At 66.1% G+C, this 230,686-nt stretch carries 194 protein-coding genes and 10 pseudogenes (2 of these 204 only partly in view); 112 read left to right on the top strand and 92 right to left on the bottom strand.

Annotated elements, in window-relative coordinates; all coding sequences use genetic code 11:
- The 4 genes in view from BLR41_RS07190 to BLR41_RS07175 are tightly spaced (at most 35 nt apart) and all read left to right on the top strand, a layout consistent with a single transcriptional unit that may run on beyond the window.
- Positions 1–784, top strand: partial view of a ParA family protein gene (locus BLR41_RS07190; protein WP_092627174.1) — the 3' portion only. Its footprint begins 164 nt before the window's first position; the window shows 784 of its 948 coding nt (coding positions 165–948); its start codon lies off the left edge, out of view; its stop codon occupies positions 782–784.
- 35 nt (positions 785–819) lie between these two features.
- On the top strand, positions 820–1,692 hold the full coding sequence (locus BLR41_RS07185; RefSeq protein WP_176797858.1) for a segregation and condensation protein A: 873 nt from the start codon (positions 820–822) through the stop codon (positions 1,690–1,692).
- Complete coding sequence (scpB, locus tag BLR41_RS07180; RefSeq protein WP_092627173.1) at positions 1,689–2,342, top strand: SMC-Scp complex subunit ScpB; 654 nt, start codon at positions 1,689–1,691, stop codon at positions 2,340–2,342. The genes BLR41_RS07185 and scpB overlap by 4 nt, the downstream gene beginning before the upstream one ends.
- Complete coding sequence (locus BLR41_RS07175; RefSeq protein ID WP_092627172.1) at positions 2,335–3,108, top strand: pseudouridine synthase; 774 nt, start codon at positions 2,335–2,337, stop codon at positions 3,106–3,108. The genes scpB and BLR41_RS07175 overlap by 8 nt, the downstream gene beginning before the upstream one ends.
- Before the next feature lie 46 nt (positions 3,109–3,154).
- Here BLR41_RS07175 and BLR41_RS07170 read toward each other — a convergent pair whose 3' ends face one another.
- Together BLR41_RS07170 and BLR41_RS07165 are read right to left on the bottom strand one after the other, a co-directional pair.
- Positions 3,155–4,330 carry a cation:proton antiporter gene (locus tag BLR41_RS07170; protein WP_092627171.1) on the bottom strand — a complete coding sequence of 392 codons (1,176 nt, stop codon included), beginning with the start codon at positions 4,328–4,330 and terminating at the stop codon, positions 3,155–3,157.
- Between the two features lie 104 nt (positions 4,331–4,434).
- Entirely contained in the window at positions 4,435–4,917 is a 483-nt protein-coding gene (locus BLR41_RS07165) for a cation:proton antiporter regulatory subunit (RefSeq protein WP_092627170.1), read from the bottom strand.
- 158 nt (positions 4,918–5,075) lie between these two features.
- Between BLR41_RS07165 and cmk the strand changes: the two genes are divergently transcribed.
- The 4 genes from cmk (at position 5,076) to BLR41_RS07145 (ending at position 8,878) form a co-directional block, all read left to right on the top strand.
- The gene (gene cmk, locus BLR41_RS07160) at positions 5,076–5,801 is read left to right on the top strand and encodes a (d)CMP kinase (protein ID WP_092627169.1); all 726 of its coding nucleotides are present in this window, start codon (positions 5,076–5,078) and stop codon (positions 5,799–5,801) included.
- On the top strand, positions 5,798–6,511 hold the full coding sequence (locus tag BLR41_RS07155; RefSeq protein WP_092627168.1) for a lysophospholipid acyltransferase family protein: 714 nt from the start codon (positions 5,798–5,800) through the stop codon (positions 6,509–6,511). Before cmk ends, BLR41_RS07155 begins: the two co-directional genes overlap by 4 nt.
- On the top strand, positions 6,508–7,953 hold the full coding sequence (gene der / locus BLR41_RS07150; RefSeq protein ID WP_092627167.1) for a ribosome biogenesis GTPase Der: 1,446 nt from the start codon (positions 6,508–6,510) through the stop codon (positions 7,951–7,953). The genes BLR41_RS07155 and der overlap by 4 nt, the downstream gene beginning before the upstream one ends.
- Before the next feature lie 91 nt (positions 7,954–8,044).
- Positions 8,045–8,878 carry an aldo/keto reductase gene (locus BLR41_RS07145; protein WP_092627166.1) on the top strand — a complete coding sequence of 278 codons (834 nt, stop codon included), beginning with the start codon at positions 8,045–8,047 and terminating at the stop codon, positions 8,876–8,878.
- Positions 8,879–9,052: 174 nt separating this feature from the next.
- Here the strand turns inward: BLR41_RS07145 and BLR41_RS07140 are convergent, their stop codons facing one another.
- From BLR41_RS07140 to cutA, 4 genes are all read right to left on the bottom strand, one after another.
- Positions 9,053–11,182, bottom strand: coding sequence for a S9 family peptidase (locus BLR41_RS07140; RefSeq protein ID WP_092627165.1), 2,130 nt, complete (start codon positions 11,180–11,182; stop codon positions 9,053–9,055).
- Between the two features lie 118 nt (positions 11,183–11,300).
- Complete coding sequence (locus BLR41_RS07135) at positions 11,301–12,635, bottom strand: nucleoside transporter C-terminal domain-containing protein (protein ID WP_092627164.1); 1,335 nt, start codon at positions 12,633–12,635, stop codon at positions 11,301–11,303.
- 389 nt (positions 12,636–13,024) lie between these two features.
- On the bottom strand, positions 13,025–13,342 hold the full coding sequence (locus BLR41_RS07130) for a hypothetical protein (RefSeq protein ID WP_092627163.1): 318 nt from the start codon (positions 13,340–13,342) through the stop codon (positions 13,025–13,027).
- A gap of 219 nt (positions 13,343–13,561) precedes the next feature.
- Positions 13,562–13,879 (bottom strand): divalent-cation tolerance protein CutA, encoded by a 318-nt coding sequence (gene cutA / locus BLR41_RS07125; RefSeq protein WP_092627162.1) that lies wholly within the window; start codon positions 13,877–13,879, stop codon positions 13,562–13,564.
- A gap of 184 nt (positions 13,880–14,063) precedes the next feature.
- On the opposite strand from cutA, the gene BLR41_RS07120 reads away from it, so the two are divergent.
- The gene (locus BLR41_RS07120) at positions 14,064–14,279 is read left to right on the top strand and encodes a DUF2795 domain-containing protein (RefSeq protein WP_092627161.1); all 216 of its coding nucleotides are present in this window, start codon (positions 14,064–14,066) and stop codon (positions 14,277–14,279) included.
- A gap of 169 nt (positions 14,280–14,448) precedes the next feature.
- Complete coding sequence (locus tag BLR41_RS07115; protein ID WP_092627160.1) at positions 14,449–14,742, top strand: 4a-hydroxytetrahydrobiopterin dehydratase; 294 nt, start codon at positions 14,449–14,451, stop codon at positions 14,740–14,742.
- A 110-nt stretch (positions 14,743–14,852) separates the two neighbouring features.
- On the opposite strand, the gene BLR41_RS07110 is transcribed toward BLR41_RS07115, so the two are convergent.
- From BLR41_RS07110 to BLR41_RS23440, 3 genes and pseudogenes are all read right to left on the bottom strand, one after another.
- The gene (locus tag BLR41_RS07110; RefSeq protein WP_092627159.1) at positions 14,853–16,217 is read right to left on the bottom strand and encodes a hypothetical protein; all 1,365 of its coding nucleotides are present in this window, start codon (positions 16,215–16,217) and stop codon (positions 14,853–14,855) included.
- Between the two features lie 197 nt (positions 16,218–16,414).
- Positions 16,415–16,603 (bottom strand): alpha/beta hydrolase family protein, encoded by a 189-nt coding sequence (locus BLR41_RS23445; protein WP_245693951.1) that lies wholly within the window; start codon positions 16,601–16,603, stop codon positions 16,415–16,417.
- Between the two features lie 101 nt (positions 16,604–16,704).
- Positions 16,705–16,932, bottom strand: a pseudogene (locus tag BLR41_RS23440) (recombinase family protein); the annotation flags it as partial.
- 229 nt (positions 16,933–17,161) lie between these two features.
- On the opposite strand from BLR41_RS23440, the gene BLR41_RS07100 reads away from it, so the two are divergent.
- From BLR41_RS07100 to BLR41_RS23435, 3 genes and pseudogenes are all read left to right on the top strand, one after another.
- Entirely contained in the window at positions 17,162–17,983 is an 822-nt protein-coding gene (locus tag BLR41_RS07100) for a helix-turn-helix domain-containing protein (protein ID WP_092627249.1), read from the top strand.
- 66 nt (positions 17,984–18,049) lie between these two features.
- Positions 18,050–18,631: a dihydrofolate reductase family protein gene (locus BLR41_RS07095; protein ID WP_092627158.1), complete on the top strand. Its 582-nt coding sequence runs from the start codon at positions 18,050–18,052 to the stop codon at positions 18,629–18,631.
- 166 nt (positions 18,632–18,797) lie between these two features.
- A pseudogene (locus BLR41_RS23435) lies at positions 18,798–18,974 on the top strand (AAC(3) family N-acetyltransferase); the annotation flags it as partial.
- A gap of 182 nt (positions 18,975–19,156) precedes the next feature.
- On the opposite strand, the pseudogene BLR41_RS23430 reads toward BLR41_RS23435, so the two are convergent.
- The 4 genes and pseudogenes from BLR41_RS23430 to BLR41_RS07075 all read right to left on the bottom strand — a co-directional run.
- Positions 19,157–19,381 (bottom strand): annotated as a pseudogene (locus BLR41_RS23430) (DUF4158 domain-containing protein); the annotation flags it as partial.
- 147 nt (positions 19,382–19,528) lie between these two features.
- A complete protein-coding gene (locus BLR41_RS07085; protein ID WP_092627156.1) occupies positions 19,529–20,449 on the bottom strand; it encodes an SDR family oxidoreductase in 921 nt (306 codons plus the stop codon).
- Between the two features lie 159 nt (positions 20,450–20,608).
- Positions 20,609–21,154, bottom strand: coding sequence for a GNAT family N-acetyltransferase (locus BLR41_RS07080; protein WP_092627155.1), 546 nt, complete (start codon positions 21,152–21,154; stop codon positions 20,609–20,611).
- Entirely contained in the window at positions 21,136–22,359 is a 1,224-nt protein-coding gene (locus BLR41_RS07075; RefSeq protein WP_092627154.1) for an MFS transporter, read from the bottom strand. The genes BLR41_RS07080 and BLR41_RS07075 overlap by 19 nt, the downstream gene beginning before the upstream one ends.
- A 244-nt stretch (positions 22,360–22,603) precedes the next feature.
- On the opposite strand from BLR41_RS07075, the gene BLR41_RS07070 reads away from it, so the two are divergent.
- A complete protein-coding gene (locus tag BLR41_RS07070) occupies positions 22,604–23,590 on the top strand; it encodes an ArsR/SmtB family transcription factor (RefSeq protein ID WP_092627153.1) in 987 nt (328 codons plus the stop codon).
- 167 nt (positions 23,591–23,757) lie between these two features.
- Here BLR41_RS07070 and BLR41_RS07065 read toward each other — a convergent pair whose 3' ends face one another.
- Together BLR41_RS07065 and BLR41_RS07060 are read right to left on the bottom strand one after the other, a co-directional pair.
- Positions 23,758–23,982 carry a hypothetical protein gene (locus BLR41_RS07065; RefSeq protein WP_092627152.1) on the bottom strand — a complete coding sequence of 75 codons (225 nt, stop codon included), beginning with the start codon at positions 23,980–23,982 and terminating at the stop codon, positions 23,758–23,760.
- The gene (locus BLR41_RS07060) at positions 23,972–24,220 is read right to left on the bottom strand and encodes a DUF6400 family protein (protein ID WP_092627151.1); all 249 of its coding nucleotides are present in this window, start codon (positions 24,218–24,220) and stop codon (positions 23,972–23,974) included. Before BLR41_RS07060 ends, BLR41_RS07065 begins: the two co-directional genes overlap by 11 nt.
- 720 nt (positions 24,221–24,940) lie before the next feature.
- Between BLR41_RS07060 and gltB the strand changes: the two genes are divergently transcribed.
- The 9 genes from gltB to BLR41_RS07010 all read left to right on the top strand — a co-directional run bounded on the left by gltB (position 24,941) and on the right by BLR41_RS07010 (position 38,511).
- Positions 24,941–29,512, top strand: coding sequence for a glutamate synthase large subunit (gene gltB / locus BLR41_RS07055; RefSeq protein ID WP_092627150.1), 4,572 nt, complete (start codon positions 24,941–24,943; stop codon positions 29,510–29,512).
- On the top strand, positions 29,505–30,956 hold the full coding sequence (locus BLR41_RS07050; RefSeq protein WP_092627149.1) for a glutamate synthase subunit beta: 1,452 nt from the start codon (positions 29,505–29,507) through the stop codon (positions 30,954–30,956). Before gltB ends, BLR41_RS07050 begins: the two co-directional genes overlap by 8 nt.
- Before the next feature lie 516 nt (positions 30,957–31,472).
- Positions 31,473–32,612, top strand: a complete 1,140-nt coding sequence (locus tag BLR41_RS07040) for a S1 family peptidase (protein ID WP_092627147.1) — start codon at positions 31,473–31,475, stop codon at positions 32,610–32,612.
- Between the two features lie 329 nt (positions 32,613–32,941).
- A complete protein-coding gene (locus tag BLR41_RS07035; RefSeq protein WP_092627248.1) occupies positions 32,942–33,397 on the top strand; it encodes an Rrf2 family transcriptional regulator in 456 nt (151 codons plus the stop codon).
- A gap of 150 nt (positions 33,398–33,547) precedes the next feature.
- Positions 33,548–34,471: a sulfite exporter TauE/SafE family protein gene (locus BLR41_RS07030; RefSeq protein WP_092627247.1), complete on the top strand. Its 924-nt coding sequence runs from the start codon at positions 33,548–33,550 to the stop codon at positions 34,469–34,471.
- A gap of 113 nt (positions 34,472–34,584) precedes the next feature.
- On the top strand, positions 34,585–35,166 hold the full coding sequence (gene mobA, locus BLR41_RS07025) for a molybdenum cofactor guanylyltransferase (protein ID WP_092627146.1): 582 nt from the start codon (positions 34,585–34,587) through the stop codon (positions 35,164–35,166).
- 251 nt (positions 35,167–35,417) lie between these two features.
- Positions 35,418–36,575, top strand: a complete 1,158-nt coding sequence (locus BLR41_RS07020; RefSeq protein WP_092627145.1) for an AAA family ATPase — start codon at positions 35,418–35,420, stop codon at positions 36,573–36,575.
- 71 nt (positions 36,576–36,646) lie between these two features.
- Complete coding sequence (locus BLR41_RS07015; protein ID WP_092627144.1) at positions 36,647–37,528, top strand: DUF58 domain-containing protein; 882 nt, start codon at positions 36,647–36,649, stop codon at positions 37,526–37,528.
- Complete coding sequence (locus BLR41_RS07010; RefSeq protein ID WP_092627143.1) at positions 37,528–38,511, top strand: VWA domain-containing protein; 984 nt, start codon at positions 37,528–37,530, stop codon at positions 38,509–38,511. Before BLR41_RS07015 ends, BLR41_RS07010 begins: the two co-directional genes overlap by 1 nt.
- 138 nt (positions 38,512–38,649) lie before the next feature.
- Here BLR41_RS07010 and BLR41_RS07005 read toward each other — a convergent pair whose 3' ends face one another.
- Positions 38,650–41,550, bottom strand: coding sequence for an FAD-binding and (Fe-S)-binding domain-containing protein (locus BLR41_RS07005; RefSeq protein WP_092627142.1), 2,901 nt, complete (start codon positions 41,548–41,550; stop codon positions 38,650–38,652).
- Between the two features lie 313 nt (positions 41,551–41,863).
- Between BLR41_RS07005 and fabG the strand changes: the two genes are divergently transcribed.
- The 3 genes from fabG to BLR41_RS06990 all read left to right on the top strand — a co-directional run bounded on the left by fabG (position 41,864) and on the right by BLR41_RS06990 (position 44,567).
- The gene (gene fabG / locus BLR41_RS07000; RefSeq protein WP_092627141.1) at positions 41,864–42,568 is read left to right on the top strand and encodes a 3-oxoacyl-ACP reductase FabG; all 705 of its coding nucleotides are present in this window, start codon (positions 41,864–41,866) and stop codon (positions 42,566–42,568) included.
- 89 nt (positions 42,569–42,657) lie between these two features.
- Positions 42,658–43,425 (top strand): enoyl-ACP reductase FabI, encoded by a 768-nt coding sequence (fabI, locus tag BLR41_RS06995; RefSeq protein ID WP_092627140.1) that lies wholly within the window; start codon positions 42,658–42,660, stop codon positions 43,423–43,425.
- A 101-nt stretch (positions 43,426–43,526) separates the two neighbouring features.
- A complete protein-coding gene (locus tag BLR41_RS06990; protein ID WP_245693947.1) occupies positions 43,527–44,567 on the top strand; it encodes a ferrochelatase in 1,041 nt (346 codons plus the stop codon).
- 108 nt (positions 44,568–44,675) lie between these two features.
- On the opposite strand, the gene BLR41_RS06985 is transcribed toward BLR41_RS06990, so the two are convergent.
- Positions 44,676–45,449 carry a hypothetical protein gene (locus BLR41_RS06985; RefSeq protein WP_176797857.1) on the bottom strand — a complete coding sequence of 258 codons (774 nt, stop codon included), beginning with the start codon at positions 45,447–45,449 and terminating at the stop codon, positions 44,676–44,678.
- Positions 45,450–45,616: 167 nt separating this feature from the next.
- Here BLR41_RS06985 and BLR41_RS06980 point away from each other — a divergent pair, with 167 nt between their 5' ends.
- The 4 genes from BLR41_RS06980 (at position 45,617) to BLR41_RS06965 (ending at position 49,331) form a co-directional block, all read left to right on the top strand.
- On the top strand, positions 45,617–46,450 hold the full coding sequence (locus BLR41_RS06980; RefSeq protein WP_245693946.1) for a DUF3097 domain-containing protein: 834 nt from the start codon (positions 45,617–45,619) through the stop codon (positions 46,448–46,450).
- Positions 46,451–46,533: 83 nt separating this feature from the next.
- Positions 46,534–46,974, top strand: a complete 441-nt coding sequence (locus BLR41_RS06975) for an NfeD family protein (protein WP_092627137.1) — start codon at positions 46,534–46,536, stop codon at positions 46,972–46,974.
- 10 nt (positions 46,975–46,984) lie between these two features.
- On the top strand, positions 46,985–48,178 hold the full coding sequence (locus BLR41_RS06970; RefSeq protein ID WP_092627136.1) for an SPFH domain-containing protein: 1,194 nt from the start codon (positions 46,985–46,987) through the stop codon (positions 48,176–48,178).
- 160 nt (positions 48,179–48,338) lie between these two features.
- Positions 48,339–49,331, top strand: coding sequence for a hypothetical protein (locus BLR41_RS06965; RefSeq protein ID WP_218119977.1), 993 nt, complete (start codon positions 48,339–48,341; stop codon positions 49,329–49,331).
- A gap of 66 nt (positions 49,332–49,397) precedes the next feature.
- On the opposite strand, the gene BLR41_RS06960 is transcribed toward BLR41_RS06965, so the two are convergent.
- A complete protein-coding gene (locus BLR41_RS06960) occupies positions 49,398–50,021 on the bottom strand; it encodes a DUF421 domain-containing protein (RefSeq protein ID WP_092627135.1) in 624 nt (207 codons plus the stop codon).
- Between the two features lie 199 nt (positions 50,022–50,220).
- Between BLR41_RS06960 and BLR41_RS06955 the strand changes: the two genes are divergently transcribed.
- The 3 genes from BLR41_RS06955 to BLR41_RS06945 all read left to right on the top strand — a co-directional run bounded on the left by BLR41_RS06955 (position 50,221) and on the right by BLR41_RS06945 (position 53,644).
- Positions 50,221–50,670 (top strand): helix-turn-helix domain-containing protein, encoded by a 450-nt coding sequence (locus BLR41_RS06955; protein ID WP_092627244.1) that lies wholly within the window; start codon positions 50,221–50,223, stop codon positions 50,668–50,670.
- Between the two features lie 6 nt (positions 50,671–50,676).
- A complete protein-coding gene (locus tag BLR41_RS06950) occupies positions 50,677–51,084 on the top strand; it encodes a VOC family protein (RefSeq protein WP_092627134.1) in 408 nt (135 codons plus the stop codon).
- A 178-nt stretch (positions 51,085–51,262) separates the two neighbouring features.
- Entirely contained in the window at positions 51,263–53,644 is a 2,382-nt protein-coding gene (locus BLR41_RS06945) for an ATP-binding cassette domain-containing protein (protein WP_092627243.1), read from the top strand.
- A 408-nt stretch (positions 53,645–54,052) separates the two neighbouring features.
- Here BLR41_RS06945 and BLR41_RS06940 read toward each other — a convergent pair whose 3' ends face one another.
- On the bottom strand, positions 54,053–54,430 hold the full coding sequence (locus tag BLR41_RS06940) for a winged helix-turn-helix transcriptional regulator (RefSeq protein ID WP_092627133.1): 378 nt from the start codon (positions 54,428–54,430) through the stop codon (positions 54,053–54,055).
- An 81-nt stretch (positions 54,431–54,511) separates the two neighbouring features.
- On the opposite strand from BLR41_RS06940, the gene BLR41_RS06935 reads away from it, so the two are divergent.
- The 6 genes from BLR41_RS06935 to BLR41_RS06915 all read left to right on the top strand — a co-directional run bounded on the left by BLR41_RS06935 (position 54,512) and on the right by BLR41_RS06915 (position 59,875).
- Positions 54,512–54,922, top strand: coding sequence for a RidA family protein (locus BLR41_RS06935; protein ID WP_092627132.1), 411 nt, complete (start codon positions 54,512–54,514; stop codon positions 54,920–54,922).
- A 108-nt stretch (positions 54,923–55,030) separates the two neighbouring features.
- Positions 55,031–55,687 carry an NAD(P)H-binding protein gene (locus BLR41_RS06930; RefSeq protein WP_092627131.1) on the top strand — a complete coding sequence of 219 codons (657 nt, stop codon included), beginning with the start codon at positions 55,031–55,033 and terminating at the stop codon, positions 55,685–55,687.
- A gap of 158 nt (positions 55,688–55,845) precedes the next feature.
- Positions 55,846–56,187, top strand: coding sequence for a hypothetical protein (locus BLR41_RS06925; protein ID WP_092627130.1), 342 nt, complete (start codon positions 55,846–55,848; stop codon positions 56,185–56,187).
- A gap of 357 nt (positions 56,188–56,544) precedes the next feature.
- Positions 56,545–57,555 carry a TerC/Alx family metal homeostasis membrane protein gene (locus BLR41_RS06920; RefSeq protein ID WP_092627129.1) on the top strand — a complete coding sequence of 337 codons (1,011 nt, stop codon included), beginning with the start codon at positions 56,545–56,547 and terminating at the stop codon, positions 57,553–57,555.
- Positions 57,556–57,557: 2 nt separating this feature from the next.
- Positions 57,558–57,722 (top strand): hypothetical protein, encoded by a 165-nt coding sequence (locus tag BLR41_RS22790; RefSeq protein ID WP_176797856.1) that lies wholly within the window; start codon positions 57,558–57,560, stop codon positions 57,720–57,722.
- A gap of 1,097 nt (positions 57,723–58,819) precedes the next feature.
- Positions 58,820–59,875, top strand: coding sequence for a methyltransferase domain-containing protein (locus BLR41_RS06915; protein WP_092627242.1), 1,056 nt, complete (start codon positions 58,820–58,822; stop codon positions 59,873–59,875).
- Positions 59,876–59,921: 46 nt separating this feature from the next.
- On the opposite strand, the gene BLR41_RS23975 is transcribed toward BLR41_RS06915, so the two are convergent.
- The gene (locus BLR41_RS23975; RefSeq protein WP_176797855.1) at positions 59,922–60,554 is read right to left on the bottom strand and encodes an NAD-dependent epimerase/dehydratase family protein; all 633 of its coding nucleotides are present in this window, start codon (positions 60,552–60,554) and stop codon (positions 59,922–59,924) included.
- A gap of 190 nt (positions 60,555–60,744) precedes the next feature.
- Positions 60,745–61,452, bottom strand: coding sequence for a GntR family transcriptional regulator (locus tag BLR41_RS06905; protein WP_092627127.1), 708 nt, complete (start codon positions 61,450–61,452; stop codon positions 60,745–60,747).
- Positions 61,453–61,511: 59 nt separating this feature from the next.
- On the opposite strand from BLR41_RS06905, the gene BLR41_RS06900 reads away from it, so the two are divergent.
- Positions 61,512–62,819 (top strand): MFS transporter, encoded by a 1,308-nt coding sequence (locus BLR41_RS06900; RefSeq protein ID WP_245693945.1) that lies wholly within the window; start codon positions 61,512–61,514, stop codon positions 62,817–62,819.
- 8 nt (positions 62,820–62,827) lie between these two features.
- Here the strand turns inward: BLR41_RS06900 and BLR41_RS06895 are convergent, their stop codons facing one another.
- Positions 62,828–63,637, bottom strand: a complete 810-nt coding sequence (locus BLR41_RS06895) for an SAM-dependent methyltransferase (protein ID WP_092627125.1) — start codon at positions 63,635–63,637, stop codon at positions 62,828–62,830.
- Between the two features lie 346 nt (positions 63,638–63,983).
- On the opposite strand from BLR41_RS06895, the gene BLR41_RS06890 reads away from it, so the two are divergent.
- Positions 63,984–64,697 (top strand): pectate lyase, encoded by a 714-nt coding sequence (locus BLR41_RS06890; protein WP_176797865.1) that lies wholly within the window; start codon positions 63,984–63,986, stop codon positions 64,695–64,697.
- Positions 64,698–64,843: 146 nt separating this feature from the next.
- Here the strand turns inward: BLR41_RS06890 and BLR41_RS06885 are convergent, their stop codons facing one another.
- Positions 64,844–65,812 carry a DMT family transporter gene (locus tag BLR41_RS06885; protein WP_245693943.1) on the bottom strand — a complete coding sequence of 323 codons (969 nt, stop codon included), beginning with the start codon at positions 65,810–65,812 and terminating at the stop codon, positions 64,844–64,846.
- Positions 65,813–66,686: 874 nt separating this feature from the next.
- On the opposite strand from BLR41_RS06885, the gene BLR41_RS06880 reads away from it, so the two are divergent.
- Entirely contained in the window at positions 66,687–67,376 is a 690-nt protein-coding gene (locus BLR41_RS06880; protein WP_092627123.1) for a GntR family transcriptional regulator, read from the top strand.
- A 73-nt stretch (positions 67,377–67,449) separates the two neighbouring features.
- Here the strand turns inward: BLR41_RS06880 and BLR41_RS06875 are convergent, their stop codons facing one another.
- A complete protein-coding gene (locus tag BLR41_RS06875; protein WP_092627122.1) occupies positions 67,450–68,934 on the bottom strand; it encodes an NAD-dependent succinate-semialdehyde dehydrogenase in 1,485 nt (494 codons plus the stop codon).
- Positions 68,935–69,117: 183 nt separating this feature from the next.
- Here BLR41_RS06875 and BLR41_RS06870 point away from each other — a divergent pair, with 183 nt between their 5' ends.
- Positions 69,118–70,224 (top strand): LCP family protein, encoded by a 1,107-nt coding sequence (locus BLR41_RS06870; protein WP_092627121.1) that lies wholly within the window; start codon positions 69,118–69,120, stop codon positions 70,222–70,224.
- A gap of 88 nt (positions 70,225–70,312) precedes the next feature.
- Here the strand turns inward: BLR41_RS06870 and BLR41_RS06865 are convergent, their stop codons facing one another.
- Complete coding sequence (locus BLR41_RS06865; protein ID WP_218119974.1) at positions 70,313–71,107, bottom strand: lysozyme; 795 nt, start codon at positions 71,105–71,107, stop codon at positions 70,313–70,315.
- 171 nt (positions 71,108–71,278) lie between these two features.
- On the opposite strand from BLR41_RS06865, the gene BLR41_RS06860 reads away from it, so the two are divergent.
- The 8 genes from BLR41_RS06860 (at position 71,279) to BLR41_RS06825 (ending at position 82,357) form a co-directional block, all read left to right on the top strand.
- Positions 71,279–73,009, top strand: a complete 1,731-nt coding sequence (locus tag BLR41_RS06860) for an ABC-ATPase domain-containing protein (protein ID WP_092627120.1) — start codon at positions 71,279–71,281, stop codon at positions 73,007–73,009.
- A gap of 657 nt (positions 73,010–73,666) precedes the next feature.
- Positions 73,667–74,332: a phosphoribosyltransferase gene (locus tag BLR41_RS06855; RefSeq protein WP_092627119.1), complete on the top strand. Its 666-nt coding sequence runs from the start codon at positions 73,667–73,669 to the stop codon at positions 74,330–74,332.
- Positions 74,333–74,430: 98 nt separating this feature from the next.
- Entirely contained in the window at positions 74,431–76,860 is a 2,430-nt protein-coding gene (locus BLR41_RS06850) for an ATP-dependent Clp protease ATP-binding subunit (protein WP_092627118.1), read from the top strand.
- Positions 76,857–77,681 carry an SAM hydrolase/SAM-dependent halogenase family protein gene (locus BLR41_RS06845; RefSeq protein WP_092627117.1) on the top strand — a complete coding sequence of 275 codons (825 nt, stop codon included), beginning with the start codon at positions 76,857–76,859 and terminating at the stop codon, positions 77,679–77,681. Before BLR41_RS06850 ends, BLR41_RS06845 begins: the two co-directional genes overlap by 4 nt.
- 104 nt (positions 77,682–77,785) lie before the next feature.
- Positions 77,786–78,778: an SMP-30/gluconolactonase/LRE family protein gene (locus BLR41_RS06840; protein WP_092627116.1), complete on the top strand. Its 993-nt coding sequence runs from the start codon at positions 77,786–77,788 to the stop codon at positions 78,776–78,778.
- Between the two features lie 342 nt (positions 78,779–79,120).
- Complete coding sequence (locus tag BLR41_RS06835; protein WP_092627115.1) at positions 79,121–81,085, top strand: aconitate hydratase; 1,965 nt, start codon at positions 79,121–79,123, stop codon at positions 81,083–81,085.
- Positions 81,086–81,256: 171 nt separating this feature from the next.
- Positions 81,257–81,748, top strand: coding sequence for an STAS domain-containing protein (locus BLR41_RS06830; protein ID WP_245693942.1), 492 nt, complete (start codon positions 81,257–81,259; stop codon positions 81,746–81,748).
- A gap of 96 nt (positions 81,749–81,844) precedes the next feature.
- Positions 81,845–82,357, top strand: a complete 513-nt coding sequence (locus tag BLR41_RS06825) for a DinB family protein (protein WP_092627114.1) — start codon at positions 81,845–81,847, stop codon at positions 82,355–82,357.
- A 112-nt stretch (positions 82,358–82,469) separates the two neighbouring features.
- Here BLR41_RS06825 and BLR41_RS06820 read toward each other — a convergent pair whose 3' ends face one another.
- On the bottom strand, positions 82,470–82,730 hold the full coding sequence (locus BLR41_RS06820) for a Prokaryotic metallothionein (RefSeq protein ID WP_092627113.1): 261 nt from the start codon (positions 82,728–82,730) through the stop codon (positions 82,470–82,472).
- 207 nt (positions 82,731–82,937) lie between these two features.
- On the opposite strand from BLR41_RS06820, the gene BLR41_RS06815 reads away from it, so the two are divergent.
- A complete protein-coding gene (locus BLR41_RS06815) occupies positions 82,938–83,246 on the top strand; it encodes a DUF6221 family protein (protein ID WP_092627112.1) in 309 nt (102 codons plus the stop codon).
- Positions 83,247–83,373: 127 nt separating this feature from the next.
- Here the strand turns inward: BLR41_RS06815 and BLR41_RS06810 are convergent, their stop codons facing one another.
- Together BLR41_RS06810 and BLR41_RS06805 are read right to left on the bottom strand one after the other, a co-directional pair.
- Positions 83,374–84,069 carry an SDR family oxidoreductase gene (locus tag BLR41_RS06810; RefSeq protein ID WP_245693941.1) on the bottom strand — a complete coding sequence of 232 codons (696 nt, stop codon included), beginning with the start codon at positions 84,067–84,069 and terminating at the stop codon, positions 83,374–83,376.
- Between the two features lie 183 nt (positions 84,070–84,252).
- A pseudogene (locus BLR41_RS06805) lies at positions 84,253–84,691 on the bottom strand (MerR family transcriptional regulator).
- Positions 84,692–84,784: 93 nt separating this feature from the next.
- Between BLR41_RS06805 and BLR41_RS06800 the strand changes: the two are divergent.
- Together BLR41_RS06800 and BLR41_RS06795 are read left to right on the top strand one after the other, a co-directional pair.
- The gene (locus tag BLR41_RS06800) at positions 84,785–85,522 is read left to right on the top strand and encodes an SDR family oxidoreductase (protein WP_092627110.1); all 738 of its coding nucleotides are present in this window, start codon (positions 84,785–84,787) and stop codon (positions 85,520–85,522) included.
- Between the two features lie 59 nt (positions 85,523–85,581).
- Positions 85,582–87,048 (top strand): MFS transporter, encoded by a 1,467-nt coding sequence (locus BLR41_RS06795; protein ID WP_092627109.1) that lies wholly within the window; start codon positions 85,582–85,584, stop codon positions 87,046–87,048.
- Between the two features lie 809 nt (positions 87,049–87,857).
- Here BLR41_RS06795 and BLR41_RS06790 read toward each other — a convergent pair.
- Positions 87,858–88,577 (bottom strand): 3-keto-5-aminohexanoate cleavage protein, encoded by a 720-nt coding sequence (locus BLR41_RS06790; protein WP_092627108.1) that lies wholly within the window; start codon positions 88,575–88,577, stop codon positions 87,858–87,860.
- Positions 88,578–88,810: 233 nt separating this feature from the next.
- Here BLR41_RS06790 and BLR41_RS06785 point away from each other — a divergent pair, with 233 nt between their 5' ends.
- The 4 genes from BLR41_RS06785 to BLR41_RS06770 all read left to right on the top strand — a co-directional run bounded on the left by BLR41_RS06785 (position 88,811) and on the right by BLR41_RS06770 (position 94,644).
- Positions 88,811–89,797: a malate dehydrogenase gene (locus BLR41_RS06785; RefSeq protein ID WP_092627107.1), complete on the top strand. Its 987-nt coding sequence runs from the start codon at positions 88,811–88,813 to the stop codon at positions 89,795–89,797.
- 364 nt (positions 89,798–90,161) lie between these two features.
- Positions 90,162–93,338, top strand: a complete 3,177-nt coding sequence (locus BLR41_RS06780) for a UvrD-helicase domain-containing protein (RefSeq protein WP_092627106.1) — start codon at positions 90,162–90,164, stop codon at positions 93,336–93,338.
- A gap of 170 nt (positions 93,339–93,508) precedes the next feature.
- Complete coding sequence (locus BLR41_RS06775; protein ID WP_218119971.1) at positions 93,509–93,892, top strand: GNAT family N-acetyltransferase; 384 nt, start codon at positions 93,509–93,511, stop codon at positions 93,890–93,892.
- 194 nt (positions 93,893–94,086) lie between these two features.
- Entirely contained in the window at positions 94,087–94,644 is a 558-nt protein-coding gene (locus tag BLR41_RS06770; RefSeq protein WP_092627105.1) for a dihydrofolate reductase family protein, read from the top strand.
- Positions 94,645–95,077: 433 nt separating this feature from the next.
- Here BLR41_RS06770 and BLR41_RS06765 read toward each other — a convergent pair whose 3' ends face one another.
- Entirely contained in the window at positions 95,078–96,259 is a 1,182-nt protein-coding gene (locus BLR41_RS06765; protein WP_092627104.1) for an Nramp family divalent metal transporter, read from the bottom strand.
- 314 nt (positions 96,260–96,573) lie between these two features.
- Positions 96,574–97,491 carry a dihydrodipicolinate synthase family protein gene (locus tag BLR41_RS06760; RefSeq protein WP_092627103.1) on the bottom strand — a complete coding sequence of 306 codons (918 nt, stop codon included), beginning with the start codon at positions 97,489–97,491 and terminating at the stop codon, positions 96,574–96,576.
- Between the two features lie 114 nt (positions 97,492–97,605).
- Here BLR41_RS06760 and BLR41_RS06755 point away from each other — a divergent pair, with 114 nt between their 5' ends.
- Positions 97,606–98,613, top strand: a complete 1,008-nt coding sequence (locus tag BLR41_RS06755; protein WP_092627102.1) for a LacI family DNA-binding transcriptional regulator — start codon at positions 97,606–97,608, stop codon at positions 98,611–98,613.
- Positions 98,614–98,891: 278 nt separating this feature from the next.
- Here the strand turns inward: BLR41_RS06755 and hrpB are convergent, their stop codons facing one another.
- Positions 98,892–101,372 (bottom strand): ATP-dependent helicase HrpB, encoded by a 2,481-nt coding sequence (gene hrpB, locus BLR41_RS06750; RefSeq protein ID WP_092627101.1) that lies wholly within the window; start codon positions 101,370–101,372, stop codon positions 98,892–98,894.
- A 321-nt stretch (positions 101,373–101,693) separates the two neighbouring features.
- Between hrpB and BLR41_RS06745 the strand changes: the two genes are divergently transcribed.
- Positions 101,694–102,209, top strand: a complete 516-nt coding sequence (locus BLR41_RS06745; RefSeq protein WP_092627100.1) for a 2'-5' RNA ligase family protein — start codon at positions 101,694–101,696, stop codon at positions 102,207–102,209.
- Here BLR41_RS06745 and BLR41_RS06740 read toward each other — a convergent pair.
- The 4 genes from BLR41_RS06740 to BLR41_RS23080 all read right to left on the bottom strand — a co-directional run bounded on the left by BLR41_RS06740 (position 102,203) and on the right by BLR41_RS23080 (position 106,964).
- Positions 102,203–103,432: an MAB_1171c family putative transporter gene (locus BLR41_RS06740; RefSeq protein ID WP_092627099.1), complete on the bottom strand. Its 1,230-nt coding sequence runs from the start codon at positions 103,430–103,432 to the stop codon at positions 102,203–102,205. The genes BLR41_RS06745 and BLR41_RS06740 overlap by 7 nt on opposite strands.
- A gap of 2 nt (positions 103,433–103,434) precedes the next feature.
- Complete coding sequence (locus BLR41_RS06735; protein ID WP_218119970.1) at positions 103,435–104,049, bottom strand: hypothetical protein; 615 nt, start codon at positions 104,047–104,049, stop codon at positions 103,435–103,437.
- Positions 104,050–104,174: 125 nt separating this feature from the next.
- Positions 104,175–106,484, bottom strand: coding sequence for a type 1 periplasmic-binding domain-containing protein (locus BLR41_RS06730; RefSeq protein ID WP_218119969.1), 2,310 nt, complete (start codon positions 106,482–106,484; stop codon positions 104,175–104,177).
- An 87-nt stretch (positions 106,485–106,571) separates the two neighbouring features.
- On the bottom strand, positions 106,572–106,964 hold the full coding sequence (locus BLR41_RS23080; protein WP_218119968.1) for a hypothetical protein: 393 nt from the start codon (positions 106,962–106,964) through the stop codon (positions 106,572–106,574).
- Between the two features lie 577 nt (positions 106,965–107,541).
- On the opposite strand from BLR41_RS23080, the gene BLR41_RS06720 reads away from it, so the two are divergent.
- Entirely contained in the window at positions 107,542–108,369 is an 828-nt protein-coding gene (locus BLR41_RS06720; protein WP_092627097.1) for an alpha/beta fold hydrolase, read from the top strand.
- Positions 108,370–108,372: 3 nt separating this feature from the next.
- Positions 108,373–109,149, top strand: a complete 777-nt coding sequence (locus BLR41_RS06715) for a MerR family transcriptional regulator (protein ID WP_092627096.1) — start codon at positions 108,373–108,375, stop codon at positions 109,147–109,149.
- Positions 109,150–109,239: 90 nt separating this feature from the next.
- Here the strand turns inward: BLR41_RS06715 and BLR41_RS06710 are convergent, their stop codons facing one another.
- The 3 genes from BLR41_RS06710 to BLR41_RS06700 form a co-directional block, all read right to left on the bottom strand.
- Complete coding sequence (locus BLR41_RS06710; RefSeq protein WP_092627237.1) at positions 109,240–110,007, bottom strand: dienelactone hydrolase family protein; 768 nt, start codon at positions 110,005–110,007, stop codon at positions 109,240–109,242.
- Positions 110,008–110,177: 170 nt separating this feature from the next.
- The gene (locus BLR41_RS06705) at positions 110,178–111,080 is read right to left on the bottom strand and encodes a serine hydrolase (RefSeq protein ID WP_092627095.1); all 903 of its coding nucleotides are present in this window, start codon (positions 111,078–111,080) and stop codon (positions 110,178–110,180) included.
- Positions 111,077–111,973, bottom strand: a complete 897-nt coding sequence (locus BLR41_RS06700; RefSeq protein WP_342745335.1) for a LysR family transcriptional regulator — start codon at positions 111,971–111,973, stop codon at positions 111,077–111,079. Before BLR41_RS06700 ends, BLR41_RS06705 begins: the two co-directional genes overlap by 4 nt.
- Positions 111,974–112,075: 102 nt before the next feature.
- Between BLR41_RS06700 and bla the strand changes: the two genes are divergently transcribed.
- The 3 genes and pseudogenes from bla to BLR41_RS23425 all read left to right on the top strand — a co-directional run bounded on the left by bla (position 112,076) and on the right by BLR41_RS23425 (position 114,765).
- A complete protein-coding gene (gene bla / locus BLR41_RS06695; protein WP_092627093.1) occupies positions 112,076–112,987 on the top strand; it encodes a class A beta-lactamase in 912 nt (303 codons plus the stop codon).
- Between the two features lie 107 nt (positions 112,988–113,094).
- Positions 113,095–113,415, top strand: a pseudogene (locus tag BLR41_RS23835) (tRNA-binding protein); the annotation flags it as partial.
- A gap of 395 nt (positions 113,416–113,810) precedes the next feature.
- Positions 113,811–114,765: pseudogene (locus BLR41_RS23425) on the top strand (MerR family transcriptional regulator).
- Between the two features lie 103 nt (positions 114,766–114,868).
- Here BLR41_RS23425 and BLR41_RS23420 read toward each other — a convergent pair.
- A complete protein-coding gene (locus BLR41_RS23420; RefSeq protein ID WP_092627091.1) occupies positions 114,869–115,072 on the bottom strand; it encodes a ferredoxin in 204 nt (67 codons plus the stop codon).
- A gap of 317 nt (positions 115,073–115,389) precedes the next feature.
- On the opposite strand from BLR41_RS23420, the gene BLR41_RS06675 reads away from it, so the two are divergent.
- Both BLR41_RS06675 and BLR41_RS06670 read left to right on the top strand, forming a co-directional pair.
- A complete protein-coding gene (locus BLR41_RS06675; protein WP_092627090.1) occupies positions 115,390–115,953 on the top strand; it encodes an isochorismatase family protein in 564 nt (187 codons plus the stop codon).
- A gap of 222 nt (positions 115,954–116,175) precedes the next feature.
- Positions 116,176–116,994, top strand: a pseudogene (locus tag BLR41_RS06670) (site-specific integrase); the annotation flags it as partial.
- Positions 116,995–117,009: 15 nt separating this feature from the next.
- Here BLR41_RS06670 and BLR41_RS06665 read toward each other — a convergent pair.
- From BLR41_RS06665 to BLR41_RS22415, 3 genes are read right to left on the bottom strand one after another with little or no spacing between them, the layout of a single operon-like run.
- Positions 117,010–117,333: a helix-turn-helix transcriptional regulator gene (locus tag BLR41_RS06665; RefSeq protein WP_092627089.1), complete on the bottom strand. Its 324-nt coding sequence runs from the start codon at positions 117,331–117,333 to the stop codon at positions 117,010–117,012.
- A gap of 32 nt (positions 117,334–117,365) precedes the next feature.
- Positions 117,366–118,298: a TerC family protein gene (locus tag BLR41_RS06660; RefSeq protein ID WP_092627088.1), complete on the bottom strand. Its 933-nt coding sequence runs from the start codon at positions 118,296–118,298 to the stop codon at positions 117,366–117,368.
- A complete protein-coding gene (locus tag BLR41_RS22415) occupies positions 118,295–118,750 on the bottom strand; it encodes a hypothetical protein (protein WP_143013017.1) in 456 nt (151 codons plus the stop codon). Before BLR41_RS22415 ends, BLR41_RS06660 begins: the two co-directional genes overlap by 4 nt.
- A gap of 149 nt (positions 118,751–118,899) precedes the next feature.
- Between BLR41_RS22415 and BLR41_RS06655 the strand changes: the two genes are divergently transcribed.
- From BLR41_RS06655 to BLR41_RS06630, 5 genes are all read left to right on the top strand, one after another.
- Positions 118,900–119,505: a CBS domain-containing protein gene (locus BLR41_RS06655; RefSeq protein WP_218119965.1), complete on the top strand. Its 606-nt coding sequence runs from the start codon at positions 118,900–118,902 to the stop codon at positions 119,503–119,505.
- Positions 119,502–119,825, top strand: a complete 324-nt coding sequence (locus BLR41_RS06650) for an STAS domain-containing protein (protein WP_092627087.1) — start codon at positions 119,502–119,504, stop codon at positions 119,823–119,825. The genes BLR41_RS06655 and BLR41_RS06650 overlap by 4 nt, the downstream gene beginning before the upstream one ends.
- Positions 119,826–119,981: 156 nt before the next feature.
- Positions 119,982–120,305, top strand: coding sequence for a hypothetical protein (locus tag BLR41_RS06645; protein WP_092627086.1), 324 nt, complete (start codon positions 119,982–119,984; stop codon positions 120,303–120,305).
- Positions 120,306–120,927: 622 nt separating this feature from the next.
- The gene (locus BLR41_RS06635) at positions 120,928–121,467 is read left to right on the top strand and encodes a PNPOx family protein (protein ID WP_092627085.1); all 540 of its coding nucleotides are present in this window, start codon (positions 120,928–120,930) and stop codon (positions 121,465–121,467) included.
- Between the two features lie 263 nt (positions 121,468–121,730).
- Entirely contained in the window at positions 121,731–122,324 is a 594-nt protein-coding gene (locus BLR41_RS06630) for a dihydrofolate reductase family protein (protein WP_092627084.1), read from the top strand.
- A 73-nt stretch (positions 122,325–122,397) separates the two neighbouring features.
- Here the strand turns inward: BLR41_RS06630 and BLR41_RS23660 are convergent, their stop codons facing one another.
- The 3 genes and pseudogenes from BLR41_RS23660 to BLR41_RS23655 all read right to left on the bottom strand — a co-directional run bounded on the left by BLR41_RS23660 (position 122,398) and on the right by BLR41_RS23655 (position 123,650).
- Positions 122,398–122,643 carry a Tn3 family transposase gene (locus BLR41_RS23660; RefSeq protein WP_342745342.1) on the bottom strand — a complete coding sequence of 82 codons (246 nt, stop codon included), beginning with the start codon at positions 122,641–122,643 and terminating at the stop codon, positions 122,398–122,400.
- An 88-nt stretch (positions 122,644–122,731) separates the two neighbouring features.
- Positions 122,732–123,142 (bottom strand): annotated as a pseudogene (locus BLR41_RS23830) (Tn3 family transposase); the annotation flags it as partial.
- 91 nt (positions 123,143–123,233) lie between these two features.
- The gene (locus BLR41_RS23655) at positions 123,234–123,650 is read right to left on the bottom strand and encodes a Tn3 family transposase (RefSeq protein WP_218119963.1); all 417 of its coding nucleotides are present in this window, start codon (positions 123,648–123,650) and stop codon (positions 123,234–123,236) included.
- A 322-nt stretch (positions 123,651–123,972) separates the two neighbouring features.
- Here BLR41_RS23655 and BLR41_RS06620 point away from each other — a divergent pair, with 322 nt between their 5' ends.
- Positions 123,973–124,410, top strand: a complete 438-nt coding sequence (locus tag BLR41_RS06620) for a nuclear transport factor 2 family protein (RefSeq protein WP_176797854.1) — start codon at positions 123,973–123,975, stop codon at positions 124,408–124,410.
- 56 nt (positions 124,411–124,466) lie between these two features.
- Here BLR41_RS06620 and BLR41_RS06615 read toward each other — a convergent pair whose 3' ends face one another.
- Positions 124,467–124,877, bottom strand: coding sequence for a P-loop NTPase family protein (locus BLR41_RS06615; protein ID WP_143013016.1), 411 nt, complete (start codon positions 124,875–124,877; stop codon positions 124,467–124,469).
- Between the two features lie 242 nt (positions 124,878–125,119).
- Positions 125,120–126,268, bottom strand: a complete 1,149-nt coding sequence (locus tag BLR41_RS06610) for a hypothetical protein (RefSeq protein WP_092627081.1) — start codon at positions 126,266–126,268, stop codon at positions 125,120–125,122.
- 139 nt (positions 126,269–126,407) lie between these two features.
- On the opposite strand from BLR41_RS06610, the gene BLR41_RS06605 reads away from it, so the two are divergent.
- On the top strand, positions 126,408–127,679 hold the full coding sequence (locus BLR41_RS06605) for a tyrosine-type recombinase/integrase (RefSeq protein WP_092627080.1): 1,272 nt from the start codon (positions 126,408–126,410) through the stop codon (positions 127,677–127,679).
- Positions 127,680–128,131: 452 nt separating this feature from the next.
- On the opposite strand, the gene BLR41_RS23650 is transcribed toward BLR41_RS06605, so the two are convergent.
- Both BLR41_RS23650 and BLR41_RS06600 read right to left on the bottom strand, forming a co-directional pair.
- Positions 128,132–128,254 carry a hypothetical protein gene (locus BLR41_RS23650; protein ID WP_281240939.1) on the bottom strand — a complete coding sequence of 41 codons (123 nt, stop codon included), beginning with the start codon at positions 128,252–128,254 and terminating at the stop codon, positions 128,132–128,134.
- A gap of 43 nt (positions 128,255–128,297) precedes the next feature.
- Positions 128,298–129,830: an AMP-binding protein gene (locus BLR41_RS06600; RefSeq protein WP_092627079.1), complete on the bottom strand. Its 1,533-nt coding sequence runs from the start codon at positions 129,828–129,830 to the stop codon at positions 128,298–128,300.
- Positions 129,831–129,971: 141 nt separating this feature from the next.
- Between BLR41_RS06600 and BLR41_RS23645 the strand changes: the two genes are divergently transcribed.
- The 5 genes from BLR41_RS23645 to BLR41_RS06575 all read left to right on the top strand — a co-directional run bounded on the left by BLR41_RS23645 (position 129,972) and on the right by BLR41_RS06575 (position 134,411).
- Positions 129,972–130,385, top strand: a complete 414-nt coding sequence (locus BLR41_RS23645; RefSeq protein ID WP_092627078.1) for a DUF389 domain-containing protein — start codon at positions 129,972–129,974, stop codon at positions 130,383–130,385.
- Complete coding sequence (locus BLR41_RS23640) at positions 130,316–130,612, top strand: DUF389 domain-containing protein (protein ID WP_092627077.1); 297 nt, start codon at positions 130,316–130,318, stop codon at positions 130,610–130,612. Before BLR41_RS23645 ends, BLR41_RS23640 begins: the two co-directional genes overlap by 70 nt.
- A gap of 198 nt (positions 130,613–130,810) precedes the next feature.
- The gene (locus BLR41_RS06585; RefSeq protein ID WP_092627076.1) at positions 130,811–131,854 is read left to right on the top strand and encodes an amidohydrolase family protein; all 1,044 of its coding nucleotides are present in this window, start codon (positions 130,811–130,813) and stop codon (positions 131,852–131,854) included.
- On the top strand, positions 131,847–133,109 hold the full coding sequence (gene kynU / locus BLR41_RS06580) for a kynureninase (protein ID WP_092627075.1): 1,263 nt from the start codon (positions 131,847–131,849) through the stop codon (positions 133,107–133,109). The genes BLR41_RS06585 and kynU overlap by 8 nt, the downstream gene beginning before the upstream one ends.
- Before the next feature lie 447 nt (positions 133,110–133,556).
- Entirely contained in the window at positions 133,557–134,411 is an 855-nt protein-coding gene (locus BLR41_RS06575) for a CPBP family intramembrane glutamic endopeptidase (RefSeq protein WP_176797853.1), read from the top strand.
- 85 nt (positions 134,412–134,496) lie between these two features.
- Here the strand turns inward: BLR41_RS06575 and BLR41_RS06570 are convergent, their stop codons facing one another.
- Positions 134,497–136,362 carry a glycoside hydrolase family 3 protein gene (locus BLR41_RS06570; protein ID WP_245693937.1) on the bottom strand — a complete coding sequence of 622 codons (1,866 nt, stop codon included), beginning with the start codon at positions 136,360–136,362 and terminating at the stop codon, positions 134,497–134,499.
- 322 nt (positions 136,363–136,684) lie between these two features.
- Between BLR41_RS06570 and BLR41_RS23405 the strand changes: the two genes are divergently transcribed.
- Complete coding sequence (locus BLR41_RS23405; protein WP_245693936.1) at positions 136,685–136,861, top strand: hypothetical protein; 177 nt, start codon at positions 136,685–136,687, stop codon at positions 136,859–136,861.
- A 109-nt stretch (positions 136,862–136,970) separates the two neighbouring features.
- Positions 136,971–137,234, top strand: a complete 264-nt coding sequence (locus BLR41_RS23400; protein WP_245693935.1) for a GNAT family N-acetyltransferase — start codon at positions 136,971–136,973, stop codon at positions 137,232–137,234.
- 492 nt (positions 137,235–137,726) lie between these two features.
- Here the strand turns inward: BLR41_RS23400 and BLR41_RS06560 are convergent, their stop codons facing one another.
- Positions 137,727–138,290, bottom strand: a complete 564-nt coding sequence (locus BLR41_RS06560; RefSeq protein ID WP_092627073.1) for a TetR family transcriptional regulator — start codon at positions 138,288–138,290, stop codon at positions 137,727–137,729.
- An 83-nt stretch (positions 138,291–138,373) separates the two neighbouring features.
- Here BLR41_RS06560 and BLR41_RS06555 point away from each other — a divergent pair, with 83 nt between their 5' ends.
- Positions 138,374–139,297, top strand: a complete 924-nt coding sequence (locus tag BLR41_RS06555) for an SDR family oxidoreductase (RefSeq protein ID WP_092627072.1) — start codon at positions 138,374–138,376, stop codon at positions 139,295–139,297.
- A gap of 85 nt (positions 139,298–139,382) precedes the next feature.
- Here BLR41_RS06555 and BLR41_RS23825 read toward each other — a convergent pair whose 3' ends face one another.
- From BLR41_RS23825 to BLR41_RS06540, 3 genes are read right to left on the bottom strand one after another with little or no spacing between them, the layout of a single operon-like run.
- A complete protein-coding gene (locus tag BLR41_RS23825; protein WP_342745334.1) occupies positions 139,383–140,276 on the bottom strand; it encodes a substrate-binding domain-containing protein in 894 nt (297 codons plus the stop codon).
- On the bottom strand, positions 140,273–140,527 hold the full coding sequence (locus BLR41_RS23385) for a hypothetical protein (RefSeq protein WP_342745333.1): 255 nt from the start codon (positions 140,525–140,527) through the stop codon (positions 140,273–140,275). Before BLR41_RS23385 ends, BLR41_RS23825 begins: the two co-directional genes overlap by 4 nt.
- A gap of 7 nt (positions 140,528–140,534) precedes the next feature.
- Entirely contained in the window at positions 140,535–141,224 is a 690-nt protein-coding gene (locus BLR41_RS06540; RefSeq protein ID WP_092627071.1) for a GH12 family glycosyl hydrolase domain-containing protein, read from the bottom strand.
- A gap of 429 nt (positions 141,225–141,653) precedes the next feature.
- Here BLR41_RS06540 and BLR41_RS06535 point away from each other — a divergent pair, with 429 nt between their 5' ends.
- Positions 141,654–144,656 carry a glycoside hydrolase family 3 C-terminal domain-containing protein gene (locus tag BLR41_RS06535; RefSeq protein WP_092627235.1) on the top strand — a complete coding sequence of 1,001 codons (3,003 nt, stop codon included), beginning with the start codon at positions 141,654–141,656 and terminating at the stop codon, positions 144,654–144,656.
- A 348-nt stretch (positions 144,657–145,004) separates the two neighbouring features.
- Positions 145,005–146,009, top strand: a complete 1,005-nt coding sequence (locus BLR41_RS06530; RefSeq protein WP_092627234.1) for a LacI family DNA-binding transcriptional regulator — start codon at positions 145,005–145,007, stop codon at positions 146,007–146,009.
- Positions 146,010–146,066: 57 nt separating this feature from the next.
- Here the strand turns inward: BLR41_RS06530 and BLR41_RS06525 are convergent, their stop codons facing one another.
- On the bottom strand, positions 146,067–146,693 hold the full coding sequence (locus tag BLR41_RS06525) for a hypothetical protein (RefSeq protein WP_143013015.1): 627 nt from the start codon (positions 146,691–146,693) through the stop codon (positions 146,067–146,069).
- A gap of 1,459 nt (positions 146,694–148,152) precedes the next feature.
- Here BLR41_RS06525 and BLR41_RS06515 point away from each other — a divergent pair.
- The gene (locus BLR41_RS06515) at positions 148,153–148,758 is read left to right on the top strand and encodes a response regulator transcription factor (protein ID WP_092627069.1); all 606 of its coding nucleotides are present in this window, start codon (positions 148,153–148,155) and stop codon (positions 148,756–148,758) included.
- Between the two features lie 355 nt (positions 148,759–149,113).
- On the opposite strand, the gene BLR41_RS22785 is transcribed toward BLR41_RS06515, so the two are convergent.
- The 8 genes from BLR41_RS22785 to BLR41_RS06480 form a co-directional block, all read right to left on the bottom strand.
- Entirely contained in the window at positions 149,114–149,290 is a 177-nt protein-coding gene (locus tag BLR41_RS22785; protein WP_176797852.1) for a DUF6222 family protein, read from the bottom strand.
- Positions 149,287–149,865: a flavin reductase family protein gene (locus BLR41_RS06510; RefSeq protein WP_092627233.1), complete on the bottom strand. Its 579-nt coding sequence runs from the start codon at positions 149,863–149,865 to the stop codon at positions 149,287–149,289. The genes BLR41_RS22785 and BLR41_RS06510 overlap by 4 nt, the downstream gene beginning before the upstream one ends.
- 24 nt (positions 149,866–149,889) lie before the next feature.
- On the bottom strand, positions 149,890–150,324 hold the full coding sequence (locus BLR41_RS06505; protein WP_092627068.1) for an acyl-CoA thioesterase: 435 nt from the start codon (positions 150,322–150,324) through the stop codon (positions 149,890–149,892).
- Entirely contained in the window at positions 150,321–156,149 is a 5,829-nt protein-coding gene (locus tag BLR41_RS06500; RefSeq protein ID WP_092627232.1) for a type I polyketide synthase, read from the bottom strand. The genes BLR41_RS06505 and BLR41_RS06500 overlap by 4 nt, the downstream gene beginning before the upstream one ends.
- A gap of 450 nt (positions 156,150–156,599) precedes the next feature.
- Positions 156,600–157,616: an alcohol dehydrogenase catalytic domain-containing protein gene (locus BLR41_RS06495; protein ID WP_092627067.1), complete on the bottom strand. Its 1,017-nt coding sequence runs from the start codon at positions 157,614–157,616 to the stop codon at positions 156,600–156,602.
- An 82-nt stretch (positions 157,617–157,698) separates the two neighbouring features.
- Positions 157,699–158,922 carry a cytochrome P450 family protein gene (locus BLR41_RS06490; protein WP_092627066.1) on the bottom strand — a complete coding sequence of 408 codons (1,224 nt, stop codon included), beginning with the start codon at positions 158,920–158,922 and terminating at the stop codon, positions 157,699–157,701.
- Between the two features lie 212 nt (positions 158,923–159,134).
- On the bottom strand, positions 159,135–160,679 hold the full coding sequence (locus BLR41_RS06485) for a 4-hydroxyphenylacetate 3-hydroxylase N-terminal domain-containing protein (RefSeq protein ID WP_092627065.1): 1,545 nt from the start codon (positions 160,677–160,679) through the stop codon (positions 159,135–159,137).
- A 31-nt stretch (positions 160,680–160,710) separates the two neighbouring features.
- Positions 160,711–161,376: an O-methyltransferase gene (locus BLR41_RS06480; RefSeq protein ID WP_092627064.1), complete on the bottom strand. Its 666-nt coding sequence runs from the start codon at positions 161,374–161,376 to the stop codon at positions 160,711–160,713.
- A 374-nt stretch (positions 161,377–161,750) separates the two neighbouring features.
- Here BLR41_RS06480 and BLR41_RS06475 point away from each other — a divergent pair, with 374 nt between their 5' ends.
- From BLR41_RS06475 to BLR41_RS06465, 3 genes are all read left to right on the top strand, one after another.
- Positions 161,751–163,205, top strand: a complete 1,455-nt coding sequence (locus BLR41_RS06475) for a nucleotide disphospho-sugar-binding domain-containing protein (protein WP_092627063.1) — start codon at positions 161,751–161,753, stop codon at positions 163,203–163,205.
- Positions 163,206–163,527: 322 nt separating this feature from the next.
- Positions 163,528–165,123: an MFS transporter gene (locus BLR41_RS06470; RefSeq protein ID WP_092627062.1), complete on the top strand. Its 1,596-nt coding sequence runs from the start codon at positions 163,528–163,530 to the stop codon at positions 165,121–165,123.
- 340 nt (positions 165,124–165,463) lie between these two features.
- Complete coding sequence (locus BLR41_RS06465; RefSeq protein WP_092627061.1) at positions 165,464–165,901, top strand: enediyne antibiotic chromoprotein; 438 nt, start codon at positions 165,464–165,466, stop codon at positions 165,899–165,901.
- A gap of 636 nt (positions 165,902–166,537) precedes the next feature.
- On the opposite strand, the gene BLR41_RS06460 is transcribed toward BLR41_RS06465, so the two are convergent.
- The gene (locus tag BLR41_RS06460) at positions 166,538–167,017 is read right to left on the bottom strand and encodes an SgcJ/EcaC family oxidoreductase (protein WP_092627231.1); all 480 of its coding nucleotides are present in this window, start codon (positions 167,015–167,017) and stop codon (positions 166,538–166,540) included.
- Between the two features lie 45 nt (positions 167,018–167,062).
- Entirely contained in the window at positions 167,063–167,536 is a 474-nt protein-coding gene (locus BLR41_RS06455; RefSeq protein WP_092627060.1) for an SgcJ/EcaC family oxidoreductase, read from the bottom strand.
- A 221-nt stretch (positions 167,537–167,757) separates the two neighbouring features.
- On the opposite strand from BLR41_RS06455, the gene BLR41_RS06450 reads away from it, so the two are divergent.
- The 3 genes from BLR41_RS06450 to BLR41_RS06440 all read left to right on the top strand — a co-directional run bounded on the left by BLR41_RS06450 (position 167,758) and on the right by BLR41_RS06440 (position 170,693).
- Entirely contained in the window at positions 167,758–168,213 is a 456-nt protein-coding gene (locus BLR41_RS06450; RefSeq protein ID WP_092627059.1) for an SgcJ/EcaC family oxidoreductase, read from the top strand.
- Between the two features lie 171 nt (positions 168,214–168,384).
- On the top strand, positions 168,385–169,803 hold the full coding sequence (locus BLR41_RS06445; protein ID WP_092627058.1) for a sigma-70 family RNA polymerase sigma factor: 1,419 nt from the start codon (positions 168,385–168,387) through the stop codon (positions 169,801–169,803).
- Between the two features lie 107 nt (positions 169,804–169,910).
- Positions 169,911–170,693, top strand: coding sequence for an SDR family NAD(P)-dependent oxidoreductase (locus BLR41_RS06440; RefSeq protein WP_218119961.1), 783 nt, complete (start codon positions 169,911–169,913; stop codon positions 170,691–170,693).
- 127 nt (positions 170,694–170,820) lie between these two features.
- Here BLR41_RS06440 and BLR41_RS06435 read toward each other — a convergent pair whose 3' ends face one another.
- Complete coding sequence (locus tag BLR41_RS06435; RefSeq protein ID WP_092627056.1) at positions 170,821–171,648, bottom strand: AfsR/SARP family transcriptional regulator; 828 nt, start codon at positions 171,646–171,648, stop codon at positions 170,821–170,823.
- 740 nt (positions 171,649–172,388) lie between these two features.
- Between BLR41_RS06435 and BLR41_RS06430 the strand changes: the two genes are divergently transcribed.
- Positions 172,389–173,597, top strand: a complete 1,209-nt coding sequence (locus BLR41_RS06430; RefSeq protein WP_176797851.1) for a sensor histidine kinase — start codon at positions 172,389–172,391, stop codon at positions 173,595–173,597.
- 182 nt (positions 173,598–173,779) lie between these two features.
- On the opposite strand, the gene BLR41_RS06425 is transcribed toward BLR41_RS06430, so the two are convergent.
- The 4 genes and pseudogenes from BLR41_RS06425 to BLR41_RS06410 all read right to left on the bottom strand — a co-directional run bounded on the left by BLR41_RS06425 (position 173,780) and on the right by BLR41_RS06410 (position 177,653).
- Positions 173,780–174,397 (bottom strand): recombinase family protein, encoded by a 618-nt coding sequence (locus BLR41_RS06425; protein WP_218119985.1) that lies wholly within the window; start codon positions 174,395–174,397, stop codon positions 173,780–173,782.
- A 19-nt stretch (positions 174,398–174,416) separates the two neighbouring features.
- Positions 174,417–175,204: pseudogene (locus tag BLR41_RS06420) on the bottom strand (IS5 family transposase).
- Positions 175,205–175,548: 344 nt separating this feature from the next.
- Positions 175,549–176,835: an MFS transporter gene (locus BLR41_RS06415; protein ID WP_092627053.1), complete on the bottom strand. Its 1,287-nt coding sequence runs from the start codon at positions 176,833–176,835 to the stop codon at positions 175,549–175,551.
- 158 nt (positions 176,836–176,993) lie between these two features.
- On the bottom strand, positions 176,994–177,653 hold the full coding sequence (locus tag BLR41_RS06410) for an ArsR/SmtB family transcription factor (protein ID WP_092627052.1): 660 nt from the start codon (positions 177,651–177,653) through the stop codon (positions 176,994–176,996).
- Positions 177,654–177,730: 77 nt separating this feature from the next.
- Between BLR41_RS06410 and BLR41_RS06405 the strand changes: the two genes are divergently transcribed.
- Together BLR41_RS06405 and BLR41_RS06400 are read left to right on the top strand one after the other, a co-directional pair.
- Positions 177,731–179,092, top strand: coding sequence for an MBL fold metallo-hydrolase (locus BLR41_RS06405; protein WP_092627051.1), 1,362 nt, complete (start codon positions 177,731–177,733; stop codon positions 179,090–179,092).
- Entirely contained in the window at positions 179,089–180,357 is a 1,269-nt protein-coding gene (locus BLR41_RS06400) for an MFS transporter (RefSeq protein ID WP_092627050.1), read from the top strand. The genes BLR41_RS06405 and BLR41_RS06400 overlap by 4 nt, the downstream gene beginning before the upstream one ends.
- Positions 180,358–180,531: 174 nt before the next feature.
- Here the strand turns inward: BLR41_RS06400 and BLR41_RS23820 are convergent.
- A pseudogene (locus tag BLR41_RS23820) lies at positions 180,532–183,314 on the bottom strand (Tn3 family transposase).
- Positions 183,315–184,031: 717 nt separating this feature from the next.
- On the opposite strand from BLR41_RS23820, the gene BLR41_RS06390 reads away from it, so the two are divergent.
- From BLR41_RS06390 to BLR41_RS06350, 9 genes are all read left to right on the top strand, one after another.
- Complete coding sequence (locus tag BLR41_RS06390) at positions 184,032–184,853, top strand: AraC family transcriptional regulator (RefSeq protein ID WP_218119957.1); 822 nt, start codon at positions 184,032–184,034, stop codon at positions 184,851–184,853.
- Positions 184,854–185,191: 338 nt separating this feature from the next.
- The gene (locus tag BLR41_RS06385) at positions 185,192–186,172 is read left to right on the top strand and encodes a DUF1702 family protein (protein ID WP_092627049.1); all 981 of its coding nucleotides are present in this window, start codon (positions 185,192–185,194) and stop codon (positions 186,170–186,172) included.
- Entirely contained in the window at positions 186,169–188,127 is a 1,959-nt protein-coding gene (locus tag BLR41_RS06380) for a CRTAC1 family protein (protein WP_092627048.1), read from the top strand. Before BLR41_RS06385 ends, BLR41_RS06380 begins: the two co-directional genes overlap by 4 nt.
- A 6-nt stretch (positions 188,128–188,133) precedes the next feature.
- A complete protein-coding gene (locus tag BLR41_RS06375; RefSeq protein ID WP_092627047.1) occupies positions 188,134–189,120 on the top strand; it encodes an RnfABCDGE type electron transport complex subunit D in 987 nt (328 codons plus the stop codon).
- Positions 189,117–190,496 (top strand): cytochrome P450, encoded by a 1,380-nt coding sequence (locus BLR41_RS06370; RefSeq protein WP_092627046.1) that lies wholly within the window; start codon positions 189,117–189,119, stop codon positions 190,494–190,496. The genes BLR41_RS06375 and BLR41_RS06370 overlap by 4 nt, the downstream gene beginning before the upstream one ends.
- A 50-nt stretch (positions 190,497–190,546) precedes the next feature.
- Positions 190,547–191,110, top strand: a complete 564-nt coding sequence (locus tag BLR41_RS06365) for a DUF5987 family protein (RefSeq protein ID WP_092627045.1) — start codon at positions 190,547–190,549, stop codon at positions 191,108–191,110.
- Positions 191,107–192,732, top strand: coding sequence for an FAD-dependent oxidoreductase (locus BLR41_RS06360; protein ID WP_092627044.1), 1,626 nt, complete (start codon positions 191,107–191,109; stop codon positions 192,730–192,732). Before BLR41_RS06365 ends, BLR41_RS06360 begins: the two co-directional genes overlap by 4 nt.
- A gap of 69 nt (positions 192,733–192,801) precedes the next feature.
- Entirely contained in the window at positions 192,802–193,746 is a 945-nt protein-coding gene (locus BLR41_RS06355) for a carboxymuconolactone decarboxylase family protein (protein WP_092627043.1), read from the top strand.
- A 218-nt stretch (positions 193,747–193,964) separates the two neighbouring features.
- Entirely contained in the window at positions 193,965–195,098 is a 1,134-nt protein-coding gene (locus BLR41_RS06350) for an acyl-CoA dehydrogenase family protein (protein WP_092627042.1), read from the top strand.
- 278 nt (positions 195,099–195,376) lie between these two features.
- Here BLR41_RS06350 and BLR41_RS06345 read toward each other — a convergent pair whose 3' ends face one another.
- Genes BLR41_RS06345 through BLR41_RS06335 form a run of 3 tightly spaced genes read right to left on the bottom strand, consistent with a single transcriptional unit; the run spans position 195,377 to position 201,972 of the window.
- Complete coding sequence (locus BLR41_RS06345) at positions 195,377–197,026, bottom strand: (2,3-dihydroxybenzoyl)adenylate synthase (RefSeq protein ID WP_092627041.1); 1,650 nt, start codon at positions 197,024–197,026, stop codon at positions 195,377–195,379.
- Positions 197,023–200,877, bottom strand: a complete 3,855-nt coding sequence (locus BLR41_RS06340; RefSeq protein ID WP_092627040.1) for a type I polyketide synthase — start codon at positions 200,875–200,877, stop codon at positions 197,023–197,025. The genes BLR41_RS06345 and BLR41_RS06340 overlap by 4 nt, the downstream gene beginning before the upstream one ends.
- Before the next feature lie 48 nt (positions 200,878–200,925).
- Positions 200,926–201,972, bottom strand: coding sequence for a methyltransferase (locus BLR41_RS06335; RefSeq protein ID WP_092627039.1), 1,047 nt, complete (start codon positions 201,970–201,972; stop codon positions 200,926–200,928).
- 247 nt (positions 201,973–202,219) lie between these two features.
- Between BLR41_RS06335 and BLR41_RS06330 the strand changes: the two genes are divergently transcribed.
- Complete coding sequence (locus BLR41_RS06330) at positions 202,220–203,374, top strand: DegT/DnrJ/EryC1/StrS family aminotransferase (RefSeq protein WP_176797864.1); 1,155 nt, start codon at positions 202,220–202,222, stop codon at positions 203,372–203,374.
- 73 nt (positions 203,375–203,447) lie between these two features.
- Here the strand turns inward: BLR41_RS06330 and BLR41_RS06325 are convergent, their stop codons facing one another.
- The 11 genes from BLR41_RS06325 to BLR41_RS06275 form a co-directional block, all read right to left on the bottom strand.
- Entirely contained in the window at positions 203,448–204,668 is a 1,221-nt protein-coding gene (locus tag BLR41_RS06325; RefSeq protein ID WP_092627228.1) for a class I SAM-dependent methyltransferase, read from the bottom strand.
- Between the two features lie 49 nt (positions 204,669–204,717).
- Entirely contained in the window at positions 204,718–205,683 is a 966-nt protein-coding gene (locus tag BLR41_RS06320) for an NAD-dependent epimerase/dehydratase family protein (RefSeq protein WP_092627227.1), read from the bottom strand.
- A gap of 45 nt (positions 205,684–205,728) precedes the next feature.
- The gene (locus tag BLR41_RS06315; RefSeq protein ID WP_176797863.1) at positions 205,729–207,066 is read right to left on the bottom strand and encodes a nucleotide sugar dehydrogenase; all 1,338 of its coding nucleotides are present in this window, start codon (positions 207,064–207,066) and stop codon (positions 205,729–205,731) included.
- Between the two features lie 195 nt (positions 207,067–207,261).
- The gene (locus BLR41_RS06310; RefSeq protein ID WP_092627037.1) at positions 207,262–208,137 is read right to left on the bottom strand and encodes an alpha/beta fold hydrolase; all 876 of its coding nucleotides are present in this window, start codon (positions 208,135–208,137) and stop codon (positions 207,262–207,264) included.
- Between the two features lie 91 nt (positions 208,138–208,228).
- Positions 208,229–209,317: a glycosyl hydrolase 53 family protein gene (locus BLR41_RS06305; RefSeq protein ID WP_092627036.1), complete on the bottom strand. Its 1,089-nt coding sequence runs from the start codon at positions 209,315–209,317 to the stop codon at positions 208,229–208,231.
- Positions 209,318–209,356: 39 nt separating this feature from the next.
- The gene (locus BLR41_RS06300) at positions 209,357–210,550 is read right to left on the bottom strand and encodes an NAD(P)/FAD-dependent oxidoreductase (protein WP_281240941.1); all 1,194 of its coding nucleotides are present in this window, start codon (positions 210,548–210,550) and stop codon (positions 209,357–209,359) included.
- A 53-nt stretch (positions 210,551–210,603) separates the two neighbouring features.
- Positions 210,604–211,854: a condensation domain-containing protein gene (locus BLR41_RS06295; RefSeq protein ID WP_176797850.1), complete on the bottom strand. Its 1,251-nt coding sequence runs from the start codon at positions 211,852–211,854 to the stop codon at positions 210,604–210,606.
- 181 nt (positions 211,855–212,035) lie between these two features.
- Positions 212,036–213,103 carry a 4-hydroxyphenylpyruvate dioxygenase gene (gene hppD / locus BLR41_RS06290; RefSeq protein WP_092627033.1) on the bottom strand — a complete coding sequence of 356 codons (1,068 nt, stop codon included), beginning with the start codon at positions 213,101–213,103 and terminating at the stop codon, positions 212,036–212,038.
- Positions 213,104–213,155: 52 nt separating this feature from the next.
- On the bottom strand, positions 213,156–213,365 hold the full coding sequence (locus tag BLR41_RS06285; RefSeq protein WP_092627032.1) for an MbtH family protein: 210 nt from the start codon (positions 213,363–213,365) through the stop codon (positions 213,156–213,158).
- A 14-nt stretch (positions 213,366–213,379) separates the two neighbouring features.
- Positions 213,380–215,107: a non-ribosomal peptide synthetase gene (locus BLR41_RS06280; protein ID WP_218119951.1), complete on the bottom strand. Its 1,728-nt coding sequence runs from the start codon at positions 215,105–215,107 to the stop codon at positions 213,380–213,382.
- A gap of 201 nt (positions 215,108–215,308) precedes the next feature.
- A complete protein-coding gene (locus tag BLR41_RS06275) occupies positions 215,309–216,715 on the bottom strand; it encodes an FAD-dependent oxidoreductase (RefSeq protein WP_218119950.1) in 1,407 nt (468 codons plus the stop codon).
- A gap of 383 nt (positions 216,716–217,098) precedes the next feature.
- Between BLR41_RS06275 and BLR41_RS06270 the strand changes: the two genes are divergently transcribed.
- The 4 genes from BLR41_RS06270 to BLR41_RS06255 all read left to right on the top strand — a co-directional run bounded on the left by BLR41_RS06270 (position 217,099) and on the right by BLR41_RS06255 (position 221,179).
- A complete protein-coding gene (locus BLR41_RS06270) occupies positions 217,099–218,076 on the top strand; it encodes a DUF1702 family protein (RefSeq protein ID WP_092627030.1) in 978 nt (325 codons plus the stop codon).
- A 306-nt stretch (positions 218,077–218,382) separates the two neighbouring features.
- Positions 218,383–219,183 (top strand): TIGR03084 family metal-binding protein, encoded by an 801-nt coding sequence (locus tag BLR41_RS06265; RefSeq protein ID WP_092627029.1) that lies wholly within the window; start codon positions 218,383–218,385, stop codon positions 219,181–219,183.
- Between the two features lie 42 nt (positions 219,184–219,225).
- Positions 219,226–219,924, top strand: a complete 699-nt coding sequence (locus tag BLR41_RS06260) for a maleylpyruvate isomerase N-terminal domain-containing protein (protein ID WP_092627028.1) — start codon at positions 219,226–219,228, stop codon at positions 219,922–219,924.
- A gap of 211 nt (positions 219,925–220,135) precedes the next feature.
- On the top strand, positions 220,136–221,179 hold the full coding sequence (locus tag BLR41_RS06255; RefSeq protein ID WP_092627226.1) for a sulfite exporter TauE/SafE family protein: 1,044 nt from the start codon (positions 220,136–220,138) through the stop codon (positions 221,177–221,179).
- Positions 221,180–221,230: 51 nt separating this feature from the next.
- On the opposite strand, the gene BLR41_RS06250 is transcribed toward BLR41_RS06255, so the two are convergent.
- The gene (locus BLR41_RS06250) at positions 221,231–221,815 is read right to left on the bottom strand and encodes a dihydrofolate reductase family protein (RefSeq protein WP_092627027.1); all 585 of its coding nucleotides are present in this window, start codon (positions 221,813–221,815) and stop codon (positions 221,231–221,233) included.
- A 479-nt stretch (positions 221,816–222,294) separates the two neighbouring features.
- Positions 222,295–223,047, bottom strand: a complete 753-nt coding sequence (locus tag BLR41_RS06245; protein WP_245693933.1) for an NPP1 family protein — start codon at positions 223,045–223,047, stop codon at positions 222,295–222,297.
- A 412-nt stretch (positions 223,048–223,459) separates the two neighbouring features.
- Between BLR41_RS06245 and BLR41_RS22410 the strand changes: the two genes are divergently transcribed.
- Positions 223,460–223,714 carry a hypothetical protein gene (locus BLR41_RS22410; RefSeq protein ID WP_143013014.1) on the top strand — a complete coding sequence of 85 codons (255 nt, stop codon included), beginning with the start codon at positions 223,460–223,462 and terminating at the stop codon, positions 223,712–223,714.
- A 41-nt stretch (positions 223,715–223,755) separates the two neighbouring features.
- Here the strand turns inward: BLR41_RS22410 and BLR41_RS06235 are convergent, their stop codons facing one another.
- Positions 223,756–225,015 (bottom strand): MFS transporter, encoded by a 1,260-nt coding sequence (locus tag BLR41_RS06235; protein WP_092627024.1) that lies wholly within the window; start codon positions 225,013–225,015, stop codon positions 223,756–223,758.
- A gap of 257 nt (positions 225,016–225,272) precedes the next feature.
- Here BLR41_RS06235 and BLR41_RS06230 point away from each other — a divergent pair, with 257 nt between their 5' ends.
- The gene (locus tag BLR41_RS06230; RefSeq protein ID WP_176797848.1) at positions 225,273–226,085 is read left to right on the top strand and encodes a metal-dependent hydrolase; all 813 of its coding nucleotides are present in this window, start codon (positions 225,273–225,275) and stop codon (positions 226,083–226,085) included.
- Positions 226,086–226,122: 37 nt separating this feature from the next.
- On the opposite strand, the gene BLR41_RS06225 is transcribed toward BLR41_RS06230, so the two are convergent.
- Genes BLR41_RS06225 through BLR41_RS06215 form a run of 3 tightly spaced genes read right to left on the bottom strand, consistent with a single transcriptional unit; the run spans position 226,123 to position 228,377 of the window.
- Entirely contained in the window at positions 226,123–227,298 is a 1,176-nt protein-coding gene (locus BLR41_RS06225) for a DUF6923 family protein (RefSeq protein WP_176797847.1), read from the bottom strand.
- A gap of 17 nt (positions 227,299–227,315) precedes the next feature.
- Positions 227,316–228,086, bottom strand: a complete 771-nt coding sequence (locus tag BLR41_RS06220) for a bestrophin-like domain (RefSeq protein WP_092627021.1) — start codon at positions 228,084–228,086, stop codon at positions 227,316–227,318.
- Positions 228,087–228,377 (bottom strand): helix-turn-helix domain-containing protein, encoded by a 291-nt coding sequence (locus tag BLR41_RS06215; protein WP_092627020.1) that lies wholly within the window; start codon positions 228,375–228,377, stop codon positions 228,087–228,089.
- A 556-nt stretch (positions 228,378–228,933) separates the two neighbouring features.
- On the opposite strand from BLR41_RS06215, the gene BLR41_RS06210 reads away from it, so the two are divergent.
- Entirely contained in the window at positions 228,934–230,343 is a 1,410-nt protein-coding gene (locus tag BLR41_RS06210; protein WP_092627019.1) for a family 2B encapsulin nanocompartment shell protein, read from the top strand.
- Between the two features lie 4 nt (positions 230,344–230,347).
- On the top strand, positions 230,348–230,686 hold the 5' portion of the coding sequence (locus BLR41_RS06205) for a terpene synthase family protein (RefSeq protein WP_092627018.1). 1,815 nt of this gene lie beyond the right edge of the window; the window shows 339 of its 2,154 coding nt (coding positions 1–339); it begins with the start codon at positions 230,348–230,350; its stop codon lies off the right edge, out of view.

Here is a 230,686-nt window from a genome sequence, read left to right as displayed (position 1 = left end):
CGCGGCGTTGGACACGCACGGGCCCGCCTCGGTGCTGGCGATGTGCAACCAGAAGGGCGGCGTCGGTAAGACCACGTCCACGATCAATCTGGGGGCGGCACTTGCCGAGTACGGACGCAAGGTGTTGCTGGTCGATTTCGATCCACAAGGTGCATTGTCGGTAGGTCTCGGCGTGCAACCGCACCAGCTGGAACAGACCATCTACAACGTCATCATGGAACGCTCCGTCGAACTCCGCGAGGTGATCAGATCCACCAGTGTCTCGGGAATGGACCTGTTGCCGAGCAACATCGATCTCTCGGCGGCCGAGGTCCAGCTCGTCGCCGAGGTGGGGCGGGAGCAAGCACTTGAGCGTGCCCTGCGGCCGGTGCGCGCGGAGTACGACTTCGTGCTGGTCGACTGCCAACCGTCGTTGGGGCTGCTCACGGTCAACGCGTTGGCCGCGGCCCACGGCGTGATGATTCCGCTGGAGTGTGAGTTCTTCAGCCTGCGCGGAGTGGCGTTGCTGATCGACACCATCGAGAAGGTCCGCGACCGACTGAATCCCGATCTGGAGATCAGCGGAATCCTGGCGACGATGTTCGATCCGCGTACGCTGCATTCACGAGAGGTGATGTCGCGCGTGGTGGAGGCGTTCGGGGATATAGTGTTCGACAGCGTGATAAACCGTACGGTGCGGTTTCCCGAAACCACCGTGGCGGGAGAACCCATCACTCGGTGGGCGCCGCGTTCCTCCGGCTCGAGGGCTTACCGTTCGCTCGCCCGCGAGGTCATCGCGCGGTGAGCACTCCCGCGAGTCGTTGTTGCTGATGAGGAGACGTGACCGAGGCACAAGCAGCCACCGACTCGGCGCACGACGTGCCCGAGCTGGCCGCCGCTCAGGATTCCCAGAGCGGACGCTTCACAGTACGGCTGGAGAACTTCGAGGGGCCGTTCGACCTGCTGCTGCAGCTGATCTCGCAGCATCAGCTCGATGTCACCGAAGTGGCACTGCATCGCGTCACCGACGACTTCATCGCCTACACCAAGGAGCTCGGGCAGCGCTCCGAACTGGACGAGATCAGTGAGTTCCTCGTCGTGGCGGCCACGTTGCTGGATCTCAAGGCGGCTCGGCTCGTCCCCGCCGCCGAGGTCGAGGACGAGGAGGATCTCGCCCTGCTGGAGGCCCGCGATCTGCTGTTCGCACGGTTGCTGCAGTATCGGGCCTACAAGCGGGTCGCCGAACTGTTCCGGCAGCTCGAAGCCGGGGCGTTGGGGCGCTATCCCCGGGCGGTCTCGCTGGAGCAGCGCTATCTCGACCTGATGCCCGAAGTGGTTCTCGGGGTGGACGCAGCCGGCCTGGCGGAGACAGCCGCCGCCGTCTTCCGCCCCAAACCCCCACCGACCGTTTCGCTGGACCATCTCCACCAGCAACGTGTCTCGGTGCGCGAGCACGCGGCGGAGCTGCGGGTGCTGTTGGCCGAACGGGGCAGCGCACTGTTCGCCGAACTGACCGAGCAGTGCGGTACGAGCCTCGAGATCGTGGCTCGGTTCCTCGCGCTGCTGGAATTGTTCCGCGAGGCGGTGGTCACTTTCGATCAGCCCGAGCCGCTCGGTGAGCTCGCCGTCTCCTGGGTGGGGGGCAGCGCCGAACAGGCTCGCGTGGCCGCCGAGGCCGAGCTGGATCGAGACGAGGAAGAGGATTACGGGTGAGCGGCGAGAAGCATTCCGAGGGGTTCCGTGCCGCGGAAACCGGGCGTGGAGCGGAGACCGACCGGGCGGGCGACACCGGGGAAGGTCGGAGTCGTGAGTGGCCCGCCCTCGACCCCGAGCCCGCGCTGGATGCCGCGCTGGAAGCGGTGCTGCTGGTGGTCGACGCCCCCGCCGGTGAGGAGCTGCTGGCCGAGGTGCTCGATCAACCCGTGGCGCGGGTAACCACCGCCCTGCACCGGTTGGCCGAGGGGTACACCGCTGCGGGAAGTGGTATCGAGCTGCGCAGGGTGGCGGATGGTTGGCGGTTCTACACTCGCGACGTCTACGCTCCCGTCGTCGAGCGGTATCTCCTCGACGGGCAGCGAGCCAAGCTCACCAAGGCCGCACTGGAGACGCTCGCGGTAATCGCCTATCGGCAACCGGTGACTCGGTCGAAGGTGGCAGCGGTGCGCGGTGTTAACGTGGACGGGGTCGTACGTACCCTGCTGGCGCGTGGACTGATCCACGAAGCCGGTACCGACCCGGAATCGGGCGGCACTTCCTACTGCACGACCGAGTTGTTCCTGGAACGGCTCGGCCTGTCCTCGTTGCGGGAACTGCCGCCACTGGCCCCCCTGTTGCCCGAAGTGGATGCGATCGACGATGTCTGAAGCACACGACCCGACGAGCCGGAACAGCCGGGACGCGGAAGGCGTCCGGCTGCAGAAAGTGCTTTCCCAGGCGGGCGTCGCCTCGCGCCGCGCCGCCGAGGAGATGATCGTCGAGGGCCGTGTGGAGGTCGACGGTGCCCCGGTCACCACGCTCGGTGCCAGGGTGGATCCGGCCACCTCGGTCATTCACGTGGACGGCAGCAGGGTCGTGATCGACGACGAGGCGACCCATCTGTTGCTGAACAAACCCGCGGGCATTCTGTGCAGCATGTCCGACGACCAGGGGCGGCCCTGCATCGGTGACTACCTGCCGAAGCGGGAGGGCAAGCTCTTCCACATCGGGCGGCTGGACTTCAACACCGAAGGACTGCTGCTGATCAGCAACGACGGTGATCTCGCCAATCGGCTGATGCATCCCTCCTACCAGGTCCCCAAGACTTATCTCGTCGAGCTGCAGGGGCCCGTTCCCAAGGATTTGGGACGCACCGTCAAGTCCGGTCTGGAACTCGAGGACGGGCTCGCCAGCGTCGATTCCTTCCGCTTCGTCGACACCAACCAGAAGGGGACCCGGGTGTTGGCACAGGTGGTGCTGCACGAGGGGCGTAAACGAATCGTCCGCAGGCTGTTCAAGGCCGCGGGTTATCCGGTGCAGCGACTGGTCCGGACCGGTGTCGGCGAGGTGCGGCTGACCAACGAGCGTCCAGGGGCGATCCGGCCGTTGGACAACAAGGAACTCGGCTCGCTCTACCGCGCGGTCGGCATGTGACCGGCCTGCTCGGTGGCCCTCGGCGGACGTGGCCCTCGCGCGCCCCTCATTGCCGTGCGTACCTTAGCGTCACCAGCCGCTGGGCCACCGGTTCCACCACCCGGGCCGCCACCGGGCCGAGTACGGCCATCAGCAACACATAAGCGGTGGAGAACGCCGCCAGCTCACCGGTGACCGCTCCGGAACCCACTGCCAGGCCCGCGATGACTATGGAGAACTCGCCGCGGGCCACGAGGGCAGCCCCCGCACGGGCCCGCCCCATCCGCCTGATGCCCTGTGACCCCGCGGCGAACCAGCCGGTGGCGAGCTTCGTGATCGTGGTCAGCAGTGCCAGCACCAGCGCGAACGGCAGCACCGGCGGAATCGCGGACGGGTCGGTGTTGAGGCCGAACACGACGAAGAACACCGCGGCGAACAGGTCGCGCAGCGGGGCCAGGGTTCGGGTGGCGTTGGCCGCGGTCGAGCCGGAGATGGCGATGCCCAGCAGGAAGGCCCCCACCGCCGCCGAAACCTGCAGCTGGGCCGCCAAGCCCGCCACGAGCAGCGCCGCCCCGAGCAATCGGAGCAGGAACACCTCGGGATCCGGACTGTCCACCAAAGCGGAGACGTAGCGTCCGTAACGCAGTGCCAGCACCAGCACCAGAGTGATCACCAGAACGGACACGCCGACCGCACCGAGACCTCCCAGAAATCCCACCCCGGCGAGCAGGGCGGTCAGGATCGGCAGGTAGATGGCCATGGCCAGGTCCTCGAACACCAGTATCGACAGCACCACCGGTGTCTCACGGTTGCCTAGCCTGCCCAGGTCCCCCAGGACTTTCGCCACTATCCCCGAGGAGGAGATGTAGGTGACACCGGCCAGTACGATCGCCGCGATCGGGCCCCAGCCCAGCAGCAGCGCCACGGCGGCGCCTGGCGAAGCGTTGAGCACCACGTCGACCAGACCCGCCAGCCAGGAGCGGCGCAACCCGGTGACCAGCTCGCCCGCCGAGTACTCCAATCCCAGCAGCAGCAACAGCAGGACGACCCCGATCTCCGATGCGATCTCGGTGAACGGTTCGATGCCACCCAGCGGGATCAGCCCGCCCTGCCCGAAGGCCAACCCGCCGAGCAGATACAGCGGGATCGGCGATATACCGATGCGCCAGGCGAGCCGCCCGAGCACCCCCAGACCGAAGAAGACCGCTCCCAGTTCGATCAGTGTGATCGCAGTGTGTTGCACCTGGTTCCTCTCGCCCGCGCGGACGTCGACCGGATCCGTTCAACCGCCGGAATCGGTGGGGCACCGTCCGAGCATCCCGGCGGGAACGGCCGGTTCGATTCGAATCAGCCGTGTTCCATGATCTCGCCGGCTGCGCGCAGACCTTCGGCGGTACCCACGACGACCACCAGATCGCCGCCCGCGAAGACGAAATCCGGGCGGGGGGAGGGCACCACCGAGCCGTCCCTTATCACCGCCACTATCGAAACCGAGGTCCGGGTACGCATCTCGGTCTCGCCGAGCGCACGCCCGTCGAACGGCGAACCGTGCGTCAACGGCAGTTGCCAGGTGTTCACCCCGGTGACTTCGCGCTGTTGTTCGCTGAGCTGGCGCACCAGTTGGGGAGCTCCGAGCAGGTTCGCCAGCGTGCTGGTTTCCTCCCCGGTGAGATCGGTAGCCGCACAGATCTTGTCCGGGTCCCTGGCATCCGAGACGATCAGCTCCATCCGGCCGTCCCGGTAGGTGATCACTCCGATGCGGCGCCCGGATTCGGTCGTGAATTCCTGTTGCGTGCCCAGCCCCGGCAGCGGGGTCACGGTGACGTCCACACGACCGATCTTAAAACGTCTCGCGGCTTCGCAGTAGTCGGCCGAGCGATCGTGCGGGACTCGATTGAGTCACCGCGTTCGCGGACAGGCAGAATGAAACATTGTCGGTTAGTCCGAGCGAGCGACTTGGTCATTCGTTGTCGAGGAGGTCAGTCGAGGTGTCCCAGCCCGAGCTCAACGGAATCGTGGCGGTGGACGGGCCGTCCGGAACGGGCAAGTCCACGGCGGCTCGTGGACTCGCCCACGCGCTCGGCGCTGCTTACCTGGATACCGGTGCGATGTATCGAGCGGTGACACTGGCCGTGCTGCGCTCCGGGACGCCGCTGGACGATGCCGCGGAACTCACCCGCATCGCCGGTGGTGCGCATGTGGTGATGCGCACCGACCCCGACTCTCCCGGAGTATCGCTCGACGGAGCCGACGTGAGCGGGGAGATCCGCGGGCAGGAAGTCACCAGGACGGTTTCCGCCGTCTCCGCGGTTCCGGAGATCCGGGAGCTCCTGGTGCGGCGACAGCGCGCGCTGATCGACGCCGCGACACGTCCCAGTGGGGGAATCGTGGCCGAGGGACGTGACGTGGGCACCGTCGTGGTGCCCGAGGCGGGTCTGAAGGTGTACCTGACCGCCTCGACGGACGCCCGTGCCCACCGCCGCACCGCCCAGGACGTGGCCGAGGGACGCCCGGCGGACCGCGATCTGGTGCACGCCGACGTGCGACGCAGGGACGCACTCGACTCCAACAGGTCCGTCGCGCCGCTGCGAATGGCCGAGGACGCGGTTTCGCTGGATACGACCGAGCTCTCGCTGGAACAGGTGCTGCGGCGGTTGCACGAGTTGGCAGCCGACCGCGGACTGCTGGTCACAAACGAGCGAGCCGGACGATGACCCCCGGGGGGAGACGCTCGCAGCGTGACCACCCCACTACGGGTATGCTGCCGGAGGGCAGTTCACCCGGTTTGCGCCGGTTCGGCCGGTGCGTGGGCCGGCTCGTGCTGCGGATATCGTATCGAATCCGGGTTCGGCACGGCGAGCGATTCCCCGCGACCGGCCCTGTGGTTCTCGTCGCCAACCACAGTTCTCTCGCGGACGGTCCGGTGCTGTTCGGGACACTGCCCCGTGGTGCGGTGTTCCTGATCAAGCGGGAACTGTTCCGGGGCCCGCTCGGCTGGACACTGTGTAAACTGGGTCATCTTCCGGTTCGTCGTGGTGCTCCCGACCGCGCGGCGCTGTCGGCCGCGGTGCGGATACTGCGTTCCGGCGGGGTGATCGGGGTGTTTCCCGAGGGGACTCGAGGCGGAGGCGTGGCCGAGGCACGGCACGGTGCGGCGTGGCTGGCCCGATCGGCGGGGGCGGCGCTGCTGCCGGTCGCGTGCCGGGGTACCGCTCGGGAGAGCGGGCGACGGTTCCGCTTCCGGCCGAGGGTGGACGTTCTCGTCGGCAGGCCCGTCCGCCTGCCGGAGCAGAAGGGCAGAGCGGGGTTGACCGCGGCGACCGAACGCGTGCGTACCGAGTTGGTCGAGTTGCTCGCCGAACTGGACGGCCGAACGACCGACTCCGACGAACCAGACGATGATGTGAGAGGGAACGAGGCGTGAGCGAAGAGCCGTTTGCCGACGCCGCCGAGGGTGCCGGCCTCGACGGCACCTGGTCCGACGAGACGGACTGGGCCGACTACGATCACCTGTCCGACGAACTGGGGGAGGATTCGGTACCCGAGTCCGGACGCCCCGTGCTGGCGGTCGTGGGCAGGCCCAACGTCGGTAAGTCAACCCTGGTGAACCGGTTGCTCGGCAGCAGGCAGGCCGTGGTCAAGGACACCCCCGGTGTCACGCGGGACCGGGTTACCTACGACGCGGTGTGGAGCGGACGCGCGTTCAGCGTCGTCGACACCGGTGGATGGGACCCCGATGCCGACGGCATGTACGCCAGTGTCACCTCCCAGGCGGAGATGGCGATGTCGGCAGCCGACGCGATCCTGTTCGTGGTCGACGCCAACGTGGGTGTCAGCGGCACCGACGAGGCCGCGGCGAAGGTGCTGCGCCGATCCCGGCGCCCGGTGATCGTGGTCGCGAACAAGGTCGACGACCAGGTGGCGGTGGCAGGCACGGCCGAGTTGTGGTCCCTCGGGCTCGGGGAGCCGCACCCGGTGAGCGCGCTGCACGGTCGCGGTTCGGGTGATCTGCTCGACGAGGTGCTGCGTGTGCTGCCCGAGACTCCGCGGGAACAGTTGGGGGGCGCAGCGGGGCCGCGACGGGTGGCGCTGGTGGGCAAGCCCAACGTCGGCAAGTCCAGCATGCTCAACCGTCTCGTGGGTGAGCAGCGTGCGGTGGTGGACGAGGTGGCCGGTACCACCGTCGACCCCGTGGACTCGCTGGTCGAGCTGGACGACGAGGTGTGGCGGTTCGTGGACACCGCCGGGCTGCGCAAGCGGGTGAAAACCGCCGACGGCACGGAGTACTACGCCTCGCTGCGTACCAAGGCGGCCATCGAGGCCGCCGAGGTGGCCATCGTGCTCATCGACGGTTCCGAGCCGTTGACCGAGCAGGATCTGCGCATCATCAGCATGGTCATCGAGTCCGGTCGGGCGTTGGTGATCGCCTACAACAAGTGGGACATGGTCGACGACGATCGCAGGCGGAGCCTGGAGAAGGAGATCGATCGCGACCTCGTCCGAGTGCGTTGGGCCGAACGGGTGAACGTTTCGGCTCATACCGGCCGTGCGGTCACCAAACTGGCACCCACGCTGCGGACAGCGCTCGAATCCTGGGACCAGCGCGTCTCCACCGGCCAGATCAACTCGTGGCTGTCGGACATCGTCGCGGCTCATCCACCGCCGGTCCGGGGCGGCAAGCAACCCAAGATCATGTTCGCCACCCAGGCGCACGCCCGGCCGCCGACACTGGTGTTGTTCAGTTCGGGCTTCCTGGAGGCGGGCTATCGCCGGTTCCTGGAGCGCAAGTTCCGCGAGGCCTTCGGTTTCGCGGGCAGCCCGGTTCGCGTCGTCGTACGGATCAAGGAGCGCAAGAGCTCCCGCTGAGCGCCGTTCGCTTCGTAGGGGACCGGTATCGGGTAACCTCCCCGAAAGCCCGGCACCCTGTCCGAGTTTTCCGAACGACAAGGTGCGACAAATGCTTAGTCTGCCGTTGCCCGAAGGGGACGCACTGCCCGTGCTCGGGCAGGGAACCTGGGGTATGGGAGAGCGCGACGCGCGGCGTGCTGCCGAGGTCGACGCGTTGCGCCACGGGCTCGACTCTGGGATCCGGCTGATCGACACCGCCGAGATGTACGGCAGTGGCGGAGCCGAGGAGGTCGTGGGTACCGCGCTGCGGGGAAGGCGGGACGAGGCCTTCGTGGTCTCCAAGGTGCTTCCGCACAACGCCGATCGCAGCGGTACCGTGGCGGCCTGCGAGCGTAGCCTGCGGCGACTGGGAACGGACCGGCTGGATCTGTACCTGCTGCACTGGCGGGGTGCCACGCCGCTGGAGGAGACCATGGCGGCGCTCGAGTCGCTCCAGCGCAGCGGTAAGATCCGCCATTTCGGGGTGAGCAATTTCGATTCGGCCGACATGAGTGAACTCTTCGCGACCGAGGCAGGATCCCGAGTTTCCACCGATCAGGTGCTGTACAACCTCACCCGCCGAGGCCCCGAGTTCGACCTGCTGCCCTGGTGCAGGCAACTAAACCTGCCGGTGATGGCTTATTCCCCGATCGAACAGGGCAGGTTGCTCGACGATCCGGTGCTCGGCGAGCTGGCCGCCGAGCGCGGTGTCACCCCAGCGCAACTGGCCCTGGCATGGGTGGTTCGGCAGGACTGGATGTGTGCGATCCCCAAGGCGGCAACCGTCGAACACGTCGACCACAACCGAGCGGCGGTCGACCTCTCGCTCTCGGAGGAGGAGGTGGCTCGACTCGACGAGCGCTTCCCGCCCCCCGATGGCCCGACACCGCTGGAGATACTCTGACGGAGTTTTCCCGGTCCGCGCTTTCCCACTCGCCTGTCGAGGAGGTTCGGCGCGCTGAGCCGTGACAGCCCAGGAGACCGCCCCCGATCGGAGGCACCGGGTCTCCCGCTGGGGACGGACGACCCGGTGATCGGCTGCGTGCTCCCGACGGCCCCTCGCCGCGGTGAGGGGCCGTCACTCGCTCGGAGCGGCAGCATCCGAGGCCGCCGCGGGCAGCCCGAGAGCCCGGCGCAGGAAATCCAGCTGTAGCAACAGCAGATTCTCGCTCTTGCTCTCCGAGGTGGGCATGTGAGTCACGCCGGGCAGCGGCAACAGGGTGTGCGGTCTGCCCGCCGAGGTCAGCGCTTCCGACAGCCGCAGCGAGTGCGCGAACACCACGTTGTCGTCGACGGTGCCGTGCACCAGCAGCAGTTCCCGGCGCAGTTCGGGAGCCATCCGCAGCAGCGAGTTCGCCGTGTACGTCTCGGGGTCGCGGTTCGGGTCGCCGAGGTAGCGCTCGGTGTAGTGGGTGTCGTAGAGCCGGAAGTCGCAGACCGGTGCGCCCGCCACTGCCGCGTGGAACACGTCGGGGCGGCGCAGTACCGCCAGCGCAGCCAGATAACCCCCGAACGACCATCCCCGGATCCCCACCCGATCGAGATCCAGATCGGTGCGTTCGGCCGCGCACGCGTGCAACGCGTCCACCTGGTCCTGCAGCGGTGGCCCGGCGAGGTCACCGGATACCGCCCGGTCCCAGTCCGGGCCGCGACCGCCCGTGCCCCGGCCGTCCGTGACGAGCACGGCGAATCCCTGTTCGGCGAACCACTGCGATGTCAGGTACCCCTGCTGCCGTCGCAGCACCCGCTGTGCCTGCGGACCCCCGTAGGGGTCCAGCAGTACCGGCAGCCTGCCGTGTTCCGGACGATGTCCGTGCGGCAGCAGCAGCGCGGAGCACAGCTCGCGGGCACCGAGCCGCAGCAGCTGCACGCGCGGCGTGATCGTGCTCGTCTCGGCAAGCGAGGTGATCTCGGCGACCGGGGTCTCCTCGCGGAAAACCCGTACGGTGCCGTGCAGCCGCTCCGTGCCGCTGGAGGACAGCACGGTCACCGGCCCGCCACGGGTGGCGCCGTGCACACCGTCCTGTTCGGATACCCGTCGCGCGCCCGATTCGCTCACCCGGTAAACATGGACCTGGGTGGGGTCCTCCGCCGATGCCGACACCAGAATGTCGGTGGGGCCGATGTCCAGAATCGCGCGGACCTGCAGCGTGGGGCCGGTCCAGTCGTTGCCGTCGACCAGGAGTCGGTAGGCGCCGTCGATCGCGCTGATCCGTGCCAGGCCGCCGCCGGGGGTCCAGGCGGGCCAGCCGGTCTTGATCTCGATCCAGTGCGGATCGGTCTCGTGGTGCAGCTCGGTGGTCTCACCGGTGTCGGGATCCACCGCCAGCACCAGTTGGCTGCGCTGGTCACGGCTCTGTACCGCCAGCAGTGGTCGGCCGTGTTCGGACCAGTGAACCGCCACCAGGTAGGGGTGGGCGGCGTGGTCCCACCGCACGGGAGTCCGTTGTCCGAACTTCGTGTCGTCGACCCGCAGCAGCTCCAGGGTGACCGCGGCGTTGGCCTCCCCGGCGGCGGGATACGGCATCGTTCTGGGGGGCCGTGCCGGATCGGCGGGGTCCGCGAGGTTCCACTGCGCCACCCCCGACTCGTCCACGCGGGCCGTCAGGATCGCCGTACCGTCGGGCGCCCACCAGTAGCCGCGGCTCCGGCTCATCTCCTCCGCGGCGATGAACTCGGCGCAGCCCCACTGGACCCGCTCGTGTTCGGGTTCGACCAGCGCCCGATCACCGGAACCGTCGAATCCGATCACACGCAGCCCGCCCTGCGAGGTGTAGGCCACGCGCGTGCCGGTGCCGTCCGGCCTGGGATCCGCAGCGGGGTAGCGGGCGGGCAATCGGCGGAGCACCCCGCTCTCCGGCTCGGCCACGAACAGCTCACCGGAGAGGGTGAAGGCCACCCGGCGGGCACCGTCGTCCACCGCGTAAGCCGTGATCCCCGAGGCCCGCTCCCGGAGGCGTTCCCGGCGGGCCAGCTCCGCCGCCGAGGTGGTCCCGGTGTCGTCGAGCTGGGCGGGATCGGCCACCCGTTGTTCCGTGCCGTCGCCGGTGTCCAACATCCACAGTGCGTTGCTCCGGTCGGTACCGCCCGACGACCGCAGGAACAGCACCCGTTGCCCGTCCGGTGCGACGGTGAAATTTCGTGGGGCGCCCAGACTGAACCCCTGGGTCCGGGCGCTGTGACGAGGGAACGTATCGGCTGCGGTCATGCCCGCAGCCTGTCAAAGGTGTTCGAGCGCGCGACCGGGTGGTCCACCGACGACCGCTCGTGTTCGGCTGTGCACCGTGGTGACGATGCGCGTCCGCGGCGCCACCACGGTGCCGCGCTCAACCGATCACCATTCCCGCGATGGTGGCGCTCATGAGGTTCGCCAGCGTACCCGCCAGCACGGCGCGGAGCCCGAGTTCGGCGATCAGCGGTCTGCGATTGGGTACCAGGCCGCCGAGTCCACCCAGCAGGATTCCCAGCGAGCTGAAGTTGGCGAATCCGGTCAGGGCGAAAGTGATGATCACCGCGGTGCGTTCGGTGAACGCGCCCGACTCCGCCATGGGACCGAAGTCGGCGAAGGCGACGAACTCGTTGAGAACCAGCTTCTGCCCCAGGAAGGTTCCGGCCTCCACGGCTTCGTTGAACGGAATCCCGATGGCGACCATGACGGGCGAGAAGACATAACCCAGAATCTGCTGGAAGGTCAGGTTCTCCAGGCCGAACAGGCCACCGACCCCGCCGATGATCAGGTTGAGCAGCGCGATCAGCGAGATGAACGCGAACAGCATCGCTCCGACGTTGAGGGCGAGCTTGAGACCGTCGGAGGCTCCGACCGCCGCGGCGTCGATGACGTTGCGAGGCTTTTCGGGTTCCTCCTCGGGCTCGGTGGCCGCATCCCCGGTGCGTTCATCGTCCTCGGGCTCCTCGCCGGAACCGGCGGAATCCGTTGCGGAGCCCGTGTCGGTGCCCGTCGTCGTGGCGGCCACGGCCTCGTCGCTGTGGGACTTCTCGGTCTCCGGAACAATGATCTTGGCCATCAGGAGACCGGCCGGTGCCGCCATGAAACTGGCCGCGATCAGGTACTCCAACGATGCGCCCAGCAGCGAGTAGCCGACGAGCACCGTTCCGGCCACCGTGGACAGACCACCCGCCATCACCGCGAAGAACTCCGAGCGGGTCATCCTGGCCAGGTACGGCCGGATCACCAGCGGTGCCTCGGTCTGCCCCACGAAGATGTTGGCCGTGGCGTTGAGCGATTCCGCCTTCGTGGTCCCCAGCAGTTTCTGCAGTCCACCACCGATGATGCGTACCACCCACTGCAGGATGTGCCAGTGGTAGAGCACCGCGCTCAGCGAGGCGATGAACACGATGATCGGCAACACCTGGAAGGCGAACAGCGTGCTGCCCTCGTCCAGCAGGTCGATCAGTGGCCCCACCATGAAGTTGATGCCCTCGTTGGCGGAGTCGATCACCTTGCCCACACCCGCGGCGACCGCTTCCAGCGCCCGTTTTCCGGCTTCCCAGCGCAGCACGAGAACGGCGAAAACCACCTGGATCGCCAGCGCTCCCAGTACCGTGCGGGGCCGGATCGAACGTGGGCTGGTCGACAGGGCCACCGCGATCAGCAGCAGCACCACCATGCCGCCGATACCCCATAGCACGTGCACGAGCATCGTCCTTTCACACCGTTCGGTCCGCTTGGCGGATCCTCGCCCGGGGCGGACCCGAACCGGCGACGCCGCGAATAATTTGGTCGCCGAATATTGGCATGCCACTGATCACCACGACAGTGCCGGAACCACTTCGTTTCTCACCGGAAACGAAGTCTTCCGCTCGACGGAAACCGTTCCAGGGGTCCAGGGGAATTCCGGATAGCTGCCCGCTCGCGGTCACCCGCGTTGCCAGTGGCACCGCCCGCGGTGATCATTACCGGTGTGGGCCGCTGAACATCCGGCACCCGTGACCCGCCTGCCCACGAACCGTGCCGCCCCGTCGGGAAGCGATCGGCGTTGGGGAAGCGCACCCTTCCGGTCGGGGCCGGACTCCGGCGGCCCCGACCGGCTCAGCGATGCTGATCGACGGTGGCGGCCAGCTTGCGAATGAACACGAACACCAGCGGAAACAACCCCAGAATCGCCCAGCGCGCATCGTCGAGCCACAGCCACAACAGCAGCCCGAGCAACAGGGCGAGCACCCCCGTCCGTACCGACCAGTCCACAGCGGCACGTCGTAACCGGAGCCACACCAGCCCGGTGGCGGATAGCAGTATTCCGGCGAACAACCAGTCCCAGTGCAGCGTGAACATCGCCACGAGCAGTCCCATCGCGGGCCCTGCCGCCGCGATGTAGATGTCGTTACGGGTGATGGTGGGCTTCTTCATCCGGCTGGATCCTTGCCTCGCCGCGGCCGCGACGCGTGTTGCTGCCGGTCCGATCCATCGCGGTGTTCGCGCTTCTCCGGAAATCGGTACCGGGACGGTGGAAGTGCTTGCCGCGAGAGTCTACGACGGCCCGAACGGAGTTCTCGGCCATGATCCGCCACTCCTCGCCGGCCGACGGAACACCTCACGCCGAACCCTCGGGTGCGGCCCACCCCGTGATCAGGGGTTGGTCTCCTCCTCGACCCAGGACAGGTACTGCTCGTTGCCCGTGACGATCGGCGTGCCGATGATCTCCGGCACGTCGTAGTTGTGCCGCGTCTCCAGGTGCTCGCGCAACTCGGTCACCCGCTCCCGGGTGGTTTTGATCTGCAACTGCCATTCCTGCTCGTCCTGCACACCTCCCTGCCAGCGGAAGAAGCTGCGGATCGGCACGACCTGTACGCACGCACCGAGGCGGGCCCCGACCACACCACGAGCGAGCTCGGCGGCGGCGTGTTCGGAATCGGTGGTGGTGACAACCTGCACGTATTCGGTCATGTCGTCAGACTAGCGAGTGGTTTCCCACGGATGATCCCACCCGTCGAAGCGCTCGGCACGGTCACGGATCCGACCGGTGGGTGTCGACCCCCGCCCGAATGGGTAGCCGTACGGCGGAACAGCCGTACGGGCTGGTAGGGGAGTTGCGTGCTCCTCGACCCCAGTGAGCAACGAGAGGATAGTCATGACCGATGCCGACGAACGCCGGGTGAACAAGGCGCTGCAGGGACTGGAGTTTCCCGCGGACAAGGCCGAGTTGATCCGATACGCCGAGGAGCGGGAGGCCGACCCCCGCACACTGCGTGCGTTGCGGGCGCTGCCGGACGGTACGTACGGGAACAGCGACGAGGTGGAGCGCAGTGTTCCCCAACGTCCGGAGCAGGAGACGCCCGGCAGGTGAGCTCGTCCGCTCCCTCGGGCACGCCGACGGGAAAATCGCGTTTCGCGTCGGCGTGCCCTCCCCGTCGTCCCCGGTCGGGGTGATCATTCGGGAGATGATTCTTCTGGTACAACTCCCGCACGGGTGCGAAACCCGGTGACCGTTGCCGAACAGCGTTGAGGAGGGCTCGATGCCCGAACTGTTGTCGCAGGACACGATCGAGAACAGGCTCGCCGGACTCGAGGACTGGCAGTACCGGGACTCGGCAGTGCACAAGACCTGGAAACTCAAGGGGTTTCTCACCGCGGTGACCTTCGCCAACGCGATCGCCCACCTCGCCAACGAAGCCGATCACCACCCGGATCTGTCCGTGCACGACTACAACCGACTGACCGTGCGGATCACCACCCACTCGGCCGGTGGGGTGACCGAGAACGACCTGACGATGGCCGAACGGATCGAATCGCTGCACCGGGATTCCTGAGCCGCGGATCGGGTCGCACGAACTGCTCCGGTGAGCGTCGAACCGGACCTGGTCGGTACCCCAGCGCGCGGGGCCCGAGCGTGCTCCGGAAGGCGGTCTTCGGCCGTGGCTCACCAACGTGTGATCACCAGGTGGTTGATCAGCAACGCCAGCAGTGCTTGCGCGGCCAACCACCAGCGGTGCTGTCCCCGCGGTAGCATCGCGCACGGCACCGCGAGCCACATGGTGAACGGCAGCCAGATCCGCTCCACCTCCGCCTTGCTCATACCGGACAGATCCGCGGCGGCTATCGCCACCAGCGCCGCGACCGTGAGCAGCCGCGCCCCCAGCTCCAGACGTCGTGGCGCCGTCGCCAGTCTCCGCAGGCTCGCCAGGACGGCGGGGCCCGCGACCAGCACGACACAGGCGAGGTTGGCCCACACGAAGTAGCTGTACGGTCGGGTGTCGGCGATACCCTGGTAGTAGCGGATCCGGACGAGTTCGTACCCCTCCAGCCACCAGAAGCCGTGCACGGTGAACAGCACAACGACCACTACGACCCCCGCGACCGCGAACAGGGTCGGCCGCAGCCTGCGTGTCAGTGCCAGCACCACCAGTGCGAACAGTCCGGCCAGCACCAGCCCGTACGACAGGTAGAGCGTGAACCCGAGCAGCAGACCGCTCGTCAACGCCGCCAGATCGCCAAACCTGTCGCCCCGGGTGGTTCCCACCGCCAGCAACGCGACCCCGCACGTCACGACTCCGGCGAACATCGCGTCGGCGCTGACTCCCATCCACACCATGCCGGGCAGCAGCACCCCGAACGGCAGCATCGCCCGGGCGACGTGTTCCTCGCCCAGTGCGCGCAGCGTGGTCGCGATGGACAGTACGGTCGTGGAGCCGACGAGCATGCACATCACGGACGCCGCGATTCCACCCCCGAGGCCGATCCGATCCATCCACACGAACACCATCAGCACACCCGGTGGGTGTCCGGACACGTGCACCGCCCACGAGCCGGGTTCTAGCAGGATTCGCTCGGTGAACCCGCTCAGCATCGATGAGACCGTCTCCACACGGTCGATCTCGGCGAGGTAGTTCTTGGGGTTGGACAGCTTGGTCACCACACCGAAGTCCCAGCCCTCGATCATGGTCAGGCTGAACATCCAGCCCAACGTGACCGGGTAGGTCACTGCCAGCAGCGGTCCCCAGCGCAGCCGTGCTGCCACGGTCGGTCCCGCGATGACCACCAGTAGTGCGAGCAGGATCGCGGGCACCGTTCCGGGACCGGTGTGCGGCGCCCAGCTGGCGAACAACGGCGGCAGGTCCAGATAGATGTCGACCCCACGCGCCAGCAGTTGTTCGCCGATCACCCAGGCGCGCCATACCAACAGTGCCCCGCCCAGGATCACCAGCAGATCGCTCAGCGGTGAGAGCAGCGCGCGCCAGGAAGGACGTACGTTCTCCGTCGACGGTGACTGGTTCAACTCGGTCATTACTCTCGAAAGATAGACGGCCCGGAATTCTTCTCACGAACCGGAGCCCGGTCGGGACTCACCGTGCCCGTGAGGTGTCCACGACATTTGTCGACGGTGATTCGAAGCCGGGAGGTCGCCGGACCGGTCACAAGTGGCACGGAGATCTCTTATTGCCGTACGCGGTGGTATCCGGTGATTCTCATCCGGCTCACCGCTCATGCGGCGAGGAAATCGCGGACCGCTCGTGAGACGGTGTCCAGTGAGGCACCGAGCCAGTGGAAGTGGCTCCGGGCGCCGGTTTCGAGCAGCCGCGAGTCCGGCATCGTGCGGGTGAAGTCCTCGGCGTGCTCGAACGCGACCCCGCCGTCGTGCCGGGAAGCCGTGACCAGTGTCGGGAACGGCACCGAGCGCAGTGGCGACTCCCGATAGGTCGCCCGTTCGGGCGAGCCTGGCGGAGATCGGTGAGGAATCCCGAACCGGACTCCATCGTTGAGAAGGTTTCGCGTGCCGCCGCGCGAGCGTCGGGCACCGACCGCGTCAATCGGTCGAGCTTCGGAACCGCGAGCGTGTCGCCCTGACGAACGGTGGCGAGTGCCTGATAGAGCCCTGGCCGCGCACGGGTGATGCCGGTCAGGCCGTGGTCGAGGTAGATCCACTCGTCGGCGACGCCGAGCTCGGCCAGGCGCTGTTGTGGGGCGGTGAGGTCTTGCTCGTCGGTGGAGCAGCGAGCGTACGTCTAGCCCCCTACGACCGGAATTTTCATCGTATGGGATATCTGCAACGTCGCAGGTCCAGGCCAGGGCCCACCGGTCGCCGCGTCGGCGGGTGCACGCGAGGGGTTCCCCTGCGGTACGTCCGGATCTGCCGAGTTCAGGGTGTTGGCGGCAGCGCGGTTGGACCACCAAGGCGCGCAATGCCGGCAGGGCATAGCCGATACTGTACGTGTGAAGTACGTGTCCAGAGTGCCGCGACCGCCGCTGGATGGGCTGATCGACGACCTTTACTACCTGGAGGGTGCGCCGCCGTACGCCCGGCTGACGCTGCCGACGACGCCGGCGGCGTTGTTCATCGTCAACCTCGGGGCGCCGTTTCTCATCCGTGCTGGCACCGAGATCGAGACGGTCGGGTACGCCGACGGTTGCGTGGTCACCATGCCTACCCGCGCGTGGGAGTTCGGCTACCCGCTCTGGACCCGGTCCGTCGGCGTGCACTTCAAGCCGTGGGGGTTGTCGCCCTTCCTGCCGATGCCCGCGGCCGAGCTCTGCGACCGGCCGGTGACGTTAGAGCAGGTTTGGGGCCGGCCCGCTATTGCTGAGCTGCGAGACCGGCTGGCCACGGCGGACGGGGCGAGCGAGATGCTGACGCTGCTCGAGGAGGAGCTGATGCGACGATTGTGCGAGACCGCCGGCCTGGGGCTGGTCCGCCATACGAGCAGCGTCATCGCGGCGAGCAGCGGGGCGGTGGCGATCGGCGACCTGAGCGTGGCAACCGGTGTCAGCAACACTCATCTGACACAGCGGTACAAGGAGCTCATCGGCGTCACGCCGAAGCGGCTGGCCCGCACTCACCGCTTCGCCAACGCCGTGTTCGCGATCAACCCCGCCGGGCCGATCGACTGGGGCGGCCTCGCCGGTGGCGCAGGCTACTACGACCAGGCCCACTTCGGCCACGAGTGCCGGGCGTTCACCGGGCTCACGCCGAGCCGGTACGTCGAAGTTCGGCGGCGGTTTCTGCGCGAACATCCTGGCCACGTACTGGATGGCTGGCCGCTGCCGACCGATTGATTTCTTACAAGACCGACAGCTCGCAAAACGCTTAACTTGGAGGCACCCCAGAGTAGAGGAGGCCCCGTGGGCAAGGTGGTCATGTACAGCTCGGTGTCGGTAGACGGCTTCATAGCCGATGAGAACGACCAACCCGGACCGCTGTTCGACTGGTTACTCAGCGGTGACGTGCCGTTGGACGAGAGCGGCGTCTTGAAGGTGTCGCAGACGTCCTACGACTGCATCCGGCCGTACTGGGACCAGATCGGGGCGACAATCGTCGGTCGCCACGTCTTCGACATGACGAACGGCTGGGACGGGACACCTCCGGCGGGGGTCGACCACGTCGTCGTCGTGACCCACCGGGGCAGGCCCGAGGGCTGGTATCCCGAGGCACCGTTCTACTTCGTCGATGGCATTGCGGCAGCCATGGCCAAGGCGCAGGAGCTCACGGGTGACCGTGTGGTCGAGGTCGCCGCTGGCGACATCGGTAGCCAAGTGCTTGCCGCGGGTCTGATCGACGAAGTGCGCATGGACGTCGTACCCGTGGTGTTCGGGTCCGGCAAACGTTACTTCGGGTCGGTCCACACACAGCATCTATTGGAGGATCCTGACGTGGTGATTCAGGGCAACCGGGTGCTTCACCTGCGCTATCGGGTGCGCCGTTGACCGATCGGCTATCGAGTGCCCTGGACTCTAGTCACGGAGCGGCCGACTCGTGCTGTCGGACGTTGCTGGTGGAATGTGCACTATGCACGCAGTGGAAACGGGTACCGAAGGTGTCACGGCCGCAGAGTTGGTCCATGGACGGTGAAACGCGGGAGTCCAGGACGGCATGGGGGTGATGGTTCATTCCTCGCTGTCCAGTCTGGGCACCGTCGACGGAGGCGCTGCAACAGTCGTGGACAGCCTCCGCACCGCCGTCAGCTTGTCGATCTCAGCCAGCACCGTCTTCAACCCGACCTGGCCGGGATCGGCCTGCGACTCCGCCAACAGGCCCCGACCCGCAAAGTCGTCCTCGGCGCCCCGGGCCTCCAGCGCCGCCCCACTCGCCGCCGATAGACGCTCGACAGTGCGCAGGCAAAACCGCTGCTCGAACGTCGAACGGGCCGAACCGATGAGGCGGTCCAACCGCCCGGGTGGCTCGGTCCCCTCGGCCCGACACCGCACCAACGCCGCCTGCCGCAACCGGTCCTCACGCAGCTCGACCGGGCAGATCTCTTCGGCCAACCACCCAGCCAGCTTGTCCTCATCACCGCGAGAGAACTCGCGGAAACCGAACGCGGTACGGATCTGCGCGCGGTGATACTCGATCGAGCGAGACCCGCACGAGTAGAGGGCGAACTCCTCGGCGTCCACACCGACCTGCTCAGCGACGTAGCCAACCGCTTGCGGCGGGAGACGGGATCTCCTCGGCATACCGCGGGAACCGCGCCTCGACCTCGAGAGCGAGGACAACTGGGAGGATCTGAGATCCTGCCAGATCACCTACGGACCTCACGTCGACGGAACGAGCTGACGAATGGTCGGATCCGACCGGGCCGCCGAGCCCGACCGGACGACCGGCTACCGGTATCCGGTCGTGTCCGCTGGTTTTCCTGTGTCCTGAACCTCGGCGATGTAGCGCCATGCGTCGGGACGGCTGCCGTCGAGGTCGGTGAACCCGTACACCCCGGCGAGACCACCGCTGGACAACGACTGCCCGGACCAGCGTGCCACCTCGGGGTCGGTGGCCAGCGCGGTTACCGCACGCCCCACGTAGTACGGCGACTCCGAGATGGCGAAGTGCGGCTGAGCCTCGACGGCGTCACGCCAGTTCTGTTCGGCGACGCCGAAGGCGTCGAGCATCATCTCCGAACGCAACCAGCCCGGCGTCAACGCCACGGCAGTGCCGCCGTATGGTCGCAGCTCCTCGGCCTGGGCAAGCGCCAATCGAGTCACCGACACCTTGGCGAGGTCGTAGTAGGCACCCGTGGCGGCACGGTAGTTGGCCTCGTTGTACTCGGCCGTGCCGTCGGTCATCTCCACCACCAACCCACCCGAGTTCCTGATCAGCAGAGGGAGTGCGAACGCGCTGGTGATCAGGTGAGTGTCGATTCCGAGTCGCAGCAGCCGCAGGCCGTTGTTCAATGAGTGCTGCCACAGCGTCGTGTTCCACTCGAACAGCTTCTCCCCGCCCCAAACGTCGTTGACCAGCACATCGAGCCGCCCCTGTTCACGGTCGATCCGCTCGGTCAGCGCTCGGACCTGTTGCTCGTCCAGATGGTCGACTTGGACGGCGATGCCGTGACCACCGGACCGAGTGACCAGTTCGGCGGTCCCCTCGATCGTCTCCGGGCGGTCGTACTCCGAACGTCGCTCACGGGTGCTGCGTCCCGTGACGTACACCGTGGCTCCGGCGGTTCCCAACTCCACCGCGATCGCTCTGCCCGCGCTGCGGGTGGCTCCGGCGACCAGTGCCACTTTGCCCGATAGCTTTCCGCTCATGCGATCCACATCCCCGTGCTCTTACCGATACGGAACGGAAGTCACAGTGTGACCCCCGGGGCCGACACTCCTGCGGTGCTCCTCGTGCGGGTCGTCCCGGGGATCGCGGTGGGCCGTCCCTTCGTTAGAGTGATGCGGTGTGAGCGAGGTTGGGGAGTGTCACCTCCGGTGGAAGGTGAGTACGTACCGGTACCGGACCTCCTCCACCCGCACGTCACCGTCACCGAGCGTTTCCGTCCGGGTGCTTCCCAGGCATTCCCAACCGCGGTGTTCGTAGAACCCACGGGCGCGGTTGTTCGTGGTCAGCACCCAGAGCGTGCTGCTCGCGTAGCCCTCGTGGTGCAGGACGCGCAGCGCGTGCTCGTGCAGTCGAGTTCCCGAGCCGCGCCGCCAGTGCCGCGGGTGCAGGTACAGTGCCTGCAGCTCCCCGGTGTCCCGTTCCGCGTCTCGGTCCCGGCTCGCGCCGATCACCGCGAACCCGAGCACGTGCCCTCGTGATTCCGCGACCAGTACCGTGACTCCATCCGGCAGTGCCCGCAGCCGTTCGCGCCAGGCTCCTCGCCGATCGGTCACGGACAACCGGTCCAAGGACTCGGCGGGGACAAGCCCAGCGTAGGCGGCCCGCCACGAGGCCACGTGGATCTCCCCGAGCGCGTGAGCGTCGGGCACCCGCGCCGGGCGGATGTTCACTGTGGCGGTCGGCACGCTCCCGAGTTTCCCACCGCCGAGGAGCGATCCCGGTCTCGTTTTCGAGCAGGAGTTGTCAGTAGGTGACGGAGCAGGACCGGCGTGGTGAGCACGACCACGAACCCGCACACCCCGGACCAGCCGAACAGGTCGTATACGTGCGACCCGATCCACGATCCGGCGCTGCCGCCCAGATAAGCGCACGTCATGTAGGCGGTGTTGAGCCTGCTCCGTCGCTCGGGACGCAGTGCGTACACACGGGCCTGGTTCGCGACCATGCCGCACTGCATCGCCACGTCGAGCAGTAACGTGCCGATGATCAGAGCGATCAGACCACTCCTGTGGCCTTGGGTCCCTCCGGCGAGGACCGCGGCCGAGAGGAGTACTCCGCACATGCAGACGAGGTTGACCGGACCGGGGCCCCGTCGATCCACCCAACCTCCGGCTAGCGGCGTGCAACATGCGGTGACACCGCCGACCAGCGCGAACAGCCCTACCGCCGAGGTCCCCAACCCGTAGACCGGTCCCGTCAGCAGGATCGCCAGGGTGGTCCACACTGCCGAGAAGCCGGCGAACACGGCTGCTTGGTAGAGGCAGGAGCGACGCAGTTCCGGTTCGGTGAACAGCAGGCGCAGCGATTCCGCCAGCAGTGAGGGGTAGTGCTCCCGCGACTGCGGGTACGTGTACGGCAGTAAGCGGGCGAGAACGGCCAACAGGACGAATACCAGTACGGCGGCCGCCAGGTACGGAACTCGCCATCCGAGCCATTCGCCGAGTGTGCCGCTGAAAGCACGGGCCAGGATCATGCCGCCGACCGAGCCGCTCAACAGGGTGCCGAGCACAGCCGCCCGGCGTTGGTCCTCTACCAGCCCCGCTGCCAGCGGACCGATCACCTGCGCTCCTACCGTGGTGAGCCCTACCAGCACGCTGCCAGCGACCAGCAGTGGCAGGTTTCGGGCGCATCCCGCGAGTAGCAGGCCGAACCCCGTGAGACCGAGCAGAATGAGCAGAAGTCGCCGGTGCGGAAGGCGGTCCCCCAATGGGACCAGCAGGAAGATCCCACCCGCGTAGCCGATCTGTGTGGCCGACACGGCCAGCGCCGCCCCGTCCGACGAGGTGCGCAGTCCGGCGGCGATCAGTGGGACGAGCGCCTGCGGGAAGTAGATGTTGCCCACGGCCACGCCACAGGTCACGGCCAGAACGAACAGCATTCGCCTGCTCATCTCGGCCCAACCGTTCGTCCGTGAGGTGACCCGCCGGAGCGGAGACGCGACGCCGCTTCCCGCGTTCTATGTGAGACGGAGGGGGCAACGTCTTCCGGCCGGGACGTTCGACTGGGTGGAACTGACCGGTCCGCACCGAGACAGTGCTCGGTGGAACCGGGGGAGCTCGCGTGAATTCCGGGTGGCACGCACGGTAGTGCAACGTATCGACCGTTCGGGGAGAAGCGATGTAGCTTACGACTTAATGATCAGTTTCGTGCTGGGTGTCGAGGATCTGGCGGACACGCGCTTCGTCATCTCGCCACTGCACGAGACGCTGCTCAGCCTCCGGGTACTTCAGGACCCGAGGCTTTCCCCGCTGCACCTTCCGTGGCGGGTGTCCGCGCTCGCCGAACTCGACACGCGCGATCTCGAGCTGCTGCTTTCCCTCGTCGCCGTGAGACGTACGTTGCCGGACTTCTTGACCCCTCCGCCCGGAAGTTCCGAACCCGACTTCGAGGAGCAACTGGCTCTAGTGCGTCGGACATCTCCCGGTAGAGTCCGCCACGATCTCCTGGTCACGCACGCGCCGGACCCGCTGCCACCGGTCCTGCGCGGGGCCACGGACGACGACGCCTCCCTCATCGGGCTGCGTGATTCCCTCTGCGCGGCCCTGTGGCGGTTCTGGAAAGCGGCCATCGAACCGAACTGGCCCAGGATGCGGCTGTTGCTGGAAGCCGACATGACCCACCGTGCGAGACAGTTGGCCTGGGGAGGCGCTCGCCTGCTGTTCGCGGGGATGCACCCGAATCTGCGATGGCGGGACGGGGTGCTGCACATCGACAGGATGATCAGCGGGCACAGCGTCGCCGCTTCCGGGCGGGGACTGTTGCTACTGCCCTCCGTATTCGCCCACAAGCCCGCGCCGCCGGTCACCCCGGACGAGCCGCCCTGGCTGGTGTATCCCAGCAGGGGAGTGGCCACGCTCTGGTCCAGCGAACCCCCTGCCGATGCTGCCGCCCTCGCCCCGTTGCTCGGCGCTCCCAGAGCCAGGTTGCTCGCACTGCTCGACGAGCCGACACCCACCGTCGAACTCGCCCGGCGTCTCGGGGTCACCGCGAGTGCCGTGTCGCAGCATCTGCGCGTGTTGTACGAAGCGGGACTGCTCATCCGGATACGTGACGGACGGCACGTGCTGTACCGGCGCAGTTCCATCGGTGATCGGCTGCTCGAAGGCAGCCGGTCCGGCTGAACTGCTCCGTTCCGCTCCAGCACGGAGGTGAGGGCCGTGCGGCGTGTGACCGCTCCCGTCAATTAGTAGCGGGACGGGACGTTTCGCGGGCCTTGGCTGCGCTGGGCTCGCCTCCAGATTCGCGGTTACGGCACGTCACGTGCGAGCAGCCGGCGTGGCCGAGGGATTCAGCACTTCCGCTCGGTGCGGCCACCGTGCGTGTCGTGTTGCCAGAGATGGGTGCAGCTGGGGCACTGCAGGTACAGCAGGGTGCCGGAGTTGGACAGCAGGTACTGCCAGTGGTCGCTGCAGGAACGTCCGCGCAGGCATTCCGAGCAGTCCCGCCCGTGGTGGCAGCTGGGGCAGTCGATCCACGCCCGGCGGCCGATGTCGGCGAACGGGTCAATCGGCATGCTCGCCACCGATGCCTTCGGGAAGCACACCCGCGCTGATCAACTGCTCGTAAACGTCGCGCTGCCACTCGTCGAGCCCGGAGTACAGCAGGGCGTGCGCCTCGCGTTCGCCCCGAAGCTGTTCCGAGGGGTCCCAGTCGTCGCCCAGGGCCCGGGTGATCTCGGCGCGCCGTCGCATCTCCTCCGCGCCGAGATCGATGTCGAATTCCAGCTCGGTGGAATTGTCACCAGCGCTCATCTGATCACTTTCTCGCGTGGTTCGGCCGACCGCCGCGGAGTCTGCTGTTCGGTGCGGAAACGCGCAATGAAATGGCTCACTTCGGTCACGCGAGGGTTGTCACAATTGTTATCGCTGGTCAGTCGTAGGACTGGTCCGTTGCTGAGGTTGCTGCTGTCGCCGCCTCGTGCTGTTCGTGGTGCTACTGCTGCCGTGTGTTGACATTTCGTGTTCCGCGCTTCCGAAGGTCCGATCTCGTCCTCGGATCCTCTTCGCTCGGAAGGTGCACGGCGTGCTGCCCGGGCATTCCCCGGTGGCGTGAGGGCACACGGCGCAGCTATTTATTTGTTCTGTTTGTTGTTTCAGTGCTGAGTGAAACAAAATCGGCCATATGGACGTCGCCGGGTATCGTGGTGGAAGCACAACATCGTGAAGGCGGGCAATCCCCGTAGTGGCTTTTCCGAGGTCGGCCCGGTCCGGCGGCAACCCCGTTGCCCGGTGCTCGAAGTGTGCGCGTCGCTACGTTTCGCGATCATGCTGTCCCAGATTTCGGGAGCAGGACCCGCGGGTGTAACACGTGTTACTTACTCGTAGTCGTGCAACTCGGAAATCTGTATAGTTCCGCAAACTGACCAAGAGTGCAACGGCGCATCCTTCTTGTCAGCTCCGGAGAGGTTTCCACGATCTCGTCCCCACTTTTTCGCGTGGCTGAGGTCGTTGCCTGACGACGGGAGGATCCGAATGCCGGTTTCCCAGAATGCGAGAGGTCGAGTGCAACGGGGCGCCGACGTCGAGGGTCTCTACGACCCTGCCAACGATCACGACGCGTGCGGTGTGGCGCTCGTCGCCGATATGGCCGGCCGCAAGGATCACGCGATTGTGCGGAACGCGCTGACCGCGCTGCGCAACATGGAACACCGGGGCGCGAAAGGCGCCGATCCGGACACCGGTGACGGGGTGGGAATCCTGACCCAGGTGCCGGACGCGTTCTTGCGCGAGGTGGTTCCGTTCGAACTTCCCCCCGCCGGCGGTTACGCGGTGGGTAACGCCTTTCTTCCGGACGAAGAAGCGGACTGCGAGCAGGCGGTGGCCGCGATCGAGCGGATCGCGGCGGAAGAGGGGCTCGAAGTGCTCGGCTGGCGGACGCTGCCGGTCGATCCCGGTTGTGCCGGTTCGTTGGCCCGGGGAGTGATGCCCCGCTTCCGTCAACTGTTCGTCGCCGAGTCCGGCGACTCCGCCACGGACGGGCAGGACCCCGTCATGCGGCTGGAACGCCGTGCGTTCTGCCTGCGCAAACGTGCCGAGCACGACACCGACGTGTACTTCCCGAGCCTGTCGGCCCGCACGCTCGTCTACAAGGGGATGCTGACCGAGGCGCAGCTCGACGCGTTCTTCATCGATCTCACGGACGACCGGTTCAGCAGCGCCATCGGCCTGGTGCACTCGAGGTTCTCCACGAACACTTTCCCCTCGTGGCCGCTGGCGCATCCGTACCGCTACATCGCGCACAACGGTGAGATCAACACCATGCGCGGCAACCGCAACTGGATGCGCACCCGCGAGAGCATGCTCGACACGGACCTGATCCCGGGCGACCTCTCGCGGCTCTACCCGGTCGCCACGCCCGACGCCAGCGACTCGGCCACTTTCGACGAGGTGTTGGAACTGCTCCACCTCGGTGGGCGTTCGCTGCCGCACGCCGTGCTGATGATGATCCCCGAGGCGTGGGAGAACCACACCGAGATGGATCCCCAGCGCCGCGCCTTCTACGAGTTCCACAACAACCTCATGGAACCGTGGGACGGTCCTGCCCTGGTTACCTTCACCGACGGTGCACAGGTGGGGGCGGTGCTCGACCGCAACGGCCTGCGGCCCGGCCGCTACTGGGTCACCCACGACAACATGCTCGTGCTGGCCAGCGAGACCGGTGTGCTCGACATCGAGCCGCAGCGGGTGGCACGTAAGGGCAGGTTGCAGCCGGGCAAGATGTTCCTGCTCGACACCGAGCGGGGACGTATCGTCGACGACGAGGAGATCAAGGGCGAACTCGCCGCGCAGCATCCCTACCGGCAGTGGTTGGACGATGGAATGGTCCATCTCGAGGACCTGCCCACCCGCTCCCGTGAGGTCCCGCCGCACTCCTCGCTCGTACAGCGCCAGCAGCTGTTCGGCTACACCGAGGAAGAAGTCGACACGCTGCTCAAGCCCATGGCCTCCGGAGGTGCCGAACCCGTCGGTTCCATGGGCAACGACGTTCCGCTCGCTCCGCTGTCCGAACGGCCGCGCCAGCTGTTCGACTACTTCACCCAGCTGTTCGCCCAGGTCACCAACCCGGCACTGGACGCCATCCGCGAGGAACTGGTCACCTCGCTGAGCACCCATGTCGGTCCGGAGCACAACCTGCTGGACACCGACCCGCAGGCTTGCCACCAACTGGTGCTGCCGTTCCCGGTGCTGGACAACGACGAGCTCGCGAAGTTGATCCACATCAACGACGACGGGGACCGCCCCGAACTGAGTTCGGTGACCATTCACATGGTGTACCGGGCCGCCGGGGGAGGTCAGGCACTCCGGCAGCGGTTGGACGAGATCTGCCGTGAGGTCTCCGAGGCGGTGGCCGACGGGGCCCGCATCATCGTGCTCTCCGATCGCGGTGCCGACGCCGAGTACGCGGCGATTCCCTCGCTGCTGCTGACCGGCGCGGTGCATCACCACCTCATCCGGGAGAAGAGCCGTACCCACGTGGGACTGGTCGTCGAAGCGGGCGATGTCCGCGAGGTGCATCACGTGGCCCTGCTGGTCGGTTACGGTGCCGCCGCGGTGAACCCTTATCTGGCCATGGCCAGCGTCGAGGACCTCGTGGCGCGCGGTGAGGTCTCCGGGGTGGATGCCAAGCAGGCCACCAAGAACCTGATCAAGGCTCTTGGCAAGGGGCTGCGCAAGACCATGTCCAAGATCGGTGTCTCCACGGTCGCCTCCTACACGGGGGCCCAGATCTTCGAGGCCATCGGACTCGGTGAGGAGATCGTCGACCGCTGCTTCACCGGCACCACCTCCCGGCTCGGCGGCATCGACTTCGAGACCCTGGCCACCGAGATCGGTCAGCGCCACCGCAGGACCTTCCCCGCCGACGGCCTCAAGGCGCACCACCGCGAGCTCGCGGTGGGCGGTGAGTACCAGTGGCGCCGTGAGGGCGATCCGCACCTGTTCAACCCCCACACGGTGTTCAAGCTGCAGCACTCCACCCGCAGCGGCCAGTACGACATCTTCAAGGAGTACACCAACCACGTCGACGAACAGTCCGAGCGGCTGATGACGCTGCGCGGGCTGCTCAAGTTCCGCGAGGGCGCGCGTGAGCCGGTCGACATCGACGAGGTGGAACCGGTTTCCGAGATCGTCAAGCGGTTCGCGACCGGTGGGATCTCCTACGGCTCGATCTCCAAGGAGATGCACGAGGTTCTCGCGGTGGCGATGAACCGGCTCGGGGCCAAGTCCAACACCGGTGAGGGCGGTGAGGACGCCGATCGGTTCACGGTGGACACCAACGGGGACTGGCGGCGTTCGGCCATCAAACAAGCCGCCAGCGGTCGGTTCGGGGTCACCAGCGAATACCTGGTCAACTCCGACGACATCCAGATCAAGATCGCCCAGGGGGCCAAGCCGGGCGAGGGGGGACAGCTGCCCGGGCACAAGGTCTATCCCTGGATCGCCGACACCCGGCACTCGACTCCCGGGGTGGGGCTGATCTCGCCGCCGCCGCACCACGACATCTACTCCATCGAGGACATCGCCCAGCTGATCTACGACCTCAAGAACGCGAATCCGCGGGCGCGGGTGCACGTCAAGCTGGTCTCGGAGGTCGGTGTCGGCACGGTCGCCGCGGGAGTGAGCAAGGCACACGCCGACGTGGTGCTCATCTCGGGGCACGACGGTGGTACCGGTGCGTCTCCGCTGTCCTCCATCAAGCACGCCGGGGCGCCGTGGGAGCTCGGGCTGGCCGAGACGCAGCAGACGCTGCTGGCCAACGGGCTCCGCGACCGGATCGTGGTGCAGACCGACGGGCAGCTCAAGACCGGCCGGGACGTGGTCCTGGCCGCGCTGCTCGGCGCCGAGGAGTTCGGCTTCGCCACCGCTCCGCTGGTGGTATCCGGCTGCGTCATGATGCGGGTGTGTCACCTGGACACCTGCCCGGTGGGTGTGGCCACCCAGAATCCGGAGCTGCGTGCCAAGTTCGACGGTCGGGCCGACTACATCGTCAACTTCTTCGAGTTCATCGCTCAGGAAGTGCGGGAGCACCTGGCCGCGCTGGGATTCCGCTCCATCGAGGAGGCGATCGGCCACACCGAGATGCTCGACACCGATCCGGCCACCCGACACTGGAAGACCGAGGGCATCGATCTCTCGCCGATCCTGCACGTGCCGGAGGTCGCCGAGGACTCGGCCAGGCACTGCACGGCCAAACAGGAACACGGCCTGGAAAAGGCGCTGGACAACACCCTGATTCAGCTCAGCGAAGGGGCACTGTCCGACGGCACTCCGCTGCGGCTGGAGCTGCCGGTGCGCAACGTCAACCGCTCGGTCGGCACCATGCTGGGTTCCGAACTCACCCGCAAGTGGGGTGGCGCGGGACTGGCCGACGACACCATCCACGTCACGTTCACCGGCTCGGCGGGACAGTCCTTCGGAGCCTTCCTGCCGCGCGGTATCACCCTGCGACTCAACGGCGACTCCAACGACTACGTCGGCAAGGGGCTGTCGGGCGGCCGGGTCGTGTTGCGTCCGCAGGAGGACGCCGCCTTCGCCGCGGAGGACAACGTGATCGCGGGCAACGTGCTGCTCTACGGCGCCACGGGCGGCGAGATGTTCGTTCGCGGTGTCGTCGGTGAACGTTTCGGGGTGCGCAACTCCGGGGCGTTGGCAGTTGTGGAAGGCGTGGGCGACCACGGGTGTGAGTACATGACCGGCGGCCGGATCGTGGTGCTCGGTGGTACGGGGCGCAATTTCGCGGCAGGCATGTCCGGCGGTATCGCCTACGTGCTCGATCCGCGCCCCGACCGGATCAACCACGAGATGGTCGATCTGGACCCGCTGGATTCCGACGATCGCGGCGAACTGTACGAACTGATCGAGAAGCACCACCGCGAAACCGGATCCACCGTGGCTCGCGAGCTGCTCGGCGACTGGGAGGCCGCCGCGACACGGTTCGGCAAGGTGATGCCGAAGGACTTCAAGCGCGTTCTCAATGCCAAGGCCGATGCCGAGCGCGACGGCCGCGACGTCAACGAGGCGATCATGGAGGCCGCTCATGGCTGACCCGAAGGGCTTTCTGACCACGCCGCGCGAGACGCCGCAGCGTCGGCCGGTCGACATCCGGCTCAAGGACTGGCGTGAGGTCTACGAGGAGTTCTCCCACCAGCAGCTGGAGCAGCAGGCGGGCCGCTGCATGGACTGCGGCATCCCCTTCTGCCATCAGGGCTGCCCGCTGGGAAATCTCATTCCGGAGTGGAACGACCTGGTCTGGCGGGAGGACTGGCGCGGTGCCATCGAACGGCTGCACGCCACCAACAACTTCCCCGAGTTCACCGGCACGCTGTGTCCGGCTCCGTGCGAGGCCGCCTGCGTGCTGGGAATCAACTCGGATGCGGTGAGCATCAAGCAGGTCGAGATCGAGATCATCGATCGGGCCTGGGAAGAGGGTTGGGTGCGGCCGGAGCAGCCTGCGGCCGTGACCGGACGCACGGTGGCCGTGGTCGGCTCCGGCCCGGCCGGACTGGCCGCGGCGCAGCAGCTCACGCGTGCCGGGCACCGGGTGATCGTCTACGAGCGCGCCGACCGGATCGGCGGGCTGCTGCGCTACGGCATCCCCGAGTTCAAGATGGAGAAGTTCCGGCTCGACCGCAGGCTCGAGCAGATGCGGCAGGAAGGCACCGAGTTCCGCACGGGTGTCGATGTCGGGGTGGATCTCACCGTGGAGCAGCTGCGTGCCGAGCACGACGCCGTGGTGCTGGCGGGCGGATCCACGATGTCCCGGGACCTGCCCATCACCGGCAGGGAACTGGGCGGTATCCACCAGGCGATGGAGTACCTGCCGCCCGCGAACCGGGTACAGCAGGGTGACCTGCCGCAGGCGTCCATCAGTGCCGAGGGCAAGAACGTGGTCATCATCGGTGGGGGTGACACCGGTGCCGACTGTCTGGGAACGGCGCATCGTCAGGGCGCGGCGTCGGTGACCCAGCTGGAGATCATGCCGACCCCGCCCAATGAGCGGCCGGAGAACCAGCCCTGGCCCACCTACCCGATGCTCTACCGGGTCTCCTCGGCACACGAGGAGGGTGGTCGGCGTCTGTTCTCGGTCAACACCCAGCAGTTCCTCGGTGACGAGGACGGAAACCTGCGTGCGTTGCAGCTGGTCGAGGTTCGCAAGGAGAACGGCAAGTTCGTCCCGGTGGAGGGCACCGAGCAGGAGCTGCCGTGCGAGCTGGTGCTGTTGGCGATGGGCTTCGTCGGTCCGGAACGTGCCGGCATGGTCGACGAGCTCGGTGTCGAGCTCGACGCCCGTGGCAACGTGGCGCGGGACCGTTCCTTCATGACCAGTGTCGACGGTGTGTTCAGCGCCGGTGACATGGGACGCGGTCAGTCGCTGATCGTCTGGGCCATCTCGGAGGGACGCTCCGCGGCGGCCGGTGTGGATCGTTACCTGATGGGACGCGACGCGCTTCCCGCGCCGATCGGTCCCAATGACCGTCCGCTGACATGACACCGGAGGTGGGGCTGTCCCTGTCGGACAGCCCCACTCGGCTCGCGCGACGTCCTACGCGGCATCGTGCGAGCCCCTTCGGCCCACTCGTGCGGCGCAGCCCCACGGTGATTTGATCATACTTTTTCATTCCCGTTTTACACGTTCGGTTCCGTGTTGTGGAATGCTTCCGCCCTTTTTCGGACACACAACGTGAACCGGTCGTTCGGTGTGTCCTCGGGGCCCGTTTTTCCCTTTTCAGCGATGAAATCGCCGGTCAGGAAGCCCGCGTCGCACAAAGCGAATCGTAGACGGTAAAAGGGGCGGAGGAGGCTGTCAATGCCGCAGCCGGTCACGCGTCGTTTTTCCGCCAATGCCCGGTGATCTCCCGGGTGTGTTCCGCACGGAACGTGTTCCGGTGGCATGTACTCCGTTTGCCGAGCGCTGCTGCAAACGCAGTATTGTCGCTGAAGCGTTTTCCCCGGAAACTTTCCTGCCACCGAAGACAAACCGTTTTCGCGTACAGGGAGATCACAGATGCAGCGGAAAATGCCCGGCCGAATTGCGGCGTCCGCGATTCTCGCCGCGGGAACGCTGACCGCCATGACCGCACCGGCCACAGCGGACAGCGCCAACGTTTCCGAGGATCCGAGCCCGCGACACGCGAGCACGATGATGCAGGCCATGCAGCGCGACCTCGGCCTGAGTCACGCTCAGGCCGAACAACGGCTCGATGCCGAAGCCGTGGCGCGGCAGGCCGCCGACGGTATGGCCGACAAGCTCGGCAGTAGTTTCGGCGGATTCCACTACGACGCCGACCTCGGGAAGCTGGTCGTGGGTGTCACCGACCGCTCCGAATTCGACAGGGTGCGGGCCGAGGACGCCGTTCCCAGGCTCGTGGACGACAGCAAGGCACAACTGCGTGCCGCCAACACCACGCTGAACCGGAATGCGAAGCGTGCTCCGGAATCGGTCACCGGTTGGTACGTCGACACGACCAGCAATTCCGTGGTTTTGACCACCGAGAAGGGCACGGCCGACCGCGCGACCGAATTCGTTGCTTCCACCGGTGTGGACAGTGACTCGGTGAGCGTGGTCGAGTCCGCCGAGCAGCCGCGCACCTACGCCGATGTGATCGGTGGGCAGCGCTACACCATCAATGGTTCCACGGTCTGCTCGGTCGGGTTCGCCGTGTCCGGCGGATTCGTCTCGGCGGGCCACTGCGGGAGCACCGGCGACAGCACCGGTAGCCCCAGCGGGACGTTCGCCGGTTCCTCCTTCCCCGGCAACGACTACTCCTACGTGCAGACCGGCTCCGACGACACGCTGCGTCCCTGGGTCGATCAGTACGACGGCTACGCCAGCATCGTGAGCGGTTCGCAGGAGGCCGCGGTCGGCTCCTCGGTGTGCCGTTCCGGTCAGACCACGGGCTGGCACTGTGGCACCATCCAGGCCAAGAACCAGACGGTCAGCTACCCCAGCGGTACCGTTTACGGCCTGACCCGCACCGATGTCTGCGCCGAGCCCGGTGACTCCGGTGGTTCCTTCATCTCCGGTGGCCAGGCCCAGGGTATGACCTCCGGTGGATCGGGTGACTGCACCTCGGGTGGCACCACCTACTTCCAGCCCGTCAACGAGGCCCTCAACGCCTACGGCGTGAGCCTGGTGACCGGCTGACCCCTCGGTTGCACCCTTCGGGTGAACCGGGCCGGCCATTCCGGTCCGCGCCACGAGCTTTCGGGGCCGTCCGCATTCGCGGGCGGCCCCGAAAGTCGTGCGGGCCGGGCTCTCGCCCGCTCGCCGTGCCCGGCGGGCCTCGCCGGGAATCACCCGTACGGGGAGGGGCGTCCCCGCCACCACCATGCGAGTTGTTTTCGAGTCCGCCGATGCTCGCGGTGCGGGGACCTACCCGTTTCACGCGGGGCGGTGGGGCCGAACTCCTCCGAGGAGAACTCGGTCCAAGGGCTGGAGCACTCTTCCAGCCGGGTGTGATGAACAATCGAGTCATGCGGATTTCGGCCAAGGTGGACTACGCGTTGCGCGCGCTGGTGGAGATAGCCCGTGCACAGGCAGGGCCGGTCAGTGCCGAGGACGTCGCCCTCGCCCAGGACATCCCACGAAACTTCCTGCAGGCCGTACTGAGTGACCTGCGGCGCGCCGGTTTCGTCGCCAGCAGGCGGGGGCAGGCCGGTGGTTGGGTGATGGCCCGGGAACCGGGCACTATCTCGATAGCCGATGTGATTCGCGCCACCGACGGCCCGCTGGTCAGCATACACGGCCAACGGGCCGAGGACGTGCAGTACGATCCGTCGGTCGCTGTACTGCAGTGGGTCTGGATCGCGGTGCGCAGCAGCCTGCGCGAAGTGCTGGAGAATGTCACCATAGCCCAACTCGTCTCCGGCGAGCTTCCATCGGACGTTGCGGCGCGTACCAGTGAAACAGGGGTGTGGGAGTCGCGCTGAACGTACTCACGGGGTGCCGTGCCGAACGGTGCCGTCCCGAGCACTGGGAGCGTGTTGACCGGTCCGTTGGAAAGTGTACCGTTTTTATCAACTTAGTTGGAAAAGCCGCTCGTCGCTTCGGGGGCGAGCGGAAACGGTCTGGAGGCATTGGTGCCCACTCTGTTGCTCGTGGCGGTGGCCGGATTTCTCGCCCAGCTGGTCGACGGCTCGCTGGGGATGGGATTCGGCGTGACGGCCACAACCGGCCTGCTGGCCGTGGGCACCGCGCCTGTGATGGCTTCGGCGTCGGTGCACCTGGCCAAGATCGGGACAGCTGTCGTCTCCGGTGCGGCGCACTGGCGGATGCGCAACGTCGACTGGCGCATGGTCGGCTGGCTCGCGCTGCCCGGTGGGCTCGGCGGCTTCCTCGGAGCCTCGGCTCTCTCCTCGGTGGCGGCCGGCTCGGCCCGCGGCTGGATGGCGCTGCTGCTGGTGGTACTCGGGAGCTATGTCGTACTGCGCTTCTCGGCGTGGTCCACCCCCGTGCGATCCAGTGGTCTCACCCCCGCGGGGCGGCGCTGGCTGATTCCGCTCGGCGGGATCGGTGGCTTCGTCGACTCCGTGGGCGGAGGTGGCTGGGGGCCGGTCACCACTTCGACACTGCTCAGCACGGGACGGATCCTGCCCAGGCGTACCGTCGGCACGGTCAACACCAGCGAACTGATCGTCTCACTGGGAGCGACCACCGGATTCTTGCTGCACAACGGCGGCTCGGCCTGGAAGTGGCCGGTGACTCTCGGGCTGCTCATCGGTGGTGTGGTCGCCGCTCCGCTGGCCGCGTGGCTCGTTCGCATCCTGCCGGTCCGCGTGCTGGGTGTGGGAGCCGGGGGGCTCATCGTGTTCAGCAATTCGCGGCTGCTGCTCGACACGGTGGGAGTACCGCCGGTTCCCGGCGTGCTGCTCACCGCCGCGCTCGGCCTGGTGTGGTTGACGGGCCTGGTCTGGGCGATCCGGAGCGAGGTTCTGCAGCGTCGTTCGGCCCGGCTGGGGGCCGGCGGTGCGAACGAGCACGACTATGCCTACGAGGCGAGCTGAGTGTCGCGTCGCATCCGCGCCCGGCGAGTCGTGGTTCGGTGAGCGGGTTTCGTCCCGGCGCCCCCGTCGATGATTCGTCGATGTCCTCGGGATGCGGGACGTAGGCTGCTGGTATGGCCTCGACGAGTGGATTCGCCGGGATCGTGCTGGCAGGTGGCCGCGGCAGCAGGCTGGGAGGCCGGGACAAGCCCGCCATCCGGTTTTCCGGGCTTTCCCTGCTGGACCGCACCCTTGCTGCGGTTTCCGACGCGGAGCCGATCGTGGCGGTGGGGCCCCGGCGGGTGACCGGTCTCCCGGTCCGCTGGACCCGGGAGGAGCCGCCCGGTGCGGGACCGGTGGCGGCCCTGTCGGCGGGGCTGTCCGCGCTGCCCGCGTGCGTCCCGGTGGTCGCCGTGCTCGCCGCTGATCATCCCTGGCTGAAGCGCGACACGATCTCGCGGTTGTTGGCCGCGCTGCACCGGGCTCCGGACAGTGGGGGAGCGGTGCTGGTCGATGCGGACGACCGGCCGCAGTGGCTGGTCGGGGTCTGGCGGACGGTCGCGCTGGGGCGAGCCTTGCCCGAACGGCCGCAGGGGGTCGCGCTGCGCGGTGTGCTGTCCCCGTTGTGCCCGCTGTCCGTGCCCGCGGAAGAGGCCGAGACCCTCGACGTGGACACTCCCGGGGACCTGGCTCGAACGCTGCGTCGAGCGCCCTGAGAACTTCGGTCGTCCCGTGTCTCCTGACGCGGGGCGGTGGACACACAGTATGTTTACTGTTTCTATAGTTTCAGTGTTGAATGAAATCAAACTTCACAACGTACACACGCCCAACAAGGTGAAATGAGAACAACAACGCGCCCCGACGCGTGATCAGTACGGTCACGTGCCAATATCGGCAACAACAGCGATCACCCTGTGGTGGTATCCGCGCCCCACGGGGTGCCGAGCATTCAGTTGGAGGTTTCCCAGTGACCGATCCGGGTCAGGGCGGTAACGGCAATGGCGCGGGCACAGGGGCGGCCGGGCCGGCCCACTCGCCGGATCACACCAGTACCCCCGCCAGGGACGCACAACTGCTCGAGCGCACCGTCTTCGAGGTCAAACGTGTGATCGTCGGCCAGGACCGACTCGTGGAGCGCATTCTGGTGGGGCTGCTGGCGGGGGGACACATCCTGCTCGAGGGCATCCCGGGCGTCGCCAAGACCCTGGCCGTGGAGACCTTCTCCACGGTGGTGGGGGGCAGCTTCTCCCGACTGCAGTTCACCCCGGACCTCGTGCCCGCCGACCTGCTGGGAACCAGGATCTACCGGCAGGGCAGCGAGCGGTTCGACGTCGAACTCGGCCCCATCATGGCCAACTTCGTGCTGGCGGACGAGGTCAACCGCGCCCCCGCCAAGATCCAGTCGGCCCTGCTGGAGGTCATGGCCGAGCAACACGTCTCACTGGGCGGGCACAGCTATCCCACGCCGCAACCCTTCCAGGTGCTGGCCACGCAGAACCCCATCGAGAACGAGGGGGTGTATCCGCTGCCCGAAGCGCAGCGGGACCGGTTCCTGTTCAAACTGCTGGTGGAATACCCCACGGCCGAAGAGGAACGCGAGATCGTCTACCGGATGGGGGTGTCCCCACCGGAACCGCAGACCGTGCTCGACCCCGGTGAACTGTCCCGGTTGCAGCAGGTGGCCTCCAACGTGTTCGTGCACCACGCCCTGGTGGACTACGTCGTCCGCCTGGTGCTGGCCACCCGCTCGCCCAACGAACACGGGCTCTCCGACATCGCGGGCTGGGTCTCCTACGGCGCCTCACCTCGCGCCACCCTCGGTGTCGTCGGTGGTGCCCGCGCACTCGCCCTGCTGCGCGGCCGCGACTACGTACTGCCGCAGGACGTCGTCGACGTGGTCCCGGATGTGTTCCGCCACCGCATCGTGCTCTCCTACGACGCGGTGGCCGACGGGGTGCCCGTTGACCACGTCGTCAACCGGGTGCTGCAGACTGTCCCGCTGCCCCAGGTGTCGGCGCGCCCCCAGCACGCCGGACAGCACACCGGTGCGCCGCAGGTGGGCGCCCCCGCCGTGCCGGGAGCCGCGTACGGCCAGCAGCCGTCCTCCGGTGTCACCAACCAGTGAGGAGTCGATTCGCCGTGTCGAACAGCGGTGACCGCCCGGAATGGGCGCCACCCGCGTTGCAGGCCGGACGTATGCGGGAAGCACTGCGCTCCCTGGAACTGACGGTACGCGGCAGGCTCGACGGCCTGCTGCAGGGCAATCATCTGGGGCTCGTGCCGGGGCCGGGAACCGAGCCAGGAGAGGCGCGGACGTACCAGCCCGGCGACGACGTGCGGCGGATGGACTGGGCCGTGACGGCCCGGACCACCGAACCGCACATTCGCGAGACGGTAGCCGATCGTGAACTGGAGACCTGGGCGGCCGTTGACCTGTCCGCCAGCCTGGACTTCGGGACGGCAGGGTGCACCAAGCGTGAACTGGCGATAGCGGGACTGGCCGCGGTGGGACACCTGACCGCGGGCGGCGGGAACCGACTCGGCGCCGTCGCCTCCAACGGTGCGGAACTCACCCGTGTACCGGCCAGGGGCGGCAGTGACTACGCCAGGGCGCTGCTGCGTCGAACCGCGGAGGTGCCGCACCCGCCGGAGGGGGTGTCGGGGGATCTGGCCGCTCTCGTGGAAGCGTTGCGCCGACCGCCGCGTCGCCGCGGTCTGGCCGTGGTGATTTCCGACTTTCTCGGACCGATCGAGTGGCAACGAGCGATGCGGGGGCTCTCGGCACGGCACTCGCTGCTCGCGATCGAGGTCCTCGATCCGCGCGATGTCGAACTGCCGAGCGTGGGCACCGTCCAGTTGAGCGATCCCGAGACCGGCAAACAGCGTGAGGTGACCACCACACCATTGTTACGACGTGAGTTCGCCGCGGCCGCCGCGGCCCACCGGGAACGGGTCGCCGCGGAGCTGCGGCGGGTCGGGGCGGCCCACCTGGTGTTGCGCACCGATTCGGACTGGATCGCCGACATAGTTCGCTTCGTCGTGGCCCGCAAACGCGGCTGGTCCGGGGGAGTGGTTTGATGCCCAGTCTGAGCGGATTCACCAGCCCCGCGTGGTTCCTGCTGCTGATCCTGGTGGCGGCTCTGCTCGTCGGCTACCTGTGGGCGCAGCGCAGGCGCAGGCGCAGCACGATGCGCTTCAGCAATCTCGAGTTGCTGGAGCGGGTCGCTCCCAGCCGCCAGGGGTGGCCCAAGCACGTGCCGATGGCGCTGCTCGGTGTGGCGTTGATCCTGCTGACGGTTGGGCTGGCCGGTCCCACTTCGGAGCAGCGCATTCCGCGCAACCGGGCCACCGTGCTGCTGACGATGGATGTCTCGCTTTCCATGAAGGCCCAGGACGTCAGTCCCAGCCGGTTGCGTGCGGCCAAGCAGGCGGCCAAGGAGTTCGCCGACAAGCTCACGCCGGGAATCAACCTGGGGTTGGTCTCCTTCGCGGGGACGTCCACGGTGATGGTCATGCCCACCACTGACCGGCCCAGTGTGAAGCAGGCCATCGACAGTCTGCAGCTTTCGGAGGCCACTGCCACCGGGGAGGGGATCAAGGCTTCCCTGTCGGCCATCGATTCGTTCGGACGAATGCTCGGTGGTGGCCAGGGGCCCCCGCCTGCCCGGATCGTGCTGATGGCCGACGGTGGGCAGACCATCCCGCGGGAGTTGGACGCGCCGCGGGGGGCCTACACCCAGGCGAAGGCGGCCAAGCAGGCCGGAGTGCCCGTCTCCACCATCTCGTTCGGCACCGAGCACGGCAGTATCCGGATTCAGGGGCAACGGCAGCCGGTGGAGGTCGACGACGATGCGATGCGGCGTATCGCCGATCTCTCCGGGGGTGAGTTCTACAAGGCGGCCAGTGCCGAACAGCTGCGGCAGGTCTACGACACGCTGCAGGAACAGATCGGTTACGAGATCAAGCGGGCGGACGCGAGCAAGCCGTGGTTCGTGCTCGGCACGCTTGCGGCGATCGTGGCGGCGGGTGTGGCACTGCTGGTGGGGCAGCGGTTGCCCTGACCTGTGGTTCACCTGAGCCGTGTGTTGCCCGCGACGGCTGTGGGTGGCCTTTTCGCTGTCGAGTGCGGGCGGAGGTGCGTGGGCCGAGCGTGCCGCCTGCACGTTCGGCGCCGCGGGCAGCGAGCTGCCGGACTTTCCTCATCGGGCGTGTTCGTCCGTGGCGACTCCCAGGGTGCGGGCGAGCAGGGTCGCCAGGTGCACGGGCTGGGCCTCGGTGGCGTGGCGAAGTTGCGTTCGGCAGCTGAACCCGTCGGCGAGGATCGCCGTGTCGGCGCGTGCCGCGCGTATTTCCGGTAGCAGGCTGTCCTCGGCGCAGGCCATCGAGACGTCGTAGTGGCCCCGTTCGAAACCGAAGTTGCCCGCCAGTCCGCAGCAGCCGGAGTCCAGTACCCGGGTGCGTAGCCCGGTGGCTTCCAGCACGGCTCGGTCCGCGTCGGCGCCCGACTCCGCGTACTGGTGGCAGTGCACCTGCAGCAGCGCCTCGCCTGCGGTTTCGGTGGTCTCACGGCGCCATTGGTGCCGTGACGGGGCGAGCTGTTCGGCGAAGGTGGTTGTCGCCTCGGCTACGGTGCGCACGTCCTCGTCGTCGGGGCACAGTTCCAGTGCGTCGTTGCGCAGGAATTCGGTGCAGCTGGGTTCCAGTCCCACCAGGGGGGTGCCGGGGCGAAGGTTGGGGCGAAGGTTGCGGGCGGTGCGTCGTAGTGTTCGGCGGGCGATGCCCAGTTGGCCGGTCGAGTGCCAGGTGAGGCCGCAGCACATCGAGCCGGTGGGGAGTTCGACGTGGTATCCCAGGTGGCGCAGCCCGGCGATCGCGTCCTCGCCGATGGCCGGTTCGAGGTAGTTGGTGAAGGTGTCCGGAAACAGCACCAACGTTTCGGACTCGCCGTCGTGGCTGTTGCTCTCGCGGTGTTGTTGTCGCAGCGTTCGCGGTGCGATGCGCGGTAGCTGCCGTTCGGGGGTTATTCCGCCGAGCCGTTTGAGCAGTGGGGCGGCTCGGCCTTGTGTGATTCGGTTGGCCAGCCGTGGTGCGTGTGCGCTCAGGCGTAGCCACAGCGGTAGGAACCCCATCGAGTAGTGCGCCGCGGGGCGGGGTCGGTTGTGGTGGTAGTGGTGCAGGAATTCGGCCTTGTAGGAGGCCATGTCCACCCCGACCGGGCAGTCGGTTTTGCAGCCCTTGCAGGACAGGCACAGATCCAGTGCCTCGTGGACCTCCTCGGAACGCCACCCGCCGCGCACGGTTTCGCCCGCCAGCATTTCGAACAGCAGGTGAGCTCGGCCGCGGGTGGAGTGTTTCTCGTCGCGGGTTGCCCGGTAGCTCGGGCACATTACTCCGCCCGAGGGGTTGAGGCACTTGCCCATCCCTACGCATCGGCGAGTGGCGGGGGCGAGGTCGCCGTTGTCGGAGCCCAGGGCGAGCGTGGTTCTGCTGGGGATTCGTGGCGGTGCCACCAGTAGCCGCAGGTCGCTGTCGACCGGTGACGGTCGGGTCAGAATGCCCGGGTTGTGTAGCCCTTCTGGGTCGAACGCGGTTTTGAACTCTTCGAAGGCGTGCAGGATCGGTTGGGGGTACATCCGGGACAACAATGCCGAGCGGGCCCGGCCGTCGCCGTGCTCGCCGGACAGCGATCCGCCGTGGGTTGCGGTCAGTTCGGCTGCCGATTCCAGGAAGTTTCGGTATTCGGTGGCTCCGGCTCGTGATTTCAGGTCGAAGTCGATGCGTACGTGGATGCATCCGTCGCCGTAGTGCCCGTAGCTGACCCCGTGGTATCCGAAGTGGTCCAGCAGGGCGTCGAATTCGCGTAGGTAGGTTCCGAGGCGGTGTGGGGGGACCGCGGCGTCTTCCCAGCCGGACCAGCGTTCCGAACCGTCGGCCATTCTGGTGGCGTATCCGGAGCCTTCTTCCCGGATTTTCCACAGTGCTGCCATCCGGTCCGGTGCGGTGTGTACGGCGGTGGTGGCGCGGTCGCCGAAGGAGTTCGCGATCGTTTCGGCGGTGTGTCTGGCCGCGTCCTGATCGGTTCCGCCGGTTTCGACCAGTAGCCAGCTCCGCCCGGCGGGCAGCAGGGACAGCGCGGGGGAGTTGGGGTTGCGGTCGCCGACGACGTCGACGAGTTCACCGCTGATGCCTTCGATGGCCAGTGTGTTCCGGTCGAGCAGGTGGGGGACTTCGTCGGCGGCGTCGTAGGTGTTGTCGAATCCCAGTACCACCATCGCGCGGGCGGCGGGGGTCTCGACCAGTTCCACTGTGGCCGACAGGATGGTGGCGCAGGTTCCCTCCGAGCCGACCAGGGCTCGCGCGAGGTTGAAGTCGTTGTCGGGGAGCAGTTGGTCGAGGTTGTAGCCGGAGACGCGTCTGCGGGGGGTGGGCATGTCCGCGCGCAGGTTCGGTTCGTAGTGTTCGGCCAGTCGGCGCAGTTCGCTGTACAGTCTTCCGGTGCGGTCGCCTCGGGCGCACAGTGTGTCCAGTGTGTCCGGTGGGGTGGCTCCGAGGGTGAGTCGGGTGCCGTCGGCCAGCAGCACGTCCAGTTCGTGAACGTTGTCGATCGTTTTGCCCCAGGCCACCGAGTGTGTGCCGCAGGAGTTGTTGCCGATCATGCCGCCGAGGGTGCAGCGGCTGTGTGTGGAGGGGTCGGGGCCGAAGGTCAGGCCGTGTGGTTGTGCCGCGTGTCGGAGCGTGTCCAGTACGACTCCTGGCTGTACCCGTGCGAGTCGTCGGTGGGGGTCGAGGTGCTCGATCCGGTTCATGTGTCGGGAGAAGTCCAGCACCAGCCCGGGGCCCATGGCATTGCCGGCGATACTGGTTCCCGCGCCTCGCGAGGTGATCGACAATCCGTACTCGCGTGCGGTGGCCAGTGTGGCGGCCACGTCGGAGTCGTGGTGGGGAAACACCACACCGGCGGGTACCTGCCGGTAGTTGGAGGCGTCGGTGGCGTAGAGGGCTCGGGTGCCGGGGTCGAACCGGGCCTGCCCCGAGAGGGCGGAACGTAGTGGGGCCGCGAATTCCGGGATGTCCGCGGCGGTGGGGGCCGTGCTGCTCACCGCGAGGCCTCCTCCCGAGCAGGGCGGGGTGCCACCGTCGCCGTGCCGGTCAGCGGTTGCCGCCCGATGTGGTCTCGATCGACGTTGTTCTCGGGGAATGTTACTCGCTCCGGCCGCGGTGGCCTCGCCGCAGTGCCGTTCGGCTGTCCCGGTGGCGTCAACTGCCGGGGGAGGAAGCCGGTTTCGTGGTGCTGCCTGCCCCGATCCGATGTCGGTGCGCACACCTCGGGCCGATAGCCTCAGCGGCGGTTCCGGTCAACACCGTCGGACGACGAACGGCGGTTGACAGTGTGTTTTCGGAGGGAGTGTGGCAGTGACACGGTCCGTGTTGGTCACCGGCGGCAATCGGGGTATCGGTTTGGCCATAGCCAGGGCCTTTCAGGCTGCCGGCGACAACGTGGCGATCACCCACCGTGGCTCGGGAGCGCCCGAGGGGATGTTGGGCGTGCAGTGCGATGTGACCGACTCCGAGCAGGTGACGGCCGCTTTTGACGAGGTCGAGGCCGCCCAGGGCCGGGTGGAGGTGGTGGTGGCCAATGCGGGCATCACTGACGACGGGCTGTTGTTGCGGATGGGGGAGGAGCAGTTCCAGCGGGTCGTGGAGGCCAACCTCACCGGGGCTTACCGGGTGGCCAAGCGCGCGAGCAGCAGCATGTTGCGTAACCGGAAAGGCCGGATGATCTTCATCTCGTCCACGGTCGCCTTGTCGGGTGCGCCGGGGCAGGCCAACTACGCGGCGAGCAAGGCCGGGCTGATCGGTTTCGCCCGGTCGTTGGCGCGTGAGCTCGGTTCCCGCGGGATCACTTCCAATGTGGTCACGCCGGGGTTCGTGGCCACCGACATGACCGAGGAGCTGTCCGAGGAGCGCAGGAAGCAGATTCTGGAGCAGGTGCCGTTGGGGCGTTACGCCGAGCCGGAGGAGATCGCGGGTGCCGTGCGGTGGTTGGCCTCGGACAGCGCCGGTTACGTCACCGGAGCGGTCATCCCCGTCGACGGTGGGGTCGGTATGGGGCACTGAGACCTTTCGCATGCCTGGCGTCGGGTCCCGGGGTGCCCGTGTGGGGTTTCCGAACCGAGTAAACAACGATCAGTAGAGGGAAACGGCAAGTGACTGGACTGCTGGAAGGTAAGCGAATCCTGATCACCGGTGTGATCACCGATTCCTCGATCGCGTTTCACACCGCCAAGGTCGCTCAGGAGCAGGGGGCCCAGGTGGTGCTGACCGGTTTCGGTCGGCTCAAGCTGGTGGAGCGCATCGCCGGCCGGTTGCCGCACAAGGCGCCGGTGATCGAGCTCGATGTCACCAACGAGGAGCAGTTGGCGGGGCTGGCCGATTCGGTCGCCGAGTACGTCGACGGTCTCGACGGTGTGGTGCATTCGATCGGTTACGCTCCCGAATCCTGTCTGGGTGCGGATTTCATGGCGGCCCCGTGGGAGGATGTGTCCAATGCGCTGCAGATCTCGGCGTACTCGTTGAACTCCCTGACCAGGGCGTGCCTGCCGTTGTTGGGGGAGGGGTCTTCCGTGGTCGGGATGGACTTCGATGCTCGGGTGGCCTGGCCCGCCTACGACTGGATGGGTGTGGCGAAGGCGGCGCTGGAGTCGACCTCGCGGTATCTGGCGCGTGAGCTCGGGCCGCGCGGTGTTCGGGTCAACCTGGTCAGTGCCGGTCCGGTGCGGACCATGGCCGCCAAGTCGATTCCCGGTTTTCAACAGCTGGAGGACACCTGGGGGGAGCGTGCCCCGCTGGGTTGGGACGTCGAGGATCCGGAACCGGTGGGGCGCACCGTGTGCACCGTGTTGTCGGACTGGTTGCCCAAGACCACCGGATCGATGATCATGACCGACGGTGGGTTCCACGCGTTGGGCGCCTGAGGCTGCCGAGTGCGCGTCGTTTCCCGCGGCGTATGCAACATCGTCTCGGCCGCGCACCCCGCCTGTGCGGCCGAGACGTCGCCTCTGCCTATCATGGTCGCGTGAACAGCTCGGATAACGTTGATGCGCTGCTGTACCTTTCCTTCGGTGGCCCGGAAGGACACGAGGAGGTACGGCCTTTCCTGGAAAACGTGACTCGTGGTCGCAACGTTCCCCCGGAACGGCTCGACGAGGTGGCCGAGCATTACCACCATTTCGGCGGGGTGTCGCCGATCAACCGTCTCAACCGTGAGATCATGAGCTCGTTGGAGGGGGAGCTCGCCGAGCGTGGTCTGAACCTGCCGGTGTACTTCGGCAACCGTAACTGGCACCCGATGGTCGAGGACACCGTCGAACGGATGGCCGCCGACGGGGTGCGGCGTGCGCTGGTGTTCGCCACTTCTGCCTGGGGCGGCTACTCGGGGTGCCGCCAGTACCACGAGGACATCGCACGTGCCCGTTCGGTCGTGGGGGAGCAGCGGGCTCCCGAACTGGTCAAGCTACGGCAGTTCTACGATCACCCGTTGTTCGTGGCCGCCAACGCCGACGCGGTGACGCGGGCCTACGCCGCGCTGCCGGAGGACGTTCGTGCGCAGGCCCGTCTGGTGTTCACCGCCCATTCGGTCCCGTTGAGCGCGGAGGAACGAAGCGGTGCCGACGGGCGCCCTCACTGGTACTCGCGGCAGGTGCAGGAGGCTGCCCGCCTGATCGCCGAGGCCGTGGGGGTCACCGGCTACGACCTCGTCTGGCAGTCCCGTTCGGGCCCGCCGAGCGTGCCGTGGCTGGAACCCGACATTTGTGACCATCTGGAGCAGCTGCTCGCCAGGGGTGTACCAGCCGTGGTCACCAGCCCGGTCGGTTTCGTCTCCGATCACCTCGAGGTGGTCTGGGATCTGGACAACGAGGCCGCGGAGAAGGCCGCCGAGCTCGGGCTGGGATTCGCCCGTGCCGACACCGCCGGCACCGACCCGCGCTACGCCAGGATGATCGCCGAGCTGGTTTCCGAGCACATCGAGGACCAGCGGGTCCGCAAGCTGTCCCCGTTGGTGACGGCGGGTTGTGGGGTCAACGGGGAGTTGTGCGTGCCGCAGGGCTGCTGCTGAGTAGCAGTGGCTGCCGCGCGGGGCTGCCCGGCGCTGGCGGTGGTTTCCCGTCCGGGGTGATTCCGCCCGTTCCGGTCGGGAAACCACGTGGGGTCGGGCCCCGTGGGGTCAGCGCTGCTCGGCGCGTTGCCGCAGCACCCGCACCATCTCGTCCACCACCGCCCGGCGGGCGGTGCGCACCGATTCGAACAACGGGTTCAGCGCTTGACCGCGTGCCCTGTCCGCCGAGGCGGACATCGCCCCACCGGGGGCGTCCTCGGTGGCCACACGCAGGATCGCCTCCACTTCCGTGCTGCGTTGCAGCACGCGTAGGCAACGTTGCGGCACCCCCTGCGGCCACGAGGGTTGGGGACGTGCCGACACGGTTTCGGCGATCTCGCCACGAACGCCCGGGCGGCGCCGCGACACGTCCAGTTCGGTCAGCGTGCTGGCGGCTTCACGCATGGCCGAGGACATGCCGTGTTCGGCCTCTCCCACGGGGGTGTGCTCTGCGGGAGCGATCTCACCCACCTCGTGGACCGTCCAGCGCAGCACTCCGTCGGCGACACGTTCCGGCACCAACCCCAGCCCCGCCCGGGGGAAGACGGCGGCTTCGCCCTGCCGCAGCGCGTGCCGCGCGAATTCCGAGGCCCCGTCGAGCCCGCGAACATCACCGGCCACCGGTAACGCGAGGCTGCCCGCAGCACCACCGGCTTTGCGTATCGCCGCCAGCAGCAACGCCAGCCCCGCGTCGTTGTCGCCGGGCGCTGGAAGCTCCAACCGTGTCGCCGTGGCCTCGTCGGCGGCCCACACCTGGTGAACCTCGGCCCATGCCTGCGCGGCATCGAGCACGTCGTCCGACGCGGCCGCGCCGTGCAGCCACGCGGACGTCCACACCACCATCGTTGCGCTCGGACATGGCATGGCCATTGACGATACCGATGCGACCGTGATCGCCGCCAACGGGTGGAATCTCCGCCGCGCTGTCCACGGACCGTGTTGCGCCACGAACCGAGCACCCTCGGCCCGGCGGCGTCACTGGGTGGCCGCGGCGGGGTAGGCTGATCGTCGTGCGTTCGATCGACTACGGCCGCGACGTGCTCACCGGTACCGCTCGGCGTCGACGCCGGACCCCTCCCGAGCTGCCCGCCGAGCCCGGCACGGTCGTCGAGGACGCCGCCGGTGAGTTCTGCGGCGCGATCGTGCGGCTGGAACGTGGCGAGTTCACCAAGCACAACGTGATTCTCGAGGACCGCCACGGCAGGCAGCGTGCCTTTCCGATGCGAACCGGTGGTTTCCGCCACGAGGGAGGGCCGGTCACGCTCGTGCCCGTCCCTTCCGACGCGAACCGGGTGCCGAGCCGTTCGGCCTCGGGTTCGGTGACGGTGTCCGACGCCCCGGCGCGCACGGCCCGGGCCAGCAGGATCTGGGTCGAGGGCCTGCACGACGCGGAGCTGCTCGAACGGGTGTGGGGACACGATCTCCGCGTGGCCGGTGTGGTGGTCGAGCCGCTGCACGGGATCGACGATCTGGAGCGGCTCGTGACCGAGTTCGCCCCCGGGCCCCGGCGCAGGCTGGGAGTGCTGGTCGACCACTTCGTCACCGGCAGCAAGGAGAGCCGCATCGCCGAGCGGGTCGACGCCGTCGATGCGCTGGTGACCGGCCACCCCTTCGTGGACATTTGGCAGGCCGTGCGCCCGGAGACGGTAGGCCTCACCGAGTGGCCGGAGGTCGACAGGAGCCTGGACTGGAAAACCGGGGTGTGCCGTGAACTGGGCTGGGCAGATCCGTCCGAGGGCTGGCGCAGGATCCTCGACGCGGTCAGTGATTTCCGGGATCTGCGGGCCCCGCTGTTGGGTGCGGTGGAACATCTCGTCGACTTCGTCACCCTCGCCGAGGAGTAGCCCGCCCCTTCGCTCGTGGCCAGCGAGCCCTCCGCCGCGACTTGATCGGTCACGAAGAGAAGTCGATCTGTCACCATGGGTGTATGGCCGCGTTGGTGTGGTTGATCGCCGGGGTGCTTCTGGTGGCAGCGGAAGCCACTTCGGGTGAGCTGGTGCTGTTGATGCTCGGGCTCGCCGCGATGGGAACTGCCGGAGCGGCGGCGCTGGGCGCGCCGCTGTGGCTGGACGCGGTGATCTTCGCCGCGCTCTCCGGCGGACTGGTGTTCCTGGCGCGCCCGGTGGTCAAACGCAGGCTGCTGCGGGAGACGAGCGAGGGAATCGAACCGCGTACGAACGTGGATGCGCTCATCGGCAAACCCGCCACCGTGGAAGCAACGGTGGATGCCCACGACGGCCGGGTGCGCATCGGCGGGGACGTGTGGTCGGCACGTTCTTTCGACGAGACACAAGTGCTGGATGTGGGGCGCACGGTGATGGTCATGGAGATTTCGGGGGCCGTCGCCGTGGTGTGGGCCGAGCCGTGAGGAGGCGGATGTGGATCCTGCCGTGTGGATTGTGCTGCTGGTGATCGTGCTGCTGGTGATCGTGCTGCTGGCCAAGACCGTTCTGGTCGTGCCGCAGGCCACCAGCGCGGTCGTCGAACGTCTGGGACGGTTCCGCACCGTGGCCAACCCGGGGTTGAACATGCTGTTTCCGTTCCTGGACCGGGTGCGTGCCAAGATCGATCTGCGGGAGCAGGTGGTGTCGTTCCCGCCGCAGTCGGTGATCACCCAGGACAACCTCACCGTGTCCATCGACACCGTGGTGTATTTCCAGGTCACCGAGTCCCGTTCGGCGGTGTACGAGATCTCCAACTACATCGAGGGGGTCGAGCAGTTGACCACCACCACGCTGCGGAACGTGGTCGGTGGTATGAGCCTGGAGGAGACGTTGACCTCGCGGGACCAGATCAACAGTCAGCTGCGCGGGGTGCTGGACAGTGAGACCAGCCGCTGGGGGATCAGGGTCGCCCGGGTCGAGCTCAAGGCGATCGATCCGCCGCCGTCGATCCAGGACTCGATGGAAAAACAGATGCGTGCCGACCGTGAGAAGCGCGCGATGATCCTCAACGCCGAGGGCGAGCGCGAGTCCGCGATCAAAACGGCCGAGGGGCAGAAACAGTCGCAGATCCTGGCCGCGGAGGGCTCCAAGCAGGCCGCGATCCTCAACGCCGAGGGGGAGCGGCAGTCCAACATTCTGCGTTCGCAGGGTGAGCGGGCCAGCAAGTATCTCACCGCCCAGGGCGAGGCCAAGGCGATCGAGAAAACCTTCGCCGCCGTCAAACGCGCCAAGCCCACCCCCGAGCTGCTGGCCTACCAGTATCTGCAGACCCTGCCCGAGATGGCCCAGGGCGACGCCAACAAGGTCTGGGTGGTGCCCAGCGAGTTCAGCAAGTCCCTGGAGGGCTTCGCCCGCATGCTCGGCAGCCCCGACGAGGAGGGCGTGTTCCGTTACGAACCGCCCGAGCAGGAGGTGCCCAGCGAGCCCCCGGAGAAGGACGACCCGTCGGTGTCCTCCTGGTTCGACATGGCCTCCAACCCCGAGGTGGCCGAGGCGGTACGCGCGGCCGAGGCGGTGGCCCGCAAGGAGGTGCCCACCGACCTGAGCAGCACCCCGCGGGCCGGTGGTTCGGCGGACCAGCAGGCCCTGGGGGGTGCGGGAAACTCGGAGCAACGCGCCGACGGCTGAGGCCCACGGCCCGGACCGGTCGGGTGGGCACACGCCCGCCGACCGGCCCGGTACCCGGCTCGGTACCCGCCCGGATGGGGTGGAAGAACCGCGGGTGCGGTGAGGACGTCGGTGGCGCGTGGTGGGATGTGCTCACCGTCGACAAGGAGTATCACCCGTTATGGCACGCACCACCCCGCCACGCCCGGTGAACATGGCCGAGGTGTTTCCGGAACTGGCCGGGATGACCAGAACCACCACCAGACTGCACCCCCGACGCGGCGCCCCCACCGTGGAGCAGAGCTCGGTCGGTGGACCGCTGCTGTGGCCCGCCGAGGAACCGTGGCCGCGTTGCCACGATTGTCACCAGGACAGATACCGTTTCAGTGTTCCGCTGACCCCGCTGCACGAGATCCGAGCCGCGCGTGGACTGGCCACCGACGAGCCGGGGCCGTTGCGCGCCGAGGAGTCCGAAGCGTTGCGACGCTCCCGGCAAGGACTGCGCATCGGGGAGTTCTTACCGAATCAGGTGCCGCTGTTGCCGGTGGCGCAGCTCTACGCCGCCGAGATTCCCGACTTGGCCTGCCCTCCCGACACCGATCTGCTGCAGGTGCTGTGGTGCCCTTTCGACCATGAGGACGACTACACTCCCAACGTGTGGTTGTACTGGCGCCGCGCGTCCGACATCGAGCAGGTGCTGCTGGATCCGCCGGAACCGGCCCTGGTGGGAAACGACGACTATGTCCCCCGACCGTGTGTCCTGCATCCGGAACGGGTCACCGAATTTCCCCCGAGTGATCAGCTGCCCGAGGATCTGTCCGAACAGATCCTTCAGTGGGAGGCGGGCAAGGTCGCGAAGTATCAGTACGACCTTTCGGTGCCACCGGGCTGGAAAGTGGGTGGGTGGAACGCCACGTGGACTTTCCGTGACCCTGAGCCGTTGCACTGCGAGGAGTGCGGTGCCGGTGTCGGACCGCTCATGGCCGTGGACGACCGAGAATGGGACGGGGGCAGTCGCAGTTGGCGTCCCGTGGAGGACAACGAGAAAACGGATCGGGAATCACGGCAGTCCGTGCAGAATTCCACACAGATCGATATCGGACGTGGCTACACGCTGCAGATCTACTGCTGTAGCCGGGACCGGACACATCCCTGTGTCACAGCCATGCAGTAACCGGGTGCTGCCCTGTGCCGCGCCGCCTCCTCGCTGAGACCGGTGGGCCCGAGCCCTCCGAGTGGATCACCGGTTCTCGTTCGACCCGGTGGCCGGTTCGGAAGAGGGATCGGTGGGTTCGGGGGAATCCGCCGTGTGGGTGGGCAGCCCACTGCGTACCGGCCGTTGCGGCCCGTCGACGCTGGAAAGCAGCCTGCTGTCCACGGGGCGCCCCTCGGGGTCGACGGTCAGTACCGAGACCTCTCCTGTGGTCTCGAGCACGACCGCCTCGAGCTGTTCCAGGCGGGTGATCCCGGCCAGTCGCAGTTTCGCGTAGAGGTCGTTGCGGGTCATCTGCGCCTGATCCAGGTTCTCGCGCAGTTCCCGGGAACCGTCCATGAGCAGCAACGGCCGGTTGTCGGTGACCTGTTCGACCCTGCGGAGCTTGCGCAGATACGCCAGCAGGCTCTGGGTGGTGAACAGCGCCGCCAGCGCGAACATGCCCTGCAGCAGCGACACTTCGGAACTGACCGCGGTGGTGGCGGTGATCGACCCGAAAGCCACGGTGGCCGCGTAGTCGAAGTTCGTCATTTGCGAGAACGAACGCAGCCCGGCGATGCGGGAGAACGCGATCAGCGAAATGTAGATCGACACTGTCGAAAGCGCCACGAGCGCCAGCGTCTGCCACGAGACATGTAAACCATTGATCACTTGGTGCCCCCTGGGTGGGCCGGGAAAAACCGCGAACAGTTCGAACGCTGCCGGCGCAAACTATCATCGGCCGAGGTCACCCGGTTTTCCCGTGTGGTTCGTTCGCCGAAAGCCGCGCGGCGGGAAGGAGACGATTCGCCGCCGCGTGCACCGTTGGAGACGGTGGGCAATTCGCGTGCGGCGTGGCAACATCGACCGGGTGACCAGCAGCACCGCGGCCTCGCGTTATTTGGACGAACTCACCCGGTTGCGCCGTGTTCGGGACCGGATCGACCGGGAGTACCACCGGCCGCTGGATGTGCCGGCGCTGGCGCTGGGGGTGCACATGTCGGCAGGCCACCTCAGCCGCGCGTTCCGCCGCGCCTACGGCGAGTCACCGTACTCCTACCTGATGACGCGGCGCATCGAGCGTGCGATGGCGTTGCTGCGCCGAGGCGATCTCAGCGTCACCGAGGTCTGCTTCGCGGTCGGCTGCGGCTCGCTGGGCACCTTCAGCACGCGGTTCGCCGAGCTGGTCGGCGTGCCTCCCGGTGTTTACCGGCACACCGCGACGCACGCCGCTGCCGGTGTGCCCACGTGCGTGGTCAAGCGGGCGAGCAGGCCGGTCAGGAATCGAGAAGCGCGGGGCTGCCTCGCGCAACTACTCTGAACCGCCATGAGCCTGAGCATTCACTCCAGTTTCCTGCCGCACGAGGACCCCGAGGCTTCCCTGGAGTTCTACCGGGACGTCCTCGGATTCGAGGTTCGCAACGACGTGGGCAACGGCAGGATGCGCTGGGTCACGGTCGGGCCCGCCGGGCAGCCCGGCACCTCCCTGGTCCTCGCTCCGCCTGTCGCCGACCCGGGTGTCACCGACGACGAACGCCGCGCCATCACCGAGATGATGGCGAAGGGCACCTACGCCATGCTGCTGCTGGCCACCGACGACCTCGACACCACCTTCGAACGACTGCGAGTCGCCGACTCCGAGATCGTTCAGGAACCCGCCGAGCAGCCCTACGGCGTTCGGGACTGCGCCGTCCGCGATCCCGCCGGCAACCTGCTGCGTATTCAGCAGCGTTGACTCGACCGGCGGGCACCGCCACCAGCCGCAGGTGGGCTACGGGAACCCCGCCGTCGAGACCTCCGGCAGGGCCGCAGCGCCGCGTGGACGAGGCGGCATCGGACACACTGATCGGACGGGTTCGAGATCACAGCCGTCGGCAGCGATGGCCGAGACGCGCACCACACAGGGAGGCACGATGAGCACCACCGAGGAAACGCACCCGCACTCGCACACTGCCGACAGTCACGATCTGATCCGCGTGCACGGCGCGCGGGAGAACAATCTCGCCGATGTCGGCATCGAACTCCCCAAACGTCGGTTGACGGTGTTCACCGGGGTGTCGGGTTCGGGGAAGAGTTCGCTGGTGTTCGACACGATCGCCGCGGAGTCGCAGCGGCTGATCAACGAGACCTACAGCGCCTTCCTGCAGGGATTCATGCCCACGCTGGCCCGCCCCGAGGTGGAGGTGCTCGACGGGCTGACCACGGCCATCATCGTCGACCAGGAGCGGATGGGCTCCGATCCCCGTTCCACGGTCGGCACCGCCACCGACGTCAACGCGATGTTGCGTGTCCTTTTCAGCAGGCTCGGGCAGCCGCACATCGGCTCGCCGAAAGCCTTCTCGTTCAACGTGGCCTCGATCAGCGGGGCGGGGGCGGTCACGTTCGAGCGTGGCGGGAAAACCGTGAAGGAACGTCGTGACTTCAGCATCACCGGCGGCATGTGTCCACACTGCGAAGGTCGCGGCTCGGTCACCGATTTCGACCTGTCCCAGATCTACGACGCCGACAAGTCGCTCAACGAGGGGGCTCTCACGGTTCCCGGCTACAGCATGGACGGTTGGTACGGTCGAATCTTCCGCGGCTGCGGCTTCTTCGACCCCGACAAACCGGTCCGCGACTTCACCGCGAAAGAGCTCGACGCCCTGCTGTACCAGGAGCCGACCAAGATCAGGGTCGATGACGTCAATCTCACCTACGAGGGGCTGATCCCCAAGATCCGTAAGTCGATGCTGTCCAAGGACGTCGAAGCGATGCAGCCGCACATTCGCGCGTTCGTGGAGCGGGTGGTGACCTTCACCACCTGTCCGGAGTGCGAGGGCACCCGGCTGAGCGAGGCGGCCCGCTCGTCGCGGATCGCGGGCGTCAGCATCGCCGACGCCTGCGCGATGCAGCTCAGCGACCTGGCCGAGTGGGTTCGTGACCTCGACGAACCGTCGGTGGCACCGTTGCTGGCCACTCTGCGGCACACGCTCGACTCGTTCGTGGAGATCGGGCTGGGCTACCTCGCTCTCGACCGCCCGTCGGGCACGCTCTCGGGTGGTGAGGCACAGCGGGTGAAGATGATTCGCCAGCTCGGTTCCTCGCTGACCGACGTCACCTACGTCTTCGACGAGCCCACCACGGGCCTGCATCCGCACGACATCGGGCGGATGAACGATCTGTTGCTGCGGCTGCGGGACAAGGGCAACACGGTGCTCGTCGTGGAACACGAGCCGGAGGCGATCGAGATCGCCGACCACGTGGTCGATCTCGGCCCCGGCGCGGGAACATCCGGGGGCAGTGTCTGCTTCGAGGGCACCGTCGCCGGGCTGCGGGCCTCGGGCACGGTCACCGGTCGTCATCTCGACGACCGGATCGGGCTCAAGGACACGGTACGTGAGCCCACCGGCGCGCTGAAGATCCGCGGTGCGGCGGCGAACAATCTGCGCGGGGTCGACGTCGACGTCCCGCTGGGGGTGCTCTGCGTGGTCACCGGCGTGGCCGGTTCCGGCAAGAGCTCACTCGTGCACGGTTCGCTCCCCACCGGGGAAGGGGTGGTGTCCATCGACCAGGGGGCGATCCGCGGTTCACGCCGGAGCAACCCGGCGACCTACACCGGGCTGCTCGACCCGATCCGCAAGGCGTTCGCCAAGTCCAACGGCGTGAAACCGGCGCTGTTCAGCGCCAACTCCGAAGGTGCCTGCCCCAACTGCAACGGTGCCGGTGTCGTCTACACCGACCTGGCGATGATGGCCGGGGTGGCCACCACCTGCGAGGAGTGCGAGGGCAATCGGTTCCAGGCCTCGGTGCTGGAACACCGTCTCGGCGGTCGTGACATCAGCGAGGTGCTGGCGATGCCGGTGGCCGAGGCCCAGGAGTTCTTCGGTTCCGGAGAGGCTCGCACTCCCGCGGCCCACCGGATCCTGGCGCGGCTGGCCGACGTCGGGCTCGGCTATCTCACCCTCGGGCAGCCGTTGACGACGCTGTCCGGCGGCGAGCGGCAGCGGCTCAAGCTGGCCACCCACATGGCGGTCGACGGCGGGGTCTACGTCCTCGACGAGCCGACAACCGGGCTGCATCTCGCCGACGTCGAGCAGCTGCTCGGGCTGTTCGACCGGCTCGTGGACTCCGGCAAGTCGGTCATCGTCGTCGAGCACCACCAGGCGGTGATGGCTCACGCCGACCGGATCATCGACCTCGGCCCCGGCGCGGGCCACGAGGGTGGTCGGCTCGTGTTCGAGGGCACACCCGCCGAGCTGGCCGCCGCACGTTCCACCCTCACCGGCAGGCACCTGGCGTCCTACCTGGGCTGCTGACCGAGCTCCACCACCGGGCGGTTGCACCGCCCGTTCCCAGTGGGGAGGGCGGTTCGGGCTCAGCCGGGTGTTGCCCGCGGTGTGCGGAGGAATTCGCCGACTGCCTCGGTCTGGCGCGGCAGCAGGTGCCCCGCCTCGTGGCGTGGTCGCCGCCCACCAGCCCTCGAGTGACCCCACGAGTGCCACGTTTTCCAGCCCCAGCGCGTCGAGGACCTCGTCGAGCCAACGCGCGTGGTCCGCGGAATCCAACGGTGGACGGCTGGGGCGCTTGGGGCCGGGCTCGCCGACGATGTCGACGGCGTAGAGCCGGAACCGCTCGGCCCAGGTGGGCACGTCGGCCGGCCGGTTCAGCGCGTTCGAAACGGAACCGCGCAACAGCAGCACCGCCTGACAGCGCCCGAGCCGTCGCTATGACGATGCGTCGTGGGGTGGTGGGGTCTCGTCGTCGAACCGTGCGCGTGCGCGCTGCACGGCGGGCATGTGGGCGGTGCTCCAGTGCAGGAGTGCGTCGATGAGGTCTTCGAGGGTCCCGCCCAGCGATGTGATGCGGTATTCGACGGCGATCGGCCGGGAGCTGATGATCACACGCTCGATCATTCCGTTGCGTTCGAGGCGTCGCAGTGTCGCGGTGAGCGACTTCTGCGTCACGGTGGGGATCGCGTGGCGCAACTCGTTAAAACGTGAGGGCTTTTCGCACAGTGCTTCGAGCACCTGGAGCGACCACTTGTCAAACACTTGGTCGATCAGCTCGCGGTGTGCCGCGGTGAGCTGCGTGGTTTCGGTCATGACACCTGGTTTCGTTGAAGTTACCTGCAGGTACCAAGTACACATGAGATACCTGCAACTGACAAGACGAGGAGCTTTCACATGGCCGTGCGACTTCGAAGTCCCGAGGGCATGATGCGCCCCGTGCCGTACCACCACGTCGCGATCGGTGCGGGAACCCGCCAGATCCACATCGCAGGCCAGATCGCCCGCGATGCCCGGGCGAACCCCATCGCCCCGGGTGATCTCACCGGCCAGGTCGCGCAGGCACTGCGCAATACCGCGCTCGGATTGACCGACGCCGGAGCGAGCTTTTCCGACGTCGTGCGCCTGAAGTTCTACGTCACGCGTTGGAGCCCCGAGAAAACGGACGACTTCCTGGCGGGTATCGAGCGTGTCAGGGCCGAACTCGGGCTGCCGGATCCGTTGCCGCCGTCCTCGCTCCTCGGGATCGACTATCTGTTCGAACCCGACGTGCTCGTCGAGGTCGAAGCGACCGCGGTCCTCGACTGACCCCAGTGCGACACGGGTTTCTCGTTCCCGCTGAACCAGGTCCTTCCCACCGCCCCGGCGACGTAGCGACGACCGGAGCGTGTGGCTCGAGAACGGAGCAAGTCAGGTATGAATGTCTTCATCATCGGCATCACCGGGGGCGTGGGCGGTTTGCTCGCGCGAAAACTGCTTTCTCGTGGTGTCAACGTGCACGGGCTCGTGCGCGGGGAGGCGCAGCGGGCCGAGTGGGCGGCACAGGACGTGAACGCCACGACCGGGGAGCTCGCGAGCATGTCCGAAAAAGAGCTGGCGGCGACGTTCGCCGAGGTCGACACGATCGTTTTCACCGCCGGCTCGAACGGCGGTGCCAAGGAGACCACGAAGGCGGTCGACGGCGAGGGGGTCGAGAAGGCGATGGCGGCCGCTCGCGCAGCCGGTGTCGACCGCTTCGCACTGGTGTCCGTGCTCCCGGAAGCGTGGCGGGAACGGGAGCTGGGCGAGGAGGTGGAGTACTACTTCGCCGTGAAGAAGAACGCGGACATCGCGCTCTCCCGCAGCGAGCTGGACTGGCTGATCCTTCGCCCCTCGCTCCTGCTCGACGAACCGGGGAGCGGAACCGTCTCACTCGGTCCTGCGGAGTTCCACGAGCGGATAGCTCGCGACGACGTCGCCGAGACACTCACGGAGCTGCTCCGCGAACCACGTTTCGGTCAGCGGATCCTCGAACTCAACACCGGTTCCACACCGATCCGCGACGCCGTCCGAGCCAACATCGGCGAGCGCTGAGGTGTCTCAGCGCCGCCTTCGATGAATTCACGGTGGACAGCGTGTCCCTGGCAAGGGATTCACGTGCCTGGCTGTGCAGCAACGTGTACAGGAACAACCGCCACGGATAGCGTCGGTTCTTCGGAAACGCTCCGGCCTCTCCGGAGAGGGGACGTCTCATGACAACACCGGCACGTACCACCTGGCTGGTCACCGGAGTCGCCGTCGTCGGACTCGCACTGATCGCGGCGCTCTTCCTGGTGCCCAAGCTCGTCGTTTCGGGAGAGGAAGACGGCGAAACGATCTCGCACCGTCTTCGGTCGCAACACAACGAGGGGCACGACACCCGGCCGCGAAGCACCGACGAGTACTGGACCGAAAAGCGCATTCGCGAGGCGGAACCTGCGGGACCGGTCGCTGTCAGCCCGGTTCCGTACCGCGAATTGGCCGCGGGTGCCGGGATCCTCATCGTGGTGGGAACGACGATCGTGTGGCTGCTGCGGCGACAGCGGCGGGGTTGATTCTCGGTCCGTGGACAGCTCATCCACGTGTGCCGCCCGAGTAGGAGGCACTCGACAACCGCTGCTCGCTCACGTCTGCGCTGCAGCCGGGTTGTTGTGCCCGGCAGTTCACGGCGCCACGCGGTGTCACGGGTAATCGGATACTGCATCTTCAGTGTCGAACGAATCGAAACCAACCTAAACGGGCAAAAGAACACCGAGTTGCCGAGACGGACAAACCGTCTCCTATACTCCGACGGGAGGGGAGTACTTCCTCGCGTTGACCCGGTCAGTACGGACATCAACACGGTGTCCCCGGGAAGCGGCCCCGCCCCGGGGTGAAGGAGACCTCGAACGACGTTGTTCGGGAGGTCTCGAATGTCGGATGCCCCCCTGGTGATCGCCGCGGGCACGCAGTCGGTGGGCACACCGTGGTTGTGGGCGATCAGTATCGGTGTGCTGTTGGCCCTGCTGATCGTCGATTTCGCGATCACGCACCGCCCGCACGAGGTGGCATTGCGGGAGGCGGTCGGCTGGTCGGTGTTCTACCTGGCGTTGCCGCTGGTGTTCGGACTCGGACTGTGGTGGTGGTTCGGCACCGATCAGGCCCTGGAGTTCTTCGCCGGGTTCGTGGTGGAGAAGTCCCTGTCGGTGGACAACCTCTTCGTGTTCATGCTGCTGCTGACCGCTTTCGCCGTCCCCACGGCACTGGTACAGCGTGTGCTGCTGTACGGCATCGTGGGAGCGCTGGTGCTGCGGGGCGTGTTCATCGCGATGGGTGCCGCGCTGCTGCAGGCGGGCACCTGGGCTTTCCTGGTGTTCGGCGCGATCCTGTTCGTGACCGCAGTAAAGATTCTGCGTGAGGCGCTCGGCGGTGAGTCCGTCGAACGTGACGTGTCGCAGATGCGTTCGGTGCGGTTGCTGCGTCGGTTGATGCCCGTCACGGAGGAGTACCACGGGGCGAGCCTGACGGTGCGGCAGGCGGGTCGTCGCGCGTTGACACCGATGGCCGTGGTGGTGGTGGCGGTGTTCGCCACCGACGTGGTCTTCGCCGTGGATTCCGTGCCCGCGGTGTACGGCATCACCGAGGATCCCTACCTGGTGTTCACCACCAACGCTTTCGCGCTGCTGGGGCTGCGGGCGTTGTATTTCGTGCTGAGTTCGGTGCTGAGTAAACTGGTGTATCTCAACCACGGACTGGCGCTGATCTTGGCGTTCATCGGTGTGAAGTTGATACTGCACTGGGCGCACGGGGTCTGGCCCGCCGTTCCCGAGATCGCCACCCCGGTCTCGCTGTCGGTGATCGTGCTCATTCTCGTGGTGGTGACGGTGGCCAGTCTGCGTGCCGGGCGTCGTTCCGTGGAGAAGGAGTCGGCGAACGGGGGCTGAGCATGCTCATCGGAGTTCTCGTCGAGGTCGGTATCACCGTTTTGGTGGTGCTGACGCTGTTGATCAGTTGCTTGGTGCTGGCCGTGGCGCGGCCACCGCGGTCGTCGTGCAAGGCTGCGGCTGCCCGCAGGGGAGGCGGGCAGCCGCTGTTCCCGCGGGGCTCCTGAGAGCCTCCCGGAGACGGCGGTCGTCATGACCACCCCGTGCCCTGGGAGCACGGGGTGGTGGTCGCCGAGGAAGGCGACTTCGAGCGCCTCCCGCGTACACCCCCCCGCGCTGGTGACGCTGCAGGAACCGCTGCATGTAACGACGGACGCACGTCGTGCCTGAGCGCTTCGTCTGGTTCGTGTTCTGTGTTCGTCAATGTGCTTCACGATCAAAACACCAGGGTAATACCTAGATTTTTCAAGATCGAAATCATGGACCGTTCGTAATTGGGTGATAATCTCTGGGTGGTCATTTGTGGTCAATGGTAGTGCTCAATTCGATAGCGTCGAAGAGTGGCCATTGAAGGTTATGCACTCAATTGGTGAGCCGGGGGTTCGCTCGGAGGTACTGACTTCCGGTGGTGATGTGTAGTGTTCGTTTTTTCGGTGTTCTGGTGGGTGGGGATGGCGTTTGCCGGTTAACCGAGATCGCCGATGGTGTTGGCGTGATTCGATGTCTCGTGCAGCGGTGAGTTCCGAGATGCCGTGAGGATGGCGGTGGTCAGCTCCTGGTGCACGCCATGGCGTCGATGTTTCCCCCGGTGCGGCCTCTCCTGGCCACGTCGGTCCCCGGTCGGGATGAGTACACCATCTACGAGGGTGAATCGTCCGTGGGAGTCCTCAAGCGTGGCGTGCACCCCGTCCAACGTGTCGGCCAGGACGGGGCTCGTTCCGACGCGCCACCCAGGAAATCGTCGACTGGCTCGTGTTTCGGAACGTCGCCAGTTGTTTCTGGGCCAGATTCCTCCTATAGGACTCCAACGGCACCACCAGGGCCATGAACACCGACAACGTGTTCCGCACGCCAACTACGACAAACACACCACGTTGGCCGCAGACGCGCGGGGATACCGACCTGCTCGGACGTCTCACGGCAGTTCGGCACCACCGGAGTCCCGCTGTCCCAACCATCATCCCCGCTGAACAGCTATGGCATAATCCTGAACCGCTGAGATCGCCTCCATGACGTACGGGCGACAAGCGGGTTGGAATTCCAATCGCTGATCATGCGGTTTCGGCTGGTATTTTGGCCGACGGAAGGGATAAGGACGGTGGCGATGCGTTTACTGGCGCGGACCTTGCGTGGGTTGGAGGACGTCGCCGCCAGGGAAATAGACGAGTTTGGTTTCGGCCGGGTCGAACACAGCCGTCATCGCGAGGTGTGGTTCACCACGGACCGCCCCGACCCCCGCCTGCTGGACCTGCGTACCGTCGACGATCTGTTCCTGCTGGCCGAGGTCATCGAGGGCGTCGGGCACACGAAGACGGATCTGGCCAGGCTGGTCGATGCCGCCCGGGCGAGCGATCCGAACGAGCTGCTGTGGTGTCGGAGCCGCTGCGGCGGCTCCGACACCACGACGAGCGTGGACGTCGCCGCATCTTTCCTCGGTAAACGCAACTACAACCGCTACGACATCGAGGACGCCGTCGGTACCGAGCTAGCGGAGGCTGTCGGGCTGCCCTACCACTCCCGACGAGAGGGCAGTGCTCCGCCTGCAGGGTCCTCGTCGTTCCGGGTCACGATCGAGGGCACCCAGGCGGCACTGGCCCTACGCATCCATGACCGGCCACTGCACCGCAGACGCTACAAACAAGCCTCGACACCGGGGACCTTGCACCCACCGATGGCCGCTGCCATGGCCTTGCTGGCGGGTGCCCGTCCGGGGGACACCATGCTCGATCCCTGCTGCGGAACGGGTACGATCCTTATCGAGGCCGCCGACCTGGGGCTGGGAGCACGGCTGCTCGGTGTCGACCATGACCGGAATGCGCTGGAAGCGGCCACGGCGAACGGCGCCTTGATGGGAACCGCAGCGACCTGGCTTCTGGCCGATGCGGGCAGGTTGCCCGTGGATTCCGGTCGGGTCGATCGGATCGTGAGCAATCCTCCCTGGAACCGCCAGGTGCCCGCTCACGGTTCGCTGACCGCGCATCCGGATCGATTCTTCACGGAAATCCGGAGAATTCTGGCTGCCACGGGGCAGGCGGTGCTGCTGCTGCACGACGTGGAGGAACAGTGTTCCGTGGCGAAGGCCAGCGGGCTGCAGGTCCACGACATCCGTCAGCTGAGTCTGTTCGGCACGCACCCCTCGGTCGTCACGCTCACCAGGTGAGTGGGTCGTGTGCCGCCGCCGTTTGACGGCGGTGATCGTCTCCCGGCTACCTGGAAGGTGTCGAGGCGCCCTCCCGGCCCGTGGCGGCACGTTCGTAGTCAGCCCGCTGAGCTACTGCCCGAGCTGTGCACCGAGATCTCACTCCAGAGGGCGCGTGCCGCGGGGTCCGCCGCGGACTGCAACCGGGTAGATCCCGGGCCGAACGGGGATCGATGCGCTCCCAATCGTCGTCGGATCCGGCCGGTGCCGGAAGCTCCACGAGCCGGGTCGGCACTTTGCTCACCTCGATGAGCAGTTCGAGTAACGAGCCTACCGGGACGGCCTCGCCCCGTCCGATCCCGATCGTCGCCCCCGTCCTCCGGGGGCGTGACGCGGCCATAATCGCCTCGGAAACGTCTCGTACCTCCACGTGATCCCGATGGGTATGGAGTGCCGTCAACTTGATGGTCGCCGTCTCGCCACGGGCAGCGGCCTTGGCCAGTTGGCCCGCTCCCCGTCCTTGAGGACTCTCCGAAGAAGCACCTGGACCCGCCACATTCGCGATCCGCAGCACGCCGGCGTGGACCGTCCCCGCGGCAGCGGCCAGCAGAACTTCCTCGCTGGCGGCACGTTTGCCCCTGAGGTAAGGGTTGGTCGCCGGTCCGCTGATCGTGGGTGCCCAGGTAGGCAATGTGAACATCGGCGCTTGTGACCTGCGGATCAGCATCTCCGGCCACGCCACAGGTCCGGACGAAGTTGCCGCGGCCGCCGAGCAGGTGCTGCGCGCCGCCCGCCGGAGGTGAGGCGCTGTTTCCGGTGCGGATACGCCCCGGACACAGCGTTGCCGGGTGTCTTTGCCCTCCCATCTGCCGTCCGGGGCGGGGCTGGGCTCACTGCCCGGGAGTGGGGAAGTCCTCGCTCATGCCGATGGCTCGCATCGTGTGGGCCAGGTGTTCGCGCAGCCTGCGTTTGGCCTCGGCCGCGTCGCCGTCGCGGAGGGCGGTGGCCAGTCCGTTGTGCTGTTCGGTGACCGCGGTGCGCCGGGAGGATTCGTGGGTGCGGGCGGTGGAGGTGATGCGCAGCTGGCGGTCGCGGAGTGCGCTGTAGAGGTCGGTGACCACGGGGCTGTCGGCGGCGGTGACCAGTTGTGCGTGGAAGTCCCGATCGGCTTCGTGTATTTCGGCGTCGGTGAGTTGGCCGGGGTCGCAGGCGGGGTGGTCGAGTAGCCGTTGTCCGACTGCGGCGAGGTGCTGCTCGCCGAGGGCGGCGAGTTTGTCGATCGCGAAGCTTTCCAGGGCGAGGCGGGCTTCCAGCAGCGAATGTGCTTCGGCCGGGGTGATCGGTACGACCATGGCGCCCCGCTTGGGGTACAGCCGCAGGAATCCCTCGCTCTGCAGTCGCAGGAAGGCTTCCCGCACAGGGGTGCGCGACATGCCCAGTGTTTGAGCGATCTCCCCTTCGGACAGCAGGTGTCCGTCGGGGTGACTGCCGTCCAGAAGTCCTGATTTGACGTGCCGGTAGGCGCGGTCCGTGGCGGGTTGCCGCTGCCGGCCGCCGGAGGGGGGCGGGGCCGTCTCCGAAGGTGTTGTGTTCGACACGGTGTCATTCTACTTCCACCCGACTTGTATCTAAGATGCATCCAAGTTTGGAGGTGGCTGTGCGCGTCACGATCGGCCTTTCGGAATCCTCGGTCACGACCCCCGCCCCGACGGCGGCGTCACGACGGGCCTGGCTCGTGTGGTCGGTGGCGGCGGCGTGTTACTTCGTGGCGCTGTTTCACCGGGCGAGCCTGGCCGTGGCAGCCGACGCCGCGCTGGAGCGATTCGCGGCAGGTCCCGCGGCGTTGTCGGTGCTGTCGGCTCTGCAGTTGGGGATCTACCTGGCGTTGCAGATTCCGGCGGGTGTCCTGGCCGACCGGATCGGTCCGCGACGGCTGATCACGGTGGCCACGTTGGCGTTGGCCGTGGGCTCGGCGGTGTTCGCGGTCAGCGCGTCCCTGCTGGGCGGGCTGGCCGGGCGGGCGTTGATCGGTCTGGGTGACGCGTTCCTGTTCACCAACGTCCTGCGGCTGGCCGCGCAGTGGTTCCCGCCCGAGAGGTTCGGCAGAATCGCGGCGTTGACCGGGCTGGTCGGCGGGGTGGGCCAGTTGGCGGCAACCGCTCCGTTGGCCGGCTCGCTGCGCGTGCTGGGGTGGCTGGGCACGTTTCTGGGGGCGGCCGCGCTGACCGCGGTGCTGGCGGTGGCTGCCTGGGCGATGGTGCGGGACCGGCCGGGTGGCACGGATTCCGGTATCGCCTCGGACGGATCCCCGGGCGGTTCGCAATCGGAACCGGTGGTGACGGCCCTGCGGACGGTGGTCTCCGTGCCGGGGACCTGGCACTCGTTCTGGGTGCACTTCGTGATGATGGGCCAGTTCGTGGCGCTGACGGTGCTGTGGGGGCCGCCGTGGTTGATGCAGGCGCAGGGCTACGGTGCCGCGGCCGCGGGGAACTGGGTGCTGTTGTGTGTGGCGGGGTTTCTGGCCGGTGCCTGGGTGTGTGGGCAGTTCGTGGCGGGGCGGCCGGCCCGTCGGGAACGGTTCGTGCTGGGGTTGTCGCTGCTGTTGGCCGTGGTGTGGCTGACCGTGATCGGCTGGCCCGGGGCGTTGCCCGTCGCGTTGTTGGCGGTGTTGCTGGTGCTGATCGGGATCGGTGGCGGGGCGGCGATGCTGGCTTTCGACGGCGCCAGAACGGCCAACGCGGCACACCGCTCGGGGCTGGCCGTGGGCACCGCGAACATGGGTGGCTTCACCGCCGCAGTGTTGATCCAGCTCGCCGTGGGTGGGCTACTGCGGATGACGGAGGGGTTGGCGGCGGGCCTGTCCTACCGGTTGGCCTACGTGCCGGTGTTGCTGGTGATCGTGGTGGGCGCGCTCGGTCAGCTTCGGCAGTCGCGGCGCGCCCGTCGGCTTCACCGTGGTGGGTGAGGTCGGTTTCAGGGCACGCGTCCGACTCCGACGTAGCCGTATCGGCAGCTGCGCTGTTCCTCGCTCAGGGCTTGTTGGGCGGGACTCCAGTCGGGGTAGTGCACGAGTCCGGGCGGGACCAGCTCGGTTCCGGAGAACCAGCCTGCGATTTCGTCGTGGGTGCGTAGCACGAGTTGTTCGTCGGCGTGTTCGTAGGAGGCCACGACTTGGTCGATTTCACTCTGGAGGTCGGGGGGCAGGTTGTCGTCGCTGGCTTGTGAGATCGCCAGGTAGCTTCCGGAGCTGAGTTGTTCGCGGTAGGTGGCGATGATGTCACCGGGCCGGTCCTGCGGGCCGATGAACAGTAAGACGCCGACGATGAGGAGCCCGACGGGGCGGGAGAAGTCCAGTAGTTCGCGGGTTTCGGGGTGGTCGAGGACGGCTCGGGGGTCTCGCAGGTCGGCGTGCAGGATCGTGACGTTGGGGTTGTCGGCCAGTTCGGTGCGGGATGTGTTGTAGGCGATCGTTTCGTAGTCGACGTAGACGACTCTCGCTCGCTGGTTGTGCTGTGCCGCGATTTCGTGGACGTTGCCCACGGTGGGGATGCCCGAGCCGAGATCGAGGAACTGGTCGATTCCCTGCGCGGCCATGTAGTGCACGGCGCAGCGCAGGAAGGAGCGGTTGAGTTGTGCGCCCAGTGACCAGCGGGGAGCTGATTCCTTGATGCGTTCGGCCAGTTGCCGGTCGGCTTCGGTGTTGTGGTTGCCGCCGAGGAACACGTCGTAGAGCCTGGCTGAGTTCGGGCGGTCCCCGTTGAGTTCCGCTGTTGTCTCGTCCATGGGGTGCTCGCGTTCGGTTTCGGGTGATCTTGTCGGGCACACTGTACGTGTGCTGTCGGTGACTGCCCAGCTCTCGACGGTGACCGGCGATGGGGTGGTTCGCCGGGTTCGACGGTGGTTGCCCGCTGGCTGGCTGAGGGCCGTGGGGAGCAGGGCCGCGGGCGGTGTTCGGAGTAGTCGACGGGGAAGATCGGGCACTGTGCCGGGGATTCGGTCCGGCCTAGCCTGTTTTGGAAAGCGTTTTCTTTCCCGGCAGGAAAAGGTAAGAGCTTTGTTGACAGGTATTTCGTCCCGAATTCGGAAAAGTGTGTACCTGGCGACGTTGGCCGCGTTGACAGTGGTGGGAATGGTGGTGGCGGTTCCGTACGGTCACGCCGAAGTGCCCGTGCCGGATGCGCAGGGCGAACAGGCTGTTGATGCCACGATCACTGTCGAGGGCACACTGGACGGTGGTCTGACCCGGTACTACGGCGAGGGAGACCTCGGCGGTGGTGGCCAGGACGAGGGGCAGCCCCCGATCTTCGAGCTCGCCGACGGGGCCACGCTGCAAAACGTCATCATCGGAGCCCCGGCCGCCGACGGGATCCACTGCGAGGGTTCCTGCACCCTGCGCAACGTGTGGTGGGAGGACGTCGGCGAGGACGCCGCGACGTTCGACGCCGACGACGCCTCGGCCACGATGACCGTGCAGGGCGGCGGCGCCCAGTACGCCGAGGACAAGGTGTTTCAGGCCAACGGCGCGGGAACCATGACGATCAGCGATTTCCAGGTTGAGGACTTCGGCAAGTTGTACCGTTCCTGCGGCAACTGCAGTGATCAGGTCGATCGCCACGTGATCATCGACAATGTGACCGCCACCGCTCCCGGCGACACGCTGGCCGGTGTCAATATCAACTACGGTGACACCGCCGAGTTCTCCGACATCACGATCGTCGGTGACTCCGAGATGGGCGTCTGCTCCTGGTACGAGGGCACCGAGGACTCCGGGGAGCCCGAAGAGGTCGGCAGCGGGCCGGGGGAGAACTGCCTCTACGACCAGTCCGACATCACGTTCGAATGATCTCGTTCGCCACTGCCGGAGCCCGACAGTGGTGCGGCTGTCCGTCCCGCGTCGGCGATGTCGGCGCGGGACCGGACTCTCGTGGCCGAACGGCGGCGAGGCCACCCTCGTGCGGCCGCTCCTCAGAGGAGGTTGTCTCGGTTCGGCTACTCAACCCGGTCAGTCCAGGAGTCGCTGTCACACGGCTTCCCGCCGGTGTTCGTGAAGCGGTGGTGGAACGAGCCGGACGCGGAGGCGGCGTAGGCACTGGCGAGTATCAGGGCGCAGCCGAGCAGCTGCGCGGGCGTCGGCCGCTCGCCGAGGACGACAGCGGCCAGGACGAGAGCACCGACCGGGGTCAGCATGAGCAGAGCCGAGCTGACCGTGCTGCTCAACCGGGAGGTCGCCAGGGCGACCAACGACCAGCCGCCGACCTGGCCGCACACCGCGGTCAGAGCCAGCCACCCCAACGCCTCCCAGCCGGGCGTAACGGTGACGCCCCGCCACAGCACTCCACCAATGAGCGAGACGGCGGCTGCCGAGATGAGCACGCCACAGTAGGACCGGAGCACTCCTTCGGTGCGCCCGCCGCGGCGCAGCAGGAACAGGAAACCCGAGTAGCACAACGCGGCGAGGACGGCGTGGACCGTTCCTCGTGCCGGAGCGTCGCCGGATACTCCGGTGCCGAGGACGCCGCCAGTGAGCACGATGCCCGTGGCCATGCAGCCCACGAGAACCGGGAAGGAGCGGCCCAGCCGTTCGCGGTCGATGAGTGAGCTCAACAGCGGAACGATGATCACCTGCGCGTTCACCACCACCGCGGTCACCCCGGCGCCGACCTCGAGGATTGCCTGCGTCCACAACATCGCGTCCGCGGCGAAGAACGCTCCTGCCGCTGCCGCGGCGGCGCGGTTCCGCCACGACAGCCCACCCGTCCGGCGATGTTCACCGCGGGCCAGCGGCCACAGCAACGGCAACGCGAGCGCGCACCGGAAGAACGTGGCAGTGCCCGGTGAGGTACCGGACAGGTCGATGAAAATCCCGGACGTGGCGATGCCGAGCGCGCCCAGAGCGACCGCGGGGCGGGGTCGTGCACGAGCCGCGCGCGAGAGGATCATGTCGGCATCGCGGTCCATGTCCCGACACGATGGTCGTTTGCCGTGTGGTCGAGCAATTCGTTTTCGGGTTGGCGTATCGCGCTCGGTGCGCCGCGCATGTGTCCCGGGCGGAGTGCCGGCTGGTCCGGTGTGGCCTGTACCGAGATCTCGATCCGTTCGTCCGTCACCGGCACACCGTGTCACGGGGGTGGGTGGGGCACCGGTCGGTGTTGCGCGGGGAGCGAATTCGTGTGTTTTCCCGTGGTTTTCTGTTCGGTTTGTGGTTTCGGTGGTGCCCGGCTGTTGCTGGTGCGTGGTGGTTGGTGGGGGTGGGGTTGTGGTTTGTGGCACTCGGTTGTGCTCGGGCCGGTGCGCCCGGTTGTGGAGCATTTCGTGACTGAATGTGAGAAATCTGCTCACGGTAGGTGTTTTCCTCGGGGGTGGGTGCGCTTCGTGGTTAGGGTCTCGGTGACCAAGGGGGTAGCATTGTCAACAATCGGCGTCTTGAGTTGTGATGGTCGGGCGCCGTTGTGCGTGCTCGTTGGGGTGCGCACACGTGAAGGGAGTTTTCGGTGGCGCGTACCGCGAGCGCGAATGCGCTGTTGGCGGCACGCGTGCCTCCGCTGCTCGTGACGAGCGAGGATCGTCCGTCACCGAGACGCCGATCGTGCCGAGACCTGTGCGGAGTGGCGACACGGGCGTGGTGTGTTTTCGCGTTCGGCTGTCGTTGCTGCCGCTGTTTCGGACGCGGATGTGGTGTGTCAAGCGTGTTCACGGGTCTTGTTCGGTCGGTGTTTTCGGTTCCGGCCGTGTGGCCGGTCGGGCTTGTTTCCGGGAGCGCGTCGTCGGCGTGCCGCAGCCGCCCCGCCCCCGCGCTCAGGGGTGGGGACCTCGAATGACGAGAGGGTGCGAGATGTTGGGAGTCGACGAACAGAGCCAGGCCGGGGAGTTGGAACCGGTTCAGCGTAAGTCCACGGCGGCGATCGTCGCCGATCAGTTGCGTTCGGCGATCATGTATGGCTCGTTGGTGCCGGGGAGCCAGTTGGGTGAGGCCGATCTGGCTACGCAGCTGGGTGTCAGCCGTGGGCCGCTGCGGGAGGCGATGCAGCGCCTCGTTCAGGAAGGACTGCTGCACAGTGAACCCCACCGGGGTCTGTTCGTGACCACGATGGAGCCTGAGGACGTCCACGATGTGTATGTCGCGCGGTTGGCGGTCGAGCGCAGCGCGTGCGAGCAGATCGTGCGGCATCACCGGGTGGACGCGGTGGCGGAGCTGACCGGGGCGCACGCCAAGATGGTCGCTGCCGTGGCCAAGGACGACCGTGACGGGCTCACTGAGGCCGATCAGGAGTTTCACGAGACGCTCGTGGCGGCTTCTCGTAGCCCTCGGCTGCAGCGGATGGCGCAGACGTTGTTGGTGGAGAAGCGGATGTGTCTGGCCGCGTTGGTTGACACGTATCCGGCGGATACGCAGGCGTTGGTCGATGAGCACAAGGGGCTGGTGGATGCGATCGAGGCCGGGGACGAGCGGTTGTTGCTGTCGCGGTTGGAGGCGCACATGAACGATGCGTTGCAGCGGTTGACGGCTTCGCTCGAGCAGTAGTTACCCCGGCCCCGTGGGGCGGCCCGTGCCCGGTGACGGACGGTGCCACCCGCGGGGCCGGAATGTGTCGGTGTCACAGTCCGCCGACGGCGATGTATTTGGTTTCCAGGTATTCGTCGATGCCGATTTTGCCGCCTTCACGGCCGATGCCGGATTGTTTGACTCCCCCGAAGGGGGCGGCGGCGTTGGAGACCACGCCCTGGTTGAGTCCGACCATGCCGGTCTGCAGGGCTTCGCTGATGCGCAGCGCGCGCGGCATGTCTCGGGTGTAGGCGTAGCTGACCAGGCCGAATTCGGTGTTGTTGGCCGCGGTGATGGCTTCGTCCTCCTCGGTGAAGGTGCTGATCGGCGCTACGGGGCCGAATACTTCTTCGCTGGTCAGGCGGGCGTTGGGGGGAACATCGGTCAGGACTGTGGGTGGGTAGTAGTAGCCGGGTCCGGATTCGGCTTTGCCGCCGGTGAGTACGCGCGCGCCCTGCTGCACGGCGTCGTCGACGAGTTCGGTGACTTTGTCGAGTTGGGCGGCGTCGATCAGCGGGCCGACTTCGACGTTGTCGCCTGCGCCGCGTCCCAGGCGCAGTGCCCGCATGCGCCGGGTGAGTTTGTCGGTGAATTCCTCGGCGATGTCGCGGTGTAGGTAGAAGCGGTTGGCAGCGGTGCAGGCTTCACCGATGTTGCGCATTTTGGCCAGCATGGCCCCGTCGACGGCGGCGTCGACGTCGGCGTCGTCGAAGACCAGGAACGGGGCGTTGCCGCCGAGTTCCATGGAGGTTTTCAGTACCTGCCGGGCGGATTGTTCGATCAGGGTGCGTCCCACCGGGGTGGAGCCGGTGAAGGTGAGTTTGCGGGCGCGGGGGTCGGTGATCAGCGGGCGCATCACCTCGTCGGCGTGTCGGGCGGTGATGATGTTGAGCACGCCGGGGGGAAGTCCGGCTTCGGTGAGGATCTCGCCCAGTGCCAGCATGGTCAGCGGTGTCTGGTGGGCGGGTTTGATCACCATGGTGCAGCCCGCGGCCACGGCGGGCCCGATTTTTCTGGTGCCCATGGCCATGGGGAAGTTCCAGGGAGTGACCATCAGTGATGGTCCTACTGGTTGGCGGGTGATCAGCATCCGCCCGCTGCCGTTTGGTGAGACGGCGTAGTCGCCGTCGATGCGTACGGCTTCCTCGGCGAACCAGCGGAAGAATTCGGCGGCGTAGGTGACTTCCGCGCGGGATTCGGCCAGGGGTTTGCCCATTTCCAGCGTCATCAGCAGGGACAGGTCCTCGTGTCTGCTGGTGATCGTCTCGAAGGCGCGCCGCAGGATCTCGCCGCGTTGGCGGGGCGGGTGGGCCGCCCAGGAGGGCTGGGCCCGGTCGGCGGCGTCGAGCGCTTGGAGCGCGTCGTCGGCGGTGGCGTCGGGCACGGCGCACAGGGGCGTGGTGGTGGAGGGGTCTTCGACGTCGAAGGTGCGTTGTGCGGTGGCGGACTGCCATGTTCCGTCGATGAGCAGACCGCGGGGCACGCCGTCGAGGACGGTGTTCTCCCTGGGGTGGTGTGGTTGGTCGTCGGCGTTCATGACTTGATGATGCCTGTCGGCGTCGGGGTGGGACAGCCGACGTGGCCGGTGTTGGCGTTCGGTGTCGAACCGGGCGCGTTGCGTGGTGGCTGGTGGGGCTGTGGCTTGTCGGGTGATTCCGGGGTGTCTCTCGGGTGATGGCCCGTTTCGGTGAGGGTGGGGGGCGCGGATAGATTACCGGGCATGAGCGATTGGTCGGCGAAGCAGCCGAACGGGCGGGGCTCGGCGTCCGCTGGGCAGCAGCGGGGCGGATACGACTACTACCGCGCAGGTGGCTCGCGGGGGCAGCGGCAGTCGCCCCGCGGGCATTCCGATGCGGCTTCGACCCCGAAGCGCAGGAAGAAGCGACGGTGGGGCCGCGGGCTCGGGCTCGCACTGCTGCTGGTGGTGCTGCTGCTGGTGGGGCTGGTGGTTTATGTCGACAGTTCGCTGCAACGTAGCGACGCGTTGGCCGACTATCCGGGGCGGGTCGAGGACACGCCCGGAACGAACTGGTTGTTGGTGGGTTCCGACAGCCGTGAGGGTCTCGACGAGTCGCGGCGTGCAGAGCTTTCGGCGGGCGATGCCGGGGGCAGGCGCACCGACACCATGATGCTGATGCACATTCCCGCCGGTGGGGGCAAGCCGGTGTTGGTCAGTCTGCCGCGGGATTCCTCGGTGCCCATCGCCGGGCACGGGCGTAACAAGCTCAACGCGGCGTTCTCGTTCGGTGGGCCGCAGCTGCTGGTGCGCACGGTGGAAACGATCACCGGGGTGCACATGGATCACTACGCCGAGATCGGTCTGGGGGGATTCGCCAATCTGGTCGAGTCGGTCGGTGGGGTCGAGATGTGTCTGGACCAGCCGCTGAACGACCCCAAGGCGGGTGTGAACCTCACCGCCGGGTGTCAGCAGCTCGACGGGTCGCAGGCGTTGGGTTTCGTGCGCAGCCGCGCCTACGCCGAGGGGGATCTGCAGCGGGTGCGCAACCAGCGCAAGCTGCTGGGAGCGTTGATCGACAAGACCACCAGCCCGGCGACGTTGCTCAACCCGTTCCGGATGTTTCCGTTGATCTCGGCCACCGGGGACACGTTCCTACTCGACAACGGTGATCACGTGTGGCATCTGGCGGGGCTGGCCGGGGCGATGGGCGACATTTCCTCCGGTGAGGGACTGTCCGGCACGGTGCCCATCGCCGGGTTCGGCAGGCTCAACGGCCAGTCGGTGGTGCAGTGGGACTCGCAGCGTGCCTCGCGGCTGTTCGAGGCCATCGCCGCCGACCGGGCGGTTTCCGAGCAGATGCTGGGCTAGCACCGGCCACTCCGGGTGGGCACCGGCTGGTGACCGGTGCCCACCCGGGCGGGGGTGCCGGGCCGCGAAGGTCACGGGGACGCGGGTGTCACGGGGCGGCGGTGGCGAACCGTTTCAGCGCGGCCATGTCGCCGTTGAACATGTTCTGGTCGCCGGGAAATGTTCCCTGGTTGTCGTGCTGCCAGATCGCGTGGCTGTCCCAGCCCGCGGGAAGTTCCCCCAGCCGTGGGCCGTACCGCGCCACCCACAGTGGATTGTTGCCCGCGAAGTCCGGGTTGCCCGCGGTGCAGGTGTTCCACCAGTGGCGGGTGGTGTAGATGGCGGGGAAACGCCCGGCCAACGCGCGGTAGGTGTCGCTGAATTCGGCGATCCAGTCGGACATGGCGGTGGGGGAGAGTCCGTAGCAGTCGTCGGGCCCGTACGGGTTGTACTCGATGTCCAGCGCTCCCGGCAGCGTGTGCCCGTCGGGGGACCACCCGCCGCCGTTGGCGACGAAGAACCGGGCCTGTGCGGCCGCGTCGGACAGGTCCGGGCGGCCGAAGTGGTAGGCCCCGCGCAGCATTCCCACGCGCCGCGCCCCCTCGTACTGGGAGGAGAAGCTCGTGCTGCGGAATCCGGTGCCTTCGGTGGCTTTGACGTAGCTGAACCGGGCGCCCTGGTTCCAGGCGGCGGTCCAGTTCACCGTGCCCTGGTGCCCGCTGACGTCCATGCCGGCAACCGTGGCGCCGCGGGCGGGGGAACCGGGGGTGTGGGTGCTCGCCGCGGCCGGTGTGGCCAGTCCCACCACGGTGACAGCGAGCACACTGGCCAGGCGGGCGCCGCGGCGCGGTTTCGTTCCGGGGTGTCGACGTGATCGGTTGGCTGCGGAGCTGACATCGCTCACGACGGTGATCCTCCTCGGTGATTCGGGTGGTGGCGACCCGACGTTCAATCACGCAACGTGTTGCCGTGACCCGGTTGGGAGACTACCGAAAGCGGCAGGTCACACCCCGTCACACGCGCCGGGGCGGACCCGATTGGATATTCACCGTCGGCTCGGGGTACCCATCAGGAGATGACACAACGAGCGAGTAACAATCGTGGCCCGAGTGGGCGTGGCCAACCGGCCGAACCGAGCAACCGAACCGCCCAGGGGCTGCGCGATCAACTCAGATCGATGCACGGCGCCAGCTACGGGCGCTACAAGTCGCTGACCGGAACCTGGTCCTTCGACGGGTTCACCCTGCAGATACAGCGGGTCCAGCCCGACCCCTACGCCCCGGCCAGCCGCTGCGAAGTACGCGTCAGCCCCGAACACGCCGGGTTTCCCCCCGACCTGTGGTCCAGCCCGGCACGAGCCCGCGGGCTCGCCGGGGTGCTGGTCCGCGCGGTGCACCGCCGCCTCAAAGACAGCAAACTCAGCGTCGACGCGGGCAGGCAACAGGTCCTCGACCGCAGTGCCTGCCAGATCGTCGACGGCACCGTGATCCTGCGGCTGGGCATCGACATGCCCGGACGGGGACGCAGCATCGACGGCAAGCAGGCCGAGCAGGCGCTGTGCCGTGATCTGCCCGACACCGTCGAGGCCGCGCTGCGGTGGCACACCGCCGACCAGTCCCGGGTGCGCGAGTTCGTCGACTCCATCGAGGACACCGACGCGCTGCGGCACCAGCTGGCCCCGCACAACCTGGTGGCCTTCGTCGCCGACGGCGCGGTGCTCCCTCGCCGCAGCGGCATCGACGACCGCCCGCTGCAGCAGGCGGTTCCCTTCTCATCTCCGGAATCGCTGCGGGTGGAGTTCGACCTGCCCAACCGGGGACGCGTGTCCGGCATGGGCATCCCCGAAGGCATCAGCCTGATCGTCGGCGGTGGTTTCCACGGCAAGTCCACCCTGCTGCGCGCGCTGGAGCACGGCATCTACGATCATGTTCCCGGCGACGGCAGGGAACTGGTGGTGTGCACCCCCGACACCGTCAAGGTCCGCGCCGAGGACGGCAGGCGCGTGCACCGCGTCGACGTCAGCCCCTTCGTCAGCCACCTGCCCACCGGCTCCGACACCAGCGACTTCTCCACCGACAACGCCTCGGGCTCGACCTCGCAGGCCGCGTCGATCGTCGAGGCCGTCGAGGCGGGTTCGAAGGCGCTGCTGCTGGACGAGGACACCGCCGCGACCAACCTGATGATCCGCGACGCGCGGATGCAGGAACTGGTGGCCAAGGACTCCGAGCCGCTGACCCCGTTTCTGGACCTCATCCGCCCGCTGCACCAGCGCCACGGCGTGTCCACCGTGATGGTCATGGGCGGATCCGGCGACTACATGGACGTCGCCGACCGGGTGCTGATGCTGGACTCCTACCGCTGCTACGAGGTCACCGAACGGGCCCGCTCCCTGGCCACCACCCCCACCGGGCGGCACCGGGAAGCAGAGACGTTCCCCGACACCCGCGCCCGGGTGCCCGACCCCAAGTCGGTGGAGACCGACCGGCCGAAGGTCCGTTCCCGCGGCACCGACGCGTTGACACTGGGCCAGTCCACCGTGGAACTGCGGGCCGTGGAACAGCTGGTCGATCCCAGCCAGGTCACCGGTATCGGCCTGGCCCTGGTCACCTGTGCCCGCTCCGGCATGCTCGACGGCAGCCGCACCGTGCACGAGGTACTCGACGCCTACGACGCCGAAGTCGCCAAACGCGGCATCCACGCCGTCGACGACCGCTATGTCGGCGACTTCGCCGTGCCCCGCCGTTTCGAACTCGCCGCCGCGCTCAACCGGTTGCGCACCCTGCGTGTCGGGGCTTTCCGCGACTAGTGACTTTGGGCAGCGTCCGCTGGTGGTGTGTTCGCCGCGCGCATGTGGGGGAATCGCTCCGGACGTCTCCGAAACGAAGCGGGAAGCACCGGGAGAGGTGCTCGGTGAACGCTTCGCGCCGTTGGTGGCAGAAACAAGGGGGAGAGTCTCGTCCACGGCGGGTCTCTCCCCGGTTTCCCCGGTGCGGGACAGAATTTTCAAGCGGGGTTTCGAGCATTGCCCAAAACGCCGACCTGGCACGCCGGGGAGGTGCTCCCCGCGATTAGACGCGTCGCTTCGACACCTCCAAAACAGGGCCAACGGCTACGGCCACAGCGATCACGAACGACGGAGCCACCAGACCCATAACTCCGTGCTGTGGTGTTCGAAGTGCGTCGATACGGGGACTCGGGGGACACATCCGGTTTGGCCGGGTAACCCGAACCCGGAAGCACGCCGCGGACGATCGCCCGCGAGCCGATCCTTTTCGGAACGCCCCCGGCGCCACGCCGTCGAAGGCGGCACCGATCGACTCGAACACGCTCTGCACCCCTCACATCGGGGCGAGAGCGGAGGCGGTCGGGTTTCTCCCGCCCGCCGAGGTGGGCATCCTGGCAGCAAGGGAGCCGGGGCGTCCACGGCGCCGTATCCCCACCCGCGGCCCGAAGGAGGCCGAGCATGGGCAACCACGATGCCTTCGACAGCGACACGGTCTACACCGACCGCGCCCACGCCGGTCGTGCCCTGGCCGGTCAACTGGCCCACCACCGGCTCGCCGATCCGGTGGTGCTGGGGCTGGCCCGCGGCGGGGTGCCGGTCGCCGCGGAAGTGGCCGCGGCGCTGCACGCCCCGGTGCAGGCCTGCGTGGCCCGCAAGATCGGCGCCCCCGGCCAGCCGGAACTGGCGCTGGGCGCGGTGGCCGCGCAGGGCCCGCCCACCTACGACCAACGGCTGCTGCGGGCCTTCGAGCTCGACGCCGAACAGCTCGACGCCCAGTGCGAACAGCAACGTGCCGAGGCCCGCAGGCAGGAGCGGGCCTACCAGTACGAGGCGCCGGTGGAACTGACCGGCCGCGACGTGATCATCGTCGACGACGGGCTGGCCACCGGCGCCACCGCCCGCGCCGCGATCCGGCGAGTCCGCCAAGCCGACCCGGCCCGTGTCGTGCTGGCCGTGCCGGTCGGCGCTCCCGAGGCAGTGGCGGCGCTGTCCGGCGAGGTCGACCTGCTGGTGTGTCCCAGCAGCCCGAGGACGTTCACCGCGGTGGGGCAGTGGTACCGAGACTTCCGGCCGGTCACCGATGACGAGCTGCACCGGCTGCTGGGCCACGGTGTGCCGGGATAGGCACCACCCGCACACCGTCTCGACGGTATTGGCCAGGATGGACAGCGTGATCAACGTGGGGCCACACCACGACCAGCCATGCCGATCGGGAGTGTGACGTGAGTAGCGGCCGGGCCTTCGAACCGTCACCGGGTGTCGAGTCGCTGCTCGACGAACTGCTGCGTGCCCGGGGGGACGACACGACCAGCGACACCGCCCACCCCGGGCAGGCCGGTGTGCTCGACGAGCAGGCCCGCACGGTGCTGGCCACAGCCGTGCACGCCGCCCGCGACTGGGGCCACACCGCCCTCGACGACACCCACCTGCTGTGGGCACTGACCCAGATCGGGCCCACCGCCTCGATGCTGCGCGAAACCGGGGTGGCGGTGGACCGGCTTGCCCGCAGCCTGCGCACCCTGGCCGGGGCGCACGAGGCCACCGGCGGTTCGACCGACCCGCGTCCCTGGCTGACCAGCGCCGCACGGCACGCCCTGCTGGGCTCTTACCGGCAGGCACGGCACGAGGACGCCGCCCAGCTCGGCACACGGCACCTGCTGCTGGGGGTGGCCACCGACGCCGACTCCGCGGCGGGCCGGGCACTGGCACGGGCGATCGAACAGGGCGAGCAGCACCGCGGCAACCCTGCCGAGCACACCGAGCAGCACCACCACGACACCACGCAGCCCGCCACGCCGTGGCTGGACGAGTTCGGTGTGGACCTGACCGCCCGCGCCGCCGCGGGCGACATCGACCCGGTGACCGGACGTGACCACCAGATCGACCAGATCGTGGAGGTGCTGGCCCGGCGCGGCAAGAACAGCCCCGTGCTGCTGGGGGAGGCCGGGGTGGGCAAAACCGCCATCGTGGAAGGACTTGCCCACCGCATCAGCACCAACACCGCGCCGCCGCTGCTGGCGGGCCGTCGACTGGTCTCCCTCGACGTCACCGGCATCGTCGCCGGAGCGCAACACCGGGGGGACTTCGAGCGGCGGCTGCGGGAACTGCTCCGCGAAGTCACCGAACACCGCCAGGACCTGATCGTGTTCGTCGACGAGATCCACGTGCTGATCGGGACCGGAGCCGGCGACGGCGCGCTGGACGCGGCCACCGTGGTCAAACCCGCCCTGGCACGCGGTGAACTTCCCCTGATCGGCGCCACCACCACCGAGGAATACCGCAGGCACATCGAAAAGGACCCGGCCCTGGAACGACGGTTCCACCCCGTGAGGGTGCCCGAACCCACGGTGGCCGAGACCACCGCGATCCTGCGGGGAATGCGGCAGCGCTACCAGCAGCACCACCGCGTCCGCATCGACGAAGAGGCGCTGCGGCACGCCGCCGAGCTGGCCGAGCGCCACATCCCCGAACGCTTCCTGCCCGACAAGGCCGTCGACGTGCTCGACCAGGCCTGCGCACGACTGCGGCTGCGGCACGACCGCGAACCCACCGGCACCGCCCGGCCGCTGCTGGGAACCGACACCGTCACCGAGGTCGTCGCCGACCGCACCGGCCTACCGTTGACCGAACTGGGCACCACCGAACGCGTCAAACTCCGCGAACTCGACGCCCGACTGTCCGAACGCGTCATCGGCCAACCACAGGCCACCCGCACCGTCGCCGACGCCATCCGCCGCGCCCGCACCGGCCTGTCCGACCCGGACCGCCCGTTGTGCAGCTTCGTGTTCACCGGCCCCACCGGGGTGGGCAAAACGGAGCTGGCGCGGGCGCTGGCGGCCGCGCTGTTCTCCGACAGCGACCGCACGGTGCGGTTCGACATGGGCGAATTCCAGGAGAAGCACAGCGTGGCACGCCTGATCGGAGCCCCGCCCGGCTATCTCGGCCACGACGAACCCGGCCAGCTCACCAACAGCATCCGCACCCACCCCTACAGCGTGCTGCTGCTCGACGAGATCGAAAAAGCCCACCCCGACATCCTCAACACACTGCTGCAGGTACTCGACGCGGGCAGACTCACCGACTCCAACGGCACCACCGTGGACTTCAGCAACACCGTGGTCATCATGACCTCCAACATCGGAGCCGAGCAGGCACTGCGCGCCGCCGAGCCCGACCAGCCCCCGTTCGACCCCGTGGCCGCGCTCAGCGCGCGGCTGCGGCCGGAGTTCGTCAACCGCATCGACGAGATCGTGCCGTTCGAACCGCTGGCCACCGACGCGCTGGTCGACATCGCGCGGTCGCTGCTGGAGCACACCCGGCAGCGGGTGCACACCCGGGGGATGCGGCTGGAGATCACCGAACGGGCGGTGCGCTGGCTCGTGCACCGCGGTGAACACCGCGAGTTCGGGGCGCGGCAACTGCGGCGGGTCATCGAACGGCAACTGCACAACCGCATCGCCGCCCTGCTGACCGAGCACCCCGCACCGGAAGGGCGGACCGTGCACGTCGACCTCGACGAGCAGGACACGCTCACCGTGCGGCTGGGCGGGGCGCAGCAGCACGCCGACGAGGACCGCCGCGCCGAGCCGCGCCGAGAGCCCACCCCGGTCACTGCCCCAGCAGGCGGCGACGGTGCCACGATGGAACCATGAGCGATCAGCCGCGCCACCCGTGGATCTCGTTTACCACCGACTACGGCACCGCCGACGGGTTCGTCGCCGCCTGCCGAGGAGTGCTGGCCCGGCACGCCCCGGGGGTGTCTGTTCTCGACATCAGCCACCACATTCCCCCGCAGGCGATCACCGCCGCCTCAGCGGTGCTGACTCAGACCGTGCCCTACCTACCCACCGCGGTGCACCTGGTCGTCATCGACCCCGGTGTGGGAACCACTCGGCGCGGCATCGCGCTGGAAACCAGCTCCGGCAGTCTGCTCGTCGGGCCGGACAACGGGGTGCTGCTCGCCCCGGCGGAGCGGCTCGGCGGGATCACCACCGCCGTGGAACTGGCCGAACCGGACTGGTGGCTTCCCGAGGTCTCGGCCACTTTCCACGGCCGCGACATCTTCGCCCCCGTGGCCGCGGCCGCCGCGCTGGGCGCCGACATCCGGGCGGCGGGCCCCGCGCTGACGCCCGCCCAACTCGTGCCCGCCCCCACAGCCCACTCCAGCCGCCACGGCCGGAACGTGCGGGCACAGGTGATCACCATCGACCACTTCGGCAACCTGCAGCTGGCGCTGCCCGCGGCGCAGGCCCCCTGGCACCACGGCGAGCCGCTGCTGATCACCACCCCCACCGGCCGGTTCACCGCCCGGTTCGGCCGCACCTTCGGCGACGTCGCCGAAGGCGACTGCCTGGTGCTGGCCGACTCGGCCGGGCACCTGGCCGTGGCCGTCAACACCGCCTCGGCAGCCGCCCGGCTCGAGACCACCCGCGACCAGATCCTCGACATCACTCCCGCCGAACGGGACACGTAATCTCCCCGGAACCCACCCCGATCCTCGTCGACATCGCCGCGTCACCCAACGGCAGCGGCCTCGTTGTCCCCGCACGGACACCGCCCACACACCGGGAGCCGACCATGCCCACCGGGATCCGCCCCCGCGGGTGGCACCCACCCCGAGCCCGTCGCACCCAGCCACGGGGACTCGCCGCGCCCCGCCTGCTGCCGGTCAACGGCCTCGGCCCCGAAGACGTCGTGCTCGACGAACACGGCCGCATCATCACCGGCGTCGACGACGGCCGCCTGCTCGCACTGGACCAGGACGGGCGGCAGCTGCGGGTGCTGGCCCACACCGGCGGCCGCCCGCTGGGCATCGAAACGCTGCCCGACGGGGCGCTGCTGGTCTGCGACGCCGAACGCGGCCTGCTACGCATCGACCCGCGGCACGGACACGTCCACACCCTGCTCGCCCCCGGCGGGCCGGGGCGGCCGGCGCTGTGCAACAACGCCGCGGTGGCCACCGACGGCACCGTGTACTTCAGCGACTCCTCCCGCCGGTTCCCATTATCGCGGTGGCGGCACGACCTCATGGAACACTCGGGCACCGGCCGGTTGTGGCGCCTGCCGCCGGGCGGGCCCGCCGAGGTGCTGCTCGACGGGCTGCAGTTCGCCAACGGGGTGGCGCTGACCCCCGACGAGTCCAGCGTGGTGGTCGCCGAAACCGGCGCCTACCGGCTACGTCGCGTGACACTGACCGGGCCCCACGCGGGCAGCAGCGACACGCTGCTGTCGGCGATGGCCGGTTTCCCCGACAACATCTCCACCGGCACCGACGGGCTGATCTGGATAACCCAGGCCGCGGCACGCAGCCGCCTGCTCGACACCGCCCACACCCACGCCCCGGTGCTGCTGCGCCTGGCCACCGCGCTCCCGCAACCACTGCAGCCGCAACCAGCCGAAACGCTGTGGCTGCTGGCCGTGGACACCCACGGGCGGGTGGTGCACGAACTCGCCGCGCCGGTGGACGGTTTCGGGATGGTCACCGGCGTGCGCCGACACCGGGACACGCTCTACCTGGGCAGCCTGACCAGCCGCGCGGTGGCGATCCTCCCGCTGCCGGGCGAGCTCTAGCTCGCCGGACGGAAGGGATCCACCACCGAAACGCCACGTGACCTCATGGTTTCGGGGTCTCGGTTCCCGCCGAGCGGGCGACTCGTTCGGCCAGCACGAGGACCGCCAAGGCATCACGCCTGATCCTCCGCCGCTTGCGGGCCGGTGACCGCCCCACCGGCCGCAGGAGCCACCAACCACTGCACCGTCTTCCCACCCCCGGACAGCGCCGCGAGCGTGCTGCCCGGCTGATCGTTTCAACCTCACCCGCGTCGGGTAACCCGAACACGGCCCACCCGGGCCGAGCCCCACCAAGGGCACCGGCACCCGGTGAGCACGCGATCACGAAAGGGGACACCCGCCGTGCCCGCACACACCCTGGCGCACAAACTCATCGCCGCACACCTCGTCGACGGCCACATGAGCCCCGGCCACGAGGTGGCGCTGTCCATCGACCAGACCCTGACCCAGGACGCCACCGGCACACTGGTCATGCAGGAACTGGAATCGCTGGGGCTGCGGCGCGCCCGCACCGAGGTCAGCGTGCAGTACGTCGACCACAACCTGCTGCAGACCGACGAGAAAAACGCCGAGGACCACGAATTCCTCCGCACCGCCGCGCAGCGCTACGGACTGTGGTACTCCAAACCCGGCAACGGCGTGTCCCACCCCACCCACATGCAGCGTTTCGGCGTGCCGGGCAAATCCATGGTCGGCTCCGACTCGCACACCTGCGCCGCCGGCTCGCTGGGCATGCTCGCCATCGGGGTGGGCGGGCTCGAGGTCGCCCTGGCCATCGCCGGCGAACCCCTGCGCATCCGCATGCCCGAAATCTGGGGCGTGCGTCTGACCGGACAACTTCCCCCCTGGGTCTCGGCCAAGGACGTCATCCTGGAAATGCTGCGCCGCCACACCGTCAAAGGTGGGGTGGACCGCATCATCGAATACCACGGCCCGGGCCTGGCCGACCTGTCGGCCATGGACCGCCACGTCATCGCCAACATGGGCGCCGAACTCGGCGCCACCACCACCGTCTTCCCCGCCGACGAGGCCGTGCGGCGGTTCCTGCGCGCCGAAGGGCGCGAACACGACTTCACCGAGCTGGCCGCCGACCCCGACGCCGCCTACGACCTCACCGACGAGATCGACCTGACCGGCCTGCAGCCACTGATCGCCCAACCCTCCGCACCCGACAACGTCGTCCCGGTCAGCGCCGTCGCGGGCCGTGAGGTCAGCCAAACCGTGGTCGGGTCCTCGGCCAACCCCGGGCTGCGCGACTTCGCCGTCGTCGCCCGCATGCTGCGCGGCCGCTCCACCAACGACGCGGTCAGCGTCGACATCAACCCCACATCCCGAGAGATCCTGCAGGACCTGGCACGCTCCGGCGCCGTCGCCGACCTGATCAGGGCGGGAGCACGCATCCACCAGTCCGGCTGCATGGGCTGCATCGGCATGGGCCAAGCCCCAGCGGTGGGGCAGAACTCGCTACGGACGTTTCCCCGCAACTTCCCCGGCCGCTCCGGCACCCCCGAGGACTCGGTGTGGCTGTGCTCACCGGAAACCGCCGCGGCCGCCGCGCTGACCGGCACCATCACCGACCCCCGGGAACTGGCCGAGCGGCTGGGCCTCACCGACGACACCGTCGAAGAACCCGAACACAGCGCTGTCAACACCGCCATGCTGCTGGCACCACCCGCAGAAACCGAGGCGCTGCGCACCCAGCCCGTCAAAGGCCCCAACATCTCCGCACTCCCGGACCTGTCACCGCCACCGCAGCACCTCGAAACGACCGTGCTGCTCAAAACCGGCGACAACGTCTCCACCGACGAGATCTCACCCGCCGGTGCGTACGCACTACCACTGCGGTCCAACATCCCGGCACTGGCGGAGTTCACCTTCACCCGACTCGACCCCGACTACCCCCAGCGGGCCCGCCAACACCACCAGCACGCGGTGATCGGCGGCGACAACTACGGCCAGGGCTCCTCCCGCGAACACGCCGCCATCACACCCCGCCACCTGGGGCTACGCCTGGTGGTGGCCAAATCCTTCGCCCGGATCCACTGGCAGAACCTGATCAACTTCGGCATCCTGCCGCTGGAATTCACCGACCCGGCCGACTACGACAACACCGACCACGGCGACGTGCTCCGCCTCGACGGACTGCACCGGCAACTGGCCGAGCAGCACACCCTGACCCTGCACAACACCACCCGCGGCACCGACTACCGGGTCGAGCACCGACTGTCCCCACGACAGGTCGAGGCCGTACTGGCCGGCGGGATCATCCCCATGCTCGCCGCAGCCACCCCACACCGCGACGCCTGACCCACATGTATCCGCCGACCCAGCGGCACAGCGGTTGTAGCACCACCGATGGTGCCACTACGGTGGGAACCACATCTGGCGAAAAGTAGTCAAAGCGCGACACGGTGTAACCACGCGGCGCGCCGTGCCCGCCACCCTCCTCGCCACTCGGCGGACGCCGCAGGAGGAAACGTGATCGTTTCTCGACCCACCCCACAATCGGTCCACGGCGACCAGCCCGACCCCGCCCCGGCGAGCCCGCCACAGCCGACCGTGCCCACCAGACGAGCCGGCGAGGGAGAACTCGCACAGGGCCAACACCGGCTCGACCCGGCACTGCGCATGTCGGTGCAACGCCCGGCCCCCAGGGTGGTGGTGGTGAGCATGAACGGAGACATCGACCTCGCCGCGGCACCCCGAGTCACCGAACTCATCCGGCAACGTCTCACCGCCGCGGCCCTGCGAACACTGATCGTGGATCTGAGCATGGTCTCGTTCATCGACACCACCGGGGCCGAACTGCTCCTCAAAGCCCAACGCCGCGCCGACCAACGCGGCATCGACATGCACGTGGTCCCCGGGCAGGGCTGCGTGGCCCGACTGCTCGACCTCACCGGCCTCCACGCCGCCCTGAACTGCCACGACAGCATCCACACCGCGCTGGCACACGCCCGCGAGCAGTAGCCGACTCACTCACACATCGTCACACCAAACGCCGGAGCAAACGCACCGATCCAGTCTGAAAAGTGAAACTCTCACACAAGGTGCGATAATCAGCCGGTGAGTAACATCGAACGCCCCGCGCCGCCCCTCGACGCCGACGAACGCAGCGCCCTCGAAGGCTGGCTCGACTTCCAACGCGCCACCCTCGCCCGAAAATGCGAAGGACTGGACGACACCCAGGCGGCCACCCCCGCCGTCGCACCTTCCGAACTCACCCTGACCGGTCTCGTCCAGCACATGACCGAAGTGGAACGCACCTGGTTCCGCCGGATCCTGGCCGCCGAGGAACTGGCGCCCACCCACACCGGGCAGGCACGAGCCGACGGAACCGACGGCGGATTCGAACTGGCCGAACACGCCACCCTGCACGAGGCCCTGACGACGTGGCACACCGAGGTTGAACACGCCCGTCGTAGCTGCCGCGAGTACTCGTTGACCGACACCGGCGACCTCGGCGGCCAGAACGTCAACCTTCGCTGGATCTACATACACATGATCGAGGAGTACGCCCGCCACAACGGCCATGCCGACCTGCTGCGGGAACGCCTCGACGGCACCACCGGCATCTAACCGCAGCCGGCACGAAGCAACCGCCACACCGAACCGATGTCCGGGAGAGACCCGCCGGGCTCACCCGGACATCAGCACCGAAACCGACCGGGCCGACCTCCGTCAGGCCCGCTCAGCCCGGATGGGCCCCCACCGCGTCCCGCAACTGGTCGGCCATCGACGCACCCGCCTGCCGCGCACAATGCGCGCAGCAGAAGAACTGCCCCGAATCCTCCACACCGTGCCCGAGCACGCGGCACCCACAGTGCTCACAGTGCGGGGCCAACCGGTGCGCCGCGCACTCGAACGAGTCGAACACGTGCACCTGATCACCCGCCGTGCGCACCTCGAACGTCATCCAGTAGTCATTGCCACAAACCTCACACGTCGCCATGACGCCCCCTCGAAACCAACGGTCGTAACAACCACAGCATGCGGCCACCCCCTGATCACGGCAACCACACACGCCGATACCCAGCGCATTCGTGCCCCGAGCGAGCGCACCACACCCGAACCCGCCCCGGTCCATGATCGACAATGAGGCCCGTGGCCGCACCACGAACGGGACGGCCGAAGCCAGGACCAGACGAGGAGGGCGATCGTGGACCGGTTCCGGGAATTCCTGCGCACGCAGATCCTGCACGACCTGGAACGCCTCACCGACGCCCGACGCGACGGCGAAGCGGGCACCACCACCTGCCCCACCGCCCGCATCACCCGCGGATTCCGCGAATGCGAACTCAAAGCCCGCATCCTCGACCAGCACCGACACTGCGGCACCGGCCACGGCCCCTGCGACGCCCTCAACACCTCGTTCCCCCACGAGGACGAACGCGGCTGCCTCACCCGAGCACTACTCGGACTGCCCTACAACGACCGCCCCGGCTACCACCACCGCTGGCGCCCCTGAAAACCGATCGCAGAACAACCTGAGCCCCCCGGTCACGTTTCCCACCTGCCGTTGGACAGCTGAGCCGCGAGACCGACGAACAAAAAGGTCCCCTCCGCTGGTGATCCCCAAGGCCATCGGGTGGTCATCATGGGATATCGGGACGGGGTGGCTCGGGTTGTTGGCCGGTGGCGAGGCGTGTGGCGGCGGCGACGACGGCGTCCTGCCACTCGGCCGGGACCACAGCGAACGTCCCGTCCTCGATCGTGTCCAGCGCCCGCGCAGCCACATCAGAAGGATCGACACCTTCACCTGACATACCGGTCGCGACGAGAGCGGGGCAGACCATGCTCACTCCGATCGGAGTGCCGGCCAGCGCCATGGCAGCGTGTTCGGCGACGGCGCGAACAGCGTGTTTCGAAGGACCGTAGGCACCCCCGCCGGGAAAGGTCACCGCACCGGCCAACGAGCCAGTGATCAGAACGTGGGCGGGGTGGTTAGCGGCCAGTAACCGAGGCACGAACGCACGCAACCCGTTGACAACACCCCCCACGTTGACCGCGAACACCCGGTCCCAGTCCTCGGGCGCCACCTCCCACGGCGCTCCGAGATCACGGCCCACGACGCCGGCATTGAGGCACACCAGCCGAGCATCCTCGGCAACCCGAGCGAGCGCCTCCACCTCCTCCGGCACGGCGACGTCGGTGGGAACCGCTCGCGCCCCCAGCGACTCCGAAACATCGCGCAAAGCACCGGAATCCGCATCGGCGAGCACGAGATCCGTTCCCCGCCCGGCCAACTCCCGCGCCAACGCGCGTCCGATCCCGCTACCGGCACCGGTCACCACAGCCCTCATACCGTCCACGCATCGAAGCCTACTGATCACAACACCCACCGCCACACCGACAGTCGGTACATCCTCGACGGTGGGCGGCGAAACGATAGGGACCACACGGGAAAACCACCACCGAGCACGGCCGAGACGAACAACGAGTTCTGGCGGAGACACACAGCAGGGGAGGAGCGGTCACGCACCCCGCTCCGACACGCTCGGATCCCAAACGCCGCGAGCCGTCCCCTCACTGAGGTGTCCCTCGTAAACCCCCACCTTCCACGTGATCAACTCCAGACATTCCTCCAACTCGGCAAGCTGCCCCCGCACGTGCTCCCGGTGCCGACGCAGCAGATCCAGCCGCTGCTCCTCGTTACCGGGCCCCTCACGCACCAACGCGGCGAAAGCACGCAGCTCCACCAACGGCATCCCCGACGCACGAAGCCGAGTGCAGATGCGCAACCACTCCACATCCTCCCGCCCGTAGACCCGATTACCCCCCCGAAGAACGACGAACAGCCGACAACAACAACTCCTGCCGCTCGTAGAACCGCAACGTATGCACGCTCAAACCGGTCCGCTCGGCCACCTCACCGATGCTCATCCCCGCGGCCGCGTCATTTCCCCGAGTCATCACCGACACGTTAAGCCTTGATCTAGAGCGCACTACAGCTCCTACCGTCAGCTCCGAACGAGCACCGCTCGGAAAACGACCCCAGGAGAAACAATGGCCAGGTTCACGGGCAAACGAGTACTGATCACCGGAGGAACCAGCGGCATCGGACTGGCCGGCGCCCACCGCATCACCGACGAGGACGGTCAACTGGTCATAACCGGAACGAATCAGCAACGACTCACAGCCACCCGCCAAGCACTGCCCCTGGCACGAGTTCTGCACAACGACACCACCGACCCCAACTCGACGGACGCACTCGCCTCACACGCCGCCGAACTCGGCGGACTCGACGGATTGTGGCTCAACGCGGGCTACGCCGACGTCCGCGACATCGACGAAATCGACGCCGACTTCTTCGACCGAATGATGCGCACCAACGTGCGCGGCCCGGCCCTGCAGCTGGCCCGACTGGCCGAAAACCTCAACGACGGCGCATCCGTCGTGATCACCTCCTCCACAGCCACCTACGAAGGAGCCGGTGCCGCCAGCGTCTACGCCGCCACCAAAGGCGCCCTCGTGGCCATGGCACGCGGCTGGGCCACCGCACTGGCCGAACGGGGAATCCGCGTCAACGTTCTCGTCCCAGGCGCGATCGACACCGCCTTCCGCGACTTCATGAGCAACGAAACCCGAAAAGAATTCGAACGCGACGTCGTCAGCCGCGTCCCCCTCAACCGCATCGGCACCGCCGAGGAAGCCGCCGCGGTCGCCCTCTTCCTGCTCTCCGACGACGCCACCTACATCACCGCCAGCCAGTACATCGTCGACGGAGGACTGGCAAAACGATAGGGACCACATGGCGTGACAACACCCCGGCCGAAACCGCCCACAACGGTTATCCTCACCCGATGAGCGCTCACCGCGCCGACGAGCCCGTGCCACTGCGCTCCGCACCAGGACGATGGATCATCCTCGCCACCATGCTCGGTTCCGGAGTGGCCTTCCTGGACGGCTCGGTGGTCAACGTCGCGCTGCCCGCCATCAGCCGCGACATCGGCGGCACTTTCGCCCTGCTGCAGTGGGTGCTCGACGCCTACCTGCTGACACTGAGCTCCCTGTTGCTGCTGGGAGGAGCACTCGGGGACCGATACGGCCGCAGGCGCGTCTTCAGCGTCGGACTGGTGCTGTTCACCCTGGCCTCACTGGGCTGCGGGCTGGCGAGCGGGGGAGCGGAACTGATCACGGCACGACTGGTGCAGGGCATCGGTGGTGCACTACTGGTTCCGGGCAGCCTCGCCCTGATCAACGCCTCCATCAGCCAGGACGACCGCGGTAAAGCCGTCGGCACATGGGCGGGACTGACCGGCATCGCCGCCGCGATCGGACCTTTCGTGGGTGGCTGGCTGGTCGACACCGCCTCCTGGCGCTGGGTGTTCCTCATCAACCTTCCCATCGCCGCGATCGCCCTGCTGGTCACCCGGCGCCATGTCCCCGAGACCCGCGATCCCGACATCTCGGGGCCGCCCGACCTCGCCGGCGCGGCGGCGGTCACGCTCGGGCTGGCCGGTGCCGTGTACGCGCTGATCGAAGCCCCCGCACACGGCTGGAACCCGATCACCGTGCTCGCGGCGCTCGTCGGGACGGCGGGGCTGCTCGCCTTCCCCTTCATCGAGGCGAGGCAGTCCGCACCGTTGCTTCCGCTGTCGCTGTTCCGCTCGCGCCAGTTCGTCGGGGCCAACCTCACCACGTTCACCGTCTACGGCGCTCTGAGTTCGGCGTTGTTCCTGCTGTCGTTGCAGCTGCAGCAGACGCTCGACTACTCGGCTACGGCAGCGGGACTCGCCACGTTGCCGATCACCCTGGTCATGCTGCTGCTGTCCAGCAGAATGGGAGCACTGGCGCAGCGGATCGGTCCGCGGTGGCCGATGACCATCGGCCCGCTGGTGTGTGCCTGTGGGCTCGTGCTGATGACGCGTGTGACGCCCGGAACGTCCTATCCGGCCACCGTGCTTCCGGCTGTGCTGATCTTCGGTCTCGGACTGTCGGTCACCGTCGCACCACTGACCTCGGCCGTGCTGGCCTCGGTGGGACGCGAACATGGCGGTGTCGCTTCCGGCGTCAACAACGCCATCTCACGGGTGGCCGGACTGCTGGCGGTGGCAGTGCTGCCACCACTGGCGGGGCTGTCCGGCCTCGCCGCGGGGCAACCGCTGGGGCAGGGGTACGGGACAGCCATGTTCATCTCGGCGGGGTTGTGCGTGGCGGGGGCCGTGACAGCAGCCGTCGGCATCGAAAACACCTGCCGGGTAAGTCCGCTGCCGTTGCCCGCGGTGAACCATGCTTGCCAGGATCCGTGCACCCGGAACGCTCGGTGAGCACGTCACGGGCAGCGTCGGCGTGGAAGTCGAGACACAAAATGATGGATAATATTTGTTATCCACGTTTCACGGGAGCGAACGAGGACGAACATCTGGCGGAGTGGGGACGTGTCGACGTGCCTCGGTCGGCACCGGCACGAGCACCGGTGACACGCACCGGTTTTCGCCGCACGAGACACCGTCATCACGGTGACGGATTCGCACGTCTCGTCGCCGTGTCCGTGCCGAGATCGTCGTCCCGGTCCGACAGGTGGCGGAAACCCCTCGGGAGTCATTCCGCGGCCCTGATGATCCACAGGGTCGACCACGGCAAGCAGCGTTCAGCACGTGCGGCGCACCGCAAGAGAACTGTCTCCAGCGGAGAGCGGAAGAACGCCGGGTCGTCACCGGAACCACCGGACACGCCGGGTACAGCTTTAGCCGATAATACACATTATGTTAAGTAATGGATTTCGCAGTGGCGGGTCCGCTCTCCTCCCGAGCTGCGCCCTCCGAGCTGCGCCCTGTCCTGTACGGGCCCGGGAAAGCAGGTAGAGCGCCGATGCGTGGTTCGTGGCCGTGCTCTTCGGAACCCGCGGTGCGGTCTACTGCTCGTCGGTCTCTTTCGACAGGACGAGGACCGCTTCCGGCGCCACCCCTCGAGACTTCTCGATCCGCTGCGAGAACGATTGTCCGGTTGTGGTGCCTGTCCGTTGTAGAACAGTGCGATCCCCTCGAGCGCGACGTGCGGGGCGGTGATCCGGAAACGCGGTACTACTGCTCCCCTGCCCTGCGACGAGTCCCTGCGACGAGTCGTGCCGTGGGGGTCAGCCACGTGCTGTTCTGATGTGTAGTGCGGCGGTGACGAGTTGGGCGTTGTCGTCGGCGATGGCGCCGTCGGGAAGCAGCAGGGTGTCTTCCAGCCCGATTCGGGTGTGCAGGCCCTGTTGCTCGGCGAGGCGCAGTACCGGCCAGGCGCCCGCTGCCCTGCCGTGCAGCAGGATGGGTGTGCCGGTGGGACGGATCCGCGCCAGCAGGGTTTCGGCGGTGACCGTCGCACCCGTGGTGGTGGGGTCGTCGATCTCGGCGAGAATGCGGAGGGCATGCTCGCGGTGGTGCCATTGGGCGAAGTGTTCGCTCGCATCGGTTCCGGAGTGGAGGCCTGCTTCGATGCCGATCCCGCGTTTCAGCAGTGCCTGGGCGATTCGTTCGGCGTCGGGTTCGTGCCAGTCGACCGAGGCGTGGTCCGGGAGGACGGTCCAACTCGCGATGGCGTCGAGTCGGGAGGGCGTGTCGGGGGTGGTCCAGGCGGTGGTGGGGATTCCCACTGCGATGCCGGGGGCGGCGGCCCGGACCGCGTTGACGGCGGCGGCCACCGTGGTGGCGTCGAGGCTGTCGGCGCCGTCGTGGGTTTTGGGGTGCACGTGGATGTCCTCGGCACCCGCGGCGACGCTGTGTGCTGCGGCCGCGGCGAGGTCCGGTGGTTGCACGGGTAAGTGGTGGTGTTCCCGAATGCCCCGGGCACCGTTGAGGCAGACCTGCAGCATGAGTTCATTCTGCTGGATCGTGGGGTGTGGCGAAACACGGCGCGTGGCGGGTGGTGAGTGTGACGGGGTGTGATGATCGTGTGGTCGGACTGTTGTGCGGGGGTTTCGGCTGAATCGGTTTCGTTTCGATGTGACCGGTGGGTGGGGTGTGATCCGTGGCGGGGGCGCCTGGTTCGTGGCGTTCGGGTGGATAGCATCGCTTCGGCAATACCCGGCGACCAGGAGAGAACTCCATGACTCGTTCCCCCGTTACCGTCACTGTCACCGGCGCTGCTGGTCAGATCGGTTACGCATTGCTGTTTCGGATCGCGTCCGGTCAGCTCATCGGTCCGGATACCCCGATCAATCTCAGGTTGTTGGAGATTCCGCAGGCGGTCAAGGCCGCTGAGGGGACGGCGATGGAGCTGACCGACTGCGCGTTCCCGTTGCTGCGCAGTATCGAGGTCACCGATGATACGCAGCGTGCCTTCGAGGGCACCAACATTGCCTTGCTGGTGGGCGCTCGCCCCCGTTCGCAGGGAATGGAGCGTGGTGATCTGCTCGAGGCCAATGGTGGCATCTTCAAACCGCAGGGTGAGGCCATCAATGCCAACGCGGCCGATGATGTGCGGGTCCTGGTCGTGGGCAATCCGGCGAACACGAACGCGTTGATCGCCCAGGCCCATGCTCCGGATGTTCCTGCGGAGCGTTTCACGGCGATGACCAGGTTGGATCACAATCGTGCGTTGGCGCAGTTGGCGCTCAAGCTGGGTGTGGGTGTCGACGAGATCCGTAGGTTGGCGATCTGGGGTAACCATTCGGCGACGCAGTACCCGGATCTGTTCCACGCGGAGGTGGGCGGCAAGATCGCCGCGGAGCAGGTCGAGCGGCAGTGGATGAGTGAGGAGTTCATCCCGACCGTTGCCAAGCGTGGTGCGGCGATCATCGAGGCTCGTGGGGCTTCCTCGGCGGCGTCGGCCGCAAACGCGGCCATCGATCACGTGCACACCTGGGTCAACGGCACGGCCGAGGGCGACTGGACGTCGGCGGGTGTGGTTTCCGACGGTTCCTATGGTGTGCCGGAGGGATTGATTTCGTCCTTCCCGGTGACCGCTCGGGATGGGCGTTACGAGATCGTTCGGGGGCTCGACATCGACGAGTTCTCCCGTCCGCGTATCGACGCCTCGGTGCAGGAGTTGGTCGACGAGCGGGAGACCGTGCGCGGGCTGGGCCTGGTCTGAGCTGTTCGTGCGGTGTGCGGGGCCGGTGGTTGCGGATGTTTCCACCGGCCCCGCCTGTCTGTCCCGCCTGTCTGTCGGGGCGGTTCGCCAGGCTCGACGGGTGTGCCGTGCGAGTAGGTAATTCTTGGCGGGGTGGTCGAGTTGTGGAATTTCCCGCCTTCCCGTTGCGTGTCGGGTGAAGTCGCCGCGGAACAGGGCCGGTGGAGGCGCGACGGGTACGACTTCGGGGCCGTGTACGAGAACGGTGCGATGAGGCCTCGGACGGGAATGTCTAATTCGGGTCAAGTGGGGCCGGGTTTTTTCGGCGGGTCGGCGTGGTGTGACCCGGACGTGAGGGGGGTTGCGGGTTTGGCAGGATCGGTGGGTGCGCTTCTACGCTGACTTGCATATCCACTCCAAGTACTCCCGCGCGTGCAGCAAGGACTGCGACATCGAGCACCTGGCCTGGTGGGCGCGTCGCAAGGGGGTCACGGTGGTGGGTACCGGGGACTTCACGCATCCGGCTTGGCGTGCGCATCTGCGTGAGGTTCTGGAGCCCGCCGAGCCGGGGCTGTTGCGGCTGCGTCCGGAGTACGAGCGTGCGGCGCTGCGCACGTTGCCCACCGAGTGTCACACTCCGGTGCGGTTCATGCTGTCGGTGGAGATCGCCACGATCTACAAGTACGGCGATTACACTCGCAAGATTCACCATTTGTGCTATGTGCCGGATTTCGAGGCGGCCGAGGAGTTCAGCCGCAGACTCGGCAACATCGGCAATCTGGGTTCGGACGGGCGTCCTATTCTGGGGTTGGACGCGCGGGATCTGTTGGAGATCACGTTGGAGTCCGGGGCGGGGTCGTATCTGGTGCCCGCTCATATCTGGACTCCGTGGTTCGCCGTGTTGGGGTCCAAGGCCGGGTTCGATTCGGTCGGTGAGTGCTATCGGGACCTGGCGGGCCACGTTTTCGCGTTGGAGACGGGGTTGTCCAGCGATCCGGAGATGAACTGGCGACTGTCGGCGTTGGACGGGTACACGCTGGTGAGTCATTCGGACGCGCATTCACCGCCGATGTTGGCTCGGGAAGCCACTGTGTTCGACACCGAGCTGGACTATTTCGCGATGCGTCGCGCGCTGGAGACCGGTGTGGGGTTGGAGGGCACGGTGGAGTTCTTTCCCGAGGAGGGCAAGTACCACCTCGATGGGCACCGCAAGTGCGGGGTGCGGTTCGATCCGTTCGAGACGCGGCGTCACGGCGGCAGGTGTCCGGACTGCGGCAAACCGTTGACGGTGGGGGTGCTCAATCGGGTGGATGCGTTGGCGGATCGTGCGGAGGGTGTGCGCCCGGCCGGGGCGGCGGGTTATCGCAATCTGATACCGCTTCCGGAGATCGTGGGTGAGATCCGGGGTGTGGGGCCCAAGAGCAAGAAGGTCTTCGGCGAGATCAGTGAGCTCACTGCGCGGCACGGTTCCGAACTGGCCATTCTGGAGGACGTTCCGGTCGAGCGGTTGCGGCGGGACAACGGTGCGTTGGCCGAGGCGATCGAGCGGTTGCGCGCGGGCACGGTGCATCGGGAGGCCGGTTTTGACGGGGAGTACGGCACGATTCGGGTGTTCGAGCCGGGCGAGCTCTCGCGGGTGCGTAGTGGTGGGGCGGCCTCGTTATTCGCCGATGACGAACTGGCCACCCCTACCCTGCCGGAGTCGGCGGGCGGGTCGGAGACGGTCGGCGGCGAGCTGGCCACCACTTCCCCAGCGTTCGGTGTCGGGGACGCCGCGCGGCTCGAGGGTCGGGAGCGGGAACGCTTCGATGTTTCGGATGCCGCCGGGAGCGGCGTCTCCCCTGCCACTGGGCTGCTGGCCGAACTCGATGCCGAGCAGCGGGCCGCGGCCGAGGTGGAGTCCGGGCCGTTGATGATCGTGGCCGGGCCGGGCACGGGTAAGACCCGCACGATCACGCACCGGATCGCCCATTTGGTCGAGGAACGGGGTGTGCCCGCTTCGAGTTGTTTGGCCATCACTTTCACCCGGCGGGCCGCGGCGGAGATGGGCGAACGGATCACCGCGTTGGTGGGAGATCGGGGCCGTGAGGTCACGGTGGCGACGTTTCACTCGTTGGGGTTGAGCATCGTGCGGGACAACCACGCGGCGCTGGGGTTGCCCGAGGATCTCGCGCTGGTCGACGCCGACCGTCGTCACCGGATTCTGGTGTCGTTGACCGGTGACGAGCGCAGGGCGCGGCAGTGTGTCTCGGCGTTGTCCCGCGCGCGCCGGGGTGGTGAGGTCTCCGGTGAGGTTTCGGGGTTGCTGCCCGACTACACCGCCGCGCTGCGGCGGGAGGGGCTGGTGGATTTCGACGATCTGCTGGTGCTGCCGGTCGAGTTGTTGCGGGGCGATCCGGAGTTGGCCGAGTGGTATCGGCGGCGCTATCGCTGGATCAGTGTCGACGAGTACCAGGACGTCGACGAGGTGCAGTACCGACTGTTGCGGCTGTTGGCGCCTGCCGCGGCCAACCTGACCGTCATCGGCGATCCGGATCAGGCGATCTATGGTTTCCGTGGCGCCGATGTGGGGTTTTTCCTGCGGTTCGAGCGGGACTATCCGGATGCTCCGGTGCGGGCGTTGACGCGGAACTATCGCAGTGGGCGGCGCATCGTCGAGGGTGCGGTGCGGGCGATCCGCCCGGAGAGTCTGGTTCCGGAGCGGGCGTTGCGGCCGGTGGGGGCCGACAGTGAACACCCGATCGTGCTGCACCGTGCGTCCGACGAGCGGGCCGAGGCCAGGTTCGTGGCCGGCACCATCGACGGGCTGCTCGGCGGTGCCTCGTTCCATTCGTTGGACAGCGGCAGCGCCGAGGGTTACGAGACTTCCTCGTTGGGGTTCGGCGACATCGCGGTGGTCTATCGCACCGATGCGCAGTCGCGGGTGTTGGCCGAGGAGTTGACCCGGCGGGGGTTCCCGGTGCAGAAACGCAGTCACGACCCGCTGTGGGCGCGTGCCGGGGTGGAGCCGTTGCTGCGGGAGCTCGGTTACGCGGGTCGCCGCTGTGGCACGGTGTTGCGGCAGCTGGAGCAGGCAGCCGCCGCTGTGGCCGAGACCTTGGGTGAGCAGGCCGAACAGTTGCACGTGGCTGTGGAGTTGTTGTCCCCGCTGGCCTCGCGTTTCGGTGAGGACGTGGCGGGGTTTTGCCGGGAGGTCATGCTGGGTGCGGAGGTCGATGCGTTGGATCCGCGTGCGGATGCGGTGTCGCTTTTGACGCTGCACGCGGCGAAGGGGTTGGAGTACCCGGTGGTGTTCGTGACCGGTTGTGAGGACGGGTTGCTGCCGTTGCGCTGGCCGGGTGAGCAGCGGGACGACACCGCCGAGGAGCGGCGGTTGTTCTTCGTGGGGATGACTCGGGCCCAGCGGCGGTTGTATCTGACGCGTGCGACGCGTCGTGGTCAGGCGGCCGGTGCGGGGCAGCGCACGCCCAGTCCGTTCCTGGCCGAGCTGGGTGACACGGCGGTGCGCGATGGTGAGGAGGGTGGCAAGCGGTCCGCTGCTCGGCAGTTGAGTCTGCTCTGAACCGCTCGTTAGCGGGGAGAGTTGCTGCCGCGGGACGGCGTGTGCCGGAAGGAGTCTGGTGGGAGGTGGGGCGTGTCGGTTCTGGCTGACCACTCGGCCACGGTGTGGGGACTGCAGGAAAGAGCGGCCCGGGCGCTGCCGGCGGAACACGTCGAACGTCTCGGTGGCTGGTGGCTGCGTCACGATATGAGCGCGTCCTGGTGGGCGGGCACGGTGATGGTGCCGATCCCCGCCCGGAGTGGGACATGTTGGCCAGGGTGGAGCGGCCGAGTGCTTTTGCCTGCGTGTTCGACGCGGGTGAGGTCGTGGCGGTAGGCAGGGCGGTCTTCGACAGCGGCTGGGTCGGTGTGTTCGGCATGGCCACGCTGCCGCGAGCACGTGGGCGTGGCGCGGCCGGTGACCTGTTGCGGTCGCTGGCGGACTGGGCCCGCGGGCTCGGGGCCGAGGGAATGTATCTACAGGTCGAAGCCGATGATGCCCCGGCGGTGCGGCTGTACGAGCGTGCGGGGTTCGCTGAGATGTGTCGTTATCACTACCGCAGTTCGGTGCGGTAGTGACGGTGCGGTTGGAGGGATACGCTCGCTCGGCGGTGGGGTGTCGGGGACGTGAGTTGTTCACGGGGTGCCTGTGGGACGATCCCCTGTGCTCGGCTGCGGCGCGCCGGTGAACACGGAACCATGTTGCCCCCGTGTGTTGTCGGAGGGGCTGGCCGGGGGCCGTCGGAGATGTCGCAGAGGACGGGAGTGCCATGGGGAAGCTGATCTGTTCCGCGCTGGCTTCGCTCGACGGTTACATCGCCGACGAGCACGGTCGTTTCGACTGGGCGGTGCCCGACGAGGAGGTGTTGGCCTTCATCAACGAGTTGGAGCGGCCGGTCGGTACGCATCTGTACGGGCGCAGGCTCTACGAGTTGATGACCGGGTGGGAGACCGATCCCGCGCTGGCCGAGCACTCCCCCGCCATGGGTGAGTTCGCGCGGCTGTGGCGGGCGGCCGACAAGATCGTCTACTCCGGCACGTTGGACACGGTGTTCACCACCCGTACCCGGATCGAACGAACGTTCGATGTGGAGGCGGTGCGGGGCCTGAAGAACTCGGCCGAGCACGATCTCGCCGTGGGAGGTTCGGAGCTGGCGGCTCACGCGTTCGAGGCCGGGCTGGTCGACGAGTGTGGGCTGTTTTTCGCGCCGGTGTTGGTGGGTGGCGGTAAGTCGTTCTTTCCGCGTGGGCTGTCTGCCGAGCTTGAGTTGCTCGACCAGCGTCGTTTCGGTAACGGCATGGTCCATGTGCGCTACCGTCTTCGCTAGTCGATCTTTTGACGTGCTCCCCGCCGTGAACGGTGGGGATGCTCCACGCCGCTTACGGCGCGTGTGAAGCGGCGTTCCCGCCTGGGGTTCCGCTACTTACTTTCCTGTTTGGTCGGCATCTGCCACGGTGGGGGCTCTTACGTCGCCTCCTCAGGCGTTTTGTCTCTCCGTCCCGCCCGGCGACGATTTGAGCTACGGTGGAGCGTCCTCGGCCGTGGTTACCGGTTTTCTCGTGAATCTCCCGAGTCGGCTTGATTTGCCGCGGGCCGAGCTTGGGGAGCCCCCGCTGGTGGCCGTGGCGTGGAGACGGGTGGCATTACAGAAGTGGACTGTGAAAACGCTGGGTGAGCGAGGGTGCCTCGTCAACGGTGGTCGACGAGACCCTCTGAAGAGCAAAGCACTGCGGGTAGGGCTCGATTGATCGCAGACGTGGTTAGAGCAGGCTGGTAATGAGGCTGTAACAGGTGGCCAGGATCGCGATGAGGCCGATGGCGGCGATGGTGTTGTGCCACCAGCGGTTTCGTAGGTCGTCCATGAGGCTGTGGTTGTTGGCGAGGATGATCAGCAGGAGACCGAGCAGGGGCGCGACGACGACGGTGAGCGCCTGGGCGATGATGATCAATTGGACTGGCGAGCCGCCGACCACGGCGGTGACGAGCGCGCCGAAGGCCAACACTGCGAGGATGCCTAGGCGGACGCGGGATGAGGAGAGTTGGTTGCCCCCGCCGAGTCCGTCGGACAGCAGGGTGCCGCCTGCGGTGGCGTTGGCCAGCATTGAGGAGAACGCGGCGCCGAAGAAGCCCAGGGCGAAGATGATCCGTCCGGTCCGGCCTGCGATGGGTTCGAGTACTCCGGCCAGGTCGGCGAGACCGGCACTTCGTTCGCCGCTGAGCACGGCTGCCGAGGCGATGATGACCAGTATGGTCATGATGCCGGGGGCGATGATGCCGGGGATGGTGTCGGCCAGGGTGGTTTGGCGGTACTGGTCGCGGCGCAGGCCGCGTTCCCGAGAGGCGTATCCGGTGTAGAACGCGGCGTTGATGGAAAAGTTCGTCCCCACCAGTGCGACCAGCAGAAACCCGGTGCCTGCTGGGACGGTCGGCAGCATTCCGGCTGCTGTGGCGTTCCAGTCGGGACGGCTGAGCACGGCGGTGACCACGAAGCACACCGCCATGGCAGTGACCATGACCAGCAGCACCTTCTCGATCACTCCGTAGAGACCGCGGGTGAACAGCACGGTGGCGACCACGGCCGTGCAGGCGAGGGTCCACCACACCGGTGATCCGCCGAGTACCAGCGATAGCCCCAAACCGGCCCCGACGGCGTTGCCCACAGCGAACATCAGGGCAATGGCGAAGACCCCGAGCCCGGCGGCCGCGCCGACGGGGCGTCCCAACGTGCGTTTGACGGTTTCGACGAGTGAGCCGCGGGACACGATCGCGATGCGCACGCTCATGTCGGTGAACGCGATCATCAGGAGGGTGGAGACGACGATGACCCAGATCAAGGAATAGCCGAAACGACTACCGGCTTGCACAGCCGCGGTGAGATTACCGGGGCCGAACTGCCAGGCACCTGCCACGAATGCCGGTCCCATGAGGGCCAGCAGGCGCATGATTCGACTACCGCGCCCGCGTGGCGGGGTGGGGTCGGGTTCTGCTCCTCCGGATTCCGTATGGCGGGGTTGGTCAGGTGCGCCGGATGTGCGGCGGGCAGACACTGCGTCGGACATGGTGGATCGTTCCTCGCCTCCGCGGTCGGTGGCGGAGCTCGTCGGGGGACTTCGTTGTCACCAAGCCCGTCTGGCGCATCGTGGGCGCGCACCAGACGGGCCGGGGCGACGGTGGTCATCGTCGAACCCTGGGTTGTGCTCCGCCCACGGTGCAGCGGGCGGAACCGGACCGGAAACGGCGTTTCCGAAAATTGACCTCAGGCCAGCCCAGCACTCTTGAGGGCGAGGGTGATCTCCTCCTCGGCCTCGGCCGACAGGTCGATCAGCGGTGGCCGCACCGTGGCCGAGGGCAGAATCCCGCGCGCCTTGAGTCCGAGTTTGAGCGCGACGGTGCCTTCCATGTGGGAGCCGCGGTGATAGATGGCTTTGGTCACCGGTAGCAGTCGGTCGTGCACCGCGCGGGCGGTTGGGTAGTCGCGGGCTTTGCCTGCGGTGAGAAGCTCCACCAGCGGCTCCGGGGCCAGGCCACCGTAGCCGACCAGTGCCCCGTCGACGTCGAACATCGTGTGCAGCAGGTACTCGTCGTGGCAGGTGAGAATCTGCAGGTCGGGTTGTTCGGCACGCAGCACTGGGATCTCGGTGTCCCAACGGCGCATGTTGCGCACCCCGTTCTTGGTGGCGAACACGCCCGATTGGGCGGCGATGTCCAGCTGGGTGGGCAGGTCGTAGCTGGCTTTGGTGTTGTCGGGGTACTGGAACAGGATCAACGGCATCCCGGATTCCTCGTGGATGGCCCGGTAGCGTTCCTGCGGGGCACCGGGCTGGAAACCGAAGCGTAGCCAGCCGTGCGAGGGATAGACCAAGCCCGCGGAGGCGCCGGCCTCCACTGCCCGCGCGGCCTCCGCCGCGGCCACGGCCGTGCCTTCACCGGTGATGCCGGCGATGATCGGTATCTCCCCCTCTACCGCCTCGACCAGCGTGCGGATAGTGGCGACCTGCTCCTGCTGGGTCAGAAAGGTGCCTTCACCAGCGTGACCGAGACATACCAGACCCTTGACCCCGTCGACACCGGCCAGCCACGTGCCGTAGCTGGCCATGGCCGCGTGGTCGACCGCACCGTTCGGGGTGAACGGAGTGACAGGCGCGGGAACCAGTCCGCGGAGATCGAGAGACATGCGTGAACCCCTTTGGGAACGATTGCGGGAACGTTCCCGTACACTGTGAGGCATGCCATGCCTTCGGTCAATACCTCGTTCTCCTGACTTTCCCGACCCGGTAACCTCACAGCTGTGGTGACCATCCTGGACGTCGCCCGGGCCGCCGGCGTGAGCAAGTCGACGGTCTCGCGGGTGCTCGACGAACGCCTGCCCCGCTCCACGAGTCCGACAGCCGAACGTGTCCGCCAGGCCGCGGCTGAACTAGGCTACGTCCGCAACTCCCTGGCCTCAGGACTACGGCGAACCGGCACCAACACCGTGGGAGTGGTGGTACCTCGACTGACCGACACGGTCATGGCCATGCTCTACGAAGAGATCGCCGCAACCGCCACCACGCGCGGAGTCTCCACCCTGGTCGCCACCACCCAGGACCACCCCGAGGCTGAGTACGCCGCCGTTGACAACCTGGTGCAGCGACAGGTCGACGGGCTCATCCTCACCACCGCACGCACCCCCACTTCACCCTCCGACCAACTCACCAACCATCCCGTGCCGTACGCGCTGGCCCTCCGCACCGACGGGGTCAGCGCCTCCTCGATCGGTGACGACCGTCTCGGCGGGCACCTCGCCACGCGGCATCTGCTCGACCTGGGGCACCGGCGCATCGGGCTGGTCAGCGGCCCCGACTACGCTTCCAGCGCCCAAGGTCGCCGCGACGGCTATCGCCAGGCACTCGCCGAAGCCGGCATCGTCGTCGACGAAGCCCTCATCGAAGGCGACTCGTTCTCGATGGACGCCGGCGAAACCGCAGGCCGGGAACTGCTGAACAAGCCCGACCGGCCCACCGCGATCTTCGCCGTCAACGACAACACCGCCATTGGCGTCATGGCTGCCGCGCACACACTCGGTCTGCGCCTACCCGAAGACCTCTCCCTGGTGGGCTACAACGACATCCCCGTCGTCAGCCGACTACCAGTGCCGCTGACCTCCGTGCGCGTGCCATTCGACCAGATCGCCGCTGGCGCACTCGACCTACTGCTCGACCACAACGACACCGCCTCGCGCACTCTGATCGCCACACCGACCCTCATCCCCCGACGCTCCACTGCCCCACCGCAGCAGCAACCAGGAACTGCATAAACCGCATCATCCGGTCTTACTGGCTGCGGATCAGCACCGCATCGACCGTGCCGCTCAACAGACCGACCGCGTTCGGAAAACGCTGGTGGCCGCTGTACGAGTGCCAAGATGACACATGGCGAGCCCACCGAGCTTCCGGAGGCGTCTGCCAACACGAGCGGCCCCACGTTGCGGGTCCGAGCCAAGATCACGACACAGAAGTTGCGGCGCCGCCGGGGATCCTGGTGGGGGCCCGTCCGGGTGAGCTGATCCCACAAGGCACGTCGACTGTCGGCTGGTCATCCTCCTCGCGGCGGGGCGGGTGTGGCGTTCCACGGGTCCTCCGGCCAGGGGTGCTTGAGGTACTGGCCCCGCAGTTCGGCGCGGACCTGGTGGTAGCCGTTGTTCCAGAACGAGGCCAGGTCGCCGGTGACGGCTGCGGGCCGTCCGGCCGGGTCGAGCAACCGCATCAGCACCGTGACGCGGCCGTCGGCGATGGTGGGAACGCTGCTCCAGCCGAAAACCTCCTGCAGCCGTACCGGCAGGACGGGCTGTTCGTCGTCGTAGTCGAGGCGGATCAGCGCGCCGGAGGGCACCCGTATCTGCGGCGGGGCCAGTTCGTCGAGCCGTCCGGCTTCGGGCCAGGGCAGCAGGCGGCGCAGTGCCTGCCCGACATCGATGCGTTCCAGCTCGGCGCGGGTGCGTGCGGCCGACAGTTCGGGTTCCAGCCACGTGTCGATCTCGGCGAGCAGGTCGGCCTCGTCGGTGCTGGGCCAGGGTTCGCCGAATGTGCGGCGCAGGAAGGACAGGCGTTGTCGGAGTTGGTGCGCTTCGGTGTTCCAGGTCAGTAGCCGAAGTCCCTCGTTGTGCAGCCCGTCGAGCAGCGCCGTGCGCACTTTCTCCGGTGGGGGCTGTCGCAGTGGTGTGTCCGACAGCACGATCGATCCCAGGCGGCGCAGGGTGCGGGCGCGCACGTCGCCGTCGTGCCAGTCGATCTCCTCGGTGTGTTCCACCATGCCGGGGGCGGATTGCTCGGCGAGTCGTTGGTCGGCGCGTGCGGCCAGCCGCACGAACCCGTGCGCGCGGCTGGGGTCGCGTTCGGCCACGGCCACGGCCAGCCATTCCGACCCGGCCAGTCCTTCGGCGGTGGGCATGCCCGAGGGATCCTCCCGCACTTCGGAGCGGGGCAGTTCCACCGCGGTGCCGCCTGCCATGAGGTACACCCGGGAGCGGGGTGCGCGGCGTCTGGCGAGTCGTTCGGGGTGGGCCAGGGCCACCACCAGGGCCTCGTCGTCGGCGTCGGGTGGGTTCGGTGTGGTGGGCACCATCTTTTCCAGCCGTCTGGCCTCGCGTCGCCAGCGGCGGGAACCGGGCCCGTTGTCGCGGAGTTTGCGTAGGGCGGTGGCGAGTTCGGTGTCGGTGGACAGGGTGTCGTCGTCGAGTAGCGCGACGACTTCGGCGGCGGTGCGCCGCCCGGCGCGGGCGCTGCCGTCCAGCAGCGCGCGGGACAGGCGGGGGTGCAGGCCGAGTTCGGCCATGCGGTGTCCGCGCTCGGTGATCTCGCTGTCGTTGTCGAGGGCCCCCAGCGCCGCCAGCACTTGGTGTCCGGCACTCAGGGGGCCTTGTGGTGGGGTGTCCCACCAGCGCAGCGCCTGTCCGTCCGGGGTTCCCCAGCAGGCCAGCTCCAGTGCGAGCCGGGTGAGGTCGGTGGTGCGTATTTCGGGTTCGGGATAGCGGGCGAGGGTGTTGTGTTCGTGTTCGGGCCAGCATCGGTAGGCCCTGCCGGGGCCTTCGCGGCCCGCGCGGCCGGCTCGTTGTTCGGCGATCGCAAGTGGTGAGCGCACGGTGACCAGGCCGGACAGGCCGCGGCGGTGGTCGACGCGGGAGACGCGGGACAGGCCGGAGTCGACGACCGCGCGTACGCCGGGCACGGTGAGGCTGGATTCGGCCACGGCGGTGGCCAGCACGACGCGGCGTCGGGGTCTGGGGGTCAGCGCGTCGTCCTGTTCGGTGGTGGGGAGTCTGCCGTGCAGCGGTAACACGTCCACGTCGGTTTCGTCGGACAGTGCGTGGCGGGTGCGGGTGATCTCGCGGGTGCCGGGCAGGAAGGCGAGGACGTCGCCGTGCTGTTCGCGCAGCGCGGTGCGCACCGCGCGTGCCACGGTGTTCTCGGTCGCCTCGTTGCGCAGCGGGGCGATGTGGCTGGTTGCGACCGGGTGGGGCCGGCCGGGGGCGTGCAGAATCGGGGCCGGGTGCTGTTCGCCGAGCAGGTTGGCCAGCCGGTCGCTGTCGACGGTGGCCGAGGTGGCCAGCACCCGCAGGTCGGGGCGCAGCCCGTCGCGGGCGTCGAGCAGCAGCGCCAGCAGCAGGTCGGCGTCGAGGTGGCGTTCGTGGCACTCGTCGAGGATGACCGCGTCCACGCCGGACAGTTCGGGGTCGGTTTGCAGCCGCCGCACGAGCAGTCCGGAGGTGACGACTTCGATGCGGGTGTGGGGTGAGCCGCGCCGTTCGCCGCGCACCGCGTAGCCGACCTGCTCGCCGACCTGTTGCCCGAGCAGTTCGGCCATGCGGGTGGCGGCGGCACGGGTGGCAAGGCGGCGTGGTTCGGCCACCACCACCCGCAGTCCGCGTTCGGCCAGCGCCAGCGGCACCAATGTGGTTTTGCCGGTTCCGGGTGGGGCTACCAGCACGGCGGTGCCGTGGTGTTCCAGCTCGGTGGTGATGTCGCCGAGGACGGGCCGGACCGGCAGGTCGGGGAGCTCGGGCAGGGTCAGCGTCATCGGTGAGACGGTATCGCCACCTGGAGTGGGGCTGTTCCGCGGCGTCTTGTGCCCGGTTTTCGGACTTGTCTACAGGTCGGTGGCTTTGGTTCGCCGCGGTGGATGGCCGAGCACGACTGCGGCCGGGATGGCTACGAACCGCACCTCCGGGGGCGTGGGTAGGTTTGGGCGGCGGAAGTGTCTGCGATCCGGGACCGCGTCGGTTTCCCCGGTCGGCGTCGGTGTGTGTCCGGATACGTTCTCACGTCCCTCGCGGGATGGTTGTCGGCAGGCAGCGGTCGGCCGGTGGGGGCTGCTGTCGTGATCGGGTAGAACGGGGCCATGTCACGAGAGGGTCGTACTGGTCTGGTCGTTCCGGTTCCCGCCGCCGATGAGGCGCTGGCCCCGCTGGTCGAGCGGTATCCGCAGGCGGTGCGTGACGGGGTTCCTGCGCACCTGTCGGTGCTGTATCCGTTCCTGGCCGCCGAGGAGCTCGACACCGGGGTGGTCACCACGCTGCGGACACTGTTCGACCGGCAGCCACCGCTGCGGGTGGTGTTGGAGCGGTGCCGCCGGCAGGGCGGGTTCGTGTATCTGGCTCCGGAGCCGGTCGATGCGCTGCGGGAGTTGACCGACGGGGTCCGGCGCTACTGGCCGCATCTGGTGCCCTACGAGGGGCGTTACGACATGGAGCCGCACGTGACGGTGGCGATGGGGGCTGAGGAGGAGACGGCTGTGGCGCTGCGGCGGGAGGCTGCGGAGTCGGTGCCGCTGACCGTGGAGCTGGGTGAGGCGTGGCTGGTGGTGTTGCGGCAGCGGTGGCAGCTGCACGAGCGGTTCGTCTTCGGTGGTCAGTAGGGGTGCTGCGGCCGTTCGTCGTCCGTGCCGGCCGGGAGCGGTTGCTTGGTCAGGGCTTCGGAGACCCGCACGAGCCAACTGATTTCGTCGGTGAGGTCGTCGTAGGGTTCGGCGGCTCGTGTCCGCTCGCCGTCGCTGATCGGTGTGTCGCGCCGGTGGCGGGACAGCGCGGTGTGAATGTCTCGGGCCTCCACAGTGGCGGCACGGTCCTGCTCGGCGACGCCGTCCCGCTGCACCGCGGCCTGGTGGGCGCGGGTGTCCTCGGCCGACCGGTAGGGCCGCAGCAGGAGCAGCCCGTCGCGGATGCCCACTACACGACGGTACAGCTGTTCGGAACCGCCACGTTCCGGTGTCGTGGCGGTTCGCGCGGGGTCTTCGCCGGTGAACGCGATGCTCGGCATGGCGGTGTGCAGGGTGTGCCACAGCGGGTACAGCCGCCGGTAGGAACGCCGTTGGGACAGTGACCGGACGAGTTGTTCACAGCGCGGCCCGAGAGTGGGCACGGCGGCGCCCAGCACGATGGCCAGCACGGACAGCGCCGGAAGACCGATCGCGAAGGTGCAGTCGATCGTGGCGAACGCCGAGGGGCAGTAGGGCTCGGCCACCGCTCCGGTCAGCAGTTCCGACAGCACCGACCACAGTTTGTGCGCGAGGTATCCGGCGGCCAGGGTGCTGCCGATCGCCAGCAGCACCATCCCGGCACGGAGCCAGGTTCGGGCGTAGCGGATCGAGCTCATGGTCAGCACGATCAGCTCGAGCACGGCTGTACCCAGGTACAGCGAGTACAGCAGGGTGTATGCGGCCAGTGTCGGCTGGGTGGCGTAGAGCCCGGTGAACACACCGGTTCCGCCGGGTGGGGTGCTGAGCGCGAACATCGCGATCATGCCCACCAGGGTCAGCAGCAGGGCCAGCAGGCGAGGTCGGACTTTGCTGGGTACCTGTTCGGCGGGGTGGCCGACGTAGAGCATCAGGTGCAGAAATCCGAAGGCTGCCACGAGCGTGCACATGTTCGACAGCAGCCGTCCGAGGCTGGGCAGCAGCGCGCTCTCGGCGGCCTGCACGACAGGGGCCAGCGTGATGAAGGCCGTTCCCAGCGCGCAGGCGAGCGTGATCAGCGGTATCTCGGTGGGGCGCCTACGCCCTCGGGTCCAGAGCACGATGCGGTAACCGGCCACCGAGAACACCACGAAGCCGGTGGCCAGGAACAGCACGGATACGCCCATGCTCACTCCCCGAAGATGTAGTCGACCCGGGCGAGACGTCGTGCGGTCATCGGTGGGGCTTCACCGGCCACGTGGGGACGTCGACGTGCCCGTTGGTGCAGCAGCGACGCAACTGTCTCGGCCTCGTGTTCCTGCGATTCCCCCATGGCCCGGTCCAGCAGGTGCGTCAGCGCCGCCGGGGCCAGGTCCGGTGCGATGCGCTGCGCTTCCTGTTCGGACAGGACGCAGTGGCCATGGTGGCGCGAGATCATGTGCCCGACCTCGTGCAGGATGATGTGGTCCTGGTGGAAACCACTGGTGTTGGCGGCGTAGGCGATCACGTCGTGGTCGGCGTGCTGTTGCCACACCCCGCAGCTGTCCCCACGGGTCCACACGATCGGGCACAGGTCGATGTCGCGGCCGCGGTGTTGTTCGAGCCGATCGAGGAAATCGTTGATGTCCCACGGGTGTGGCACGCCGATGTGGCCGAGCAGCTCGTCGACCCGGCGGCGGCAGCGAACGCGCAGGTCGGCTCGGTCCACGGCGGCACTCCCCTTTCCTCTGGTGGCCGGTCCGCTGGCCGGCGGGCGCAGACACCTCGGCGTCGCGCCCACGAAGTCGATGTCCGTACCGCTCATGATCGCATTATCGGTGACGCGGCCGCATCGGTTCACGCACCCGCTGGGAGGTCGACTAGTTGACCGCTCCCCCGCGCTTGTGACGCTCACCCCCTGGTTCTCCGGCAGCTCTGCTGGCCACGGTGCTACTCGATGCGCGGGCACCCGGTCGCGGTGTCGGGATGCCCTCCGTCGTAGACCGTCCCGATGAGGTATGCGCAGGTCGGTGTTCCTGCCGGACCGCGGAGCTCGCTGATGTTGTCGATGCGCAGGACGGCAAGGCTGCGGTCATCGGCGATTTGGGAACGACCGAAGTCGATCGTGCCCGTGGCCCCCTCGAACGAGGTGTCACGAAGTTGCTGGGCCACCTCGGCGCGGTGTGGGGTGAGGCCACTCTTCGTCGGCCCCCGCTCGTGGCGGATGGCGATGACGGCGTTGACGAACAACCCCGCGGCGTCGTACAGGCCGCCGACCCGCTCGCCGGGCCAGGGCATGTTCGGCGCCTCCACTCGGGATAGCTGTGTGCGTAGTGTCTCGCGCAGCTTGCGGTAGCCGCTGCAGAACGCGTTGAGCTGTGTTCCTCCCGCGGGCAGCGAGTTGGCACGGCCGGCCACGCAGTCCTCACCGGCCAGGATCACGGGGCTTCCCATGCCGACGTAGGAGACCGTCACACCGTTGAACTCGGTGGTTTTGCGGCTGCGCTGGTCGGAGACGAACCGCGACACCGCGTCCGAAGCCACGATCATGGGGAGTTCGGCTGAGTCCGGGCAGTTGCGGCGGACGGTGCGCAGGAAGTCGCCGAAGGTGTTCTCCCGGCCCGCGTAGAACGCGATCTCCCGGCTGCGGTCGGTGTCCTCGGCGCACAGCGGTGCCAACTCGCTGACCGAACGCTGCCACGTGCGCTCGTTCAGCGCGATGTCGGTACTGTCGAACTTCTCGGTCAGCGCCGAGACGAGCGTCGCCGCATAGATGTTCCGTCCGCTCGTGGACGGGTGGTACAGGGTGACCTTCGGCGAGTTGAGGTGTGCCGCGTAGTTGACGATCAGCTCGGCCTGTTTTTCGTTTCCGGGCACGAGCTGGAAGTAGAGCGGAGTGAGCTCGGTCAGCTCGGTGCTGGTCAGTGTGGAGCCGAGGACGGGGCTGCCGTGTTCGCCGAGGATGCGGATGGCCTGTTCGGTCTCGGTCACGCTGCGATCCATCCCTACAACGCCGAGGATGGTGGGATCGGAATCGACGAGCGGCACGAGAAGTTCCCGCGTCACCTCGGGCGCACCCCGCATTCCTGTACCACCGTTGGCGATGATGATCCGAAGCAGCGGCTCCGTCGCGGACCGTTTGTTCTGTTCCTGCTGGCGCAGCAACAGTCCTTCCAATTCTTCCGCCACGGCGTGATCGGTGCGGGGACCGAACCGGCTGTTGGTCAACCCCGCGAAATAGATCAGTGTGACGTAAGGCCGGTGAGGGTTATCGGCATGCAGCCGTTTCGCCCGTTCGTTCTGCGCGTGTACGGCGGACTGCACGTAACGCAGCCGCTCGTTGGCGCCGAACACCTGTACGGCGCTGTCACTGTAGCCGAGGCACTGCTCGCCGGCGGCACCCAGACGACTCACGCGGGTGGCGACCGTTCCTGCTAACCATCGCTCGAACGCGGCGCAGCTCGATGTCCAGGATTGGCTGACTGTGATGGCGGGTTGGATCAGACCCGCGGCCAGCAGGACCAGCACGAGCGCCTCGCACACGTACCGTCGTGCCAGCAGCGGAGCACGTCGGGGATGCCAGCTCGCCGCATCCTGCCAGGCTTTTCGGTCTTCGCCGGTGGTTTCTGCCTCGGGTGTGGCGGCTGGAAGTTCGATGTGCAGGTAGCGCGCGTCGGGAGCGAGTTTCTGCCGCCGGGTGGGCAGCCGTCGCTGCCATTCGGAGAGGGCTTCGTTCGCGTGTACGGCGGCGGTCAGCGAGGGATTGAGGTCCTGCGGGGCCCGTGGAGGGTCGTCCGTGGCCGCGACGACAAGGAGCGGATCGAGTTTGCCGGTCTCGTTGCGTACCTCGTTGATCAGCCGCAACAATTCCCAACCACCGTTGGTGTCGCGGACGTTGTCCAACAGAACCGTGGCGTAGGTGGTACGGCGCCAGCCGGCCCTGTGCGGCAGGATTCGCAATCGTCTGCGCCGGTAGGCGATGCGGAGATCCTCCAGGAAAGCGTGCAGCAGCAGTTTCTTGATCTGTTCCTGGCTTTCGGAGGCGCGCCGGTCGAGCGTCAGGCGCTCGGTGAAGCCCTGGAGGCCGATGGAGTGCCGCGGCACCATGAACGGCTGGCGCATGATCCAGCGTGCTTCGCGGCCGAGGCCCGGGACTCTCCCCGCCAGCCACCGCATCCCCAGGAGCTGGCCGATCCAGAGGAATACGCTCAGCACGAAGCGGGTCAGAGCGTGTGGAACTTCGGAGATGAGCGTGCGCAACCCTCCGGTTCCTGGGCGGCCGCCGGTCCATTCCCGCAGCAGGTGACGTACGGGCTTGTCGCGTTTTCCCTGTTCCGGCGGCAGGTGTTACCGCGTCAGCCACTCGATGAGCTTGTAGTTGTCGAACTCGCCGATGCCGCCCGAGGTGAACTCGTCCTTACCGAGTTCCTGTTGGATCGCGTGCAGGAGGGGTAGCAGACGCTGGGTCGGTTCGTCGGTGGTGGTGTCGACGACCTCGTCCGCGTCGATGAGGGCGTGGGGAACCTGCGGCAGCGCGGTGTCCAGGGCCTCCTTCAGCCTCGGCAGGAAATCCGTGACCGACTGGTCCCGGTGCAGGCAGACGAGCGGAAGAGGCTGGTCACCACGCCGATCGTGCGGTGACGGGGCGGTGAGCAACCGCGGCCGGTGGTACAGGTTCCGGATCAGTGTCAGAAGCGCGTGCAACCCCGTGAAATGCGGGAGGGATCGATCAGACTCCATTGAGCCCCCTCGGATCCGGCTGCGTGAACGTGTCGGGGGATGTTACTCGCCGGACTCGTCCGCTGTGTCTGATTCGGGAAACCGAACGACCGCACATTCGTACCCAGTGGACAGTGCAGGGTAGCGGTCGTCGAACGTGTCGGGGTGCGGATCGTGTTGGTGCGGTTCGGGTCTGGTGACCTCTGCCATGCGCGGATGGTCCACCTGCTGCGGCAGAACCACCGCCCGTGTGATCCTCGGGCGCCTCGCGCGGCTCAGGTGGTGGCGGGAGCAGAACGCATCCACCATGGCCAGCTCCTCGTCCCGGGCGCCGCCGCTGTGGCCGCGGGCTTGCTCGCGATGATTTCGTCACGGTGATGACAGGTGGAGCGCTGGGGATCGGTGAACGCCCCGGTCTCGCCGGGCAATCACCGTCGTGATCGAGCTTGCCTGCCCGACTCCGCGGCCGCGCGGCGGCGCCCGGTGCTCGGGGGATCGAATTCTCTACCGAGCGCCCCCGGTTGCTTCGAGGAATTCCCCTCCAAGGGCTGCGGCACGTGTTGAGGTTGACCTCGGGTCAGGGTTCACACTTCATCGCATGAACTTCTCGAACTCGATCTGTTCGTCCGGTCCGCCCTGGACCGGCATGGTGCCGGTCGAAGACACCGCGCTCGCCGTGACCGATACGCGTGGGCCCGGTCGTGCCGTGGTCTATCTCAACGGGTGCTATGCCGATCAGTCGCACTGGCGGCGCGTCGTCGGGGCACTGGGTAGCGGCTGGCGGCACATCACCTATGACGAGCGCGCCCGCGGCAAATCGAAGCGGTCCGCCGACTATTCGTTCGAGGCGTGTGTCCGTGACATCGACGCCGTTCTCGAGGCGAGGAACGTGGACCGGCCGATTCTCGTCGGCTGGTCCTACGGGGCCGCGCTCGCGGTGCACTGGGCCCATCGCAACCCGGACCGCGCCCTGGGGGTGGTCCCGGTCGACGGTGCGATGCCCTACGACTGGATCGATGACGCGGCCCGGGAACGGATCCGTACGTTGTTTCGCCGATTGAGCTGGATGTTTCCGATCGCCCGTCGGTTGGGCCTGGCGGCACGGTTCTCCGCCGAGCAGCACGCCGAGGTCAACATCGAGATCAACGAGAGCCTCGGAGCCCTCGAGCCCGTGCTGGACGGTTTGGCCTGCCCGGGGCGGTGGGTGGTCGCCTCGGGTGGCAATCTGGGCGGCGGAGCCGAGGAGATGGAACGGGCTCGGGCCACTCTCGACCCGGTGCTGGCCCGCAACCCGCACCTCGAGGTGAGCGCGAAGGTCGCGAGCAACCACTCGAAGATCCTGCGCAAGGATTTCCGGGCCGTCGCCGATGCGGTTCGCGAGATCGCCTCCACCCCCGAAGCCCCACGTTCTTCCGAGGTGAGCTGACGGATGGCCTATGGCGTCACGATCGGACAGGCGGCGGCATTCGCTGGGGTGACGGTCAAAACCGTGCGGCATTATCACAAGCTTGGCCTGCTCGACGAGCCACCGCGTGACGGTTCCGGCTACAGGCGGTACGGCTCGGACGAGCTGCTGCGGCTGGTTCAGGTTCGCACGCTGGCGGCCGCAGGCGTGCCGCTGGCCGAGGTCGGGGTGGTGCTCGACGCGGACGTCGAGCGGTTCGGCGCGGCACTCGCCGACGTGCAGCGGCGCCTGACCGAGCAGATCGAGGAGCTGATCGCGCGGCGTGAGACGCTGCACCAGCTCGCCGAGGGAGACCGGGCCCTGCTGCCCGAGCGTGCTCTCGAGCTGCTGCACCGGATGTCCGCCCTCGGCTTCGAACCGGACTATGTGACCACCCAGCGGGAAGCCCTGGTGCTGTCGCTGGCGCTGGTGCCCGAGGGGTTCGACGGCTTCCTGACCCTGCTCGAACACCGGCTCGACGATCCCGGCTACGTCGACCTCGCCAAACGCTGCTGGGAGGCCGAGAACTGGCAACCCGACGACCCCCGTGTCGGGGAACTCGCGGCCGCCGTTGCCGAGCACTTCCTCGCCAACCCCACGCTGCTGGGGAATTCCGGCAGCCTACAGGCCTGGTTCGACTCCGTTCCGCAACACAGGGTGATCAACTACCACCGGCAGGACCGGATGCCGGTCTCGGCCCGGTTGACCTCGCTGATCGAGACCAAGCTCCGCTCGGCGGGTGTATCCGTCCCCCACCAATGAGGAAAGTACCGGGCCGCGCCAGGGGACCGAACGACGGACACGCCACCGACATCGGGAGTGTGCACCCGCGGCCACCACGGGCTGCTGGTCTTACGAGCCCGGCTTCAACGTACGATCGAACAGGTCCAGCAACGCCGACCAGTGCCGTTCGGTGGCCTGCTCGTCGTAGGCGGCGGTGTCGGCCTGGGTGTAGCCGTGCCCGGCACCCGGATACACCTCGCTGTGGAAAGACACCCCCGCCTCGGTCAGCGCCCGGTCGAGCCGCTCGATCTGTTCGGGTGGCAGGGCGTGGTCCTGGTCGGCGTGGCCGAAGTACAGCTCGGCGGTGATGTTTCCGGCCAGCAGATGCGGGCTGTCGGGCTCCTGGTTCGCCAGACCACCACCGTGGAAACCGGCCATGGCGGTCACCTGGTCCGGATAGGTCCCGGCGGTGCGCAACGCCAGCACCGCCCCCATGCAGTAGCCGGTGACTCCGACCGCTCCCCCGTCGGCCTCCGGCCGCTGTCGCAGCCAGTCCAGGTAGGCACCGGCATCACGCATCGCCAGCTCGGGGGTCAGCGCCTGCATCATCGGGCCGATCTCGTCGAAGATCTCGGGACGCCTGCCCGGGTCGATGAACTCGGGCAGCTCGACGACCGGGGCACGCCCGTGGCGGTAGAAGACGTTGGGTACCAGCACGGTGTAGCCGGCGGCGGCCAGCCGGTCGGCCATCGCGGTCAGGTGGGGACGTATCCCGAAGGCGTCCATGTAGAACAGCACGGCAGGATGCGCGGCATCGTCGTCGGGATGCGTCAGATAGGCGTCGGCGATCCCGTCCGGGGTGGGAACATCCACCGTTGCTCCCTGTACGGCAGTCATCAACCCTGTCCTTTCGTCCGAATCGGTGGTGGCGACGGTGCGGTGAAGCACGAGTCGAACAACCACGCCGCACCGGTTTACGCACCGTCACGGCCGTTCAGCCTATCCAGGACGCGAGCACCCCACCGTGCAGGTGCGAGCACGCCGCTGTCCCGGCGGGGCCTGGCGGGTCAGCCACGCCGCAGCTGGTCGCGCAGTGTTCGCGCCACCCATGCCATCAGCGCGTCGGCTTCGGGCTGGTTGGCCGCTGCCACGTGCGATTCGGTCAGCGCGGCGATACCGAAGGCCCGTCCGTCGGCGTGTTCGACCACGCCGATCTCGTGGCGCAGGTTCAGCAGCGTCCCGGTCTTCGACGCCCATGTCGAGGCATCGGAGACGAAATCCGGGGCCAGGCGTTGTCGCAGCAGGTTGTTGCTCATGAGTTCTCGTATCCGCGTGCCGATGCTTCGCGGTATGCCGGAGGGGGTCCACAGTGCCTGCAGCAGATCGACGAGGGCTCTGGCCGAGCCCGTGTTGGCACGCGTGACATCGAGCTGCGACAGCGGGTGACCGTTCCCGGTGGTGCCCGCGGTGATGGCAAGTGAGTGTGCGAGCGACACCTCGGTGGGATCGAGGCGTTCCGCCGGGGTGGCGGTGAGGTCGCGCATCCTGTGGCGTGCGGTGATGCCGTGCAGCTCCCACTGCCCCAGCAGTCGGGTGACTTCCTCGGGAGGGGTCAGGTCGAACAGCGCGTCGGCGGCCGCGCCGTCACTGATCGACGTACTCAAGTACAGCAGGTCGTCGAGTGCCACGCGGGCCGGGTGGTGGAATCGGCTCAGCCCTGTCGGTCCCGGCGTGGTGATGCGCCCGGGCTGCACCTCCACCTCGGTGGAGCCGTCGAGCTCGCCGCGGCGAACGCGTTCGAGCGTGGCGGCGGCCAGTGGGATCTTGATCAGTGAGGCGATCGGGTACTGCACGTCCGGGTCGATGCCGAGCTCGTGGCCGGAGTGCAGGTCGCGCACGAGAAACGATCCCCGCAGCCCTCCGTTGTCGAGTTCTGTTCGCAGTCCTCTGATCAGCGATTCGAAGTTCACTCCGTCTCCCGTTCGGCCATTTCCGCCCCGAGGGATCGCGCGACGGCGTGCCGGAGCCGGTCGCGGATGCGGGTGGCGTCGTCGGCGACGACGGCCTCGATACCGAAGCCGCGCTCGACCCGCAGCTCACCGATCGCCCGCCACGTCATGCCCAGTTCGCGGGCCTGCGCGGCCGAGCACACCAGCAGGTCCGCCGAGCCGAGCACCTCGGCTGTCGCCGCTGTCAGGGACTCGGCGACGCTGACCTGGGAGGGGCGCAGCCCGACGGCGTCACGGACCCGCACGAGGCGGTCCCGGACGTGTGGAACATCGTCCTCCGGCTGGATCCAGATCCGACGTCGTGGCAGCCGGCCGGATCGCCCCACACGCAGGCTTTCCAAGTAGATCTTGCCCGGTGCCAGCGCGGTAGTGCCGGCCACCCCCAGGGGGACGGTCCACACACCGGTATCGGCGGGCACCGCCGTGACGGCCGCCCGGACCTGGTGGGTGCGCACCAGCTCGGAACGTTCGCCGGGCGGGGCCGGGCGGAACTCGAGAAACAGCTCGTGAGCACGTGCCTCGGAGTCGAGTTCGGCAAGATCACGAGTGGTGCAGGTTTCGGGGACGGCGACCCGCAGCGGACGGAACCTGGCGCGGTGCGCGTCCTGCTCCATCGCGTCCGCGAGCCGCACCAGTCGTCGTGCCGAGGGAAGCATGTCCCTGCCGAACGGCGTCAGCACCGCCTTTCTGCTCGAACGGTCGAACAACAGCTCACCGAGGTGATGCTCGAGCGCCGAGACGCGGCGGCTGGCCACCGACTGGGGAATGCCCGCGAGAGCCGCTCCCCGGGTGAAGCTGCCCGCCTCGCCAACGGCCACGAAGGCCTTGCAACCACCAACCAGGTCCACAGCCACAGCTTATACGCATTCGGCATCGAATCATCCGTTCGTGACTTGTACAGGATGAGTCGGGGCCGGTGAGACTGCTCGGGACAAGCAACGACGAAAGGAACCGCCTTGTTCGCACGGCGTACCCGCGGAGCCCTGCTGGCTTCGGCGGCCCTGCTCACCCTGGTCGGATGCACCGGCGTCCAGGCAGAACAGCCGGCTCCCCCGCAGAGCTCGACGACCACGCCCTCCGCCGCTTCGGTTTCCCACGAGGACTTCGAGCGACTCGAACGGGAATTCGACGCCCGCCTCGGGGTCTACGCCGTCGACACGGCGACGGGACGGGAACTGTCCTACCGCGGCGACGAGCGCTTCGCCTACGCCTCCACGCACAAGGCGCTGACGGCGGGAGCGGTGCTGCGGCAAACCTCGCTGGAAGGACTCGACAAGCGGATCACCTACGATCGCGCCGATCTCGTCGCGTACTCGCCGATCACGAAAAAGCACGTCGACAGCGGTATGACCCTGCGTGCCGTGCTCGACGCCGCCGTGCGCCACAGCGACAACACCGCCGCGAACCTCATGTTCGACGAGCTCGGCGGTCCCGAGGGGCTCAGCGCGGTACTGCGCGAGATCGGTGACACCACCACCCACGTCGACCGCATCGAGCCCGAACTCAACGAGACCGAGCCCGGCGACATCCGCGACACCAGCACCCCGCGCGCACTGGCAACCAGCCTGCGAGCTTTCACCGTCGGAAACGCGTTGCCGAAGGACGAACGTGCCGTGCTCAACAGGATGCTGCGCAACGTCACCACCAGTGACGAGCTCATCCGGGCCGGAGCCCCGGACGGCTGGCGGGTCGGCGACAAGAGCGGCGCCGCCGACTACGGCACCCGCAACGACATCGCCGTGCTGTGGCCACCGGAGCGGGCACCCATCGTGCTCGCGGTGCTGTCCGACCGGGACACGGCCGACGCCGAGTACGACAGCGCGCTCATCGCCCGAGCGGCCGAAGTGGCAGTGCGGTCGTTCCGGTGAACGCTCGGACCTCGATGCCGGTGGCACCGGTACACGCCGTTCGGTGACGGCAACGCACTGTCCTGTCAAACGGGACGGCCGATGTTGACGGGTATGGCACGACGACGATCGAGTGGGCCGATTTCGAACGGGTCGAGCTTCGAGTGGGTACCGTCGTCACCGCCGAGCCGAATGCGGCAGCACGCAACCCCTGCTACGTGCTCTCGGTCGATCTCGGTGAGCACGGCGTGCGCACGTCCAGCGCCCAGATCACCGAGTACTGCATGCCCGAGGACCTGCTGGGGCGGCAGGTGCTGTGCGTCTGCAATTTCGAACCCGGACGCGTAGCGGGTATGAAATCGGAAGTGCTGGTCACCGGTGCCCGCGACGACCACGGGGGTGTCGTGCTCGCCGGCTTCCAGTTCCCCGTCCCGAACGGCCATCGTCTCGTCCGAGGCGGCTCGCGCGGACTCTTCGGCAAGCATGAACCCCGGATCCTGCTGCGTCGACATCACCGACGGCGGTGGAACATTCTTTCCCGCTCGTCGGTGATGTTTCCCCGACGACACGTGGAGGTTACGTGCGCGCCCGCCGACACGCTGTGCGCGCACAGCGGCGTGTCGCTGGGCCCGGTGCTCGGCGAGATCGCGGCCCAGGAAGTGCTCGGCACCCCGCATCCGCTGGCCGAACCGTTCCGTCCGGCCCGCTTCTGAAGCATCCGGGTTCGAGTGAACGGCAGCTCCCTGGGCAGTGCGCGGGCACGGTCTCCACAATGCCGTGCCCGGTGGTTCCGAGTTGACCTTGCCCTCGAGGGCGGGGTTTAGCGTTCGTGGTGGTGACAGGGATGCGAATCGGTGAAGTGGCCCGTAGGGCCGGCGTGACGACCAAAGCGGTGCGCTACTACGAGTCGCTGGGTTTGCTCGCTCCCGGGCGGCTGGCCAACGGTTATCGGAACTACGGGGAGCACGACGTGCGGTTGGTGCGACAGATTCGGGAGCTCGGTGAGCTCGGAATTCCCGCGGGACGTAGCCGGCCGTTTCTGGACTGCCTCGCGGCCGGCCACGGGAACGCCGACGACTGCCCCGCCTCACTTGCCACCTACCGGCACGCCATCGACGAGCTCACGCGCCGTATCGACGAACTGACCACCCGGCGGGCGGCGTTGCGGGAGCAGCTCGCGCGGGCCGCCCACCGCGGCGACGTTGATTCACAGGCCGAGACGGTTCGGCAAGCGGGAACCGAACACCCGCCTTCGGCCGATGACTCGCCCGCGCCTGCGGGTGGCAGCAGCGGGGAGCTGCCCGGCACGCCGATGCCGGGTCTGCCGTTGCGTGACACCGACGGCGGGAGGACCCGCCTCGATACCCTCGGGAAGGGGCGCACGGTGGTCTACGTCTACCCGCTCACCGGCAGCCCGCAGGTCGATCTGCCCGACGGTTGGGACACGATTCCCGGAGCACGCGGCTGCACCGCCGAGGCGTGCGGTTTCCGCGATCACCACCGGGAACTGCTGGCAGCGGGTGCGGCCGGGGTGTTCGGCCTGTCCAGCCAGCACACCGATTACCAGCGTGAACTGGTCGAGCGGTTGGCCCTGCCGTTTCCGATGCTGTCCGATCCCACGCACAGCCTGAACCGAGCACTCGGGCTTCCCACGTTCCGGGCAGGTGGGCTGCGGCTGTACGAGCGGCTGACCCTGATCGTGCGTGAGGGTTTCGTCGAGCATTGTCTTCCACCCGGTCTCCGTGCCGCGAGAGCACGCCGGGCAGGTGGTGGATTGGATCCGAGAGAACAGTCTCTAGGCGAGCCGTCCCGGCCGTGGCTCGTCGAGGTGCGTCCGCACGCGGCCGAGCGGATGGCAGCCGCGCGGTGCGGACGTGTTCGCGGGGACGGGACTTCCGCCGACTACGAGCGGTCCTCGACAACCGTGATCGCGGCGGCCGGGCACAGTGTCGCGGCTTCACGGACCTGCGCCTGCCGCTCCGTAGTCGGAGAGTCCTCGAGCAGGAACGCGACTCCGTCCTCGTCGCGTTGGTCGAAGGTATCCGGAGCGCTCATGACGCACTGCCCGGCGCCGATGCACTTCTCCTCGTCGATCTCGATTCTCATCGTGCCTCCCGTTCGAGATGTGGTGGGGCCGGTTCTTCGCCGGTTGGGCAGAAGGCCGTGTTAATCGTACGCGTGCACCACTCCATGAAGATCGTCTCCACAGAGGCGTGCACGAAGTGACCGCGAAACTCCGCTCTACTCCACCACCGGACGTGACCGGACCGGGCTACTGGGGGGCGGTGCCCACTCGCGCCGGTTCACCGGCGTTCGGTCACTTCGTAGCACCGACCTCTTCCGCGTTCCGGTCGTGTCGGTGCCCGCCGGTAGAGTCCGGCATCTCAGCGGACGACCGACACGAGATGCCGAGGTGTACCTCCATGCCCACCATGCCCGATCGGCCCCGTGTCGCTCTGCTCGTCATCGACATGCAGCGCGGTGTCGTCGCCGAGGCCCACAACCGCGATGCCGTTGTCGCCCACATCGCTGCGCTCGTCGACCGAGCCCGGGCCGAAGCGGTCCCGGTGGTGTGGGTGCAGCACTCCGACGAGGAACTGGTCTTCGGATCGGCCGAATGGGAATACGTTACCCAGCTCTCCCGCAACGCCGACGAGCCCCTGGTACACAAGAGTTACGGTGACTCCTTCGAGGAAACCGAGCTGGAGACGATCCTGGCCGCACGCGGTGTGGGACGGCTGATGGTTACCGGCGCCCAGACCGACGCCTGCATCCGGTCCACACTGCACGGCGCGTTGGTACGCGGCTACGACACCGTGCTGGTCGAGGACGCCCACACCACTGTGGACCTGCGACAGCTGGGTTCGCCGATCGGCGCCGCTGAGGCGGTCGCCTACACCAACCTCTACTGGAGATTCTCCGGCGCGCCGGGGCGCGTCGCCCACACCGTTCCGACCGAGGGGGTCGAGTTCGCTCCGCTGGGCTGAACGTTCTCCAGGGCAGCTCCCCCACTCAGGCGGCGCGGGGGATAGATCAGTTCAGCCGGCGTCAGGTGAACTCTGGTTCGGACTCGGTGCGGACGGTCCCCAACGCGGTACGGGCCTACTCGATCGCGAAGTTCACGGCCTACTTCACGTTGGGCCCGGGTGATCGAGGGTGAGTCCGGGGAACTGACCATTAACCGGCTCTCGGCCGAGTTCGTGCCCGACGAGCATCGCCCGCCGGCGGCGGTGGCCGACAACGACGCCGGCGAGGCCCTGGAATCGCTGTGGGCCGGGCAGCTGCAGGCACCTGGAACACCCGCCGCGCCGCAGTGGGTTCCTGGTTGGCCTGGTGCCGGGAACGCGATGAGGCCCGGCCGTGCCGGGATGGTGCACACGCCTCGCGCCCCCCCGGATTCGGAGACACCGGTGCGGTCTCGGAGGGCGATTGCTCGGCTGGTGGCACGTCGCGAGGTCGCGCTTCGAGAGAAGACGTTCTACGAAACCGCCGGTCGCGCCGAGGAGATCCTTGCTCTCAACATCGAGGACCTTGACCTGGCCGGGCGCAGCGCGGCAGTCATGGCCAAGGGCGCTCGGGCGAAGACCCGCCTCCTCGGGCAGGCCCGCGGGGACGTCGTGCTGGAAACCGTCTACTGGGACGCCGGTACCGTCCGCCTGCTGCCCCGGCTGTTCAAGGGGCGCGCCCGCGGGCCGGAGTTTGTCACCCATCGCCGTCCCGCTCCCGGCAAGGTCTTCGGACCGCGCGATGCGGGCCCGGACACCGAGTTGGCGCGGCTGTCCTATGGTCGGTCTCGTGCTCTGCTGGATGCCTACACCGCGCTGCGCGGCCCTGGCACGGGGTGGGGATCTGCACGAGTTCCGCCACTCGGCGTTGACCCACCTCGGCGAGCGGGGCGCGTCGTTGCTTTGTTGATGGCGAAGTCCCGGCAAAAGACGCCGGAGAACCTCCGTCGCTACTTCAAGCCCTCCGGCCAGGCGATCGCCGAGGTCACCAGTCTGCTCGCGTTCGGCGATGCTCGCACTTGAATGTTGGGTACGGGCTTAGCGCAGGGCGTGGATGAGGGTGCCGACGTTGTGGTGGGCTTCGAGGGGATGGCGCAAGGGTCCGTTGGGGTTGACGGTGTAGGTGTTGCGGCGTCCGACGCGGGTGCGGGTGAGGTAGCCGCCGTCGATGAGGTCGCTGATGATGGACTGGGTGGCACGTTCGGTGATGCCGACGCGGTGTGCGAGTTGGCGGATGGTCAGATCACCTTCGGCGGCCAGGCACAGCAGGACGTGGCCGTGGTTGGTCAGGAATGTCCAGCCCGGTGATGTCTGCTCGTCTGCGGCCGGGCCCGTGTTGGTGGACTTGATGGCAGGGTTCATGCCGCCATGATAAGTCAGTTTGGTTTCGTGTATCAGTGTTCTGGTGTCGTGGTCGGGGCCCGGCGCCACCAGCTTGCGGCGATGGCGCCGCCGATGAGGGCGATGATCACGGACAGGGAGATCCAGATGGGGATCTTGTAGAGGTCGGTGAGCAGCATCTTCGTGCCAACGAAGACCAGGATCGCGGCCAGCCCGTAGCGCAGGTAGGTGAAGCGGTGCATGGCTCCGGCCAGCAGGAAATACAGCGCCCGCAGGCCAAGGATGGCGAAGGCGTTGGAGGTGAACACCAGGAACGGATCGCTGGTGACAGCGAAGACCGCCGGAATGGAGTCCACTGCGAAGACCAGGTCGGTGGTTTCCACCGCGACCAGCACCACCAGCAGTGGCGTGGCCACCCACCGGCCGGCCTGACGTATCCAGAACCGCTGACCGTGATACTCGGTGGTCATCGGCATCAGTCGGCGGGTCAGCCGCACCAACGGGTTGCGGTCGGGGTGGACTTCGAACTCGCGGTGGCGGGCCATCTTGATCCCGGTGAGCAGCAGCAGGGCACCGAAGACGTAGATGACCCAGTGGAAGCGTTCAAGCAGGACCGCTCCGGCGGCGATGAAGCCCGCCCGCATCACCAGGGCGCCGAGCACCCCGTAGAACAGCACCCGGTGCTGGTACTGCGGGGGCACGGCGAAGTAGCCGAACAGCAGCGCGAAGACGAACACGTTGTCTACCGCCAGCGACTTCTCCACCAGGTAGGCGGCGAAGTACTCCCCGCCGGCCGTGCCGCCCTGGCTCAGCCAGATCACCACGCCGAAGCCCAGTCCCAGGCTCAGCCAGATGCTCGACCAGCCCAGAGCCTCGCGGATCGAGACCACGTGCGCCCGCCGGTGCGCCAGCAGGTCGATCACCAGCATGAGCACGATCGCGGCCAGCACGCCGGTCCAGGCCCACCAGGGCGTACCCGCGATCACCGCCGCCTCCCCCACTCGCTGCGCACAGGTGAGCCGCGCCCGCCTGGAGATGGTGTGGGCGTGTCCGGGATGGCTCCCTGGTCACCTACCACGACACCGGCGCGGCAGCCGCGCCTCGCTCGCCGCAGAGCCGCCCGCCTGCGGGCGGCATACCAGCGCGACCCAACCGGTGACCACCACCGGGCCCATACGACGAACACGCGCAGACCATTCCGGGGCGTCTCGGCCGCCGCCACGGGCCACACCTGCGCCAACACCCGAGCCTGCTCGGCGGCGACCCGGTGAGCGCGTCTGACCACCGCGACCGGATCGGTTGAGATCACCGGCCAACCCGCCCGGTTCACTACCAGCACCACGACCTCTCCTGGGGAGGCTTGTAGGCACGCCGACCGCACCGCCCCCACCGGGTCCGCGGCCTCGGCCAGTGCCACCGGCACTTGGTGATCACTCATCGTTCCCCCTCACCTAACAAGCGAAGCATGAATGACGAACTATATTTCGTCAAATACGAATGAACTGCACAGATATGATCACGCAGACAACATTGACGAACTGTAAATCGTTATTCATACTTCACTTAACAGCGGAGAGGGAGGGCATCATGCGAGTGTGGGACATCATGCGACGGCCGGTGGTTTCGGTGCGTTCGTCGGACAGTGCACATCAGGCGGCAGTGCTGCTGACCGAGCACGGCTACGCCGCACTGCCGGTGCTCGACGGCGAGCACGCCGTGGTGGGCATGGTCAGCGGCGGCGACCTGCTACGAGCTCAGGTCGAACTGCGGGCGGTCACGGTGGCCGAGGTCATGAGTGCTCCTGCCGTGGCCTTGCTCCACGATCAGGAGTTTCCCGAGGCGGTGCGGCTGCTGGTCGCCTCCGGGCGGCGCAGCCTGCCGGTCCTCGACGACGAGGCCGGGCTCCTGGGCATCCTCAGCCGCGGCGACTTGCTCCGGATCGTCCTCACCCCTGACGGAATCCTGCAAGCCCGCGCCCAGGCGATCCTCGACGGCTACACCGGCACGCCACGCTGGCACGCCACCGTCACCGACGCGGCCGTGATCGTGCACGGCCCCTTCACCGACGAAGCCGAACGCCGTCTCGCTTTGGCCTTGGCCCGCACGGTGCCCGGCATCCGCACCGCATCCCTGGGCTCCACGCTCCACCCGTATGGCCAGTCCGGCCAGTACCCTGCAGAGGTCGCCCCATGATTCCCAACCAGCGCCAGTCGCTCCACGTCACCCTGACCCGGCCCCAGCGCGACACCACGATCGTGCACCTGGCCGGTGACCTCGACGACCGCAGCCTGTCAGCACTCGAGGAACTACTCACCCATCGCCTGCGCTCCTGTCTGCGGACCGTCGTCGTCGACCTCACCGAGCTGGCCTACCTCAGTCCACGCGCCAGCGACCTGCTCACCCGGCAAGCCGGCCAGGCCTCGCGATACCACACCCACCTCGTCATCCTGCCCCACACCCCCATACCCGACATCCACCACACAGCCCAGGCCCCGATCTCGGCACTCCCGTAGTACCCGCGCGATCCGCACGGTGCTACTGGTGCTGGCGATAGGTCAGAGCGTGAGCACGCTGGTGTACAGCCTGGCGGCAGGCGCGTTCACGACGCGGATCGGGCCGGGGAACCGCCGATCGTGCCGGTAGGGTGGGCGTTCTCGATTGGGTCACTGGTGATCGCACTCAGCGTGGCGTGGACAGTATGGGCGTTGCCCACCGCCGTGCCCGACCTGGCGCTGCGGGACCGGCTGGCGGCGCCGCTGGCGGTGGTATTCGCTGGCTTCAGCGTGTGGCTCGTTGCCGCCGAACTGGAGCCCAGCTGGTCCACCCTGGTCGTTTTCGTGAACATGGTCGCCGCACTGCTGCGGGCACTGGGTATCGCGCTGGAGCATCAGGCGGTGATCGCCGGCTGGCCCTGGCTCGGGCGGGACCCTGTTGTGGGCGCTGCTCGGGATCTACACGGGCTGGTCAAGCATCGCGGTATGGGTCAAACCTGACCACCGCACTGGCCGGCAGCGGTGCCCCGATCACTGGAGCGGCCGGGATCGCCTGGCAGCTCGCCATCTTCGCCGGGGCCACCGCGACCGCGGTCGCGGTGCTGCGCTGGACCGGCGGCCTGCTGCCGGCGACAGCAGTGCGCCGTCGCGGACCTCGTAGCCGGCAGCTCGCTGATCGCGGCGTCCAGGCGCGCGTCTCGACCCACCCACCCAACTCGCCCTCGACACAGGAGAACTCCCGCCACGAGTCAGTGCTGCGGATCTCCCCCTGGCCTTCCAACCGGGTCATCGGCCGCTCGCCATAGGCCTTCACCCCGAGGCACCCCGGTACCGAGCAGCTCGGCGAGGTAGTCGACCAACTCCGCCGGCACCCCAGCGGATCATCGAGGAAAGTCTCGGCATTGCACATCGTCACCAGCTGCAACGCGAACCCGAGCCGGTTGGGGACACGTCGCTTAGCCTCCAACAAGACCCTGTTCTCCGGTTGCTCCGGACAGCCGCAAAGTAGACGGTGATCAGCTGCGCCCGCCTGAAGTCGAGCCTCGCTGCAGCGTGCGATAGACGGTCGGCCGGGATACGGCGAACAGGCGCTTTTGTCGGTGGGAGCTGATTACCTAGCCGAATGTTCGAAACTCCCGATGAGCTCCGCAGCCTTCAAGTCCTGCTCGACACGTCTTGGGCTGGCTCCAGCAGCCATCTCAAGTCGATTATCCGGCCAGGTGAAAGCACCTTGGACGCCGAGCAGGTCGTCCGAGTCTGCCAAGGCATGTGCACCCTGGCTATTGCCACGGTCACCCGGCGCGGTGAGCCACGCATCAGCGGCGCCGACGGGCACCTCCTGCACGGCCGTTGGATCGTCGGCACCCACCGTCAGGCCGCTAAAGCCCGTAATCTCGCGGCGCGGCCCGGAATCAGCGCGACCTTCATGCGCGGCGAGCAGCTCGGCATTTTCACGCATGGACACGCCGTTCCGCTGAACCCCGAGGGGACGAGCAGCGACCCGACTTGGCCGACCGTCCGCGACTACCTCGTCAACCACTACGACGGCGATGGCGACGATCCGTTCTGGGACGAGAACGTGTGGTATCGCATCGACCCCAGCTGGATGGTCGCCTACAGCGCCGACCCCGTCGGGCTGCTCGACCAACAACCGTCAGTCTGAAGAGAGCTCGCGCGGGTCCACCTCAGGCCGTCACTCCGGGGCCAGTCGAGGTTGGCATCTTCACGTCCGGAAGTTGACAGCGCGATCCATCTCGGCCACGCCGATCACGGGAAACCCGAGCCTGAGCACAAGGTAAGGCTACGACGGTGCGGCTCGGGTCTCGCAAACCGATGAGTTCCGGACTCGTCACCCGTCCAACCTCGTACAACCGGGGGCCATGACGCATCCGGCGGCCACCGACAGCACGGAAAGGGCACACGAACATGTCAGAGCTTCTCGTCGACTTCATCACCTCCCTCGACGGCAACGCATCAGGAGAGGGCTGGCCAGGATGGTGGGGGATGGAGGGCCCCGAATATCTCGGTTGGACCGGCGAGCAGCCCGAGGTCACTTACCTGATGGGAGCGAACAGCTACCGTCAGATGTCCGGCTTCGCCGCCGGCGGGGTCCCGGAGGGCCTAGACGAGTTCAGGGCCGAAGAAGAGGCGTCCGTCGGCGAGCTCACGCAAGCGTCCCAGGTGGTGTTCTCCTCCTCGCTCGAGGAGCCACTGACGTGGGCTAACTCCACACTCGTCCGCGACGACGCCGTCGGGACGGTCCGCGCCATGAAGGAGAACGGCTCGGGGCTCCTCAGCACGATCGGCAGCCTCAGCCTGTGCCGGTCCCCGCTACGGGCCGGACTCGTCGACCACTTCCGAGTGGTCATGCTCCCGGTGATCACCGGCGTCACGGGCGCAGAACGCATCTACGAGGGCTACCCGGACGTCGTCCTCGAGATGATCGAGCACCGGACCTTCGACGGCCGCATCCAGCTGGTCGAGTACCGCCCCACCGTGCTCGCGCCCTGGGGCACGTGACCGTCCGTCAATTGCGGAACCCTCTGCCTACGTACGGCGAGGGATCCTCAGCTGAGACGGCTGCGTGCTCGGTTCAGCTGGTAACTGCGGTCAGGTCGAGCCGGGTGTCCATGTTGAGTCGGAATCGCCCGTAGGGGTTGATGTTGGACCAGAACAGCGGGCTGAGCGCTCGATGGTCGTGTTCGCCCAGCAGGTCGGCCCAACCTGGAGTATCGGGGACGTTCTGCAGCAGCAGCGTGTTGACGTGCACCAACGCGAACTGCAGCAAGTGCAGCGCCAGCATGGAGACTTCGGCGGACTCGCGATCGGGGCCGGCCAGGTCGCCGTCCTTGCCGTAGAAGATGACGCCGTTGCCTTAAGTTCCAGTTCTCGACGACCTGCAGCCCGCCGTGGATCTCGCGGCGCAGCTGTGGGCAGGCGAGGTAGTCGCAGGCGAAGATGGTGCGCACCGCCCGGCCCAACTCTTCCGGTGCCTGGTAGGTGGGGTGTTCGGGGCCGCCGCGGGTGAACCGGCGCAGGATCGACTCCGACTCGGCCGTCCCGAGCCGCAGCGCGGTGGCGTATTTGACCATTTGGTCGTATTGCTGGGCGAGGAGATCCGATTTGATCGGCCTGGTGGTTATCGCTCCGAGGTGGGCGTAGGCGGCGTCCTCGTCGGGCCGGTAGAGCCGGATGGAGCCGATGTTCTTCAGGCGGGGTAGTAGCCGGAAGTCGAGCAGTTCGGTGAAGGCGAACCCGACCACGCTGGCCCCATGCGTGTCTACGTAGTTGGCCTCGGCCACGGTGTCGGTGCAGTGCCACAGCAGTCCCTCGATCATCGCCGCCGATCATCGCCGCCTTCTTCGGACGAAGAGCAGGATTTAAGCTGTGAGTGGATGCAGGTGTGTTTGCGCTCGACGTGCCAGTAGGTCATCGCACCGGGCGGCCGTAGCGCTGGTGCCACTCGGTCATCGGGTGCGACTGCCACGAACCGAAATTCTTCGAATCGCTGGCACAGGCGGTGCCCTCTCCCCACCGCTGCGGATCGCGGGCTTCGAAGGTGGCGTTGACCAGCTTGCCCACCGCCGCGCGGATGTTGTCGCGGGTGATGAACTGCTGGCGGACGTAGCGCAGTGCGGCCTCGGTCTCCCCGTGCTCGCCGGTGGCGACCAGCTGTCGAATGCCGATGTTGGTGCCCAGCGCGAACAGGCACAGCAGCAGCCGACGGCGCAGCGTGACCCGGTCGATGATCTCGCGGGAGGCCACCGAGGTGAACTCGCCGGTGAACTCGGTGAGGAAGTCGGCCTCTTTGAGCACGTCGAGCAGATCCACGGTTCGCCGCGACACCGGGTGATCCGGGCCCCGCCAGCCGTTCCGTCGGCGAGGGCGGAATCGAACCGCTCCAGTACGCTGGTCATGCGCTGCTTCAACCCAGAGAGGAACTCCGCAGCATCCGAGGGCTGGCGCAGCTCGGCGTAGTGCATATCCCGGCTGGTTTCGAAATCCGCGGGTAGCTCGTCTTCGGGGTTGCGCCACAGGCCGGATCCAGCCACATACACCTCACGACGACGTAGCGCGTCCCGCAGCGCCACCAGCACACACAGCTCATACGGGATACGCTCGATGCGGCCTTTCTCGTCGACCAGCGGCCGGACCCAACCGCGCCACCGTGCACCCGCAGAAGGCATCCTCGAACTGCCGCAATGCGCTGGCCACGACCCGCTCCACCGGCTCGCCGTTGGTGGCCCTACCTTCTCCTGGCGATACCGCGTCAACACCGCCTCCGCCAGCCGGTCCACCGCTGGAGGACACCCTCTTCTATGTCGCCGGGGAACGAGCCCGGCCACTACGAACCCGTGATGAGATCGCACGGTACTACCGGGAGGCATTCGAGTCGGTCGGAAGCGTGGACATCGCTGAGGCCACTGATGTGTCGACCGAGGCAGGGCACGATGGGGGACGCGCCTTTTTCCGGTTTCGTTTCGCGGGACGAGACGTGGGTGACGAGCGGTTCGACGTGGACATCCGGATTTCGATGTTCGCCCGGATCAGTGATGATAGATGGGTGCTGGTCCACTATCACGAGTCCTCACCCGGTTCCTTCTGACCATCGCTCCACGGGCCGTCGAAACGACGACGTTCGTGGCCGGACTCGCACACCGGTTACATTGCGGCGAGGAACCGCCGCGTGTCCCGGTTCGACCGTAGTCGTATCACGCGGGTGGGCGCGTGCCGGTCGATCTCGGCGAGCAGGCGCGGCCGGTGCTGCCGGGGAAAGGACCACAGATAGCTCAGGAAGCCCCACGAGATGCGTTCCGGGCAGCCCTCGGCCTGCGCGGCTTGCCCGTGATATCGGCAGTTCCGCCACAGCACCCGCAGCAGACACACCCGGCGAGGCCGGTCGAGGACGATAACCGTGTCGGCCCGACTCAACCGGATGTCGAGCGTGGACCAGTAGTTGCCGTCGGCGATCCAGGACTGTCCGGCCAAAAGCTGTTTCTGCCGCCCACGCCACCACTGGCGGTCGGGACGGCGCCAGCCGGGACGCCAGTAGAACTCGTCGAGGCTGACCACGGGAATCCCCGTTCGTCGCCCGAGCTCACGAGCGAACGTCGTTTTCCCCGCCCCACCACTCCCGACGACCGCGATCCGGCGCATATCTCGACAGGTTAGCGCCCCACGGACTCCGAACACACCGGAACAAACCGCGATCGAGCGAGCACTACCCTGCCGCCTGACACCGGAACCGGGGAGCTTCGCCGCCGCCGATGCCGTGCTGAGGACCTGTGATCAGCAGGTGGAATGACCGTGGGTGCTCATGGTGCGCCTTCGGTCGGAGGTGTGCCGGTCTCCTCGGGGTCTGGGGGCTGTTCGGGCTGGTCTTGGAGTAGTGCCGAGAGCAGGCGGTTCCGGAGATGTTCGTCGGTCTCGTGCGGCTCGAGCAGGATCTCGTGCAGGTTCCGTAGCCGAGTCCTGGTTTGGGTCAACTCGGTGGTGAGGGTCTCGGCGGTTGCCCGGGCGGTGGCGGCGTCGGCAGCGGTGTCGGTGGCTCGCTGGTGGGCGTGGGCGAGTTGGGTTTCGGCCTGTTCGGCGCGGTTCTCGGCGTTCTCTGCGCGGGCTTGGACCTTCTCGAGGTGGTTTTGGGTCTGCTCGACGCGGGTCTCAGCGGCCTGGGCGGCCGTCTGGGCGGTGTCGCGGGCCTGCCGGAGGTCCGCCTCGGTGGCCGCGTGCGTTCGCCGTTCGCTCTCCAGCGTGGACCGCAACGCGTCGCGTTCGGCCTCCAGGGCGGCGATGCGTTCACGAGCCTGAGTCAGCTCGTTGGCCGCGGTCGCGGCGCGCTCCTCGGCTGTGGTGGCGCGGTCGGTGGCGGCTGCCGCGGTGGCTTCGTGTGCGGCGGCCCGGGTCTCGGCTCGGTGCTGTGCGTCGAGGGCGGTGGCTCGCTCCGAGCGGGCCTGTTCGGCTTCGGCTCGTGCCTGCTCGGCTTCGCCGCGTGCTTCGGCCGCGGCGGTTTCGGCCTCGGAGCGGGCTTGCTCGGCGAGTGCTTGGGCCTGTTCGGCCTCGGCGCGAGCGTTCTCCGCGAGCTGGGCGGTCTCGCGGGCCTCGGCGGCGTCGGTGCGCGCGCTGGTGGCGGTGGCCGCGGCGGTGGTCAGTTCCTCGGTGACCTGGCCGCGCACTTGTTCCAGAGCGGTGTGCAGTTCGGACAGTGGAGTGGCCAGCGCGTCGGCGGCACGGGCGAAGTCGCCGGCCGCGCTGTCCAGCGTGGTCCCGGGGGCGTCGCCGAAGGCCTCGTGCAGGGCGGATTGGGCGGCGGCGAGTTGTTTGCAGGTCTTGCCGCCGGGCCAGGTGCGGTCCGGGCAGTACTCGGGCGGTCGGCCACCGCGGGGGCCGGCGGGAGGAAGTGGGGCGCGGCAGGCGGCCAGCTTGCACCGGCCCTGCGGGGCCGTGTCGTCGGTGGCGGTGTCCATGACCCTCAGCCTAGTTTTGAGTTATATATATCGCAACTTTGGTTTAGAGTTTCGCTATTCATAACTACCTTTGCTACGAAAGTGTTGTTTTGTTGCTAACCTCAACAGAGCGAGCCACACGAGGATCCGAAAGGTGAAAATGACTAACGCCAGGGGGTTGAGCCCCGCCGCAACGAAGACGCCACGAAGCGGGGCCGCCCATGAACCATGGCCCGGCGCCGAACAACCGGTACGCCTGCTGGCTGCCATCGCCGACTGGCTGGCCGGCTACGGCAACGTCGCCACCCGACGCACCTACGCCACCGGCCTCGGCTTGCCCGCGGGGCCCGAGGAACTGGCCGACTGGGCCACCCTGGGATCAGGGCCACCCGGTTGGGGTGCCACGGTGGATGCCTACGGCGCAGTCCTCGGACTCGACCCGCGGACACCGACACCGACAGTCACCCGGCGCCCCCCACCTGCGGCCCCCGGAAAACTACGCGAACTGCACTGGCTGCGGTGGTGCGCCGCCCACCGGATCGACCCTTTGGCCGCCCACAGCGCCCACGTCAAAGCCTGGCTGGACGAACTGGCCACCGCCGAGGCGGCCCGCACCACCCGCGAACGCATGCTCGCCACCCTCAAAGCCCTCTATGCCCACCTCGCCGAGACCGGTTTGACCAGCGGTAATCCGGCAGCGATCAACCGGCGCCGCCTCGGGCTGTCCGGAAACCGCGAGACCGGCCACGCGCTGAACCTCACCGTGGAACAGGTACGCGCCCTCTACACCGCCGCGGCCACTCCCCGACGCGGTGCCTCCACGCAGGACACCGCCCGCGCCACCACCGTGGTGGCCCTGCTGACCCTGGGGCTGCGCGTCAGTGAGATGTGTGCCCTCAACCGTTCCGACCTGCACACCACACGCGGTCGCCGCGCGCTGCGCGTCCCCGGCAAAGGCGACAAGCCCCGCATCGTCTACCTTCCCGAGAGCGTCGAGATCACCCTGACCGACTACCTCCACACCCGCGATTCCATGCAGCAGAGCAACCGCCCCGCCCCTCGCGGCCAGACCCTCTCCGGGCCCCAACCCCTGCTCAGCACTCGTAGTGGCCGGCGGTGCAGTCGCCAGGGGCTGTGGCAGTTGCTGCGCAGACTGGCGGCCACCAGCCCCGAACTGCACGACATCGCCGAAGCGCTCCACCCCCATGCGCTGCGCCACTTCTACGTCACCACCGCTGTCGAGGCAGGCGCCGCCCTCGCCGATGTCCAGGCCGACCTCGGCCACACCAGCATCGCCACCACCCAGAGCGTCTACAACCACGCGGCCCGTCATCCCGAACGCAGCGCCGCCGACCTCGTCGCCACCACTCTGCAATCGAGTACCGAGGTCACAGACCCCACGCCGGAACCGAACGAGGACGAAGAAGACTGACTAACGGGAGGAGGATTCTACGAGGAAATAAAGTCACGGTGACGAATAATCGCCACGCCGTTCGCCTGCTCGTCTTGCTTTGTTGGAGCAGAAGAGGAACTCGTAGTTCTGAGCGGGAGTACGTCCCGAGGTGTTGTTCGTCCGGATGAACTGGCTGGACCGCTTGGGTACCGAAAGCGAGGACAAGCGCGGGAGCATGTCGGCATACGGCCGGCTGTGGAGCGAGTGGCGATTCGCCTTGTAGCCGATGCGGCATACTCGCTGTGAACCGAATCGCTCACCGACGACTCGCGGTGACGCGTGACGGCACACCAGGGCACCGGGCGGTTTGAAAAGCCGGCTCGGTTCAGCACCGATGACGGGCGGCTGCCCCACGAAGCTTGCCGCCCATCAGGACGTGGTGGCCAGCCGAGGAGAAGGTCAAGCCTGCTCCCACGATTCACCCTGGCGGACTACTCCTCGGAGTCCTCCCCGGACTCCGGGGCTTTTCCCGGGTCGACCGTGGCGCCGTGGGCGACAGCACTGTCCCCTTCGGTGTAGTCACCGCTGTGCAGACCGTCCCCGAAAACGAACACTGCCGGGCTCCTCGGCCACCTCGCTGCTTGAATTTCGGAGACGTTACTCCTCCGTCCAGTACGGAGCGCGCAGCTTGAACTTCTGGAGCTTACCGGTGGCGGTACGCGAGAGCTCGTCGCGGAACTCGACCGACGTGGGGGCTTTGTAGCCTGCGGCTCGCTGCTTGCACCAGCTGATCAGTTCGCTTTCGGTCGGTTCCTCGGCATCGGGGGACAGCACCACGAGTGCCTTGATGGTCTCACCCCACTTGTCGCTGGGCACGCCGATGACAGCGACTTCCGAGACCGCTGGGTGCGAGAAGAGAACGTCCTCCACCTCGATCGAGGAGACGTTCTCGCCACCGGTGATGATGACGTCCTTCTTGCGGTCGCTGATCGTGAGATAACCGTCCTCACCGATGGTGCCGCCGTCACCGGTATGGAACCAACCGTCCCGCAGCACCGCGGCGGTCTCCTCGGGCTGTTGCCAGTAACTGTCGAGCACGACGTTGGAGCGAGCCAGGACCTCGCCTTCGTTGTCCGCCTCGGAGGAGACTGCCAACCGCACTCCCAGCGCGGGAGCACCGGCCCTGACGAGCTTGGCGGCCCGGTCCTCGGGGGCGAGGTCGTCCCACTCGGCACGGGAACGGTTGATGGTCAGCAGCGGGGACGTCTCGGTGAGTCCGTAGATCTGGACGAATTCCCAACCGAGCTCCTCTTCCACCCGCGCCACCGTCCTGGTGGGAGGCGGTGCACCGGCCACGATGATCCGAACGCTGCCGCGGCCGGGAATCTCCCCCTCCCAATCGCGGGCCGCGTCGAGCACAGCCGCGACGACGGCCGGGGCCGCGCACATGACGGTGACCCCGTGGTCACGGACACGTCGCAGAATCTCGGTTCCGTCCACCTTGCGCAGCACGACCTGCTTGATACCGAGGCCGGTGGTGGCGAACGGCATCCCCCACCCGTTGGCATGAAACATCGGCAGGGTGTGCAGGTACACGTCGCGGTCGGTCAAGCCCGCGTGCAGCCCGAACGTCAGCGCGTTGACCCAGATGTTGCGGTGGGTGATCTGCACGCCCTTCGGGCGGGCCGTCGTGCCGGAGGTGTAGTTGATGCAGGCGGTGGCGTTCTCGTCCGGCTGCCAGGTGCGTGGCTCGGCACCGGGGGGTGCGTACAGGTCGTCGTCCCGGCCGAGCGTGTAGCGGTGCTCGGCCGTCACCTCCCCGAGTTCCTCCTCCAGGGCGGGATCCACGTACAGCGCCCGCGCGCCGGAGTGCTCGACGATGTAGCGCACCTCGTCGGGGCGCAACCGGAAATTGATGGGGACGAGCACCCGCCCCGTCCCCGCCACACCGAAGAAAGCGGTGAGCAGCCGCGCGCTGTTGTGGCTGACAACGGCCACCCGCTCCCCCACTCCGATACCGAGTTCATCGAGGTGGGCGGCCTGCCGGGTCGCAAGACCCGCGAAATCGCGATAGGTCAACTCACCGAGGGAAGGTGCCGGCTGGTCGGGTTCGTCGACGACACCGACGCGGTCCGCGTAGACCTGAGCGGCACGATCGATGAAGTCGGAGACGCTGAACGGAACGAACACGGGGCCTCCAGAACACGGTATCCCGCAACTGTACGAGTGGTGGCGCCGCATCTTATACGAAACGTTTGGTTCCATCCACAGCTCGTCGACGCGAGTCGGCGAGACCGTCGAAGCCGCCACCCCGGCCGACCCGCCGACGCGGTGATTTGGGACGAACTGGTAGCGATCACCGGTGAGGAATCCCGGCTCGACGGCATCTTCCTGGCGTTTCTCACCCTGGCCTGCCTGCTGGCCGCGGTCGGTGTGCTCACCGACTCGGCCAGCACCACCGTCGGCGCCATGGTCGTCAGCCCTGACTTCGGCCCACCGGCAGCACTCGCCGTAGCCACCGTCGGCAGTCGTCGCGACCTGGTAAGCCGCGCAGGCGTCGCGCTCGGCCTCGGCTATCCCGTCTCGATCCTCGTCACCGTCGTCCTGGCCATTTTGGGGCGTGAGGTCGGTATTTTCGACCTGGGCGAGCTCGGGGGCTACGCACGGCGTCCTTCATCTACCACATCGAGCCCTACTCGATCGTCATCGCACTGCTGGCCGGAGCCGCGGGCATGCTCGCGTTGACCTCCGAGAAATCCGGCACCCTCATCGGGGTGTTCATCTCCGTGACGACCGTGCCCGCAGCCGGTTTCGCCGCGCTCGCCGCCGTCGCAGGCCACTGGACCCATTGTGGCGAAGCCGTGCTGCAGCTGCTGATCAACCTGGGCGGTATCACCGCTGCAGGCGTGCTCACCCTGCTCGTCCGCCGACGGCGGGTGCTCCCCGAGACCACGCGAAACGCCCGACGGTAGGAAGGGCTCGCCGGTTGCGGAACTTTCCGACCACGTGAGAGGAGTTTTCGGGTCTGAAACTGTCGGAATCGCCACTGTCCGACGTATCCTTACCGAGTCCGTCAGAGCCAGGTCGAGCACGCCAGCCCTGCCGGAAGAGTAGTCAAGCCGGAGTGCCGGAACGGGTGTGCTCCGCGACGAGTCCGAGACCGGAGGTGCATGACCGAGTACCGCTGGCTGCTCGCCGATTCCGCCTGGTGGGGGCAGGACACGTGGTGGGGCCGGTGCGCGTTGCCGTTGCACGGCGGTCTCCCGGCCGGACCACCACGCGCGAGGGACCAAGTGCCGGAGTCGGCACGGGCAACGCGTCTTCCTGGGACGTTGCTGCCAGGACTTCACGACGCGCACGTGCACTCCGGACTGGTCGAGCTACGAAAAGTACGAGCCGGCGGAATCGCGCGAGTCGACGATCTCGGCAGCGGCCCGACCCGGATCGCCGAACTGCTCGCCCACGAGGACCCGTCCCTGCCGGTATGCCGGTTCGCCGGGGCGATGCTCACCGCACCAGGGGGTTATCCGAGCACAAGGGATTGGGCGCAGCCGGACCTCTACCGCCAGGTGACTTCCGGACGCGACGCACGCCTCGCCGTGGCCGAACAACGGGACCTCGGTGCGAAATCGATCAAAATCACCCTGCACACCCGTGCCGGGCCGGTGCTGGAGGACGACGTGTTGCGGGTGATCGTGGACACCGCCCACGAGCACGGCCTCGACGTCGTCGCGCACGCGGAAGGGGCCGATACGTTCGCGACGGTGTTGTCGCACGGTGTCGACCGGCTCGCCCACGTACCCTGGACCGAGCGGGTCGACGAGGCAGCACTGGCCGCGGCCCGCGACATGGTTTGGATCAGTACGCTGGACATCCACGGTCACGGTCACCACACGGCGGAGCTCGAGTGCGCGCAGGACAACCTGCGCCGTTTCCGGGAGCACGGTGGCACGGTGCGCTACGGCACCGACCTGGGCAACGGTCCGCTGCCGCTCGGCGTCAACGCTCGCGAGATCACGGCGATGCAACAAGCCGGCATGTCGGTCGACGACGTGCTGCTGGCCATGACCGATCCGGACCTGTGTGCACCACCGTGCGTCATTCCCGAGGGGCTGGATGCCGACCCGGCCGGGTTGGCCACGGCGCTGTCGACGGCGCGGGTGGTGGGAGACACCGTCGGGGAGGATCTCGGAAAGGATCGCGCTCATGACTGACCGGACAGGCTTCGCGGCCAAGGCACGCGAACTCGACGAGGCCGACCCACTCGGTGACTATCCGAACCGCTTCCTGCCGACCGACGACGACATCGTCGCCTACTTCGACGGAAACTCACTGGGACGTCCCCCCGCCGTGACCGCCGAGCGCATGGAGCACTTCGTCCGCCACCAGTGGCGAGCACGACTGATCCGAGGATGGGACGACGGATGGCTCGACTGGCCCACCACTGTCGGAGATCGGCTCGGCGAAGCCGTGCTGGGGGCGGCACCCGGGCAACTCGTGGTGGCCGACTCGACGACCGTGCTGCTGTACAAACTGGCGCGAGCGGCGCTGCACATCCGCCCCGAGCGTCGGGAGATCCTGCTGGACACCGACAACTTTCCCACCGACCGCTATGTCGTCGAAGGTATCGCCGACGAACACGATCTGACGCTGCGATGGATCGAGACCGATCCGGCCGCGGGTATCACGGCCGAACAGGTCGCGAACGCGGTCGGTCCGAACACTGCGCTGGTCGTGTTCAGCCATGTGGCCTACCGCTCCGGTTACCTCGCCGACGCCGCGGCCATAACGCGACTCGCGCACGAAGCCGGAGCGCTCGCACTCTGGGACCTGAGTCACTCGGCGGGATCGGTACCCGTGGAACTCGACGACTGGGATGTGGATTTCGCCGTCGGCTGCGGCTACAAGTATCTCAACGGCGGTCCCGGCGCACCGGCTTTCGCGTACGTGAACGGTCGTCACCAGCACAACCTCCGCCAACCCGTCCAAGGGTGGATGGGGCACCGCTCCCCCTTCGCGATGGGTCCCGGCCACGAGCCGGCTCCGGGAATACGGGGCGTACTCAGCGGCACGCCACCCGTACTGGGGATGGTGCCGTTACTGAGCGGTGTGGAGCTGCTCGAACAGGCGGGCATCGACGCGATACGCGCGAAGTCGCTGCTGCTGAGCGACTTCGCGCTGGAGCTCGCCGATGCCTGGGTGTCGCCACTGGGAGTGCGGCTCGCCTCCCCACGTGAGCACTGCCGTCGAGGCGGACACATCACGCTGTGCCGCGCCGATTTCGCCAGGGTCAACGAAGAACTGCGTCGGCGCGGCGTGGTTCCCGATTTCCGGGCGCCCGACGGGATCCGCATCGGACTGTCACCGTTGAGCACCCGATTCACCGAGGTGTACTCGGGTATGGCCATGCTCGCCGAGGTCGCCGCGGAAACGGCACGGATGAGCCCGTCCCGCCACAGTGAAGAGTGATCCCGGCACAACCGTCTTGGTACCACGGGAAATCTCGTAGGACGACGCGGCCGAGAAACAACGCTTCGGATCCCAGGCCAATCCAGCTCCGTGAAGATGCAAGATCCGTTGTTGAACCGCCTTCGGGTTGTGGGGCCGAACAGCCCTACGGCAACCCGCATTGCCTCTACGATCGACGGCACGGCACGCGACTCCCCCGGTGCGGGAGGAGTGACGCGCAACGCTCGTAGCGCGGCCGCGGAGAACCGATCCGTACTCGACCCCGGCCGTGGTGATGCGCTGGGGTTTCGCGATACGCGGTGCGCGGTTGGCCGAATCGAGGGGCAGTGTTGGATCCGAGGGAAGGAACAGGACGGTATGCACCCGTCGGTGGGGGATTTCGACACCGTCGACGACGATGGCGCACGAACTTCGACATTCACGAGAAGAACAGCACGAGCGCTGACGATGTGCGGACTCGCCGTGCTGGTGGCCGCGCCGCTGTGGCTACTCCTCACCGGAAACACCAGCTTTCCTGGGTCCTCGGACGAGGGCGCGCCTCCCATGACGCTGTGGCAGGCGATGCTGCCGCCGCTGGTCGGGATTGTGCTGACGCGGGTGCTGCCACTCGGCCTCGCCGAAACCGACCCGCTCTCGCGTTCCCCGCGGGCACTGGTGTTCCGGCAGATGTGGGTGCTGCTGGTAGCAGCCCTCGCGTTTCCCATCGTGATAGCCGTGCTGCCCACGGGCATATCCCGCGGACTGTGGTACGCGATACTGAAAGTACTGCTGTTCCTCGTGGTGCCGCTTGTCGCTTTCCGGCTCCTTCGAAGGGGACAGCCGCACTCCGCCGCGGTAGTGGTCCGAGTGCCCCGGCTGCGTTGGCTGGCCCCGCTGCCTGCTGTCCTGGCGTGGTTCTACCTGTCACGAGTCAGCTCACTGGCACCGCCGCCCTACCCTGCCGCCGCGTTGCCGGATCCGGTGACTCTGGCGGTGGTATCGTTGGTGACGCTGCTCACCGCCGGTGTTCTTGAGGAGATCTTCTACCGCGGTTTCCTGCAGACCCGGCTGGAAAGCCTGCTGGGGCGGTGGCCCGCGATCACGGTGGCATCGCTGCTGTTCGCCGCGATGCACCTGCCCACCCATCTGCACTCCGGATCGGTGGTCACCGGGCTGGCCACGGTGCTGGTTTACCAAGGACTGTTCGGGGTGTTCTGTGGCTACCTGTGGTCCCGGTACCGCAACATCTGGATCGTCATCGCGGTTCACATCGTCGTGAATCTCGCCTATGTGGATCTGCTGCTCGGCTGGCTCGGTCGCTGAGTTCGGTCGGAGAACACCGTGTGGAAACGGCGTTCCGGCCCGGAGCTGGACCATCGGGCCGGAACGCCGGGCCGCTCACGGGCAGCTAGTCGCGATAACTGAGCCCGTAGCCGTAGGGATATAGCGGATCCTTACCGTCCCCCCGGTTGATCGGTTGCTGCTCGAACGAGCGCATCCAGGTCATCGGAAGTTTGCCCGTGGGGTTGTGCTTGCCGAACAGCACGTCGGCCACCCCGCCCCCTTGGGTGCCGGGGAGCCAGGAGGCCAGCAGCGCGTCCCAGTTACCGACTTCGGACGCGATGTCCATCGGACGCCCCGAGGCGAGCACCACGATCACGGGCACGCCGGAGGAGCGCAGCTTGGCGATGGTGTTCAGGTCCTCCTGGGAGAGTTCGAGCCCGTTGGGGCGGTCTCCCTGGTACTCGGCGTAGGGCTTCTCCCCCACGACCGCGATGGCAGCGTCGTAACTACCGTCGATTCCGTCACCGTGGCGGTTGTAAGTTACCGAGGAGTCCGAAACCTCGCGAATCCCTTCCAGGATCGTGGTGCCCTCGGTGATGTCACCGCTTGATCCCTGCCAGGAGATGGTCCAACCGCCACTCTGGTTCCCGATGTCGTCGGCGTTGGAACCGGCCACGAAGAGCTTGTCCGTTCCCGATGACAGCGGCAGCACGCCCTCGTTCTTGAGCAGCACCTGCGATTCGCGGACCGCTTGCCGTGCCAGTTCACGGTGCTCGGTACTTCCCACCGTCGACAGCAGATCGCGCTGAGCGTACGGGTGCTCGAACAACCGGAGCTGGAACTTCTTGGTCAGCACACGACGGGTGGCATCGTTGATGCGCTGCATCGGAATGCGTCCGGACTCCACTTCCTGCCGCAGGTGGCCCAGGAACTTCTCGTGGTCCTTGGACAGCATGATCATGTCCAGGCCCGCGTTGACGGAACGCCGCACCTCGGCTGCCGTGAGCGTGCTGTCGTTGCCGTCGAGCTGGTGAATCGCGTTGTAATCGGACAGCACGAGGCCGTCGAAACCGAGTTCACCCTTGAGTACGTCGTTGATCAGGTACTCGTGCTCGTGCAGCTTGTCGCCGTTCCAGCTGCTGTAGGAAACCATGACCGATCCCACATCGCGTTCGATGGCTTCGCGGAACGGCTGGAGATGGATCCGACGCAGTTCCTGTTCGCTGAGCTGGGTGTTCCCCTGGTCGGTTCCACCGGTCGTTCCACCGTCACCCACGTAGTGCTTGGCCGTGGCCATGATCGAGGTCGGGTCCCCACCCAGCGTGGCTCCCTGATATCCGGAGATCTCGCTGCTCATCGCCGAGGCCAGTTCCGGGGTCTCCCCGAAGGACTCGTAGGTCCTGCCCCAGCGGTCGTCCCGAGCCACGCACAGGCACGGTGAGAACGTCCAGTCGATGCCCGTGGCCGCCACCTCTTCGGCGGTCGCGGCGCCGATCCGGCGCACCAGCTCGGGATTGCGCGTGGCACCGAGGCCGACGTTGTGCGGAAAGATCGTGGCTCCCCGCACGTTGTTGTGACCGTGCACGGCATCGACGCCGTACAGAATCGGAATGCCCAGCGGAGTGTCGAGCGCGGCGCTCTGATACCGGTCGTACATGTCGGCCCAGGCCTCGGGCGTGTTGGGGCTCGGCGCGGAGCCGCCCCCGCTGAGCACGGAGCCGATCCGGAGTTCGGCAACCTCGGCGGGACTGGCCGCGTCCCGCGTGATCTGAACCATCTGTCCCAGTTTGTCCTGTAAGGACATGCGTGACATCAGCTCGTCCACCCGCTCCGTCACGGACGGCCGCGGATGGTGCGGGTGATGATCGTGGTGCTGCGTGGTGTGCGCCGCGGCGGGGGCAAGTGCGCCGGTCAGCAGCGTGACCACGGCCATGCCCGCCACGGCGGGCAGCGATCGCCGGAGTCGGCGACCGGTCGCTCGATGCGACATGGAGGCTCCTCACAGGAACGTGAACGATGCAGTTCGTACGCTCGTAGCATGCTTGTGAGCGCTCCCGATACCAATCCGCTGCTCGGCGGCATCGGTACTGCTCCATCCGGAGCTCGAGTTCGAGGAACATCGGCGCGAAGTTGGCCCGTGTGCCGTCCACGGATGGTGCCGACGACCACGGCCGTTTCGGAACCGCCCTTCCATCCTGCCGCTGACCAGCGTGGACGGACCGGAAGGGTAACCAGCGCCTCGCGTAGCATCGAGATCCTGGTATTCGTGTGACCAGGTCCGGCCCAGGTATTAACCTCCGGTCATAGCAGCATTGCAGTTCCCCGGCCCTCCGCTCGCCGATGAGGTCGTCGCGTTGCGCCCTTGGCGTCGTTCCGACCTGTCACAGTGGTTCGACGGCTTCTCCGAACTGTTGTGCCTGCGCTTTTCCTGGCCGCTCGTCGAACCGCTCACCGAAGCGCACGTCGTCGAGAACTTCGAAGCACAGTAGGAAACGCGGCTTCGCGGGGAGGTGCTCAACTTCGCTCTGGTCGACGCGGCCGACCTCGACCACGTCCGGGGCGGAGCGTTGGTGTACGACGTCGACCTCGAGCAGTCTCGTGCAACGGTCGGCTACTGGCTCGGGAGGGACGCGCGGGCGCGGTGCGGCCACGCGGACACTGCGGCTGCTGGCGCGCTGGGTGTTCGATCACCTCACCCTCGCCCGCTTGGAGCTGACCTGCGCGCCAGACAACACCGCGTCCCAGCGCGTCGCCGAGCGATGCGGGTTCGTGCGCGAGGGCGTGCTGCGCTCGCACATGTGCTTCCAGGGTGGGCGCCGCGACAGCGTGATGTCCAGTCTGCTGCCGGGCGAGCTGGAATAGCTGCCGCGGAGGGTGTTCCCCACGGGTTCGGGCGCGATGCGAGCGAGCACCGACGTCGACTGCTTCGCCGGACCAGTCGGACCGTTGAAACGCGGCCACGACACCGGCGCCGAGTCGGATGCGTCCGTCGCGAATTCGCACGACTACAGGGTTCGTGCTTGCGGGTTTCGTCGGTGGGTGGTGGGGAGCTGTCTGATACGGCGCGCCGCGTCGATCTGCTGCCGATGGACGAGCTTCAACGCCACCTCGGCGGAGAGCATGTCAACCTCTGACGCCCCGCACGCACGCCAACGTGGCTGTACCGAACGCGTCGTGGGGCGGGGGAGCTGAAGTCTTGGGGAACGCCCCACGGGCCGGTACGGCGGTAGCCGCCGAACTCGACGTCGATGAACAGAGTCCTCCGGCCATGCTCGACGAGCACGGGCAAGCGAGGCGCGCAGGCGGCCTGCGCGCAGACCCTGGCCTCAGTGTCGGATTCCGTAGACCGGGTCTTCAGATGGCGATGACCTTGCGCAACTCATCGACGCCCGACAGGACGTGCGACTCGAGATCGTGGCCGTCCGCGTCGGCGAGCCACTGGGCGAAGCCGAACCGAAATGCGGCTACTCCGGCTGCAGCGGCGAGAGCGGCCTGTGGCTCGGATACTCCTCGGTCGCTGAGCGCCTGCGTCATTGCCGTGCTCAACTTCGCGATCTTGGCCAGCTCGCGTTCCTGCAAGTCCGGGTGCGCGTCGATCACGCCCTGGCGAGCTTGGGCCAGAGCGCGTCGCTCGTCGAACCACGTGGTGCTCGCCCCGAACGCGGTGACGACGGCCTCGAGCGGCGCCAGGTCAGGTGGCGCTGCGATCAGGGCGTCGACAACCAGGGCGATGAAGCGGTCCTGACTGGCGAAGAGCACTTCGCGCTTGTCAGCGAAGTACCGGAAGAAGGTGCGCTCGGTCAAGCCCGCGGCCACGGCGATCTCGGCGACGGTGGTCTGGTCGTAGCCCCGGTCGGCGATCAGCTCCAGCGCGGCGCGTTGCAAGCGCTCCTCGGCATCCGGTTGCCAACGACCCATACCCGCAGTCTAGTGATGACAGTCGCTGACATGAAGCGTAGGGTCATGTCAGTCTCTGACATAATCTGCTGGAAGGGATCCCCATGCACGTATTCGTCACCGGAGCCTCGGGCTGGGTCGGCTCCGCCGTCGTCCCCGAACTCGTTGCCGCTGGAAACCAGGTCACCGGCCTCGCCCGCTCGAAGGCCTCGGCGGCCGCCGTCACGGCTGCGGGTGCCACGCCGGTCCGCGGCACCCTCAACGATCCCGACGTGCTGCGCGACGCGGCCGCAGCGTCCGACGCCGTGATCCACCTCGCTTTCCCCGTCGACCTCGCCTACGCCGGGCGGATGGACGACGCCGTCGCTTCCGATGTGGCCACGATCCAGACCCTGGGCAAGGCACTTCCCACCGGCGGCACCATCGCAACCGCCACCGGCACTGTTGGACTCGCGCGAAACGGCGTCCCGGCCACCGAGCGAGATCGTCCCGCGGTGGACACTCTGATCGCCGCGCGACAGCCCTCGGATGACGCCGCACTCGCCCTCACCGAGCGAGGGCTGCGTCCCTCGGTGCTGCGTCTGGCCCCGATCAACCACGGCGAAGGCGACCACGGGTTCATCCCGACCCTCATTCGGATAGCCCGCGAGAAGGGCTTCTCGGGGTACCCCGGCGACGGTTCGGCCCGCTGGTCGGCAGTGCACGTCCGGGACACTGCCAGGCTCTTCCGTTTGGCAACCGAGCTCGGGGCGACCGGATATCTGCACGCGGTGGCCGAGGAGGGCATACCGCTGCGCGAGATCGCCCAGGCCATCGGTCGTCACCTCGATCTCCCGGTGCGTCCGGTGCCGATGGGGCTGGTCGACGAGCACTTCGGGATCCTCGGGATGTTCCTCAAGTCCGACACCCCGGTCTCGAGCGCCCACACCCGAGAGGTCATCGACTGGGTCCCCACCCAGCCAGGCCTGTTCGAGGAAATCGAAAAAGGTCACTACTTTGTTCCAAACTTGACCAGCACCGGCTTCTGACACGGCGCAAGCACACCAGAGACGGCTCACCAGCGACCGTGCTCGTCGGTACAGAACCGCTCCAGGTCACGCCGGATACGACCCCTCACCGAGCGGGAGGTGTTCGCAACCTGCCGATCGTGCTCTGCCTGGCGACCAGTTCCGGTCGGATGACGACGCGCGTGGCGGTCTCAGCGGGGCTGTTGATCCGCTGCAGCAGCACGTCCATGCTGCGCCGCCCCACCGCGTCGAAGTTCTGCCGGACCGTGGTCAGCGGCGGGGTGAAATAGGCGGAGTCGGGACTGTCGTCGAATCCGGCCACCAGCACGTCCGCCGGTACGCGCACACCGCGTTCGTGAAAGGCGTGAAGCACCCCAGCGCCATCTGGTCGTTGGCGACGAACACGGCACCCACGTCGGAACGCTTGGCCAGGAGTTGTCCGTTGACGTGGCCGGAAGCGGGACTCCAGGCGCCACGAAGCACGTCGGGAGGATCGATACCCGCCCCCTCCAACTCGGACCTCCACCCCGTGACCCGGCCCTGGCCTCCAGCCAGTCGTCCGGGCCCGAGACGTGCCGGGCCCTGCCGGTTCCGCACACCGGAGTCCACCGAGTCGAACACGATTCGCGGCTCCTGCCTGCAGAAGTAGGCGTGGTAGGCATCGGTGGTCGCCTCGAAGAACGGCGCCAGCTCCACCTCTCCGATCAGGAAGTGCAGTGGTTTGTCCGGCAATTCGCTCAACGCTGGCGACAGATCCCCGGACAGCCGCGCCGTGTCGTACAACGTGAGCCGGAGGAATTCGGAACGTTCGTCCCGCGCGCAGTTGGAACGGAAGTTCCACGTCGACAGCGTCGCCGCTTCGCCACTCCCGCGAGAGGACGGCGTAGCCCCGCTCACTGGCCTCGACCGGTTGACGGGCCCCGTTGATCCGGACGGCGAAACCGGGGCCCACCAATTCCGAAACGCGCAAGTGCAGTTCGAACCGTGCCGAACCGGTCACCCGTAACCTGCTGTGCTGCTCGTACGAAAACTCGCTACCTGCTCGATCGTCACTTCCCTGGAGCTCCACCGCAGTGTCGAAGGCAGGTAGAGGTTCACGTAGAGCGCGCTTCGATCCTCACGTGCGAAATAGACCGAGTCCTGGTACTTCGTCGCGTTTTCCAGACCCGTCCCCTCACAACACGTGGTGCCGTTCTTGGGAGTGAAGTCGCGGCTCGCTCCGGGGCCGAGTCCGACGAAGTCGGTGGTCAACGGTTTCTCAGCCGGACGTCACCGAGTAGTCATTGGTTACGAGATCCAGTCCATCGCTGGAGCTGGTGATCTCGAAACCGAACTGGACCTCGCCGACCGAGGCCTGGGCCTCGAGCCATCCCCGTTCGACGATCCAGGACATCACCGAGTCGATGTCCACGGTGGCCGCGGTCGTATCCGCCTGCCGGACGAAGGAGAACACCTCGTTGGAGCCATTGGATCCCCGGTGCACGTTCCAGGTGTGGCCGCCGACGTCCACGGTGGCCACCCGGGAACCGATCGGTCCCACGGCACCGTGTTGATTCATCCAGAGCATGATCTCGTAGCTGTGGTCGTCGACCCAGATGTCGTAGGCGGTGGCATACGCCCCGGAGTTCGGGACCGTTACGTCGAATTCGCTGGTCAGGTTGCCGAGATCACTGACGGGGGTGTTGATGGCCCTGGCCGAGTGCGGATAGGACTTGACCCCGCCGGTATCGGGATGGTCGGCCCACACTCCCCAGTTTCCGTGGGAGTTCGCCCAGATCGACTGGGGGCCCACTCCGCTTCCCCACACGTTGTTGCGCACGGTGTAGGCACCGTCGGACCAGGTGGCGTACTTGGCCGAGGAGTCCCACGCGGCGGCATGGGCGGTGGTGGTCAGGCCGAGGGTGGCGAGAACGGCCACACACGTGACGGCCACTCGGGACAGTCGCATGCTGTTTCTCCAGTGCTGTCGCCGGTTGTCGTTTCGGGCGCGAAGGCGACGCACGACCGCGGCGATCACGGAAGGCAGGGGTCCGAAGATATGTCCCGGCCCGGGATGTAGCGGAGTTCTCTCACTGACTACGAACCATTTCGCGCGGTAGTGCTGTCGGAGCGTCCGTCGATAACCTCAACAGTGCGGATCGTCGAAGCGCATCGATTGATCCAACAGAAACGACGCTAGTTCAGTATGGCGCATCGCACAAGACAGCACTCGGGAAGCATTTGGAGGAAAGGCGCATTCCTGCAAAAAGAGCTGTTGACCTGCAGGCGTCTTGGTGCCACAGTTCCCGTCATCGTTTTTGTCGTGTAAGCGAAGTCGCCGAAAACAATCGAATCGATTCGATTCATGTTCGACACTTTCGGGAAGTGGGTTGCGTCCATGCGTTCCGTTCCGCCCCATCTGCTCTCCCGCCGCCGTGTGTTGTCCCTGGCCGCCGGTCTCGCCGCCGGATCGGCGTTGGCAGGGGGTGACGCACCCGGTGTCTCTGCCGAGCCGGTCGGCACATCCGGGTTCCGTGACTCCGCCCTCGCCCGAGGAACACGGATCGAGGACCTGTTGGGCAGGCTGACTCTCGACGAGAAGATCGCCATGCTGCATCAGTACCAGCCGGCCGTTCCCCGGCTGGGCATCGCGGCGTTCAAAACCGGGACCGAGGCGCTGCACGGTCTCGCCTGGTCCAACGACAAAGCGGCGGACGGTGCGGTGGTCACCGCGACTGCCACGGTGTTCCCCCAGGCCATCGGGCTGGCCAGCACGTGGGATCCCGAACTGATCGAACGTGTCGGTGCGGCCGTCGGCACCGAAGCCCGGGGATACCACGCCGAGTCCCCCGAGATCTGGGGGCTGCAACTGTGGGCGCCGACGGTGAACCTGCTGCGCGATCCGAGATGGGGCCGCAACGAGGAGGGGTATTCCGAGGACCCACACCTCACCGGTGCGATCTCCACCGCCTACGGGCGCGGTCTCCAGGGTGATGATCCCGATCGGATACGCGCCGCACCGGTACTCAAGCACTACCTGGCCAACAACAACGAGGTGCATCGGCACACCACCTCGTCGATGCTGCCGCCACGGGTCAGACACGAGTACTACGAGGCCGCTTTCCGGCAGACCCTGTCGGCGGACGCCGCCACCGGGGTGATGTCTGCCTACAACCTGGTCAACGGCAGGCCGATGACCGTCCACCACGACATCGACGAGGTGGTGCGGGGCTGGGCACGGCGAACACTGTGCAACGTCACCGACGCGGGCGGGCCGAACAACCTCACCGGTGCGCAGGACTACTACCCGACCCAGCCGGAGGCCGACGCGGCGATCCTGCAGGCCGGACTGGACAGTTTCACCGTCGACGGCACCGATTCCGGCAAGACCATTACCGCGATCAAGATCGCACTCGAACGAAAGCTGCTCACCGAGAACGACGTGGACGAGGCCGTCCGTCACATACTGGACCTGCGCTTCCGGCTCGGCGAGTTCGATCCGCACGGGGGGCCCTACGGCCGGATCGACAAACGAGTCGTGGACAGCCCCGCCCATCGGGCGTTGGCCAGAACAACCGCGACCGAGGCGATCGTGCTGCTGAAGAACGACCGGGACGCGTTACCACTGGACCGGCGTCGAGTGCGGCGCGTCGCGGTGATCGGCCAGCTCAGCGAGACCCTCTACACCGACTGGTACTCCGCTGATCTGCCCTACGAGGTGACTCCGCTCAGCGGCATCACCGCCGCGCTCGGACCGAACACCACCCTCTCCTCGACCGAAGGGGTCGACAGGATCGCGCTGCGAACGCCGAACGGGAGCTACGTGACCGCCACGAGTGGCGAGGAGCCACTGGTGGTCACCTCGGGACCCGACGCGGCGACTCGGTTCGACGTGTTCGGTTGGGGCGAGGGGATCGTGACACTGCGCGCGGTGTCCAACGGCAAGTACGTCTCCTTCGGCGCGAACAGCACCCTGGTCAACGACGCCGAGCAGCCCAACGGCTGGTACGTGCGGCAGCAGTTCGAGCTGATCGACCACGACGGGGGCTGTGTGCTGCGGTACGCGGGCAACGACACCGGGGAGTCGTGGTTCGGGGACAGTACCTACGTCGTCGTCGACGGCGAGGGGCGGTTGCGTGTCACCGCCTCCTCACCGAGTGCCGCGACCACCTTCACCCGCGAAGTGGTGCGCAGCGGGAGCGAGGCCGCGGTCGAAGCCGCCACCGGCGCCGACGTGGCGATCGTCGTGGCGGGCAGCATGCCGTTCATCAACGGACGGGAGAACGACGACCGGCAGGACATGAATCTGGCTCCGACACAGCAAGCGGTGCTGGAACGGGTGCACCGGGCCAATCCCAGCACCGTGCTGGTGCTGCAGAACAGCTATCCCACCACGATCACCTGGGCGCAGGACAACGTGCCCGCGATCGTGTGGACCACGCACGCCGGTGCGGAAACGGGCAACGCGCTGGCCGACGTGCTCTTCGGCGCGGCCAACCCCGCCGGGCGGCTCACCCAGACCTGGCCTCGCTCCGCCGACGACCTCGCCGACATCCTCGACTACGACATCGTCAAGGCCGAACGCACCTACCAGTACTCCACCGCGACACCGCTGTATCCCTTCGGGCACGGCCTGTCCTACACCTCCTTCGAGTACACCTCGGCCCGCACGAGTACCCCGTTGATCCACTCCGACGGCGAGGTCGGCGTCAGCGTCACGATCGGCAACACCGGCCGACGAGCCGGCGACGAGGTGGTGCAGCTGTACACGCACCAGCGGGAGTCCCGTGATCCGCAGCCGCGGAAACGGTTGCGTGCCTTCCGCAGAGTCAGCCTGGCAGCGGGCGAGCGCCGGACCGTGACTTTCACACTACGTGCCGCCGATCTCGCGCATTGGGACGTCACCAGGGAGAAGTGGGTGGTCGAAGCGGCGAAGCACGATCTGATGCTCGGTGCTTCCAGCACCGATGTCCGCAGGCGACTCACACTGCGGGTGCTGGGCGAGACCATCCCGCCGCGGGATCCGTACCGGTGGACGAGAGCGGTCAATTTCGACGACTATTCGAACATCACGCTCACCGAACGGACGAAACAACGCGACACCACGGTCACCGCCTCGGATGAAGGGGGCTGGATCCACTTCCGCGACGTCGACCTCGCGGGGGGCGCGAGCGCGATCACCGCGCTGGTGGCCAATGACTCCGCGAGCACCGCGCGCGTGCGCGTACGACTGGGCGGTCCGACGGGGAGGCGGATCGGGAGTTTGCGCGTTCCGGCCACCGGCGGCGAACACGCCTACCGGACGGTGCGGTCCCGGCTGGCGCGGGTACACGGCCGCCACGATCTCTACCTCGTTTTCGAAGGTGGGGCCCGTCTCGCCGAGTTCCGACTGGAGAGGTAGCCACTACGCGGCGGGGGTTTCCTCGAGCCGTGGTGCTCAGGTGCGCGGGGACTCGACCACCACCGCGCCGGCTGTTCACACTCGGCGGTTGGTGCGCTCGGCGCGATTTCGCGCGGGGCCGAGCCGTCCACGGGTGAACCGCTTCGATCCGCACCGACGAACCGCATGAGGACGAAGGCGTGCACCTCGAGCGAAGTACGATCCCGGGGAGCGGTGTTGCCAGCCAGGTTCTTCCGCCGAGCGCCACTGTCGCCGAGCGACAGCGCCGTCGGGGTGCGAGCCGGACCGGCGGTACCGCTCGGCACGGTATCGTTCGATGCGGTTCGACGCACCACACCGGAGGACGAGATGGTCTCCATCGCCGACGTGGCCCGGGACGCGGGGGTTTCCTCCAGCACCGTCTCCTACGTGCTGTCCGGGAAGCGCTCGATCTCCTCGGAGACGCAGCGCAGGGTGGAGGCAAGCATCCACCGGCTCGGGTATCACCCCCACGCCGGGGCCCGTGCGCTGGCCAGCAGCCGCACCAGTGTGCTGGCGCTGATCATGCCGCTGCGCGCCGACATAGACGTTCCGGTTCTGATGGGTTTCGTCAACTCGGTGGTCACCACCGCGCGGAACTACGACTACGACGTGTTGCTGCTGACCAACGACGAGGGACCTGCCGGGTTGCGGCGGGTCGCTGATTCGGCGATGGCCGACGCGCTGCTGCTGATGGACGTCGAGGAGGAGGATCCTCGGGTGCGGGTGTTGCAGTCGTTGTCCTGTCCGGGTGTGTTGATCGGGCTCCCCAACGATCCGGGTGATTTGTCCTGCGTGGATCTGGATTTCTCGGCCGCGGCGAAACGGTGCGTGCGTCACCTGGCCGATCTCGGGCACGAACGAGTCGCCTTGGTCGGGCCCTCCCCCGTGGTCTACGAACGTGGCACCAGCTTCGCGGGTCGGTTCCTACGGGGATTCACCGCGGCCGCGCGGGAACGCGGAGTGCACGCCACCAGCCGGGCGTGCGTGCCTTCCTATGAGGGCGTGCGCGACTGCCTCGACAGGATTCTCACGGACCAGCCGGAGCTGACGGGTCTGGTGGTGCACAACGAAGCGGTAATCGCACCCTTGCTGTCCGAACTGCACAGCCGCGACATGCGGATTCCGGAGGACATCTCGGTGGTGGCTGTCACCCCCGACGAGATGGCCGCGAACCGCCCCGTGCCGCTGACCACGGTGCCGCTTCCTTCCGAAGACATCGGAAGGAGCGCCGTGGAGATGACGATGCGTGAACTCCAAGGGGTGCGCTCTCCCGAGATTCGACTGCTGTCACCCCGGCTCACTCCCGCCCGAAGCACCGCGCGACGAGTTTGACCGACGGAACCGGTCGGCGGACGGTCGGAAAGGCCGCCCGCCGAGGTGATTCGTCGCTTATGCCGCTTCGGACGCCTGCCAGTGGGTGAGATACTTCGAGACTTCACCCGCGATACCGATGTCGAGATCGTTGCGGTTGGTATTCGTCCGTAGCCGTATCGGTTTGCCACGCCGAACATCCAGCACCATCGGTGTGGCGCCGGGAAGCACCTCGTTTCGACTGCGTTCGAGAATCCGCAGCACCGGAGCGGTGTCCTGCGACGTCAGTTCCGGTTCCTTGAAGTACGGCAAGACCAGTTCGGCGGTCCCGTCGGGATAGCGCAGCCCGAACACGGTCTGGTTGGAGATCCTCACCTCCAGCTCGTCCCACTGCCAGGAGTAGGAATCCACCGGCAACCCGACTGGTCTGCTTCTTTGGTGCCAACGGCGAAATCCGTCCTCGAGCTCACGGAAGTGCGGCAGCTGATACCTGTTGGCATTCGTCACCACCTCGCTTATCACGTGTCCGGTGTCCGGACTGCTGACAGCCCGCCGTATCCCCGCTCGAAACGGCTGGTAGAACAACCATGCTTTGCTGTTGTGGTCGAGGTACATGAGTCGTTGCCTGCGAACCATCCGCACCGAGTCCTGCGAACGGCTGCACACGAAGTCGAGAAACGCGCCGAGGCCCACTCTTGCGGTCAAGTTGGCTCCCAACTACCGAAGTCAGAGCAACGTTTGTCGTGGTGAGGTGAACACTGTTACTGCCAGTTGACGACTGGGCAAGTACTCCATATTCCGTACGCGGTCCGCTGGAATTCCGTTTTGGTTACCGTGCTCGGCTGGGTAACTGCCCGAGGTCGATTATAGCATCGTACTGTGCTACGAGGCACTCTCGTGATACGTACCATTGGCAAGAATTACTTGGATGCGTCTTCCGTCCACTCGCAACGGCGATTCGAGAAGTACTTGTAAGTATTATCCTCTCGGGGCGGCAACCTGTACTCCTTCGTTGCCGGATTCACCACGTTGTCCAGCACGGCGGCCTCCGCGACCGGATTCGGACTCCTTGTCGGTGGTGAGTAGTTTCGAGTTCATGACTCAGTCGCTTGCTCTCCGGTTGGACGACCTCACCGGCCATGTGAAAGCAACCGCACGCGACCGCTTCCCGGAAGGCGATGAAGGAGTTGCTGGAATGCTCTTGGCGGAGGGGACCATCCTCACCAGCGCTGCCCCGACCGGGTTCAACCCCAGTGCTGAGGTGCGTCACGAGACCGGTGCCTCCTGCGGGGCACTCAAGCAGCACAAGACCGTCTTGGCATCAGTATGCCTCCGCTGCGAGACACACTCCCGGTCCGTCGTCCTGAGCCCCTGCGGCGTCTGCTTGGAGGGGCTGGCCGGGCACGGATCAGGGGGACTGGTCGTGTTCCCACAGCCGACGAGCCGACCGAGGTGTCCTGGGTAAGACTGCAAGACGCCCATCCCTACTACTGGCGCAGGATCTTCACCGAAGACACACCGGTTGGTAACCAACAACGCCGCATGACGCAGCCACCCAGTGGAGAGGCACGGCTGAGAACCGGCTCATCGCCCCGGAAAGGAGCCCTGTACCGAGTGCCTGCGGCGTTCGCCTCCGTCTTCGATCCTGCCCGCGCTCATATCGCCGACACGTTCGACGACGCACGACTGCACAGCGCATATCTGCGCGGAAGCATTCCTCGTAGCCGCCACCGAATCGTCACGGTGAAAACGTGGGTACCCCCACGACCGAACTTGTGCACGCAAGGCAAGCTCCCGCCGAAACAGCAAGCCCAACCGCGGTGCTGCACGACACCGACGAGTGCACGACCACCCATTCCATCGAGCGGTGCTCCGTGTCCCGCCCGACCGTCCACCGCGCGCTCTGGCGCGACCAGTCGTCATGGGGCAGGTTGACGCTCTGTCCGATCACAGACCCAACCGCCTCGCCGACCGACGCTCGACGAGTACGAAGGCGACCTCGAACAGGTCTTCCCGCAACTTCCGTTCGTCGTATCATGACCGAACTCCACGCTCTTACGCCCAGGCAGACGAGGCCGTACGAGATGCTTATGCTCCATTCGTATGAAGCATCGAGATGCACAGCGGGGGAAAATATACGGCGACGTTAGAGTGAGGAGGCCGGTTGATCAGAGTGCTGCTAGCCGAGGATATGCACATGGTACGTGGAGCGCTCGGAGTGCTGCTGAGTCTCGAACCCGACATCGAAGTCGCCGCCGAGGTCGCCACCGGTGACGAGATCATGCCCCAGGCGAAACAACACTGTCCCGACGTGGCCATCCTCGACATCAGCCTTCCCGGCAAGGACGGCATCACCGTCGCCACCGAGCTGCACTCCGAACTGCCCGACTGCCGAACTCTCATACTGACGAACCTGGGTACGCCCGCGACCATTCGTCGTGCCCTGGCCAACCACGTCGACGGTTTCATGCTCAAGGACGCTCCTGCGGACAAACTCGCGACCTCGGTGCGCGAGGTCGCGGTTGGAAGACGAGCGATCGAAACCGAGTTGGCGCTGAAGGCATGGGACACCGAGGAGTGCCCCTTGACTCAACGGGAACTGCAAATTCTTCGGTTGACCTCCGCTGGGCACGACCCAGGCGAGATCGCCGCCTCGCTGTATCTGTCCGCGGGAACCGTGCGCAACTACCTCACCGCAGCGGTCACCAAGCTCAACGCACGCAACCGTTTGCACGCGGTTCGCATCGCGACCGACTCGGAATGGCTCTGATCTCCTGGCAAGGAGAGACGCGGGAGCGAGCAGATCCGGCGGTCCTCCCAGACCGCACCGGTGGAGCGGGAACACGCGGCGCAGACGACGATCGGGCTCTCAATCGTATCCCAGTACGATATGCGATTCGGTCACCTCTCCCCACGCTGGACATACCTCGGATGCTGCAGTGCAGTCCGCATCGTACGAACAACTTCTCCCGCAATGTGGGGCTGTCTCCTCAGCGGACTGGTCTCGATCGTTCATCGTTGCTCCAGGTGACTGCTTGCTCCGGGCTCCTCGCGGATGGCCTCCTTCACACCGGTGATCACTCGTTCATCGGGACAAGTCCACCGGACGTACACGGGACCGCCACTCAGGCGATGTTTCGTTCTCGTTCCTCTCGCTCCATTTCGGCAAGAATGTCGCTCCAGCGAATCCCGCGAGCCAGGCGCCTGGCCGGTTCGGTGAAGCCCCCTGGCATCAGGAATCCGTTGCCGTTCCGCGTGTACGCCATGCGTTCTTCCTCGGAACGGCTGCACTCCTCGCTCATCGTTTTTCCTCTCGCCTCTTCGTCTTTATGTCGTAGTAATCTCCGCCGCAGAAAAGGAGAGCACCGGAGTCCGCGCCACAACCTGAACCGAGTACGCTACCGAGGAATATGGAGTGGTCCCCTGCCTCGTGGACATCGGCCAACTCGCATTCCAGCCAGGCCAGTGAACCGTCGAGCAGTGGAGCCCCGGTGAACGGGCCGTCCTTCCACCCCACACCTTCGAACTGCCGCCATCCGGCCGGCCTCGTCCTGTCAGCGAAGTACCGGGCCAGTTCCCGTTGATCGTCGGCCAGCACGGATACACCGAACGAGCAGGAGGCTGCTATGCTGGCGTGCATTCTGGCCGTCCGGGATACGCAGCACAGCACCAACGGCGGGTCGAGCGATACGGAGTTGAAGGAGTTTGCCGTCATTCCGTGCGCCCTGCTTCCGCCCGCGGTCAGCACGGTGACACCCGTGGCGAAGCGGGACATCACGGCACGCAGCGAAGTCGGATCATCCCTGGAGCGGGGATGCGGCGAAGTCGGCGTGATCCGCACGTCTCGCCCGGTCGGTGCGTGATTCTCGCTGAACATGTGATCCACTCCGTTCCTGCTGCTTCAGGGCGCTTCATAGGAGGTGAGAGCCGCCCGCAGCTCGGCGGGAACGCGTGTGGGAACAGTGTTCGAATTCGGGCCACGCATGCAGGCGATGCGTTGCCGCCCCCTGGCCACGAGGCTCTCGTTCACCTCTCCGAGCCTTACGTAGTCGAAAACGAACTGTATCTGTGTCTGGGTTATCTCCTCGAGCTGCATGCGTATGGAGAGCTCTTCGAAAGCGGTGATTTCGGCGAAGAACTCGCACTCGGTTTTGAGCGTGAAGAGCTTCAGGTCGTCACGTAGTTCCGCAAGAAGCCCCGGAGCCTTCTCCCGGAGGAACATCTCGCGGCACCGACCCTGCCAGCGCAGGTAATTCACATAGTATACATTGCCGACCAGGTTGGTTTCCTCGAATCCAATGACGTGCCTGATCTCGTAGTAGTCCGACTTATTCATTCTCTGCCTTCCAGGAAAGCGAACACTACCGGACCTTCGCGGCCCTCGACGTTCGTCACGAAGGTGGCTATTCGGGATCCACCCGCCGAAAACAGCACCCACTCGGGCGTGTGTACCCGTTCGAGCACAAGTGCTTTCGTCATCGAGCCGTTCTTTCGCAGGCATTCCAGTGCGCTCCATATCCGAGTGCCGGCTACCGCGGGAGGTTCTGCGCATTCGCGCGTCACCAGGTCATGAAGCCCCATCAAGCCGGGACCGAGGAGACCGGTCCAGTCATCGACCGTTCGTTCCACGACCTGTTCGACGTCGCACCCGACCGGCTCGGAGCTCACCGCAGCAAGCGTCAGCCCCGCACCGTGCGAGGCGGATACCTCGGCGTCCGGAACCTCCGGTCTGCCGTCCGGTCTGTGGTTCAACCGGACCGGGCGACCGAGTGCACGACTCACGGCAAGCTCGGTTTGCGACCGCCTGCGGACGTCGGGGTGTGACGATTCCTCCGGGTCCGGTTCCACCACGATCGCGCGGTTGCCACCCAGCACATTCTCGAGGAAGCGCTCGAGATACGGCCCCAGCATGGGTGGCACCCAGGGGCCGCGGCCGTCGTTCCTGCGGACGGCGCGGAGTCTCAGTCCCTCCCATCGTTCCACTGCCTTGCCGGACGTGGTGCGGACCATCAGGTCGTAGACGTAGCTGTCGCCGTCCTGAAATAGCTCGCTCGCGTCGAGCACGAGTGGTCCGGAGTCCTGGTCGATCTGACCCGCGGGGTAGAGCCGTTCGACACGTTCGGGAAGCAGCGTCGCGTCGGGGACGCAACACTGGAGCGCGTGCATCAGCGTGTCCCTCGTCCCCGGATCACCCAGCAGCAGTTCCTGCGGCAGGAACGGTGCGAACCAGGAGCTCTCGCCACGCGTGTCGATATCCGCCACGGCATGCCTGGCTGCCGAGCGATGGTATCCGAGCAACCGTTGGAAGCGTTTGCCCTGGAACAGCAATCCACCATAGAGCTCCGAGGCCGGATCCACGGCGACAAGCGGTAGCTCCGGTCGTGGTTCGACGGCTGCAGCTGGGATACTCGGGCTGGGAAAACGTACCCGAGCACGGAAATGATCGGCCCCGAATCCGGTCTCCGAAGTTCGCAGGACCACATCGACTGTGCCGGGATCCCGCACGAGTGCAGCGACGCGAATCGTGTTCGTGTCCGTCGGGGTGACCACGACCGGGCGCAGGAACTCGACTCCTTCCAGGAGTGGCGCGTCGGTACGTCCCGCGAGTGCCGCGGCGACCTGCGTCATCGCCTCCACGCCGAGCACGGCGGGAAACAGAAACTGGCCGTCCAGTTCGTGATCACGTAGATACGGATCGTTGTTGCTCGACAGGTCCGCCTCGGTGATGAGCTCGACACCCGGATAATGCACCGCGATCCGCTCCACGAACCGCGTCAGCGGGAGCTCTGGTCTCCGTATCGGCAACGTGCTCATGCCGCCCATCCGGCCACAGATCACCATAACCGGATTCGTCGGCGAACTGTTCAACGCGCGCCGCAACAGATCGATGCCGTCCCGTGTCGACACCGGGGTGATTCCTGTTTGGCTGAGTCCTTCGACGACGCCGAGACGTTCACCCATCCCGGTGCCCGACCACACGGACCACTCCATCGCGATCGCACGAACATGCGGATTCTCCGCCTGGAAACGTCGAGTCAGCTCACTCATCCAGTCGTTCGCCGTCGCGTAGTGAGCTTCGCCACGCAGCCCCGCTCGTCCGATGATGCTGCCAAAGGTGACCAACAGTTTGAGGCCGCTCGTCCCGACAGTTCGCAGCACCGACTCCAGCCCTCGCACCTTGGGAAGCAGGGCTTTCCGGAATTCCTCCCCGGTGAGCGTGGAGAGTGCTGCGGGCGCGTTGTACCCCGCTCCGTGCATGACTGCTGTCACCGGACCGAGTTCCTGCTGGAGTTCACCGACAGCAGCACGGACCTGTTCTTCGTCACTCACATCGGCGCGCTGGTAGCGGTACTCGACCCCGGCCTCGGTCAGTCGCTTCAGATTGGCGGTGAGATCAGCGTCCTGCTCCGGTTCGGCGCGTCCGACCAGCGCGAGCCGTGCACCGGAATCCTTCGCCGCGGCAAGTGCGCATTCGGCGGTGATTCCCTTACCGCCACCGGTTACCAGCAGGACGTCCGTCTCGTCGAGTAGTAGCTGCTCGTGGGGCTCGGAGTCGGTTACCGCGATCAGTTCCGGCACCCGACGTCTTCCGGCGGAGTCGTAACTGACTTCTGCGAATTCCGTGGTGGCGGCGACCTCTCGCACTACCTGGTCCACGTGGGTGTCGATGTCTCCCGCCGAGGTGACGTCGGCGAGTTCCACGATCGTGGTCTTGATCGAGGGGTGTTCCAGCACCAGGGTCTTGGCCATCCCGGATGCCCCGAGTCCCTGCTGCACCACCACGAATCGAGTGCCGTTCGTCGTGGCGCGTGCTGCCGCCAGGAACAGTTCGACATGTTGCTCATCGCAGTCGGGAGGCAGGCACAGCAAGACGCCGGCCCCGACGTTCGCAGAGCTGAGTGCGCGTTCCAGCGGTTTCGCGAGCGGATGGTTCTCGGTGGTGAAGACCGTCCACTCCCCCGGTTCGCCGACGCCCCCCGGCGCCGGAGCGGGCTCGTCCACATACTCAACGGCGAAGGGAGTGACCCAGGACGCCACTCCGGAGACCTCACCCACGGCTGGGCGGTCGCCGTCCGCCGCGGATTCGGCGATGCCGTCGATCATCTCGGCCAGTTCGCCCAACCGTGCCGTGGCGAAGCTCGGCACCGATTCGACGAGGGACCTGTCCGTTGCCCTGGCCACCTCGTTGACCAGCTGTCCGACGGTGATGGAGCTCAAATGCAGATCATCCAGCGGATGAGTGTCGGTACCGATCGCTTCCAACGGCAGTTCGGCACGTTCGGCGGCCAGTTCACGAAGCAGCTGGAGAGTTCCTCCTGGCTCGGTCATCTCACCCGGTGGGGCACCCGGGGTGGTACTCGTCCTGGTGTGGCTGTCCTGCTCGTCCCGCTCGGTTCTCGCAGGTTCACGGTCGACCAACCCGTCGGGCAGCTCCTGTACAAGCTCGCATGGGTTCGTCAGGAACTCCGGATCGGAATCGATCGACAGCGGGCGAACCACACGGTCTTCGAACAATGCGGCGGTGTTCACCTGCTGTCCGCATACGAAGGCCGCGGCGACAACGCCGAGAAGACCGGACAGCGAGTCGCTGTCGGTACTCATCGACACTGTCTCGGTGTTCGGTGCGATCTCTCGAGCCAGAGTGCCCAGCACTCTGCCCGGGCCGACCTCGATGAGCAGATCGCAGTTGTGCGAGCCCTGTTCGACTGCTTGTTGGAACCGCACCGGGCTGGTGATCTGTTCCCGCAGCAATCGGCGCAAATCCTGCCCGGGACGCAGCCTCTCACCGGTAACGGTCGAGAAGACTGTTCCGCGTGGTTCGAGGAACTCGAAATGAGCCAGCCGGTCGTCGAGCACGGCGGCAGCGGGTTCGACCAGTGGTGAGTGGAACGCGTGTGAGACGTTGAGGCTGCTCGTCTGCACCCCTCGTGCGGCAGCGGTCGCGCACACTTCCTCGATCTCGTTCGTGCCGCCTGCGAGAACGGTTTGTCGTGGCCCGTTGTACCCCGCGATGACGACGTTCGTGCCGATGAGGAAACGTTGTGCCTCCTTCGGTGAGCAGGACAGTCCCGCCATCGTCCCCTCGGCCTGGCTCTCAGCGGCCATGACCGCGCCACGAATCGTCGCCAGCCGGACCAGCTGCTGCTGGTCCAAGGCTCCGCCCCAGTGCAGAGCCGTCAGCTCCCCGAGGCTGTGTCCGACCGCCCCGTCCGCTTCGATCCCGAGCTTGTGCAGCACGCGCAGCCCGGCGAGTGAGTTCGTCACGATGAGCGGCTGCGCGACCTCGGTCGCCACATTGTCCTGTGCCGCTGGCAGATCTGCGGTGGCGAAGACGGACTCCGCTTCCGGGAAGCGTCGTCTCAGCGCTCCGGCAGTACCGCCACCGGTTCCTTGACCGGGAAATAGGTACGTGATGCGGGGTTCTGTCTCGCTGTTTCCGAGAAAGACCCCCTCGCGCTGGTCGAATGAACTCTCCGCGCCGTTGTCGAGTGCCTCTCGCAACCTGTCGAGCGCTCGTGCGGCATCGTCGGGTCCGGAAACGACAGCGGCGGCGCGTTGTGGACCTCCCGACAGCTCCCGCGAGAGTTCGGCAGCCATGTCCGCAACTTCCGCGTACGAAAGCCGTGTCGCCAGCCGAGCACATCGCGCGACTCGTTCTCGCAGCTCGTCGCGAGTTTCCGCATCGAACATCAGGATCTCGCGATCCTGCCTACCGGTGACCGCACGCGATGTCCGGAGATCAGGAGAAGCGACACGTCGTACTCCGGCTTCTCCCTCCAAGGTGACGTGCGTGTTGATGCCCCCGAATCCCATGGCTGATACGCCAGCGCGTACCGGAGCCCCCGCGGTCCATGTCCCCACCTCGCTCGGCACGTATACCGAGGAGTCGCCGTGCAGGGCCGAATGAGCGTTCCGGTGTCCGGTGGCCGGGGGGATCACCTGGTGAAACACGGCGAGACTCGCCTTGATCAGTCCTGCTGCTCCCGCGGCGGCCTTGGTGTGTCCGAAGTTGCCCTTGATCGTGCTCAGTGCCGCGGGTGCCGCGGTGGGATCGTCCTCGTCGCGTGCCGAGGACAACGCTTCGATCTCGGTGGCGTCGCCGACCGCTGTACCTGTGCCGTGACCCTCGAAATAGCCAACCGTTCCGGGGCCGTAACCGGCTCGTTGGTAAGCGCGCCGCAGTGCGAGTCGATGTCCCGCCGCTTCCGGACGGGTGATGCCGCCCTTGCCGTCGGAGGACACTCCCCAGCCCGTTATCGATGCGTAGATCCGACACCCGCGCGCCAGGGCGTCCCGATGGCGCATGAGAACGAGCACGCCCGACCCCTCACCAGGCCAGAAACCGTTGGAGTCACGGTCGTAGACCTTCATCTCGTTGCTGGCGAGCGCGCCGGTTTTGGCGAAGCCGATCATCTCGAACGGATCGATGGAGAGATCTACTCCGCCGGCGAGCACGACGTCCAGGTCGCCCTCGACCAGGGCATTGGCTCCGGTTGCCACGGAGAGCAAGGAGGAGGAGCAAGCTCCGTCCACGGTGTAGCCACCACCGTGCAGGTCGAAGTGGTTGCAGATTCTTCCCGCGATCGTGTTCGAGAGCCCCCCGGCGAGAGAGTCCTCGTTGATCGCGGGGAACGGAGCCTTGTAGCGCTCTTCGAGGTCTCGGAGGAGATCAGCGATCTCGTGGTCGTCCCAGCCTTTCGAGGTCAACGAGTCCGCGACGGTCCGACGGACGTAGGGCCACCTCAGCCGCAGGGTGTTGGCAGCTCGCGAGAACTCACCGGTCAGGCTGTTGCCCAGTACGACTCCGGTCGATTCACGTGGCAGCCCCGATCCGTTTCCGAACCCCGCATCCCTCAGCGCCCGTGCTGTCACCTCGAGTGCGAGCCAGTGCGTTAGGTCCGTGGCGCGGTAGGTACTTCCCGCCACTTTGTAGTGCACGCGATCGAACTCGAAATCACGTAGCACGGCGGCGTACTCCGTGTAGAACCGATCCGGCGCTTCGGGGGCCGGTGACCAGTAATCGCTGCGATTTAAACGTTCGTCGGGTATCCGCCGGAAGGCTCGCCTTCCGGCTAGCACGTTCTCCCAGAGTTCATCCGGAGATTCGGCGTCGGGGTAACAGAGACCGATTCCGACGATCGCGATCCGTTCGCTTCCCATCGACTGCCTTCCGTCGTGCACGCCTGTCCACATCAATCGTCATATCTATTTCCGCGGTGTCGCGCCAACAGCACGGCCACTGAGCCGTGTGCTGCTCAGAATGCACCGGAAAGGTGATTCGGTCTTCTTCGGAGGTGTCCAGTTTCCCCGGCACCGAAGAACGGAAGTGTTCGGTACGGAATCGGAATCGACACACGACGTTTCACCGTCCGGTTGCTCTGCTCACGGCAGGCTGCCCGGTCGGGCTCGGCGGGTCAGAGTCCCGAGGTCATCCACGAAACTGCGGTGAGCGAAGTGACGGTAACCAGAACCACCCCCTCTCCCGAAAGGGGCGGTACCACGGTTCCGTTCCCGCCAGGTCGCAGTGCGCGTCGTCACGGCGTTCCGACGGGCATCGCGACCGCGTGACGAGTCGGTGACGCCCGTCGGCTCGCCGGTATCGCGAACGGCTCAGTAGGTCACCACGGCGCGGAAACGGACGTCACCCCGGGCGGTTTTGTCAACCGCCTCGGAAACCCGTTCCTTCGGGAAGGTCTCGACCATGGGACGGATCGTTCCGGACGCAGCCATGTCCAGAGCGTCACGGAGATGGTGCTCGCCATGGTGGGTGGCGCCGATGATTCGTTGGCCGAGCCCGAAGAACGGGTGCTCGGGCGGAATCGTGAAAGGTGTGGCGGGATCGATGCCCGCGAGCACCATTCGACCGTTTTCCCTGAGCGCGGGCAGGGAATCCGTGGCTGATCGGTACGAACTGCCGGTTACCAGTATGACGTCGGCACCGCCCACCTCGCGCAGTTCTGGACCACTCGCGACAACGAGATCGGCTCCGAGCTCCCGTGCAGGTTTGTGCTTCTCCTCGGAACTGGTGACGGCGACCGTTTCGAGGGCGGCGGCTCGGGAGAACTGGACAGCGAGATGCCCCATACCGCCGATGCCGAGGACCGCGACACGTTCGTCCCGGCGAGGTTCCGAAGCGCGTAGTGCGCTGATGGCCGTGTAGCCTCCACAGAGCAACGGGGCAGCCAGTTCCGGCGAGAGGCCGTCCGGGATGCTCACTGTCTCCGACGCGGCGGCGACCATGTATTCCGCATGACCCCCCTGCACTGTGAAACCTGTCGATACGGGAGCAGCGCAGCGGAACGCGGCCGTGGCCGTCAGCGGTGGTCGTGCCTGGCAGTACCCGCAGTCTCCACAGGTCCCCCTGATCCAGGTGGCCCCGACCAGGTCCCCTACCGCGCGCTCAGTTACCGCGCTTCCGACCTCGACGATCTCACCGACCGGTTCGTGTCCGGTGATCGCCGGTTCGATGCTGGGAAAGGGTAGGATCCCGTTGGTTGCGAGAACGTCGTTACCGCACAGCCCGCAGGCGTGCACCCTGATCAGTACGTCCTCGGGACCCGGGTGAGGAGTTGGCACCTCGCTGAGCTGCCACGGGCCACCCATCTGCGATATCACCGCTGCTTTCATCCTGACCACCTGCCGGTACCGGGAGTGAGTGATCGGCAGGGGCGGTGGATGGCGATGTGTTTCGGGCTGTCGATCATGGAAATCAACCGCCGACGTTCGTCGCCGTGTATCTGATCGGCAACCTGTCCAAGCGGTGAACGAAGTAACTCGGCTTCCATGTTAGCTCCTCCTCCGGCACGGCCAACTCGATGTTTTCCAGACGTCGCAGCAAGGTGGTGAAGAAGATCTCGCCTTCCAGTCGAGCCAGTGGCGCACCCAGACAGAAGTGGATTCCGTGGCTGAAGGAGAGATGGCCGTTCTGTCGGCGTGGATCGAACTGGGCGGGATCGGCGAACTCGCGCTCGTCGTAGTTGGTGGCGGCCAACGAGATCGCGACGTGCTCACCGGGTTCGATCTGGACGTCGCCGATCGTCACGTGGTCCTTGGCGAAGTGGTAGGCCACGGTCACGACGGGAGGATCCACTCGCAACATCTCTTCGACCGCCTGCGGAATACGAGAGGGGTCGTCGCGGAGCAGTCGCAGCGAATCCGGGTTGCGCAGCAGCGCGAGCGTACCGTTAGCGACCATGTTCACTGCGGTTTCCACCGAACCGATCAACATCAGGAAGACGTTGGATCGCAACTCGATGTCCGACAGCGTGGCTTCCTCCGCCTGTCCGGCCAGGATTGCGGAGATCATGTCCTCGCCGGGGTTGTTCTTGCGCTCCTCGATCAGCTCGGAAAGGTAGTTGTCGAACCAGCGGCCCGCCTCGAACAGATCGTTCTCGTCCGAAGAAACGGACAATCCGGTGACGACACCGCAGTGTTTCCGGAACTCGGTTCGGTCCTTCACGGGGACACCGAACCAGTCGCAGATCACCGAGTTGGGCAACGGCACCGCCAGTGACTCCAGCACCTCGGTCCCACCTTCTTCCGCGATCGCGTCGACGAGCTCGTCGGTGATGGCTTGTACCTGTGGACGGAGCCGTTCCATGTACCGCGGGGTGAAGGCCTGGGATACGACCTTTTTGATCCTGGTGTGATCCGGGCGATCGTTGAACACCATGGAGTGGCGGAAAAACTCGTCGTTGTACAGACTCAGGTACGGTTTGAGCTCGGGACTGGCGACTTGATCGCTGCGCGCCAAGCGAGGATCGGAAAGAGCGCGACGCGCTTCACGGTAGCCGGTCACCAACCAGGCCGGCATCCCGTCCGGCATGGACACACGATGAACCGGTTTTCCGGTCCCTAGCTTCGCGAGAAGTGTCTGTGGCTGGGTGAGATCAGTGGCTTCCAGCAGCAGCGCATCGCTTTCCGAGTTGGACATGTGTGCACCTCTCGAATTCTTTGATGATCAAAATCCGTATTCTTGACTGGTCCGTCGGACGAGTCATGCTTTCGAATTGCCGTGTCACCGAAGTATCTTCGTGGCACGCGTCGGCGAGAGCGACTTTCACATTGCTGTCCGCTGCCGCTCGAAATTACCGAGCAATACGGAAATTCTGTGGATCGACCGGGGCTGTTGTTCAGGTCGCAGTATCACCAGGTCGTTCCCGCGGAAAGGTCCGGGGCCTTCCAGCCTTCCAGGTCGTACTCGTCGAGGCATCGCTCGACGAATTGGCGGTATTCGTCCATCTTCCCGGATGCGGTCTGCCCGAACAGCATGTCCAGACGAGTACTCTCGTGGTTTCCCGCGTAGTTCCTCTCGTAAAGATCGTGTCTGCCGCCGAACTCCGTCCCCACCGCGTCCCAGAGAAGCTTCATGACTTTGACCCTGTCTTCGGCCGTGATACCGTTGGAACCACGAAGATAAGTTTCCAGATATTTCCTGGTTTCCTCGTTGTGAAAGTCCTCGGCACCAGAGTTCGTGTACACCAGGGCGCCCGCGACGTCCTGCAGGACGATCTCCCTGATTCGGGGGTAGCCGATCTGTGCGAACCATCTGTATGCCTGCCCGTAGTGGATGTTCGGCAGGACACTCCCGTCGCGCCACTCGCTCGGGTTGCGAGCCGCAGCGTCCGACAACCCCCAGAAAAGATTGCGCCACGCCAGGACTTCACCCACACGGGTCTGCACTCCGCGAAAGTCCTCGGTGCCGGTGATCTCGAGCGCTTTGGCCAGCAGTCCAGCGATGAACTCCAGTTTGACCGCGAGTCGTGTGCACCCGTGAAACGTGGAACGCTCGATGAATCCCGAATCCGCGGTAAACAGCTGGACCTTGCCCAGGTCACCGTAGACGAACACGTTCTCCCACGGGATGAGCACCTTGTCGAGCACCAAGATCGAGTCATTTTCGTCGAACCTGGAGGACAGGGGGTAGTCGAAGGGGGTGCCATTCGCCACGGCCGCGGCGGTGTAGGAAGGGCGAGATATCAGCTTGACGCCCTCCGCGTTCATGGGAATGGTGGCAACTAGGGCGAAATTGCGTTCCTTGACCGGAAGTCCGTAGTGGGCGACAAAGTTGTAGTGTGACAGCGCGGATCCTGTCGCCACCATTTTCGCCCCGCTGACCACCAGTCCTGCGTCCGTCTCCCGCTCCGCATGAACGAAAACGTCCGAGACCCGGTCCGCCGGCGTTTTGCGATCCACTGGGGGGTGCACGATGGCGTGATTCCAGTACAGTACTTTCTGCTGCGATTCGCGGTACCAGCGCCTCGCGTTGGCCTCGAAGGGTTCGTAGAACTCGGCGTTGGCACCCAGTGTCCCCAGGAACGACGCCTTGTAGTCGGGACTGCGTCCCAACCAGCCGTAACTGCTGCGTGCCCAGGTGGCGATCGCTTGCTGGTCGTCGATCAGATCATTCGCGCTGCGTGGAGTGCGGAAGAAGCTGTGAGTGTAACCGGCGTTACCGGTGTCGGTGGGTGCGGTAAGCAGACTCTTGGTCGCCGGATCGTGCAGAGCGTCGTAGAGCCTGGCGACCATCCTCGCCGGATTGCCGAAGGCCTGATGCGCGGCGACGTCCCGGACTTTTTCACCGTAAATGTGGACTTCTCGGCCGTCCCTGAGGCTTTCGAGGTACTCCTCGCCCGTCAGAGGACGGGTACCGCACGATTCGTCGGACCGCTGGTCCTGATGCGCGCTCATAGTGGGCCCTTTCGACGATCCGCCCGTGGGATTACTTTTTGCGGGCGATGGTCATCCCGTCGGCGATGGGTAGCATCACCGTGTCGAAACGTTCGTCCGCGGCGAGCCGCGCACTGACCGAATCCATGATCTCCGCGGCATACTGGCCCAGCTCGTCCTCGGCGTTTCCGGGATCCACCACTGTTCCGTGCAGCAACACGTTGTCGAGGATCAGCAACCCTCCCGAAGCCAGCAACCGGGCCGCCGCCTCGCAGTAACGCGGATAGGACGTCTTATCCGCGTCCAGGAAGACGATGTCCGCGGCTTCCTCGTTCTCGAGCTCCTCCAACGTGCGTTTCGCCGGGCCGCATCGGAAGTCGATGCGATCGTCGATGCCGGCCAACCGCCAGTGCTCGGACGCGATCGACAGCCATTCGTCGGTGACGTCGCAGGTGACGACTTTTCCGTCTTCGCCGAGTCCCCGGGCGAACGCCAGAGCGGACAGACCCGTGAATGTACCCACGTCGATCACCCTGCGCGCGGAGGAGACCCGGGTGAGCATCGTCAGGAAACCGGCCTGCTCGACGGGAATCATCATCTCCGCCGCGTCGCCGAGCGCCATGGTGCGCCGAATCAGATTGGACACGGCTTCTTCCGGGGGCGTGCACGAACCGACGACGTAGCTACTCAGCTTCTCGTCCAGGCGGAACGTACTCATGTTTCCTCCACGTCGCGGATTCGTGTCCCCCGTCGATACGCTGTGCCACGGAAGGGACGCTTTCCCGTCGGTTACCACCCACTGTCCGGCCGCAGCCCGGTCCGGTGCGTCTTCTCGCTTGCACTCCGGGAGCTGGTCCGGCACTTGCCCGGCCGGTGAGGACAGCACGCTGGGAGACGTTTTCCTCTCCGCGCACCCACAGAATCGTGCTGTCAGGTCGGCCGGTTCCGCTACGACGTTGATGATCGTCCCCGTCGCCGAGCCCTTCCGACGAGTTCTGCTCCCGGCACGTGGCCCCGTCCACTCCGGAGGCCCGGCACGTGCGCCTGACGCGAGGTAGACCCGACTATGCTCACGGAATCCGAGGGAGTTCGATGCGAGTCCTATTCACCATTTATCCCAACTCGCTCGCCCACCTCTACCCGGTGGTCCCCCTGGCTTGGGCGCTGCAGAGTGCGGGACACGAGGTCCGGATAGCGACGCACGTCAGTTCCGCGGAGCTGATCGTGCGTACCGGCCTCACGCCCGTCGGTCTGGGAGACCCCGAACAACCTCCCGTGCGGTTGACCGACGACTGCTCCCCACCCAGGTCACCCGAAGACGTTGATCGGTATGCCCGAGTCCTGGGGCTCACGCCCGAGCAGCGGGAGCACTGGATCGTCTTCTACCAGTACCTCATGCAGCCTGTCTCGGACTACGTGCGGTTGGATCGGTCCGAGGCCTCCGACCTGGTCGACTTCGCCAGCACGTGGAAACCGGACCTGATTTTCTGGGATCCGACGCATCCCGCGGGTGCCGTCGCCGCACGGGTCTCCGGTGCCGCGCACGCACGATTCCTGATCGGCCATGACATGTTCGGGTGGTGTCTGGATCGTCTCGCGGAGCGCAGGGACGACCTACGTGCAGCGGGGCTCGACGAGAATCCGCTGGCGAGTCTCATCCGACCGCTCGCAGAGCACTACGGGCTCGAGGTGGACCGGGAGCTGTTGTACGGGCAGTGGAGCGTGGAAACCATGCTCGATGGGCTACGACTGCCTACCAGTACCAAGAAGTTGTCCATGCGGCACGTGCCCTACGTGGATCCACAACTGTTCCCTGAGTGGCTGCACGAGTCACCGGAGAACAAGCGGTGTGAATGTTGCGGCAGGCTCGGCCGACGTCGCATCGCCATGTCTCTGGGGGAATCCACGCGGCGGTTCATCAACGGAGACTGGGACAGGACCCCCAGGATACTGCAGGCACTCGAAGGTCTGGAGGACCTGGAAGTGGTTGCCACCCTGGACCAAGCACAGTTGCACGACGTCAAAAAGGTGCCGCACAATGTGCGGCCGATCGACTGGGTGCCGCTCCCCCAGCTGATGCCGACCTGTTCGGCATTGATTCATCACGGCGGTATCGGTACGTACTCAGCCGCGGTGGCCGCGAAAGTGCCTCAGCTTGTATGTGATCTGGCGGATGAGTCCCTGCTCATGCGCCTCGTGGAGGACGATCCGAACGTGATGAAGGCCGGGACCTACCGACTGGGGTGGGAATTCGGTGTACGAGAAGAAGGTGAGGCCTCGGCACCGACGGCGCACTGGGAGCTGCCCGCCAAAAAGGTGGAAGCCACCCCGGTGTCCGAGTTCATGCTTTCCAAGGGATCCGGAGCACGACTGGACCATCGAGCCCAGTCCATCGAGGAGATGCGTGAACTGATCTGGCATGTCGCCACGGATCCCTCCTACCACGCGAACGCCGCCGCGCTCTACGACGACTGGATGGCGATGCCCGGCCCCGGTGACGTGGTCCCGGATCTGGAGAAGCTCACGGTGCAGAACCGCAGACGCTGACCTTTCGTCGTCCGGAACGGACGATCGCAGCTGTCATCCGGGCTGTATCAAGAGTCCACCGCCGGGGCGCGCACAGATGAGTTCTCGACCGCCACGACGTCGTGACAACGAGACATTCTCACCCGTGCTGCTGGGCAGGAGCATCGAATACTAGTGCCGGGAACGGGCTCTTCGACGGTTTGGAAGGGATAGCACAGCAGAAGATGTCACAACAGGTGGGGAGCGCGACGATCGGCCACCGTCACCCTCGGATCCCACGTCACGGAATTTCGGCCAGCCGACGACAGTCCGGTCGAGCAGCGGCCCTGACTAGGAGAAAGCCATGAACACGAGCGAGAGTGGTGTCGCGCCGCCCCTGGCCGGACGGCGCGAATGGATCGGGCTGGTGGTACTGGCCATTCCCACCATGCTGGCAATGATGGACATCAATGTGCTGTTTTTGGCGCTCCCGCACCTGAGCACTGATCTGGGTGCGACGAGCACCGAACAGTTGTGGATCACCGATATCTACGGTTTCCTGATCGCCGGTTTCCTGGTTACCATGGGAACACTCGGCGACAGGCTCGGGCGTCGAAACGTGCTCATCGCGGGCGCCACCGCTTTCGGGGTCTTGTCCGCCATTGCGGCGTTTTCCACCAGTCCGGAAATGTTGATCGCCATTCGCGCGCTGCTGGGAATCGCGGGTGCCACGATCATGCCGTCCACCCTGGCACTGATCATGAGCATGTTCCCCGATCCGAAGCAGATGGGTGCTGCGATCGGGGTCTGGGCCACCGCGATGATGGCGGGGGTGGCACTCGGCCCAGTCGTGGGCGGCCTGCTGCTCGCCTCGTTCTGGTGGGGCTCGGTTTTCCTGCTCGCGGTGCCGGTCATGTTGCTGGTGGTCGTGACCGGTCCGTTCCTGCTACCGGACTCCCGAAACCCCGATGCGGGCAGGATCGACCTGTTCAGCGTGGTGTTGTCGTTGGCTGCGCTGCTTCCTGTCATCTACGGATTGAAGGAGATGGCCAGATCCGGCTGGGCGGCGGTACCGGCTGTGGTTCTGGTGGTAGGTGTCGTCTTCGGCGTGCTGTTCGTGTACCGCCAGCGACGATTGCGAACCCCCTTGCTGGACATCGGACTGTTCGGCATCCCAGCGGTCAGCGGTGCGTTGATCCTGGGGCTGCTCTTCGCGACGATCCAGGCTGGCACGGGACTACTGATGACACAGCACCTCCAGCTGGTCGAAGGGTTCTCCCCGCTCGTGGCGGCCCTGTGGCTGTTGATCCCGGCTGTGGCGATGGTGGTGGGAATACAACTGACTACACCGTTGGCAAAGCGGATCCGTCCGGCCGCGGTGCTGGTCGTGGGCATGCTGATCGCGGCGATCGGAATGTTGGTCCTGACTCGGGTCGATGCCAGCGGCGGCCTGCCGCTCCTCGTCTCGGGGGCCAGTATCGTCTTCATCGGGGGCAGCCCGATCGGGGTTCTGGTCAATCAACTCGTCATGCAGTCCGCTCCCCCGGAACGTGCGGGATCGGCGGCCTCGTTGCAGTCGACCGGGGGCGAGCTGGGATCCGCTCTGGGCATAGCGGCGTTGGGAAGTCTCGCGGCAGCCGTCTACCACACGAAGATCAGAGTTCCCGGTTCGATACCAACCGCGGCCGGCGATGCGGCACGGGAGAGCGTGGCCGGAGCGGTTTCGACGGCCTCTCGATTCCCGGGCGCGGCGGGTGAAGAACTACTCGACAGCGCCGAGGAAGCCTTCACAAGTTCGCTCAACATTACGGCCGGCGTCTGCGCCGCCGTGTTCCTGGGACTGGCTGTCCTCGCTTTCGCCTCACTACGCCACATCGCGGCCACCGGAGCCCCGCAGGGCTCTTCGGAACCCGCTCCCGACGCCGGAAGCGATTCGGGGGCTTCCGCAGCGCAACCCTGAGCATCACACGCTCTCCGACGCGGTTCCGGCCGGGAAACATGTACTCCCGGCCGGAACATTTGTTTCCCGTGTAATGTGAAAACGGAATCACCGTTGCTCGTCGGGACCGTGAGATCCGACACGGAGGGCGGTATCGGTGAGGGTTTTCGAATGACCCCGACTCTCCGAATGCCGACCGAAAACCAATTTTCTCGTCGATTGCCCGAAGATGCACACCGGACCAAAAACTATGGAATATCAACCTCTAGTGGGATATCCTGGACGAGGATTCCATCAGGGGCGCCCAAATTCTGAATGAATCCGCATATGTCCTCGTCTGTATGACGAAACGGAGTACTACATGACTCTGAAACGTCGGACCTCACGGCTCGCCAAGGCCGGTGTGGTCGCCGCGGCGACCGCTGGGCTCATCGCGGGGGTGCACTCCGCCTCGGCCGACACAACAGCGCCCGAGCTGTCCGTGGCACCCTCCAGTGGCCTCACCGACGGCGCCACGATCACGGCTACCGTTACCGGCTTGGCGGCTAACGAGACCTACTGGATCGGGCCGTGCGGCATGACGGACAACGGGTGTGCGGGTGACCCGGACTCGGTTGTCGAAGCCACTTCGGACGGCTCCGGTGATCTCACGACCGAGCTCACCGTGAACAAGGAGTTCGTCGGCAACGTCGGAACGGGTAACGACGTATCGATCGATTGCGCCGAGACCCAGTGCAAGGTCGGTGTCTACAACGCTGACATCGTCGCGCTCGACCGGACGCCGATCCACTTCGGCTGATCGAGCCGCGATTCCGGAACCTGCGCCGGCCGTGACGGCCGGCGCAGGCCCTCCTGGATCGGGGATCAGCTGATTCGACGGATCAACGACCGGGAATTCGAACCGGTACCCGAGGGGCCGGTTCGACAAGAGTCCGGTAGTGAGGGGCCGGGGGCGGTTTCACGCCGCGCCCGGGCCCTCACTTCATGTTTGCCCGGGGCGTGTTGGCCCGGCTGGTGTGATCCACCAACAGGTCCCAACATCGGCGTAGCAGGTGTGGCGACCTCGAATCCGCGTTTCGATCCTGAGTGGAGCTGGTGACTACAGCGCGAACTAACCCCTCGGTGGAACTCCGCATCGACCCCGGCACCACTCCCGGTTGCATCGAAGGAGATCAGGACACTCGGGTGACTACCCGTCGGTCACTGAATGCCACGGATCTACCACATATCGTACGAACCACCGGAAGAATCCCGTGTGCAGGGCCGTCACCAACTGCCTCGCCGAACCGGCGTCGAGCAGCTCCGTCCCCGACGCACTGCTCCTAGGAGCAACGAACCGCTCCCAACACGCAAACTGCTCCCCGGCGACCGAAACCGATTTTCTCGGTCCGACCGCCGAGGAGCAGTATGTCTTTCCCAGAATCCTGGTGACGCCTCAGCCACCGACGGGACTGCTCTGGTGCGAAAGCAGTTTCACCGAACCGTCGGTTCGTTTCACGATCACCCAGACGGCGCGGATCCGCCGTTGCGTCGCGAGTTCCTGCTCGCCCGCGAGCACGATGCCGCCCTCGGTGACCACCATGGCCACGTCGGTGTCGAGGAATCTGACCTCCAACGGCCATCCGGTCACGCAGGCTCCACGAAGATCACCGCGGAACCCCTCGTTCATGTACTGGCGGATTCGCTCCTTGCCGACCAGTTGATTGTCCTGCAGCAGCAAACTGCCGTTCTCCGCGAAGACCTCGGCGAAAGCATCCGGGTCGTTCGCCGACCAGGCTGCCTGAATCCGCATCGGGACGGTGAGCACCGCTCTCTCGTCGGTTCCCGTGAAAGGACCGAAGAACGACGTGTCCTCTGCCACGCCGGACTCGGCGAGTATCCGTGCAGCGCTGCCCCACGAAGTGGTGGTAGGCAATGTCGTCTCCCGTGTGATGGTGCGGTAAGTGTCCACCGAGGCGCGTCACCAGCGCAGAGTCGCACCTTCACCTCGAGGGCTGTTCTGGTAGACGGCCAGTCGCCACTGTCCGTTTTCGTTCACGATCACCCAAGTGGAACGCACGGCCAGTTCGGGAGCGACCTCGGTCTCCCCCGGAGCCAGGATCCCCCCGTGGGTACGTACGAGCGCTACCGAGTCCGAGGCGAACCGAACATCGACCGGATTACCCGTGACCCCGGTGTCCTTGAAGGGACCCGCGTAGGCTGCGGCCATGAACGACCGGATCTCCCGGCGTCCTCTCTTCAGCACGTCACCCGGCAGAATCAGGATTCCTTCCTCGGTGAAGACATCGGCTATGCCGTCGGCGTCGTTGCGGGACCAGGCCGCGACCATGCGCAGGGGTACCTGCAACACCTCTTTCTCCCGTTCGCCGGTGAACGTCCCGTAGTAGGAGTCGAGTCCACTACGTTCTTCGGTCGTCCGGTCGGTGACGGACATGTTTTCCCCTTTCCGAGTAGCTAGAAACGAACCGGTGAAATCCATATTCGGAAATCGTCGATCGGTTCACTGCGAAGCTTGTCACAGTTTCGCGCCCAGGTCCTCTCCGTAGTTGCCCGGAACCGCGTTTCACGAAATCCGGTAAGCATGCCGGAAGACGCGACAGAGATCTTGCTGGGTGAAAATGGGCGATACGGAAGTCTCCAGGAAGGAACAGTTCCATGACCGACAAGGCAGCCTCGCTCGTCGATCAGGCAAAGCAGTGGGCCACTTACTACGGGGAGTTCACCGAGGGGGAACAGAGCGTGGTGCTGGCCACGTTGCTCCGGCAGCGCGCCGCATGGGAGAACAACGACGCCGACGGCGTAGCCGAGGTCTTCGCCGAAAACGGCAGCGTGCTGTTCGGGGACGAGCAGTTGGTCGGCAGGGAGAGTATCCGCTCCTACATGGCCGAGGCGTTCTCGGGCCGCTACAAGAACTCTCGGTTCGTCGATGAGCCGCTCGAAATAAGATTGCTCACCGAGAGCGTGGCGGTTGTGATATCCCAAGGTGGTGTGCTGGCGGAGCACGAACAGGAACTGCCGACGGATCGTGAAGTCAGGACCACCTGGATCATGGTGTTGCACGATGAGCAATGGTGGCTCATCTCGCAGCAGAGCAGCCCCGTAACCGGATAGGCACGGCAACGATCAACGAACCGCACGGGAAGCTGGAACGGACCAAACGACAGGGACCACAACCGAACGTCACGAATATCCTTCGCACAGTGCCCCGCCTGTTACGCCTCGTCGCGAGTGTGCGTTAATGCGTAACGGAATTACCGTGTGACGCTATCGGGACGGTGGCTCGTGTCTGAATTTCAGTGCGCCAATTGCGGTCGACCGCTGCCGCGAAAGCCCGAGAGGCGGGGGCGCTCCCCGGTCTACTGCTCGGCGGCGTGTCGGCAGCAGGCCTATCGCTCCCGCGCTCTCCCGGACAACGGTGAGATGGTGCACAAACTCATCTCCGATATCGAGAGTCGGGTGGGTAAGCTGACGCCGAAGGCTCCGACGGAGTTCTATTCCGATGTCACCGAGCTCGCCGGTGTCGTGGGCAAACTGCGGCGCCTGGCGCGAAGTGCACGTGATGCCGCCCAGAAGCTGGAGTTCGGCACCGGCGAGGTGAACACCGCGGAGCACAACTCTGAAAGCGTTACTCATCAAGCTGTTACGGAATCCCTCCCCGGAGACATCACGCTGCGGACGAGTGGAGACGAGCGCACCACCGCTGTGTCCATCGCCGACGCTGACGAGTGGACCTTCGCGGGTATGGTCGAGCCTCATCGCCGCGAGTTGCAGGTGCACTGCTACCGCCTGGTGGGCTCCTACGACGATTCCGAGGACCTCGTCCAGGAGACCTACTTGCGTGCCTGGCGGAGCAAGCAGGACTTCGAGGGGCGCTCCACGTTCAGGGCCTGGCTTTACCGCATAGCGACCAACATCTGCCTGGATTTCCTGCGCCGGAACTCGCGGAGACCTCAGCGCTACGAGCCCATGGGCGGGAGCGATGCGGGCGACGTGACTCCGCCGTCGAAGGTGACCTGGCTGCAGCCGTATCCCGACGAACTGCTGACGGAAGCGGTCGCCCAGGACGAACAGCCGGACAACGCGGTGGAGACCCGTGAAACGATGGAGCTGGTCTTCCTCGTCGCGATCCAGCATCTACCACCGCTGCAACGGGCGGTGTTCCTGCTCCGCGACGTTCTGGGATGGACCGCATCCGATACGGCTCATCTGCTGGACACCAGTACGGCTTCGGTCAACAGCGCACTGCAGCGTGCACGCCCCACTCTCCGCGAACACCTGCCTCGCAGGCGCAGTGAGTGGAACGGCGCCACGGCTGTCTCCGAAACCGAACGTGATGTGCTGCAGCGCTACATGCTCGCGGCCGAACGTGGTGACGCGGACACCATATCCAGCCTGCTCAGTGAAGACGTGGTGCTGACCATGCCGCCCAACCCGATGTGGTTCATCGGTCGTGAGGCCATGATGTCGTTCATCAGGCCTTCCACCGATCCCACCTCACCGCATTACCTCGGACGTTGGAAGCATCGGCCCACCTTCGCGAACCGGCAGCCCGCTTCCGCGGGATATCTCCAACGGCCGGGCACCACAGTCTATCGGGCTCAGGTGCTCGACGTCCTACGGATCCAGGACGGGAAGATCGTCGAGATCACGTCGTTCGAACCGCACCTGTTCCCGGCGTTCGGGTTATCGATGACGCTGTGAACCGGTATCGGCACGGCGATGAGTTCTGGTTGCTTCGTGCGTCGTAACAGATGGCCGATACGTGGCCGAGCGCCACGTTCCATTACAACGCTGAAGGACGCACAAACATGCTCCAGAAGAAGAACGCTGTGATCTACGGGGCCGGGGGTGCCATCGGCAGCGCCGTGGCGAAAGCGTTCGCCGCGGCGGGTGCCACAGTCCACTTGGCCGGACGCACCCAGGAGTCGTTGCGCGCGGTCGTCGATGAAATCGAATCGGCGGGCGGCAGCGCGCAGGAAACCACGCTGGATGCCATGGACGAAGCGGCTGTGGCGGAGCACGCGCAGAACATCATGGCCGATGCGGGCAGCCTGGACATCTCGATCAACCTGATCACACGCGGAGAAGTCCAGGGCACTCCGATGATCGACATGAAGACCGAGGACATCACCGCGCCCATCAGCAACGCGGTAACCACCAACTACGTCACCGCCCGAGCGGCCGCACGTCACATGGTCGACCAGGGTTCCGGGGTGATCATCGCCCTGAACAGCGGGTCCGCACACGGAAGTCCGATGATGGGGGCGACCGGAATGGCCGACGCGGCCACCGATGCCCTCGTTCGCAATCTCGCGGCCGAGATCGGCCCGCGAGGGGTGCGTGTCTGCGGCATCTGGACCGCTGGACTCCCCGAGACACTCTCCCCGGCCAAGCTCGCCTCCTTCGGGGGTGAGCCCATGGACGAGACCGCCTTCCAGGGTGTCCTCGATCACCTCGACCAGATGCGCATGACGAAGCGTTCCCCGCGACTGGACGAGGTGGCCGCAACCGCCACCTTCCTCGCCTCCGACCAGGCGGGGGCCATCACCGGTAGTTTCATCAACGCCACCAGCGGCACCTTCCCCAGCTGATTCGCGTTCCTCCGGGCGCGGTTCGCCGGGACCGCGCCCGGAGCTCACCCGAGCAACCCGGTAGTGCCGCGAAACCGCGGTGTCCGTCTGCCCGCACACCGCCGCGGTCCCGGGCGCTCACCGCGAGTTACCTGTCGTGTGACAGCAGGTCACGATGCAATCGCTGTAGTTCTCCGGAGGGTTCGAGCCCCAGCTCTTCGACCAGCCTGGTTCGCAGGTCGCGGTAGATACCCAACGCCTCCGGTCTGCGACCGCTACGGCTCAGCGCTTGCATGAGTTGCATGTGCACCGTCTCGTCCAGGGAGTCTGCAGCCAGCGACCGCAGTTCGGCGACCAGGTCGCGGTGCTCCCCCAGCTCGATTTCGGCCTGGATGCGCAGGTGAAGGGCATTGCGGCGTTGTTCGCCCAAAGCCACGGCGTGTGAAAGCAACACGGGACCGCATCTGACGTTTGCCATCGGGTTCCCGGAGCACAGCGACAGTGCTGCACGCAGCGAAGCCGCCGCTTGGTCGAAGAGCCCTGCCTCGAATTCCTCGCGCCCTTGGCTGCACAAGCGCTGGAACAGGAAAACGTCGATTTGTTCGGGACTCACGCACAGGCGGTAGCCCGGTGTTTTCGTTTCCAGCACGCATTCACCGTTGGTGGCCAGGCCGTTTTCCTCGATGCTGCGGCGCAGTTGATAGACGTAGGTCTGTATGGCGGTGCGGACGCTGCGCGGTGGAGATTCCGACCACAGCTCCCAGATGATCGAATCGGTGTGTACGGTCTTACCGGCTTGCAGGATCAGCAACGCCATTATCTGCAGCAGTTTCGGTGCTGTCGGAGCGTGATCGATACCGTCCTTACGTATCTCCAGTTCCCCCAGCAGGGAGAACCACGACTTGGCTGACGTCTCGACCCGTAGCCCGAGGTCTTCGTGAACGGCTCGATCCGTGGTCGTCGGGTCAGCTCGCATAGCGAATACCCCCAATGATTATCCGCCGCACTGGCTCAGTACAATCCAGTTTTCCGGATCGCTGTACGACGAGTCGAACTTAAAAGCAGCGGACGGAGCAGAGGCAGTCAACAACGCACTTGAAATATGTATTTTTTTCATTTTTTTGAGTGTGCAGAACAAATAGGACAAACGGGTCAAGCGGTAAGGTTTTCCGGGTTAATCAGATTCCTCCGGAAAGTGGACCAGATTTCCGCCTTCCGGAGTCGAGCGGATGCGACGAACGTTCCAGCGCGTGGCAACCATGCTGGCGGGAGTTCAACCGGAGCGGCGAGAGAGTCCTTGGAATAGCTTTTTCGTTCCAGGGTCCCCTTGAAGGATTAACTCGACCAGGTGAGTGCCCTCGCGGCCGGGAGTGCGCGGCGAGTTCGAATACACGACAAACGGTGGTTTCGAGGTGCTCGACAGGGCAACAGGTGTTTGGCGGAACAATACGTGCTGGTCAGAGCCCAGACGGGATGTTTCCCTCGGCTCGAGAGGACTATTCGGCAGGTATCGGCGCGACACGTATGAAGCTGCCTGTTTCTTGCAAGCAAGATCCACTGGCAATTTTTCCTCCGAAGGGTTACCGGTTGGTACAATTACAATTTTGTAACTTTACTATATTGATATAGATTCAGCTTTTTTGCGGAAGCCGTGTTGTCGTTGGCCGGGTAATTTCGTTCTCGACCGTTAAGGGGGCGGCTATGAGGAGGACGTGGATGTACGGCTCACCGACGGCGGAGGGGGATCCCTTCCCGAGCAACGTGTCGTCATCGGGTTCGTGGTCCTCGGCTCACCCGGCCGCTGCCATCGGCCACCTCCATCCTGACGCCGCCTCCAGACTGTCGAGCGGAACGGTCACCGTCGTCATCGGCACGTTGTGCCTGGTGTCGTTCCTCGACGTACTGACTACCAGCGCGGTCACGACTGACCTGCTACTCGCACCCGTTTACCTTGCGGCGATACTCGCTCTCCAGTTCGGATACTTCCTCCGAGCGCGTACCCGGTACCGGCCGGCAGCGTGCTATCCGGCGTTGATCGCACTCGCGGCGCTGGTGTACGCACCGCTGTTCCAGTACGGCCAGTCCTGGGTCGGGTTGGCCGGCCTGTTCGGGAGCAGCGTCCTGCTGTCGTTGCGAGCTGCTGTCTCGGTTCCGCTGTTGGCGACGATCACGCTCGGCGCGGGCTGGCTCGTTCCAATCGGGAACGTTGCGGTGCTCGACAGGACGTTCCAGATGATCACGACCGCCCTGACCGGGTTGATGATCTACGGTCTGGTTCGGCTCTCCGGTTATGTCCGAACGCTCCACTCGAAGTACGACGAGCACTTGCGTATCGCTCTGGCTGGGGAAAGGCAGCGTTTCGCCCGCGACGTACACGACCTGCTTGGCCTGAGCCTGTCGGCCATAACGCTCAAAGTCGAACTCACCAGCAAGCTGATGGCCGAGCATCCGGAGCGGGCGAATGACGAGCTCATCGAGATCCTCGACATCTCCCGCAAATCCCTGGCCGACACCCGGTCACTGGCCAACACCTACCGGCAACTTCGCTTGGACGACGAATGCTGCGCGGCGCGTGCCGCGCTCACTGCCGCTGATGTGGAAGTACACATCGACAGCGACGGATCCGAGTTTCCGAAACCGGTCAGCACCGTGCTCGCCACTGTGATCCGGGAGGGCGTGACCAACGTCCTCCGCCACAGCAAGACGAAGTTTTGCGAGATCACCATAAGAAAAGACGGTGACACGGCAAGAATGGACATCGTAAACGATGGAGTAACACGCGGGAGCCGTTCCGCCGACGAGGGAACCGGGCGTGGCATCCACAATCTTGAACAGCGAGTGTCGTCCTTGGGGGGAAGCCTGCTGGCAGCGGAGGAACCGCGCGACAGGTACCGCTTGTGCGTGATGATCCCGTTGCGGGAGTGAAGTCGCCATGGTCTACGTGATCCCCTCCTGGTCCCGGAAATGACTGGAATGCTCCACACGTGTCTGCGACGACCGACGGACCCGACCGCACACCGGTACTGATCCGTATCGGCGGCCTCCCGTGACGGACAGGACCACCGTTGCTCGGGGCGTTCCGGTAGCAGGCGCGCAGAAAACAACGCTTAGCTCGTCAGGGATGCTTGCGGACCAGATCCGGATTCGACCGAGCGGCTGGGGCTGAGTTCGGGGACGTATTTGTAGATCGTGGAGCGGGACACGCCGAGTAGGCGGGCGATGGAGGCCACGGTGGTGTCGGGTTCGGCGAGCAGGGCGCGGGCGTGGCGGACCTGTTCGCCGGTCATGGCCGGTGGTCGGCCGGGTCGGACGCCGCCTGCGCGGGCTGCGGCGAGGCCTTCGCGGGTGCCGTCGGCGATGAGCTCACGGATGAATTCGGCCAGGGCGGCGAAGACGTGGAACATGAGCCTGCCACCGGGGGTGGTGGTGTCGAGGTTCTCGTGCAGTGAGGTGAACCCGATGCCGCGCTTACGCAGGTCGGAGACGATCGCAAGCAGGTCCTGCAGGCTGCGGCCCAGCCGGGAGAGTTCGAGCACGACGGGGGTGTCGCCGTCGCGGAGGTAGTCCAGGCAGGCGGCCAGCTCGGGCCGTTCGGCGTTTTTGCCGGACAGCTTCTCCTCGAAGACGCGGATGCATCCGGCGTCGGTGAGGGCATCGACCTGGCGGCGCAGGCTCTGCTCGGCGGTGGACACGCGGGCGTAGCCGACGCGCGCACCGCACCCGATCTAGAGCGTGACTGGTGGATCAGGTGCGGAGCCAGAGGAGGATGCTGGCTAGGGTCAGGGTGGCGTGGAAGTAGTGGGCTTTCTTGTGGAAGCGGGTGGCGATGCCGCGCCATTGCTTGAGGCGGTTGATGCTGCGTTCGACGATGTTGCGCTGCCGGTAGACAGTGGGCTCGAAGGCGGGTGGGCGGCCTCCCACCGAGCCTCGCCTGCGGCGGTGTCCGGCCTGGTCGGCTGGTTCCGGGATGGTGGCGGCGATGCCGCGACGCCGTAGGTGGGCCCGGATTGCTCGTGAGGAGTAGGCCTTGTCGGCAATGATGCGCACCGGTCTGGTGCGCGGGTGCCCACGCCCCGGGCGGGGAACTCGGATGGCCGCCAACAACGGCAGACACTGCGGAGCATCACCGGCTTGTCCCGGCGTGATCAGCAGACTCAGCGGACGGCCTCGTCCGTCGACAGCGAGGTGAATCTTGGTGCTCAGCCCTCCTCGGGACCGGCCCAGTGCTTGCGGGTGCCCCCTTTTGCTCCGGCGGCGTGCTGGTGGGCGCGCACCACGGTGGAATCCACACTGACCGTCCAGTCCACCTCACTGGCGGCATCAGCGGCCCGCTGCAGCTCGGTCAGGATCCGATCCCAGGTGCCGTCCTCGGCCCACCGGTAGAAACGAGACTGCACCGTCTGCCACGGACCGAACCGCTCCGGCAGGTCCCGCCACGGGCAGCTGGTGCGGTCTTTGAAGATCATGCCCTCGACCACCTGCCGATGCTCCCGCCACCGACCACCCCGCTGCGGCGTGACCTGCGGCAACATCGGCTCCAACCGCTCCCACTCCCGATCGGACAACTCGCCATACGACACACCTGACCAACGACCACAAGATCCACCAGTCACGCCCTAGCCGAGGGGGTCGCCGTCGAGGGCGAGGTCGTCCGGGGCGTCGTTGGTCATCCGGTGCGCCTTTCGTGATCACGGGTGTCGTGACCGTACGACAAACGGTCCTGGTCTGGTTGTTGGACACTCGGTCCTTGCAACACGTTTTTCCGACACTTGCGGGACGGTTCGTGCGGTGTGGACTGCTGGCGTGGTGATCGTGTTGAGAAACGATCGTTTTTCAACGTGTGTCAGACCGGGTTCCTGGTGACCAGGTTGGTCGCTCAACGGTCAGCTGGTGTGGGCGCCGGTTGGTCGTGTGGGCGCAGCGTGCTGCCGGGGCGTGTGGCGATCACGAGGACGGGTAGCAGGGCCACGGCGATGATGCCTCCGGCCAGAGAGAGCAGGGTGTAGCTTCCGGTGGCCACGATCATGCCGGAGGCGAGCCCACCGCTGGCTCCGGCGACGGCGATGGTGACGTCGACCAGTCCTTGGGTTTTGGCGCGGGTGGCCAGCGATGTGTTGTCGGTGATGATCGCGGTGCCGCTGACCAGTCCGAGGCTCCATCCCAGGCCCAGCAGTCCGAGCGCGATCGCCAGCAGCGCGACCGACTGTGGTGGGGCGAAGGCGGCCACCAGTCCCGCCGCCAGCAGGGTGAGTCCGGAGGCAGCCGCGATGGGCATTCGGCCGTAGCGGTCGACGAGGAATCCGCTCAGTGGGGACGGCAGGTACATCGAGGCGATGTGCACGGCGATGACGATTCCGGCCGCGCCGACGGAGTGTCCGTGGTGCTGCATGTGGATCGGGGTCATCGTCATGATCGCGACCATGACGAGTTGGGCGAGGACCATCACCGCGGCCCCGAGCAGCACGAGGCGCCTGTTGTCGGCCGAGGAGCTCGGGGTTGCGGGGCTGCGCCGGGGTCGGGGTGTGTCCGGCTCGGCCAGGGTGCGGGCGGTGAGCAGCGGATCGGGGCGCAGCAGCGTCCACAGCACGACCGCGGCGGCGCCGTAGGCGACGGCGGCCAGCAGGAAGGGCCCGGCCAGCGGTGGGATGTTCCAGGACCGGGCCAGCGTGCCCAGCGGGGTGACCAGGTTGGGGCCGACCACGGCGCCGAGGGTGGTGGCCACGAGCACGGTGCTCAGAGCGCGAGCACGGTGCGCGGGTGTGGCCAGGTCGGCGCCGGAGTAGCGGGCTTGCAGGTTGGTGGCGGTGCCGGCTCCGTAGATGGCGAGGGCGGTGAACAGCAGTGTGACGTTGTCGACGGTGGCGGCGACCACGACACCGAGCGCTCCCAACGCCCCGGCGGCGTAGCCGGCCGCGAGGCCCGTGCGGCGTCCACGGCGTTGGGAGGTGCGTCCGATCAGGGCGGCCGCGACGGCTGAGCCGGCGGTGAACAGGGCGCTGGGCAGGCCGGACAGGCCCGTGGTGTCGAGCATGTCCTCGGCCAGCAGGGCGCCGACGGTGATGCCGGCGGCCAGCCCGGCACCGCTGAGGATCTGAGCGGCAACGAGGACGGTGAGGATGCGTCGTTGCGCAGGGTGCAGTGCGGCCGCGGTCGCGGGGGTCATCCTGGTCCCTTCAGGGCAAGTGATGGATCAGGCAGCGGTGATGGGCAGGCCGTCGCGGCAATTCCGCGTCGAGTCGACCGAAGTTTGTGCTCGGCGGCGTTGCCGTTGGCAGGCGGTCGTCAGCGGGCGCGCTGCGGCTGCGGGTCGGGTGGTGCTTGTCAGGTGGTGGTCACGGGCAGGTCGGCGAGCCGCCATTCGAGCATCCCGTCGTCCAGGCGGTGGGCGGTGCGCCCGTGGGCGGTCAGCAAGCGCACCGCGTCGTGGGCGAGCACGCAGTAGCGGCCGCGGCAGTAGGCGACGACGTTCTGGTCGGCTGGGATGGTTTCGAGCTTGCCGGCCAGTTCCTCCAGCGGGATCGAGACCGCGCCGGGGATGTGTCCGGCCTCGTATTCCTCGCGCGGGCGCACGTCGAGCACGACCACGTCATCGTCTTGGGCGCGTTGGAGCAGTTCGTCGCGGCTGACGTGCTCGGCATCGTCCGGGCCGAGGTAGGCGGTGCTGGCCGTGGCTACGTCGGGCAGGTGGGCGCTGGCCACGCTGCGCACCAGCGCGTATAGCGCGGCGACGTCGGTACCGGCCAGTCGATAGTAGATCTTGGTGCCCTCCCGGCGAGTGGTAACCAGGTTCGCTTGTTTGAGGGTCTGCAAGTGCGCCGAGGCGGTGGTGGTGCCCAGCTGGGCCGTGCGGGCCAGCGACTCCACGGTGCGCTCGCCTTGGGCGAGCAGATCGAGCAGTTCGAGCCTCTTGCCACTGCCCAGTGCCTTGCCGACTCGGGCGAACTGGTCGAACAGCGCTGCCTTGGCATGATGATCAGCCATCGTTCCTCCAATATTCCGTGGAATAGTGTATAACGGATCCTGCGTACGGAAAAGCGACCCCGAAGGGAGGTGCTGCGATGAGCACGGTGGATCTGGTTCCGCTGGTCGATGAGGGTCTGGGCAACTCGGCCTACCTGGTCGATCTGGGTGACGGACGCGCGTTGGTCGTGGATGTCAGCCTGGATCTACGAGGCGCGTGGCAGGCCGCCCGGCGACGGGGCCTGACGCTGGCGTTTGCTGCGGATACGCACCTGCACGCCGACTTCGTCTCCGGCATGCGCCAGCTGGCGGCCACCGAAGGCACCCAGGTACTCGCCTCTGCGGCCGGGCACCGGGAGTTCGCCCACACCGGATTGCACGACGGTGACGAGATCGACCTCGGCGGGCTGCGACTGCGGGCGCTGGCCACACCCGGGCACACGCACGAGCATCTGGCGTTCCTGCTGCTCGACGGCGACCGAGCGCAGGGCGTGTTCACCGGTGGATCGCTGATCGTCGGTGCGGCGGCGCGCACCGACTTGGTCTCGCCGGACGAGACCGAGCCGCTGGCGCGGCAGCAGTATGCCTCGCTGCAACGCCTGACAGCTCTGCCTGACGAGGTCGCGGTCTGGCCCACCCACGGCGCCGGATCGTTCTGCTCGGCCCCGCCCGGTGCGCAGCGCACCAGCACCATCGGCGCGGAAAAGGCCGGCAACCCGCTGCTGCAGGCCCAGGACGAGGACGCCTTCGTGACGGCCCTGCTGGATTCGCTGGGCAGTTTCCCGCCGTACTTCCTGCGGTTGGCCGAGTACAACCGGCGTGGGCCTGTTGTGCTCGACGCCGACCCTGCCCTGCCGGCGCTGGACGGGGCACGGGTGCGGTCGCTGCAAGCCGAGGGCGCGCAGGTGGTCGACGTGCGCCCGGTGTGCCAGTTCGCCACCGGTCACATCCCCGGGGCGCTGTCCATTCCGCTGCGGCCGGCATTCGCCTCCTGGCTGGGGTGGCTGACCTCGCCCGAACACCCCCTGGTGATCGTCCGCTCGGAGGAGCAGGACCCGACCGAGATCGCCTGGCAAGCCGCCAAGATCGGCCGCATCGACCTCGCTGGCGAACTGGACGGCGGCATGCCCGCCTGGACCTCCGACGGACAGCCCACCAGCAGTACCCGCCTGCTCGGCGCCGACGAGATCACCCACCAGCGTGTCCTGGACGTACGCCAGGACGCCGAGTACGCCGAGGGGCACGTCGCCGGGGCCACCCATGTCGAACTCGGCACCCTGGCCGACCGTGCCGACGCACTGCCGCACGCCCCGACGGTGGTGATGTGCGGGCACGGCGAGCGTGCGATGGGCGCGGCCAGCCTGCTCGAACAGGCCGGCCACCGCGACCTCGCCGTCCTCGAAGGCGGCCCGCAGGACTGGGCCACGAGCACTGGACGTTCCCTGGAGGAGGGGGAATGAGCACCACCGGCCTGCGGTTGGGTCTGCGCGCCAACCTGGCCCAGTTCAGCCTGCTCGTCGTTGTCAACGCCCTGGTCGGCGGCATGGTCGGCCAGGAGCAGACCGTGCTGCCGCTGCTGGCCGAGCAGGAGTTTCACCTGACCGGCTACACTTTCCTGCTGAGCTACGTGCTCGTGTTCGGGCTCAGCAAGGCCGCCACCAACTACTTCGCCGGTACCTGGTCGGATCGCTTCGGCCGCAAACCCGTGCTGATCGCCGGCTGGCTGATCGCCATCCCCGTGCCGGCGATGCTGATCTTCGCACCCCACTGGGGCTGGATCGTGGCGGCCAACCTCCTGCTCGGCATCAACCAGGGGCTGACCTGGTCCACCACCGTGATCATGAAGGTCGACCTCGTCGGGCCCCGCCAACGTGGCTTGGCGATGGGCTTCAACGAAGCCGCCGGATACGGCGCGGTCGCGGTCACCTCGGCGCTGGCCGGCTATCTCGCCGAGCACTTCGGGCTGCGTCCCATACCGTTCCTGCTCGGCGCGGCCTACGTCGTGCTCGGCCTCGCCCTGTCGACGGTGGCAGTCCGCGAAACCCGCGAGCACGCCCGCCTCGAAGCCGCCCACCCAACCGTCAGTTCCGACAACGGCCACACCGAGCTGACCAACCGGCACGTCTTCACCCGCACCACCCTCACCGAACCGGCCTTGTCCTCGGCCAGCCAGGCCGGCCTGGTCAACAACCTCAACTTCGGCCTGTCCTGGGGCCTGTTCCCCCTGCTGTTCGCCAGCGCCGGACTGCCCGTCGCCCAGGTCGGCCTGCTGGTCGCGCTCTACCCCGCGGTCTGGGGAGCGGGCCAACTCGCCACCGGAGCGCTGTCCGACCGGTGGGGCCGCAAACACCTCATCACCACCGGCATGCTCACCCAGGCCGCGGCCCTGGCACTCATCGCCGTCGCCGACAGCTTCCCCACATGGGCGCTGGCCACCGTGCTGCTCGGTGCCGGAACAGCAATGGTCTACCCCACGCTGCTGGCCGCCATCGGCGACGTCGCCCACCCCAACTGGCGCGCCCGCGCCGTCGGCGTCTACCGCCTCTGGCGCGACAGCGGCTACGCCGCCGGCGCCGTCCTCGGCGGCATCGTCGCCGACCTCACCGACCTGCGCGCCGCCGTCTGGGCCGCCGCCGCCCTCAGCCTCGCCTCCACCTGCAGCCTCGCCCTGCGCATGTACGAAACCCACCCCCACTCCCAACGCACCACCGAGAGCACAACCTGACAGAGCCCCGAGCATCGGCCGCCCAACGGCTGTCGAGTGTTCAACGTTGCCTACCGTCTCGAATCCTCAAGCCCCTCTGTGCCGAACCGGATTCGCCCACGGCATGCCGCCCGCCCATCGACGCCGGACCGCCGGATCACGGGCCTGTTCCCACATCACCCAGACCGTGCCGCGTTAGCCCTCTGCCTCGAGCGTGCGCAACGGTCGGTAGCCGGTGCGGGCGTACTCGGCTTCGACTGGGAATTCGTAGGTGCCGTAGGGGTTGACGTGTTCCAGCAGCGCCGGGGAGATGTCGGCAAGTAGGTCGCGGTCAATGCGTCCGCGCCGCTGGGACAGGCGCTCGAGCGCGAGCTCGAGGTAGGCGGTGTTCCAGGTGATGATCGCGTTGGTCACCAGCGACAGGCACAGGGCTTGTTCGGTCTGCTGCTCCTGGCGCCGGCGCCGGACGGTGCCTTCGTGGGCGAAGAACAGGTCCCGGCGCAGCGAGTGCAGGCTCTCGCCCTTGTTGAGCTGGCGGGTGATCCGCCGTCGGTAGGCCTCACCGGCCAGGTACCGCAGCGCGTAGATCGTGCGCTGCAGCTTGCCGTACTTGACCAGCGCTTGAGCCAGCGCCGAGCGTCGCGAGGAGGCATGCAACTTGGACACCACCAGCGAGGCGGCCAGCCGCAGCATCTCGTCCCACTGGCTGCGGAGCAGCGCGGTATCGATGGTGCCGGTCAACAAGGTGCCCGCGTGCGGGAACCCGCCCACGACCTGCTTGCGCATGCCGAGGCGGTGCAACGTGATCTCACCGAGGTCACGGATGCGTGGGGACAGGGTGAAGCCGGTTAAGGCGAACAGCGCGAACACTGTCAGGGTCTGGCCTGCGGTGTCGGTGGCGTGCTCGGTGATCGGCAGGTCGGTGGCATTGCCCAGGATCTCGTCGAGCACGTAGACGGCTTCGCGGTCGGTGACCGGGATGACCTTGGTGCCGTAGGTGGTGTGCTGGTCGGAGACGTGGGCGTAGGTGGCCACGCCCTCGTTGACGAAGTAGCGGCTCATCGCCCGCGCGGTCAGCGACTTGCCCCGCATCGGGAATCGCTGCCCATCGGAGGACGACATCGTGCCGCCACCCCAGACTGAGGCCAGCGGCAGGCCGTGGTGGTGATTGACGATCGCCGCGTTGGCTTCCCGCAGGGTCTCCTCCGAGATCCCGGAGGCATCGGCCATCGCGCCCACGCCGAAGTTGCAGGCCTGCGCCAGGATCGCGGCATACAGGTTGCGGCGCAGCTGCGGCTCACGATGGGTCTTGCCGCCGGCGTGGGTGAGCTGCTCCGACCAGTCCGCCCACCGGTCGACCTCGATGAGCAGCTCGGTCAGTGCGGCCGGGGCAACAGCGCGAGCAGCTGGCCGCGCAGCCGCTCGACCTCGTGCGGCACGCCGACCAAGGCGCAGTACTCGCCCCGCAACGCCTCCCACCGGCACGCGGGCAGCAGGAACGTGGTCGGGTCGGCGAACCGCCGCGAGCCCGGCACCCACACATCCCCGGACCGCAGCGCATCCCGCAAGCCCAACAGGGTGGCAAGTTCCCAATAGTGCCGGTACGCGGCCGTGTTGCCGCTGGTGGCGACCTGATCGAGGTAGCCACGCCACCGACTCGGCACGAACTCGGTCGGCGCCCCCTCGGGCACCTTCCGGCCACCGCGCGCATACAACTCGGCCAACACCTCGACCGCTTCGAGCAGCAGCCGAGCATCCACGGCGACCTCGAAGGACACAGCACGGATGACGTGCGGGACGATCTCGCGCAGGTAGGTGAAACTCGACTCCACCATCGCCAGATGCCCGTGATCGCGCGGCAGCCGGTCGGCGGGGTCACGCCGGGCGATGCGCAGCCGTTCCAGCCCGATCACGCGCCGCAACCGGGGCCCGAACTCGGCATCAGGCACGTCCACCTCGGTGGCCACCGCGAGGATTTCCTCCAGCAGATTCAGCCGTTCCTCGGACTCTCGGGCCCGCTGGGCCAGCAGATCGTCCAGCTTGCGCTTCGCGCGGTTCTCCACACCGGACAAGGCCTGGTCGAACATGCCGATGACCTCGTCGAGCACCTCGACGGCGCACTCGGCGACCGTGGCCAGCAGCACCGGATGCCGCTTGTCGCCGTCCCGACGAGCCAGGGCCTGATTCGTGCTGCGGCGGCCGATCCTGGCCAGCCGGCGACGCCGGACCTCGGGCAGCATCGACAGGTCCAGGGTGCGCGCGTCCAACCCACGCAAAAACCGCAGCTTGTCCAACTCGGCCCGGATCGCCATCGGCGACGCGGTCGTCGTCCCGCGATGCAGCCACGCCAACCGCGAGATCCGCAGATCCCACCCGCGACCAGCAGCGCGTCGAGCTCCTCCCGTCGCTGCGCCCCCAGCAGCGGCTCCAGCAGCAGGAACGTCTCAGCCGTGGCACGCTCCCGTGCGGTGGCGACCGCGCGCATCAGCGGCACCACACCAGGCCGGATGATCCGAGTACCGGCGCAGTACTCGCACACCAAGCGGAAACAGCACACTCGGCGCGTCATGCTCCATCGCCCGCGCGGCCAGGAACTCCTCGAGGTCTTTCCACTCGACGTCCCCGGCCAACCGCCACCCCAGCCGCTCGGCCACCAGCCGCAGATGCTCGGTGCGGGTCTGCTCCCGCGCCCCATATCCGGCGAGCTCGGCCAAGCCAACACCGAGCTGCACAGCCAGCCGATTCACCGCCGCCCGCGGTGCGGCCGGCACCTCATCAGGCACGAAACCCAACCAGGGAAGCGTGCACAACTGCACCGCCAAACCCAGCCGATTGCCCTGCCCCCGAGCCGACCGCTTCAACCACGCCCGATCATCCGAGCCCAACGTGAAGTACCGGATCAGCTCATCCCGGCCCAACTCGGCAGGCCACGACCGCAGCCGCTCGATCTCCTCATCGGAGAAGAACCTCGTCGACATCCACCGCTCCGCCCGTAGTGATCAACGACGGAGCACATCCTCACCGCCACCGAACACCGCCCCGTCTGCGGCTCATTCGGCCGCCACCCACAGATCGTCAGCGATCTCGGCCCTGTGGCCAGTAGGAACAGGGCTAACCGTTGTTTTCTGCGCGCCTGCTACCGAAACGCCGTCCCCGCCGGACAGGTCATCGGTCCAGGGCTCGTCATTGGGACTGTTGGAGTCGCGCTACGGGCGGAGTTCGCCCGTAGGGTCGCTGGTGAATGCGCAGCGTCCTTGCGTGTCGATGTGGCACCGGCCCGGTGGCGAGAGGCGGACCGGGGGTCACAGCCGGTTCAGAGAGACATCGGAAGCATTCACCTCGGAAAGAGCGGAATCGCGAAACTCGTCCAGCCGCACCACCTGCTGTTTCGTACGGTCCCGGCTCGGGCTTCCCCTGTGGATTATCGACACCTCACCAGCTCCCTGCTCCGTTCTTGACCCTCCTTTGAGCGGGTAACCGCATATTCAGTCCTGTGAGGCCGATCCCACCACATTCGCGCAGCGGAACACTCAGCACGGTCGTGGGCACGTTCAAGCCGGCGCGAGCGGGGATGGGCCGGCACTCGTTGTCCCATCCGAATCGGCTCCTCCGGGGTAAGGGATCCGTCCCGCGGGAGCAAGCGTGGACATGCGCACCGCGGATTCCGCCGCTCGCAGTTCCAGGGAGTCAGAATCATGCATCCAGGCATCAAAAACGCGATCTCGCTGATCCGCACGCACTACGACGACCCCATCACGCTCGGTGATTTGGCTTCTGCGGCGTTCTTCAGTCCATTCCACTTCTCACGTGTTTTTTCCGGAGAAACAGGAGTTACTCCGGGTAGGTATCTGACTGCGGTACGTCTGTTCGAAGCCAAGCGAATGTTGTTGACGAGTTCGCTCACGGTTTCCGACATCGTGTGCAGCGTCGGATACAGCAGCGTCGGAACTTTTACCAGCAGGTTCACGAAAACAGTCGGCATGACGCCCACGGAGTACCGGCAACCCGAGGTGAACGATCTCATGATCGCCACAGCCACCGACTTTTTCCGATTACCCGCTCCGGGGGCGATGGGTGAGGAATCCCATGCGGAACACGTCCGTGACGGCTCGTACGGCGACTCCACGGTCGAAGGCACGATCGAGTTACCGTGTGACCTCGCTCCGGCTAATGTTTTCGTCGGCTTGTTCGACAGCACAATTCCACAGAGCGCTCCGCTGGCTTACGAATACATCACACATACCGGGACGACACGAATGGCGCTGAACGACGTGCCGTCCGGCCGATGGTCAGTGCTGGCGGTAGCCCAACACGTTGATCGCAGCAGCGGACGGGAACAGCTTCACATCAGTGGCCCCACCCCTGTTTCCTCCGTCCCCCACCGCACATCGCGGGTACGGTTGCGCTTGCGGCCGCTGACACCGACCGATCCGCCCATCGCCGTGTCACTGGCCGGACCTCGACCCAATCTCGGACGTGGAGGCAACTCCGAGCACCGGTCCCCGAAGGCAGCTTGACACGCACACGTCGCCGCCTCGCCGGAGGCCGGAACGTGAATCGACGGGCTCGTTGTACGAGAATCGTTCGAAGAGGAAATTGCCGCGTTCGCGGCGCGATATCGTGACACAGCGACCGGGAATCGAGGCTTCTGCTTCATGCGATGCCCGCAGCCATGGGCCTGGACTCACGCGCAGCGAAGCGGGCAGCCGAGCGAACACTTCGATCGGATAGCACGGCTGCCACCACTCGTCCAACGACACCGTCCGAAGGCAATACTGAAGTGGTTGTCGGCCTCGCGTGCGGTTCAGAATCTCGGGAAAAGCGTTGACGCCATTCGACAGACAGGGGACCCAGCGTGAGCACCGGCCTACGCCCCGCGTGGCGGCGCCTTCTCACCCCACACATATCGGCCACATATCTGAGTAAACGCGGATTCCACCGCAAAAACACGGCTTGCCAAGAGCTTCTCGAAAAGGTTGGTAGCAGCTTCCTGGACGGTTACGGAAAAGCGATCGAGTCGGTGTCCGATACCGAGCTGCGCGGCGGTCTGGATACCCACCCCGCTCTCTTCCGCGGGTTCGCGTACGAAGGCGCGGCGATGGGGTTGACGGTGCTGGACGGTCTTCCTACCACGCGCAATCACCAAGTCGCGCACTTTCTGAGTGGTATAGGACGTGAGCACGTCTACACGGCCTACGTGGGGATCGGATGGGCGATGGCCAGATTGCCCCGCTTGCTCGGGCCGTCGGTACGCGAGCTCGATCCGCTGCTCCGCTGGTTGGTGCTGGACGGCTACGGATTCCACCAGGCTTACTTCCGTACACGACGCTACGTGCACCGGCAGTATCGCCCCAAACGGCTGCCCTGGCCCGAGGACGGAAGTGGTTCGTACCCGGGAAGGGCGGTTGATCAAGGCATTGGAAGGGCGATGTGGTTCGTCGGCGGAGCCGACACGGATTTGGTTTCCGACCTGGTCTACCGGTTTCCGGAACACCGGAGACGAGATCTCTTCAGCGGAGTTGGGCTCGCCGCCACCTACGCAGGTGGAGCCGATGAGGTCGAGCTTCGTGGTCTCACGGAACGCGCGGCGCCGTACTTCGGCGCTCTCGCGCAGGGGGCCGCCTTCGCCGCGGAGGCACGGGTACACGGCGAATGCGTGGTGGCGGAGACAGAGCTGGCCACGGAAGCGCTGCTGGGAATGTCCCCAACAGAAGCCTCCTCGCTCACCAGGCGACTCAGGCCGCAGGGCGTGGAGGTCCACGAACCACTCGCTTACGAGAGCTGGCGACAGCGCATCGCCGATGCATTCAGCGTGCCAAGGAGTGTTGACAAGTGACCGCGACATTGCAGTGGCTGAGTAAACAACGCGCGGGAATCGTCGCCATAGTGTTGATGAGTTTATTGTTCGTCCTGGCCAGAGTTCCCAGCGTCACAGCGGACGATCGCGAAAAACTCGCGGATTCCTACGACTTCACACCCATGTCGATCGCACTTCCTGGAGGACTGCCCACGCAGGACATCCGTCGAGTCAACCAGGAATACGAGAACATCAACGCCTGGATCTCCTCGGTCGGGGCGGGTATCTCGATGAACGACCTGGACGGCGACGGACTCTCGAACGACCTGTGTGTAACCGACCCGAGAACCGACCAAGTTTCGGTGTCTCCCACTCCTGGTGAGAACGACACGCGCTACGAGCCCTTCAAGCTGGATCCCACCCCCCTACCCATGAATGACGCGATGGCACCGATGGGATGTGCTCCCGGGGACTTCAACGAGGACGGGAGGAGGGACCTGCTCGTCTACTACTGGGGGCGCACCCCGATCATCTATCTGGCTCGTGCCGACGGGCAGGATTTCGGAAAGGGAACCTATCGGCCCACCGAGCTGGTGCCGAACTCGTTCGAGGATACCTATCGAGGCCCGAAGTGGAACAGCAATGCCGTTGCTTTGGCGGACTTCGACGGGGACGGACACGAAGACATATACCTCGGAAACTACTTTCCGCACAGCCCCGTTCTCGATGAATCGAAGAATGGGGGCGTTGCGATGAACCTCTCGTTGTCGAACGCCACGAACGGTGGCAGGGACTACATTTTCCGGTGGAACGACTCAACGGACGATCCCGATCAAGCCGTGGACTACGAACGCGTCCGAGGTGTCCTGGACACCGATACTTCCAAGGGATGGGTGCTGGCCGCCGCGGCCAACGATCTTGATGGAGACCAGCTTCCAGAGCTCTACATCGCGCAGGACCACGGCCCCGACGCGCTGCTTCACAACCGCTCCGAGCCCGGTCACATCAACTTCGCGCCGGTCGAGGGGGCACGCTCCCCGATGGAACCCAAATCCAAACGGATCGGACACGATTCATTCAAGGGCATGGGGATAGATTTCGCCGACTTCAACGACGATGGTGTTTACGATTTCTTCGTCAGCAACATCACGACATCGTTCGGCATTCAGGAGAGCAATCTCCAGTTCGTTTCCCAGGAGCACAGCGAGCGGAGCCTTGGTGAGGAGCTCGCAGCGGGCAGGGCCCCGTGGAGGGATCGAAGCACCTCTCTCGGGACCGCATGGGGCGGATGGTGCTGGGACGTCAAGATGGGTGACTTCGACAACAGCGGATCGTCGGAGATCGTGCAGACCAACGGTTTCGTGCGGGGCGATACCAACCGTTGGCCACAGCTACAGGAACTGGCCACGGCGAATGACCAGCTCGTCTCCGATCCGACCTGGTGGCCACACGTGCGTTCGGAGGACGACATCGCGGGCAATCAACGGCTGAACTTCTTCTCGCGAACCGGAGGAGGACGGTACACGGATCTTTCCGAAGAGCTCGGCCTGGACGTCCCGGTGCCCACACGCGGCGTCGCCACGGGCGATGCGGACGGTGACGGGAAACTGGACTTCGCGGTGGCGAGACAGTGGGAAGCACCGATGTTCTATCACAATGACAGCCCTTCGACAGGATCGTTCCTCGGGCTGCGGCTGAACCGTCCCGCCGACTCCGCCTCCGGACAGGTGCTGGAACCGGGCTCCCCCGTCGTCGGCGCACAGGTGAAGGTGACCACCTCGGACGGACACGAGCACATCGCACGTGTCGACGGCGGCAGCGGTCATTCCGGAAAACGCAGCCACGAAATCCACATCGGGCTCGGCGAGGTCACAACCCCAGTACGTGTGGAGCTGAGCTGGCGGGATCGCTCCGGGCGAACACGGGAGGACGAACTCGAGCTCGAACCCGGCTGGCACGATCTGCTGCTCGGCAGTCGGGCCAGGAAGGAATGATGAGTCATGGCCACCGAATCCCAAAATTCCTCGCGAAAATCGTTGAAAGTAATCACGGCACTACGAAGGTTCGCCATATCGATCACGGTGTTCAACTTGCTCGGATACCTGTTTCTCGGTTTCGAGCAACCGTGGCTGTGGCCCTTCATAGCGATTCTGACAGCCTATGCGGTGGAAATCTTTCTCGAACTGCTGGCGGCAAGAGCCGTCAAACGCGCGCCCCAGTTTTCGGGGAATGGTGTGCGCGGAGTGGTTGAGTTTCTCTATCCGGCACATATCACCGGTCTGGCCGTGAACATGCTGATCTATGTCAACGACCAGGTCTGGGCGATGATGTTCGGAGTAACGGTGGCAGTCGGAGCAAAGTGGCTGCTTCGTGCCCCCGTGAACGGAAGAATGCGCCACTTCATGAATCCGTCCAATCTGGGGATCGCCACGATACTGATCCTCTTCCCCTGGGCGAGTATCGCTCCTCCTTACCACTTCACCGAAAGCACGGGAATTTGGCTGGACTGGTTCATCCCCCTGGTCATCCTCGTTTCCGGGACGATGCTCAACGCCAAACTGACCGGTAAGATGTGGCTTATCGTGGGGTGGGTAACGGTTTACGCGTTGCAGTCCGTCCTGCGTGGCGTCTTCTTGGACACCTCGATCGCCGGAGCCCTCGCCTCGATGACAGGGGTGGCCTTCATTCTGTTCACCAACTACATGGTCACCGATCCCGCCACCACCCCGTCGAAACCAGCTTCCCAGCTCGCCTTCGGCAGCGGAGTCGCCGTCTTCTACGGGCTCCTCACCGGCGCTTCCATCGCGTACGGACTGTTCTTCGCCACCGCAGGCGTGTGCCTTATCCGCGGGGTGTTCCTGTGGTCGGTGCACTTCGTCAACAAGAGCCGTGAGCGTTCCACCACGGGCCACAGCAGTGAGGCCGGCTCGGGACAAGTGATGACGCGGGTAGATGCCGTTCCGGTGAAACCCGGGAGGGCGGCATGACCGATCGGGCCCGACTCCCGTCCCCTCCGGGACCGCCGCTTCGTGCGGCACCGTCGCTGTTGCGAAAGCTCGCCACGGACCGCCTCGGCCTGGTCAGCTCGGCCGTGTCCGAATACGGTGATGCCGTTCGTATACGGATGGGACCGAAAACGCTCTATCTGTTCAACCATCCCGACCACGCCAAACACGTGCTGGCCGATAACAACGCCAACTACCGCAAGGGAATCGGTTACATCCAGGCGCGGCGTGCTTTGGGGAACGGCTTGCTCACCAGCGACGGCGAACTGTGGAAAGAGCAACGTCGCACCGTGCAACCACTGTTCGGGCACGCTCGAACCGCGGAGTATGCCGATGTGGTCTCCGACGAGGCGGACAAGCTGGCAACAAGGCTGAAATCGGCCCAGAACCACGGCTCGGTGGATGTGGTACGCGAGATGACCGCCTTCACCCTGCGGGTCCTCGGGCGCACGCTGCTCGATCTCGATTCGGGTTTGCCGGGTTCGATCGGACGGTCCTTCGAGACCGTACAGGACCAGGCCATGTTCGAGATGCAAACCATGGGCATGGTCCCGCAGTGGTTACCGCTGCCCACGGGGTCACGTTTCCTGAATGCGCGACGTGAGCTCGGTGAGACAGTTGACGACCTGGTCGCCTACCGGAGTACGAATCCGGACCCCCACGGCGATGACCTGCTGCTGAGGCTGCTCAGGTCCGCGGGTCCCGATCGCGACTCCCCCGCGAAGAAACAGCGGATCCGTGACGATCTGATCACTCTGCTGCTGGCCGGACACGAAACAACGGCGAGCATGTTGGGATGGACGTTTCACTTGTTGGACGGCCATCCCGAGGTCATGTCGAGGATTCGTTCCGAAGCAGAAACGGTGCTCGGAGATCGTCGACCGAAGCACGAAGACCTACACAGTCTTCCGTACACCATGATGGTCCTGCAGGAATCAATTCGACTTTTCCCGCCCGTTTGGATCCTGCCGCGCAGATCAAGGTATGCGGACGAAATCGGCGGTTACCATGTTCCTGCCGGCGCGGATGTTCTCATCTGCCCTTACACGCTGCACAGGAACCCGAAATTCTGGGACCGTCCAGATCGGTTCGATCCGGAGAGGTTCCGATCGGACCGCGCCGCCGAGCGCCCACGCTACGCTCATATTCCCTTCGGCGCGGGACCAAGATTCTGCGTAGGAAATCAACTCGGAATGATGGAAGCGGTCTTCGTTCTCGTCACGGTGGCCAAAAATATGCGTCTTTCCAAGTCGGGGCGACCGCCGGTTCCCGAACCCATGCTGTCACTCCGACTGGGTGGAGGCCTGCCGATGAAGGTCCACGGCACCGACGGCCCATTTCGTCCGAGCCGCATCTGAAGTTACCGGATGGCCTGAGTACTACTGTGACAAGAGGGGCACACTCGACAATGCCAGAAACAGCTGAGCGGAGACGGCGCAAAGAGACCCTGGAGGCCTTTGCGGACACCATTCTCCCCGGAGAGAAGCGTCATCCCGCAGATAGGGCGGTAGCGGGAGCGGCACCCGGTCCAGGCGCCGTGGCTGCCGGGGCAGTCGAGTTGTTGGAAACGCCTGCCACCGGAATAACGGAAGGCCTGGAAGCACTCGCCGACAAGCTCGACGAACACGCGGGCCGTCACACTGTCGAAAGTCCGGCGAACCCGAGGGGATCGGCTGCGAACTTCGTGGATCTGTCGTTCGGGCAGCGTACCGCCCTGGTGAGTGAACTGCTGTCGACAGGACACCCCGAGAAGGAGCTCTGGGTTCTGCTGGCCTTGTTCAGCAATATGGCGTTCGACAGCGCCGCGCACTTGCACACCGCGGAAGCGGTCAGAGCGGGACATCCCGGCCTCACGGCGATGGGTGTTTTCCCGCCGGACGAGGACGGACTCTGGCGGTTCCCGCGGCACACCTACGGCAGAAAACTGGCCAGTCCCCATCCCGATACCACAGCGACGGGGAGCCCGGCATGAGCAGTTTCGAAAGCACCGACATCGTAGTGATCGGTAGTGGGTTCGGCGGCGCCATCACGGCTTACCACCTTGCGGCAGGCGGTGCCGACGTGATTCTGCTGGAGCGTGGTCCCTGGCTGAACAGCTCCGATTTCGAACACGACTTCCTCCTCGGCTCGTCCTACACTCGAGTGTTCGACTTCGTCGTCGGGGACGGGATGAGCGTCCTCGCAGGGAACTGTGTCGGTGGAGGCAGCGTCGTCTACTTCGCGGCCATGCCTCGTGCCCCCCGGTTCACATTCGAGCGGCACGGCAGCATCGGCAGAAGGATGTGGCCCGCCTCCATCACTCGTGACACTCTCGATCCTTGGTACGACCGGGTCTCCCGGGCGCTGCCCGTAACTCCGCAGGACTGGCACGACACCAGTTACGCGGGTGGTCTGTGGGCCGCGGTATGCGATCACTCGGGACGAACGGCCAATCCGCTGCCCACAGCCATCGACAACGACGCGTGCACCAATTGCAACTGGATGATGGCCGGGTGCCGCTTCGACGCCAAACGCTCCTTGCTGCTCAATTACCTGCCGGCGGCTGTCTCTCACGGCACCGATATTCGTCCGCTGCACGAGGTACAACACCTATCCCGAACCCCCGACGGGGACTACCGGGTGCACTTCACGACGGTGGACGACACCGATTACCGGGTGCACACGGGTAGCGGAACCGTGGACGCGAAGATCGTCGTGGTCGCGGCGGGCGCCGGTGCTAGTCCCGTGATCCTGCAGCGCTCGCGGGAGCATCTCGGCACGATGCCCCCGGCCGTCGGACGTTACTTCTCGGGCAACGGGGAACGGCTCAACACAGCCGTGGTCGACGAGCGGCGTGTCGGTGAGGTGCTGGGACTGAGTCGTGCGCCAGGAACCTCGTACGCTGCCAACCAGATCGGCAAGGGCCCCACGGTTGCGAACTGGGACAACGTGGACGGTTCGCTGCCGGAGTATGCTCGTTACTCACTGGAACAGCTGTACTTCCCACCGGGCCTGGGAACGATCCTGGCGCAGGTGCCCGGTGAAACCGACCCTTCCTGGTTCGGCGCCGCGAAGAAGAAGTTGCTCGAACGTTGGCAGTCCTGGCTGACCATCTTCGAGATGATCGAGGACGACAACGAGGGAGTTTTCGGCCAACCACCACCGACCGGGAACGCCACCCGCATCTCGCAACAGATGCTGGGGCGGGGCAGTCTCGAATACACTCCTTCCGACAGCACCGTACGTGCTTGGGCCAGGGCCGACGCCGATGTGAAGCATCTCCTGGAACGCGACGGCTTGGCCGAGGTGGCCCCGTGGACCAACGACGTGGTCGGCGCCTACACCGTGCATCCGCTGGCTTCCTGCCGGATCGGTGACGATCCCGCCACGTCGGCGCTGGACGAGCACCACGAGCTTCGTAACCATCCCGGCATCTTCGTTACCGACGGCTCGGCCGTTCCCGGTGCTTTGACGGTAAATCCGGCCCTGACGATCGCGGCGCTGGCCGAACGCGCCGTTCCCGGCATCGTGCGCGCGGCCAGAGAACGGGGAATCGACGTCGACTACAAAGGGACTCTCCCCACAGTGGACGTCGGTTTCGGGAGACCGGAATGACTGTCGACAACTCCGAACCGGGAGAGGACCGGGGCCGGCGCAAACGCTACCGATGCCACGGAGAAAAACATGAACCCATTCCGAACCATGCTCCGATCAGCCGGCATGCGTACCAAGCACGTCTCACCGGTCCGACCGGAGTCCGCTTCCGGGGTCGTCGCCGAGGTGTATCGCCAGACCGAACGGGATTTCGGAATGCTGGCTCCACCGATCACGCTGCACTCGCCCTCCCCCGAACTGCTGGCCGCCGCGTGGTGCATGCTCAGGGAAACTCTGCTCGTGCCGGGATTCGCGGGAAGAGCGGCCAAGGAACGAATCGCAACTGCCGTCTCGGAGGCGAATTCATGCCCCTACTGTGTGGCGGTACACGGTTCCTTGGCAGACGCGTTGCCCGCATCGAGCCCTTCTCCCCACTCGGCACCCGTGGCGGAGGAGCGCCCGGAGGTCACCACGGAGCTAACCGCTGTCGCGACGACGTTCCACTACCTGAACAGAATGGTCAACGTCTTCCTGGACGATTCGCCACTGCCCCGTGGAGCACCACGAGCTGCAATCGGGATGCTCGGACGGGTTCTACGTTCGCGATCAGCCTCACCGCCGGGCGAGTCGCTGGCACTGCTGCCCCCTTCCGACCGAGCCGCCGAACTCCCGTCGGAGGGGTGTCACGAGCGAATCGCGGAGACCACTGCCAGAGCTCACGCGGTGATCGAACGAGCCGGTAAGAGCTCGGTCCCGATCGCTGTCCGGGACATGCTGCACACGGTGCTACCCAGGTACGACAGCGATTATCGAATGAATTTTTCCTGGTTGCAGGACTGCCTCACCGAACTTCGTCCCGGTGACCGTCCCGCGGGGCGACTCGCGTTGTTGACCGCGCTGGAATCTTATCGGGTCGACGAGCGAACGGTTCTGGACTACCGAGCAACCGGTGCCGATGACGCGGCCCTGATCGAGCTCACGGCCTGGGCAGCATACGTCGCCGCCCGTCACGGGAACACACCCACAGCAGGCTGACCACACGAGGATGCCGGGTGAGCGGCATCCTCGTCTCCCGCGGTCGTCGTAGCCCGACACGACATGCACCCCGCGATCGGCGTAATGCGGCCGACAACCCGCTGGACACCGCACAAGACCGGAAGCCCCGACGTGGGGGCGAACACATCGAGGAGAGCACAGTGAGTACAGCCACCACTTCAGTCAGCCGGACGGGCGAGACCGTGTTGGACCGAGTCATGGCGATCAGCGAGGTCCTGCGGGGGCACGCACGATGGCAGGAGGAGAACCGTCGGTTACACCCGGACTCGGTCGATGCCCTCGCCGATGCAGGTGTGTTCAGACTCCGTGTCCCGAAACACCACGGCGGATACGAGGCCACGACACGAACACTCCTCGACGTGGCCGCCGAACTGGGACGAGCGGACGGTTCGGTCGGATGGACCGCTTCGGTCTACTGGATCCCCACCTGGATGGTGGGACTGTTCCCGGACGAGGCCCAGGAGGAGGTGTTCGACACCCCGGACGTCCGAGTGTGCGGAACCCTGAGTCCCAGTGCCACGGCGCGACCGGAACCGGGTGGTGCCGTGGTCAACGGCCGGTGGAGTTTCATCAGTGGAGCCTGGCACAGCCATTGGCAGGTGGTTCTCGTGATGGCGCCGGCAGGCGGGGGTGAATCGCAGCCGATCATGGGACTCGTCCCCATGGACGAGTTGTCCGCGGTCGACGACTGGCACACATCGGGGCTACGCGGTTCCGGAAGTATCACCACCGTTGCCGACGAGGTGTTCATTCCCTCGCACCGCATCGTTGCCGTGGCCGATGTACTGCGACAACGCTACTCATCGGACCGTAACCGCGACCTGCTGATGTTCCGTGCTCCCATGCCCGCTGTGGCCAACGCGTCATCGGTGGGTGCCCCGGTTGGTCTGGCCAGGGCGGCTATGGAGAACTTCCGCGAGCGAATGCCCAATCGGGCGATCACCTATACCGACTACACCAGCCAATCGGAGGCCCCCGCGATCCACCATCGGATAGCCGAGTCGATGTCGAAGATGGACCAAGCGGAATTCCACGCGAAGCGGCTGGTGGACTCACTCGATCAAAAAGCCGCGGTGAACGAGTCATGGTCAGTCGAGGAACGGGCGCGTGCCAGGATGGACGTCGGCGCGGTGGGAGCGCTGGCCGCAGAGGGAACCTCGATCCTGAACGGTGTAAGTGGTGGCTCGTCGATCTATCTCGACGTCCCGATCCAGCGGACGGCTCGGGATCTCCACGCGCTCAACCAACACCCCCTGATCAACGCTGTCATGGGCAACGAGCTGTACGGACGTGTTTTGTGCGGGCTGGAACCCAACACCAGCTACATCTGATGCGTGGCTGGGGGCGGCCTGGACGATCCACTCGATCCGTGCCGCCCCACTGTCCGGTCGAATCTCGTCACTCGCGGTTCGCCGGGCGCACTGCTGCTGCACTTACCGGAGGATCCCGCTCCAGGGTGCGCTGGTGCCGAGTGGGACCACGCCACATCGGTGTCCGCTCGCGTATGCGCGCCCGTACGGTCCGAGCCGCGGGGAGCGCTCGGCTACGTGATCCACGGGAGGAGCCGGCGGAAACCGAGCGCGACGAAATGCGGTGAGTCAACGAAGCGCTATCCGTCCCCTCCGGAGCTTTCGAGCACCCTGCGCAACTTCGCCTTGTCCACTTTCCCGATCGGCGTGAGCGGCAGTTTCTCCATCGTCTCGACACGTTCGGGAATCTTGTACCTTGCCACTCCCCTGGCGATGAACTCACTACGCACCTCATCCAGCCCCGGAGTCGTGCCGTTCGCCTCCGGGACGAGGACAAGGCACACACGTTCCCCGATCTCCTGCGCGGACAACGGTACCGCCGCCGCGTCAGCCACCCGAAGGCACTCTCGCGCGAGCGACTCCACCTCGTCAGCGGATATCTTCTCACCACCGCGGTTGATCACGTCCTTGGTCCGCCCGACCACCACCAGATTCCCACTCGGATGCCAACGGACGAGATCACCGGTTCGATACCAGCCTTCCGCCGTGAAGCGTCGCGCGTTGTGCTCCGGCGCGCGGTAGTAACCTCGCGGCGTGTAAGGCCCTCGTGCAAGCAGCTCACCCACCGCTCCGAAAGGCGCCGGTGCTCCGTCGTCGTCTGTTATCAGCACCTCGTCACCGGCGCTGATCGGACGCCCCTGAGTGTTCAGAACCACCTCGTCGGGATCATCGAGCCTGGTGCAGTTCAACAGTCCCTCTGCCATTCCGAAGACCTGCTGCAACCGACAGTCGAAGACCGTGCGCACTCGTTCCGCCAGGTCGGGTTCGAGCACTGCCCCTCCGATCTGCACGATCCGGAAACTGCCCGGGTCCATCGCGGCTGCCTCGATGTGGTCCGTCCAACGACGTGCCACTGCCGGCACCAAGGAGACCACGTCGGGGGACTCCTTCTCGACTGCCGCCTGTGCCGCGCCGGGTTCGGGGGACGGGAGCATGACCACCCGCCCTCCCGCTGTCAGCGTTCCCAGGATGCCCGGCCCCCCGAGTGGGAAATTGTGCGCCGCCGGAAGCGCCACGAGATACCTCGTGTCCGCTCCCACACCGATTATTTCCCCCATCCTGCGGAACGAGTACTCGTAGTCGTTGTGCGTTCGTGCTATCAGCTTCGGTCTGCCGGTGGTGCCGCCGGACAACAGATACAGAGCGGTCTCGTCCGCCCCGGTGGCTCTGGAGTCCATGCTCCGCTTCCGCACGCCGGTCTGACCGTCGTTCCGCGACAAGGCGTAGAGGCCGAGATTGCGTGAACGCGGCTCTCCGGCCACCACGACATCGCAGTCCTGCTCGACCGCCCCCGCCACACGCGAAGCCATCTCCTGGTGATCGAAACCGCGCCAGTAGTCGGCTACGACGACAAGGCGGGCTCTGGTAAGGCGTACCAGGTATTCGATCTCGTGTTCCCGGTGCGATGCCAACGCCAGTACCGGAGCAACTCCGGCTCGAAGACACGCGAGCACGACCAGGACGAACTCCCAGCTGTTAGGAAGCTGGACAACAACATTGTCACCGCGCGCAGCACCCAGTTCGAGGAGTTTCTCGGCAAGCGAGTCAGCCCGTTCGGTGATCTCCTGGTACGTGACACGACGCCTCTCGTCGACCACCGCGATGCTTTCGGGCCGTTGTTCGGCCGCTCTCCATAATCGGTGACCGAGCGATTGATCCCTCCAGAACCCGGCATCCCGGTACCGGGCGGCGAACTCCTCAGGCCACGGGGGCACCGACCGCTCATTCATGAGGCACCTCCGACGGGCTCGTCGGTCTTTCCGGTGGCTAGCTTCTGGTGAAGGTACTCGGCCAGGGCACGGACGGTAGGGCGATCCCAGACGAGCGTGGGAGGTATCGGGACCGGGAATGTTCCTCGCAGGCGATCCCGGACCGCGACCGTCATCACCGAGTCCATTCCGATGTCGACGAGCGGTCTGTCGATGTCGATTTCGTCGACGGAGCACCGCGCCTCAGCAGCGACGTGGGCACGGACGTCTTCGCGCAACCGGTGCAGCAGAGCTTCACCTCCCAAGTCGTCCCAGTGAGAGGTATCGGTCTCGACGGCCGCAGCGGAGGTATCAGCCGCATCCTCGCCGGGATCACCGAACCTGAGGTCGGTGAACTTCGCCACTAGACGTCCTTCGACGTCGGCTATCAGGACGGTCACCGTGTCGGTCTCGTCCGGAGCATGCAGACGTACGTGAACGACAGCACGCTCGAGCGGTTCACCTCGAATGGTCGATTTCCCGAGCTCCGCAGGCATCCGCAGTTTCGGCGGTCCGGGAAACAAGGCGGTCGGCAGCGACAGCGCAGCGTCCAGCAACGAGGCCCACGTTCGCGCTCCCACCTGCTCACCGGAGCTCACAACGGCGTACAGCTCCTCGTTGTCCGCACGCCCCAACTCCTCCACCTGCCATGGAAAACCCATGGCAGGTACGCCGAGCGAAGCGAGCAACGTCGAAAGGTGGTCGGGCGGTAGTTTCTCGCCGCACCGGTTTCGGAGAGCATCGAGTCCGAGCCGGGCCGTGGGCGCGGGTGGTTGCGTACGGCATCGTGCGGTGGTGTTCCGCAACCAAACTTCGTGACCGAGTTCCCCGGTTCCACGACGGGTGGCGATCAGCAGAGCCTCGTCCTGCTGTGTGACTTGCACTTCGCTGGGGGAAGTCAAAGTGATGGGTGCTCGGAAGGACACATCCGCCAGTGTGGGTTTCCCCGTGGTTCTCGCGGCTTCGTGAAGTGTGTGCAGCAGCACCGCGGCGGGAACTATCTCGACACCTCGGACCGGATGGTTCCCCCGATAAGGCCGGGAGGAGTAGTCCAGCCGTGTCCACCAGGAACACAGCGGGGTATCGGCGACCACGGTACGGGATCCGCCGAGCAGGGTATTGGTGCTCACATCATGGCCGGGAGCATCCGACGATGCGCCCCTCGTCGGTTTCCTCCAGTGCGGACGGTGCCTCCAGACGGTGCCGGGAAGCTCGATCAGTTCCCCGCTCCGGAAGAATGCACCGAGGTCGACCGGGATACCGTAACAGTGCGAAGCCGCTAGGTTGGTCAGCAGAGCGGCACGATCACCGGTACCGCGGCGAAGGGTCCCTGTCACGAACCAGTCCCGCACATCGAGTTCGAACAGTACCTCGCGGATGGAATGCGTAACGACAGGATGAGGTGAGACCTCGAGGAAAACGCGATACCCGTCCTCGGCAGCGGCGGACACCGCCTGGGAGAACCGTACCGGAGCCCGGAGCTGGGTCGCCCAGTAGTGTCGATAGTCATGCGGCTCGGCACGAGGGGCCTCGATCGCGGTCCGGTACAGCCTCACCTTCGGGGAAGAATTGACGAGCTCTTGCGCAGCCTCGGCCATGTCATCCACCAATGGGGTGAGCTGTGGCGAGTGGAAAGCGACGTTCGAGTCGATTCGGCGAACGACCCCGCCCTCTCCGCGCAACTCCTGCGCCAGATCATCGATCGCGGAACGCTCACCGGATACGACGGTCCAGCACGGCGAGGCTGAGATCGCAGCCGAGACGTCCGGGATCTCTTCGACCCGTCGGCGCGCCTCCTCGAACGACAAGTCGGTCATGAACATTGCGCCGTTACCGGCGACTCCACGCAGCAGCACGGAACGACGACAGACCAGCCGAGCACCGTCGCGTGCGTTCATGACGCCTGCGGCTACGGCGGCGGCGATCTCTCCCACCGAGTGACCGACGACCGCCGCAGGCTCGACTCCGCAGTCACGCCAGACCGCGGTCAGTGCCACCTGGATCGCGTAGATCAGCGGTTGGATCTCACCGACATCGTCGAGAGTGCCCAGCTCGAGGAGTTCGCGGGGGGTACTGCCGAGCTCCGCGCGGAAAACCGGCGCGATCTCGTCGAGGGCTCGGGCGAAGGAAGCGTTCGTGGCAAGCAGCTCACGTCCCATCGCCGGCCACTGCGAACCGTGACCGGAGAAGACGAAGACAGCGTCCCGCGGGCTTCCCGCCGGGACGCTTCCCTCCGTGGTACTGGGGAAGCCTTGCCCGGAGGAGAGCGCGCGTAGACCTTCAATCAGCGTTGAGCGATCCTGGGCGACGACCGCGCCGCGATGCCGAAGATGGCAACGGCGCGAGCTGAGCGTATGACCGACAGCATCAATCGACGCATGTTCGTGCCCGGCCAGCCAGTCGGCCAATTTCCCCGCGTTCGCACGCATCCCCCACTCGGTTGATCCGGATACCGAAAACACGCGGGGCTCGTCGAGATGGCCGGCCAGCTCGTCACCGGCTCGTTGAACCGCGGCTGGCGGAGCCTGCTCGAGTACGATGTGCGCGAGGGTTCCGCCGTAGCCGTTTCCGGAGACACCGGCGCGACGAGGGAGGTCCTCCCGTGGCCACTTACTCGCGGCCGTCGGGACGCGCATGTTGTTCGTATCCCAAGCGATCTCCGGATTGGGAGTCGTGCAGTGCAGACTGGCCGGAACGGTGCCGTGTTGCAGCGACAACGCGGTCTTGATGACCGAGGCCACGCCAGCCCCGCCCTCGAGATGGCCGATATTGCCCTTGACCGATCCGATCAGGAGTGGATGTTCCTCGGAGCGTCTGTTGCACAGCACGGCTGCCGCGGCGTTCGCCTCGATTGGATCTCCAACGGCGGTACCCGTACCGTGCGCCTCCAGATAGCCGATGGAATCGGGTCGAAGCCGCGCCGCTCGGTACGCGCTGCGAAGCAGATGTTCCTGGGCATGTTCGCTGGGTGCCATGATGCCGTTCGTCCTGCCGTCCTGGTGCACGGCCGAACCACGGATGACCGCGTGGACGTGGTCCTCGTCCTCGAGGGCCTTTCGGAGACGTTTGAGCACGACCACAGCGGCTCCCTCGCCACGGCCGTAGCCGTCAGCCTTCGCGTCGAAAGGCTTGCTGCGACCGTCTGCTGAGAGGGCTCCCGCGGCATCCAGCATCACCGTGAGTCCCGGAGCCACTACCAGATTCGCACCACCCACGATGGCCAGCGGGATCTCGCCTGCGGTGAGAGAGCGGCATGCCAGATGCAGTGCCACCAACGATGCCGAACAAGCGGTGTCCACCGTGAGACTCGCACCACGGAGATCGAGAGCGTGCGAGATCCTGTTCGCCATGCCGCCGGGCTGGGTGCCGATGCCGGACCATGCCTCGATACCGGGCAAGTCCTCCAGAAGCCTGCGTTCGTAGTCGTCTGAGACAGCACCGACGTATACCCCCGTGTCGGTACCCGCGATCTCGGTGGGTGGTATTCCAGCGTGTTCCAACGCGTTCCAAGTCACTTCGAGCAGCATCCGTTGCTGCGGGTCCATCAGTTCGGCCTCGCGGGGTACGATTCCGAAGAACTCGGCGTCGAAGCCGGTGACATCGTCGAGGAAGGAGCCGTGACGAACCGTGTTACTCGATACCGCAGAATTCGCGGATGACTCGTAGTCGGACCAGCGTCCACCGGGCATTTGCGAAACCGTGTCCCGCTCATCGAGAAGCAGATTCCAGTACTGCTCGGGAGACTCGACTCCTCCCGGGAGGCGACACCCCATCCCCACTATTGCTACAGGTTCGCGATCTCCGTGCTGCGGGGCCGACCGTGCAGCGTCCATACGAGGATTCCTTTCTCGAGTGTCCCAACGGATACCGCGACCGCTGGCTCACTTTTTTCCGACTACCAGGGTGTGACTGAATCCGAGATCCGATCGGCGGCTCACTCGCGAAAAACCGGATGCCATAGCGGCTCTCTCCATGTCCTGCGCCGAGTAGACCATTCCTTCGCCCGATGCCAGAGTCAGAAAGTACGGCGAGAGGAGTCCAGCGCTCAGAGGACCTCTGCCCTCGTCGTCGGAGACGAAGTTGTAGATCAGGCACACGCCATCTTCGGGGAGCGCCGCATGGCATTTTCGTAAAATATCCACATTGCGTCGCATCGACCATATCTCGAAGAGGTGGACGTAGAGAATCGTGTCACACCCCTCGGGAATCGGATCGCGAATCAGGTCGCCCGATCGAAAATGAACACGATTCTCCAGTCCGGCATCTTCGACCCGTTTCTCGGCGATCGGAGCCACGCTCTCCTGGTCGAAAATCGTGATCTCTATGTCCGGGTAGCGGTGAGCCAGCTCTATGACGTCCGTCCCGTCTCCGCCGCCGATACTCACAACATGACTCGTGGAACCGAAGTCGTAACTGTCGAGAATGCGAGAAAATGAGTACGAAGTCACGTCCCTCATGTTTCGGTAGAACAGGTTTTGCAGCCGAGGATGTCCGTTCAGGCGCTCGTAGAGCGTGCTGCCCCGTCCTTCGATACTGCGTATCCCGACGTTGGTGTTACTGGTCAACGACCGCGTGAGGTCGCCGATGGCCGGGTTGATGATCTCCGCCTGAACGTCGATCAGCGGCCCGAGGAAGCGCTCGCCGGAACGAAGTAGTTTCCGTCGAGCCAGCTCGGAGTTCACGTAATGATCCTCGTGCTTTTCGAGGAGACGCAGTGAGGTAAGTCCCAGTAGTAGGATTCGAGCGGGTTGCTCCTCGATCCCAAGTGACACCGCCACCTGGTCCAGCCGCATTCCTCCGTGTTGTTCAAGTTCTTCGAACATGCCGAGTTCGAGCCCGGCATGAACCAACTCGAATGCTGAACTTCCATGGATCAGTACACGCAGATAGTCCGCTTCGGTGAGCGTGACGGTGCCATTGTCTGCCATCGAGTCTCCTCATCGGTGGTACGGTTCGTTCCGCCCACGGGCGCGGTACCAGCTGCCGTTGGTGACGATGCTTCACGAAACCTCGGAACAGCACCTCCGAAAATGCGGTATCGCACGCGGGAGAACAGGTTCGCCTTCCTCTTATCGGATCCTGCTTAGTTCATCGATTTCCTGTCGGACCTGGTCTTAGGCGAGCACCATGGTCCTCGGACCGGAACCTGTACCGAAGGAGCGCTCCGTGACAGGGATGATCAATGTATTTCAACCGTCGCTCGGCGAACTCGAACTCGCTGCGGTAAAAGAGACCTTCGACAGCAACTGGATCGGCCGTGGCTCCAGAACCGAGGAGTTCGAATCCGTGTTCGCGCGCCACATCGGGGTACCTCGTGATCGGGTTCGTTCGATAAACTCCTGCACCGAGGCCATGTTTCTGGCCATGGAACTCGCCGGCGTCGATCAGAGTTCGGATGTGGTCCTTCCGACAGTCAGCTTCGTCGGTGCGGGCAACGCGATTTCAGCACGAGGAGCAACGCCTGTTTTCTGTGACGTGGATCCTCGTACCCTGAATCCGTCCGTTGACGACGTCGAAGCCGTCCTGACCTCACGGACGAAGGCGGTTGTGATTCTGCACTACGGTGGTTATCCGGGAGATGTGGCAAGAATCGCCGAGCTGTGCAGGAAACGCGGAGTTCTGCTGATCGAGGACGCCGCGATCGCGGTGGCCTCGACAGTGGAAGGGCAGTCGTGCGGAACTTTCGGAGATCTGGCGGTGTGGAGCTTCGACCACGGAAAGATCGTGGTCACCGTCGACGGTGGAATGCTCTACGCCCGTGAGCCGGAACTCGCGGAACGCGCACGTACGCTGAGCTATCTGGGGCTGGAGCAATCCAGTGGATACGACCAGGCCCGCAACACCGACAACAGGTGGTGGGATTTCGACGTCTCCGCATTTTCCCGTCGATCCGTCACGAATGACGTGCTGGCGGCGGTGGGAACTGTTCAGATGAGCAGGCTTCCGGACTTCATTCGACGCAGAGAGGAGATCGCGGCGAGATACGAGAACGGGCTCGCCGGGATCGAAGGATTGCAACTTCCTCCCCCGCTACCCGCCGGGCACGAGACCTCACACTACATGTACTGGGTACAGTTCGATCACGGCATCCGCGACATCGTGGCGCGCGATCTGTACAACCAGGGTATATACACCACTTTCCGATACCCTCCGCTGCACAAGGTTCCCGCTTACGGATCCCAGGCCGAGCTCCCCGGAGCGGACTACGCCGCGGAGAGAACCCTGCTGCTGCCGATGCATCACTCACTCACGGATGAGGACGTCGATCGAACGATCAACGAGGTCCGGGAAATTACTCGAAACCGTCTGAAGGAACGTCGTCCTGCCTGACCCCGCAGGCACCGAACAGACACACGTTCACGGCCGCGGCGGACGTCGTGGCCGTGAACGGACTACCTTGGTGTCAGTCGATTCGGACCTCCGGAACATAGCGAATCCAGTGTCCCCCCGAAGCGGTGAACTCGGACTCCTTGGCCATGATCTCGTCGGCGTGATTCCAAGCGAACATCAGCGCGTAGTCCGGGTACGGGTTGCTGAAAGCTTCGGGAGGAAGGACGGGGATGTGCGATCCGGGTATCAGCAGGCCCTGTTTCGAGCGCGTCGAGTCGCACACGAAGGGCAGGAGATCGCTGTCGATTCCACAGTAATTGGTGACAGTGGAGGTTTTCCCCGGAGCTCCATATCCCACAACACGGCGCCCCTCCGAGCTGAGGCGGCGTAGCAGTCTCGTCAGCTCTTCCCGGATGTTGTCGATCTCGAGGCCGAAACGCCGCCACGTGCCGGGGTCGGTAATTCCCGCCGCCTGCTCCTCAGCCAGCAACGCCCCCACCGAGTCCCGAACCGAACGAGCTCCCCGCCGCGCCAGCGTGTAACGGATCTCGCCACCGTGCAGCGGTGTGCGCTCCACGTCGACCAACTCGAATCCGAACCGTTCGGCCATGGCGGCTACAGAGGCAACCCCGAAGTAGAAGACGTGTTCGTCGTAGATCTGATCGAATGCTTTGTGGTCCAGCACAGTGCCCAGGTATGGCTCTTCGAACACGAACACCCCGGACGGGGCCAGCAGCGCATCCACACCCCGGAACAGCGAGTCGATGTGCGCTATGTGGCATATCGTGTTCGCACCGAATATCACATCGGCGTGCCCGTGCTCGTCCCGCAACGATTCGCCGAGCCCGGCGTCGAAAAATTCCGTTACCGCTCGAACACCTCTGGACCTGGCCAACTCCACGACGTTCGTGGAGGGATCGACCCCGAGATGTCGTATCCCCGCTTCGGCGACGGTTGAAAGCAGCACACCGTCATTACAACCGATCTCGACGATAAATGGGTCGGAGCCGTTCAGTTCGGCACCGAGCAGTCTGCCCGCCTCGTTTTCGAAGTGACGTCGATGCAGAACAGAGCCTGACGCGTGGTAGCGGTAGTTCTCGTGGTAACGCCGCTCCTGCGGCACCTCCTCGACGAGCTGAACCATGCCGCAGCCCACGCAGGTTCCCAGCGCCAGCCGAAACTGGAACTCATCCGATGTTTCCGCCGGATCGATGAAACCGTTGGCCGAGGGCTGCTTGCCCATATCGAGAAATTCGTGCAGCTTCCCGCCGCAAATCCGACAACCGCTGCTCATCCGCACCACACCTCGCAGTCCGTTCTCGTTTTCGTCGTGGGGTTGGGGCTCATCCAGCACCGCCTTCCGGAAGCGCGAGCCACCACGGACTAGCGCGTGCCCACTCGATGGTCCTGCGCAGCCCCTCCCGCAGCGAAGTGCGCTCGGACCATCCGAGCATCTGCCTTGCCTTCGTGCTGTCTGGAACCCGTCGTGGCAGGTCCTCGTAGGAATCACCCAGGACACTACCGGTGTCCACGTCCAACGGTTCTGTGTTCGCCCCCGTCAGTTCGCCTATCAGCCGAACGGCTCGTGCGATCGTGGTTTCCGTACCGGAACCGATGTTGAACGACTCACCTGCGACATCGGTTCGTGTTCCGGCCAGTACCGTGCCTTCGACTACGTCCTGCACGAAGGTGAAGCAGCGCGTCTGCCCTCCACCGTCGTAGATCACTGGCGCGCGGCCGTTGAGAGCTCGGTGCACTGATCGGCTCACGAGATATGCGGGACGCTGCCCGGGGCCGTAAGCGTTGAAATATCTAACAACAGTCAACTCGAGTCCGTGCTGATCCCGGTACGAGAACGCGAGATGTTCCGCGAGTGCTTTCCCGGTGGCATAGGACCAGCGTGCCGCGGAGCTCGGCCCGAGTACCCGATCACTGTCCTCGCGCCAAGGTACCGAGGAGTTCTTCCCGAATACCTCGCTGGTGCTGGCCAGCACCACCTTTGCTCCAGCGCGTGTCGCCAGATCCAGGACGTTGCGGGTTCCCGAGAAGTTGGTGTCGATGACCGCGGTGGGATCGCTGAGGTACCTGTCGACCCCGACGACTGCTGCCAGATGGTAGATCACATCGACGTTGGAACGGATCACCCTTGCCAGCTCCGTCTCGTCCCGGATGTCCCCCCTGACGTACTTAGCGTTTTCGGAGGCGAGCGGTCCCGGAGGTGGCGCGGTGTCGAAAACCGTGACCTCGTCTCCCCGCTCGATCAGTCTTTCGACGAGATGTCCACCGACAAATCCCGACCCCCCTGTCACAAGTACCTTGCGGGGAGTGGAATTCGTGCTGCCGTGCGAGTTCACCTAGCGTCCCACCCCTCGGTAGACATACCCCATCCCGCGGAGTTCCGCGATCTTTTCGGAGCTGTAGTAGGCCCTGCCGTCCAGCACGACGCAGGAGTCCCTCACATTTAACTCGGCGAATTCGATGTGCTCGAACTCGTTGTGCAGTGCCAGTATCGCGATGCAGTCCGCGTCCCTGACGGCTCGGTCGAGATCGATGGAGGCTGCGATGCCGAACAACTCCTTCACCTGTTCGGGGTCGGCCAGCGGATCGAAAACCGCGACATTCGCACCTGCTTTGCGCACAGCCTTGACGAAATCCCCCGTCGGCGTCGCACGGAGATCTCCCGTGTTGTTCTTGAAGGCAAGGCCGAGTACGGCGACTTTGCATTCGGCCGGCTCCTTGCCCATCGCGAGCAACTCGTCGACGGCCAGCTGTGCGGTGTGTTCCGGCATGGCCGCGTTGATCTCGCGTCCTGTCGAGGCCGTCCGCAGCACGATTCCGTGTTCCTTCGCCGAGTGCGAGATCATCCACGGGTCCTTGGTCAGACACGAGCCTCCCACACCGACACTGGGATGCAGGATGTTGACCTTGCCGTTTCCCTTGGGGATCGTGTTGGCAGCGTCGATCACGTCCAGCACGTCCACGTCGTGCGGCGCGCAGACTTTGGCCAGTTCGTTCGCGAACGCGATGTTGAGGTCTATCCACCAGTTCGTGGCAAGCTTCAGCATCTCCGCCGATTCCAACGAAGCGAGAACGTTCACTTCGACGCCGAGACAGCGAGCCCAGAAGGCCTCCGCGGCCCGCGCGCTGTGCGGTCCGATTCCCCCTGTGACTATCGGGAACGTGCGTAGTTCGTGCAACGCCGTGCCCTCGGCGATGCGTTCCGGAGTGAACGCGAGACCGAAGTCGATTTCCGCGGTCATCCCCGAACGTTCCAACAACGGACACACCACACGACGGGTGGTTCCCGGGGGGACGGTGCTTTTGACTATCACGAGTTGTCCGCGGCCGAGTTGGTCACCCAGTTCCCGGCAGGCTCCACTCAGTTGTTCGTCGGCGAGCGAACCGTCCTCGTGAACAGGTGTACCGACGGTTACCAACACGACGTCGGCCTCGCCGACCGCCGTCATGTCCGCGGTTACTCGCAGCCGACCTGACATTCGCTCGGCCGAGAGCGTTTCGGCGAGTCCGCGCTCGTGGAATCGACAGTACCCGCGTTCCAGTTCCGCGACGAGGAGTGGGTCGGTGTCCACCCCGATCACCTCGCAGCCGAGCGAGGTGAGGGTCGCGGCGATACACGATCCCACGTAACCGAAACCGATGACCGCTACTTTCGGATGATCGTCGTCGGGCAGAAAACGCATTGGCTTCCCCAATCCGAAGAAGTACGACAATCCCGGACCGCTTGACGAAGGACTCGCGGAGAGCGGGCACGAGTAGCACCATGTTCGACGAAACACGCGGTTCGGATCGTCTTCCGGATTGCCTGTTGACCCGCCGGTCCCGACGCCACGTCGGATCACCGATCTGCCGAGCTCCGTCGTCCGGCGTCACCCTGGTTCCGCGGGACTCGTCTCTGAGTCCGTTTCCTTCTCGAGTAGTACTTCGGCGAGCTCCTCCGAGAACTCGGCGGGATGAGTCACATAACCCACGTGTCCTCCCGGCAGATGTCGGATGCCGATTCCCACTCGCCTGCTGAGTTCCTGGTTGGGAAGGTAGGGGAACTGCCGCGCTCCCGTGCGGCTTCCCGCGAGCACCAACCGGTCCCTGTGCTCGCGCAGCAGAGTCAGGTTCGGTTCGAAAGCGGGGTAGGTGCGCAACTCGTGCTCGAACCAGAACGCGTGGTTGCGCTGGATTCTGTCGAGCATCCTGCTCAACTCGCGCGGCGGAGGCTGGGTCCGTTTCGGCGGTCGGGTGGCCTCGTCCATGCCCATGGCGGCACGGAACACTCGTTTCGCCTCGTCGACACCGCGTGCCCGAAAGATTTCGTAGAGCTCGTCGTGGAATGCTGCCCAGCGTTGAGCATCGGGCAGCACTGATGACAGTGGGGGTTCATGGGCGATGAGGGTGTGGACGGCCCGGGGATACAGCTCGAGCAGGGCCAGAGCGATGATCGCGCCGGAACTGCTTCCGAACACGCGGGCAGGGCGCTGCCCGAGATGCGTCAGGAGCTCGACTATGTCCTGCGCATCGGTTTTGAGCCTGTGCTCGTCATGGACAGGGCCGTGTACAGGGCTGCGGGAGAACCCACGCCTGTCGTAGGTGATCACCGTGTATCTGTCGGCCAACGTCTCTGCCAGCGGGGTGAAAGGAGCCGCATCCCCGTTACCGCTGGGTACAATCAGAAGTGTCGGGCCGGCACCGCGTATCTCGTAGTACAGCTCCGCACCGGACAGGGCCAGCGCTCCAGTTTCGGATGTTCCCATCGAGTCGGATTCCCTCCACGATCCCTGCGGTATCGGACCTGTTCGTGTCTCCGTTCCACCGGGCAGGTGGAACGGAGACACGTCGCTTCGGTCAAGCCGCGTCTCGTTCCCGAGCGGCCACGTCGGCGTAATATCGTCCGATCGCCCTGAGTGACTCCTTCGGCTCGAAACGGTACGTCGAGTCGTGGTCCCAGTAATCGTCGCGAATGCACTTGGTGATTGCCATGCTCGCGGCATCCAGATCGTATTTGGGGTCGCTCGAGTGCGGATGCGTCGGATGGATGAACTCCGTGACCGCCACGCTGTGGATACCGATCTCGTCGAACATTCGCAGCATCCCGGTGTGGAAGTCGGCTTGAGCCTGCTCGTCGCGGACGAAACCGTCGAACACGGTCGGTGGATCCTCGGATCGATCGACGATGTCGAAACCGAGCAGCCCCTTGGTGTGGGCGTCCTTGTACGTGAAGGTGCCGTACTCGGCGATCACGATCGGCTTGTTCCACCTGCGGTACGCGTCCAGCTCCTGGACGTAGCCCTCCCGGGTGGGGTGGTAGAAGTAGTAGTACGTGAGCCCGATGTAATCGAACAGACTCCAGTCGACCTCTTCGAACGGCCCCGCGGAGTAGGTTATCTCACCCCCGAAGTGGTCACGTGCCACCTTGGCCGCCCTGCGCAGGAAAGCATTCAGCTTGGTGGTCACATCCTCCTGGTCGACCGGACCAGCCGGCCGCAGGAAGTGGTGATCGGCGTGTGCGAACACGTTGCCCATCCGGTTGTGGTAGTGCTCGCCGGGCATGATCCCGTGGGTCTGCACCGAGTGAACACTTCCCACGGTGAGTCTGATGTCGGCACCACGGGTCCGGAACGACTCCGCCAGTTTCGCCGCTTCCTGCAAGTGCTCCAGAACCTGCTCCTGGGTGCCGTCCATCAACCTCGGCTGCAACCACACGTGCAGGCCCCGCGAAACCGCCGCTTCGACGGTTTCGCGCAACCGGTCGAACCTCGTGCCGTAGATGGTGACCGAGTTCGCGTTGAGCTCGTCCCTGACAGCGTCAATTTCGCGACGCATGATCTCGTTGCTCCACACGGTTCGAGAGATGGAGCCCTGCCCTGTCTCGTGGTTGGAACCGGTGTCGTAGGCCACACCGCGATAAACGAGGCTGCGATTCGCTTGTGCCATGATTTTCCTTTCCGTTTGCCGAAGCACGAGAACGCTTGGTCAGATCGGACGCCGATCGGGAAATATTTCGTTGATCCCGGTCAATCCCGACAACAGTGTCGCGAAGTCCATGTCGCTCGGGCGAAGTCTCTGGGGGTCTATGGTAGATTGAGCCTTTTCCCAGTATTCCTCCTTGTGCTTGGTACGATCGTAAAAGAACCGGACAAATTCCAGGATGGATTCCAGGAATTTCCTGTAGTTGGACTCGTAGTGGTCCAGTGCTTCTTGTTCGGCCCCGGGATCCGCTACGGACTCGTGCACGGCGTCGGCGAGTGCTCGGGCACCGCGCAACGCGAGCGTGACCCCCGTCGACAGCAGAGGATCGACGAATGCCGCCGCATCACCGACCAGCGCCCATCCAGGACCGTGGAACCGGTCACAGGTGTAGGACCAGTCGCGAGTTACACGAAAGTCGCTGACACGACGAGCCGATTCGGTGAGACTGCGGATCTCCTGCGTACTCTCCAACTCACGCAGGAACAGGCTCTTCGGCGACAGTCCAGAGGACTTGTACTCGTCGATCGGTGTCACGTATCCGACACTGGACGTCCCGTCAGCAAGCGGAATGAACCAGAACCAGCCCGAAGGGCGGTTCTCCGATACGATGTCTCCTGCTCTTGTCCCGCTGTACAGGTTACAACCCTGAAAATACGACCACATCGCGATGTTGCGCAGATCGTCGTACCACTCGACCAAATCGAAGTGTCGTCCGATCAGGCGATGCTGCCCGGATGCGTCGAGCAACATCCGGCAGTTCACTGTCACGTCCCGTCCGTCGCTGTCGACGTAGTCGACACCGACGACGCGTTCCCCGTCGAGTACGGGTTCTTTGACCGTGGCCTCCTCCACCACCGACACACCGAGTTCACGGGCGCGTTCCAGCAGCAGAGCGTCGAAGTCCGCGCGGTGGACCTGGTAAGCGTAGTCGTACAACGCGGACTCGGCGAAGCGAAATCCCCATGTGCCCTGGTTCTTTCCCCAAAGCAGTGTGCCACCGTATTTTCTGGTGAACCCCATGGCATCCATGCGGGACAACAAACCCAGTTCTTCGAGCGTGGGCAGAGCTCCGGTGATCAACGACTCCCCGATGTGATACCGGGGGAATTTCTCACGTTCCAGCAGAAGCACCCGGTGCCCACGCATCGCGAGCAAAGCAGCCGTAGCCGATCCAGCTGGACCGCCACCCACTGTCACGACGTCGTAGTACGGCTTCGCCACGTTCACCGCAATCCCTCTTCCTCCGCTCGTCACAGCGACCCGAGGGGCCTGTTGGGGTCGATCAGTACCGAACGGAGCAGATCCTTGTAAGAATCGATCATTTCGATAATGGTTTCGTCGTGAAACTGATTGCTGTCAAATCTCAGCGTTCCCGCGATCTCGTCGTCGGGAAGTATGTCCATACCCAGCAGTATCCCGTTCGGGATGTCCGAGGTCTCCGGGTACGATTTCGTTCTTCTGCGAACCTCTGTGTACTCCAGGCCACCTATAACCTCGGATTCGGTCATGGCGGGGAACTGAAGCACCTGGATCGCCACCACCGCGTTGTCGGGGCGTTCGTACGTGCTGATGATCTCCGGTGCCTGGGCGACCACCTCGCTGAAGGGAAGCTCGTGGGAATACCCTTCCAGACACGTCGCGCGAACGCGCAACATAAAGTCGAAAAAGCTCCGACACCCCTCGATGCTCGTGCGGAGTGGGACCATGTTGAAAAAGGGCCCTACGGATTCATGGAAGGACGATTCAGTGCGCCCGGAGGTTATTACCGGCACCACGAGGTCGTCGAATGATGTCTTGCGGTGCAGATAAAGCTTCAAGGTCGCCAGTAGCGTCATGAACGGCGAGCACCGCATCATCCTGGAGAAATCAAGAATTGATTTGGTCAGTTCTTGATCCATTATGAAGCGTCGCACCGAATAGACGCTGGCGATCTCGTCGGTTACGTGTTTGTCGGCATCGATGTCGAGGATGCGTGATCCGGCCAGTTTTTCCCGCCAGTACTCACGTGCGCTCTCCGCCTCCGGGCCGGCCAGCATCTCCTGCTGCCAGTACACGAAGTCGCGGTACTGTTCCCTGGACGGCAGCTCGACCGTCTCGCCCTCGCACCGCCGGGCGTAATACGCCGCGAGATCACGGACGATCACGTGCAACGACCAGCCGTCGCTGGCGGTGTGGTGCGTGACCAGTACGAGCACTGCGTCGTTCTCGTCGAATCTGCCGACCTCGACTCGCAGGTGCGGCAGAACGCTCACCTCGAGCGAACCGGCTTCCACCTCGTTGACGAAATCGTCCACCTGCTCTTCCCTGGAGCGGTTCACATCCGGTTCCAGGTCGTGAACTCGCACTTCCGGCCTTTCCGGCGAATGAATCCGCTGGTGGATCTCTCCCTCATCACGAACGATCTCGGTGCGCAGCATCTCGTGACGAGTCACCACATCCCCCAGAGCGCCACGCAGCGCATCGAGGTCGAGGGGGCCACGTACCCGCCATCCGTGCACCACCAGATGTCGAGGACCGAACGCTCCCTCCGAACTTCCCTTGTCGAACAGGGTCAACAACTTCAGGTTCGAGGAAAGTGGAATGCGATCCACCGCTGCATGCGAGTCCGCGGATCTGTCGGAGGTAGTCATCTGCCCCGCCTTTCCTGATCGTCACGGCCGTTGTCGAGCACAGTCGATCCGATTAGCCGGACGCTGCCGGTGCGTCATCTCGCTGGCGTTCCGCCGCCTCGTAGAGAGCGGTGATGTTGCCACTTCCGAACGAGCGGGCCCCGAAACGCTCGATAATCTCCAGGAAGAGCGTCCCTCTCGGGTGGGCGGAACGGGTGAAAATTTGATACAATTGTCCGTCGTGGTCCTCGTCGACGAGCACTCCGTGATCGCGCATCTCCTCGACCGAATACCTGTGCGGCCGGATGCGGGCGGGAAGTTCGTCGTAGTAGGAATCAGGTGTAGCCATGAATTCCACGCCACGTTCCCGCAAAGCAGAAATCGCCTCGACGATATCTTCGGTTCCGAAGGCGATGTGCTGGACACCCGGACCATCGTGCTGCTTGAGGAAGTCGTCGATGTGCCCGGGCTCTCTTGATGTGTCGGGCTCGACGAGTGTCAGGGTGACCGAGCCGGAACGGCTTTGCACGACCTTCGTCGTCATCGCCTGGTCGCCGACTACGACCTTCTCGGAGAACAGCAGCTCGAAGTCCAGTACCTGCCGATAGAAATCTACTGTCGCGTCGATGTGACCGTGCTCGACGCATACCGCGAAGTGATCGACGCTCAACAGCTTGCCGTGCTCGGCGGAGAAAGGTACCGAAACCTCGTCTGGGCCCTTCGCGTGCGCCACGAACGTGTGCGTAACGTCGCCGATTCCTGCGATGCTCGCGGTGGTCATGCCTTCCGCGGTTGCGGGCTCCGCGAGAGGTCGGGCACCGCGGCGAACGGCCTCGGCGAAAGCCGCAGTGGTGTCGGGAACCCGCAACGCGATGTCGGCGACACCGTCACCGTGGTGATCGACGTAGGTCGTGGCCGGGTGATCCCGAACGAGAGGCTCGCTCAGCACCAACCGAACACGGTCGTCACCGAGTTCAACGGTTCTGACGCCTTCGTCTGTCGGTGTCGGCCGTGTGAACGGACCACGTTCGAAACCGAGCTCTTCTGTGAAGTACCGCTCCGCCCTGTCGGTGTTACCGACGTAGAACAGGATGTGGTCCAGCTGAATGTCCTCGAAGACTCGGTGCTCCGAAGAAACCATGGCGCTCCCTCGTTCGGTACTTGATGGATGGTGTCGCCGATCGACGGTGCGATCAGTCGGATTGGGCACGACGTCCCACTCGTGGTCGGAGGCCGTGCCAGAGCTCGTTGACCCGGGACAAACAGTCCTCTCGCGTCGAGGGACCGTGAACGGTCATCCAGCGTGGTGGGACCGGGAGCGAAGCGGGCCAGAGCGAGTGCTCGCCCTCCTCGTTCGCCAAAACCGTGTAATTGGTGTCCGGATCGTCGAAGGGATTGGTCATCGTCGGGGTTCCAATCAGATCGCGCTTGCCAGGCCGGCCGCGGTGGGAGTGTCGAACAGCGTGGTTATGCGCAGCGTGACCCCCAACTCCGATCTGATGCGGTTGATCAGTCGCATAGCGAGCAGGGAGTGCCCGCCCAGATCGAAGAAACTGTCGTCGGGTCCCACCTCGGCCAGGCCGAGGATCTCGGCGAACGCCGCGCACAAGGCCTGCTCCTTCGGCCCTTCCGGTTGCCGGTGATCCGGTTGCGGTTTGAACTCGGGAAGCGGCAGCCGACTTCGATCGAGCTTTCCGTTGGCGGTCATCGGGAGTGCCTCGATCGGGACGAAGGCCGATGGAATCAGGTACGGGGGAAGGCGCGTGCGCAGAAAATCCCGCATCTCGGCTTCATCGGGGAGCTTGGAGCCAGCGACGACATAAGCGATCAACCGTTTGTCCTCATCATCGTTCGCCGCGCGCGCCACGACAGTGACCTGGGTCAGTCCCGGGTGCTCCCCCAGCACTGACTCGATCTCACCGAGATCGGCTCGGAAACCGAGAATCTTCACCTGCTCGCTCGCACGGCCGACGTACTCGAGCATGCCTTCCGGATTGCGCCGTACCAGGTCTCCCGTTCTATACATCCGAGTGCCGTCCGTCGCGAACGGATTCGCGACGAATCTCGCGCTGGTGAGATCCGGACGACCAACGTAGCCGAGTGCGATTCCACTTCCCGCCAGATAGAGCTCACCGACGGCTCCGTCCGGCAGCGGATCCAACCGTTCGTCGAGTACATGTGCTTCGACGCCGTCCCGCCCACTACCTACCGGCACCCTCGTGGAGGCGGTGTACGGAGCGGTCAGCGGATTGTTAGTGCTGAACACCGTGGCCTCGGTGGCACCGTACATGGCCCGTACGACTGTTTGCCCGCAGTGTTTCAGCACTCGTTCGACCGCGTTGGGAGGTATCACGTCACCGCCGGTGAGTACCTCGCGTACACCTGAGAGGCTCTGCGGTTCCTCCTCGGCGACGACTCGGAACAAGCCGGCCGTGAGGTGTAGCGCCGTGATCGCGTTGGCCGAGATTCTTTCGGACAGGCTGGTGACATCGAGAGCGTCCTCGGGGGCAACGATCACCTGACCGCCGCGCAGCAGCGGTACCCAGATCTCGTAAGTTGAGACGTTGAAGGCGTGCGGGGCGAGCATCAGCACCCGCTCGTGATTGCCGGTGTCCCACATCGAATCGAGGACGAGGTCCAATACGTCACGGTGACGTACAGCGACACCTTTCGGTTCACCGGTCGACCCGGATGTGTACATCACATAGGCGGTCGCATCGCCCTCCGCGGTCACCTCGGGGGCAGACTCGGATACGGGGCCGTGTTCCTCCGAAAGATCGATTACCGCGTCTACCGCCGGCAACTCTGAGCTCGGCACGGAATCGTCCGTGACCAGAATTCGCGCGTTAGAATGATCGATGATGCGTTGTCGTAGCTCCGCGGGGTACGCGGAATGCAACGGTTGATAGAATCCACCGGCCTTCAACGCGGCAAGAAAAGCGATCACCACGTTCGGCGAACGACGCATGAACACGGCGACCGGCACGTCGCGCTGCACATCGAACTCTCGCAGCTTCCTGGCCAGACGGTTCGCCCGTTCGTCCAGCTCCCGGTAAGACAGTGCTCCCCCGTCACCGGAGACGGCCTTGGCATCGGGGGTTCGCGCGACCTGCGCGCTAAAGCACTCGTGAACGGATTCGGTCACGCTCACCACTCCAATTGTTGAACTCGGAGACCGAATTTCTGCGAGCTTAACCAGCTCAACGTGACATCTCTTCTTCATGGCTGCTGATGCCACGAGAAGGTGCGGCGGAGATATCCTCAACAGGTCGTACGCATTTATCGGCGCATAGGATCAACTTTTCGTGAAAACTCGTTCCGCTGCTGCACGATTCGATGCGGGGACTCAACTCTCCGGTTTCCCCGTTTTCATCTCATGCGGTATTTCGTCGCCACGTCTCGGATCGTCAACCCGAGGTCTCTGCCGAGCGGAACGCAGCACCCGCGACATCATCCGGGGACGCATGAGCGAGGAGGGCGGGTCCATAAGGCCTGCGACCCGCATGAATCCGTCGGCCACCGAGGTATCCATGGTAGCCGCGTGTTGTACTCTGGACATGTAGGCGTTGCCGAGGGAGGACTTTGCCGTACGCCGGCCTTCGACACCGGGGAAGGCGAGATCGCCGCCCGCTGATATCTCCCATGGGTTGTCCACTACTCGACCCACTTCCCGCATGAGCCGACCGGGGTCGATCTTGCCCGCCCGCAGCTGCTCGCGAAGGGTGCTCACCTGCCAGGCGGCCACACTCATCCCCTGGCCGTAGACGGGATTGAAGCTGCACACCGCATCCCCGATCACGATCAGGCCCTCCGGGAAGCGCTTGAGACGCTCGTAACGTCGTCGAACACTGGCTGGGAAACCGAAGGTCACCGGTTCGTCGATCGGTTCCGCGTCTTTGATGCCCTCGTAGACGTCGGGAACCGGCAGCGAGCGGGCGAACTCGGTGAACTCGACGTGATCGGTCGGTGGATGATCACCCAACATTCCGGTCAACGAGAGGACGCAGCTGTCAGGAGTGGACAGCCCGAAAAACGCTCCACGCGGATGTGCGGGTGAGGCGACCGGGTTTATCGACCACGTGTCGTCGAAGACACCGGACGGTGGGCGATAGAAACGCGTAGTGTACGCGAGTCCGATCTTGACCCTTTCCTCGGCGGGACGTGGGTACCCCAGCCGAGCTAGCCACGTGGGGGTCCGGGATCCTCGTCCCGTCGCGTCCACCACCAGATCGGCGGGGAGCATTTCCGGTTCGCCAGCGTGGCCTTCCTCGGACCGGCGGGAGGAGATGCGTACTCCGATGATCCTCGAAAGCCCACCGTCGGCCACCGGCTCGATGATGTCGTGCTCTTCACGGAAGAACACGTTGGGCATCCGCGTCAGACGTGAGCGGACACGATGTTCCAGGACGGGACGTGGCGGGGTGACCGAACGCAGCCCCGTCCGCGCGGGACGAAGCCTGCGCGCGTTGAAGTACCACCGCATCTCGCCGAGATCGCCGACGGGATATCCTTCGTCGGCGAGTTCCGCGGTCAATCCGGGAAAGAGTTCCTCAAAAATCAACTGGCCGCGGGCGTGCAGACCATGGGCGTGGCGTGCCTGTGGCGTTCCCCTGCGGGGTCCGCACGAATCGAGGACAAGGTCACGATCCACCACCACCACCTCTCGGTAACTTTCCGCAAGAACACGGGCAGCGAGCACCCCGGCTATGCTTCCTCCCAGTACTACGGCGCGTTCTCCCAAGTCGCCACTCATGCGCAAGGCCCCTCTGGCTAGGTGCTCCGAAACCGACACCGTCGGATACCGGTGGTCGTATGACGAAAAGTTGTGACCACGACCGCAACGAGGATCACTATCAGCATGCGGGGTCGGCGTCTTCCTTGTTGCGTCGAGCGTTTCACCACAACCTCGCCAGCACACGGGGAGAACCATCCCTACCGCTCGACCGGCTGACACGGGAGGAGTGCCCCAGCGGCTTTCCCGAGTGCGCGACCTGCTCGGTAGAGCTACCGGTGTAGCGGGCTTCCCTGGTGCGTGCCGAGATCTTGTGAGTCCGCACAACGCAGGAGGCGATCGAGCGCGTTCGCGACCACGATGATGCTTGTCCCAGCCCCACGAGCCCGATCGGCAGGAGATTCATGCCCAGTGCACTCGGTTGTCTCCGCAAGTATCTGCTCTCTCCTTCGATTGAAGAGGTCGGCTTCGCTCGAAGGGGGTTTCCATCGGCCGACATGGTAGGCACACATCGATTGGACAAAGTCTCGCGGACTGTGGTGTGCGGATTCGAATGGGGCGTGGAATTCGGCGACGACGAGTGCGTACATCGCCTCGAAATGATCGAGCCGTCGCTGCGGGGATTCGCCTGCGAAGGAACGACGATGGCCTACGTGATACGTGACGCCATGAGAAACAGCGGGCGCACACGGAGGTTTCTGCTCGGACCGGGGTATCCGCAACTGTTCCCCTCCTACATCGGTGTCGGGTTCGCGCTGGCACGCCTGCCACGCGCGCTGTGGCAAAGGGCGGTCCCCGATCTGACCGGCTCGCCGTATCACCCGACGATGAGCTGGCTCGCCGTGGACGGTTACGGATTCGATCGTGCCTTTTTCGATACCCGGAGATGGATCAAGCGGCAGCGCGTTCCCCGTCCCTATCCGTGGTTGGATGCTCCGGGGTACTTCCACCGAGCAGTGGACCAGGGCATAGGTCGTGCCCTGTGGTTCATCCACGGTGGTCATGAGGAGGAAGTCGCCTCAGCCGTACGTGATTTCGCCGAAGCACGGCACGCCGATCTGTGGAGTGGTGTGGGATTGGCAGCTGCCTACGCGGGTGGTTCCGACGGAACCGATCTCAACCAGCTCTGCATCACAGCGGGCCGCCACCGCGGACAACTCGGGGTCGGTGCGATCTTCGCGGCCAAGGCACACAGCCATGCGGGATACGTACCGGAGCACACGAGGACTGCCACCACCGCATTGACGAGTCTTTCGGTTCCCGAGGCGGTGCGGCTCGCAGACAGCACCGAGACTCACGACGCTGAATCCGCGGAGATCCCCGCCTACGAGTCGTGGCGCAGAAGGATTCGGTCGCAACTCGTACACGAACACGAGACTTGACGCGTCCGTCGCATCGCTGAAGGGGGAGTCACATACGGGGCTGATGGCACCCCAAGTTCCGACCGAGTGCGGAACACGGGGTTCGCAACCGACAACGGAGTTGCTCAGTCCTTTCCTCGGAAGCGTTCGAAAGCCCCTCGGGGAAATCGTGCACCGGTGTTCGCGGATTGCTGTGACCTCGCGGGGACAGAGTTAAAAGATCCACCACTGACGAGCACACCGGAAGAAGACAAGTGCTCACCGAAGCCGGGATTCTGAATCGGTCGCTGTTCCAGGTTACCGCGTCTGGTTGAAAGGAAGTACTACGTGTCTGATTTGAACGATGCTCTCGAGGCACTTCACGAGGAATCGGAAAGAGTCGATTTGCTGGTGGCCGACCTCGAGCGATCCGAATGGGATCGACCAACACCAGCCCCCAGGTGGACGATCGCACATCAGATCGCTCATCTGGCTTTCATCTTCAATCTGGCGGGTGTATCCGCCTCGGACGAGAAGACCTTCAACACCATCGCGGAGTCTGCTGGTAACGACATGAACGCCGCGATCAACGCCGCACTGCACCAATATCTGGGTGAAACTCCGGGTGACACTCTTCAGTTGTGGCGACGTGAGCGCGATTTCGCGCTCCATGCGCTCTCGGAGACAGTTCCGGAGCGACCACTCCCATGGCTGGTACGCCCGATTCCTCCGGAGGTGTTGGCCCGTGCGGGTATCATGGAACTCTTCGGGCACGGCCAGGACATCGCCGACGCGCTCGGCACGAAGCGGGAGGCGACGGACCGGCTTCGCTATCTGGTGGAGTTCGCGGTACTCACCTGGGAGTTCGGTTACCAGTCCCGGGGTCTGACACCGCCGGATGTCGAATTCAGGTTCGAAATCACCGGTGTTTCCGGCGACCTGTGGACGTTCGGTCCAGAACGAGCAGCGCAACGGATCAGCGGACCTGCCGAGGATTTCTGCCTGCTGGTCACCCGCAGACGCCATCCGGCGGATCTCGCGTTGTCCGCGGAGGGAGCCGAAGCACGACACTGGCTCGAGATCGCTCAGGCTTATCGGGGCCCTGCCGGACAGGGGCGGAGTCCGGGCCAGTTCGCCACATCCCACTGATCGCGCCGAACGAGGCCTTTCGACGACCGGAAAGCGGGAAAAGTGAACTACGCAACCCAAGAGCACGACAACGAGACGCTCTATCGCGAGGTGCGGCGCAACATCTCACAGCTGGTCAGGTCCTTCCCGGAGGCATGTGATCGCGTCGTTCCCTCCTGTCCGGACTGGACCGTACGCGACCTCATTTCGCATCTGGTCGATATTTGCGGGTTGGTCATCGAGAGGATCTCCGGAGACACTCCCCATTTGGCGAGCAAGGACACAGACGACATCACGCGGTTAATGGGGATCTGGGAAAGCGTGGGCACACAAGTCGAAAACATGATGCGTGATGATCACGGAAATTCGGCGCTGATGGTCATGGACGCCTTTACCCACGAGCTCGACCTGCATCACGCGCTCGGAACCTCACCGCGGGAAGACCATCCGGCCTTCTTCAGGTCGTTCGAGGTGCTGGTCTCCGGGGTGTCCGAGTCGGTGGCGGAGCACGAGCTCCCCGCCGTGATCGTCCAACTCGAGCGACGGGAATGGAAGCTGGGTAACGGCGAGCCGCGCAACACGGTCACCGGCGGGCACTACGACCTGTACCGCTCGTTCGCGGGAAGGCGCAGCAACCGCCAGATCAACGCCCTGTCATGGGGTTCCGATCCCGTCTCCTGGCTGCCGGCTTTCACGTGGAAGGCCTTCTCCCCGCCCGTTGTCGATGTGGAACCGCATCCCTCCGGATGGACTTTCAGGTGAGCTTGTACGGTCCGAGTTGTTCGCCGCTCGTGCTACTCACGCCCGCGCGGAGCTAGCAGAGGCCCCGGTCACGTAAGTTTCTTCGCGAGATTCGATCCACACCAACAGCCTCGTTCACACTATTCCCGGACCGGTTCAACGACGCTGTGACAGGACAACGTGTCACCGTACTTATCCCTAAATTTTCCTACGGAGTTGGCCAGTGGGCCTGATGGATCGAACTGAAACCGATAATTCTCATGTCCGACCGGATGGACGCGTTTTCAGAGTGAATATCGCCATCGGTGCCGTCGTGGTACTCGGATGGCTCGTCTTCGGTGGCGAAAAAGCACTGGAAAGCATTCAAAACTACTGGTCGATATCGGTCACGATGATATTCGGATCATTGATCGGCGGCGGGACAAGCGAGGGAGGCGGTGCGGTCGCTTTCCCGATGTTCACGAAAGTTCTTCAGCTACCTGCCGATGACGCGCGGCTCTTCACCTACGCCATTCAAAGTGTGGGAATGACCGCAGCCTCCATCTGCATACTCTACATGAAGGTTCCCATCGAGCGTCGTGTACTGCTGCTGGGCGGACCGGCAGGCGTGGCAGGCGTGATTCTGAGCGCCACCCTGCTCGCTCCGTCGATGGACCCCCGAATGATCCGCATATACTTCACCGTGCTCATGACCGGGTTGGCACTGGCGTTGCTCGTGCTCCACGTCAGAAAGGTCAACGACCGCAACCGCGAACTGGTCGTGTTCGGTAAGCGCGAGATCGCGATCATCCTTTTCGCTGGACTTTTCGGAGGGATAATAAGCGGGCTCGTGGGGGTCGGTGAAAACACGGCCCTCTTCATCATGATGGTTCTGCTTTTTCGAATATCGGAAAAGGTTGCCACTCCTACAACGGTCATCGTGATGACGATCGTATCCGTGGCGGCATTTTTGACTCATCTATTCGTGCTGCGTGACTTCACGGAGCCAGTGGTGGGATACTGGCTCGCCGCGGTTCCTATCGTCGTTTTCGGGGCACCACTGGGAGCCGTGATCTGTTCAAAGATGTCACGAAAATCCATTCGACTGTTGTTGATATTCTTGATAGCCGTCGAGTTCGTCAGCACCCTGCTCTTCATACCGATATCCAACACGACCATGTTCATAGCTGGAACTCTGCTGCTGCTGCTGACCGTCGTGTTCTATCGCATGACGAGGTCACGCCGGTACAGCCCCGAGAACGAGCGCACTGTTGCCGTGGTTCGGGGTTCCCGGTGACGAAGGTCAGAACGTAGTCACCGGTTCGCACGGAACGAGTTCGAGTGCTGGTCAGCAGCGGGGGAGGTGAAGGCCGACCACACCGTTCCCCAGCGCGGCGACGCCTGCCGTAGTGAAGCGGATGTCCACACCGTCGGGGAACAGGCGTAGTCCGCCGCCGACCAGCACGGGAATCACGAACAGCCGCAGGTCGTCGATGAGGTCCAGGCGCAGCAGCTCGGCGATGACGCTGGCACTGTTGGCCACCAGCACATCGCGTCCCGGCTGGTCACGTAGCTCTTCGACCTCGGAGACGAGGTCGCGGGCGATGCGCGAGTTCTCCCACCGCGCTTCGGTCAACGTGCGCGAGACCACCACCTTCTCGGTGGCGTCGAGCCAGCGTCCCAGCTCGCGGGTCCGTGGATCGGTCTCCTCGTCCCGGGTGATACCGGGCCAGACGGAGTGGAAACCCTCGTAGTTGGTGCGTCCGAGCAGGAGCGTGTCGGCACCGCGCCAGATACCTTCGAAGTACTCGGCCGTCTGCGGATGCAACGCCCGTTCGTGCAACCAGCTGTCACCGGCCGGGCCGTCGGGACCACTGGTGTAACCGTCCAGGCTCAGGCCTGCCCAGGCGACGATGCGACGAGAGGTACTCATGAGCGTGTTCCGTTCGTTGCGAGCCGTGACGGATCTTCACGGGTGTGCGAAGGGCTGGTGAGCTAAGACTCGTCGGCTGCCTGCTCGAGTCCGTTCGTGGTGTGACAGCGAACGCAGCCTATGAGCGTCTCGCTCGTGTCGGATGAGTGTACGGCCGAGCACCGACAAGTGAGCCCGTCACATGAGTGTCCGCTCGGTGCCAACGTTGGCTCACGGATTGTCCTGTCCGGCTCGGCAGCGTTCGAGTCAACCATGCACGAGCTCCGGGCCGTGGCGCGTTTTGTGCTGGACAGCGCTTCAACAAGTCCTGCCGATGTTCCCGGCGGATCACGTTCTTGACCGGCACCTCGTCGATTTCGTCGGCATCGGCCATCGAGCACTCGCTGCTGTCGAGGCTGCGCGGTGGGAGTCCCCGGCAGCGGAGCTGTCGCGAGCGACACGGTGACGATGCAACCAGCTCCGCCGCTGCAACGCTCGGGTCACGCATAGGGCTCGAAGGGGATCCCCTCCGGTTTGGCGTTGCTGAGATTGTCCTCGAAGGCGCCGTCGCTGATCGCGAGACTGGCACTGCCGAAGTCGGCACCGGTCAGGATCGAACGCGTGTCACCGGGAAAACGGTTCCAGCTCACCAGGTCCGGGTAGTGCCAGTCGTTCCAGTGATTCTCCGGTTGTTCGTCCATGCCTGCCGTGCGAAAGGCGTGGGTGCCGAGCCCATCCTTGTGGTAGACGACTTTGGCGTGGGTGCCGTCGTCCCAGCCGACCTCGGAGGCGGGGTGCACGTTGTAGTCACCGTGTGCGGAGGTGGCGACGTAGCGGGCACTGCCCTCGTGCACCCACACCACGACGTGCTCGATGTCGTGCCGGTGGCCGAAGGCGTCGAGCCCCGGCACGGCCTGGTCCTTCTGGAAGTACATGTCGTAGAGGTAGGCCTGCCACCCGTTGTTGCGCTTGGCTCGGGCGTAGACGTTGGAGTTTTCCAGGTCGGACGGATCGTGGCACTGACCGTCCAGCGCCCCGGAATTGTTCAGTCCACCGTTGAGGGTTCCGTTCACCCCGATGGCCACGCTGGGGTAGCACCCGTCGCCGTCGTAGTCGAAGGCGGGCGCCCACTTGGCGTCCTCGGCGGCGAAGTCGGCGGGGATCTCGGGCGGAACCTCCTCGGCGAGTGCGGTGCCCGGCAGAGCGAGCAACAGCAGAACCGTTCCGCCAACGGCGGAGAACAGCTTGGACACTCGCCTGCCCACTCCTCCCCGGTCGATCGGAAACCGGGTTCGCCGGCGTGGCTCCGGCGGGCTCGAGGGGGTACTCGTACTCGTCGCTGGTGCGCTGCGGTGCATACGATCCCTTTCGGTTCGTTGCGGTGGCGACGAGTAGTGATCGTAATCCCCTTAGGGGACGGACGGGACACGTTTCGCTGAATGAAGTTTGACCGAGCACCGTCGGATAACCGACCAGCTGTGGCCGCGTTACCCCGTGCGGGAGAGGGCGAAGAACGGTGACTGGTGGCTTCCCGAGGCGAGTCGAGCGGTGTGCGGAATCCGGCGTTGCTCGGTGGTACGTTGCCGCCTGCTCGGTCGGTCGCCTCCGATGGTTCCCGACCGGGGCGACACGGGAGCGGTAGAACGAGCGGAAAGGAACGTCGGTATGACCAAGGACGAGATCACCGAACGGTGCCGATGGGCACGCGACCACAACGAGAACCATCCCTCACAGCAGTGGCCGACGGGTCAACAGCTGGCGGTGGCGCTGGTGCTGCGCGACCGCTCGTGGCTGGATTCGACGAACCACACCACCGAAACGGCCACCGACCTGGTTTGCGAGCAGGCCGGGCTGTCGGTGTTCGAGTTCACCGGTTGGCTCAACGACATCCGTGCCGCCCTCGAATCGGATCAGCGTTGATCCACCGTAGTTCGTGGGACGCGGAGAACCTGCTACCACCGTCAGCCGTGTTCGAGTGCTCGCCCGTTCGGATGGTTCGGGAGGGTGAACCGTCGCAACGGTCGGTTCGTCACCGCGAGAGTTAGGATCCCCAGACCGCAGCAGAGCGCCCCGGAGACCGCGGCGAACGTGGCCGAGGTGGCCCCCGCCACCAGACCGCCCCGGAACTCGCCGAGATCCGGCCCGGCGGAACCAACGATGTGGTCCACGGAACTGATCCTGCCGCGATGGGAGTCCGGGATCGCCAGTTGCACCAGCGTGCCCCGTGAGATCACCGAGATCGTGTCGGCGGCCCCACCGAGGGTGAGACATCCGAGCAGCAGCCACAGCTGCTGAGCCACGCCGAATCCGGTCAGGGCCACCGCCCACACTCCCGCCGCGGCCAGCATGACCACTCCTGGACGGTAGAGGCGTGTGATCAGGCCGGAAGCCAAGCCCGCCGCGATACCTCCCAGCGACAGGGCGGACCAGAACAGGCCGAGCGTCTCCGGGCTTCCGCCGAACCGCTGTTCATTGATCATCGGGAACAACACGGTGGGCATGGCGAGGACGGTGGCCAGGACATCGGTGAGAAACGCCCCGTGCAACTCGGGTCTGCTCGCCACGAAACGCAGTCCCGCGCCGATCGCCCCCGGTTTCCGGCGGGTACCGCCGGAAACCGGGGGCATGCTCGGCAGGCGCAGCACGGCGTGGAACGCTGCCGCGAAGGTCATCGCGTTCAGCAGGTAGCAGCCCTCCACTCCCCGCGCGGCGATGACCACTCCAGCGAGAGCAGGTCCTGAGAGCACGGCCGTCTGCATGCCGAGGTGGTTCAGCGCCATCCCGGCGGGGAGTTGCCTGTCCGGCAGCAGTCGGGCGGTGAAACTCCTGCGGGCGGGGGCACCGGTGGCACTGCAGCTCTCCTGCGCGGCGACCAGCATCAGCAGCAACCACCACGAGCCGAGACCTGCCAGTGCCTGTAGGGTCAGCGCTCCGGCGCAGGCGAACTGTCCCGACGTGGTCAACAGCACCAGTCGCCTTCGATCGACGGTGTCGGCCACCGACCCGCCGAGCAGCCCGAACAGCACCGCGGGCACGGCACGCGCGATTCCCACGCTGCCCACCGCCAGCGAGCTGCCCGTGGTTTCCCAGGTCTGGTAGAGCACGGCCACGGTCGTCAGCTGCCCACCGAATACGGACAGTGTGCTGCCTGCCCACCAGCGACGGAAAGCGGTGCTGGACCGCATCGGACGAGTGTCGAGCAGCCTGTCGCAGACCTTCATGGAAGTTCGCTCTCGACGGACTCGGCGAATCCCCGAGTCGCCACCACGTCCGGCAGCGTCGTCGAAGGACTCCGCGATGACACGCGGCGCGACACAATAGCACTTTCCACAGTGGTCCAGCACGTCGTGGCTCCCCTTCGAGTGCCTCCACCGCAGGTGTGATCTTGTTTCGGCCGGGCCGATCCAGGCCCGACCGGCGGCCCGCTGCTCGGGCGCTGGTTCACTTCCGAACGAGACAGAGGGGTCTTTCTGCGATGATGAACGGTGCGCACGCCGCCACGGGCCTGTTGAGCGGCACCACGGTGGCCAGCTTCGCCCAACCCACCCCACCGGGCATCGCCCTGGGGGCGCTGGCCGGGGCGGGGGCGGCCTTACTGCCCGATATCGACCACGACCAGTCCACCATCACCAAATCAGCCGGGCCGATCACCCGAGGGGCGGCGGAACTGTTGCAGACGCTGGCCAGGTGGGCCTATCGCCGTACCCGTTTACCCCACGACCCCAGGGCTTCCGGTAAGGCCGGCGAACACCGAGGACTCATCCACACACCGGTTTTCGCGCTGCTGGTGGGGGCGGCGTTGGCCGGTGCCACCCTGGCGTCGAAATGGGTGGGCATCGTAGCGGTGTACGTGCTCACCAGCGCCGCGCTGCGTTCGCTGCGTTGGTCGTTACCCACCCAGGTGCGCGGTACGCTGCAGTTGCAGCGTCGTGCCGCACCACCGCTGTACGCGCTGCTGGTCACCGGCCTGTTGGTGTATGCCCATGCCGTCGCCGACGCCGGTGTGTGGCTGGGGGCGATCGTGGCGCTGGGGATGATCGTGCACAGTGTCGGGGACGGGGCCACCAATTCGGGGATCCCGTTCGTGTGGCCGTTCAAACGTGCCTGTGATCGGTGCCGGGGCGGCACCGGTTGCCCGGGGGCCCGGTGGGACCGACAACACGTGCTTCCCGAATCGCTGCGGTTTCCCGCCGGTGCGGGTATCGAGAAGTTCGTCGAGTCCGGATGTCTGGTGGTGGCGGCATTCGTGGCCTGGCCCACTCTGACCACACTGTTGACGGCACCGGCCTGATTCCAGCTCTCACGGGTGGCACTCGAACGCGGCCGGCTCAACGGAGTCGCCGCAGTACCACCCCGGCTCCGATGATCAGCAGTAGCGTGGCCAGCACCCATTGTCGTTTGGTTTCCGTGGCTACGGGGCGCACGGGTCGGGGCCGTGGCGGTGTGGGAAGTGCGGGTGCGTTCGGTGCGCGGGACTGTGGTGCAGATGTGTCCGGTGGCCGCGGGGAGTGGGGCTGGCGCGGCGTACTGCTCCACTTCGAGGTGTTGGTGGGGGGCGATGGTGTGGTCGCTACCGGAGGGGGTTCGGTGGGCGAGGACGGTGTGGTGGTTGTTTCCGGTGGTCTCGACGGGGAGCGGGACCTCGTGGGGGACGGTGGGGGTGTGGGTGGTGGTTGGGGTTCGGAGCGAAGGCACCCTGCCGCGTCGTTGTGGTGCAACGGCCTGCCCCGAGCCAGTTCGACAGTCCCGGCGGCATCGGCCCCGACCTGATAGAACCTACTGTGGCCTGCGACGTTGTCGGCGACGGCGTAGCGGCTGCCGTCGTCGGTGATGACGACTGCTCCGTACCGGGCTGGCGGGAGTGCCGCCGGCTCGGTACCGACGACCGTTCCGTCGTCCACGGCGATTTCGAGCAGCACCGTTTCGTGCTGATAGTTGGTCGTCACGGTGAGCAGTGTTCCGTCGGAGGTGACGGCGAGATCGCCGACCGACAGCGGAACGAGCCACGGTGCTAACCACGTAACGTGGGTTATGGCCAGATAGGTGGCGCTGTCGGGATCGATGTCGACGGTGTAGAGCCGATGCCCGGCGACGAGATACCACTCGTCCCCGTCGATGGCTCCCGCCCGGATGTCGACCGCCCACGGTGGTGGCATCCGCGCAGCACGGTGGCGTAGCGGACCGAGGTCGTGCGTGCTCCCCTGGGGTTCGACGGTTATCACGCGCGACTCCCGGAAGGGGAATGTGCCGGTGTTGCTGAGCCCGTAGGCCTTTCCCTGCGCGGCGGAATAGCCCAGTGCCTCGACGGATCCGGGAGGTGGCGGCAGCGCCTCGATTGTCATCCCGGGCAGCGTGACGCGCCGTAGCGCGGGGGGCGTTCCGGGTGTACTCGTGACGTGCAGCAGTGAGCAGCCCGGTGCCACCGCCCGCTCTCGTGCCACCACGACCGGCGTGGACAAGCCGAGCAGTGCCAGCGCGGTCAGCAGCGCCGAGATCGCCCGCAAGCTGCGACGGCCCACCCTCATCGATCGGAGCCGAGTCGTTCCAGGGCCCAGCGGAACGCGGCGGGATCGATTCGGGAGTCCCCGGCGAACGGGTTCTGCAGATGATAGACCGCGAACACCAGCAGTGCGAGTGTGCCCGCCAGGGTGGACACGATCATGACGTGCGGCATCAATCGCGTTCCTCCGAACAGGTTCGGCAGCAGCACCACGAGCACGCTTCCGAGGATGAGGACGAACCAGACCACCGTGGACACGTCCCGGTGGAAGGCCATGTTCAGCCTGTCCTGGCGCTGCTGGTAGACCGAGCGGAGACGATCCATCGCCGCTGCTTTGCGCCCCTCCTGCCACTCACCACTGGCTGGCGCGACGAGCACGGCCTCACGTATCCGGTCGAGCTGGCTCCAGCCGTTGCCCGAGAGGCCGCGGTCCCGCCGCATGCCGGGCCATTCCTGCGCTATGACCGTGTGGGCATAGGCCCGGCTGAGAGTGCGGACGCGCTGGGCGGTTTCGTCGGAAAGCGCCTCGGCCGCCCAGGAAACGGCCACCAGACTCTGAGCTTCTCGGTACGCCCCTTCCCGAGCAACACCCACCGCGTCGAAAAGAGTCACCATGACAAAAGCCAACACGACGGCGTGCATGCCGCTGACGATGACGAAAACCTGCCCGGCCGCGTCGTTGTTTCCGGGCCTGCCCTCGTCCAGCCCGAACCGGCGTACCGCGTACCCGATCAGCCCGGCAGAGACCGCCGCTGCGATGACCCACAGCAAACCGCTGAAGTAGGTGTTCATTCACATTCCCGTACGTTGGTCGTCGCGGGGTGCTGCCGCGGCGGTGCGTCCGGCGAGCTCGTTGACCGGAACCGCCGCTGTTTCCGGCACGAGCAGTTCACCGATCTCGCAGTCGAGCGCGGCGCAGATGATGTCGAGGTCGGACAGTTTCAGGCTGACCGGCGTGCCGGACCACAGTCCCGACATCTTGCCCGCCGAGACGGCCAGCCCGTACTCGGCCAGCCTGTTCTGCAGCTCCCCCGCTTTCCAGATACCGCGATGCGCGGCCACCAGCCGCAGATTCCACTTCACCTGTCACTCCTTCGCCGGACCACGGCAGTACGACCCTGTTCGCAACACCAGAGGAAATCTCGAAAATCCCGAGAACCCCACGCCGAGGAAATGTCGAACATCGTCAGACATTAATAGCGACTGATCCCGCTGTTGGCAAGCGCTCCCCCGGAAGGCGCAACGAGGTTTTCCTCCCTCGGACGGAGCATTATGCCGGCTCTCCGGATGATGTGTGTCGCGACGTTCGATGTTATGAATCACAATCGAACTCGACACGAACCCGCGTTCGGCGGATTGTTGGCTACACTGTGTACTGATCAAGCGGCTGATTCGGTGAGATACGGATAACATCGTAGAACACGGAAAGGCAGCGGAGCTTTCCACTTTCGAGTGACTTTTAGCTGCTCGTGGATGCTGCTAATCTCGTGATCGTCCGGCTTTGAAAAAAGTTTCCATATCCGATGGGTTCTCTTCCGGGCGTGCAGGAACGACAGGCAGGTCGAGACGAACACCGGATCCGTATTTTCGGTTTTTCTCAATACTGTTTCGACGCTGTGTGCGCGACAAGATTGGTGGAATGAACGTGACCACGGTGGATCCGGCCGGAACAGACACGTATTCGCAGCTGAGTCTGGGAACCGAGGCGGCTCGCAATTTGGCGACGACGACGAAGTCGACGCCGCAGATGCAGGGCATCACCTCGCGGTGGTTGCTGCGGATGCTGCCCTGGACCCAGGCCAACGGTGGTGTCTACCGCGTCAACCGGCGGTTGACGTATCAGCTGGGTGATGGGCGGTTGACGTTTACCAACACGGGTGCGCAGGTGCGGGTGATTCCGCAGGAGTTGCGGGAGTTGCCGTTGCTGCGCGGGTTCGACGACGAGTCGACCCTGGCCGTGTTGGCCGACCGGTTCACGCAACACCACTACGCCCCCGGTCAACTGATCACCGAACAGGGGGAGACCGCTGATCGGGTGGTGCTGTTGGCGCACGGTAAGGCCAACAAGATCGGCCCCGGTGAGTACGGTGACGACAGCGTCCTCGACGTACTCGCAGACGGGGAACACCTCGGGCAACGAATCCTCGCCGACGACGAGGTCCGCTGGCCACACACCGTCAAGGCCATCACCCCCTGCACTGTGCTCACCCTGTCCCGGCAGGAGGCGCGGGAGATCACCGAACGCTTCGAGAACCTGTCCCGACACCTACGACGAACCGAGTCCCAGCCGATCCCACCACACAACAAACACGGTGAGGCGGCGATTGATGTGGTGTCGGGTCATTGGGGTGAGCCGTTGTTGGCGGGGACGTATGTGGATTATGAGGTGGCGCCGCGGGAGTATGAGTTGAGTGTGGCGCAGACGGTGTTGCGGGTGCACAGTCGGGTGGCTGATTTGTACAACCAGCCGATGAATCAGACTGAGCAGCAGTTGCGGTTGACGATTGAGGCGTTGCGGGAGCGGCAGGAGGAGGAGCTGGTCAATAATCGTGAGTTCGGGTTGTTGCACAATGCGGATCTGTCGCAGCGGATTCACACTCGGACCGGCCCGCCCACCCCCGACGACCTCGACGAACTACTCTCCCGCCGCCGCAAATCCGAATTCTTCCTGGCGCATCCCCGCGCTATCGCCGCGTTCGGCAGGGAATGCAACCGACGGGGCGTCTGTCCCGCGACGACACAACGTGACGGTGTCACCCTGCTTTCCTGGCGCGACGTGCCGCTGCTGCCCTGCGACAAGATCCCGATCAGTGACACGGGGACCAGCTCGGTGCTGGTGATGCGCACCGGTGAGGACAGTCAGGGTGTCGTCGGGCTGCACCAGACCGGCATACCCCACGAGTGCGCCCCCAGCCTCAACGCACGGTTCATGGGGATCGACGACAAGGCCATCATCTCCTACCTCGTCAGTGCCTACTACTCCGCGGCCGTGCTGGTGCCCGACGCCCTCGGCGTCCTCGAACACGTCGAGATCGGACGTCAGGACTGATCGTATGCGTCCCTTCGAACTCCCGGACTTCTACACGCCCCACCCCGCCCGCCTGAATCCACACGTCGACTCCGCCAGGTCACACACCACACGATGGGCCCGGGAAAACGGACTGCTCCGCCTATCCCCAACCGCGCCCTCGGCGCCGACGATTCCCGACGAAACCGAATTCGACGACCACGACTACGCCCTGTTGGCCGGCTACACCCATCCGGACGTCTCGGCAGCGACCCTGAACCTGCTCGCCGACTGGTACGCGTGGATGTTCCTCCTCGACGATCAGCTTCCGCCTCACGGCGAGCGCACCGACTCAACCCCGGAAGCACGACGAGACGTACAGCGC

This window comes from Actinopolyspora mzabensis (genome assembly GCF_900101095.1).
GTDB lineage: Bacteria > Actinomycetota > Actinomycetes > Mycobacteriales > Pseudonocardiaceae > Actinopolyspora > Actinopolyspora mzabensis.
The sequence above is the reverse complement of the archived record's forward strand: the minus strand, read 5'-3'. Positions and strand labels throughout refer to the sequence as shown.

Bases quoted from the DNA above. Each gene is read 5' to 3' on its own strand.
- BLR41_RS07175 (WP_092627172.1), top strand. From the start codon at position 2,335: ATGTCTGAAGCACACGACCCGACGAGCCGGAACAGCCGGGACGCGGAA.
- BLR41_RS07155 (WP_092627168.1), top strand. From the start codon at position 5,798: ATGACCCCCGGGGGGAGACGCTCGCAGCGTGACCACCCCACTACGGGT.
- BLR41_RS07145 (WP_092627166.1), top strand. From the start codon at position 8,045: ATGCTTAGTCTGCCGTTGCCCGAAGGGGACGCACTGCCCGTGCTCGGG.
- BLR41_RS07140 (WP_092627165.1), bottom strand. From the start codon at position 11,182: ATGACCGCAGCCGATACGTTCCCTCGTCACAGCGCCCGGACCCAGGGG.
- BLR41_RS07135 (WP_092627164.1), bottom strand. From the start codon at position 12,635: ATGCTCGTGCACGTGCTATGGGGTATCGGCGGCATGGTGGTGCTGCTG.
- BLR41_RS07130 (WP_092627163.1), bottom strand. From the start codon at position 13,342: ATGAAGAAGCCCACCATCACCCGTAACGACATCTACATCGCGGCGGCA.
- cutA (WP_092627162.1), bottom strand. From the start codon at position 13,879: ATGACCGAATACGTGCAGGTTGTCACCACCACCGATTCCGAACACGCC.
- BLR41_RS07120 (WP_092627161.1), top strand. From the start codon at position 14,064: ATGACCGATGCCGACGAACGCCGGGTGAACAAGGCGCTGCAGGGACTG.
- BLR41_RS07115 (WP_092627160.1), top strand. From the start codon at position 14,449: ATGCCCGAACTGTTGTCGCAGGACACGATCGAGAACAGGCTCGCCGGA.
- BLR41_RS07110 (WP_092627159.1), bottom strand. From the start codon at position 16,217: ATGACCGAGTTGAACCAGTCACCGTCGACGGAGAACGTACGTCCTTCC.
- BLR41_RS07085 (WP_092627156.1), bottom strand. From the start codon at position 20,449: ATGAGCGGAAAGCTATCGGGCAAAGTGGCACTGGTCGCCGGAGCCACC.
- BLR41_RS07075 (WP_092627154.1), bottom strand. From the start codon at position 22,359: ATGAGCAGGCGAATGCTGTTCGTTCTGGCCGTGACCTGTGGCGTGGCC.
- BLR41_RS07070 (WP_092627153.1), top strand. From the start codon at position 22,604: ATGATCAGTTTCGTGCTGGGTGTCGAGGATCTGGCGGACACGCGCTTC.
- BLR41_RS07065 (WP_092627152.1), bottom strand. From the start codon at position 23,982: ATGCCGATTGACCCGTTCGCCGACATCGGCCGCCGGGCGTGGATCGAC.
- BLR41_RS07060 (WP_092627151.1), bottom strand. From the start codon at position 24,220: ATGAGCGCTGGTGACAATTCCACCGAGCTGGAATTCGACATCGATCTC.
- gltB (WP_092627150.1), top strand. From the start codon at position 24,941: ATGCCGGTTTCCCAGAATGCGAGAGGTCGAGTGCAACGGGGCGCCGAC.
- BLR41_RS07050 (WP_092627149.1), top strand. From the start codon at position 29,505: ATGGCTGACCCGAAGGGCTTTCTGACCACGCCGCGCGAGACGCCGCAG.
- BLR41_RS07040 (WP_092627147.1), top strand. From the start codon at position 31,473: ATGCAGCGGAAAATGCCCGGCCGAATTGCGGCGTCCGCGATTCTCGCC.
- BLR41_RS07035 (WP_092627248.1), top strand. From the start codon at position 32,942: ATGCGGATTTCGGCCAAGGTGGACTACGCGTTGCGCGCGCTGGTGGAG.
- mobA (WP_092627146.1), top strand. From the start codon at position 34,585: ATGGCCTCGACGAGTGGATTCGCCGGGATCGTGCTGGCAGGTGGCCGC.
- BLR41_RS07015 (WP_092627144.1), top strand. From the start codon at position 36,647: ATGCGGGAAGCACTGCGCTCCCTGGAACTGACGGTACGCGGCAGGCTC.
- BLR41_RS07010 (WP_092627143.1), top strand. From the start codon at position 37,528: ATGCCCAGTCTGAGCGGATTCACCAGCCCCGCGTGGTTCCTGCTGCTG.
- BLR41_RS06985 (WP_176797857.1), bottom strand. From the start codon at position 45,449: ATGGTGGTGTGGACGTCCGCGTGGCTGCACGGCGCGGCCGCGTCGGAC.
- BLR41_RS06975 (WP_092627137.1), top strand. From the start codon at position 46,534: ATGGCCGCGTTGGTGTGGTTGATCGCCGGGGTGCTTCTGGTGGCAGCG.
- BLR41_RS06965 (WP_218119977.1), top strand. From the start codon at position 48,339: ATGGCACGCACCACCCCGCCACGCCCGGTGAACATGGCCGAGGTGTTT.
- BLR41_RS06950 (WP_092627134.1), top strand. From the start codon at position 50,677: ATGAGCCTGAGCATTCACTCCAGTTTCCTGCCGCACGAGGACCCCGAG.
- BLR41_RS06945 (WP_092627243.1), top strand. From the start codon at position 51,263: ATGAGCACCACCGAGGAAACGCACCCGCACTCGCACACTGCCGACAGT.
- BLR41_RS06940 (WP_092627133.1), bottom strand. From the start codon at position 54,430: ATGACCGAAACCACGCAGCTCACCGCGGCACACCGCGAGCTGATCGAC.
- BLR41_RS06935 (WP_092627132.1), top strand. From the start codon at position 54,512: ATGGCCGTGCGACTTCGAAGTCCCGAGGGCATGATGCGCCCCGTGCCG.
- BLR41_RS06930 (WP_092627131.1), top strand. From the start codon at position 55,031: ATGAATGTCTTCATCATCGGCATCACCGGGGGCGTGGGCGGTTTGCTC.
- BLR41_RS06925 (WP_092627130.1), top strand. From the start codon at position 55,846: ATGACAACACCGGCACGTACCACCTGGCTGGTCACCGGAGTCGCCGTC.
- BLR41_RS06920 (WP_092627129.1), top strand. From the start codon at position 56,545: ATGTCGGATGCCCCCCTGGTGATCGCCGCGGGCACGCAGTCGGTGGGC.
- BLR41_RS22790 (WP_176797856.1), top strand. From the start codon at position 57,558: ATGCTCATCGGAGTTCTCGTCGAGGTCGGTATCACCGTTTTGGTGGTG.
- BLR41_RS06915 (WP_092627242.1), top strand. From the start codon at position 58,820: ATGCGTTTACTGGCGCGGACCTTGCGTGGGTTGGAGGACGTCGCCGCC.
- BLR41_RS23975 (WP_176797855.1), bottom strand. From the start codon at position 60,554: ATGTTCACATTGCCTACCTGGGCACCCACGATCAGCGGACCGGCGACC.
- BLR41_RS06895 (WP_092627125.1), bottom strand. From the start codon at position 63,637: ATGGACGAGACAACAGCGGAACTCAACGGGGACCGCCCGAACTCAGCC.
- BLR41_RS06890 (WP_176797865.1), top strand. From the start codon at position 63,984: ATGGTGGTGGCGGTTCCGTACGGTCACGCCGAAGTGCCCGTGCCGGAT.
- BLR41_RS06885 (WP_245693943.1), bottom strand. From the start codon at position 65,812: ATGGACCGCGATGCCGACATGATCCTCTCGCGCGCGGCTCGTGCACGA.
- BLR41_RS06880 (WP_092627123.1), top strand. From the start codon at position 66,687: ATGTTGGGAGTCGACGAACAGAGCCAGGCCGGGGAGTTGGAACCGGTT.
- BLR41_RS06875 (WP_092627122.1), bottom strand. From the start codon at position 68,934: ATGAACGCCGACGACCAACCACACCACCCCAGGGAGAACACCGTCCTC.
- BLR41_RS06870 (WP_092627121.1), top strand. From the start codon at position 69,118: ATGAGCGATTGGTCGGCGAAGCAGCCGAACGGGCGGGGCTCGGCGTCC.
- BLR41_RS06860 (WP_092627120.1), top strand. From the start codon at position 71,279: ATGACACAACGAGCGAGTAACAATCGTGGCCCGAGTGGGCGTGGCCAA.
- BLR41_RS06855 (WP_092627119.1), top strand. From the start codon at position 73,667: ATGGGCAACCACGATGCCTTCGACAGCGACACGGTCTACACCGACCGC.
- BLR41_RS06845 (WP_092627117.1), top strand. From the start codon at position 76,857: ATGAGCGATCAGCCGCGCCACCCGTGGATCTCGTTTACCACCGACTAC.
- BLR41_RS06840 (WP_092627116.1), top strand. From the start codon at position 77,786: ATGCCCACCGGGATCCGCCCCCGCGGGTGGCACCCACCCCGAGCCCGT.
- BLR41_RS06820 (WP_092627113.1), bottom strand. From the start codon at position 82,730: ATGGCGACGTGTGAGGTTTGTGGCAATGACTACTGGATGACGTTCGAG.
- BLR41_RS06800 (WP_092627110.1), top strand. From the start codon at position 84,785: ATGGCCAGGTTCACGGGCAAACGAGTACTGATCACCGGAGGAACCAGC.
- BLR41_RS06795 (WP_092627109.1), top strand. From the start codon at position 85,582: ATGAGCGCTCACCGCGCCGACGAGCCCGTGCCACTGCGCTCCGCACCA.
- BLR41_RS06790 (WP_092627108.1), bottom strand. From the start codon at position 88,577: ATGCTGCAGGTCTGCCTCAACGGTGCCCGGGGCATTCGGGAACACCAC.
- BLR41_RS06785 (WP_092627107.1), top strand. From the start codon at position 88,811: ATGACTCGTTCCCCCGTTACCGTCACTGTCACCGGCGCTGCTGGTCAG.
- BLR41_RS06770 (WP_092627105.1), top strand. From the start codon at position 94,087: ATGGGGAAGCTGATCTGTTCCGCGCTGGCTTCGCTCGACGGTTACATC.
- BLR41_RS06765 (WP_092627104.1), bottom strand. From the start codon at position 96,259: ATGCGCCTGCTGGCCCTCATGGGACCGGCATTCGTGGCAGGTGCCTGG.
- BLR41_RS06760 (WP_092627103.1), bottom strand. From the start codon at position 97,491: ATGTCTCTCGATCTCCGCGGACTGGTTCCCGCGCCTGTCACTCCGTTC.
- hrpB (WP_092627101.1), bottom strand. From the start codon at position 101,372: ATGACGCTGACCCTGCCCGAGCTCCCCGACCTGCCGGTCCGGCCCGTC.
- BLR41_RS06745 (WP_092627100.1), top strand. From the start codon at position 101,694: ATGTCACGAGAGGGTCGTACTGGTCTGGTCGTTCCGGTTCCCGCCGCC.
- BLR41_RS06740 (WP_092627099.1), bottom strand. From the start codon at position 103,432: ATGGGCGTATCCGTGCTGTTCCTGGCCACCGGCTTCGTGGTGTTCTCG.
- BLR41_RS06735 (WP_218119970.1), bottom strand. From the start codon at position 104,049: ATGAGCGGTACGGACATCGACTTCGTGGGCGCGACGCCGAGGTGTCTG.
- BLR41_RS23080 (WP_218119968.1), bottom strand. From the start codon at position 106,964: ATGGAGTCTGATCGATCCCTCCCGCATTTCACGGGGTTGCACGCGCTT.
- BLR41_RS06720 (WP_092627097.1), top strand. From the start codon at position 107,542: ATGAACTTCTCGAACTCGATCTGTTCGTCCGGTCCGCCCTGGACCGGC.
- BLR41_RS06715 (WP_092627096.1), top strand. From the start codon at position 108,373: ATGGCCTATGGCGTCACGATCGGACAGGCGGCGGCATTCGCTGGGGTG.
- BLR41_RS06710 (WP_092627237.1), bottom strand. From the start codon at position 110,007: ATGACTGCCGTACAGGGAGCAACGGTGGATGTTCCCACCCCGGACGGG.
- BLR41_RS23420 (WP_092627091.1), bottom strand. From the start codon at position 115,072: ATGAGAATCGAGATCGACGAGGAGAAGTGCATCGGCGCCGGGCAGTGC.
- BLR41_RS06675 (WP_092627090.1), top strand. From the start codon at position 115,390: ATGCCCACCATGCCCGATCGGCCCCGTGTCGCTCTGCTCGTCATCGAC.
- BLR41_RS06665 (WP_092627089.1), bottom strand. From the start codon at position 117,333: ATGAACCCTGCCATCAAGTCCACCAACACGGGCCCGGCCGCAGACGAG.
- BLR41_RS22415 (WP_143013017.1), bottom strand. From the start codon at position 118,750: ATGAGTGATCACCAAGTGCCGGTGGCACTGGCCGAGGCCGCGGACCCG.
- BLR41_RS06655 (WP_218119965.1), top strand. From the start codon at position 118,900: ATGCGAGTGTGGGACATCATGCGACGGCCGGTGGTTTCGGTGCGTTCG.
- BLR41_RS06650 (WP_092627087.1), top strand. From the start codon at position 119,502: ATGATTCCCAACCAGCGCCAGTCGCTCCACGTCACCCTGACCCGGCCC.
- BLR41_RS06635 (WP_092627085.1), top strand. From the start codon at position 120,928: ATGTTCGAAACTCCCGATGAGCTCCGCAGCCTTCAAGTCCTGCTCGAC.
- BLR41_RS06630 (WP_092627084.1), top strand. From the start codon at position 121,731: ATGTCAGAGCTTCTCGTCGACTTCATCACCTCCCTCGACGGCAACGCA.
- BLR41_RS06610 (WP_092627081.1), bottom strand. From the start codon at position 126,268: ATGGACACCGCCACCGACGACACGGCCCCGCAGGGCCGGTGCAAGCTG.
- BLR41_RS06605 (WP_092627080.1), top strand. From the start codon at position 126,408: ATGACTAACGCCAGGGGGTTGAGCCCCGCCGCAACGAAGACGCCACGA.
- BLR41_RS06585 (WP_092627076.1), top strand. From the start codon at position 130,811: ATGACCGAGTACCGCTGGCTGCTCGCCGATTCCGCCTGGTGGGGGCAG.
- kynU (WP_092627075.1), top strand. From the start codon at position 131,847: ATGACTGACCGGACAGGCTTCGCGGCCAAGGCACGCGAACTCGACGAG.
- BLR41_RS06575 (WP_176797853.1), top strand. From the start codon at position 133,557: ATGTGCGGACTCGCCGTGCTGGTGGCCGCGCCGCTGTGGCTACTCCTC.
- BLR41_RS06570 (WP_245693937.1), bottom strand. From the start codon at position 136,362: ATGTCGCATCGAGCGACCGGTCGCCGACTCCGGCGATCGCTGCCCGCC.
- BLR41_RS06560 (WP_092627073.1), bottom strand. From the start codon at position 138,290: ATGGGTCGTTGGCAACCGGATGCCGAGGAGCGCTTGCAACGCGCCGCG.
- BLR41_RS06555 (WP_092627072.1), top strand. From the start codon at position 138,374: ATGCACGTATTCGTCACCGGAGCCTCGGGCTGGGTCGGCTCCGCCGTC.
- BLR41_RS06540 (WP_092627071.1), bottom strand. From the start codon at position 141,224: ATGCGACTGTCCCGAGTGGCCGTCACGTGTGTGGCCGTTCTCGCCACC.
- BLR41_RS06535 (WP_092627235.1), top strand. From the start codon at position 141,654: ATGCGTTCCGTTCCGCCCCATCTGCTCTCCCGCCGCCGTGTGTTGTCC.
- BLR41_RS06530 (WP_092627234.1), top strand. From the start codon at position 145,005: ATGGTCTCCATCGCCGACGTGGCCCGGGACGCGGGGGTTTCCTCCAGC.
- BLR41_RS22785 (WP_176797852.1), bottom strand. From the start codon at position 149,290: ATGAGCGAGGAGTGCAGCCGTTCCGAGGAAGAACGCATGGCGTACACG.
- BLR41_RS06510 (WP_092627233.1), bottom strand. From the start codon at position 149,865: ATGTTCAGCGAGAATCACGCACCGACCGGGCGAGACGTGCGGATCACG.
- BLR41_RS06505 (WP_092627068.1), bottom strand. From the start codon at position 150,324: ATGAATAAGTCGGACTACTACGAGATCAGGCACGTCATTGGATTCGAG.
- BLR41_RS06500 (WP_092627232.1), bottom strand. From the start codon at position 156,149: ATGGGAAGCGAACGGATCGCGATCGTCGGAATCGGTCTCTGTTACCCC.
- BLR41_RS06495 (WP_092627067.1), bottom strand. From the start codon at position 157,616: ATGAAAGCAGCGGTGATATCGCAGATGGGTGGCCCGTGGCAGCTCAGC.
- BLR41_RS06490 (WP_092627066.1), bottom strand. From the start codon at position 158,922: ATGTCCAACTCGGAAAGCGATGCGCTGCTGCTGGAAGCCACTGATCTC.
- BLR41_RS06485 (WP_092627065.1), bottom strand. From the start codon at position 160,679: ATGAGCGCGCATCAGGACCAGCGGTCCGACGAATCGTGCGGTACCCGT.
- BLR41_RS06480 (WP_092627064.1), bottom strand. From the start codon at position 161,376: ATGAGTACGTTCCGCCTGGACGAGAAGCTGAGTAGCTACGTCGTCGGT.
- BLR41_RS06475 (WP_092627063.1), top strand. From the start codon at position 161,751: ATGCGAGTCCTATTCACCATTTATCCCAACTCGCTCGCCCACCTCTAC.
- BLR41_RS06470 (WP_092627062.1), top strand. From the start codon at position 163,528: ATGAACACGAGCGAGAGTGGTGTCGCGCCGCCCCTGGCCGGACGGCGC.
- BLR41_RS06465 (WP_092627061.1), top strand. From the start codon at position 165,464: ATGACTCTGAAACGTCGGACCTCACGGCTCGCCAAGGCCGGTGTGGTC.
- BLR41_RS06455 (WP_092627060.1), bottom strand. From the start codon at position 167,536: ATGTCCGTCACCGACCGGACGACCGAAGAACGTAGTGGACTCGACTCC.
- BLR41_RS06450 (WP_092627059.1), top strand. From the start codon at position 167,758: ATGACCGACAAGGCAGCCTCGCTCGTCGATCAGGCAAAGCAGTGGGCC.
- BLR41_RS06440 (WP_218119961.1), top strand. From the start codon at position 169,911: ATGCTCCAGAAGAAGAACGCTGTGATCTACGGGGCCGGGGGTGCCATC.
- BLR41_RS06435 (WP_092627056.1), bottom strand. From the start codon at position 171,648: ATGCGAGCTGACCCGACGACCACGGATCGAGCCGTTCACGAAGACCTC.
- BLR41_RS06430 (WP_176797851.1), top strand. From the start codon at position 172,389: ATGTACGGCTCACCGACGGCGGAGGGGGATCCCTTCCCGAGCAACGTG.
- BLR41_RS06415 (WP_092627053.1), bottom strand. From the start codon at position 176,835: ATGACCCCCGCGACCGCGGCCGCACTGCACCCTGCGCAACGACGCATC.
- BLR41_RS06410 (WP_092627052.1), bottom strand. From the start codon at position 177,653: ATGGCTGATCATCATGCCAAGGCAGCGCTGTTCGACCAGTTCGCCCGA.
- BLR41_RS06405 (WP_092627051.1), top strand. From the start codon at position 177,731: ATGAGCACGGTGGATCTGGTTCCGCTGGTCGATGAGGGTCTGGGCAAC.
- BLR41_RS06400 (WP_092627050.1), top strand. From the start codon at position 179,089: ATGAGCACCACCGGCCTGCGGTTGGGTCTGCGCGCCAACCTGGCCCAG.
- BLR41_RS06390 (WP_218119957.1), top strand. From the start codon at position 184,032: ATGCATCCAGGCATCAAAAACGCGATCTCGCTGATCCGCACGCACTAC.
- BLR41_RS06375 (WP_092627047.1), top strand. From the start codon at position 188,134: ATGGCCACCGAATCCCAAAATTCCTCGCGAAAATCGTTGAAAGTAATC.
- BLR41_RS06370 (WP_092627046.1), top strand. From the start codon at position 189,117: ATGACCGATCGGGCCCGACTCCCGTCCCCTCCGGGACCGCCGCTTCGT.
- BLR41_RS06365 (WP_092627045.1), top strand. From the start codon at position 190,547: ATGCCAGAAACAGCTGAGCGGAGACGGCGCAAAGAGACCCTGGAGGCC.
- BLR41_RS06360 (WP_092627044.1), top strand. From the start codon at position 191,107: ATGAGCAGTTTCGAAAGCACCGACATCGTAGTGATCGGTAGTGGGTTC.
- BLR41_RS06355 (WP_092627043.1), top strand. From the start codon at position 192,802: ATGAACCCATTCCGAACCATGCTCCGATCAGCCGGCATGCGTACCAAG.
- BLR41_RS06350 (WP_092627042.1), top strand. From the start codon at position 193,965: ATGGCGATCAGCGAGGTCCTGCGGGGGCACGCACGATGGCAGGAGGAG.
- BLR41_RS06345 (WP_092627041.1), bottom strand. From the start codon at position 197,026: ATGAATGAGCGGTCGGTGCCCCCGTGGCCTGAGGAGTTCGCCGCCCGG.
- BLR41_RS06340 (WP_092627040.1), bottom strand. From the start codon at position 200,877: ATGGACGCTGCACGGTCGGCCCCGCAGCACGGAGATCGCGAACCTGTA.
- BLR41_RS06335 (WP_092627039.1), bottom strand. From the start codon at position 201,972: ATGGCAGACAATGGCACCGTCACGCTCACCGAAGCGGACTATCTGCGT.
- BLR41_RS06330 (WP_176797864.1), top strand. From the start codon at position 202,220: ATGATCAATGTATTTCAACCGTCGCTCGGCGAACTCGAACTCGCTGCG.
- BLR41_RS06325 (WP_092627228.1), bottom strand. From the start codon at position 204,668: ATGAGCAGCGGTTGTCGGATTTGCGGCGGGAAGCTGCACGAATTTCTC.
- BLR41_RS06310 (WP_092627037.1), bottom strand. From the start codon at position 208,137: ATGGGAACATCCGAAACTGGAGCGCTGGCCCTGTCCGGTGCGGAGCTG.
- BLR41_RS06305 (WP_092627036.1), bottom strand. From the start codon at position 209,317: ATGGCACAAGCGAATCGCAGCCTCGTTTATCGCGGTGTGGCCTACGAC.
- hppD (WP_092627033.1), bottom strand. From the start codon at position 213,103: ATGGTTTCTTCGGAGCACCGAGTCTTCGAGGACATTCAGCTGGACCAC.
- BLR41_RS06285 (WP_092627032.1), bottom strand. From the start codon at position 213,365: ATGACCAATCCCTTCGACGATCCGGACACCAATTACACGGTTTTGGCG.
- BLR41_RS06275 (WP_218119950.1), bottom strand. From the start codon at position 216,715: ATGAGTGGCGACTTGGGAGAACGCGCCGTAGTACTGGGAGGAAGCATA.
- BLR41_RS06270 (WP_092627030.1), top strand. From the start codon at position 217,099: ATGCCCAGTGCACTCGGTTGTCTCCGCAAGTATCTGCTCTCTCCTTCG.
- BLR41_RS06255 (WP_092627226.1), top strand. From the start codon at position 220,136: ATGGATCGAACTGAAACCGATAATTCTCATGTCCGACCGGATGGACGC.
- BLR41_RS06250 (WP_092627027.1), bottom strand. From the start codon at position 221,815: ATGAGTACCTCTCGTCGCATCGTCGCCTGGGCAGGCCTGAGCCTGGAC.
- BLR41_RS22410 (WP_143013014.1), top strand. From the start codon at position 223,460: ATGACCAAGGACGAGATCACCGAACGGTGCCGATGGGCACGCGACCAC.
- BLR41_RS06235 (WP_092627024.1), bottom strand. From the start codon at position 225,015: ATGAAGGTCTGCGACAGGCTGCTCGACACTCGTCCGATGCGGTCCAGC.
- BLR41_RS06230 (WP_176797848.1), top strand. From the start codon at position 225,273: ATGAACGGTGCGCACGCCGCCACGGGCCTGTTGAGCGGCACCACGGTG.
- BLR41_RS06220 (WP_092627021.1), bottom strand. From the start codon at position 228,086: ATGAACACCTACTTCAGCGGTTTGCTGTGGGTCATCGCAGCGGCGGTC.
- BLR41_RS06210 (WP_092627019.1), top strand. From the start codon at position 228,934: ATGAACGTGACCACGGTGGATCCGGCCGGAACAGACACGTATTCGCAG.